Origin of the sequence: Microbacterium aurum (assembly GCF_016907815.1) — a bacterium.
GTDB classification, from domain to species: domain Bacteria; phylum Actinomycetota; class Actinomycetes; order Actinomycetales; family Microbacteriaceae; genus Microbacterium; species Microbacterium aurum.
Genome location: NZ_JAFBCQ010000001.1, coordinates 451,865 through 677,431, shown reverse-complemented (window position 1 = coordinate 677,431; position 225,567 = coordinate 451,865). Strand labels below are relative to the sequence as shown.

The window sequence follows — 225,567 nt, the reverse complement described above, 5'->3', positions numbered from 1 at the left end:
TCGTCGTCCTCTTCCACATCCGCCGTGTGCTCTGGCGGAGCGGGAGTGGGGAGGGTGGGCATCCCGAGGAGTTCCGCCTCGGACTGTGCGGTGAGGGCGCGGTAGTCGACGCGGTCGTCGTCGAGCCCAAAGTCGGGTGCGTAGAGCTGCAGCTCGGCGCCGCGTTCGTGGCATTCGATGAGCTCGCCCTTGCGACCGACCACCCAGACGCACGTCGGGTTGTACGGGTCAACCTTTACTTCCCACTTCCCGTTGTGGCGCGGCTGGGACGACTTCATGCCCTTGAGTGGGTGGAGAGCATCCGCGTCGTACTCGCGGTTGTCGTAGCGCACGCCAGTCGAGCCGATGGTGCGCCAATGGGACTCGAGCATGCGGATGTAGTCCTCGCGCGTCAGAGCAACCCGCAGCTGCTCAACGGCGAGCGCCGCGCGGGCTGCCTTCTCGTTCGGTGAGATGGTGATGCTCGGCCGAACCGGGTCACGGAGGCTCGCGTGCTTCCGGTTCTGCCAGACGCTCAGTACCCAATCATCGAAAAGCTCGCGCAGGGCCTCGATGGTAAGGAGCTCTTCGAGCGGTACCTTTATGCCCTTGTGCTCGGGGCTGCGACCGACATACCCGGGGAGGTGCTCGGTGAACATCGTGTTCACCGTCTTGAACTGCCGTTCGACGTGGGGCTTACTCGTCGGCGTGTACGGCGCGGACAGCAGCACGGAGCCACCGCACTGCCTCACAGCATCGCGGAACGCGCTTCCCATATAGTCCGACCCGCGGTCGGAGGTGACGTTGCGCGGATGGATGAAGGGAACACTGCGCGCGTGGGCGGCGTACTCGTCCTCCGGGAGCAGCGAGATGCCGGGGTGCTTCCGCGCCAACGCGTCACGCCAGGCCGCGCGCGACGGGCGGTTCTGTCGAGGCGTGATTGCCTGCGCCCACAGCATCATGTGGTCGACGCTCTTCGTTCCCTCCAACCGCATCGTGAAGGCGATGATGCTGCGGGAGTAGACGTCCGTCATGATGGTCAGGAGCGGTCGCTGGCGCTTTCCGTCCGGCGTGCGCACCTCGACATCCATCGTGTTCGTGTCCACCTGCACGTACTCGCCTGGCAGGAGGGCCTCGTTCTTGGCAAACGGGCGGTCGGGGCGGTTGCCAAGGGAGCGCCGAGTCTTCGCGCTCTTCGTCGCGTGCTTGTGTCCGCCGAGGTCCTCGACAAGCGCGTAGAACCTGGACTTTCTCGGGACCTCGAGCGTGCCGTACATGGCTTTGACCCGTGCCGTGGTCTCCTCGATGACGCGAGAGACTGTTCCGGTGGAGCGGTCCCGCTGGTCCTCGATGACGTCTATGAGGATGTTGAGGACGCGAACGTCGAGCTTGTCAACTCGGCTGGGATACTGACGCAGCGCTCTTCCGTCCACCAGTCCGATGAGCCCTTCTCGCTGATACTTGCTCATCTTCAGGAAGAAGTTCGCGCGGACCATGCCGCGGCCGGTAGCTTCCATCTCCTCCAACTTCGCCCGAATGCGGGCCTCCTGCGTAGTTGCATTCAGGTCGTACTGCTTCCGACGGATGCCGTTGCGTCCGACGCCCGTCAGAACCTCGTCGATGTCGATTGCCATGGCGTTCGCGGCGGCGATGACGTGTGTCGGGAGCGAGTCGAGCAGCCGAGGCGCGCGCTCCTCGCCGTCCGGGATGAGCCCGGCGAGCTCGTGGTGCGCGAAGGTTCGACGCTCGCCGGTGACGCGGTGAATAAGCGAGACACCGCTCGTGGATGCGCTTTCAAGGTCGTAGAGTTCATCGCCGACCTGGACGACTGCGCGCTTACGCGAGGGCATTGGGGAACTCCTGTCGTGTGGTGTGGCGGGGGTGGAGGAGAGTGCGGTCAGACATTCGTGCGTTCATGTCGCAGGTCAGCGCACCTGTCCAGAGGAGGTGGAAGACATTGCTGCGGGCGCGGGCCATAGAGTGGGCCGGCATGGCGCGGACCGCATCGTGGATGGTCCAGCCTTCCCGGAACGCTTCCAGTGCAGACGTCTCCTCCGCAGCGCCCGGGTGGTGGCCGTGGTGACGGAACTGGGCAAACCAGGTCAAGTTGACCTTGTACTGGATGGGCAACTCGGTGAGCACGCGATAGTCCCAGCCGATGTCAGCACACACGTCGCGCGTCCACGCGAACTGGGCGCGTGCTTTCTCGTTGATGCGAGCGAGCGGCTTGACGTCGTAGACGGTCTGGGTCCCGTTCGCGTCGAGGCCGAGGAGGTCGGGGTAGTGCACCTCGCCGTCTGCCGTGGTCAGCTTCATGGGCTGCGACGAGATGGCGACGATGTCCGTGGCCCAGTCGAGCCACATGAGGCAGTCCCGCTCGAGCAGCGATTCGTGCCAGACGTGCTCTCCGGTCGACGCCATCGAGAAGTAGCCGTGATAGTTGCGCTGCCGCGGATACGCGGCACCCCTACGGACGGGGTCTACGTCGTAGAGCTCGCGGTCGAGCAGGTTCGAGTCAAGCGGCGCGGTGGTCAGCTTCTTGCCTCGTAGCCAGGTGGCGCTGTTCAGGTATTCGGTGGTGGGGGTGGTTTCGCTCATACTTCGAACCTGCGCGGTCGGGGCATCCAGAGATGACCATCGCGATAAACCCAGGTGATTGGCCTTTTCTCGAGTCGTGTTGATCATGATCGAGTCCCAGATAAGCTTTGAGCCAGCATGTTTAGTGAAGGCAGAGAGTTGAGCGCCATCGAAGCGGCGGCATTCCTGCACGTCAGCCAAGGCCACGCGACCCAGCTCATGCGGTCCGGCACGCTTGCCGCGCGGCAGCTGCCCTCCGGACACTGGCTCACCAGCGAGGCTGCACTGGGCGCGTGCGATGCGATCATGCGCCGCGGCCATGGCCGCACCCTTGCCCCCGAATCTGCGTGGGGGGTGCTGTGGGAGCTCTCGGGCCTGCACCCGCACTGGCTAAGTTCGAGCACGCTCTCTCGGCTGCGTGCGCAACTGGTCGAGTGGCGACCCGAGGACATCGTTCGCGCCGTCAGTAGTCGGACGCAGGAGACGCGGTACAGGTCCGCAGCGCCGGGCGCATCATCGGGGCTCACTCTGACTGGTAGGCGGGTGGCCAGCGTCCTGAAGGTCGGCCTTCGGAGCTGGACCGACGTCGTCGCCGGCTACGTGCCCCAGGGAGTGACGCCGGAACAGCATGCGAGACGAACCGGCATGACCCTCGACTACGAGGGCATGCACACGCTCTACGAATGGACTCTTCCCGTGCCGTACAACGCGCCCCGCATGCCTGTTGCGGTGGTCGCAGCTGATCTTGCCCGCAGTCATGTCACTACGGAACGCGCCAAGGGCGTACACGCATTGAGTCGGCTCAGGTATGAGTGGGCTCGATCTCGCTGATTCGTTGATGCGGTAAGACCTGGCGCGGTCCATGTCGCCCTCCCTTCGGCACCCCGCACATATGGCCTTTTTAAAAAGGCCTTATCGGAATGTCCTACCAGGATCTTACGGAAACTGTGTTAAGCCCCGTAAGCCCCCGCCCCGACTGTTCAGCTGGAGTCACCCGCCGGCGCGAGCGCGTGCTCGATCCTCCATCCGCCGCAGCAGCGCGGCGAGCTCGTCCAATACGAATCGGTCTTCTGGCGTCATCGGCCTGCTGTCCGCCTTCGCCAACGCCCCCAGATACCCGCTGTACCAACCCAGTGTGTGAAGCATTTCGTCCCTGCCCGCGTGTGTCTCACGCTCTTGCAAGGGCTATGCGCGGTGGGTTATCCGGATCGCGTCACGGCATACGAGATGTAGCAACGCGCCAGCTTCGAGCTCGCTCCCTACCTGCCCTCCCTGCAAAGGTCAGCGACCGCCGCGCGCTCATTGCTCAGCAGTCGTCGGAACTCGCAGCAGCGAAGTCCATATTGCCAAACCTCGGGTGATGACCCTGATTCTCGACGTGACTCCTCGCGCTACGGCCCACCGCTTCGCTTGTGCGGGGACGATACTCCGCGTCAGCGCTCACCGGACGCGGAGCAACGCCAGCGCGGAGCGCCCCCCTCCGGGCGGCGACGCAGGACGGCGTGGACGGAAACGGTTTGCGCTGGACGATCCCCATGGATGCGGGATCGTCTATGCCCAGCTGGAAACCGTAGCGCCCGCCGGAAGGGTGTCAACGAAGTCGTAGAGCACCCAGCCGGTGACATGTTCGTAGAACGCGTCGGACCGGATGGGGTCGCGCCCGTTAATCCAGGCCACCAACTGTTCGCGGTCGGGATCGCCTTCGACTCCGGTCACTCGCTCCCAGGCCACAACTCGCCAATACGCCTGCTTGGAGTCATTGTTCTTCTCGGCAACGCGCGCCCACCACTGGCCACCCTCGATGAGCACCGACATGTTCCTCCTGAGACCTGTGCCAGCCTCCGAGGTTAGTCGATCCTCAGGAGTTCGAACCGATGAGGTTGTCGATGACGAACAGGGAACGAAGTAGTCCCGGCCCAGCGGCATGGGGACCGAAGGTGTCGCGCAGGCTCTCCACGTAGCGTTCGACGGCGGGGGTCGAAGGGAATTCTTCATCGAGAGGGCGCCCGCTGGAGCGCGCGATCCATATTGCGACAGCGCGCCCGGCATTGTTGGACACGTCCTCACATTGCCCAGCAGCGTTCGGGATTACATCCAGCGTCCGCAGAAGGCGAACTGTGAGTGCACCCATTGGCGCAGGGTGTCGGCGGCGCTCGAATTCTGAACGCTTTCGGCGTTCGAAAAGTGAACGGTTGCGGGCAGTCTAGCTAGGTGTTTCGTCGGTGTTGGTGCGGATGCTGGGGAGGCTGTCGATGCCTCGGCCGCGGAGCCGGTAGCTGGCGCCTTTGAGGGTGAGGACGTCGGCGTGGTGAACGATCCGGTCGATCATCGCGGCAGCGACGGCTTGGTCCCCGAAGACCCCGCCCCAACCCGAGAATGGCAGGTTCGAGGTGAGGATCAGCGACGCGTGTTCGTAGCGGGATGACACCAACTGGAAGAACAGGTTCGCGGCGTCTTGCTCGAACGGGAGGTAGCCGACTTCGTCGACGATGATCAGCCCGTATCGGCGGAGCCGTGCGAGTTCTTTGGCCAGGTTCCCTTGTCGGTGGGCTTCGGTGAGGCGGGTGACCCAGTCGGTCGCGGTCCCGAACAGGACCCGGTGCCCGTGCCGGGCCGCGACGATTCCAAGCGCGGTCGCGAGGTGCGTCTTCCCGGTCCCGGGCGGGCCGAGGAGGACGACGTTCTGCGCTTCGAGGAGGAACCCGCCTGAGGCGAGTCCGGCGATCTGCTGCCGGGTGGCGGGTTGCGCTTCCCAGTCGAAGTCTTCGAGCGTCTTCCGGCTCGGGAACCCGGCGGCTTTGATCCGGAGCTCCGCGCCGGAAGCGTTCCGTGCGCTGACTTCGCGTTCGAGGACGGCGGCCAGGTAGTCCTCGAACGACCAGCCCGCATCGCGTGCTTGGTCCGCCATCCGGGCGGCGGCTTCGGTGATCCGGGGTGCCTTCAGCGCGCCGGCGAGGTAGGTGATCTGCTTGACCGACTCCGTGCTCTTCGTGGCGGCCATCACGCGACTCCTTCGATCCCGAACGCCCGGTCGTAGTCCGCGAGATCACGACTCAGATCATCGACCGGCGCCGGCCGGGGCGCCTGGAACTGCTGCCTGAGCCGCTTCGCCGCCTCCAGGTGCGCGGGGTCGGTGATCGTCGAGCCGCGGGCCCAGACGCGCGCGTGGTCAGCGACCAGCCGCCCGTCGAGGCGGACCTTCACCCGCTCGAGATCGGCGATCACGTCGACGAACCGTCCTATCGCTTGAGGGTCGACGGAGTAGTCGGAAGCGTCGAGGCGGACGTAGTAGTCCCGGCCGAGCCGAACTCGTTCCCGCCAGCCGAGCTGCAGCGGGATCGGCGGGAGCGGCAGCATCCGGGAGCGGTCGTGCCCGATCAGATCGACGGGTCGGGCTTTGATCGTGCGGACCACTCTGCTGTTCGCGTTCTCGAGCCAGCCCTGCAGCTGCGCGTTGAAGTCCGCCGGGGAAGTGAAGGTGCGGCCGGGCATGAACGAGGTCTCGAACCAGCCGTTGCGGCGCTCGACGATCCCCTTCGATTCCGGGTCATAGGGCTTCAGCTGAATCACTTTCGTCGCGAGGGTCCCCGCGAACGACGCGACTCCCTGGGCGAGGCGGCCGCGCTGCCCGATCCCGGACTCGTTGTCCCAGATCAGCCGCCGCGGAACGGCGCCGAGCTGTTGGATCAGTTCCCAGTGCCCGAGCAGCAGATCCTCCGTCTTCCTGGTCGGGATCATCCGCGCCGTCACGAACCGCGAATGCGCCGCGACGAGCACCAGCACCGGCAGCAACGCCATCGTGCCGTCCTCGAGCGGGATCCTCCGCGGCGGGAACCACAGATCACACTGCGCCGCATCACCCGCCGCCCAAGCAAGTCGATCCGCCGGGTCGACCGGGCGATGCTCCGGCCTGAGCCTCGCGACGTTGTCACGGAACCAGCGGATCGAGCCCTCCCATCCGACTCGTTCCGCGATCACCGTCGCCGGCATCTGCGGGTGCTCGGCGAGCAGCGCCCGCACCCGCGCCTCAAACGGCGTGAACGACGTCGGCCGCGGTGACCGCTCATACCTCGGCGGCCCGTCCGAGTTCACCGCCTTGATCACCGTCGTCCGCGAGATCCCCAACCGCGCCGCGATCTGCGCTTTCGGAACCCCGTCCGAAGCCAGCCTCCTGATCAGCGCCCAATCCTCCAAAGTGATCACTCTCCAATCGTCGAGTGTTCACTTTTCGAGCGCCGCTATCGATCAGTTCTCAAGCGCCGCCGACACAGGGTCTGGTGCGTCAGACATTTGCGTGACGTTCCTCTCTTCGCTGGTTCTCCCCCTACCCTGCGGCGACCGACCGGGAGCATCGCAACTCCGGTTGGAGATGGTTCGTCGTTCTCTGCAACGCCACCCGCTCGGGTGATCGAACGCGGCGCGGCCCAAGCTCGTGTTGGGTGCAGCGGGGTGACGTCCCGCTGGTTGGTGGAGTTTCTCGACACCGTGCGGGTCAGCTTCTGTGATTATGCCGCAGCGAGTTCGGGGATCGCGACCTCCTCTGCTTCGACTTGCAGGAGCTTCATGGAGTGTTCGCTGAAGTAGCGGCGGTCGGCGCCGTCCCATTCGTCGTGTTGCTCGATGAGGACGTGCCCGGCCAGGCGCAGTAGCGCGGCGGGGTTGGGGAAGGTTCCGACGACGTCGGTGCGGCGTTTGATCTCCTTGTTGACGCGTTCGAGCGGGTTCGTGGACCAGATCTGCCGCCAGTGCTGCTGCGGGAATCCGCAGAACGCGAGGATGTCGTTCTTGGCGTCCTCGAGCATGTCCGCGACCTTCGGATGCGACCTGGCGAGCATGCGGACGACCTCGTGGAACTGCGCGAACACGTGCTCCGTGTCCGGCTGCGCGAAGATCGTGCGGATGATCGACGCGACCATCGGGCCAGCCGTCTTCGGGACGTTGGCGAGCACGTTCCGCATGAAATGCACTCGGCAGCGTTGCCAGGCGGAGCCGACGAACACGGTCTCGATCGCTGCGATCAGCCCGGTGTGCGCGTCGCTGATCACGAGCTTCACCCCGTCCAGCCCACGCGCCTTCAACGAGCGCAGGAACGTGGTCCAGAACGGCTGCGACTCGGTGTCTCCGACCTCGAAGCCGAGCACCTCCCGCCGCCCGTCGGCCGCGACTCCCACGGCAACGACGACCGCCTGCGAGACCACCCGCCGGCCGACCCGGGCCTTGCAATAGGTCGCGTCGAGGAACACGTACGGGTAGGCGCTGTCGGCGAGGGGCCGGTCCCGGAACGCCGCGACGTCCTCGTCGAGGTTGCCGCAGATCCGCGACACCTCCGACTTGGAGATGCCGGTGTCCGCGCCCAGCGCCTTGACGAGGTCGTCGACCTTGCGGGTCGAGACGCCGTGGACGTAGGCCTCCATCACGACCGCGAACAACGCCTGATCGACCCTCCGGCGGCGTTCCAGCAGCGACGGGAAGAAGGACCCGGCCCGCAGCTTCGGGATCCGCAGCTCCAGATCCCCGGCTGTCGTCGACAGGGTGCGGGGCCTGGAGCCGTTGCGGACCGCGACGCGGCCCTCGGTGCGCTCATACGGGGCGGCGCCGATGAACGCCGCCGCTTCCGCGTCGATCAGCTCCTGATAGAGCGTCTCGGTCGCGACTCGGATCCGGTCGGTGACATCGGTGAGTTTCAGTTCCCCGAGGAGCTCGAGGAGGGCAGACTGGTTAAGAGCCATCGTGCGTTTGTGTCTTCCTGTGAGTGACTTTGATCGGTACTCACTGACCATCGCACGATGGCTCACCAACGTCTACGACGCCGACGACCCTGCCGGAAAACCCACCACCCCAGGGGACGTCACCTGCAGCGGCAGGCCGAACCGGACGCCACGATCTGAATCGAACCTGTCCTGCTGCGAGTGACTAGCTCGGCACGTCCCCCGGGCGAGAGCGATCCACCGCTTGGAAACAGCCGTGAGTGGAACCGCTCCTCCAAGCTGGACACATCCTGATGGGTGGGCAACGTCTCAATTGCGGCGATCAGCAAGCTGCCACCAACCCGTGATTGAACGACTAGTCTTGCGGTAGTTGATATCTTGTACCTAGCGATATACGCTGTCGCAATGAACGAACCAAGCGCGACAGCCCAAATGCGACGTGGGGTCGTGGGCCCATGTGTGCTGGCTGTACTGCGATCTCGAGCAAAGTACGGTCTTGAGATCGCTCAGGAGCTGACCGACGCGGGGCTTATCGCCGGCACCGGAACGATCTACCCTGTTCTCTCGAGGCTTGAGGCAACCGGACTAGTCGTCAGCCGTTGGAGCGTCGAGGACGACAGTCGTCCTCGACGCTTTTATGCGCTGACCGACGAGGGGCGCACGCAAATCGATGAGTTCAGAAACGAATGGTCCTCGTTCACCAAGACGGTGAGCATGGTGCTCGACAGCGAGGAGATGAGCAGATGAGTAAAACGCGGGACCAGCTTGTGGGGCGGTACCTCAAAGACCTCATGCGTGCGACTGCTGGGCTGTCCCGGCCGCAACGCCGACAGTTGCGCGACGAAGTCCTCACGCACCTCAACGAGACCATCCCAGCCGATGCGACACCAACGCAAGTTGCGGCCGCGCTCGAAGAGTTCGGGAGCGTAGAGGCAGTGGCGGATCAGTTCGACCAACGGGCACCTGCTGCTCGCCGCAAGAGGCGAGCGATCCTCATCGTCGCGTGGACGGTCGTGGCGATCCTTGCCCTCATGCTGGCGATAGTCGTGATGCCGTCAGTCTTCGCGCTTTTGCCCTGAGGGAACCATCTGCTTCAGCTGGACATTTCGGATCAGGTGAACCAATCACCTCGCCGTCAGTTCGATGGTGGAACTCAATGAGGAGATCAAGAATGTCACGTGTCAACAAGAGCAGGTCCCGGAGGCTTCGCACCGCGGGAGTGGTACTCGCGCTCGCTGCAGGCATCGCGCTCGCAGCGCCAACCGCAGCTCAGGCGAGCGGTACTGGCATCGCATGGTCCCACGGTGCCGGTGGGACTACCGGGCTGGGCGTCTACGGATCGGGGTGGCGGGTCGACTCCGTGCGCGTGTCGCACGGGGATGGCGTGTTCACGAACTACTGCGGCTTCCAGTCCAAGGCCTGGGGAACGCTCAGCATCAACGGTTCGTACAGCGCGACGTTCGGGTACACCGCCGGCTGCACGCCCGCACCGTACTACAACGACAAGACCATCGGGAAGACGTTCAAGAACGCGACCAACATGTACGGGCAGTCCTACCACGACGGCGGCTGGGCGCCCGGCGTCCCGTCGGTGCAGATCCTGGCCTAACTCACCTTCGCGCGGGAGGTCGACCGCTGCGGTCGACCTCCCGCGCGACCTCAAGCGCAACGGAGCACCTATGAAATCGACACCGGCAACCACGGCGACCACCGCTGTCCTCCTGCTGGCCCTCGCCACAGCGCTTACCGCGTGCACGGCCCCCGAGGAGGAGATCCCACCGCTGAATCTGGAGTCAATCCTCGATACCACGACCCAGTTCCAAGCCCAGATCCTGGAAGACGGCAAAGTCACGGCCTCCGAGTATGAGATGGCGCTGCTCGCCGAGCGGGACTGTGTAATCACGGCAGGTGCCGTAGCCGGCGAGCTGTACGAGACGGGCAACGCGGAGAAGACATTCGACTACGAGGTGACCGCGAGCGATGAGAGCGACCTGAAAGCAATCGACGAGAAGGCGGGCGCCTGCCTGGGCGAGTACTTCGACGATGTGGCTCATGTTTGGGCCTATCAGCAGCTGCTGACTGCCGAAGAAAGAAAAGAGCTACAGCCCAAGGTGGTTCAGTGTTTGACGGACACCGGGATCGCGGTCCCATCTGACGCCGATCTCGAGAAGATCACGGAGATCCTCTACTCCAACGAGACCTATCCCGATCTCGCACGCCCGTGCATCGACGCGTACCCGGGATTCTTCTTCATCGCACCCGACAGCAACGGCACTGGACACTCGCACGAATGACCGAGGCAAGCGAGGTCGGTGGTCGCAGGGGTCGCCGGGGGCTTAAGGGAGTCGGCGCATGGATGGTGCTGGCGTGCGCATTTGTGGCGCCTCTCGTCGCGCTGTGCGGAGTGTTGACAGCCTCAAACGCAATGGGTGTCGCCGCCGCGGAAGACGAGAGTGTGGTGACACTAGCGGCAACGAAGGAGCCGTACAACGATGCGGTAGACGTCGACCTGAATCTCACCTGGGCGCAGCCTGCGGTGTTGTCATCCCCCAACTGGTCGGGCCTCGTCACTGCTGTCGGAGCGCGCGTTGGTGAGCAGATCGTCAATGGAACTCGCGTTGTGCAGATCGACGGCATCTGGAGGATAGCCGCTCACACCACGACGCCGTTGTACAGCGTCGTGTCACGGGAGTCTCAGCCCGCCGAAGTTGCCGCCGTCAACAGACTTCTTGCCAGCCTGGGCTACCGCCACGGGCCTGGAGACGAGTGGTCCTGGTCCACGACGACCGGTGTACGGGACCTCGCTCGTGACCTCGGCGCTCCCAGCGCGGCGACGCTTGAAGCGTTCGACAACGCATGGGTGGTGTGGATGCCTGAAGATGACTTCACTCCCGCCACGGTAGACATCGCGGCTGGACTGCCAGCTCCCGGCGCTGGCGAGCCTGTGGTCACCGGTAATCCCCAATTGGTTACTGCCAGGGTGGTCGCGAAGGCTGGGGGCGTGCTTCCCACGCCCAGCCCACAGGAGGCATGGGACCTAGTCGCGGCCGATACGACAACGGCTTTCGCAGGAACCCCTCTTGGCGGCGAGGGACTCGACGCACTCAGTAAGGCGCTCGTTGCCACCAAGCCCGAGACCGTCAGCGCGGCGATTCGCAGACACGACGCGGTAGAGGGTTGGGCAGTGCCTTCCTCCGCGGTGGTGACCGACGCGCGTGGCAATCTCTGCGTCGTGCTTGCTGTTCGCGACGCGGGTGCGCATTACAGCCCCGTGCCAGTAGAAGCACTTGGTGGGTCCGTCGGCACGATTCGCGTTACCGGCGATCTCCCACAAGATGCAGAGGTGGTAGCAAATCCCCGGTTGGCGATGGACGACATCGAATGCTCCTGAGCGCTCATGGAATCGCATTCCGGTATCCATCATCAGAATGGCTCTACCGAGATTTGTCCTTCGAGTGCGCAAGTGGCACCATGACTGCGTTGGCAGGGCCGTCGGGCTCGGGGAAATCGACTCTGCTTGACCTCATTGGCTTGACGTACGCGCCCACCGCCGGCACGATCACCTTCACCGACGACGCCGGTCAGGTCGCCGTGGCGCACGGCCAAAGTGCACCTCCGGGATCCCGCTGGGCGCGCGTGTCGTGGATTCTGCAGTCCAATATCGTGCTGAGTGGGAGAAGTGTCCTTGACAACGTCGCCGTCGCCCAACTTACTGAAGGCACCACGACACGGCAGGCGTATGCACGTGCGAGGCGTTCACTACAGCGCGTAGGCCTCGCCGAACGCGCGAAGTCTCGCGTGAACGAACTCTCTGGCGGTGAGGTGCAGCGTGTCACGGTCGCACGTTGCCTCACCTCCTCAGCAGAGTTGATCCTGGCGGACGAACCCACCGGTCAGCTCGACGCGTCAAACACGGAACTTGTTGCCTCGGCCCTTCGAGAGTTGGCGACCGACGGACGTATCGTTATCGTCGCGACCCACGACGAGCGAGTCATGGGGCAATGCGACGCGACGTTGAGGCTCCGATGAGGCCGCTGGCGATCCTCCGTGAGGGACTTCGCGGCATCGGCGCCCGCCCGGTCCAATTCATCTCGGCGACCCTGATTCTTGGTGTTGCGCTTGCAGGCGTAGGAGCAGCAGAGGCGGTGATCACCGGAAGGTCGCTGGCCACGATGGAGGCCGAGAAGGCCAAGGGATCTACGGTCGTCATCGTAGATCGCAACGAAGGAGACATCGACGGAGCACGCTGTCTCCGCCTCGGCAGCAGCGCCGGTGTCACGGCAGTCGGGACCGTCGCGCGCGTGGAAACTGTCGGGGTGCTCGGCTACCCGTCTGTTCCGTTTCAGCACGCAGTGGTTACGCCCGGTCTGATCGGAATCCTTTACCCTTCCCTTCAAGTCAGGCAGAACGTGACCGGGATCGCCGGAGAGGCCGTAGCGGACGAGGTGGGCCTTGTAGACGGCTCCGAAGTCAAGACAACCGGTGGGTCAACTCTTGTGCTCCAGTTGCCCGATGAAGGGACGCCGAGGAGCCAGGATCGCGCCAGGTGGCTCTACACCTTCGAATCGACGCCCACGCGCGTGCGCGAATGCTGGGTCGAAGCGACACCCGGAAGCGTTGAGCGAGTACGAGAAGTGATCGCGGCGACCTTCAGCGAGACTCGCGATCTGAGGGTTCGCTCTCAGGCGTCCACCGCGACTTACGATGCGACCCGCGCATCTTGGCTCGCGAGACCGACGCAGTTCGCTTGGACTGGTGGCGCTCTCATTGGCGCCGCAATTGCGTTCACATTGACCTTCACCCGCCGGCACGAGCTCGCACTCTACCGGTTGCTAGGAGCCTCCAAGTCTGAGACGGCCTTGATCGGCGTTGTCGCAACGTGCGCATCGATCTTCATCGCAACGATCCTGGGGGCGGAGATCTGCGCCGTCGCGATGAGGCTCGTCGGCGTATCGGAACGACTTGCAAACCAACTCGGTCTGATGCAGATCGCCCTGAGCAGTAGCGCAGCTTATGTCATCGCGATTGCCGCGTGCGTTCTAGCTGCGAGCGGAAACACGACAGCGATGATTCGCAACCGCAATTAGCCTCGCATCAATTCGCGAGCTCAACGCCCAAGGCTGCAACGCCCGCCGACATGCCCCCGCCAATGCGATCCTCAGATGATCTCCGACGCTTGTTCGCGATCTCCGTAGGCCCCCACAGACTCGTCGCCCCCGACGCGGCCTCGAACACTCTATGTCGCCGGGCGGATCGCCGACGGGATGGGAACCTCAATCAGTTCGCTCCGCCGATGGGTACAGCCGGGCCACAGTGCACGAGCCCCGGATAGCCGAATCCCGGGCAGAGGTCGGATAGGGTCCATCGACGAGCCCGCCCAAAGCGAAGAACCTGCCAGTGCACGACCTGACAGCCGAGCTTTTACGTCACTGCCGACGTTCGCGCACGGATACAAGGCGAAGTAGCGCGCGTCGTCAGCCAACTCTCCATCGACACGCGCGAGTCGCACGCCATGGAACCTCTCCGGCGAGACGGACATGTCTCAGCAAGGGCAAGGTGCCCAACGGGGACAACTGGGAATCATGGAACTAGAGAATCATGCCGATATCGTCCGAGCGATCAGGGATCTGTCTGAGGTCACAGTGACCTTTCGTTCGAAAGAAGACGGTGGCGCGAGGCTCGTGCGGCGCTGCGCGCCAATGGACTACGCCGCCAGCTCCCGAGCGCACGACAAGACGCCGCGCTATCATTTCTGGGATTTCGAGAGCGACAGCGCAGCGAACCACGTTCTTTCGCTCCCCGCGTCACAGATTGAGAGTGTCGAGGTTCTCGACACGAGCTTTGATCCGAGCTCTTTCGTGACATGGCCCACGAAGTGGGCGGTACAGCGGGAATCGTGGGGCGAGTTCAACTAGCGATTGTGACGGCGCAGGCGCGCTGTCGTTGCGAATGGACATGGCCCGTTGACTGTCATGAGCGCATTCGACGTGCCCTCCCGCTGGGTTCCCGGGTGCACATGAGCGCTAAGCAACGGCCCCGAGATTCCGGCCGGCCCTCTGGCGTGGGAGAACATCATTGCGGTTCCACAGCTCCAGGTGGTTGGCCGCGGTTGATGCATTTTGTGGGCGACCGGCTTTGGCCGCCCACCGCAACTTGGACCAACTCCGGCATAAGGGGTAGTCGCGGCCACATCGCGCCACTGTCAGCGGAGGTTGCTCGAGTCGGCCACAGTCGATTGTGTATCCCGCGATCCCATTCGCGCAGTCAACGCCGCAGTGCTCGGTCCACGATCACCCGAAGGTACCTACCGGCCGGTACACAATCGACGACGACATCGCGTTCAGAAAGCTCAGCGTCGAGCAGTAGGGAGCACACGTCAGCACCTGGCCGCCGTACGATGCGTTTTGATAGTGCGACGCCCAACAGTTGCTGGACCCCTCAGCGGACCGAATGTTGTCGTTCCACCCCGACGGGAGCGTCGGGAATCCGTAGGTGACGCCGTAGCAGCCGGATCCTGTTCCCCAATGAATCAGCACGGAGCCCGTACGTCCAAGTCCAGTCCACACGCTCCCGATTGTCACCGTGCTCGCGGCCGCAGCACTGGCGGACCTCGCCTGAGATGTGCCGATCAGCTGCTCGATGTCTCCGGGCGCACCCGCCTCGATGAATGCCTCCGCCTCGGCCTGAGAGTCGAAGCACGAGATCACGACCGGGATGTCCGCAGGTGGCGCTTCACCCTCGGGAACGGCTACGCCCCCAATCGTGCAGGCGTCAGTGGGATCTACGATCTCCTCCGCATAAGCAGGGGGCGCGGCAAGTGAGATGGTTGTCGCCAGAAGGACGGCGATGATGGCGCGAAGGCGCATAGGAAAACCTCCAAGGTCGGTGTCTTCCCGTACTGTCCGGCTAGAGGCGCGCGGTTCCCTGTGTCAGTCGTTCCAGGGGTGCAGTTTCAGCACCGAGCACTCGACCCGTCCCGGCACGATGGCGGCGATGCCATCGTCGGTGACGCACGTCGTGAACGCTTCGGGCACCGCTCCCGGCGTCGGACTCGGGTTGAGCGGATCATCCGATTCGAACCGTCCCGAAGCCCACATCTGGCGACACGTCTCGACGGCGTCGTCGATGGGCACGCTACCCGATGGTGCCGCCATACTGACCGCAGCACCGGGGAGCGAGCCGTCGAGATTCCGGCTGGCTTTGCTCAGACATTGCACAACGGCCGTGTCAGTCACAGGCGCCGAGTCGAGAAGCATGACACCGGCAACTGCGGTACTCCCGAGAACCACGAATGCGCCGCCACCGATCAGTACACGTCCCCACACGCGCTGCCACCACCGAGGACGCGACAGATTGTTCGAGGCGTATGCGACAAGCATGTCCTCGATGTAGTCGCCGTGAGGCATCCGCCGCTGATCATTCATGCCTGGGCCTCCCCGGGCTGAGGAGCGAACGCACCCAAACGCACACGGAGCTTCGCCTTTACCCGTGAGAGCCTCGACTTCACGGTGCCTTCCGGGATGCCGAGCGCTATCGCCGCGTCGTGGACGCTGAGCTCTTGTACGACACACAAGAGCAGCACGCTCGCGTCCCGCGCGTTCAACTCGCTGAGCGCTGATTGCACCGCGGCGGATATGTCTAGCGCGTCGATCACTCGCGCAACTTCATCCGCGTGGTCAGGTTGCTGCCCTTCGCGGGGAACCTTCGCCAGAAGTCGCCGATACCGGAGAGTGCTCCGCAGATTGTTCTTGGCGCAGTATGAGACGACCGTAATCAGCCACGGCAGGACCGAACCATCGACGAGGCGAGCAGTGTCTCGCTTCCGCCAGAGCTCGAGAAATGCCGCCGCCGCAACATCCTCCGCGTCCCAAGTCGAGCGCACCATCGACAGCGCGATGCGATAGGCGGCACGCTCATGCCGTTTGAACAGCGCCCGATACGCGGAGGTCTCGCCCCGGGAGAGCCGAAAGAGCAACTCGGCGTCTGTCGACGACGAGTCAGCATCCATCATCAGCGACGCACCCCTGTGTCCCAGTAGTTCACCCTCAAGAACCGACAGCGCCAGTCTAAGACGGTGGTTGGACATGTCCAATCTCGCCGCCCGCATGCACGATGCGGTGGGGCTCGTCGCCGCACGCCCGCCGCGACCTCGCGCCGTGCGTGTATCCAACATGCGTGACACCACGACTCACCCCCAACGTCAACATCAGGTACCTCCCACGGGTACACCACGGTATGTCCGGCAGGCACAGTAAGTTCCGCGTAGTCGACGCGTGACCTCCGAAAGCCTGTTGTAAATGGTCTAATATAAAAGTGCATACCAACCTGCCCAACTTACTTGACGCCGACCGCATAGTCGTCGCGGGCAAATGGAACGGACGGTTACCCTGGATCGAGCGTGCTATCGCATCGGCCGCGCGCAGTGGAGCCTCATCGATCCTGTATCTCGGCAACGTCAACGTCCTTCCCGGACGGAGCACAAGGCTTCTGAAGGAGATCGACCACTGGTGCGTCAATTCCGCGTCCGGTCGGCACACGGGTATCCGAACGATTGCCGTGGTGCCCGGCCACCACGATGACTGGGGAACGCTGAGCCGACTGTTTGCCGAGCATCCCGGTGAGGCGGTGCAGCTTAGCGATTACGTCTGGGCGTTGCCCCGCGGGTACCGTTTCACCATTGGGGGCCGTTCGTTCCTGGCGTTCGGTGGGGCTCCGAGCGTCGATTTCCTCCGTCGCATCGAGGGGTACTCCTGGTGGCGGGAGGAGCTCCCGAGTCTTGCTGATGTCAAGGCGGCCGCCGCCGGTGGCCATGCTGACGTGCTACTTACCCACGACGCCGGCTATGCGCTCACCCCGAAGGCGTCTGCAGCGATCAAGGGTCGACGCGGGTGGTCGGATACCGAGCTCTCATACGCCGACTCGGGTCGGGTTTACGTGCACTGGGTCACCGAGGCGGTCACCCCGCTGCTTCATCTCCACGCCCATCTAGACGTGCGGGACTCCGCGACATTCCCCCGAGACGGTCTGCCCTCACTACGAGTCGAGTCGCTCGACTGCGACGGACGGCCCGGGAACCTCGTGCTCCTCGACTTGACCACACTCCGCACGACGGACCTGATGGTGTGACCATGACGGATCAGCGCTATCGACCTGTCGTTGCCCTCGACATGGACGGGGTAATCCGAGCCCTCACCAATCTGCCGAGCGAGCAGCTCGTCGCGCATACGATCACGATGACCCGCGACAACTACCCGCACGGATTCATGCATGGAGAGCCCGAGTGGGACGACGACGGACTCTCGACCGAGGTGGAGTACTTCTCGCGTGTGGGCGTCGAGTGGGTCCGAGATCTGGTGCGCCGCGGCGTGGATGTTCGGTGGGCGACGACCTGGCAAGAGTTCGCGAACGTGTACTTCTCGCCCGTGCTCGGCCTGCCGGACCTTCCTGTCGCAGTAGGCGTCCCTGGCAAGCGTTCCCTCTCGCCTGGGGGATGGAAAGCGTGGCAGCTTGCTCAACGCTTCGATGGCCGCCCGCTGGTCTTGGTGGACGACGAGCCAGGCGAAGGACGCCGATGCCTCATGGCAGGGCGGAGACCAGCGGACCGGCCCCTGACCCGCATCCACAGAGTGACCACGTTCCTCACCGGGCTGCGGGCGCCCGACGTCGCGGCTCTGGAGACGTGGCTAACCCTGGCATCCGCCCCGGAAGGACACCGGACGTTGCGCGCACAGCACCTGGCCGAGCTCGAGGAACAGCAGCGGGCAGCCGGCGGCATGCTGACGCCCGCACAGGCCGAGCTCCACGCCGCGCTGCGCGGACTGTTCGGCACCAGCACCGCCGCGATCTGGCCGCTCATAGATCTCGTCGACGAAGACCGAGTCAGCGAAGCCACCGCCCACGCCGTCCTCGACGACTGGGGCCCCGAAGTCGCGCCCCGAGCTGCAGACTTCGTGACTGTCCTCCGTGAGCACCAGCCGACACGAGACGCTCCCGCAGCCCCGTCGCCCGGGAACGCTTGGGCCGAGATCGTTGGGCCTGCCTACAGCACGGCCTCGTTCGCCAAAGCGCTGCACACAACGCCGAACGATGTCCTCTCCGACGCTGACGACCTGCGCATCCTCCGCGTCTATGCAGCCGATGGCGTCCCCGTTTACCCCGCGTTCCAGGTCTCGAACGGCATCGTCGCCCCCGGACTCCAGCAAGTCCTTCGAACGTTGCAGTCCGGTAGCGCGGACCCGTGGATGTGGGCGCTGTGGCTGAACGCAGAACCAACAATCACGAAGACCGGCGACGCACGCGAGACCCACATTGACCGCCTCCATGCCGGGCACCTCAATGAGGTGCTGCTCGCCGCGAACCGCACGGCCGCCGCCTGGTCCGCCTAGGCCACCCGCCTCTTACCCGACTGATGGTGTGAACATGCACGAACGCGAAGCAGAGCAGCTCGTCGACGAGCTCACGGCACGCATAGAGGTGCTCACAGAGGTCTCCGACACCTCCCCACCCGGCGTCTACCTGGCGACGACCCAGTCAGGCGCCGCCTACGTGATCGAGCTCATGGACCCCGACCGGGCGCCGACCGTGATCCGCTATCACGGCGATGCACACGGCAAAATCCACGACACACGGTCCCTACCGGGAGTACACGGATGTCGCTTCAACGCCCAGACCGGTGTCGGCTACATCGTCTGGTGGAAAGACAGCCCGGCGGAATACAACGACCCGACAGCACCGTATGTGGGTACCCTCAGGGCCACGTCGCGGGTGCTGCTCGTCGGACGCATCCGTGACAGCGCGGCGACGGACTCGGTCGAGGCAGTTCGGCTGCTGCGCGAGCTCACGGCGCTCCTCGAGGATCCGAGTCTTGACTACGCCGGCCTCGTTCTCCGATTACTCACGCCCAGGGAAGGCGGCGCAGCCTAGAGGTCGGCGCTTCGCAGTATCTCCGACGCCGCCACTCCGAGCACATCCGCGAGGCCTATCAGCGTCGCCATGCGGGGGTTGGAGGATCCGGCTTCATCGCGTCTTCCAGACGCGCGGCCCGACTCGATGAGCTGGAGCTGGTTCTTGGTGATTCCTGACTGGTAGGCCAGTGCCTCCTGGGACAGCCCCCTCTCGATGCGCAGTCGCCGCAGCGTCACGCCGAGAGTTGTCGCCTTCTCCTGATCCCACATCGCATTCAAGGATCTACAAGAGGCCCGTGAAAGCACACCCTTTTTAATAGACCCATTAGACATGTCTAACGGTAGAACCCGCCGGGGCTTTGCCGCTACCGAGGTGGCGGCTGGCTCGATCACCATGCGCGGCCGCGCAGATCAATGGCGCCCTCGGGCCATGCGGCAACCGCTCGGGCGACTGGAAATATGAGAAGCGGCGGTCCAGAGTCATGAACCATGGGGCGGCCACTGCGCGAAATCGAGTGTTCGACCGCGGATAACCGTTGCCATCCACACGAGACATAGAAGCGGACGACTTCCTCGCGGCAACCCAGGTAGCCGAACTCGATACCGCCCGAGTCCGCCATGGACGCGGTCGCGCGGCGCATAAGTTGTCGACCCACATGCTCGCCCCGCGCGTGCCGCGAAACGAGAACGCCCCCGACACCTGCTACGGCCAACTCGGAAGCGCCAACTCCGATGGTTCTGCGTGCCCAGCCGACGTGACCGACCACCTTGTCACCATCTCGGGCAATGACATGGACGTCGTGACCGGCGTAGCCGTATGGCTGCTCCGGATCCCAGGGCCCGAACTCGCCGAGATACTCGTCATCGAAGAGGCTCCGAAGGTCACCGATCTCTTCGAGAGCGAGCGCATCGTGCGCGATGACGTCAACTGAGTACTTCGCTGAGCCACCCTTCAAGAGGCTGGCCTGACTCTAGGGTGACTGCGCGCACTAGCTAGAAGCACCCGGTGCCGATGCGCCGTGATCACCCCTGCATACAGGGCGCGACGCACGAGGAACGATCCCGGCACACCCCACCGCTCGGCTATCACCTTGAGAGTCGAATCCGTCAATGCGCCGAGGTCTGAGTAGACATCGGGCGCGGGGAGCAGGAACTCTCGCGCAAACGCGTCCGCGCCCTCTTCGTCTCCATCGCCGATTACCGCGTGACCAATCTCGTGCGCGACCGCGATGCGCAGGTTCGCGACGTCTGCCTCGTGGGATATGAGGACGATACCGCGAGCACCCACAGGCCAACTCCCGACCGCATCCGCGCGCAACGGGTTGATGTTTCGGGGGAGGCACGTCACGCCATGCATCTCCGCTGCCCGTCGGACGTTGAGCAGTGGCCCTGCGTCTAGCTGCCAGGCACGCCTGACCGACTGAGCGAGTTCGGCGGGGTCACCACTCGTCTGCGTCGTAACGAACGCTTCGTCTCCCCTGCGTTCCGCATGCGCCACCGCGAGCTCGGCGTGCGCCGCGGCGACCGCCCGACGAGGGGCCGACGCGGGCAGCCGATGAAGGACGCGGGTCTCGGGTGCGGGTGTCGCGAGTTGCGCCGCGTCAGCATCCAGGACCGCCGCAACTCGATCCATCCACACCTGATCCGGCGTCACTCGGCCGGCTTCGATCCCGGAGACGACAGCTTGGGAGACTCCTGTAGCCGCCGCGACATCGGTCTGCGTCATGCCTCTGGTGATCCGAACGGCGCCAACGAGGGGTCGAACACGCTGCATGGATCGACTCTACGGTGACAACCTCACAGAATCGGCCGAAATATTTCTCCACATTCCGTGGGGCCTCACGAAATCACGAGAAATATTTCTCCACGTTTCGTGAGGCTATAAGCCTGCGCCACACCGAAACAGGCGTTTCCGGCTGGTTTTGGCAAGTCTGCCAAGGTGCTGCCAAGGTCACCTTGGCAGGTTCGACCCCAGTGTTTTCAAGGGGTCGAAGGGGTATGGAAAGTCTGGCAAGTAGTAGATGTAGTTCTATGAGAGAAAAAAGTAAGTAGTAGAGGTAAAAGGGGGCACCTACTTGCTTTCAGTCTCTATAGATGCCCTTTCCGCACTTGCCAACCTTGGCAGGTGTCATTTTTTCATTCTCTCATCTGGGATTTTCCCAGGTTATGACCTTGCCACCCACCTTGGCAGACCTTGGCAGCGCTTCAGGATATCTCCGCTGACCTGGACTCTTCGCGTTGAGTCGGTGTCTCGCTGGTGGATGGCGCGCCAACCTGCGCGCGAGCATGCCTCGCTGGCACTGACCTGCGCAGCCTGCCGGTGATCGTCCCACGAGTCGCCGCAGGGTAGAGATCGTGCACCTCTTCATCACAATCCTGCCAGCGGCCTTCGTGTTGCTCCTGGCGTCGTTGTGGCGCATTCAAGGCGGGCATGCCGCGGAGGAGGCGTCCATCCCTACGCCGAGCGCGAAACCGAACTGGCATTCCCAGCAGGGCGCCCGGAGACTTGCCACATTGAGTCACCCGAGGTGGTCGAAGACCCGGTCTGGCACCCCGCAGATCACTTCGTACGAGGCACTGACGGCCAAGCCGCCGAACCACTGCGCAACCCGCCTACCCCGCCTCCGCCGGCGGAGCGCGCGCGCACGCTCGCGGCGTGCTCGGGGGGTTCCGGTGCTGCTGGTTGTGCGTCGGGCTGGCATATCCACATGCGTGCGGGCGATGGCCGAAACTGTCCGACCGGTTCGGCTGGCGGAGAAACGCCATCGTCAGCTCACGATGCCCGCCGCCATGGACGCCCAGCTGGAAGGGTGCGAGAGTCGTTCCCGTGACGGCTACCGACGGCGTGGACAGCGACGGTCTTCCACCCGGGCGCGACTGCCCGCACTGTGGGCTCCCGCTCGAGCCCGGGCATGTCGACGACTCCATCCGGCTCGCCGGGCTGTGCCCGTCACACGGATGGGTGGCCAGCACCGAGAACCCGTTCAGTGTGCCCCTCTGAGCTGGCAGGTGAAGGTCGGTCTAATCGGCGCCGCGTACATCTCGTCTATGGCACACGGTTCCGCCGCATAGGGCAGGGCACGCGCAATCACTAAGCTGGCGAGCGTCTGCGCCGACGATGGAAAGGGGGTCGAGTTGACAGTAATCGAGCTTCGACCCGACTCCACCCGCGCACAAGTGCGTCACGCACACGAGATCCTTGGAGAGACTGATCCCCGCAGCACGGTCACACTTCGGCTCGCGGCCGACCTCCGACCTACCACCCCCGGTCAAAGCAGCGCATGGCTTCAGCTGGTTCTGACCTGGGGGCAGAACTTCGATGAGCGGATCCTCGAGTTGCCGGAGCAGTCCCCGGACCTCACGGCCGGCGAGGATCTGTCCGATCTCCTCATCCTTGCGGTCTTCCTCGCGAGCTCGGTGCGATGTGATGGACGCGACATCACCGACGACGTCGCCCCTATCGCTCGCGAAGCCCTGGAGGCACGAAATCGGCTGACCGTGCATCACGGTGACGGCGAGGCACCGACGTCGTCGATCCTGCTCGCTGAGCACACCTTCACAAATAACACGAGCCCCGAACTGCACGAACGCTGGGAGGGAAACCTCGCCATCGAGGAGTCAGCTCGGACGCTCTATCACGATGTGTGGCCGACTGCCGGCACGTCGGAACCCCTCCGCAAGCCCTTCTCTGAGTTTGGCGAGCATGAGGCGCCCCCTGAGGCGCCGACTCACATCACCCGCGCATCGTTGGACGCGGGAGGGGATTTTGTGCCGCTGAGCACGCGAGCGCCCCGTCCTCGCGGGCTCGCGTATGAGCTGGCCACTACTGTTCGTCAGCAGCCCAAACCGCTTCAGGAGGAGATCGGCGAGATCCTTTTCGAGTTGGTACAGAACACGGAATGGCATGCGCTCGAACACGCGGGCGGGCGGACCGGGGCGAACTGTCGCGCCGTCACATTCCGGGAGTACCGCTACGGCCGAGAAGAGCTCGCCGCCGCGATGACGTTCGACCCCCAATTCGTGAGGTACGTCGTCGCTGTCGCCAACCACACCCAGTCCCTCACCGGCAGGCGAGTAGACAGCCTCAGCATTGGCACGATAACTGTGGTCGACAGTGGCATCGGCCTGGCGCGTTCGGCGGCGATGAGCATCGGTGAGGGCCACTTGTACGCTCCCGAAACCGAAGTCGGCTACCTGACCAAGGCGCTAGCGAAGAGCCTGCGGTCCCGCCGGCGAATGCTCGGAAACATCGGACTCGCGCGTGTCCAGCAGTCACTCGCGAACCTCCGTGGCTACATGTCCATCCGCACCGGGACTGTCGAGGTGCTCCGCGACTTCGTCACCACAGAGTTCGAACCGCTCGGCGAGATCGCCCGACCCGCACCGCCCTCCGTTCTGGTCGACTGGATCCCGCCGAGCGAGGCGGACTTCGTTGTCGGTCCCCGCGTGGGGACGGCAGTGACCATCGCCTACCCCGTTGACATTGGGGTGGGAGATTGAGCGAGAGACGCAGCCATGTAGACGAGGAACGTTTCATCTACGTCGCGGACGCCGGCGCGCCCGACAAGAGGCAATTCATCGCGCTGCACTGGTGTGGCATCGATTTCACACCTAACGACGCCTTCCTCGGCCCACTCCGGAGCTATGTGCAGCCGCGCGCTGAGTTGACAGAATTGTGGTTCGTCTACCCCGCTGATCTGGCTACTACATGCGATCAGCTGCGCGCCCTCGAACGGCTGCCGGACAGGCATAGCGGGCTCGACATCCACTACCGATACTTCGCCGTCAACGCCGAAGGGGAGCTATCGGAGCAAGGAGAGATCCGCGCGGACGGGCGCATCGAGCTCACGCCGACGGTGACTCGCGAGGTTCTTCTGGAGGGCGCGCGTCAGCTGTTCAGCGACAGCGACGGCTTGGCTTGCGCAACTGCGGGGTTTCATTTCGCCCACCCCGGCGGCTCCCACTCGCAATACTTCATGCGAGGCGGCCAAGCCGTAGCCCGCGTACAGCACGCACACTTCCTCGCCTTGCTTCTGCTGAGGCATCTCGCCGCAAGCGTGGACACCGCGACAGTGTGGGTGGACTCCGCGAGTATCGCCCCCGTTGGCTACGCCTTCGCGGACCTGGCGCGGCGTCTCGGGCGAACCCCGCCGACCCGTGTCGAATCGTTCAGCGGCTACGACGGCCTCGATACTCAACTGCGGCCCAAACCCACCGACATCGTGCTGATCTCGAGCTCGACATCAGGGTCCATGGGAGAGAAGGTAGGACGCAAGAAGAAACTGCCCGCTGACCGCGTGGTCACCCTGTTTTACCTCAACACGCAAGAGTGGAAAGAAGACCACGGGACGCTTATCTGCGACCTCACAGACCGCGACCTGGTCGCCGCTCGCGCCGACCGTGAATCGCACCTGAGGCCATACGAGACGTACGAGTCAGACGCCTGCGACCTGTGCAGGCAGGGTAGCGGGGAGATCAGGCTCGCCGGCGATTCATTCTTCCCGGAGACGGGCGTGATCGCTCTTCGCATGCCTACCTTCAAAGACCGCCCGCTCGACGGCAAGCGGGACAGGTCGGACGATGACCTCGTGAAGTTCGATGGGTCGGACTACTTCTTCGATCTCTTCGGGTGCGGGGCGATCACCTACGACCCCGCGAGCGGCCCCCTGCAACGTGACCGAGGGGTGTCAACAAGGTTGGGGTCGCTGTTCCCGCTCGCCAACGATTCCTCGCTCGACAAGCGGCTGCGCGAAAAACTCGCAGAGGCGGTCGCCGATCCCGCCGATGTATCGGTCGTGCTGTCTCTGCTGGACGAGGACTCGAGGCTCGTCGGCGAACACTTCGCGACGCTGATGTTCGGAGGACAGCCCAACGGGAAGCCTGGACAGCACTGGCACCAATGGACGCGCTCCGACACCGTCACGCTCGCCGAGCTTCCCGAGGGCAGCACAATCCTCGTCTGCGCCGGGGTAGTTGCCTCAGGGCGTCTGCTCACCTCGATCAGTCGCGAGCTTCGGAAGGTCTCTCAGAGCTTCCGCACCCGATACTTCGTCGTCGTCGCGCACCCCGAGTCATCATCAGCGTGGGCGACTCACGTGAACACGCTCTCGCGCAAGAGCAGCCAGGACGACAGCACCGACGACAGCACCGTGACCCACGTCTGGCGTCTGCCCCGCGAACCCGCCTCTCCCGGTGGCGGAACACCATGGACGAGAGAGCGCACGGTCCTACGTTCCGTCGCTGAGTGGCTGGGACAGCACGAGCAGTATCGCAGTCTGCTCAGAGCACTAGAGCCCCGGCTCGGCCAGCTCGGGCAGCTGCACGACAGCAACCTTCTCGTGGCCGCCGCCGCTCCCACCGCAACCAATCCGATGCCGCCAATCAACAGGAACTTCGCACTCTGGCCGTTCGAATGGAGCGAGCACGAGCGCTATGTGGCGTCGGGCATCCCCCCTACCCACGCGGAGGTCTTCGCGACCATCGCTCACCTGCTCTACGAATCACGGCGGTTGAGTCAGACGGTGGAGCCTCGTATCAGCGCTGTCCGTCGCCACGGCTACGCGCTCAATCCGGCTGTGTTCGACCGGTTCAACGACCCCGCCATTCAAGCAGCGATCCTCCGGGGTTCAACTGCAGGCGAGCTCAATTACGCGTCGGACGCGGACGCTAGTCGCGCAGTCGTGGATCTTCTGTGGTTCGTGTTGACGAACCTGGACTCCGAGTCCGGCGCCGCCGGTTACGAGTTCTTGCTCTCCCTCAGCGAAGGAATGAGCCTTCGCGACGGGTTCGGTCTGCGTGTCGGCCACCGTCAGCTGGCTCACCTGCTCAGCGACCTCGAGCGCGAGTACGGCACCGACTTCGAGGGACTCACCGCCATCTCACCGCCGGTGCGTGCGCTACTCCTCTACGTTCGAGGATGTCTTGCTCACGACGGAAAGTAGCTCCGACTATGCCGGTGCGGATTTGAGGCACACGCACGCCGGCTCTTGACATTCCCCCGAACTGTCCCCTTTCTTGTCCCCATGTGCGTCTCCGAGATGGGGCTTTCAGCCCACAATTCAAACATTTTGGTAATCCACAAGACATCCGGCCCCGGATCCGCGGAATTACGCGGGTGTAACTCGTTTTGCACAGCTCTCAGAAACGTGTTTCCACAGGTTCTGCCCACATGGTGACCGGCGTGTCGCGCAGTTTCTCCACACAGATATCCACAGGCCGGTTTGCCGGTGTCGTGTCGCGGTCGTATATCTAGACGTACAGCGAGAGCGGCCCCCGGACGCCAATCACAGAAGCCGCTCTCGCAGATCCAATCCGCTACAGAGAGCAGCACAATGAATCAGTCCGAGCCTAGCTTCAACGATCCCGCCGGCGAGGTGACGGCGCTCAGCGATTTTCCTCAGAGTTGCTCATCGAAGTTCCTCAGGTCGCGTGGGTAGGTTAGCGCAGGTTTGTGCCGGTGGTGGCGCGGCGGAGTTCGTCGGCTGCGGCGTGGTGGTTGCGGACTCTTCTATGTGTGTCAAGTCGGCGTTACGGCACGGTTCAGTTGACGATAGATCCGTCGGGCGAGGTAGCGCTTGAGGCAGCGGCGGATCTCCTTGTTGGTGCGGCCTTCGGTGCGGCGTCGTTCGACGTAGGCGCGGGTGGCGGGGTCGCAGCGCATGCGGGTGACGACGGCCATGTGCAGGGCTCGGTTCAGCCGCCTGTCACCGCCACGGTTGAGACGGTGTCGGGCGGTGTTTCCGGAAGAGGCGGGGATGGGGTTGACACCGGCGAGAGACGCGAACGCGGCCTCGGAGCGGAGCCGACCGACGTGTGACCAGGCGGTCATCGTGATCGCGGCCGTCACGACACCGATGCCAGGCTCGTCAAGCAGTGTCGCCGCTGGAGTGGCATGAACGAGCGCTTCCATTCGTAACCTGTTCTCGGCGAGTTCGTCATTGAGGGCGGTCACTCGTTTGGCGAGACGGATGGCTTCGGCGCGGGCCGTAGCGGCAGCGACTGTTTCGGCCCGGGCACGCCACCGGGTGATCTCGGTGACCTGAGTGCTGGTCAATGGTCGGCGGGCGTCGATGCCGAGGTTGACAGTCCGCAGCAGCGCGGTGAGCGCGTTGATGGTGCCGGTGCGTTCGGTGGTCATGTGTTCTCGGGCGGTGACGAGCACGCGCAGAGCGGCGCGTTCACCGTCGTCGTCGCGTGGGTTCCTCAGGTGCGTGATCTCCAGCGGCAGCGCAGCTGCTGCGATTCGGCGGGCATCAAGCGGGTCGGACTTGCCCACCCCTCGGTTCGTGCGCGCATTCATCCGGGGTGCTTCAGCGACCTGGTAGCCGGTCTGCGCGACCGTCTGCGCGAGTCGCGCCCCGTAGGAGCCGATCCCCTCGATGACCCACAAAACGTCCAGGTCCGCGCCGGTGCGCCGCCCGGCCCAGTCGATTGCGCGTTGAAGACCCGCGTGAGTGGTCGGGAACTGTGCAGTGTCGACCAGTTCTCCCAACGGTGCAGCGAGGATCGCCAGGGTATGCGTCTTCGCGTGAGCGTCGACTCCGATGACAAATGGATGGGTATGCGCGACGATGGCCATGGCGATCGACGCTCCTTCCTTGATCTGGGAACAGGACCGGTCGCTGAGGCCGGTGCCGGACCGGGAAGGAGTCACTGGGACAGCTCTGTGATGGGCCACGACCCCGCGGGATCGGGCAGTCTTCTGATCAAGTCGCCAAGTGGGCCGGGACGGCGCCGGCCACCCGCTCAGCGTGGACATGTCCGCAATGAAGACACTCCACGAGGAGGACATAGCCGGTATGAGTCACACGCCGAGCGAGGCGGCCGACACCATCCTGGCAGCCGGTCCCGGACCAGCCGGTTCAAGACTCACAGAGCCGGTAGGAGGCGCCGTCGAGTGTGATGACGACGGATCGGTGTAGGAGCCGGTCGAGCATGGCGGCGGCGACGGTGGTGTCGCCGAGGATCTCGCCCCAGGCGCCGACGGGCCGGTTCGTGGTGAGCACGATCGAGGTTTTGAGGTAGCGCTGGTTGATGACCTGGAACAGTGCGGACGCGGCTTCGCCGGGTAGCGGGAGGTAGCCGAGTTCATCGATGATCAGGAGTGTGGGGCCGGCGAAGAACCGCATCATGGTCGCCCATTTCCCTTCGATCGCGGCGCGGTGGCAGCGGGCGGCGAGGTCGGCGGCGGAGGTGAAGTAGACCCGGTAGCCGGCGGTGACGGCGGCGTGGCCGAGCCCGGTCGCGATGTGGGTCTTCCCGACCCCGGGCGGGCCGATTAGGAGCACGTTGGTCGCGGTCTCGAGGTATCGGCAGGTGCCCAGCTCTGTCAGCAGCGACCGGTCTATGCCGGAGGCGGAATCTAGGTCGAAGTCGTCGAGGGTGGCGCCGGTGGGCAGGTTCGCGAACCGGAACCTGCCGGTCAGGCGCCGCGCATCGGTCGCGGTGACCTCGATCGCGAGGAGCCGCTCCAGGGTGTGGGTGAGGGTCCATCCCTCGGCGGTGGCCTGGTCCAGCACGGCGGGCAGCGCCTCGGCGGCGTCGGCGAGTTTCAGGTCGGTGAGGTGGCCGCGCAGCTGCTGGTAGACGCTGGCCGCGGTCTTGGCGGGGGTGGTCATTGGAGGGTGTTCCTGTTCTTCGCGGCCTGCTCGTAAGCGGCCAGATCGATCACGGTCGTGGAGGGTGCGCCGGTGCCGGTGAGCACGGCGGCGGCGCGGAGTGCGGCGGTCCCGGGCGGGATGCGTTCCTTGCGCCGGTGCGGGCGTCCCGGCGGCGCCGAGGCGAGGGCGATGGCTTCAAGCGCGGTGACGTGGCCGGTGTCGCGGATCGTGACTCCGAGGCCGGGCTCGGCGACCTTGTGGCGAGCGATCACGGCGCCCGAGACGGTGGCGATGTCGATCACTGCGGCGCCGAGCGGCTGTGAGACGATCACCTTCGCTGCGGCGAGTTCTGGCGGGACGGAGTACCGGTTCCCGCGCCAGTCGATCAACGCCTGCCGGGTCGCGGTGCGCTCCTCGGCCACCACGACGGGGAACACCGACTGGGGAAGCGGACGCAGCCGCTCCGCGGCGAACATCGCTTTCGCGGTCGTGTTCCCCGTCTCGGTCTGGCGTGGCCGGTCGTCCTGCCCCGTCGCGAACGCCTCGAAGCTGGCTTGCGCCTGCTCCAAGGTGAGCTCGTCGGGGACGGTCCGCCACCAGCGTTGCGCGGCGGTGTGGTTGTTCTTCTCGACCACGCCTTTCCGGTTCCCTGAGCGGGGCCGGCACGCGATGACCGTCACCGCGTGGTGCTTGGCGAACGCGGCGAACATCGGCGTCAGGTCGCTGGTGCCCTGCTTGAGGACCGTGGTCATCCGGTCGAACCGCCAGTCCCGGGTGAGGCCGCCCAGCAACCCCAGCAGGGTCGTCATCGCAGCCAGCAGATGCGGCAGGTCCATCGAGGGAGACAGCACGCCCCGCCAGATGCCGGAGTGGGCAAGCGACCCGACCAGAGCGTAGGCCTTCTTGTGACCGAACCCCCACGACGCGGGCGGGTCAGGGAGCTCGACCCAGTCGAACTGGGTCTCCTCGCCGGGCGGATGCTCGATGACCGCGTTCGGCCGCTTCGTGACGTGCGCGCACGCGACGCACGCCGGCCGCAGCCCCCGGTCGCGGATCTGCCGCGTCAACGACTGATACGACCCGGCGTAACCCAGCTGGCGCAGCTCGTCCAGCAGCGTGATGACCCATAAGTGCGGGTCCTCGATCAGCCGCGCGGTCACATACGCGACGAACACGTCGAACGCGTCCGGAACGGTCCGCTTACGCACCCCAGGGGTGCGCTGCCCGGACAGATACGCCCGGATCGTCTTGCGGTCATGGTCGGTGCGGCGGGCGATCTCGCTGATCGTCATCCCCTGCCGTCTGAGCGCGTGGATATCCACGTCGTCCTCCTCTGAAAGCATGAAGAACAGGGCCTCTCTCGAGCTGGTGCGTGGTCAGAGACCACCAGCATCGAGGGAGGCCCGCCTCATGCGGCGGAGCGACCCAGGGTGGGGAACTTCGATGAGCAGAACTGGGGAATTTCAGTGAGCGCCGTCAGAGGAGAACGCCGCCGCGTACCGTCGCCGTTCCGCGCAGCATCGCAAGACGCAGCGTGAGCTGGCGATCATCCTCGACCGGCGTGGATGGGACCACGCGCGTGTCGAGGAGCTCCTCGAGATCGACGCCGCAACCCTCCGCCGCATGCTCGCGTCCGACGGCCACAAGGTCTGCACCGACTGCGTCTTCGACCGCCATGGCCATTGCATCGGCCTGGTCGTTGACGTTAGCGGTGATATCGATCCCTGCGAGTGTCCGCGGTGCCGTGCGTCGTAGATTCGTGCGGCGTATACGCGAGCCCCTTTCGTGCGCATGGACGACAGCGAGAAGGGCTGCCTATTCCGCTGGGCTCACTCGCCGGCCGCGTCATCGGTTGTGCTCGAGCCATGCTTAGGCCCGGCAAATCGCCGCTGATGTCATCGACGGCGATCACCTGTACATCAGCACGGATCGCCCACACTCTGAGCACCGCAGCATCGTCGGAGCTTGGATCTCATATGCGCCGCCCGCCTGCGTGCGGCGACACCGCGTAGTCGCCTCCACATCGCGGCCGCTAGCGTCGAGCAGAGGAGAACACCGAGACGCAGGCACGGCGAACGCTGATGCCGGTGTGCCGCGCCACCGCGAGGCTGCCAACGACATCAAACACCGAGCGCACCGGTGCGACGGGGCGAGCGCCAAGAGCGCGACGACGTGGCTCCTGTGCATACGGCAACCGCTTCGAGATGCATGACGAGGGAACCGAGCTCGACGTGCCGGACAACCCGCAATAGGCGGACCCGCCCGCGACTCGAAGGAGAGCTCATGCCTGCAAGTCCAAGCCTGTTCGGAGCTACGGGAGCGGCGCTGCTGATCCTGCTCGCGGCGGCCGCACCCGCCAACGCTTCGGAAGTCCCCGATACGCGCGAGAGTAAAGCGCGGGAACAGACCACAACGACGACCATCAGCATTCCCTTCTCTCACGCGATCAGCCTGGTCGATGCAGTGGCGACCGAGAGCGTCGGCGGGTATGACGTCGTCGCGTATGAGTTCGAGAACGCGGAGTTCACGGGAGAGTTCAGCCCTCTGAGCGGAGTATCCGCGGAGGAGTTCGTCGATGAGATTAGCCGTTCTCTAGAAACTGAGCCGCAGGTCGTCGCCGTGCGCGTCGCCGTGCCGGTAGAGGAGGCGAAGTCAGTGTCTCGCTCACGCTCGGCACAGACGGTGCCCACGTTGGCCGCAGAGTATGTCGCCCCAGCCGCGAACCCGGCGGCGTCAGAGCAACTCAGACACTATCGAGAGCAGATCCCTGAGCTGAACGGGCAAAGTCCAGCCGCAGCGGCCCTGCAGCGAGCGACGGCGAAACCCTCCACGTGGAAGCCCACCCAGGCAGGCATCAGCATCTTCCGCGCAGACACCTCGACCGTCTACTTCGAGCAATTCCTGTACTGGGACGGTTCAACCGCGAGCACGACTGCGATGGCAGCCGATGACGGCTGGGAGGCTGAGGTGAACGTGTTCACCAGCCGCCCCGACGCGGAAACATGCGGTAGCGGACATCCTCAGGACTATCCCTTCGCGAAGAACTACGGCTGGAGCTGGTACGCGCTAGTCAACACCGGCTCGGGCATCGGACCGATGGCATCTTCAGTCGGCGCCTACGCCGACTACAACGACAACTCGGATCCTTGCAACCGCAACAGCATCGCTATCGGAATCAGGACTCCCCAGGCGATTCCCGCTTACCCATCCGGAGCGCAGGAGGTGATGCTAACCGTCTTCGCCCCCCGGGGGCTCGACAACACGGGCAAGATCGGTGGTGTGATTCAGGCCGTAAACGAGACTGGGTGCGTTCTCCAGCCGTGGCTTTCCAATACGGACTGCATGGGTATCACGAGCAGCAGTTCCGGCGCGCGGGCGACGTTGAGCGAATCACGCAACTGGACCGCGCCGCCCAAATGCTGGGCCTCGGGCAACTATGGAAACAACGCGCCGGTCGCGTACGACTGCTACGCCTGACACGTGATGAAGTCACAACGACGAGCGGGGGTGCCCTCCTGGGTACCTTCGCTCGTCGCTGGTTGGGCTCTGGTTTGTGCGCTTGCCGCCGCGGTGCTCGCGGTTGACTTGCTAGCGAGCACACGAGAGAACATCGAGTACCGCTGCCTGGTGAGCGCGCCGGCCTCGGGTATCAGCTCCGCGGAGAACGCGCTGGTTGCGGCGCGCGCCACGCTGTTTCCCGCAGGTCGAGAGTGTGTGTGGAGAGCCGCCGACGGAGGGCTCATCGTCGAGCAGACCGGGTGGCTCACCACGTCCGCCTTTGTTGTTTGCGGTATTGGGGCGCTGGTCATCGCGATCCTCTGCCTAGCGGCGTGGCGATACCTCTGGGCACTAGTGCCACTGGCTCTGTGCCTCGCGGCTGCCCTTGTGGCGGTGTGGTGGGTGTCGCTGCTGTAGCGGCGCCATGCAGCTGCAGACCGTCACCGACATACCAGAACGCCCCTGCGTAGGACCGACGTTCGTGCAGCAGCCCAACATGTAGCGTGAACCGGCGGTCGCCCTCGGCGGGCGGGGATGTGTCGAGGAGCTTCTGTACAACCTGCGTCCGCGGCGTCGTAGCCATTGTATCGGCGGTCGCTGAGCCGAGGGGCGATTTCAACGCCCGCGGGGGCCGGTCCTGCCACAGCAGTGAAGCCGCCCAGTAGCGGCACCTAAGCTCGGGCCCATCGTCGCCAATTCTGGGTCACCAGCAGCCGCGGTGACGGAGCGTGAATCAGGTCAGCCGCTTCGTCAGCGAACTCTCTGATGCCCCTGATCTTCTTCACGATGGTCGCCCATCTCAAGTAGCCAACATCGTCGACGCGGCGCAGGTGTGCCAGCACAGAGGCGGAGATCTGGGTCGACTGGACGATTCGTTGTCCTCGGATATCGCTGAGCACCAGATGCGCGATCATGAGCGCCTTGGCGTCCGCATCCTGGCGCCCCCACAGAGCCGCATGAACTCCCTTCCGCAACTGCCTTATCTCGAAGTCAGGTGTCCTCTCGTCTCTCTTCATTACTTTTTCGGGTCGCCAATCCATGCGGTGAGGTACGGCGAGCCGCGGCCAGTGCTGGTCGGCGACCTGGCCGCGTTGCTGGCTGGGTTGAACGCCGGGGTGGCGCGCCTGCAGCCAGTTCAACACCGCCAGTGCTCCGGGCCACCCAGGCCGGTTGTCATTGCGGCCGTGGATCGCCATCGCGTAGAGCAACTCGGCCACGCGATAGGGCGCACCGTCGCGATTGCGGAGCACTCTCTCGACAGCCTCGGAGATCGCGGCATCCGGGATGGCTCCGACGATTGAGGGGTGACGTCGGAACTCTTCGGCCGAGAGCCTTGTTGGAAGTTCGGGAAGTTGGCGCTCGATATCCGTGATTGCTTCATCTACCACGCTATCGACTGCAGCGTCCGATAGCGGCCCTTTCCGCTTAAAGAGGATGCTGAAGATGTCGTCACGCAGGGTGACGCGCGCGAAGGGGGCCGCGGCCAGCTGGTCGTCGCTGGAACGGCGGACCGCGAAGTCCGGACGTCCGGTGGCGTGGGCGTCTCCACGGTACCGAACACGTGGCCGTTAACGCACCGCCGCACTCGACGCACCAATGATGTGCTTGCGTGCGGTCGGGTTTTCGGCACCTCCGTGGGCGCTCCGCACACCACGCAGGGCATTCCTGAGTAGGTCCTCCCTGGAACACCCGTTTCCTTCACAGGCCTGATTCTGATCTTCCTGACTGCCCTTTGTCCACCCGTGTCCGTTGAGAGCGGATTTCGGTCAGTTCGGCAAAGGACTGTATACCCACCAACTGCGGCGCGGCATTCTGATGCCAGAGGAGTTACCACACGGAAGCGACCCACGGTCGCTATCCCGTCCGAGGTCCGCAGCATGCTCATCGATGCGGTTCGGAGCACACTCTGCCGCCGCTCGATCTCTCTCAATGGAGGAACCCGTGTCCGCACGAACCGTACGATCAATCACCACAGCGGTCGCACTTGCCGGCCTGCTCACGTTGTCGCCCGTGGCCGCCGCTTCTGCTCATGCCGCGCAGCCTGCGGGCGTCAAGACGGTGAGCACCATCGCCCGCACAGTCTTCATCCCCGAGTGGTACCAGTATTGCTACAACACTCGACCCGTGGGCATCACGGTCGGCAAGTCCGGGTACATGAACGCCTACAGCTCTTCCGGTGGCGTCACCTGCAAGTGGTGGGTGATGCCGTGGCGCGCGGGCATCCCCTACACCACCAGCAAGTACTACACCTGGGACACCGTGTGTCGGTACTACGGCTCTCGCTACGTGGAGATGAAGCGCGGCTACCCGTGGTGCCGCTGACAGACTCGAAATGCGACCTAGGCCGAGTCCGGGAGATGGTGGCAGCCCTCGTGCACGCAGGGCGCAGGTTGGCTGTCCCGATTCGAGCCGGACACCTCGTGCTTCGTGTCCCACCAGAGTGGGTACGCGACTCTGGCCTGTGAGTCGAGGGCAACGATGACCCGGCGCGCATCCACTTGCTTGATGCAGTAGGTCATGGTGATGACGTCAAGCTGCGGCGAATCCGCGTCGTCGAAGCCCCCGCGTTGATAGATCTCCGACCAACGCTTCTCGGCCGCTTCGCTCAGGTCCCACTCCGCGAGCGCGTGCACGGCAGAACCGCCGTACACGCGCTCCAGCGACATGACCTCATCCAACGAGAGCTCATTGAGCCGAGCCAGATAGCCGGCGAGGAGATAGAAGTCTTTCGTCGAGCTGGCAGGCCACGGGAAGGGGCCTTCTCTGTCTGTTCGCGACCAATCCAAGAACCACGGTCCCGGTTCAGGCGTCAGGGCAGAGAGGGTCGTTCGTTTCGCCATGTAACAGTCAGCGCACCCACGCGGGGAAGTTCACGTCTTCGACGCTCTGTACGCCTGACTCCGACTCGCTGAGGCTCGAGTAATAGGAGCGCATCGACTCGTGAGTGATGGGGAATGTTCCTGGGTCCCCGGTATCGAGTCCCTGACGCGCCTGCTTCCATGGCAACTCAGCATGTGTCAGCGCACTCAATTGTGCGGCGGACATATTGCCGTACGAGGCGAGCACCGCCTCGATGGTCTCGATGTCGCCCGCCTCGAGCCGCCCCGCGTCTCCAGTGGGAAAGTCGGACGGGTCCACCATGTACTTGCCCTGATGGTTCCGGTACAGCTCCCGAACGACGGGACCGTGCACCCACGCCTGGATCTCCTCAGGGAAGAGCGGCTTGTCATCCCAGGCGAGACTCCACGCTTGGCTGTAGTACACGAGCTTCTGGAGCTTCATGGCGCTCATCTTGCCGCCTTGAAGGATGTGGATTGCCACATCGTGCACGTTTGCCATGACTGCTCCTCTCCGACCGACGCCGCTTCTGATTCTACCGTTGGACCTCCGACGTACCGTTGGCGGTGCCGGCTAACCATGATGTACGCGGCGCTGCCAGAAACTCTCACATCATTGCCTGCGGTCCGGCTCACGCATTCAGGCGCTCATCCAGCAGCGAACGGCGGCACCGATGGAGTTCGATCCGGCTCACCGTACGAGCATCAGTATGAGCGAGGTCGTCTCGTGCGCGATGCTTGAGATGGGGGCGATGATCGTCAGGGCAAGGATCAGCCTTGACCTGCTGGATCGCAGGAACCTGCCCTCCCGCTCTCGCTGCTTCCTCGGGCCTTTACGTTTGCTCATGTTCACCATGAGTGCGGCACTGCGGCGCTCGCGGTCGGGAGGCTCTGGATTCGCATCGGCACCGTCACGTCATGGGTCTGGAGCATGCACACGAGGCTCGTGCGTCTCGACCATGCGGGAGTCGTCGCTCGGCTCCGACGCGCGGTCTCGATTCGGTGTAACCCCGCTTCGGAGAGGGCCGCGCGCGCTGCGGACCGGTGAGCTCGGTGAGGAGGGTTCCGGCACGAGGTCGGGCGCGATGGCGACGACTGCTCCGCGATTCCGATGACTATCCGCTTGGCCGCTCTCGGATGACCACGGAGATGCACCTCATCGTCCCAGGAACCACGCCTTGAACCGACGCCAGAGCCCGCGTCGCTTCCGACCGCGGAAGTAGGCGTCAAGGTCCTGTTCGTCGCTTCTCCTCGCGTACTCAACGCGATCCTGATCCCAACTGCGCGCCCACTGGACCACCCCGCCCGTGATGAAGTAGTGAGATCGACAGGGGAACTCCCAGTTGCCGACCGAGGGCCGAACGGTGACGCCCTCCGGATCATGGCGCACGGTCCACTCAACCGGGCTCAGCGGGAGAAATACCTTCGTGCCGCATCCGCAGGCACACAGGTGCGCGGAGGTGCGGTAGGTATCCGTGACGTAGAGGATCCTGGGCTCGAGGGTGAGGGGAATGAACTCAACGTCGAGGTAGCGAAACGAATCAGTGCGCATCGTCCCGGCTGTCGTTCATGAGCTTGTTGCCGTCCAACGTGTAGTTACTGGAGATCTCGTTGCCGTAGTCGCGGTAGAAGCCGATGTGCTTCTTCCACGCGATCACCGCGTGCGCCGCGTTAAGCATGTTCAGCTCGACGACCTGGATGTTCTGTTCGTACGGGTCATCGCTGTCTGTGAAGGAGAGGTTCGCGTCCGCCCAGTCCATCGTGTCGGTTGCGGGATCCAGACGTGAGGTCCTGATGAGCCCGCCGAGCGCGCTCCCGACCTGGTCGATGCCCATGCCGGTGTCGACGAAGGGAACCCCGAATCGAAACAGATACTCGATGATCATGCGCTTGTGCGGGCCGGAGTCAATTGCGATGAACACGAAATCCATGTCGCGCAGTTGCTCGATGTTGCCCTCCGTGATGTTGTCGGGGTGGGCGACGATCCCTCGGTGCATGGCGCTGTATGTGCGCTGGTGGTGATCGACCTTCGTCGGCGCCTCAGCGAGCTCTTCGAGTGTCGTCGCGCCGGGGGCTCTGAAGGCGTTGTGCGGCCGATAGACGTCCCCGTCGTAGAGGTGGATCTCTGCAGCGTGGGTCTTGCTGACCGCGTCCAGGATGTACGCGCCCGTGCCGCCCAGTCCGATGAGGCCCACCCGGTGGCCCTTGACCTTGTCGGCAACCGCGCCGATGCGGGCACGGCTGGTGGCTGAGTCGAAGTAGCGATGCACCGACTCACCGTCCTCCGCTGCCAGCGGCGCAAAGGTCTCCACCCTCACATCGGGGTCGACGTGATGCACCTCGGCGAGGAGGATGGCGGCGTATGTCGTCATCTTCTCGTAGTAGTCCGGGTATCCGGTGGGGGGCTTGTGCGAGAACCCGCAGCTCGCGATCAGCCCCGCACCGATCTCAACCGCCCCCTGCTGGTGCATCAGCGCCGTCAGCGGCTGACCGCTGGCATCGCAGGGCAGGTCATCGGCGCTTCCACTCGCTCCGATGAAGAACACGGTGTGATCGGCCACGGGGTTTGCGGTGCGGTCGCCGGCGGACTCCAGCGTAGAGACCAGCCGGCCGCGCGCAACCTGTCCGCCGCTGTTCACGTACGGCACGCTCAGCGTGAGCATGTTGGAGGGGAACTGGACCTCGTAGCCCTCGTCGACGAGGCGGCGCAGGTCGTCGCTACGACTTAACAGTTGCCTTGACATTGAAGACGGTGCCCTTCTTCTTGACTTCGACGGACCGTCCCGCCGCCAGGGTGCCTTCCTTCGGCTTCTGTGCGTTGTAGAACGTCACGGTGAACCGCGTGTCCGGCGCCGGAGGTTCGGGGTAGGCCAGTGCGATGACCTGCTCGCGGGTAACCGTGTCGTCGCGGACGTCGTAGGGCGTGCCGTTGACGATGATCTCGGTGTTCTTGTGACCGCTTCCGCGGTCGGCGTTGTTGTCGTTCATTGGTTTCTCCTCAGATTCGAGGGGCGGCCGACCCCCGGCCGCCCCGGTCTCACTTCTCGTTGCGGACGCCCTTGTGCTGATTCGGGCTGCCGTTCATGAGGCGGCCCGTGCCGGCGTCGCGCTTGAACCAGCTGCCGTTGTGCTGGAACTCGCTCCGTCCACGCACGGCACCGATGCGGTGTCCCTGTCCGGTGTTCTTTGCCATGTCTCCCCTCCCCTCGTCGGGCGGCCTTCCTGACCGCCTCACCAAGTAGTCGGCGCAGCAAGCAAAGGTGTAAGGGCTAGCGACACTCCACGCAGAGGCCACCTTCGAGCAGGTGCGGCCTGAACAGACGGAAACACTCGTCGCACAGCGCGTCGGCCGCAGATGATCGCTGACAAGGGCAGAGCCCACAGCTGGGACAAAACGGCTTCTTGCACTTCGGGCACGGATACCCAGCCACCTGGAAGTCCCGACCACAGCAGGTGCCCCGCAGGTGAGGACGCGTGTCGAAATCTCGGGAGATGAGTGGAGCTGCGGACCCGGGGGTCCAGATATCGGTTGCGGCGAACACGCACACGATTTTGTTGCGCGCGCCGACCGCGTCGATGAAGAAGTCCTCGTCACCCCAAGTGCCGTGCCAAGTGAGGCGTTCGGTCCGACCGGTGCCTTCTTCGAGTCCCAGGAGGTGGTGGCCTTGCGGCATCCGCTGGCCACGCCACGGAATCACCTTCGGCCATCCCAGCTCCGGGTCGGGACGGACACTGGCGTCCGTTACCTCCCCGGTGGTTCGGTCGATGAGGGCGATGGCCCCAAGCTCCCGCATCTGCTGCGCGAGAGCGATCATGCAGACGGGGTGACTGGCGCTGGTAGCCGAGTACAGCTCGAGGACATGCCGAGCCCGAACAGGTCCCCTTCCAACCAACTCCGCCGCGACGTTGGTGGGGAGAAGGAGTTCACGAGCGAACCTGTCGCAGATCGTCTCGAGTACACGGCCGTCGTCGTCGTTGTCCGCGAGCCAGTCCACGACCCGGTCGAGCGTGTTGACGATGTAATGCCCGAGTTCGTGGGCGAGCGTGAAGTTCTCGCGTCGGTTGCCCGTGGGTCGATACAAGATGACGCCGTCATCCAGGAAGGACATCCCGTCGCAGAACCCGCCATCCGCGCGAGCGCTCGCAAGCTGCGGCGCGGCTCGCACGGTCAGGCCCAGCCTGCCCGTCATCGTCTCCAGCGGGTCATCGATGAACCCTGCCCGCACGTCGCTGGGCACGGCGGCTACGGCTAGGCGCACGCACGCGTCAACGTTCACCGGTCTCGTCGTCCTCCAATGAACTCACCAGAAGCTCCAAGGCGCCAAGTACCTGGTCCGCCTCTGGGAGTTGCCCGCGGTGGACGGTCGCAGTCATCCGCCCGATGAGTTCAGATCTCGCGACCGGCAACTCCACTCGGCGTCTGCGCGCCCACCGCGACACCAAGTGCTCGAACCGTGGGGCCTGTCGTACGGCTTCAAAGCGATCTGGGGCAGGGGCGACGTGCTGGATTAGCGTGTCCACACTGACGCCGAGTTCTTCAGCGATTGCCTGCACCAAAGCAGGGGGTACGCTCGCGGCGTGCGTCTGCCAACGGGCAACGTCAGCGGTCGAATACCTCCAGCCTCGGGCGGACAGCCGCTGTGCAAGCGCGCTGGGTGCTGTGTTGGCTCGTTGTCGTGCCCGCTTGAAAGAGGCGGGGTCGAGGGCGCAGGCTCGGTCCGGCACGAGTCCGAGCATCGCCGCAGTCGGATCATCTTCGAGCGGCGGTGCTCCTTGCGCGGCCAGCCACGTCGCGTCCGCGACAGCGAGCAGTTCGCGCAACCTTCGGCGCTCGGTTTCGCTGATTCGCGCGTCGGCAAGGATTCGGGATCGCTCGGCCGGTTGAGCAACCAGATCGGCAAGGAGCTGGTCGAACTCTTCTTCGTTCACCTGATTACTCCTTTCGATTCGAGGTCATCCCGCAACTTCTGCAACGCCTGGTTCAAGATCTGGTTCACCCGGGGGCGGCTCACGCCGAGCTCCTCCGCAATCTCACCCTGCGTTCGATGCTTATCAAGAGCCTCCGTCAGTATGAATCGCTCGCGTGCAGTGAGAGCAGCCATGCTGTCGTGCAGGTGCGGTGCCACGCGAACGGCATCGATTCGCTCATCGGCGTCGGAGTGGACGTCTTCGGTGCGATCCTTCCGCTCGTCCTCTTCGACGTCCAGGCTGCGCCCGAAATGGATCACGTCTGCAGCGCGTATGCGGTCGTATGCCTTGTTCTTCACCACCCGCACGAGATACGCCTCCCAGTTGTCGATCTGCTCCGTCGGCGGAGACGCGCTGAGAGACAACATGGCGTCGCTGACCACATCCTGTTTCTCACCCTGCAGCCCCACTTCACGCAACACGGATGCCGCGACGCGGTGGAGCGTGTCGCGGTGTTGAAGATAGAGGGGCCCGATATCCATGCGCCTACGTCACATCTCTGCTGACTGGAACCGTCATGTTCGTCTCCTTCGAGAAGTAGTCGGGCTAGCGTAGCCAGGTGTAAGGGCATCGCTATGTGCCGATCATCGCGGAGAGGAGGCTTGCTGGCGAAGGGCGACACGCCAGCGGTGGGAGCCGTCATCATCGCCGGCGCCACCGCACGGGGATGCTCATGTCGGCCAAGGCCACCCAGGGGCACGCATCAACGCGAGTGGCGCGAACGAAACCGCGTTTGACCAGGACATCTTCTGGAGCATTTGTCTGAAGTAGCTTCAGAATGCGTTCTTCCCGCACCGATGCGGAGCCGCGTGTTTCTCGGTCCAGTCTTGACGCCTCTGAGGGCGCTCCAGTCCAATCAGGCTCTGGAAACGACACCTGATGTCAAGTCCGAAACTACTTCGGACTGATAAACCTGCAGGCTCTAGCGGCGGTCCGACGGTCTGTGTCGCACAACGTGAAGTAGTCGTCGAGTTCTCAGCGTGCCGGGCCGCCCCACCCACCCGGTGGCTGCTTCGGGAGCCACACCTCGGGCGCGCTGTGCTCCCGCTCCGCAAAGCTGTCCGGGGTACCTCCGGCCACGGTCGCCTTGAACACGGGCATGAGCAGCAGCTGCAGCACGGTCACACCGGTGTTGATCGCCACGAACACGACGAGCTGAGCCGTCGTCGGCTGCTGCTGCGCGAACATCGTCCACCGCTGCCGTGGCGTCCGCATCCGGCGGGGAGATGGGGTGCGTTCGTCGGTGGTGATGAGCATCGGGCAGCTTCCTGGGCGCGTCGGACGGGTGCCTTCGCATGCAATCAGGCGAAGCCCCCGCGCACGCGGCGCACCGCACGATCGGTCGACTTCGACCGATGATCGGCACCGGGCCCACCTGCAGAAGCGACGTGGCGCGCGCTCGCGTATCCGGCGGCCGGGCGCGACGCAAGCCTCTACAGCCCCCGCGCCCGACCGGATGGAATGGAATCCGCAGAGAGGAGCGAACGTGACCACCGCCGTGATCGTCTCGGTCGTCATCCCCGTCAAGGACGACGCCGTCGCCCTCCGGCGGTGTCTGCGCGCGCTCGCGGCGCAGACACGACCGCCCGATGAGATCGTCGTCGTCGACAACGGCTCGACCGATGACTCCGCCGACGTCGCCCGCGCCGCTGGCGCGACGGTCACGCGATGCGATGCCCCCGGTATCCCCGCTGCCGCTGCACGAGGTTACGATCACACTCGAGGCGATCTACTGCTCCGCCTCGATGCCGATTGCCTCCCCTCCGCCGCCTGGGTGCAGAGCATCGTCGACATCGCCGCGCAGCATCCGCGCGTGGCCGCGTTCACGGGCGGGGCGCGATTCATCGACGGTCCCCGATGGCTCCGGATGCCGCTGGCCAGGACCTGCTGCTGCATTTCGCGGGCACGGGCGTGCTCACGGTGTGCGCGATGCTCGCGCTCGCTCGTTTCGGAGCTGTGCTCGCGTCGCGTTCGACGGATGCCACGGCGGCGGGCACCGTCGTCGCCGTGACGGTCGGACTCGCGCTCAGCGCGCTATGGGAGATGGTGGAGTGGGCCGGCCGGCGCTTCATCTCCTACGAGGTCTTCGTGGGCTATCAGGACACCATCGGCGACATGGCGATCGGCGGCGTCGGAGCGGCCGTCGCGGGCCTGGTGCTCACACGGGTGCCTGTGCTGCGGGCGGACGCGGCGTAGCCGACACCCGCGCCGAGACCCCGCGGCGGCGCCCTCGTCCGTCACAGATCGCGACCACAGAGCCGAATAGCCGCACTTTGCGACGGACGAGCACACCCACCGCCCGCCTCACCCCAGCGGCTCGACGGCCTCGCGGGCGTGGCGGCCGGCGGCGCGGACGGCGCCGATGGATGCCGCGATCACGAGCGCGATGCCGAGAAGCTCCAGCAGGTTCAGCTGCTGACCCAGCAGCACGAAGCCCGCGAGCGACGCCGTCGCCGGGGCGAGGCTCATGAGGATCGCGAAGGCGGATGCCGCCAGTCGCCGCAGCGCAATGAGCTCGAACGCGTACGGCAGCGTGGAGGAGAGAACGGCCACCGCCGCACCCAGCCCGAGGATCTCGGGACGCAGGAGCGCGGCACCGGCATCCGCGATGCCGAACGGCAGTGCGACGAGCGCCCCCGCCGTCATGGCCAGCGCCAGCCCGTCGAGCTTCGGGAACGCGGCCCCGACGCGCGCCGACGCCAGGATGTAGAACGCCCAGCTCGCCGCAGCGCCGAGGGCGAACAGCACGCCGAGCAGATCGAGCCGGTCCCACCCGCCGCCGCCGAGCGCGACGACCCCGGCGAAGGCGAGACCCGCCCACAGCCACGCCGAGGCGCGGCGACTCGCGATGATCGACAGGACGAGCGGCCCCAGCACCTCGATCGTGACCGTGACTCCGAGCGGCAGCCGCTCGAGCGCGAGGTAGAACAGCCCGTTCATCAGCGCGAGCACGAGCCCGAACGACACCACCGCAGTCCAGGCGGCGTGACCGTGCCCGCGCAGGTGCGGCCGCGCGATCGCGAGCAGCACCACCGCCGAGAACGCCAGCCGCAGCATCACCATGCCGAGGGGGCCGACCTCCGGGAACAGCAGCACCGCGATCGACGCGCCGACCTCCTGGCACGCCAGACCCGCGACGACCAGCAGCACCGCGCCGGTGGCGGGCGACGCGGCGAGCCCGGGCGCGACGGGAGCGCCCGCGTTCACCCGGCCGGAGCCTCCGGCAGGGGGCAGACGGCCGTGGCGGCGACCTGCGCCGCCATCTCCTCCGCCGTCCACGGCAGGCCCGCGTCCGGCGCGGTCTGCCCGGCGGCGGCCGGCGCCTTCGAGCCGATGGCGGCCAGCTCCCACGCGAGGCTGCGCACGAGGTCGGCCGAGGCGCGGGAATTGTTGAGCACGACGACCACCGTCATCCCGGTGTTGCGGTCGGCGAACGCCGCCGTGAGGTATCCGAGGATCGAGCCGTACTGCCCGACGAGGCTGCCGGCCTGGTAGACGCCGCCGTCGGCGGTGAACCACGACGGACCGTCGGCGCTGACCGGCAGTGGGTTCGCGAAGCGCTTGTCGGTGTCGTACTCGCGCGCCCCGACGGCGAGCGCCTGCACGTACCGCCCCAGGTCGGCGAGGTCGCTGATGACGCCGGATGCCGTGTATCCCGCCGTCGGCGAGACTGCCGTGACGTCGACGGGGGCCGCGCACGCGACGCTGCCGTCCTCGGCATCGCCGGACCACAGTCCGCTCAGCCCCACATCGGCGGCGGTCGGCAACGCGGTCGCCGTCATGCCCGCGGGGCCGAAGACGTACGTGTCGTACAGCTGTGCTGCACTGCGCCCGGACGCGTGCTCGAGCGCGAGGCCCAGCAGCACGTAGCTCGTGTCGGAGTCGGCGAACGTCGTCCCGGGCGTCGTGGCGACGCCGCGCGAGATGCCGTACGCGAGCAGTTCCCGCGGGTTCCACGACCGCTCGGGCACTGCCCGCATCCGGCTGTCGATGAGCGGGGCGTACGAGGCGAGCCCGCTGGTCGAGTCGCAGAGCTGCTCGAGGGTGGTCGTCTCGGCGCCCGCGATCCCCGTCACGTAGTCGCCGACGGGGTCGTTCAGCGCCACGACGCCGTCGTGAGCCAGGCCATACAGCACGTCGCAGGTCATGGCCCGCGTGACCGCGCCGGCCTTGAACGTGGTCGCGGCGGTGACCTCCCCGGCACCCGGTGCCGATGTGCCGACCCCCGCCTGCCACGTGCCCGACCACGGCGCCCACACGCCGACGACCGCGCCGGTGGCTCCGGATGCCGCCACGGCCTGCTCGACTGCCGCCTGCAGCTGCGCCTGCGTCTCGGCAGGCAGCGACGCCTCGACCTGCGCCGGCAGGGTCAGGGTGCTCGCGGGCTCCGCGGAGCACGCGGCGAGCAGAGCGGCGAGCGCCAGCGCGCCGGCGACGGCAACGGCACGCCGGCCGCGGTGGAAACGCCGCATTCTCACCCCCCGATGTTCCTCTTCAGCGTAGATCACAACCCGGGCGGGTCCGAACGCGGGGGCACGCGGACGCGCCGATCCGATCATTAGGGTTATGCCATGCCGCACACCTTCGACGACGCCGCCCTGACCGGCGTGCTCGGTCACATGAACGACGACCACGCCGACGACAACCTGCTCATCGCGCGGGCCTTCTCGCCGCTGCCGGATGTCATCTCCTCCGAGATGGTCACCTTCGACGGTGCCGCCGGCCAGTGGCACATCATCACTGCCGACGGCGCCGAGGACGTCATCCGCGTGCCGTGGCTTGGGGGCGAGATCACCGAGCGGCGCGAGGTCCGCCGCGAGATCGTGGCGCTCTACGACGAAGCGTGCGCGCGTCTGGGCGTCACCCCGCGTCCGCACGCGTAGAGCCCCGCGTCCGCTCGCTTAGATCTTCGCGGGCGGACGCAGATCGTCATCATCGGAAACCTTCAGGTTAGTTGAGCCTTAGTTTCAGCTACACTGATGGACGTGACCGAGCTGATCCCGTTCTCCACCGCCCTGCGCGAGCGCTCCCGCAACGCCCACTCCGGCAGCGAGCACGCCGGCTTCATGTCCGACCTCATGCGCGGCAAGGGCACCCGCGACGACTACGTCGCCCTCGTCGCGCAGCACTGGTTCATCTACGACGCGCTGGAGCGCGCGGCCGAGCACATGCGCCTCGACCCGATCGCCGCGCCGTTCATCAGCGACAAGCTGACGCGCCTGCCCGCGATCGAGGCCGACCTCGCGTTCCTCATCGGCGACGACTGGCGTGAGCGCATCGAGCCGCTGCCGACCACCGAGCGCTACGTCGCCCGCATCGACGAGGTCAGCGCCGACTGGCCGGGCGGCTTCGTCGCCCACCACTACACGCGCTACCTCGGCGACCTCTCCGGCGGCCAGTTCATCGGCAAGCTCATGGCCCGCCAGTTCGGATTCGAGACGAACGGCATCGGGTTCTACCTCTTCGCCGAGATCGCCGACCCCGCCGCGTTCAAGGACGTCTACCGGGAGCAGCTGGACGCCGTGCCGTGGGATGCCGCCGAGCGCGGGCGTGTGATCGACGAGGTCCTCGTGGCGTACCAGTTCAACACCGACCTGTTCGTGGACCTCGCCGCGGCGAAGGCCGCGGCATCCGCCACCGCGACCGCTACCGCCTGACCGGCGCGGGTCGCGCGGGTCGCCGTCAGAATCCCGCGGCGCGGACGCCGGCCATGAACCGGCGGACGTCGGCGTCGACGAGGATGTCGCTCGGCCGCAGCGGCCGCGACAGGTAGAGCCCGTCGAGCGAGGTCAACCGGGAGAGCGCGACGTAGGTCTGCCCGGGGGCGAACGCCCCCGACCCGAGGTCGATGATCGCGCGGTCGTAGGTCTTGCCCTGCGACTTGTGGATCGTCACCGCCCACGCCAGCCGCAGCGGGAACTGCGTGAACTCCGCGACGATGTCGCGCGTGAGCTTGCGGGATGCCGGGTCGTACGCGTACCGGTATTTCTCCCACACCGTCGGCTCGACCTCGACGTCCTCCCCGTCGAGGTCGACGCGCACCGTGCCGCCCGCGATGCGGGTGACGGTGCCGATCGACCCGTTCACCCAGCGGGGGCCGTCGGCGCGGGCGCCGCCGAGGTCGTTGCGCAGGAACATCACCTGCGCGCCGACCTTCAGCTGCAGGTCGGTGTCGGCGGGATAGGCCTCGCCGCGCCCGAAGTCGCCGCTGATCTCGGCGCGGGCCGTCTGCACCGGACCGGGCAGAGCCTCCAGGTGCCGTTGATTGATGCGGTTGACGATGTCGTTGCGCGTCGCGAGCGTGATGATCGGCGGCTCGCCGTCCGACGGCTCCGGCACCGGGCGCGCCCCGGCCGCGTTCAGCTGCCCCGCGATCTCCGCTGTGACGACACCATGGCGGACCGCGTTGAGCATCGCTTTGAACCCGGCATCCGCCTGCCGATGGATCTCGCGCAGCTCGCGGATGTGCAGCGGCGCCCCGACCCGCCCGAGGTCGAGGAGCCCGTCGGAGCGGATCGCCGACCCGTCCGTCGAGGGCCCCGCCCACACCTGCGCGTCGAAGAACCAGAACGAGCGGTAGTGGTCGCGGATGTAGCGCAGCTCGTCGCCCCGCGGCGGCACCGGCGACAACTGGTACGGGTCGCCGAACATGACGATCTGCACGCCGCCGAAGGGCTCCGCTCGGCGGCGACGCGCCTGCCGCAGCGAGCGGTCGATCGCGTCCATCAGGTCGGCGTTGACCATCGAGATCTCGTCGATGACGAGGGTGTCGATCGCGTTCATGATGCGCCGCGCGGGCTCGGACTGCTCCAGCTCGCTGTCGGCGATGAGCCCGATCGGCAGCCGGAACAGCGAGTGGATCGTCTGCCCCTCGACGTTCAGCGCCGCCACGCCCGTCGGCGCGCAGACCGCGATCTGCTTGTCGGTGTTCCAGGCCAGGTGCTGCAGCAAAGTCGACTTGCCGGTGCCGGCGCGGCCCGTCACGAACACGTGCTCGCGGGTGTCCTCGATGAGGCGGAACAGCTCCTCCTGCTCGGGTGACAGGTCGGGGATGCTCACCGCAACATGCTAGCTATCAGCATCCGTTTCCTAGACTGAGCCTGTGGACGGGGTGGATGCGGCGGTGCCGGTGCGGGCGGATGCCGCGACGCGCGCGCCTGCCGCAGAGCCCGTTCCCGAGGCGCGCCGACCGCGTCGCCGGCGCGGGCGCCTGGCGTTCGACCTCACCGCCCTCGCCGTCGTCGGCGTGCTGCTGCTCGGGGCGATCGGCGCCACGACGGCCGTGGCGTACCAGGACCTGTACAGCCCGTCGGCCTTCGTCACCCGCTACCTCGACCTGCTCGGCCAGGGCCGCGCCGCCGACGCTCTCGCCGTCCCGGGCGTGCCGATCGACTCCGCCGACCTCGACGCCGCGGGCCTTCCCATCACGGCGAGCGAGGCGCTGCTGCGCCGCGCCGCCCTCGCGCCCCTCACCGACGTCGCCGCCGTGGGCGAGGAGGAGCGCGGCGACCTCGTCTACGTCACCGTCACCTATACCGCGGGCGGGCACCCCGGCACCACGACGTTCCAGGTGGAGCGCTCGGGCTGGGTGGGCCTCGCCCCTACGTGGCGGTTCGCGCAGAGCCCGCTCGCGGTCGTCGACCTGACGCTGCGCGGAGCGACGGCGTTCTCGGTCAACGGGTTCGCCATCGACACACGGCAGGTCTCCGCCGAGGGCGTGGACGCCGATCCGCTGGACCCGGTGCCGCTGCTGGTCTTCTCCCCCGGCCTCTACTCGATCTCGGTCGACACCGCCGTCTCGGCGAGCCCCGGCGTCGCGGTCCTGTCCGACACGCCGCAGGCGGACATCCCCGTCGACATCCAGACCGAGCCCACGGCCGAGTTCACCCGGGTCGTGCAGGAGCAGGTGGAGTCGTTCCTCACCGATTGCGCGACGCAGCAGGTGCTGAAGCCCACCGGCTGCCCGTTCGGACTCGAGGTGCGCAACCGCATCGTCGAGCCGCCGGTGTGGTCGATCGTGCAGCAGCCGACCGTGGTGCTCTCCCCCGACGGCGCGAACTGGGCCATCGGCCGCACCGAGGCCGTCGCGCACGTCGTCGTGGACATCCAGTCGATCTTCGACGGCTCGATCCGTCACGTGGACGAGGACGTCCCGTTCGTCCTCGCCGGGACGATCACGATGCTCCCCGACGGCACCGCGTCCATCGCGGTGTCCCCCACCGACTGACCTGCGAGCGAGCGCCCGACGCCCGGCATCCGTCGGCGACGGCTTCAGCGGGTGGCGCGGGCGTCGCGCTCGGCGAGGGCGGCGAGGCGGGCGTTGTACTCCTCGAGCTCGGCGTCGCCGGTGCGGTCGGCGTGCCGGTCGCTGCGGCGCTGGGCGCGGTCATCCGACCGGCTCCACTGGATCGCCACCGTGATCGCGAGGATGAGCGTCGGGATCTCCCCGATCGACCACGCGATGCCGCCGCCGGTGTACTGATCCACGAGCGGCGGGTCGCCCCACGTGCGCCCCATGGATCCGAACCACTCCGCGACGAAGAGCCCCGTCGACATCATGATCGCGATGCCGAAGAACGCGTGCATCGCCATGACGCCGATGAGGGTCAGCAGCCGGAACGGATACGGGTAACGCAGCGGCACCGGGTCGATGCCGACGAGTGACTGCACGAACAGGTATCCCGAGATGAGGAAGTGCGCCACCATCCACTCGTGCCCGAGGTGGTCGTACAGGGTCCACCGGAACAGGTCGGTGTAATAGAAGGCCCACAGCGACCCGATGAACATCGCCGCTGCGAACAGGGGGTGGGTGATGACGCGCGCGAACGGGGTGTGCACGGCCCACAGGATCCACTCCCGGCCGCCGCGCGTGCCGTCGTCGCGCTTGGCGATGGCGCGGGATGCCAGGGTCACCGGCGCCCCGAACACGAGCAGCATCGGGATCGCCATGGACAGCAGCATGTGCCCGACCATGTGGATGCTGAACAGGTAGTCCTGGTACGCGTTGATCGGGCCGCTCGTCACCCACAGCAGCAGGAGCATGCCGCAGACCCAGAGGATCGTACGGTAGAGCGGCCACCGGTCGCCGCGGCGGTGCAGCCGCCAGACGCCCGCGAGGTAGAAGAACAGGCCGAAGCCCACCGCGAACGCCCACAGCAGGTCGATGTCCCAGCGGGTGAGCCACTCGGTGATCGTGAGCTCCGGCGGCAGCGGGGAGCCGGTGAGGATGATGGCGGGTGTCTGATCGACGATCGTCGTGTCCACCGGAGGCGGCGTGCGCGACAGCGCCACCGCAGCCCCGGACGCGATGCCCATGAACGCCAGCTCGAGCGCGATGAGGCCCCAGAAGCGGCGGGTCGCGGCATCCGTCGCCTTCTCGTCGTCGGCGCCGATGCGTCCGATGAGGCCGCGCCGGTACCGGGCGCCGAGCGCACCGATCGCGAGCAGGGCGACGACCTTCACGGCGAGGATCGCCCCGTACGGCGAGAGCAGGTTCTCCCACGTCAGCAGGCCCACCGCGGCGCGCGCGACGCCCGACAGCGCCACGACGACGAACGCGGCCAGGGCGATGCTGGAGTACCGCGTCAGGACGTGCGAGAGCGCCACGCGGTCGAGTTGCGGGCGCAGCACGACCAGCAGCAGCACGCCGCCGAGCCACACCGCCGCGGCGATGATGTGCAGCGCCAGGGAGACGACGGCGGTGTTGTGGCCCGACTCCTCGCCGGAGTGCCCCTGCGTCGCGATGGGGACGAGGGATGCCGCCGCCAGCACCGCCACGATGAGGGTCGACGTCCAGCCGCGGACGGCGAAGGTCAGCACGGTGAGGGCGGCGCCGGCGATGGTCGTGAGCGACCAGGCGCGGCCGAGCTCGGTGTCGACGAGGAACCGGCCGAGCTGTCCGCCGAACTCCGCTCCGGCGTTCGGGGCCGAGGGGATGACGCTCAGGAACGTGAGAAACGCCGTCGCTCCGCTCGCGACGGTGAACACCGCGGCGCCGACGGATGCCGTGTCGAGCGCCGTGTCGAAGGGACGCTCTCCCGCGCGCAGCGCGAACAGCGCCAGCACGAGCGCGCCGAGCATCGTGGCCGCCGAGAGGTTGACCGCCAGCGTGGCCACCGGAAGACCCCAGCGGACGATGGGTCCCGGGTCGAGCAGCAGCAGGGGCGCCGCGCCGCCGCCGTAGGCGAGTCCCGCGATCAGTGCCGCGAGCGCGGCCACGACGAGGATCGCCGGACCGCCGTAGCGGAGGCTGCGGGTGGACACCCATCCAGCCTACGCGGGCCGCAGCGGCCCTCGCGCTGGCCGCAGGCCGCGCGCGGGGCGCGGGGCGCGGCGGGCTAGGTATGGTCGCGGGGTCTCAGCCCCTGGACATGCAGAAGGGGGATGCTTCGCGGCATCCCCCTTCTGCGGCGTTGCGGGCGGAGTTACTTGACCGCAGCCTTGAGCTTCGAGCCGGCGGTCACCTTGACGCGCTTGCCCGCGGCGATCTTGATCTCCTCGCCGGTCTGCGGGTTGCGGCCGGTGCGAGCGGCCGTGGCGACCGGCTCGAACGAGAGGAAGCCGGGGATCGTGACCTTCTCGCCCTTGGCGACGGCCTCGGAGACGGCCGAGAACAGGCCGTCGACGACGCGGCCGACGGTGGCCTGGCTCTCGCCGGTGGCGCTGGCGATGCTGGCGACGAGTTCGGTCTTGGTGATAGCCATGGGGTTGTCCTCCAGACGGCAGCTTCTGCCGCCTTCAGTGAGATCGGACCGGATGCGGTGCACCCGGGTTGGTCGGTGGGACCGCCCCCGAATATACCCACGAACCGCGGAAATCCGCGGATTTCCGGTCGTTACACGTCATCTTCCCCGGCGTGTCGCCCTCAGATTGGGACGCGTGTGGCTGCTGTGAACGCCGAAGGCCCGGACCTCCGAGAGGAGGTCCAGGCCTTCACTGTGATTGCGAGGGGCTTACCAGCTCGACTTGGTCACACCGGGCAGCTCGCCCTTGTGCGCCATGTCGCGGAAACGGACGCGCGAGATGCCGAACTTCGACAGGTAGCCGCGGGGGCGACCGTCGATGGCGTCGCGGCCACGCAGGCGCACGGGCGACGCGTTGCGGGGCAGCTTCTGCAGGCCGACGCGGGCGGCCTCGCGGGCCTCGTCGGTGGCGTTCGGGTCGACGAGGGTCTTCTTCAGCTCGGCACGCTTCTCGGCGTAACGGGCGACGACCTCCTCGCGCTGCTTGTTGCGCGCGATCTTGCTCTTCTTGGCCATGAGATCAGCGCTCCTCTCGGAATTCGACGTGCTTGCGGATCACCGGGTCGTACTTCTTCAGCACGATGCGGTCGGGGTTGTTGCGACGGTTCTTACGCGTCACGTAGGTGTACCCCGTGCCGGCGGTCGAACGGAGCTTGATGATCGGACGGACGTCCTGAGCCTTCTTCGCCATTAGAGCTTCACACCCTTCGCGATGAGGTCCTTCACGACCGACTCGATGCCGCGGGCGTCAATGACCTTGATGCCCTTGGCCGACACGTTCAACGTGATCTTGCGACCGAGCGAAGGAACGAAGTAGGTCTTCTTCTGCACGTTCGGGTCGAAGCGGCGCTTCGTCCGGCGGTGCGAGTGCGAGATGTTGTGACCGAAGCCGGGAACTGCTCCAGTCACCTGGCACACTGCTGCCATAGTGATGTCTCCTTAGTACCGTGCGGCCGGACGGCCCCACCCAAGATCCCTTGTCTGCACCCACGCTCCGGCAGGCCGATTGCGGCCGTTCGAGAGGGAATGGGCACGAACCACGCGCTGGAGTGCGCGCAGACAAAGAGTCAGTCTAGCACGGGGTGGCCTGCGGCGATCACCTGCTCCGGGTCCCACGCGGCGACGATCGTCCGCAGCCGCGCGAGGTCGGAGCCGTAGATCCTCTCCGGGTCGCCAGGACGCTCGGTGAAGTTCTTCAACGCTCGCGGCGCCGCATACGGGTCGAGCACGCGGGCGAACGCCATCGCGGCAGCGGCTACCTCCGGCGCCGCCTCGGGCACCGGCACGATCCCGACGGCGAACGCCAGGCCGTCGCCGGGAACGTCGGGCGTGAGCGCACCGCCGAGGTGTCGCAGTTCGACCGACAGCAGGGCGCCGGATGCCGGAGCGAGCGCCGCGTCGAGGAAACCGGCGACGGCGGCCTCGGACAGCTCCGCCAGCAGCACGCTCTCGCCGAAAGCCGGCGACGGCTGCGGCGGGTCGCCGTGGACGGTGGCGAGCTCGGCCGGCGGCATGGGGCGCATGGAGTCGACGGTCGGCGCGAGGGCGCGCAGCGGTGCGAGCAGGGCGGCGACCTCCTCGGCATCGGCGTGCACCGCCGCCTCGACGGCGACGAACTGCTGCCCCCGCATCGCCTCGGGCAGGTCGGGAAGCGGCGGGAAGCGCAGCACGCGGACGAGGGAGGTGACCGTATCGGGCACGGCACCGATCCATGCATGCCAGGCATGAACGACATCCGCTGCCCGGTCGAGCGGCCACATCAGCCCTCCCGCCCAGACGCCCACCGAGGCGGCCATGCCTGCGACCGCGGCGAGGTCGTGCATGGCCGCCGCGGCAGCGACGTCCCCCCCATACCGCTCCGGAGCCGACCCGGGCGGTCCCCACCGCCGGATCGATGTCGACGTCGCGCAGCCGCGACGTCCGGAGCAGGATCGTGTCGTCGAGAGACCGCAGCGCACCGGCCGCGTGTCCCGTCGACTGCGGTGCGACGCGCAACCCGAACCGGCGCGCGGCGGTCACGACGATGGCGACGTCGTCGACGTCGGCCGGAATGGCGACGGCCGTCGGGTTCTGGTCGACGGTGAGCTGCCACGCCCGGCGGGCGTCGTCCCAGCCGTCGTCTCCGGGCAGCAGCAGGTCGCCGCCCGCAGCACCGCCTCGATGCCGGCGGGCCCGGGCGCTGCCGTCACCGGCGCCCCGATGCGGGCGGCGTGCGCGCGGAACGACGGCTCCGCCAGCAGGCGGTCGACCGCCCCGACGATCGCGCGCTCGTCGATGCGCCCGCCGGCGCCCTTTCGCGGTCGCAGCCGCAACCCGGCGCCGCTCCACGCAACCCGGGCCGACACCTCCGACTTGTCTTCGGTATTGCCGGTGGCGACGATGGGCACGCCGTGGGCGAGTGCGTAGTGCACGCCGCCGCACCCGCCGTTGGTGACGAAGGCCGACAGGTGCGGGAAGAGCCGGTCGTAGGGCAGATAGGGCGCGACGCGGGCGTTGGCCGGGATCGCCGCCGGCAGGTCGCGGCCACCCGTCGAGGCGACGACGAGAACGTCACGGTCGGCGAGGGCTCGGAGTTTCGGCAGCACGAGATCGTCGAGCGATGTGTTGGCCACCGTTCCCTGCGTCACATGGACGACCGGGCGCGACCCGTCGAGGTCGCCCCACCAGTCCGGCACGGCCAGGTCGGGGGATGCCGAGGCGAGCGACGCAGGGCCGACGAAGTGCACCGGCGTCGTGAGGTCGGAGCGCGGGTACTCGAACTCGGGCACGCTGAACTGGACGACGGCGTCGGCGAGCGCCGGGTAGTTCATCGCCGGCGTCGACAGCTCGTGCCCGGTGGCCTCCCGCGCAATGCGCGCGGCATCGCGTTGCAGATCGGCGAACACGAGCCGGTCGGTGGTCCAGATGAGGAGGCTGTTACGCAGGCGTCCGAGCGGCCCACTCAGAGGCGGGATGCCGAGGGCGAACGGCGCCGTGTCGCGGCTGCGCAGCCCCAGCGGGACGATCCCGAGGCTCAGCACCGGGAGAGGAGATGCTCACGTTCCACCTCGGGTTCGTGGCCGAGGCGAACGCGCGGGTCGCCCGCCTCTGGCCCCGGATCCTCGACGCCGCCGCCGGCGATGCCGAGGTGGGCCGTCGCCTCGAGCAGCTGCAGCACAACCGCCGCTTCGACATGCTCAGTTCGATCCGCGAGTACCGATCGAAGGGCCTCTGCCACAGTGCGCGGCCCGACGCCGAACTCGCCGACGAGCTGTCGTTCCTCATCTCACCGGAGAGCTACACCCAGCTCGTCGTCGACGCGAAATGGTCGATGACGCGCTACCGGGCGTGGATGCTCCGCGCCGTCCGGCGCCTGATCCTCGAAGATTAGGCACGCGCCGAGGCGGCGCCGTCAGAGCGCCGCCGCGCCCCGCCCCCACCGGAACGCCGACACCGTGGGGTCACCGGCGATCCAGAACCGCCACGGGTATGCCGCCGTCCCCGCCACGCCGGCGACCCCCACGCGGGGGCCGGTGGCGATGTCGTCGCGGACGGATGCCGGCAGCCACAACCGCGCGACGGCGCCGGCCTGTGGCGTCCCCGCGACGGCGTCGATGCCGTCGTGGACCGGATGCCGCAGGCCCACCGCGTCGCCGAGCCGGCCGGGTCCGCGGGCGAGGTCGCGGGCGCTGCGCGCGGCCGGACGGCGCGAGAACGCGGCATCCTCCCCCTCGACGACCTCACCGCCGCGCAGCAGGACTCCCCCCGCGGACCCCTCGGCACCGCACACGACGTTGACGCACGAGTGGATGCCGTGGCTGAGGTACACGTACAGGTGCCCCGGCTCGCCCCACATCGTGGCGTTGCGGGCGGTCCGCCCCATGCGCGCGTGGGAACCGGGATCGGCGACGGGGCCGGTGCCCGCGCCGTGGTAGGCCTCGACCTCGGTGAGGCGCACCGCGACGGTGGCCCCCGCCACGGTGACCTGCAACACGCCGCCCAGCAGGCGCGGGGCCACCTCGACGGGCAACCCGGCGAGCTCCTCGCGGGTCGCGGGCGCGAGGCCGCTCATCCGCGCGGCGGGGTCTGGCACCACGAGATGTCGAAGCCGCTCAGGGCCACGACCTCGTCGCCGTCGGCGAGGGAGACCACGTGTGTCTGCACGCGCTCGGGGAGGGGCAGCTGGTAGCCGTCGTACGGGTTCGAGACGGCATCCGGCACGATGAGGAAGGCGGCGTAGCGGCCGCTCGGCGACACGCACGACTGCAGCAGCACGTCGGTCGGGTCGATCGAGAACACCGGTCGCGCCGCCCCGGTGCCGTCGACGACGTTGACGGTCGTCGACGTGACGGTGAATCCGTCGACCACCGCCAGCACGCGCAGCGTGTCGCCGCCGACGAGCGGGACGGTCGCGTTGACCTGGCCCAGGGCGGGATCGGTGGCCGGCAGCGGCGTCTCCTGCGCGGTCGCGAGGTCGACCGCGACCGGCCCGTCGACCCGCTCGACGACCGCTGTCGCCGACCCGCGCGCGATGCCGTCGATCGACACCGCGTTGCCGAGCGCGACCGGCGCCCCGCCCGAAGGCGAGACGAGCGTCAGCGCGCCGTCGTAGGTGAGCATGAGGATGCTGTCCGTGCCGGGCACGAACCGCCAGTCATCCACCCGCGACTCCCCGCCGGTGCGGAGCACCGGGGTGGGCTCGGCGTCCTGCTGGGCGGCGGTGAGCGACGCCGTGAACAGCAGCGCCTCCCGGGCGCCGGCGGTGCCGACGGCGGCGTCGGTGAACGTGTAGCCGATGAGGTCGCCCTTGTCGGCGCTCTGCAGGTTGGTGACGGTGCCCGCGCCCGGCAGCGGCAGCTCCCGCTCGTCCTGACCGTCGAGGTCGGTGACGATCAGGTGCGAGTCGCCGTCGTCGCCGAGCGTGGCGACCACGAGGTGGCTCGCCGTCGCGCGGAAGTCCTCGATGTGCGCGTTCGTGTAGACCGGGATGGCCGCGTCTCCCGCGAGATCGGTGCGGAAGATGGTGTCGCCGTCGCCGCCGCGCTGCAGCAGAAAGAACTGCAGCGGCGGGGTGGTGAACGACTCCCGGACGGATGCCGCGGGTCCCCCGCCGACGCCGGTGAGGCCGTCGATCGTCACGGTGTACGCGGTGTCGTCCCACAGCGGCTGGGTGAAGCGCACGCCGACGCTGCGACCCGACGTGTCGACGGTGAAGTCCGCCGCGGGGGTCACGGTCACCTGCGCCGGATCGACGTCGGCCAGGGACTGCGTCGTCGTGAAGATCATGCGGGATCCGGCGGCGCTGATGGCGGCATCCGGGTCGACGCTGACGTGCGTGACGCGCGGACCCTGCGCCGTCGTGACGGCCGCCCCGGCGAGACCGACGACGCCGAGCACCGCGACGACGAGGCCGAAGGCCCCGATGAACGCGCGCGAGCGTCGCCGCCGCGCCTGCTCGCGGCGGGTGCGGACCTCAGTACTCATACGGGTCCTTGGGCTGATCGATGACCGTCACGTCCGAGGCCTGCACCTGCAAGCGCCCGTCCGCGTCGCGGATCGTGCCGGTGACGGTGACCCACGTGCCGGTGCCGGGCGCGGTGCCGTCCGCGGCGATCGGCAGGCTCGCGGGCTGAGCGTCGATGACGCAGTGCGTGATGACCAGGCGCGTGAGCGAGAACCCCTCGTCGCCGGGGGTGACGAATCCGGTGAGGGTGATCTCGTCGCCGTCGAACGCCTCGGGATTGGTCGCCGTCGCGAAGACGCTCGCCCACTCCCCGACGCCGAACGACGCGGTGTCGCCGGTTGCCGCGAGCGCGACGGTGTCGGCGCCCTGGAACAGGGGGGGTGCGCCGGTGTCGCGTTGCATGGCGAGCTCGGCCGACAGGGTCGCCGGCGGCGTCAGCACGATGACCGCGACGATCCCCGTGGCGAGGATGCCGCCGGTCACCGTCGCCGCGGTTCCCAGCACGCCGGGCCCGTGGTGGTGGTGGTGCGGACGGGATCGGGGCGACGCGGCATCCGCGCGACGGAGCTGACCCCGCTGCTCATCCGGCGCAGAATGCGCGTCCGCGGCGCGGTGACCACCATTTGCGTCGGATGAACCGGGTGCGCCGGCCGCCGGCTCGTGCCCGTGGTCATGCCCGTGGTCGTTCTCCGCGCCCCGCGGCGGGGCGAAGCTCGCTGCGGCGCCGGCGAGCGCGACGATCGCCATCGACACCGCGAACCACGACGATTCCGGGTTGATGTAGAGGCCGAGCTGCCCGGTCAGCCAGAGCGCGAGGGTGACGGCGGCGAGGCCCGCCGCGAGTCCCACGCCCAGCAGGCGCGACCCGATGAGGCTACGCAAGGAGGTTCACCACCGATCCGACGGCGATGGCGAACAGCACGACGATCACGACGAGGCCCGCGAGCACGCGGGTGCGGAAGGTCGTGCGCAGCAGCGCCAGCATCTTGACGTCCACGAGGGGACCGACCAGCAGGAAGGCGACGATCGATCCGGGCGTGAAGGTCGAGGCGAACGACAGCGCGAAGAACGCGTCGACGTTCGAGCAGATCGAGACGATCATGGCGAGCGCGATCATCGCGATGATCGACAGCGCCGGGTTGGAACCGATCGCCAGCAGCGCGTCGCGCGGGACGAGCACCTGCACGGCGCCGGCGAGCGCCGATCCGATGACGAGGGCGGGCATGACCGCCCGTAGCTCCACGACGAACTGGGCGAGGCTGCGCTGTCCACGACCGGCGCGGTCGTGCCCGGCCTCCAGCGAGACCGCGCAGCTGTCGCGGAAGCGGTCGGTGAGGAGGGCGTCGGGGTCGGGATGCCGGCTGTACAGCCATCCGATGAGGTTCGCCACGGCGTAGCCGCCGAGGAGCCGCGCGATGAGGATGCCGTCGTCGAAGCCGAACGCCTGGTGCGTCGTGATGATGACGATCGGGTTGACGATGGGTGCGGCGATGAGGAAGGTCATCGTCTCGGAGACGCCGAACCCCCGCATCATGAGGCCGCGGGCGAACGGGACGTTGCCGCACTCGCACACCGGGATCAGCATGCCGAGCAGAGACAGCACGGCGCGGCGTGCCCATGCCGCGCGCGGCATCCAGCGCTCGATCACGCCCGGGGGCACCCACACCTGCACGACGATCGACAGCAGCACGCCGAGCACGACGAACGGCAGCGATTCGATCAGCACGCTGATCGACAGCGTCAGGCCGTCCTGCAGCCGCGTCGGCAGCGACGGCCCGGGGTTCATCAGCGCCAGCGCGACGAGGACCCCGACGACGACGACGCCGAGCCCCACGAGGGTGGCGGTGCGGCCGACCGAGCGCCCGGCATCCGTCGGCACAGCGCTCGGACGCCCCCTCCGCGACGCGGCGCGCGGCGCGTCGATGCGGCTCACGACGCCGCGGCGCAGTTCGCGCAGAGTCCGAAGATGTCCACGACGTGCTCGGCCTGAGTGAAGCCGTGCGCGGCGGCGGTGCGCTGCGCCCACGCTTCGACCTCGTGCGCCTCGATCTCGACGGCGAGGCCGCACGAGCGGCAGATGAGGTGGTGGTGGTGTCCGGCGGTGGAGCACGCGCGGTAGATGGCCTCGCCGTCGGGGCTCTGCAGCTGGTCGGCCTCGCCGCTGGCGGCGAGGGTGGCGAGCGCCCGGTAGACGGTCGCCAGTCCGATGCCGGTGTTCTCGCCGCGAAGGGTCGCGTGAAGCGTCTGCGCGCTGACGAAGCCGGGTGCGTCGGTCAGCGCCTCACGCACGCGGTCGCGTTGCCAGGTGTTGCGCTGAGCCATGCCGGGGAGTCTACTCGCGGGCTCTTGGAGGCGGCTGGGTGCGGCGCCCGCGGGACGGCGCGGTCATCGCGCCCGCGTGACGGCACCGCGACGGTTGCCGATGAGGCGGCAAACGAGGTAGATCGCGAACGAGATCGTCGTGATGTAGGGGCTCACCGGCAGGGTCCCCATGACGGCGAGGAGAATGCCGCCGACCGCGGCGACGATGCCGAACACCGCGGACAGGACGGGCACCGCGACGGGACCGGACGTGACCCGCGTCGCGGCGGCGGCGGGGGTCACGACGAGCGCCATCACGAGAAGCGCGCCGATGATGTGGACCGCGACGGCGACGACGAGCCCGAGCAGCAGCATGAACCCGAGCGACACCGCGACTGTTGGCACGCCCCGCGCGGCGGCGGACTGCGGGTCGAGCGAGTCGAACCGCAACGGCCGCCAGATGAGCAGCAGCGCGATGAGGACGAACGCGGAGATCCCGATCAGCCAACCTAGCTGCGCATTCTGCACCGAGACGATCTGCCCGGTGAGCAGGCCGAATCGGTTGGCGCTGCGGCCGTCGTAGAGGGAGAGGAACAGGATGCCGAGGCCGAGGCCGAACGGCATGAGCACACCGATGATCGAGTTGCGGTCGCGCGCGCGGGCGCCGAGCCAGCCGATGAGGCCGGCGGCGATCAGCGAGCCGACGATCGAGCCGGTGACGACGTCCGCTCCGACGAGCAGGGCTGCCGCGGCGCCGGCGAACGACAGCTCGCTGATGCCGTGGACCGCGAACGCCATGTCACGCTGCATGACGAAGACGCCGATGAGACCGCCGACGAGTCCCAGCACGGCGCCGGCCCAGATCGAGTTCGAGACGAGCGCGAGGATGTCGCCGTAGTCGGCGAGTCCGCCGAACATCGCGTCTCCGATGTCTGACCAGTTCACGCGTGGGCCTCGTGATCGTGATGGTGGTGGGAGGCCTCGGCATCCGGAGCTCCGACGACCACGAGCCGGTCGCCGGCGCGCAGCACGAAGACGGGGGCGCCGTAGAGGTCGGTGAGCACGGGCGAGGTGAGGACGTCCTTGGGCGTGCCGAGGGTGAAGCGTCCGTTCGCGATGTACAGGATGCGGTCGACCTTGCCGAGCACCGGGTTGATGTCGTGGGTCACCAGGAGCACCGCGGCGCCGGTCTTGCGGTGATCGTCGATGAGCCGGACGACGGCCTGCTGGTTGGCGAGGTCGAGGCTCGTGAGCGGCTCGTCGCACAGCAGCAGACGCGGGTCGTCGGCGAGGGCCTGGCCGACGCGCAGTCGCTGCTGCTCGCCGCCGGAGAGCACGCCCACCGGCTGATCGGCGAAGCTGCGGGCGCCGACGGCCTCGATGAGCTCCTCGACGCGCTGCCGGTCGCGGCGGCGCGGCAGGGGCAGGCCGAACCGGTGCCCGTCGACGCCGAGCGCGACGAGGTCGCGCCCCCGCATCGCGGTCTCGCGCGGCAGCGGGCGGGCTTGGGGCAGGTATCCGATGCGGCGGTTGCCGCGATGGTGCACCGGTGCGCCGAGTGCCGTGATCGATCCGGCGCTCAGCGGTTCAAGGCCGAGGATCGCGCGCAGCAGGGTCGTCTTGCCCGACCCGGACGGGCCGAGGACCGCGATGAGCTCTCCGGGGGCGACCTCGAGGTCGAGCCCCGCCCACAGCTCGCGGTCGCCGCGGCGCAGCGCCGCGCCGCTGATCGTCAGCGGCGCGGGCGCGTCCTGCGGGTCGGCTGTTGCGGCGGTCACCGGGTCAGCGTACCGGCGAGATCGCTGATGTTCTGCGCCATCCAGGTGAGGTAGGTGTCCCCCTCCGGGACGAGCTCGGTGAACTCGAGCACCGGGATGCCCGCGGCCTTCGCGGCATCCGTCACCTGCGTCGTCTCGGCACCGCCGGTCTGCGCGTTGATGATGACCGTGCTCACGTCGCCCGATTTCAGGATGTTCAGCGCCTCGAGCAGGGTCGCGGGGGGCACGTCCTGGCCCTCTTCGACGGCTTCGCTGAAGGCCGGCGGGGTCGCGTTCTCGAGCCCCGCCGCGGCGATCAGGTACAGCGGGACGGGCTCGGTCACGAAGACCTTCTGTCCGGTGTGGGCAGCCGCGATGTCCGCGAGGCTCGCCTCGAGGTCGTCGATGCCAGCGGCGAAGGTGGCGTAGTTCTGCTCGTACGTCGCGGCGCCCGCGGCGTCGATCTCGCCGAGCTCGTGCGCGATCTCCTCGGCGACGTGGGCGATGGTGTGGGGGTCGTACCAGACGTGCTCATTGAAGCCCTCGATGTGGTCGTGGCCCTCGTGATCGTGGTCGTCCGTCGGGGTGGCCGCGTCGGTCTCGTCGCCGTGGTCATGGTCGTCGTCGCTGTGCGCCTCGGCGCCGGGGTAGTCGTGCGAGAACTCGACGGCGGTGATGACGGGGGCCTCGGTGCCGGTCGCGTCGATGAGGCTGTCCATGAAGCTGTCGTAGCCGCCGCCGTTCTCGATGATGAGTCCGGCGCGGGAGATCGTGAGCTGGTCCTTCGCCGACGCCTCGTAGGAGTGCGGGTCCTGCGCCGTCGAGCTGATGATCGACGTCACGTCGACCCGGTCACCGCCGATCGCCGTTGCGATGTCGCCGTAGACGTTGGTCGACGCGACGACCTGGACCTTGCCGTCCGCCGCGGCGGATGAGCCGCTCGAGCCGGGGGTGGCACCGGCGCAGCCGGCGAGGGCGAGGACGGATGCCGCGGCGAGCGCGGCGGAGACGAGGTTCTTGCGAGGCATGACCACAAGCTTACGTCTATTGATAATCGTTCTCAAATCGACGAGACGTCTGACGCCCTGACGATAATGGGGCGCATGAGCGAGCCGAAGACCGTGCCGACGGATGCCGATGTGGACGCGTTCCTCGATGCCGTGGCACCCGCGGTGCGGCGGGACGACGGCATCCGGCTTGCCGAGATCTTTCGCGAGGCGACCGGTGCCGATCCGGTGATGTGGGGTCCGTCGATCGTGGGGTACGGCAGTTACCGTTACGTCTCCCCCTCCGACCCGCGTCGACGGGGCGACTGGCCGAAGACGGGTTTCTCGCCGCGGAAGGCGCAGTTGTCGCTGTACGGGCTGAAGGACGTGCCCGAGGGCGCGGAACTGCTGCCCGAGCTCGGCCGCTACACCGAGGGCACAGGGTGCGTCTACGTCAAGAAGCTCGCGGACATCGATGAGGAGGTGCTCCGGCGGCTCATCGGGATCGCCTGGACGCGGCAGGACGATCCGGAGCCGATCTGAAACGTCACTTGACCTCAGCAGGGTGATGTCGGCGCACCGCGGTACCGTGAGAAAGATGAGAGGTTTCTCATAATTCGCTTGGCACCACAGGAGTCCACATGTCCGACGTCCCCGTTCCCCCGCCTCACCCGCAAGGTCCCGTACCGCCTTACGCGGGCCCGACCCCTCCCCCCGCGGGGCCGACCCCACCTCCCCTCGGGCCGACGCCCCCGCCACACGCCGGGCCGACCCCGCCGCCGTATGCCGGAGCTCCAACAGCCCTTATGGGCGCGCCTGCGGCCCTCGCCGGATCTACTGCGCCGGCCGGACAGGGCAAGAGCTTCTTGACGACCTGGCTTCTCTCCTACTTCCTCGGAGTGATCGGTGTCGACCGTTTCTACCTCGGCAAAGTCGGCACCGGCATCCTGAAGTTGATCACCCTGGGTGGGGCCGGGATCTGGTGGCTGGTCGACCTGATCCTCACTCTCACGGGTTCGCAGAAGGACCGCTGGGGTCGCGGGCTGGTCGGTTACGACCAGCACAAGAAGATCGCGTGGATCGTGACAGGCGCGCTGGTGGCGCTGGGACTCATCATCGGAGCGGTCTCGCCGAAGGCGTCTCCCAGTAGCCTGCCTGCACCGGCGTCTTCGACGACCGTCGTCGAAGAGGCGGCCGACGACGAGACGGCCGTTGTGGAGACCGAGCCCGCCACGACCCCTGAAGCCACGGCCACCGTAGCTCCGCCCGTCCAGGCCGTCGCGCCTGCGCCCGCAGCGCCCGAGCTCACTCTCTCGCAGCAGAACGCCGTGCGGTCCGCATCGCAGTACCTCGACTACACAGCCTTCTCGCGCTCCGGGCTGATCGGCCAACTCGAGTACGAGGGGTACGCAACCGCTGATGCTGAGTTCGCCGTCGATCACCTTGCTCCTGACTGGAACCAGCAGGCGGCGCTGTCGGCTCAGTCCTACCTCGACTACACGTCCTTCTCACGCCAAGGACTTATCGACCAATTGATCTACGAGGGGTTCACGCCCGAGCAGGCAGAGTTCGGCACCGCCGCCGTCGGCTATTGACACCTCGGTAATCACCGAAAGGAACAACCATGGAAACTGGCGCCATCCTCACGTGGACACTTCAGCGTGAGATCCCGATTCCGGCGGATGTCTCGACCCTGCTGCTGCAGGGCGAGAACGCCGTCGCCGCATTCGCCACCTTCCGCGATTCAGCAATCTTCACGACCAAACGCCTCATCGTGCGCGACGCACAGGGGATGACCGGGAAGAAGGTCGAGATATATTCGCTGCCGTACTCCGCGATCAACATGTGGTCAAGCGAGAATGCCGGCACCCTCGATTGGAACTCCGAGCTCGAACTGTGGACGAGGGCCGGCCACATCAAGGTCAAGCTGGCCAAGGGCGTCGATGTGCGCCGACTCGACGCCCTGATCGGATGGGCCGTACTGCAGAGCCAGTGAGCACGTTGTTCCTGGACTGACCTGCGAAACTCAGTCCAGGAACAACACTCCGCTTCGGAGACCCGAAATGCTGACAATCGTGCGCTTGGCTTGAATCCAGCGTGGTCTCGCCGCGAAAGTAGAGGAGTCCCCCCGGCGCCGGCGCCGATTCCCCTGACGGTTTCGGAGCGCCGATGACCCCCTGGACCCTCGTCCTGCTCGCCCTCGGCCTGTCCGCCGACGCGTTCGCGGTCGCCCTCGGCAAGGGCCTGCAGCTGCGCGCGCACGTGCTGCGCACGGCGCTCGTCTTCGGCGCGGCGTTCGGCCTGGCGCAGGCGATCATGCCGCTCCTCGGATGGCTGCTCGGGTCGGCGTTCGCGGAGGCGATCGCGCCGTTCGACCACTGGATCTCGTTCGGCCTACTCGCCCTCGTCGGCGGCAAGATGCTGTGGGAGGCGCTGACCCCCGACGCGCCGGCGGACGCGCAGCATCCGGAGCACGTACACGACACCGAGGCGTTCACGGTGCGCGAGGTCGTGCTGCTCGCGGTCGCGACGAGCATCGACGCGCTCGCGGTGGGCGTCTCGTTCGCGTTCCTCGACGTCAACGTCGGCGTCGCCGTGGCGGCCATCGGCCTCGTGACCTTCGCCCTGTCGTTCGTGGCGGTGTTCGTGGGCTACCGGATCGGCACGCGCTTCCGCCGCCCGGCGGAGATCCTCGGCGGGCTCGTGCTGATCGGCATCGGCACGCAGATCCTCATCGAGCACCTGACCGCGGGCTGACGCACGCGCCCGCCGGGGCGCGCGGGCGTGCCGCGTCAGTCCGCGAGCTGGGCGCGGACGTACGCGACGATCGCGTTGGCGTGGCCGTGCCCGAGGCCGTGCTCGGTCTTGAGCGCGTCCACCACCGCCATGTGCGCGGCGCCGTCGTCGAGGCGCTCGACCACGATGTCGATCCAGTCCTGCACCGGCCTGCCGTAGGTCTTCTCGATGCTCGGGAAGTACGACGCCGGCCCCTTGGGCTTCTCGCCCGGGGCGATCACGGGGGCGCTCACGCGGCGACTCGTCATGGCCCGAGAGTACCCGCCGGTCGCGCCCGCCCATATCAGTCGAGCAGCAGCGCCGGCTCCTCGAGGATCGAGGCGATGTCGGCGATGAAGCGGCTCATGCCGTCGCCGTCGATGACGCGGTGGTCGAACGACCCCGACACCGTCGTGACGAAGCGCGGGCGCACCTCGCCGTCGACGACCCAGGGCTTCTGCCGGATCGTACCCATCGCGACGATCCCGGACTCGCCCGGGTTGATGATCGGGGTCCCGGCATCCATCCCGAAGACGCCGATGTTTGTGATCGTGATCGTGCCGCCCTGCTGGTCGGCGGGCGTCGTGCGGCCTTCGCGCGCCGTGAGCGTGAGCTTCTCGAGGGCGCGCGCGAGCTCGCGCATCGACAGGTCCTGGGCGTCCTTGATGTTCGGGACGAGCAGCCCGCGCGGCGTCGCCGCGGCGATGCCGAGGTTGACGTAGTTGCGCACGCGGATCTCGGCCGAGCCGTCCTCCTTGTCGACCCACGCCGCGCCGACCATGGGCGTACGGCGGACGGCCCAGATGACGGCGCGCGCCATGATCAGCAGCGGCGAGACCTTGATGTCGGCGAAGTCGGGCGATGCCTTCAGGCGCTTGACGAGCTCCATCGTGCGCGTCGCGTCGACGTCGGTCCACACCGACACGTGCGGCGCGGTGTAGGCCGAGCGCACCATGCCGGATGCCGTGGCCTTGCGCACCCCCTTGACCGGGATCGCCTCCTCGCGTCCGGCGACCGCCGGCGGAGCCGACGCAGCGGGGGCGGATGCCGGCGCCACCGCGATCGTCCGCTCCCGCTCGGCGGGGGCGTCAGGCGTCGCGATGTTGCGGAAGACGCTGGCCTGCTCGGCGTGGCGCACGACGTCGTCGCGGGTCACCTCCCCGGCCGGTCCCGACGGCGACACGTCGGCGAGCGTCACGCCCAGGTCGCGCGCGAGTTTGCGGACGGGGGGCTTGGCGACGACCCCGACCGACGCGCGGACGGTCTCGGTGCGCTCCGCGGGGCGCTTCCGCCGCGACGTCGCGCCCGCGCCGGTGCCGTACCCGACGAGCACGGCCCCCTCCCCCTCGACGGATGCCGCGGCCGGCTCTCCGTGGTCGGAACGGCCCGCGGCGGCATCCGGCTCACTGGCGGCACCGGCGATCGTGATGATCGGCGCGCCGACGGTGACGGTCTCGCCCTCGGGCGCGAGGAGCTCGCCGACGGTGCCGGCGAACGGCGACGGCAGCTCGACGAGCGACTTGGCGGTCTCGATCTCGACCAGCACGTCGTTGACGGCGACGGCATCGCCCGGCGCGACGCGCCACTGGACGATCTCGGCCTCGGTCAGTCCCTCGCCGACGTCGGGCAGGTGGAAGGTCTGCGTGCTCATGGAGACTCCCGGTCAGTAGGCGAGGGCGCGGTCCACGGCCTCGAGAATGCGGTCGGCATCGGGCAGGTACGTGCCCTCGAGCTTGGCGGGCGGGAACGGCACGTCGAAGCCCGACACGCGCAGGACGGGCGCCTCCAGCGCGAAGAACGCCCGCTCCATGACGGTCGCGGCGACCTCCGAGCCCACCGAGACGTTGCCCGGCGCCTCCTGCGCGTAGACCATGCGACCCGTGCGCCGCACCGAGTCGAGGATCGGTCCGTAGTCGATCGGCGACAGCGAGCGCACGTCGACGACCTCGCACGAGGTCCCCTCACTCTCGGCGAGCGCGGCCGCCTGCAGGAGCGTCGTGACCATGGCGCCGTGGCCGACGAGGGTCACGTCGGTGCCGCGGCGGACGACGCGCGACGCGTGCAGCGGCAGCGCACGCTCGGCGGTGTCGACCTCGCCCTTCAGCCAGTACTTCGCCTTCGGCTCGAGGAAGATCACCGGGTCGGGCGAGCGAATAGCGTCCTGGATCATCCAGTACGCGTCGTTCGGGGTCGACGGCGACACCACCCGCAGGCCCGGGGTGTGCGCGAAGTATGCCTCGGGGCTCTCCTGGTGGTGCTCGATCGCGCCGATGTGCCCGCCGTACGGGATGCGGATCACGACGGGGAGGGATGCTGCGCCCTCGAGCCGGTTCGTCAGCTTCGCCAGCTGCGTCGTGATCTGGTCGAACGCCGGGAAGACGAACCCGTCGAACTGGATCTCCACGACCGGGCGGAAGCCGGCCAGCGCGAGACCGATCGCGGTGCCGACGAGGCCCGACTCGGCGAGCGGGCTGTCGATCACGCGCTGCTCGCCGAACTCGGCCTGCAGCCCCTCGGTCACGCGGAAGACGCCGCCGAGCTTGCCGATGTCCTCACCCATCAGCACGACGTGGTCGTCGGCGGCCATCGCGGCGCGCATGCCCGCCGTGAGCGCCTTCGCGAGCGCCATCGACTCCGTCATGCCGCACCTCCCTCGAACGAGGCCTCGTACTCCGTAAGCCAGCGCTGCTGCTCCTCGATCAGCGAGTGCGCCTCGCTGTACACGTGCGCGAACATCGCGTCGGGCTTGAGTCCGCCGAGCGCGTTCGTGCGCACGCGCACGTCGTCGGCGTAGGCCTGCGCCTCGGCATCCACCTCGGTGAAGAAGGATGCCGCGGCTCCCCGTCCCTCGAGGTACGCGCGCATGCGGGCGATGGGATCGCGGCGCACCCACGACTGCTCCTCGTCGGTGGTGCGGTACTTCGTGGGGTCATCGCTCGTGGTGTGGGCGCCCAGGCGGTAGGTCATCGCCTCGATCGCCTGCGGGCCGCCGCCGGCGCGCGCCTCGTCGAGCGCGAGCTTGCTGACGGCGTAGCTGGCGAGCACGTCGTTGCCGTCGACAAGGGCGGACGGCATGCCGTAGCCCGCGCCGCGGCGGTACAGCGGGCCCCGCGACTGGGTCGCGACCGGCACCGAGATCGCCCACTGGTTGTTCTGCAGAAAGAACACCTGCGGCGTGCGGTACGTGTTCGCGAAGACCATCGCCTCGTGCACGTCGCCCTGGCTCGATGCGCCGTCGCCGTAGTAGACGATGACGGCCTCGTCGCGCTGGGGGTCGCCCGTGCCGCAGCGCTTGTCGAACACGAGCCCCATGCCGTATCCCGTCGCGTGCAGGGTCTGCGACCCGAGCACGAGCGTGTAGATGTGCACGTTGCCGTTGCGGGGGTCCGTCGGATCCCAGCCGCCGTGCGTGAGGCCGCGCATCACACGGATGATGTCGATCGGGTCGACGCCGCGCGTCGTCGCGACGACGTGCTCGCGGTACGACGGGAAGATGTGGTCCTGCGCGCGGGCGGCGCGCACCGATCCGACCTGCGCGGCCTCCTGCCCGAGGGACGGCGGCCACAGCGCGAGCTGTCCCTGTCGCTGCAGGTTCGTCGCCTGCTGGTCGAAGGCGCGCACCATCACCATGTCGCGGTAGAACATCTCGAGATCGCTGTCGGCGAGCGCGTCGATGAGCGGCAGGTAGCGCTCGGCTTCGGGGGTGGGAGCGAACGTCCCGTCGGAGGCCAGGACGCGCACGAGTGCCGGGTCGTCAGGCGGGGTCATCCTCCCACGCTAGACCCGATCACATGCGCGGCTCTGCATGAGCGGGACAACGGATGCCGGAATCCTCCGTAGCCGGCCGACAACCGGCATCCGTCGCCCGGCGGCGGCCGGCCGCGACCGGCGGCGCCCACCGCACCCATCCCCACCGCTCCAGCCGCGAGACACCGTTCCTGCACCGAGACACCGGTGCACAGAGTCGGTCTCGGTGCAGAGACCGCGTCTCACGCGACAGGGGCGGTGCGCGACAGGGGCGGGGCAGGCGCAGCGCGTCAGCGCGGGGCGACGGATGCCGCGACGTCGACGACCCGGTCGAGGGACTCCTCCTCGCCCACCGTGATGCGCACGCCGTCACCGGCGAAGGGACGCACGATGAGGTCCTGCGCCTCGAACGCGGCGGCCACCTCGAGCGCGCGGTCGCCGGCGGGCAGCCACACGAAGTTGCCCTGCGCCTCCGGGACGTCCCAGCCGGCCTCGCGCAGCCGCGCGGCCAGCCGGTCGCGGCGCTGCGCGATGACGCCGACGCGCTCCAGGAGCTCGTCCTCGGCATCCAGGCTCGCCAGCGCCGCCTCCTCGGCGGCCGCCGTCACCGACAGCGGGATGCCGGTGGTGCGGGCGGCGGACAGGATGCGGGGGTCGCCCACGGCGTATCCGACACGCAGCCCCGCGAGGCCGTACGCCTTGGAGAAGGTGCGCAGCACGACGACGTTCGGGTGCCCCGTCGCGACCACACGGCGGCCGTCGACGGCGCCGGGTTGCGTGACGAACTCGGCGTAGGCCTCGTCGAGGACCACGAGCACATCGCCCGGCACGCGGGCGAGGAACGCGTCGAACGCGTCCTGCGTGACGACGGGACCGGTCGGATTGTTCGGACTGCAGACGATGATCATGCGCGTCCGGTCGGTGACGGCATCCGCCATCGCATCGAGGTCATGACCGCCTGCGGCGTCGTTGGGCACCGTGGCCGCCCTCGCGCCGGCGACCGTGGCGAGTCCGGGGTAGGCCTCGAACGAGCGCCACGAGAAGAGGATCTCGTCGCCGGGGCCGCTCGTGGCCTGGGCGAGCTGGTACAGGATCGACACCGATCCGGCGGCGACGTGCACCGCGTCGTCGGCGACGCCGTACCGCTCCGCGAGCCGCGCGCGCAGGCGCGGCGACGACGCGTCGGGGTACCGGTTGAACGCGCCGGCGGCGCTGACGGCCTCGACCACCCCCGGCAGCGGGTCGAAGGGGTTCTCGTTGCTGGAGAGCTTGAACGCCTCGGCCCCGGCCTGCCGGCCCTGCTTATAGGCGGGCAGGGCGGCGATCTCCGGGCGGATGCGGACGGGGAAGTCGGTCACGCCTCGATTCTAGGAGCGGGGATTCTCTGAGCGCGGGCCGCGAGCCTTGTGGTATCGAATCGGTGGCAATACCATTTTGGTATGGCCATGACACTGCGACTGCCCGAAGACCTCGACCGCAAGCTCGAAACCCTGGCGGCGGAACAGCACATCTCTAAGCATGCCCTGCTCATTCAAGCCGCGGAGGCGATCGTCGCGCGCAGCGGACGACGGGGCGAGATCCGCGGAGCGATCGACTTCGTGCGTACCCACGACGCCGAGCTGTTGCAACGGTTGGAAGACGCATGACGGAGTATGTGACCCTCGACGACGCGCTTCTCGTCGCGCAGGAATTCGGATTCCATGTCCGGGATCACGGCCTCCTGGCGTCGGCGCTCGCACGCCCTGCCACGACGGTTTTCGGCGCGGACGCGTACCCGTCGCTGGATCGGAAGGCCGCCGCGCTACTGGAAAGTGTGGTGAAGAACCAGCCCTTCTTCGACGGCAACAAGCGCAGCGGATGGACGCTCATGGTTTCCTTCCTCTGGATCAATGGGTACGTGCACAACTTCACGACCGATGTGGCCTTCGACCTCGTCGTCGGTGTCGCCGAAGGCCGCATCGACCTCGATGAGGCAGAGCATCGGATCGCGGCGCATCGCGTGCCTCGCTGACGCCATCGCCCATTCCCTGCGCCCCGCCGCCGTGTCAGACTGGCGGCACTATGCGCTTCCTCATCCGCGTCATCGTCAACGCCTTCGCGATCTGGGTCGTCACTCTGATCGCGGCTCTCCGCGTCACGGTCATCCCGTTCCCGCCGGGCGAGACGCTGCAGCTCGTGCTCACCCTGCTCGCGGTCGCGGCGATCTTCGCGATCGTCAACACGATCATCGGGACCGTGGTGAAGATCATCGCGTTCCCGCTGTACATCCTGACCCTGGGGCTCATCTCGCTCGTCATCAACGGGTTCCTGCTGTGGCTGACGGCGTGGCTCACCCACTGGTGGGGCTGGGGGCTGCGCGTCGAGGACTTCTGGCTCGGCGTCGTCGCCGCGCTCGTCATCTCCCTCATCAACTGGATCTTCGGCATCATCCTGCGCCCGCAGCTGAAGCGCCGCTGAGGCGCCTCACTCCGTCGCGGCGTAGACCGTGACGTCGGCGGATGCCGCGTCCCCCCAGCCGGCGAGGCGATCGCGGACGGCGGCCATGCGCGGGTCGGTCGAGTCGTCGAGCGCCCGCGCGGTCTCGAGGTACTCGCCCATCATGTGCGGCGCCACCAGCAGACCGTCCTGCGTCAGGGGGCTCGCCACCGTCCGCTCGGCGACGAAGCTGCCCGCCGCCCCCGCGCCGCCCGCGAGCCCGCCGGCGGCGAGCGCCGACACCAGGTCGTCGCCGTGGCGGAGGGCGACGCTGAGCGTGCCCTCCCCCACGTCGGCCTGCACCGGGCTGCCGAACGTGACGAGCATCGGCACCTCGTACGTCCCCGACAGGGCGACCGCCGTCACCGCCATCGCGCCCTGCGAGTACCCGACGAGGTTGACGGTCGCACCGGGGCGCGCCCCGGCATCCGTCAACGCCTGCGTGATGGCGTCGTACGACGTCGACCGCGCCCCGGTGTACAGCTCGAGGTTCGACGCCATGTCGAACGGCTCCGCCCCCGGGAGCATCCGCTGCGTTCCGGCGGCGTAGACGGTGAACTCCCGCGAGCCGTCGGCCCGCCGGTAGCGCTCCACGCGCACGCGGCCGTCACCGGAGGGGATGCGGCGGGCGAGCGCCGTCACCGAGTCCGGCGCCGTCGTCCGCCCTTCGCGCACGGGGGTGAGCTCGATCCGGCGGGGCTCCCCCGTCGGGGGCGCCGAGGGCGTGCCGCGGCCGACCCGGTCGATGAGGCCGACGTACGCCGGTCCGACGAGGAAGCTGCCCAGTCCCCCGCCGAGGAGGAAGGCGTAGCGGCCGAGGTGGGTCGTGAGCGCGTCGTCGCGGCCGTGGCGCCACGCGTCGGAGACCTGCTCGGCGCGCGCGGGCAGCTCCGGATCGAATCCCGCCAGTTCGCGCCGGCGCTTCTCGAGCATCTCGGCCAGCCGCACGTCGCCGCCGGCGCGGGCCGCCTCGGCCTGGGCCGACAGCTCCACGTACTCGTAGGTGTCGGCGAGCATCGTCAGGCCGCCGGCGACGGCCGCGGCGGCCTCCGCGCACTCCCGCGCCTCCCTCGTCGGAGTGAACAGGAACCGCCGGCCCTGCACCATCATGACGCTCTCGGCGCGGGCCAGCCCGTCGCGCACGCGCTCGCACCCGTCCGCCAGCAACCGCAGCTGAGCCGCCGCACCGCGGAGGCTCTCGGTGTCGACCGCGACCGCGCCGCCGCTGGAGATCTCGATGTCATCGGGGCCGGTCACGGGCTCACCCCGGTCAGCGCGGCGGCGGACTCGGTCCGCTGCATGTCGGCGAGGTCGCCGTCGCACGCGCCGAGCTCGGACACCAGCCGGTCGAGGCGCGCGATGAATTCGTGCATGGCGGCCCGGTAGTCATCGGCCGCGCGCGAGCGCCACCGCGTGCCGTCGGCGATGCCCATCGCGCGCAGCCGCAGGTCGGCGGCATCCGCCCGCGCATCGCGGACGAGGCCGCGGGCGGCGGCGAGCGCGGCGAGGACGGCATCGGCAGCGGGAGACGACGAGGGGTGCATGCCTGCCAGCGTGCCCGCGCGCCGCCGGCCGTGGGCGCGGGCGACCCCGATCGGTGGACAATCGGCGCGGATGGTCCGCTGGGGAGGAGGCGATGACCTCCCGGCCTGTGCACACCGGGCGACCTCGGCCAGAATGAACGGGTGCCCCGCAGTGTCGAGCCCTTCCGCGTGCTGTTCGTGTGCACGGGCAACATCTGCCGGTCGCCGATGGCCGAGATCGTCTTCCGCGGCTTCGCCGACCGCACCGGCCTCGGCACGCACGTCGTCTCGGCCAGCGCCGGCACCGGCGACTGGCACGTCGGCGAGCGCGCCGACGCGCGCACCCTCGATGCGCTCGCCCGTCGCGGCTACGACGGCGCCCGCCACCGCGCGCGGCAGTTCACGCTCGACGATTTCGACCGCCATGACCTCGTCGTCGCGCTCGACCGGTCGCACGAGCGCATCCTGTCCAGCTGGGCGCGCACGCAGGCGGATGCCGACAAGCTCGCGCTCCTGCTGTCGTTCGACCCCGGCGCGGGCGGCAACCTCGACGTGCCCGACCCCTACTATGCCGGGCCGCCGATGTTCGACGAGGTGCTCGGTATGATCGAGAGCGCGAGCCGGGCGCTCTTCCGGCAGCTCGAACCGGCGATCCGACCTCCGTCGTGAGCGCCCTCGCACGCCGACCCCACCCTGCGATCGGAGCCCGTGCCATGTCGACAGCGACCCCCAAGGCTTCGGCCACCCTGGCCGACCAGCCCCTGAGCCCCCTCGACGGCCGCTACCGCGGCGCCGTCGCAGGGCTGTCCGACTACCTGTCGGAGGCGGGGCTGAACCGTGCCCGCGTCGAGGTCGAGGTCGAGTGGATCATCGCACTGACCGACCGGTCGCTGTTCGGCTCGGCGCCGCTGACCGCCGACCAGCAGGAGCAGCTGCGGGCGCTGTACCGCGACTTTGGGCAGACCGAGATCGACTGGCTCGCCTCGACCGAGTCGGTCACCCGCCACGACGTCAAGGCCGTGGAGTACCTCGTCCGCGACCGGCTCGCGTCGCTGGGCCTGGACGCCGTCGCCGAGCTCACCCACTTCGCCTGCACGAGCGAGGACATCAACTCCGCGGCGTACGCCCTCACCGTCCGCCGCGCCGTCGAGAACGTCTGGCTGCCGAAGCTGCGCGCCGTGATCGAGGCGCTGTCGGCGCTCGCGCGCGAGCACCGCGATGCCGCGATGCTCTCCCGCACGCACGGCCAGCCCGCCACGCCGTCGACGATGGGCAAGGAGCTCGCCGTCTTCGCGTGGCGTCTCGAGCGCGTCGCGACGCAGATCGAGGGCGGCGAGTATCTCGCGAAGTTCTCCGGCGCGACCGGCACCTGGTCGGCGCACCTCGCCGCCGCCCCGGACATCGACTGGCCGGAGCTGTCGCGCACGTTCATCGAGGGCCTGGGCATCGGGTTCAACCCGCTGACGACGCAGATCGAATCGCACGACTGGCAGGTCGAGCTGTATGACCGGGTGCGTCACGCCGGCGGCATCCTGCACAATCTCGCGACCGACATCTGGACGTACATCGCGATGGGCTTCTTCGCCCAGATCCCCGTCGCGGGCGCGACCGGGTCGTCGACCATGCCGCACAAGATCAACCCGATCCGGTTCGAGAACGCCGAGGCGAACCTCGAGATCGCGGCGGGTCTGTTCACGACGCTCGCCTCGACGCTCGTGACGAGCCGCATGCAGCGCGACCTCACCGACTCGACGACGCAGCGGAACATCGGCGTCGCTTTCGGCCACTCCCTACTGGCGCTGGACAACCTGCAGCGCGGCCTCAAGGAGATCTCGCTCAGCCGCGACGTGCTGCTGGCCGACCTCGACGCGAACTGGGAGGTGCTCGCCGAGGCGATCCAGACCGTCGTGCGCGCCGAGATCGTCGCCGGGCGCTCGCAGATCACCGACCCGTACGCGCTGCTGAAGGAGCTGACCCGCGGGCGCCGCGTCGGCGGCCCCGAGCTGGCGGAGTTCGTGGGCGGCCTCGACATCGGCGACGAGGCGAAGGAGCGCCTGCTGGCGCTGACGCCGGCCGGCTACATCGGCCTCGCCGACGCGCTGGTCGACCGGGTCTGACCCGCCGCGCGTCGCAAAAGCAGGCTGAACCTAACCGAACGGGCGCCGCAGCGCCTGCCGCGGCCGATTCAGCCTGCTTTCGGAACGCGAACGGCCCGCGCCGTTCGGTCGGCGGGCCGCCGGGCGACGGGCGCGCCGGCCGCGCGCGCGGTCAGGCGCCCGCCGTCAGTGCGCGGTCGGGGCGCCCGGCGTCGCGTCGTCGTCGCCGGTGGCGGATGCCGCGGCATCCGGCTCGTCCATCAGCACGCCGCGGTCGACTTCCTGCGTGATCTGCGCCGGGTCGACGGCGAGCATCAGCAGCGCGATGATCACCAGCGTCGCGATGAAGGAGATGCCCGCCACCACGAGCGAGACGACCACGACGTGCTCGCGCTCGGGGCCGGTGAGGTCCTGGAAGAAGCCCATCGACACGAGGGCGATGATGCCGCCGAAGGCCGCGGCTGCGAATGCGAAGCCCAGCAGCTGCACGGGCTTGAGCAGGTCGCGGCGGGTGGGGCGCTGGTCTGTCATGCGGACTCCTCCACCGTGGCCGGGCGGCGAGGCGAGAGCCCCGCGATGCCCAGGAACACGGCGATGATCGCGGCGTAGCCGCCGAACAGGCCGACGCCGATCGTGATGCCCGTGAGGGTGAACGTCTGATTCGCGTCGGAGATGAAGTAATCCAGGCTGTAGGCCGGGTTCACCAGCAGCAGTCCGACGCCGAGCGCGAGGGTGAACGCCCCGATGAGGATGCGGTCGCGCGCCTCGTCGCGGGCGGGTCCCTCGGCGCGGCGGGAGCGGATGCCGACGGCGAGCTCGGCGGCGCCCGTCGCGAGCGCCCAGACGATCACGACGACGAAGAACAGCGTCACCGAGCGGATGCCGGGAAGACCCGTGATCATGCCCGCGACGAGCGTCAGCGCGCCGAGGAGGATCGGGGCGCCGCGACGGCCCTGCGGGTAGACCAGCCAGGCCGCGATCAGGAGGATCAGCGCGGTCGCGATCGCCCAGCCGCTGAAGATCGCCAGTCCCACGCCGGCCGAATGGTCCGGGGAGAAGGTGACCATGACGGCGGCGACGGCAGCCAGCAGGGCACGGCCCAGCTGCACGTGGCGCACCTCGAAGGCGCGCTCTGCTGCATCGGTCACGTGGGGCTCATCCAGACGGGAAGGGATCAAACCCCTCCAGTCTAGGTCGTCCCGTCCGCCGTGCCCCCGCCGGGTTCAGGCCACCGCCGCGGCGACGAGGTCGCGGATGCGCTTCTCGACGGCATCCGTCACCTCGACCACCGCGAACGAGACCGGCCACATCGGTCCGTCGTCGAGGTGCGCGGGCTCGTCGAAGTTCAGCGTCGGATACCGGGTGTCGAACTTCGACGCGGGCTGAACGAACAGCACGACCTTGCCGTCGGCGGCATAGGCCGGGAAGCCGTAGAACGTCTTCGGGTTGAGGTGCGGCGCGACGTCGCCGACGATGCGGTGCACGGCGCGGGCGAGATCGCCGTCGACGCCGGTGAGGGCCTCGATCGCCTCGACGCAGGCCTCGAGCTCCTTGGCGAGCTTCGCGGCGCCCTTCAGGCCCTTGGTCGCGCGCAGCTCCTCGGCGCGCTGCTTCATCGCGGCGCGCTCGTCGGCGCTGAACCCGCTCTTCGTGTCTGCCATGTCAGTCCTCCGTGTTCACGATCTGCTGGATGCGGATGAGGTCGATCCCGGATGCCACGGTCCGCGCCGTCAGACGAGAATCCCGTCGGCGCGGATGCGCTCGATCACCCGGAGCACGCCCGCCGTGCGCGCCTGATCGGCGGCCGGGTCGGCGCCCGCGACGAGCGCGGCGAAGCGCTCGACCTCGTACCGCATGTTGTTCGCCGCGGCGTCGATCGGGATCTCGCGCCGCGCGCCGTCGATCGTCGTGAGCACGAGATGCCGCGGCTGGGCGATGTGGTCGATCTCGAGCGTGCCGAGCTCACCCTGGATCTCGCTCGGGACGTCCGACCGGGTGATCTTGGAGTAGGTGACCTCGCCGATCATGCCGTCGCCGGCCGCGCCGGGGTAGGCGAGGAGGGCCGTGCCCGCGCCCTCGACACCCGTGGCGATGCGCGGGGAGACCGCGGCCACGGCATCCGGCTCGCCGAACAACGCGACCATGGCGCTGATCGGGTAGACGCCCAGGTCCCAGAGGGCACCGCCGCCGAGCGCCGGATCGAAGATCGCGGGAGTCTCGCCGGCGAGGACGCGGTCGTAGCGGGCGGAGCGCTGGCAGTATGAGAACGAGGCGCGACGGAGCGTCCCGAGCTCCGGCAGCACGTCGCGGAGGGCGGCGAAGCCGGGGTCGTAGACGTTTCGCATCCCCTCGAACACGACGACGCCGGCGGCGTGGGCCGCCGCGACCAGCTCGTCCCACTCGGCCGACGCCGTCGTCGCGGGCTTCTCGACGAACACGTGCACGCCGGCGGCGATGGCGGTGCGCGCCTGCGCGGCGTGGGCGCCGTTCGGCGAGGCGATGTACACCGCGTCGACGGCGCCGCTGCGCAGGAGCGCGTCGAGGTCGTCGGTCGCGGTGGCCGTCGTGAGCCCGATGCGGTCGGCGAAGGCGCGGGCCTTGGCGGCATCGCGGGAGGTCACGGCGGTGATCGCGATGCCCTCGCCGACCTCAGCCGCCGCGACCGCGTCGGCGAAAGTCTCGGTGATGACACTGGTCCCGATGGTCGCGATTCTGATCACCCGACCACGATAGGGCGGGTCAGGGGCGCAGCGGCGGGGGCCCGGGCGGGAGGGTCGGGTCTGGGCGGCGCCCGGGGCGGCAGGGGCCGGGCGGGAGGGGCCGGGCGGGTCAGGGGCGCAGCGGCAGCAGGGCGGCGAGATCGGCGCGGGTGCCCGAGGCGAGGATGCGACCGGATGCCGCGGCCTCCGCCCACGCCTCGGTGCCCGTGGCGAGGGCGATCCACGTCGCGGCATCCGTTTCCACGACGTTCGGCGGGGTGCCGCGGGTGTGCCGCGGGCCCTCGATCACCTGGACGGCGCCGAACGGGGGCACCCGCACCTCGACGGTGTTGCCCGGCGCCTTCTCCGCGAGCAGCTGCAGGAGGTAGCGGACCGCGGTCCCAAGATCGGTGCGGGCGGGTGTGGCGCCGGCATCCGCCGCCCCGGCAACGGCGGACAGCGCGGCGCGACCGTCCTCGGTGGAGATCTTGCGGGCCATCCCTCCACGGTAGTGCGCGGCCCGCGTCGGTAGGCTGGCCGGGTGCGCATTCTCGTCCTCGGTTCCGGTGCCCGCGAGCACGCCATCCTCCTCGCGCTGAAGGGGGAGGATGCCGGCCACGAGCTGTTCGCGGCGCCCGGCAACGCCGGGATCGCCGCCGACGCGGCCATCGCCGAGGGCCTCGATGCGAACAGCCCGGGCGCCGTCACGGACTACGCCAATGACGAGCACATCGACCTCGTGATCATCGGCCCCGAGGCGCCGCTCGTCGCAGGGGTCGCCGATGCGCTGCGCGAGCGCGGCATCCCGGTGTTCGGGCCGGCACGCGCCGCCGCCGCCCTCGAGGGCTCCAAGGCGTTCGCGAAGCGGGTGATGGATGCCGCGGGCGTCCCGACCGGGCAGGCCACCCGCGCCGCGACCCGCGCGGACGTCGAAGCCGCACTCGACGCGTACGGCGCACCGTATGTCGTGAAGGCCGACGGCCTGGCGGCCGGCAAGGGCGTCATCGTCACGGAGGACCGCGCCGCCGCCCTCGCCCACGCCGACGCGTACCTTCCCTCCGGCCCCGTGCTCGTCGAGGAGTTCCTCTCCGGCCCGGAGGTGTCGCTGTTCTTCGTCAGCGACGGCGACACCGTGCGGGCACTCAGCCCCGCGCAGGACTTCAAGCGCGCGTACGACGGCGACGCCGGTCCCAACACCGGCGGCATGGGGGCATACTCCCCGCTGCCGTGGCTGGCCGATCGGTTCGGCAGCGAGCAGGCGTTCGTCGAGCAGGTCACGCGCGAGGTCGCCGAGCCGGTGATCCGGCAGCTCGATGCCGAGGGCACCCCCTTCATCGGTCTGCTCTACGCGGGCCTGATCCTCACCGAGCAGGGCGTGAAGGTCATCGAGTTCAACGCGCGGTTCGGCGACCCGGAGACCCAGGTCGTGCTCGCCCGCCTGACGAGTCCGCTGTCGCAGCTGCTGATGGCCGCGGCATCCGGCCATCTGGAGGACGAGCCCGCGCCGAGCTTCGCCGACACGGCGGCGATCACCGTCGTCCTCGCGAGCGAGGGATACCCGGAGAGCCCCGTCACGGGTCGCCTCATCGACGGGACGGAGGCCGCGGCATCCGTCCCCGGCGTCCACCTCGCGCACGCCGCCACCGCGCGCGATCGCGAGGGCGCGCTCGTCGCGACGGGCGGCCGGGTGCTGAACGTCGTGGCGACCGCCGCGGACTTCGCGCAGGCGCGGGAGCGCGCCTACGCCGCCCTGGCCGAGATCACCCTCGAGGGCGCGCACTTCCGCCGCGACATCGCCGCCGCCGTCGCCTGAGTCCGGGTTTCGGTTTCGGGTTCGGGGACGGGTTCGGGTCCCTGCCCGCGCGCGGCCCCGCCGAACCCTCGCTCCCCCACCGAACCCTCACGCCCAGGCGCGCACAGGGGTGAGGGCTCGACGTGGGGATGAGGGGCCGGCGGATGGGGAAGCGCGGGCTCAGCGCTTCGCGAGGTGCGCGGGGCGCTGCATGAACAGCACCGCGATGACGCCGATGAGCAGGACGGATGCCGGGAGCAGGATCGACTGCGCCATGGCATCGGAGAACCCGGGCACCACGAAGGCGGGGAGCTGACCCGAGGTGAAGTCGCCGCCGGCGTCGGACGCGCCGGGCAGGTTCGCCTCGAGGCGGTTCTGCATGAGCGCGGCGATCGTGGCCGAGCCGAGCACCGAGCCGATCGTGCGGGTCGTGTTGTAAATGCCCGAACCGGCGCCGGCCTGCCGGGGCTGCAGGTTGCGGGTCGCAGTGGTCGCCAGCGGTCCCCACATGCCGGACTGGCCGATGCCCATGAGCGCCGAGGGCAGCAGGAACATCCAGATCTCGGTGTCGGGGTTCATCAGCGCGGCGTACCAGAAGAGCGAGATCACCGTCAGCAGCAGGCCAGGCACGAGGAGCATCCGGGGGTCGACGCGGTCGAGCAGGCGTCCGGCGAACGGCGCGAGCACACCCGAGAGCACCGCCATCGGGATGAGCAGCAGCGCCGACTCGGTCGGGGTGAGGCCCCGGGCGAGCTGGTAGAAGAACATCATCGGCAGCGACATCGCCGTCACCGTGAACCCGACGGTCGCGATGCCGATGTTGGCGACGGAGAAGTTGCGGTCGCGGAAGAGGTCGAGTGGCACGAGGGGCTCGCTCTTGGTCTTCGCCTGCTGCCAGATGAACACCGCCATGACGACGACGCCGGCGGCGAGCATGGTCCACACCCACGGCGCCCAGTCGTAGTGCTCGCCCTCCTGCAGGCCGAACACGATGAGGAAGAGCGCCGCGGCGCTGAGAACGACGCCGACGACGTCGAACCGGTGCTCGTGCGTCGTCAGGTTCGGCACCAGCATCCATGCCAGGACGAATCCGATGACGCCGACGGGGAGGTTCACGAAGAAGATCCACTCCCAGCCGAGGCCGTCGACGAGAAGGCCGCCGGCGAGGGGACCGACGAGCATGGCGACGCCGGAGGTCGCCCCCCACAGGCCCATCGCCGCACCGCGGCGGTGGGCGGGGAAGGTGCGCGTGATGACCGCCATCGTCTGCGGCGTCATGACCGAGGCGCCGAGGCCCTGGACGGCACGGAACGCGATGAGCATCTCGAGCGAGCCGGACAGTCCGCAGCCGAGCGAGGCGAGGGTGAAGATCGCGAGGCCGATCAGGTACACGCGCTTGGGTCCGAACCGGTCGCCGAGGCGTCCGGTGATCAGGAGCGGCACGGCGTAGGCGAGGAGGTACGCCGAGGTCACCCACACGACGTTGTCGAGGTTGTTCGTCGTCGGGTCGAGCGCGGCCTTGATCGCGGGGTTCGCGACCGAGACGATCGTCGTGTCGACGAGGATCATGAAGAACCCGATGACGAGCGCCCAGAGGGCGGGCCACGGGTTGGCGTTGCCCTCGGGTGCGGGGGCGGCGGGCGCGGCAGGCCCGGATGCGGCAGGCGCGGCGGTTGCGGCGGCGGCGGACGCGGCAGGCGCGGCGGGGGCGGATGCGGGGGCGGATGCGGCGGCGGCGCCCGCGGGCTCCGGAGCCGCTCCGGAGGTGGTCGAGGGATCGGTCATCGGCGTGCAGCCTCTCTCTGAGCGAGGTAACGGTCGGTGGGCATGCCGGCGGCATCGCCCCACGGATAGTCGGTGTCGGCCACGCGCGCGATGAGCTCGCGCAGCCAGGTCAGTTCGGCCTCGAGCAGGATGCCTTCCCGCTCGACTTCGATGAGGTACTGGTCGGGAACGCCCTTGGCGAGCGCTTTCGCCCGTCCGCCCTGGTGCAGCTCGAGCGAGGCGGCCAGGGCGGTCTCGCGCTCGCGCAGCAGGCTGACGGCTTCGTCGCGCTCGAGGTTGTGGACCTCGGCGAGCGCGACGCGGAACTCGACCGGTCGGTCGATCCGCGGGATCTCGCGGCGCACCCAGTCGAGCACGACCTGCCGGCCGGCATCGGTGAGGGTGTAGGTCGTCCGCTCCGGGCGGTTTCCCTCCCGGTCGGTGCCGACCTCGGCGAGCAGCCCTCCCCGCTCGAGACGGCCCACCGTGTGGTACATCGTGCCGTTGGTGAGCGAGACGATGCGGTCGTCGTGCCGCTGGCGCATCAGCCGGATCATCTCGTAGGGGTGCATATCGTCTTCGCGCAGCAGCGCGAGCACCATGACCCCCAACGGGGTGAGGCGTGCGACGGCATCCTTCATCATTGCTCCGTATCGACTAGTCCACATGGACTATACCCCCATGTCGGGCTTGAGAACGTCGCGTCGGAGTCTGGTGGAGGAGGCGGTGACGCGTCGCGCTCCTTCCGGTGGATGCGTGCCCGCGCTACCCCCGGTGATCGAGTGCGCGCGAGGGACGAGCGGGCGTATCGAGATCATGCCGTTTCGTCCGGCTGGCTCTGGCGCGCCTCCTCGCCCCCCGGTGATCGAGTGCCCGCGTGGGATGAGCGGGCGTATCGAGATCAGGTCTTCAGGATGGTGCGGTGGAGTCGGGTGGGTGAGGTGGTGGCGGGTCGCCATTGGTGGTCGGTTCCCCACCAGCCGGGGGCTTTGACTTCGGGGATGCCGTGGTTCATGCGGATCTGCCAGCCGATGCGGTCGAGGTAGCGGTGGTGGTACCAGCACAGGAGGACGCCGTTGTCGGTGTGGGTGGGGCCGCCGCCTGCGTGTTCGGTGACGTGGTGGATCTCGCACCAGGATGCCGGGACCCCGCATCCGGGGATGACGCACCCGCCGTCGCGGAGCGCGATCGCGCGCCGCTGGTACCGGTTGAACACCCGGTCGCGGACATCGATCCGGATGATCCTCCCGTCATCACGGCTGGTGACGCGTTGGATCGTCCCCGCACACGCCACATGCCGGGCAAGGGACACCGTCACCGGCTGCTCACACCCCTGCGCGTGCGCGTACCCCCGGCCGGACTCGAGATCTTCCGCGGTGACCGACACCACGAGAGTGGGAGCGTGACCCCCGATGGTGGGCAGCAGCCCACTGGACGCGGCAACACTGAGCGCGGCGGCGAGGACGTCATGCTGTTTCTGCGCCCTCGTGCGGGTGTCTTCCGCAGTGAGAAGCGGCGACCCGTCGTCATACGCGGCTTCCGCTTCAGGGTTATCGAAGGTGACCTTCGGGGCGAGGTGCGCGTCGAAGATGGTCTGCAGCTGCGCGGCGACCTCCGGCAGCAGGGTCCCGCGGATGGGGACGCCGGTGGGGGTCGCTGTCCCGAGGGTGAGCCCGCGGGCGCGCAGCGCGGCACGTTCGCGGGGTTCGGCACCGTCCGCGTCCAGGGCGAGCGCCCACGCCTGTGCGTGGACCCGGAGGATCCCCGCTGATGCCGGGGGCGCCCCGTGCGGGCCCTTCCCGCGGGCTTCCGCGACGACGATCTCCTCGGCGTGCCGCCGGGCCGACGGGGCGATCCGCGGGCTGGACGCCTGCAGCGGCTCGCAGATCGCGAGGATCCCGTCCACCCCGACCACCCCGTCGAGCATCGCCGAGCGGACCTGCGGGAACGCCGCGTCCAGGACCTCCCCGGTCGTGCCGGAGACCTCCGGCCGGACGGCGCGGGCGGCGCGCTGCAATCGGGTCGCGGTGCGCGGGTCGACGCGGGTGAGGTTCTCGACCAGTTCGGTCACGTTCCGACATCCCAAATGTGAGGTCATGAAATCGTCCCGGCAGCCGTGCTCGGACCGGCGGGTGATCTCCCCCACCGCGTCGACCAGCAGCGCCTCCGTCAGACGAGCCAGGTCACCGATCGCGGACACCTGGAGGGCGAGTTCATGCTCCGTCGCCCGCTCCAACACCCGTCCCGCGGCGGCATCCCGCACCAGCTGGGATGCCTGCGCGAGCAGGTCATGCAACGAGGCGGTGAGGAGGTCCATACCCTCCATTGTGGTGAGGGCCACCGACATTCACCGGCCAGAAAACCCCCGATCGAACCCGAGAAACCAGACTCGTGCATGAGAGTTCTCTCATGTGCAAAGCGTCGCGCGCCAGCGGTACGTTTGGTGCGTGGACGCAGAGTCTCAGCAGCAGGCGCACGAGATCTTCGACCCCCTTGCGCAACGGCTTCTGCTGCGCGATGGCGTCGACCTCGGGCCGATGTTCGGCGTCGAGGGGGTGCGCGTGCGGGGTAAGGTGTTCGCCTGCGTCGGCTACGACTCCGACCTCATGCTGAAACTCCCCCGCGATCGGATCGACGAGCTCGAGGCTGAGGGCACCGCGCGGCGCGTCGTGATGCGCGGTCGCCCCATGAAGGAGTGGGCGTTCGTGGATGCCGCGCACGCGCCCGCCTGGTCCGACCTCGTCGACGAGGCGTACGCATTCGTCGACTCGATCACGCCGCGTAGCTGACCCGCCGCGTGCGGCCGACCGCGCCCCCGCGCTCCCGCTCAGCGCCCGCCCGGTCCGCCGCCGCCGGGCGCGCTCCCGGCCGTCGGCGTCGTCGTCGCGTCGACGCGGCACACCAGGGTCGCCGCGAACCCGGCGGTCACGTCTCCCGTGACCGTCGCGACCTGCAGCACGCCGCCGTCGTCGCCAAAGACGTTGTCGGACGCCAGGGTGACCTGCGACAGGTTGCGCGCCGACCCGTCGTAGGCCGCCAGTGCATATACCGCGCCGAGCATGCTTTCGGGGAGGGCGAGCTGCGAGGTCGCGATGGCATTTGCGGAGTCGGTGATCGCGGATGCCGAGGGATGGACCTCGAAGTGGATATGCGGCCAGCGACCCGAGTAGCACCCGGGCACGATCGAAGTGAAGGTGACCTGACCGTCGGCATCCGTCACCTGCACGCCGCGCAGATAGGTCTCGTCCTCGATGCCGGCCGAGTACATCGAATACTCGCCCTGCGCCGTGCAGTGCCAGGCGTACACGGCGACGCCGGCGAACGGGGCGTCGCCGTTCGCCATGTCGGTGATCCGCAGGGTGAACTGCAACGGGACTCCGTCGGCCACCCCGCCCCGGAGATCGAGCTGCGGATGTCCGAGCGGACGATGCCGGACCGCTCCCGCACGTCGGGGCCGTTCGATCCGTCGCCCGGGTAGGGTCCGGCGGTCTCGTCGGGGATCTCCGCGGTCGGGAGGGCGTCGCTCGCGGTCGGCGCAGACGTCGCGCTCGGGGTGGCCGAGGGGGTCGGCGTGCGCGTCGCCGCCGGGGAGGCCACCGCGTCGGTCACCGCCGAGCAGGCCGCGAGCGCGACCGCGCCGACACCCAGTCCCGCGATGCCGAGGATGCCGCGGCGCGAGACGAGCGTGCGCAGGTCGAAGCCGGCGCCCTGGTCGACGACCTCGTCGTCCGGGCGGTCGAGGAGGCGGCCCTGATAGCGGGGGCCGTCCGGGGTCTGCTCGGGTTCGGGGATCATGCACCCAGCCTGACCCGCCAGCACAGGCGTGCGCTGTGGCCCGGCTATGAGTCCGTGCTGACACGGCTCGCGAGCTCCCCGCGATAATGGACGGGTGACGGATGCTGCTCTCGACCTGCCCGGCTGGACCCACGTGTACTCCGGCAAGGTGCGGGACCTGTACCGCCCGGCCGGCGACATCCCCAAGGACAGGATGCTCGTCGTCGCCAGCGACCGGGTGAGCGCGTTCGACCATGTGCTCTCCCCCGGCATCCCGGGAAAGGGCGAACTGCTGACGACGCTCAGCCTGTGGTGGTTCGACCAGCTCGCCGGCGCCGACGGCGGACCGCGGATCCCGAACCACCTCGCCCCGTCGCACGAGCTGACCCTCGGGGCCGACGGCGAGGCGAACACCGCCGACGATGTCGTGGACCTCATCCCGGCGGCCGTCGCGGGCCGCGCGATGGTGGTGCGCGAGCTCGAGATGCTCCCGATCGAGTGCGTCGTCCGCGGCTACCTCACGGGATCGGGGTGGAAGGAGTACCGCGTGTCGGGGACGGTGTGCGGCATCCCGCTGCCGGCGGGTCTCGCGGACGGCGACCGCCTGCCCGAGCCGATCTTCACGCCTGCGTACAAGGCGCCGATGGGGGAGCACGACGAGAACATCTCGTTCGCACGCGCCGAGGAGCTCGTCGGACCGGATCGCGCGGCCGAGCTGCGCGACGCCTCGCTCGCGATCTACCGTCGGGCCGCCGCGACCGCCGAGGCGAAGGGGCTCATCCTCGCCGACACGAAATTCGAGTTTGGGGTGGATGCCGCAGGCACGCTGACCCTCGCCGACGAGGTGCTCACGAGCGACTCGTCCCGGTACTGGGATGCCGCGGCGTGGGCCACGGGCGCAACTCCGGCGGAGCGGATGGCGAGCTTCGACAAGCAGATCGTCCGCGACTGGCTCGCCGCGGCGTGGGACCAGACCGGCACCCCGCCCGAGCTCCCCGCCGAGATCGTCGAGCGCACCGCCGCGAAATACCGCGAACTCCTCGAGAAGCTCACCGCGTAGCGCCAGCGTCCTGCGTCGCGCACGCCTCTGACGCCGAGTGCGCCCGTTGTCGCCCACCGGGCCGGTTATCCGCGCACCACAGCGGGCGCTCTCGACGCGAACGGGCCCGGTCGGCGGTGGAGACGACGGGGCGAGGGCGAGGGGCAGTGGAATGGATGCCGGGCGGGCAACGTTCGCACTCACATGAAGGCACTCGTGTACTCCGACTTCGGCGGCAACGACCGCTTCCAGATCGTCGACCGGGAGATGCCCCACAACGGCCCCGACACGCTTGTCGTGCGGGTCGTGGCCGCGGGCCTCAACCCCGTCGACTACAAGGTGCGCGAGGGATACCTGCGCGGCGCGATCGACACCCTGCTGCCGGCGGTGCCGGGCTGGGACGTCGCCGGCATCGTGGAGAAGACAGGGCTCGACACCCCGAAGTTCGCCGTCGGCGACGCCGTGCTGGCCTATGCCCGCGCCGACGTGGTGCAGCATGGCTCGCTCGCCGAGTACATGCCCGTGCCGGTGCGCACCGCCGCGCACAAGCCCGAGGGCGTCTCGTTCGAACAGGCCGCCGCGCTGCCGCTGACGGGGCTCACGGCCCTGCAGTCGCTCGAGCGCGCCGGTGTGCGGTCGGGCCAGACCGTGCTCATCCACGGCGCCGCGGGCGGAGTGGGATCGTTCGGCGTGCAGCTCGCGGTGCTGCGCGGCGCACGCGTCGTGGGAACCGCATCGCCGGCGAATCACGAGTACCTGCGCTCACTCGGCGCCGAACCGATCGCCTACGGCGACGGTGTGGTCGATGCGGCGCGCGCCCTCGCGCCGGAGGGTTTCGACGTGATCGTCGACTACGCCGGCGGCGCATCGCTCGACTCGGTGCCTCACCTCCTGGCATCCGCGGGCACCGTCGTCTCTATCGCCGATCCGCGCGCCCGCAGCGAGTTCGGCGGCCACTACGTGTGGGTGCGACCGGATGCCGCGCAGCTCGCCGAGCTCGCGCACCTCGTCGCCGACGGTGCGCTGCGCGTTGAGATCGCCGCGACCTACCCCCTCGACGAGGCGGCTGCCGCGTATGCGGCGCTCGAGCAGGGCCACACCCGCGGCAAGCTCGTCGTCACCACCGCGGTCTGAGCACCGCTCCCGGCACACCGACTGCGCCCGTTGTCACCCACCGGGCCCGTTATCTGCGCACAACAGCGGGCGCTCTCGACGCAAACGGGCGCACTCGACGCCGGATGCACTCGACGCCAGAGGCGCGGGATGCCGGCCTCACAGCCATCTCCCAGATACGCTGACCCCAGGCATCCGCCACCCCAGGCATCCACCACCCGAACGTCGAGGAGCACCCGCATGCCCATCTGGACCCTGCACGGCGACGGCCGCACCGTCGAGCCCGGCGCCGTCGTCACGCCCACCGAGCGCCTCGGCTGGCCGGCAACGATCGCGATCGGCGCGCAGCACGTCGTGGCGATGTTCGGCGCGACGTTCCTCGTGCCGATCCTCACCGGCTTCCCCGTGACGACGACCCTCTTCTTCTCGGGCGTCGGCACGATCCTGTTCCTGCTGCTCACGCGCAACAAGCTGCCCAGCTACCTCGGCTCCTCGTTCGCGTTCATCGCCCCGATCCAGGCGTACAACGGCGGTAAGACCCTCGAGACGACGCAGCAGATCACGCAGGCGATGGTCAGCGTCGCGGTCACGGGTGTGATCCTCGCGCTCGTGGGCCTGCTCGTGCAGAAGATCGGCACGCGCTGGATCGAGAAGCTCATGCCGCCGGTCGTCTCGGGCGCCATCGTCGCCCTGATCGGCCTCAACCTCGCCCCCGCGGCCTGGAACAACTTCACCGTGCAGCCGGGCGTCGCGACCATCACCCTCGCCGCGATCATCCTGTTCAGCGTGCTGTTCCGCGGGTTCCTCGGACGCATCTCGATCTTCCTCGGCGTCGTCGTCGGCTACGTCTTCGCGGCGATCACCGGTCAGGTGTCGTTCGACGCGGTGTCGCAGGCGGCCTGGGTGGGCCTGCCCGAGTTCCACCTCCCCGCGTTCGGCGACCCGGTCTCGTGGAGCCTGCTGCCGATCTTCCTGCCGGTCGTCCTCGTCCTCATCGCCGAGAACGTCGGCCACGTGCGGGGCGTCGCGACCATGACCGGTGACCCCACGATCAACCGGCACACCGGCCGCGCGCTCACCGCCGACGGCGTCGCGAGCACGCTCGCGGGCCTGTTCGGCGGCTCGGCGACGACGACCTACGGCGAGAACATCGGCGTCATGGCGGCGACCCGCGTCTATTCGACGGCGGCGTACTGGGTCGCGGGCGCCTTCGCGATCCTGCTGTCGTTCTCGCCCGCGTTCGGCGCGGTCATCAACACGATCCCCGCGGGCGTCATCGGCGGCGCGACGACCGCGCTGTACGGCCTCATCGGCGTCATCGGCATCAAGATCTGGGTCGACAACCAGGTCGACTTCTCGCGCCCCGTCAACCAGTACACCGCCGCGGTGGCCTTCGTCATCGCGATCGCGGGCTTCACGATGAACCTCGGCACGCTGACGTTCTCGGCGATCGTGCTCGGCACCGTCGCGGCCCTCGTGATCTACCACGGCGGCAACGCGATCGCCCGCTGGCGCAACACCGGCACCGACGACGGCGGCCCCATCGTCCCGATCGGCCAGCTCGGCGGCGACCCGCAGTAACGCAGCCCGCGGGAATGCGCCGGGGCGCGGATTAGTTGTAGCTACACATGACTGATCTCGCCCCGGCATCCGCCCGCCTTCACGCGGCCACGCGGATGGATGCCGTCACCCTCCTCGTCGGCGACCTCGACGCGCAGACCGCGTTCTACCGCGACGTCGTGACGCTCGAGGTGCAGGATGCCGCCGGCGACACCGTCACCCTCGGCCGTGCCGGGCGCCCGCTGGTGATCCTCCGGCACGAGCCGGCGCTGCGGCACGCGCCCGCCGGTTCCGCGGGCCTGTTCCACACCGCGATCCTCTTCGAGACGCAGCCCGCCCTCGCGGCGGCGCTGTACTCCGTCGCCCAGCGCGCGCCGCGCACCTTCACCGGAAGCGCCGACCACCTCGTCAGCCAGGCGTTCTACCTCACCGACCCCGAGGGCAACGGCATCGAGCTGTACTGGGACCGCGACCGCACCGAGTGGTCGTGGACCCACGGCCAGGTCGAGATGGACACGCTGTACCTCGACCCGAACGCGTTCCTCACCGAGCACCTCACCGAGGCCGCCGCGAACGGTGCGACGGCGACGGATGCCGCGGCCATCGGCCATGTGCACCTCTCGGTCGGCGACATCGCGACGGCGCGCGCGTTCTACGTCGACGCGCTCGGGTTCGACACGACCGCGGCGCTCGGCTCTCAGGCCCTGTTCGTCAGCGCCGGCGGCTACCACCACCACATGGCCATGAACGTGTGGAACTCCCGCGGCGCGGGTCCGCGGATGCCGGCGCTCGGCCTCGGTCGCGTCGATCTCGCCCTGCCGGATGCCGACGGTCTCGGCGCCCTGACCGAGCGCCTGCGTCACAACGGCATCGCAGTGCGCGACGACGGCCGCACAGTCGCGTTCACCGACCCGTGGAACAACCTGCTGCACGCGTCCGTCGTCTGACGGCCACCGCTCGGTCGCGCGGCACCGCGTCCACCGAGTCCACCGTGGCGGTCATGCCTGCCGCATGCCGCGGCCTCATGCCGAGGCGCGGAGGACCAGCTCGGTCTGCAGGATTGTCACGTGCGGCGGCTGTCCGCCGGCCAGCAGCGACAGCAGGATGTCGGCCATCGCCTCGCCCTGCTCGTGGGACGGCTGACGCATCGTGGTCAGCTGCGGGTTGACGCTCGTCGCCACCGGCGAATCGTCGAAGCCGACGATCGCGACGTCTTCGGGCACGCGGATGCCGGCGCGTCCGAGCGTCGCGAAGGCACCGCGCGCCATGAGGTCGCTCGCGACGAACAGGGCGTCGGGCTCGGCGCCGGCGTCGATCATCCGGCGCATCGCGGCGGCTCCGCCATCCGCCGTGAAGTTGCCGTCCTCGACGGCGACCGGCTCGAGCCCCGCGGCGGCGAGCGCCTCGCGGAACCCGCTCAGGCGGTCGACGCCGGCCGGCATCGTCAGCGGCCCCGTGATGGTGCCGATGCGGCGGAAGCCCTTGCCCACCAGGTACGCCGTCGCGTCGCGGGCGCCAGCGGCGTTGTCGACATCGACGTAGTACGCGCTCTTCCGATCGCGCACCGGGCGGCCGCCGTAGACGACCGGGACCGCGGCGGCGATGCGGTCGATGAACGTGTCGCTGGTGTGGTGGGAGACCACGATGGCCCCGTCGACGGCGCCGCTGCGCACGTACGCCGTCGTCTTGTCGCGGGGATCGTCGCTGGCGATGATGAGGTTCAGCACGTAGTCCGAGCGGCTGAGGCGCGCGTTGATCCCCGACACGATCGACGCGAAGAACGGGTCGCCGAAGAACCGCGTCGTGTCCTCGGGCACGACGAGCGCGATCGCCATCGTGGCGCGGCTGGCGAGCGAGCGGGCGGCGCGGTTGGGCACGTAGTTGAGCTCGGAGATCGCGCGCTGCACGGCCTCGAGGGCGGCCGGGCTGACCGCCGTCGATCCGTTCACGACCCGAGACACCGTCGAACGCGAGACCCCGGCGGCCGCGGCGACCTCTTCGATCGTGGCGACCGCGCGCGGCGTGTCGATGCTCACGTGAGGCCTACCTCGGTGCAAGAAGTGCGGATGGGACGTCGATCGCGCGGGCGGCGATGACCCGACGATACTCCAGCGCGCTGTCCTTCGCCGTGCGCTCCTGGGTGTCGTAGTCCACGCGGACGATGCCGAACCGCTTGGCGTACCCCCACGCCCACTCGAAATTGTCCAGCAGCGACCAGTAGAAGTAGCCGCGCACGTCGACGCCCGACTCCGCGGCATCCGCGATCGCACCGAGGTGCCCCCGCAGGAACGCGACCCGCTCCGTGTCGTGCACCCGCCCGACGCCATCCTCGACGACGAGCTCGTCATCGTAGGCGGCGCCGTTCTCGGTGACGTACAGGACCGTGCCCGCCGGCTGGGCGTACTCCGTCCACACCCGCTGCAGCAGCCGAGTGAGTCCCTCCGGCTGCACCTCCCAGCCCATGTTGGTGCGCGGCAGGCCCCGCTCGTGCCAGTGGATGTCCACCCCCGCAGGCCACGGCGACCCCGTCGCCCGGTCGGTGGGAGCGTCGCCCGGGACCGGCGGATGCGGGTCGGGCGCGGCACCGACGAACTCGCCGTGGTAGTAGTTGACGCCCAGCGCCTGCAGCGGCTGGGCGATCGTCTCGAGGTCGCCCGGCAGGGTCGCGGCGTCGAGGGCGTCGATGGCCCCGGCATCCACGGCGCGGATGTCGGCGACGATGTCGGCGGGGTACTGCCCGCGGAAGATCGGGTCGAGGAACCAGCGGTTGAACTGGCCGTCGATGCGCCGCGCCGCGTCGAGATCGCCGGCGTCGGACGGGTCGACCGGGTCGGCGACGGTGAGGTTCAGCGTGATCCCGAGATCCAGCGACGCATCGCGTGCCCGCAGCTCGCGCACGACCTGACCGTGGCCGAGCAGCAGGTGGTGCGCCGCGAGGACGCCCTCGGTGATCGAGAAGTGCCCGGGGGCGTGGATGCCGCCGGTGTAGCTCAAGAACGACGAGCACCACGGCTCATTGAGCGTCGTCCAGTTCTGCACGCGGTCGCCGAGGGCGTCGTGCACGCTCAGCGCGTACTCGGTGAACAGGTCACTCGTCTCGCGCACCGTCCAGCCGCCGCGGTCCTGCAGCGCCTGCGGCAGGTCCCAGTGGTAGAGCGTCAGCCAGGGCAGGATGCCGGCACCGTGCAGCTCGTCGACGAGCCGCTTGTAGAAGTCCAGGCCCTTCTGGTTGACCGCTCCGCCGTCGGGGCGGACGCGCGCCCACGACACCGAGAAACGGTAGGTGTCGAGCCCCAGGTCCTTCATGAGCGCGACGTCGTCGCGGAACCGGTGGTAGTGGTCGCACGCGACGTCGCCGTTGTCGGCGTTGATCACGGCGCCGGGTTCCCGGCTGAACGTGTCCCAGATGGATGCCGTCCGGCCGTCCTCGAAGGCCGCGCCCTCGATCTGGTAGGCCGCGGTCGCCGCGCCGAACAGGAATCCGGACGGGAAGGGGCGCGCGGTGTCAGACATAGTGGTCCCTTTCTCCAGGCGCGGCGGCCTCAGCCCTTGACCGCACCCTGCATGATGCCGCTGACCAATTGCTTGCCGGCGAAGACGAACAGGATGATGAGCGGGATGGTCGACAGCAGCACGCCGGCCAGCACGATCGAGTAGTCGATGAAGTAGTTCGACTGCAGCAGCGACAGCGCGACGGGCAGGGTGGGGCTTTGCCGGTCCAGCACGATGAACGGCCAGAAGAAGTTGTTCCACGCCGACACGAAGGTGAACAGGCCCAGCATCGCTGCGGCAGGACGCGCGGCGGGCACGCCGACCGTCAGGAACGTCCGGAAGGCGGTCGCCCCGTCGACCCGCGCGGCCTCGATGAGCTCATCGGGGACGGCCTGGCGGATGTACTGCGTCATCCAGAACACGCCGAACGCGCTGACGAGGGCGGGGATGATGATGGCGCCGAGGTTGCCGGTCCAGCCGATCTCACTGAACAGGATGTACAGCGGCACGACACCCAGCTGCATCGGGACCGCCATCGTCGCGATGACGAAGACCAGCAGGACACTCGAGCCCTTGAACCGCAGCTTCGCGAAGGCCCAACCCGCAAGTGTGGAGAAGAACACGACCGACAGGGCGATGAGTCCCGAGCTGACGATCGAGTTCCACAGCGCAACCCAGAAGTTCACCGCGGGATCGTTGATCACCTTCGCGGCGTTGCTGAAGAAGTTTCCGCCCGGGAGCCACGACATGTTGGGGTCGCGGATCGTGTACGAGGTGCCCGACCCGATCAGCAGCGACCAGTAGAAGGGGAAGATGCTCGCCAGGAGCACGACCCCGAGGCATCCGTACACGAACCAGCCAGGGCGTGACCCCTTGACGCGCCGGGGCCGGCGTGCCGGGCGGGGCGGCTCCGGCTCTTCCTCGGACAGGACGATGGGGTGGGCGTCGAGGGCGCTCATCGGATCACCTCACGGGTCTCGGTGGCGGCGTTGTGGGCGGTGCGGCGCCGTGCGACATCGGCCTTCGCGCTGCGCTGTGCGGCGCGCAGTTGTGCGCGCGTCATGGTCGATCTGCTGCCTTCGTCGCGGACGAGACTCTTCGTGACAAGGAGGTTGATCAGGCCGATCACCAAGATGATGAGGAACAGGATCCACGCCAGTGCCGCAGCTCGGCCGAAGTTCCACTCGCCCCAGCCGATGTTGTAGAGCCAGAGCGTGATCGTCAGCCACTGCGAGTTCGCCCCGCCGGTGCCGTACTGGTCGTACATGCGGGGCTCATCGAAGATCTGCAGTCCGCCGATCGTTGAGGTGATGATGACGAAAATGAGGGTGGGGCGCAGGCTCGGCAGGGTGATCGAGAAGAACTGACGTGCCTTGCCGGCACCGTCCACCGTCGCGGCCTCGTAGTAGTCGCGCGGGATCGCCTGCATCGCGGCGAGAAGGATGAGGCTGTTGTATCCGGTCCAGCGGAAGTTGACCATCGTGGCGATGGCGATGTGGCTGGCGAAGGCATTCGAGTGCCACTTCACGGGCTCGATCCCGATGTTGCCGAGCCAGGTGTTCACGATCCCGTACTGGTCGCCGAACATGTTGGAGAAGATCAGAGCCACGGCCACCGGCGCCATGACGTAGGGCAGCAGCACGCCCATGCGCCAGAAGGTCTTGGCGCGGATGTTCTGGTCGAGCAGTGCGGCGATGAAGATCGCGACGATCAGCTGCGGAACGCTCGAGAGCAGGAAGATGCTGAAGGTGTTGCGCAGCGCAATCCAGAACTTCGGGTTGGACAGGATCCACCCGTACTGGTCGAAGCCGATGAACTCACCCGACCCTCGGACGAGGTCCCAGTTCATGAAAGAGATGACGGCGGTGTAGCCGATCGGGAAGAGTCCCACGATCACGAAGAGGATGAAGAACGGGGAGATGTACAGATAGGGCGAGACCTTGAGGTCCCACGAGCTCAGCTTGGTGCCGAACCCGATGCGCTTGGTCGCCGTCGCGCTCACGTCGTGCCTCGATCCAGGTGTGCGATGGGGGGATGCCGGGTGCCGGCGCGTTCGCCGGGAGAAGAGCCGTGGGCCCGGAGGCGGTGCCGGAGCACAGCGCCCGGACCCACGGCATCCGATCAGCCGATCGCGTCGACTTCAGACTTCCACTGATCCCAGGAGGCGGCCTTGTCCTGCGTGCCGTCCTCGACGCGGGTCAGAGCCTTCTGCATCGCGTCGTTGATCTGGAAGTAGTACTGGCCCTTGAACGGAGACACCGTCACCGCCTTGGCGCGCTCGGAGAAGATCTCGCCGACCTTCGCGTCGCCGAAGAACGCGTTCGTGCTTCCCAGCAGCGTGTCATCGGTCAGCGCGTCGTTCTGGCTGGGGAAGATGCCCGCGTTCTCGAACGCCTTGATCTGGGTCTCGGGGCTGGTCAGCCAGTCCGCGAGCTCCTGAGCGGCCGCGACGTGCTCGCCGTTGGCGGGAACGGTCAGGTACGAGCCGCCCCAGTTGCCGCCGCCGCCGGGGAACGTGTTGGCGATGCGCCAGCCATCGACACCCTCCGCGTTTCCGGAGATCACGCCGAGCATCCAGCCCGGGCACAGCATCGTGGCGAAGGCGCCGTTGGACAGACCGGCGAACCAGTCATCCGACCACTGGCCGAGGTGGGCCGACTGCGTCGCGCTGGCGTCCAGAACCTGGTTGTAGAGGTCCTCGACCGCGGGGTCGATGTCGATCTCGCCGGAGTCCGGGTTCTCGTAGGCGGCCTCGACCTGGTTGATCATGCCCTGGTAGGTGCCGCCGGCGGAGTCGAAGAACGCCTTGCCGGTCGCGGAGGAGTACTGCGCGCCGACGTCGAAGTACTTCGCCCAGTCGCCGTCGAGGAGCGTCGCGACCTCGGTCGGGTCGGTGGGAAGGCCTGCCGCCTCGAAGAGGTCAGCACGGTAGCAGATGGCCTCCGGGCCGATGTCGGTGCCGTAGCCGATGAGGTTGTCGTCGGCATCCGTCGCCGCCTTCTCCTTCCAGTCCAGCCAGCGACCCTTCAGCTCGGCAGGGACGGGAGCGAGCATGTCGGAGTACTTCATGACCTCGGGCAGCCAGTCCACCTCGATCGCCTCGATGTCGGCGAGACCGGTCTTGCCGAGCTTCTGGAAGTAGTTGGCGCGCGCGTCGTTGCTGGTCGCGGCCTTATTGTGGACGATCGTCACGTTCGGGTGGGCGTCGGTGTACTCCTTCAGCAGCTCGTCGCTTTAGCCGAAGTCGTTGAACGTCGCGATGGTCAACGTGACCTTCTCGTTCGGGTCTGCCGTGGCGCCGCCGCCGCTGCCACCGGCGCAGCCGGCGAGGACGATGGCGGAGGTGGTCGCGACGCCGGCAACGAGACCGATGCGTCGCAGTGCGCGTGTGTTCACGTGTCACTCCTTTGTGGGTGTGTTACTGGTGCGTGGGCCGCTTTCCCGTTACCCAGCGCGTGATTCGGGATGGGAGCGCTCTCACCGGACAGCCCCGACGTTACGGGAGCGCTCCCAAGGATGTCAAGGGAGCGCTCCATACGGCGGTCACGGTTCGGTAACGGCGAGGACCGGCATCCTGCTCCGCAGTGGCGGCGCGGCAGCGCGGCGCCCGTAGACTGGAGGCGACCCGTTCCCGTCAGATCCCGGAGCCTCGAATGCCCACCATCGTCGTCGACGTCATGCCCAAGGCCGAGCTGCTGGATCCGCAGGGGAAGGCCGTCGCCGGCGCCCTGGACCGCATGGGCGTCGAGGGCTTCTCGGCCGTCCGCATCGGCAAGCGCTTCGAGCTGACCGTCGCCGACGCCTCCGAGGAGACGCTCGCGGTGGCCCGCAAGCTCGCCGACGAGGTGCTCTCGAACTCCGTGATCGAGGATGTCGTGGGCATCGAGGTCGTCGAATGACCACGCGCATCGGGGTCATCACCTTCCCCGGATCGCTCGACGACGGCGACGCGCAGCGCGCCATCCGCCTCGCCGGCGCCGAACCCGTCGCCCTGTGGCACGGCTCGCACGACCTCGAGGGCGTCGACGCCCTCGTCCTCCCCGGCGGCTTCAGCTACGGCGACTACCTGCGCGCCGGCGCGATCGCCGCGCTCGCGCCGATCATGGCCGAGGTGAAGGATGCCGCCGCCGCCGGCATGCCGATCCTCGGCATCTGCAACGGCTTCCAGATGCTCGTCGAGGCTCACCTGCTGCCGGGCGGGCTCATCCGCAACGCCCACCAGCAGTTCATCCGCCGCGACCAGCGGCTGCGCGTCGAGAACGCGACTACGGCGTGGACCTCGCACTTCGAGGCGGGCCAGGAGATCACGATCCCGCTGAAAAATGCCGACGGCGGGTACATCTGCTCCACCGAGACGCTCGCGCGGATCGAGGGCGAGGGACTCATCGCATTCCGCTACGTCGGCGTGAACCCGAACGGATCGCTCGACGACATCGCGGGACTCACGAACGAGCGCGGCAACGTCGTCGGGCTCATGCCGCACCCCGAGCACGCCGTGGAGCCGGGCTTCGGCCCGAACACGCCCGAGGCGATGCGCTCCGGCGTCGACGGTCTCGCGTTCTTCACCTCGGCGGTTGCGGCCGTCGTGGGCGCCGCGGCCTGACCCGCGCCGCGCGATACACGCACGGATGCCGCGCGCCGCGGCATCCGCCGGTCAGACGGTGCCCGCGGGTGGCCACACACCGATGATCACCGACATCACCAGCACGAGCACCAGCTCGTAGGAGATGTTGAGGATCGTCAGCTGCGACGGGCGCCCGGCGAAGACGTCGTGCGTGATGAAGCGACCGGCCGTGAAGCCGGCCCACAGCGTCAGCCCGGTCACGATCGCGGAGCCGAGGTATCCGCCGGCGTAGAAGTGCCATGCGATCGCGACGGAGCCGGCGAGCACCCAGGCCAGCAGGAACGCCAGCGCGACCGACACCAGGATCGGCAGCCACGCCTGCGCCGAGGTCTCGGGATCGGTGACCTGCCCCCACTTCTTCCACCGGTCGCCGAACACGCGAGGCGTGTACCAGACCGACCCGATGACGATGGCGGCCACCGTCGCCAGCAGCACCGCCCAGTAGTTGATCTCCGGAATCATGCGCACCTCCTGGGGCGAGGATACTGGGCGCGCCCGTCGCACGGGCGGGTAGCGTCGAGGTCATGAGCCTCGTCGTCTCCGTCCCCCGCCCCGAACTCGCCCGCGACCTCGAGCCGCTCCCGGACGGCGTCGAGGTGATCGTATGGGCGATGGATGCCGCAGCCCCGCGCGACCGCATCGACCTGGTCGTACCGCCCTACATGTCCGGCGGCAACGGGCTGTCGCTGCTGGCGGGGGTGACGACCCGACTCGTGCAGGGCCAGTCCATCGGCTACGAGGGCACCGCGGAGAAGCTCCCGCCCGGGATCGTCTTCGCCAACGCCGCGACTGTGCACGAGACCTCCACCGCCGAGCTCGCGGTGGGGCTGACCCTCGCCGCGCAGCGGCACCTCGACGCGTTCGCCGTCGACACCCGCGCGGGGGTGTGGCATCCGCGCTACGCCCAGAGCCTCGCGGACCGGCGGGTGCTGCTGCTCGGCTACGGCGGCGTCGGCAAGGCGGTCGCCGCACGGCTGGCGCCCTTCGAGGTGGACCTAGTGCCGGTGGCGTCGCGGGCGCGCGACGAGGACGGCATCCGCGTGCACGGCATCGACGAGCTGCCGGAACTGCTGCCGACGGCGGAGATCGTCGTGCTGACCCTTCCCGGCGGAGATGCGACGCGGCACATCATCGGAGACGCCGAGCTCGCCGCCCTTCCCGACGGCGCGCTGATCGTCAACGTCGGGCGCGGACCGCTCGTGGACACCGACGCGCTCGTGCGGCACGTGCGGGCGGGGCGCATCCGCGCGGCGCTCGATGTCACCGACCCCGAACCGCTGCCCGAGGGGCACCCGCTCTGGGGGCTTCCGGGCGTGCTCATCGCGCCGCACGTCGGCGGAGCCTCCAGCGCCATGCACCCGCGCATCGCGGCGCTTGTGAAGCGCCAGATCGCGCACCTGCTCGCCGACGAGGAGCCGGAGAACATCGTCATCCGCACCTGAGGCCCGCGCGGGCGCGGTGCTCGGGCGCGGGCGCGGTGCGGCGCGGGCGCGGTGCGCGGGAGCGAGCGGGCACAATTCAGTCTGCTCTGGTGCTCGTGGCGCCCCAGCGGGCTCAGACAGCCGGATCCGGCGCGAGGAGACTGGGTGAGGGACCGGCCCACCCGCGCACCCGGCCGCGCGACCCGCCTGTGGTCCCGGCCGGAGCGGGGCTACAGGCGCTCGGCGATGGCGGCGGCGTCGATGGTGGAGGATGCCGCGGCATCCTCAATAGTTGATCTCGGGAATCATCGTCGCCTCCTGGATGCGTCGGGTCCTGGTGGTGACGCTACACGGCGGCGGGCTCATCCGGCCGTTGGTGCCGCTATCGGCGCGCGGATGCGGCGGGAAGGGACGGATGCCGCGGGGGCGGCGCGCCGCGCGCGGGGCTCATCCGGCCGCCCGTGCCGCTACGGGCGTGCGAATGCGGCGCGAAGGGACGGATGCCGCGGGGGCGGGGTGTCGACGTCGCGGCCGCGCCACAGGTCACCGCACTCGACGAGGGCGGCACCGTGCGCACGCAGGTATCCGCCCGCGCCGCGGTCGCCCTCAAGCTCGGCGGCGAGCGCGCCCCAGTGCGCCCGCCCGATGAGCGCGGGGTGGCCCACCTCGCCGCCGTAGGCCGCCTGCCGCAGCGTCTCGGCGGATGCATCCGCCGAGACGCGGATGCACGCGGATGCCGGCAGCTCGGGCACATCCACGGGGACCACGAGTGCGGCCGTCGCGGCGGTCTCCGCCGCGACGGCGAGTCCCGCCCGCACCGAGGCCGACAACCCGTCGGACCAGTCCGCCGCGACGACGATCGTCGCGGCGGCGGGGACGAGCGCGGTCGCCTCGTCGTGTCGGGCGCCGAGCACGACGAGCACGGGCGCGCATCCGGCATCCGTCAGCGTCTCGACGGCAGAAGCGATCCACCCTCGCCCGTCGGCATCCGTCGCGAGCGCCTTCGGGTGGCCGTACCGCGTGCCCGCGCCGGCGGCGAGCACGATGCCGACGACGCTCATGAGCGGGCGGGGACGTCGGGCATCCAGGCGCACTCGATCGAGGGCACCGACGAAGGCACCGCGGCAGGCACCTGGGTAGCCGCATCAGAACCCGAACCCGCCCCCGGCCCGACCGCAGCGTGCACAGGCCCGGACAGCCCCGACAACCGGGCCCCCGTGCCACCGTGCCGGTCGGCGACGATCTCCGCGAGGATCGACAGGGCCGTCTCCTCGGGGCTGCGTCCGCCCAGATCCAGTCCGATCGGCGAGCGCACGCGCATCCGCGCCGCCGGCGGCACCTCGGCGTCACCGAGGCGCCGCATGCGGTCGTCGTGGGTCCGGCGACTGCCCATCGCCCCGATGTATCCGGCCGGCGACGCGAGCGCCGCGCGCAGCGCGGGGACATCGATCTTGGGGTCGTGCGTCAAGACGCAGACGGCGGTTCCGGCATCCAGCCGCTCCCCCGCGAGGTACCGGTCGGGCCAGTCGACGACGACCTCGGCACCCGGGAATCGGGCCTCGGTCGCGAACACCTCGCGCGGATCGACGACGGTCACCCGCATCCCCATCGCGGCGCCCAGCCGCGCGAGCGCGACGGCGAACTCGACCGCGCCGACGACGATCAACCGCGCCGGAACCCCGACCCGCAGCGAGACGACACCCGGCACCGCCGCGGGCGCTGCGGCGTCCGACGACACGACTCGCCCGACGCCGAGTTCCGGCCCCGCGGTCACGAGCGCGAACCCCGTCGGGATCGCGGCGGCCTCGCGCGCCGCGAGCAGCTGCAGATCGGCCGCGGCGGCACTCCCCGGGGGCACGGCCCGCACGAGGACATCGATCGTCCCGCCGCATGTCAGCCCGACGGCGAACGCGTCGGCGTCGCTGTACGCGAACCGGTCGACGTGAGGTGCGGCACCGGCCAGTACCTCGAGGCAGCGCTCGTAGACGGCGCCCTCGACGCATCCGCCGGACACCGTGCCGAACACCTCGCCGCTCGCCGAGACGACCATGCTCGCGCCGATCTCGCGCGGCGCACTGCCGCCGACGCCGACAACCGTCGCGATCGCGAACGCCTGCTCCGCATCCGCCCAACGGGCGGCGACAGGCAGGATCTCACGCATGCCATTCACGGTATGCGCCCCGGATTGCGGCCGTGTTGCGGCCATGAAACACCCGCGAAACGGGGGCCTGCTTCACTCGATCGGGCGCGACAGCGAGCTAGGGCCGCGATCCGGAGAGCAGGACAACATGGACATCACGTCGGTGCAGGCGTACCGCGTCGCCCGTTCTCGGGAGGATCTGCAGCTTGCCCCCGGCGAGGCTCTCCTCGCCGGGGGCACCTGGATCATGAGCGAGCCGCAGCCCGCCACGACCGGCCTCGTCGATCTCACCGGGCTCGCCTGGCCCGACCTCGAGGAGACCCCCGAGGGCCTGCGCGTCGCAGCGACGTGCACGATCGCGAACCTCGTCGCGTGGGCCGCGACAGCTCCCGCGCACTGGCCCGCCGCGCAGCTCGTGCCGGCGGCCGCGAACGCCCTGCTGGCATCCTTCAAGATCTGGAACACCGCGACCGTGGGCGGCAACATCTGCCGCGCGTTCGCCGCCGGAGCGATGGTGTCGCTCAGCGTCGCACTCGACGCCGTCGCCGTCATCTGGACAAAAGACGATGAGCGGCGGATGCCGGTGGCCGATCTCGTGACGGGCAACGGCACCACGATCCTCGGCCGCGACGACGTGCTACGCGCCGTCGAGATCCCCGCGCACGCGCTCGCCTCGCGCGCCCTGCTGCGCAAGATCGCCCTCGCCGAGCACGGCCGCTCCGGCGCCGTCGTGACGGGCCGCGTCGACCCCGACGGCACGAGCGTCTTCACCGTGACGGCTGCGACGGCGACGCCGACGGTGCTGCGATTCGCGCAGCTGCCGACCGAGACGGATCTGGCGGATGCCGTGGCATCCGCCCCCGGCTACTACACCGACCCGCTCGGTGCCGCGGACTGGCGGCGGGCGGTCAGCATCGAGCTCGCGTCACGCATCCGGGCGGAGCTCGCATGATCTTCGACGTCGACGGTGAGCCGGTCGAGGCCGACCCGCGCGCGGGCCAGTGCCTGCGGACCCTGCTGCGCGAAACGGGCCACACCGAGGTCAAGAAGGGCTGCGACGCGGGCGACTGCGGCGCATGCTCGGTGCTGCTCGACGGAGTGCCCGTGCACTCGTGCCTCATCCCCGCCGTGCGCGTCGAGGGCCGCGCCGTCACGACGGCCGCCGCCCTCGCGCCCGCCGATGAGCTGCATCCCGTGCAGGAGGCGATCGCCGACGGCTTCGGCTTCCAGTGCGGATTCTGCACGCCCGGCATGACCGTGACCGCCTCGACGCTGTGCGGCGATGATCTCGACGACCTCGACCGCCGCATGAAGGGCAACCTCTGCCGCTGCACGGGCTACCGCCCCATCCGCGAGGCGATCCGCGCGTCGGTGCTCGGCGAGGTGCGCGAGACGGGGCCGCGAGCCGAATCCGCGACGACGGCACCGGCCACGGCGGCCCCGCAGCGCGTCGGCACCTCCGCCCGCCCCGAGGCCGCGCGCCGCATCGTGCAGGGCCGCGAGCCGTTCACGTTCGATCTGCCGCCGGATCACCCCGCGACGGATGCGCTCGTGCTGCGCGTCGTCGCGAGCCCGCACGCGCACGCGCGCGTCACCGCGATCGACACCACCGCCGCGCGCGCCGTTGCCGGCGTCGTCGCCGTCTTCACGCACGAGGACGTCCCGCAGGTGCGCTACTCGTCGGGTCGCCACGAGCACCGCACCGACGACCCCGACGACACCCGCATGCTCGACGACGTCGTGCGCTACATCGGCCAGCGCGTCGTCGCGGTCGTCGCCGAGACGGCCGAAGCGGCGGATGCCGCGTGCCGCCTCGTCGACATCACCTACGACGTGCTCCCGGCCGTCTTCGACCCCGACGAGGCGCGGATGCCCGGCGCGCCGCTCATCCACCCCGATCGCACGCCGGACGACCGCGTCGACGAGGCGCACCGCAACGTCATCGCGAGCGTGCACGCGGGGCCCGACGTGGCATCCGCCCTCGCCGCAAGCGCCGTGACCGTCACGGGCACGTGGCAGACCTCGCGCGTGACGCACGCGCAGCTCGAGACGCACGGCTCGGTCGGCTGGCTCGACGACGAGGGGCGCCTGGTCATCCGCTCGTCGACGCAGGTGCCGTTCCTTGCGCGCGACGAGATCGCGCGACTGTTCGACCTCGAGCGCGACCGCGTGCGTGTACATGCGGCCAGGCTCGGCGGCGGTTTCGGCGGCAAGCAGGAGATCTTCACGGAAGACCTCGTCGCCCTCGCGGTGCTGCGCACCCGGCGCCCTGTCGCGTACGAGTTCACCCGCACCGACGAGTTCCTGCGTGCCGCGGTGCGGCACCCGATGCGCGTCACGGTGACGCTCGGGGCGGATGCGGATGGCACGCTCACCGCGATGCAGATCGACCTGCTGAGCGACACCGGCGCCTACGGCAACCACTCGCGCGGCGTCATGTTCCACTCGCTCGCCGAGTCGACGACGATCTACCGGGTGCCGCTGAAGCGCGTCGACGCCGAGGTCGTCTACACGAACAACATCCCGTCCGGTGCGTTCCGCGGGTACGGCCTCGGGCAGGTTGTGCTCGGCGTCGAATCGGCGATGGACATGCTCGCCGAGCGGCTCGGGATCGACCCGTTCGACCTGCGGCGGATCAATGCGATCCGGTCGGGTGACGACCCCGGGCACGACGACCTCGTGTGGGGTAGCTACGGGTTCGACCAGTGCCTCGACCTCGCGCAGGACGCCCTGGCGCGCGGCAACGGCGCGACCGCCCCCGACGGCTGGCTCGTCGGCGAGGGGATGGCGGCCGCGATGATCGCGACGATGGCCCCGTTCGGCCACATCGCGCACACGACCGCGACCCTGCGCGCCGACGGCACGTACCTGCTGCGGGCCGGCACGGCCGAGTTCGGCAACGGCACGACGACGGTCCTGCGTCAGATCGGGGCGACCGATCTCGCCGCCGACTTCGACCGCATCGAGCTGTGGCACGCCGACACGGATGCCGTCGCGCACGACACCGGCGCGTTCGCCTCGGCCGGCATCACGGTCGCGGGCAAGGCCCTGCACGCCGCGTGCCTGACGCTCGCGCGGCGGATGCGCGAGCGCGCAGCGGCGCTGACCGGCACCGACGCGGCATCCGCTTCGCTCACCTCGACGGGAGTCGAGACGATCGCCGGGCTCGTCGGCTTCGCCGAGCTGTGCGCCGACGGTGAGCTCACCGCCGACGGCAGCGAGCTCGGCGAGCAGCGCTCGCTCGCGTTCAACGTGCACGCCGTGCGCGTCGCCGTCGACCCGACGACCGGCACGGTGCGCATCCTGCAGTCGATCCAGTCGGCGGATGCCGGGTTCGTCATGAACCCCGCGCAGTGCCGCGGCCAGATCGAGGGCGGCGTCGCGCAGGGCATCGGCAGCGCGCTGTACGAAGAGGTCATGGTCTCGCCCGAGGGCAAGGTCACGACGCCCGTCTTCCGCACGTATCGCGTGCCGCAGTTCGCCGACGTGCCCGAGACCGAGGTGTACTTCGCCGACACGAGCGACGACCTGGGCCCGTTCGGCGCGAAGTCGATGAGCGAGTCGCCGTACAACCCCGTGGCACCCGCGATCGGCAACGCGATCGCGCGCGCCCTCGGCATCCGCCCCTTCACTCAGCCCTTCAGCCGCGACCGCGTGTGGCGGCTGGCCGCGGAACTCAGTGCGGGTGACCGCGCAGCGGGATGACTGCCGCCGGCAGTTCGTGCACCTTCGCCGACGCCTCGGCGGCCAGCGGGTTGGTCGACACCCCATTCTCGCTCACGAGGCGGCCGCCGACGTAGACGGCCTTGAGGTTGCGGGGACTCATCGCGAGCACGTACGAGCGGACGGGATGCCACAGCGGTCCGACATCCGGCATCCGCGGGTCGACGACGACGAAGTCGGCGAACTTGCCCACCTCGAGCGATCCGACGCGGTCGTCGACGCCCATGATCTCGGCACCGCCGAGCGTGTGCAGGCGAAGCATGAGCTCGGGCATCATCGACAGCGGATCCTTCGTGCGCGCCCGCTGCATGTAGATGCCCATCCGCATGTTCTGCCACGGATCGCTCACATCGGTGCACGCCTGATCGTCGAGCCCGACACCGACCTTCATCCCCATCTCGAGCATCTCGGGCACCAGCGCGACACCCGACGCGAGGCGACCGTTGGATGCCGGCTGCCACGACATCGACGCACCGCCGGCCACCGACTCGGCGATGATCTCGGGGGTCGTCTGGATGAAATGCCCGAACATGAGCCCGAGGCCGAGGGCCCCGGCATCCCGATACAGCGCGAACTTGGACTGCTGGTGCTCGACCGCCTCGGGCGACTCGAGGAAGTGCGCCTGGTTCGTCACGCCGTAGCGACGCATCGCCTCGACCTCGAACTCGGCGGCCTCAGGATGCGGCGACCACTGCACCTGGCCCATGATCGACGAGCCGAGGGCGAAGTCGGCGTCCATCGCTCGGGTGTGCGCGACCTCGGCGGCGAAGCGGTCGAAAACCTCGTCGGAGCTGCCGACCGTGACGTCCATGCCCGAGGCATCCACGAAGCGGATGCCCGCATCAAGCGTCCCGTCGGGCTGCCGGTAGTGGTACTCGAGTCCGCGGATGCCCGCGGTGCCCGTGCGCTTGCCGTCGACCATCGACTCCCACGCCTGCAGCGGGTCGGTGAAGTTGTACGCCGTCGTGACGCCGTTGGACAGGAAGTCGAGCGACCCGTGCAGCGTCGACCAGTACAGCTGCTCGGGCGTCATGTGCGCGGTCGTGCCGAGCATCGCGTCGCACCAGCCGTAGAGCGTGTCGGCGACGCCGAGGCCGCGCAGGCCGCTCGTGAACAGGTGCGAATGGCTCGAGACGAAGCCGGGCGCGACGAAGGCGCCCGCGACGTCGAGGGTCTCGTCGGCCGCGGCATCCGGCGTCCCCGACCCGATCGCGGCGATGCGGCCGTCTTCGATCAGCATCCAGCCGTCTTCGATGTACCCGGGGTCGGCGGTGCCGGCGGGGATCGTGATGAGACGCGCGTGGGTGACGAGGAGAGACATGCTCGTCACGGTATCCGGGCGATGTTTCCGCGCTGTCACGGCCTGGAAACACGCAGGCACACCCCGGAAACACGCGGGTTCTAGCGTCTATCCATGGAACGGTTCACAGTCACGGTCTTCTGCGGATCCTCGCCGGGGTTCGACCCGATCTACGTCGACGCCGCCCGCGAGGTCGGCACCGCGATCGGTCGCGCCGGCATGAATCTCGTCTACGGCGGCGGACACGTCGGGCTCATGGGCACGGTGGCGGATGCCGCGGTGGCAGCCGGCGCGCACGTCACGGGCGTCATCCCGCGCGCACTGCAGGCGCGCGAGGCCGTCAACCACAACATCGCCGAGCTCGTCATCGTCGACACGATGCACGAGCGCAAGATGATGATGGCCGACCGGGCCGACGCGTTCCTGGCGCTGCCCGGCGGGCCGGGCACGCTCGAGGAACTCACCGAGCAGTGGACGTGGGCGCAGCTGGGCATCCACACCAAGCCCGTCGGCCTGCTCAACATCGACGGCTACTTCGACCCGCTGCTCGCGTTCGTCGCGAACATGCGCGACCGCGGATTCACCCACCCTCGCTACACCGACATGCTCGTCGTGGCGACCGAGGCCGACGAGGCCCTCGCGCGGTTGCGCGACTACGTGCCGCCGGCGCACAGCGAGGCATCCCCGGGCGCCGAGATGACCGGCGCGCTGTCGCTTCCCGTGCGGCCCTGACGCGGCGGGCGCGGGCCGCGCGCTGCACGGGCAGCGGGTCAGCGCGGCTCGGCGGCGAGGTGCAGGATCGATTCGGCGAGGGCGCGGATGCCGTGGGCCACGTCACCGGCCGACACGAACTCGTCGGGGTGATGGCTGATGCCATCGGGATTGCGCAGGAACAGCATCCCCACGTCGGTGATCGCGCCGAGCGCCATGCCGTCGTGGCCGGCCGGGCTGAACAGCACCGGCGCCGCGTCGGAGCGCACGGGAAGAGTCGCGCGGATGCCGGCGGCCACGACGTCCTGCAGCAGGGGCGCGCAGAACACGGCGGGGGCGCTGTGCACCTCGCGCGCCGACCAGCGCAGGCCACGACGGCCCATGATCTCGTCGAGGTCGCGCGCGAGCACGTCCCACACGCGGTCGCGCTCGCCGTCGAACTCGCCGCGCAGATCGAGCGAGAACCGCACCTCGCCGGGGATCACGTTGACGGCGCCGGGAAAGGCCTCGAACCGGCCCACCGTGCCGATGATGTGGTGCTCCGCCGCGCAGACGCGCTCGACGGCGAGTGCCGCTTCGCTTGCGCCCAGCAGGGCATCGCGGCGCATGTCGTAGGGGGTGCCGCCGGCGTGCCGCGCCTCACCCTCGACGACGAGCTGGAACCGGCGTGCCGACGCGATCGATGACACGACTGCGAGGGGTTCGCCGGCGCGGTCGAGCGCGGGGCCCTGCTCGATGTGGGCCTCGAGGTAGGCGACGAGTTCGTCGGGGCGGCGGGCCGCCTCGCCGATGCGCGCGGGGTCGAGTCCGAACTCGAGGAACGCCTGCCGCAGGCTCACGCCGTCGGCATCCGTCAGCGTCCACCACGCGTCGTTCCACGAACCGGCGACCGCCGACGAACCCAGCAGTGCCTTGCCGAACCGGGTGCCCTCTTCGTCTGAGAAGGCGACGACCTCGATCGGGAACGGCAGCGGCACCGCCCAGCCGGTGTCGGTCGGCACCCGCAGCAGCCGCACGACCTCGAGCGCGATGAGCACGCCGGCGATGCCGTCGAAGCGGCCCGCGTCGATGACCGTGTCGAGGTGGGACCCCAGCAGCAGGGCGGGGGCGTCGGATGGTCTCGATACGCCGGCGGGGTGACCCAGGACCGCCTCGATCCGCCCGACCTGGTTGCCGGCGGCATCCTGCCACGTGCGCATGCCGACCTCGCGCATCCACTCGGCGGCGAGGCGGTTGACGCGGGCGTGTTCGGGCGAGAGGTAGACGCGCTCGATGCGCCCGGGCGTCGCGGTGACGCGGGCGAGCTCGTCGCAGCGCGCCATGACGCGGCGCGCTGCTGCCGCGACGGCATCCGGCGACGCGGTGAGCCGGCGGGACGCAGCGCTCACGCGGCCCCCGCGTAGATGTCGACGGCCGCCTCGACACCGCCGCCTGCGGGCACGGCTGCCCCGAACCGCCGCAGCACGGCCTCGAGGGCGGCGAGCGTCGTGAGCACGGCGTCCTTGCGGGCGTTGTAGCCCATCGTCCCGATGCGCCAGACGCGTCCGTGCAGGGGTCCGAACGAGGTGCCGATCTCGATGCCGAAGTCCTCCAGCAGGGCCGAACGCGCGGCATCCCCCGGCACGCCCTCGGGGATCTCGACGGCGACGACGTTGGTCATCTTGTGCGCGACGTCGCCGAAGACGCCGAGGCCGAGGCCCCGCACGCCCGCGAGCATCGCGCGGCCGGCGAGCTCGTGCCGGGCGATGACGTCGTCACGCCCCTCGAGCAGCAGCACGCGCGCGCACTCGCGCGCCGCGTACAGCATGCTCGTCGCCTCGGTGTGGTGGTTGAGCCGCCGCGGCCCCCAGTAGTCGAGGATCATGCCGAGGTCGAAGTAGTTCGAGAGCACGAAGTCGGATGCCGCGACGTCGCCCGCCTCGCGGATGCCCGCCTCGATGCGGCCGCGCGAGCGGATGACCTCGACGGCGCGCTCCGACAGCGTGATCGGCGACGAGCCCGACGGCCCGCCGAGACACTTCTGCAGGCCGGCGGTCGCGGCATCCAGTCCCCACGCATCCGCATCGAACGCGTTGCCGCCGAGCGACGCGGTCGCGTCGGAGTAGAACAGGACCCCATGGCGGGCGCAGATCGCGCCGATGTCCTCGAGCGGCTGGTTCATCGTCGTCGAGGTGTCGCCCTGCACGAGCGCGAGCAGGGTGGGCTTCACGCGGACGATCGCCTCTTCGATGACGGATGCCGGGAACACCTGTCCCCACTCGGTCTCGATCGTGTGCACCTCGGCCTGCGCGCGCTCGGCGATCTCGGCGAGCAGGTGCCCGAACCGGCCGAAGACGGGCACGAGCACGCGGTCGCCGGGGCGCACGAGCGAGACGATGGCCGCCTCGATGCCGGCGCGGCTCGTGCCGTCGACCAGCAGGGTCGCGTCGTTGGTGGTGTTCCAGACGGCCCGATACAGCTCCTGCGTCTCGGCCATCGCGGTCGTCATGAACGGGTCGTACTGCCCGACGAGCGGTGCCGACATCGCGCGCAGGACGCTGGGGTAGGCCGAGATGGGGCCAGGGCCCATCAGCAGGCGTGCGGGCGGGTCCACCGGGCCGGGGATCGCAGGGCCGGGGATGACGGTGGTCATGGTGCTTCCGTTCCGGTGGTGAGGGCGTGCAGGGCGAGGCCCTGGCGCACGAGGGCGATGTCAGTTCCGGCGCGCGCGACGAGGCAGACGCCGACGGGTGCGGGGCCGAGGGGCGAGGCGACCGTGAGCAGCGGCACCGACAGGGCGGGCAACCCGGCGGCGGCGGCGGGGGTCGTGAGCCGCAGCGTCGCCTGGCGCACGGCGTCGATGCCCGCGCCGCCGGCCGTGCGCGCGGGGGCAGGGCCGGGCGCGGTCGGCAGGATCAGGACGGCATCCGTTACGAGGTCGATCAGCCGCGCGCGCAACGGGGCGAGGGCGGTGCGGGCTGCGGCCTCGTCGGCGGCCGTGACGGCGGCGGCCGCACGGAACCGCTCGGCGACGGCCGGTCCCGTGGCGCCCGGGTGCGAGCGCAGCCAGTCGCCGTTGTTGCGCCAGGCCTCCGCGCCCTGCACCGTGCGGAACGGCACGAGGTAGTCGTCGAGGTCGCCGATCGAGGCGGTCTCGACCGGCAGAGCGGATGCCGCGACGAAGGCCTCGAACGCGGCGCGCGTGGCGGCATCTGCGGCATCCAGCGCCTCGGCCGGGATGACGAAGCGCCACGGCAGGTCGGTGCCGGACTCACCGAAGACCGACTCGGTCGAGTCCGACCCGTCGTAGCTGAGGCACCAGTCCGCGACGCGCTGCAGGGTCACGCCGTCGCGCGTGAGCCAGCCGACGGCGTCGAAGCTCTGCGCGAGCGGGAGTAGGCCCTGCCGCGGCACGAGGCCGTGCGTCGTGCGCAGACCCCACAGCCCCTGGTACGACGCGGGCACGCGCACGCTGCCGGCGGTGTCGGTCGCGAGGCCGATGTCGGCCTGGCCCGTCGCGACGGCGGTCGCCGGTCCGCTCGACGAGCCGCCGGGCAGGGCTCCCGGGAGGGCTCCGTTGGGCGGGGTGCCGTAGTGCGCGTTGTCGCCCGCGATCGAGTACGCGAACTCGTCGGTGCGGGCGATGCCGCGCAGCGACGCGCCGCCGCGGAGCAGGTCGGCGACGGCGGGAGCCGTCGTCGTCTCGGCGCGCGCCGAGTCGAGGTAGGTGGGGTTGCCGGCGCCGATGCGGTAGCCCTTGATCGCGAAGAGGTCCTTGACGGCGACGGTGAGGCCCTCGAGCGGACCCTCCCACGCGCCCTGGAACAGCGGGTCACCGACCGACCGCCAGACCGACCGGTCGAGCGCCTGCGCGCGCGGCGTGACGTGGGCGGCCGTGATGAGCCAGCGCCCGTCGAGGCGCTCCCAGACTTGCGTCTGCAGTCCCGTGCCACCACCGCGGAAGCGCGAGACCGACACGAGCAGCGCGACGTCGTCTGCCAGCGGGCGGTACTCGATGCGCTCGATCGTCCGGGGCGGAACCCCGCCGCGCACGCCGCGGAACGCGCTGATCGTGTCGTGCCCGACGAGCAGGCCCGCACCGTCGCCGCGCATCGTTTCGGCGCCGGGCGCGAACGCGGCATCCAGCGCATCGAGGTCGTTCGCGAGGATCGCGGCCTCGTACGCGTCGAAAGCCGCGCGCAGGTCGGCGGGGATCTCGGTCATGCGTCATCCCTCTCCGCCGACGCGGGCGCACAACTCAGGCAGAACCCCGCCCGCGGACGTCGAAACCCCGGCTTGAGCCCCGAACAGCCTGAGTTATGCGCCGCGCTCACGCGTCACCCGCCGTCTCGACGCCGGCGAAGTCGGCCTCGCGGATGCGGGCGTGCACGCCGCACACGATGTCGACGACCTGCGAGATGTCGAAGTCGGTGGCCGCCGACAGGTACGCGTAGGCGAGGTGCTCGGCCATGCCGTACCGGGCTGCGAGCAGGTCGAGCGCCGCGCGCACTGCCTTGCGCATCGCCTCGTTGAGGTCGGGGTCGAGGCCCGTCGGCACGAGGTACTCGCCCGTCCGCACGAGGGGGCCGGTGACCTCGCCGAAGGCGGCGAGCGCCTCGGCGCGCGGCACGACCTCGAAGCGCAGCGTCGCGCGCAGGGATGCCTCGAGCGCCGTCAGGGCTACTTCGCCGTCGCCCTGCGCGAAGTGCGGGTCGCCGACGTAGGCGAGGGCGCCCGGCACCTGCACGGGCAGGTACAGGACCGTGCCCTCCACGAGAAGGTTGATGTCGATGTTGCCGCCGTGCGACCCGGGGGGCACCGAGTGCGGGCGCTCCGGACCCGCTACGGCGACGCCCATCGTGCCGAGGAACGGCGCGAGCGGAAAGCCCACGACGCGCTCACCACCCTCGACGAGCGGCAGGTGTCCCGCGCCGCCGGCCACCGGCGTGAAGACGCTGACGTTCTCGGGGCCGCGCGGCAGCGTGCCGGGCAGGGCCCCCTTGCCGTGCCGGTTCGAGATGACGCCGTACGGCACGCGCGGTGCGAGATCGACGACCGTGATCTTGAGCAGGTCGCCGGGCTCGGCTCCCTCAACGAAGACGGGACCCGTGACGACGTGCGGCCCGTCGGCGGCGGCGTCGCGGGGGACGGATGCCGCGATCTCGATCGCGTCGGTGAGCACGGCCTCGGGCGCGACCCCGTGTCCCGTGAAGTAGGCGAACGGATCCTGCCCCTGATCAGGCAGGATGCCTTCGTGGCTGACGGTGTCGAACGTGACGGTCGCCCCGGCCGGAACGGCCAGCACCGGGGCATCCGTCTCGCACGGCAACCTCCCCCACAGCACCGTCTGCGGCGACGCGGCGACGTAGTGGTCGCCGGGGATGGGCCCGATTCCGGGCTGAAGGATCTCGCTCATGCCGCACCTCTCGACAGGAGGCGACCCGCCGGCGGGCGCCTCAGCCACGGCGCCTCACCGGCGCCGCCTTCACTCGCGTCGTACACGCTCTGCCCTCGCAGCCACGTCCGGCGCACGCGCCCCGTGAGGAGCTTGCCGTCGTAGGCCGAGATGGGGTTGCGGTGCTGCAGGGCGCGCGCCTCGATGCGCAGGGTGTCGTCGAGGCCGAACACCGCGAGGTGCGCCGGCGCGCCGACGACGATCTCGCCGACGCCCGTCAGCCCCGCGACGCGCGCGGGACCGGTCGTGAACAGCGGCAGGAGGGTGTCGAGCGGGATGCCGCGGCGGCGCGCCTCGGTCCAGACGGCCGAGAGCCCCACCTGCAGGCCCGCGATGCCGCCCCACGCGAGACCGAAGTCGCCGTTCCCCGAGCGCTTGAGGTCGACGGTGGAGGGCGAGTGGTCGCTCACGATCGCGTCGATCGTTCCGTCGAGGATGCCCTGCCACAACAGGTCCTGATTGCCCGCTTCGCGGATCGGCGGGCAGCACTTGAACTCGCTCGCGCCGTCGGGGATCTCCTCGGCGGTGATCGTCAGGTAGTGCGGGCAGGTCTCGACGGTGAGGTCGACCCCGTCGGCCTTCGCCGCGGCGATCGCGGGCAGAGCCCGGGCGTCGCTCAAGTGCAGGATGTGGGCGCGTGCGCCGTGACGCCGCGCGGCGGCGATGACGGCGTCGATCGCGGCCTCCTCGCTCGCCGGCGGGCGCGACGCGAGGAAGGCGGCGTAGCCGCGCCCGAGCGACCCGTCACCGGAGAGGAGGTCGGGGTCTTCCGCATGGACGATCAGGCGCGAGCCGATCGACGCGACCTCGGCCATCGCCCGGTCGAGCTGGGCGCGATCGAGGTGGCCGAACTCGTCAACGCCGCTCGGTGCGAGGAAGCACTTGAACCCGTACACCCCGGCGTCGTGGACCGGCCCGAGCGCACCGAGGTTCTCGGGGACGGCGCCGCCCCAGAACCCGATGTCGACATAGGCGGATGCCGCGGCCGCCGCCCGCTTGATCTCGAGGGCCTCGGTCGTCGTCGTCGGCGGGATCGAGTTGAGCGGCATGTCGACGAGGGTCGTCACGCCGCCCGCGGCCGCGGCGAGGGTCGCCGACCGGAAGCCCTCCCATTCGGTGCGGCCGGGTTCGTTGACGTGCACGTGCGAGTCGACGAGACCGGGGACGAGGGCCGCATCCTCGGGCACTTCGACAGCGCCGCGCGGGGCACCGTGGGGCACCCCCACGTCGGCGATGACGCCGCCGCGCACGACGACCTCGGCCGGGCGGAACGCACCGTCGATCCACGCGCGCTCCGCACGGATCACGAGCTCCGCGGCATCCACCTGCACTTCACCGGTCTTCACGCTTCTAAAGCTATTGCTTAACGTGACGCGAGCGATTACCCCCACGTAACGGGCGTGTGAAACGCCGCGGGGTTCACGCGCCGCGCGCCGGGAGGATCGTCAGCCAGATCGCCGAGGCGACCTCCGCCGTCTGGTTGACGACGCGGTGCGGCCGCGACGCGGCGAACGAGAGCGACCCGCCTGCGCCGAGCCGCACGGCGCCTTCCGTGAACTCGAACGTGAGCTCGCCCGACCGCACGTAACCCGACTCGAGGCCGTCATGCACGAGCATCGCACCGTCGGCGCTCGACGCGGAGCCAGGCGGGTAGATCGACTCGAAGAAGTCCACGCCGGGAAGAGGCGCCGGCGACAGCCGCCGGTAGACGACGCCCTGGTCCAGCTGTGCGGGGGCAGCCTCGCCCGGCCCGGTGACGAGGACCCCCGGGACGGGCTCGGCGACGTCACCTGCGGCGTGATCGAGGTCGGGTGCGAACAGATCGAGATCATCGAAGATCGCCGACACGGGAGCGCCCAGCACGGCGACGAGCTCGACGAGCCGGTTGACCGAGGGACGCATCGTGCCCGTCTCGATCTGCGACAGCGCGCTCGACGAGATGCCGAGCTGCTGTGCGACCGACGCGAGGGAGCGGCCCGAGGCCGTCCGCAGCCGACGCAGTCGCGCACCGATCTGTGCGGGCAGGGGGCTCTCTTCCACGGCATCCTCCGGTCCTCGTGCGCGACCCATCGTATGCGCGACCGACTGCGCGTGTGTTCAGTCATGACTTAACACAACCGTTACACCGCCTTCATGGCGAGCGCGACCGCGCTCGCTTTACTGGGGCCACACAGCACCTCGCACCGTCCGTCGGCCGTGTCGTCGGCGGACCGACCCCGGGAGTCCTTCACATGGCACGATTCCGTCCTCGCATCGCCGCCGCGCTGGCCGTGGCATCCGTCCTCATCTTGTCCGCCTGCAGCTCGGGTGACACGACACCCGCGTCGTCGGATGCCGCCGAGACCGTCACCGTCAAGATCGGCACCCTGCGCGGCCAGCCGCACTTCTACCAGCCGTTCCTCTACGACGACCACGCCGTCGACGGTGTGAAGTTCGAGGTCGTCACGCTCGACACGACGCCCGCCCTGTCCGACGCGCTCGTGTCGGGGTCGATCGACTTCGCGATCTCGGGTGTCACCCCGACGATCTCCTCCATCGCGCAGGGCCGCGACCTCAAGATCATCGCGAGCGCCGCCGACGGCGGATCCGGCTTCATCGGCAACGGCGAGTCGAGCCTCGACGAGCTCGTCGGCAAGAAGATCGGCATCGTCCAGGGTTCGGCCCAGGAGGTCGCCCTCCGCCTGCTGATCGATGAGGCCGGCCTCACCCCCGAGGACTTCGAGCTGTCGGTGATCCCCGTGCCCGAGATGGCGTCGGCGTTCATCGCGGGCGACATCGACGCGTTCATGGGCGTCGAGATCGGCGTCTCGATCGCGAAGAACGCGGGCGGCACCGAGGTCGTCGATCCGTACTCGACGCCCATCGGCAAGGTCAACATCGGCCTGGTCACCACCGGCAAGCTCATCGAGGAGAACCCCGAGCTCGTGCAGAAGGTCGTCGACACGCACGCCGCGACGACCGCCTACATGGCCGACAACATCGAGGAGTGGCTGCCCGGCATGGTCGAGGAGTTCGGCGGTGACGAGGACGTGTTCACGTCGGCGCTGGCGAACTTCTGGCTGCGCTCGGATCTGTCCGACGAGTACGTCGGACAGCTCTCCGCCCTCGCCGAGGCGATGGCCTCGATCGGGCTCATCACCACGACGCCCACGGGCGACGACATCGTGGACACCTCCTTCACCTCGTGATCGCGCGTGCGGGGGCGGCTGCGGCCTCCCCCGCACGCCAGAAGGGCGGCCGCATGGCCACGCAGACGACGGCGCGACCCGTGCGCCGACGCCCTCCCGCGCAACGACCCAATCAGCGCGCACTCCTCACGCGGATCCTCCTCGGGATCCCGATCCCGTTCCTCTTCCTCGTCTTGTGGCAGGTCGGGCGCGACCAGGCGTGGGAGATTCCCCTCATCGGCATCCGGATGGGGTACCTGCCCGCCCCCGGCGACGTCGTCGCGTCGCTGTGGGACTACGCATTCGGGGGCATCCACGACGACGCCTTCTCCGGCGACCTGTGGGTCAACCTCGGGGCGTCGTCGCTGCGGGTGCTCATCGGCTTCCTCATCGCGTCGGTGCTGGCCATCCCCCTCGGCATCCTGATGGGCCGCTACTACAAGATGGACGCGATGTTCGATCCGTTCATCAACCTGTTCCGGCCGATTCCGGCGACGGCGTGGGTGCCCCTCGTCGGCCTCCTCATCGGCTGGGGCGACCAGGCGACGATCTTCCTGATCGCCCTCTCCTCGTTCTTCCCGATCGTGCTCGGCGCGATCAGCGGATCCAAAGAGGTCCCGGGTCGGCTCATCGAGGCCGGGCAGATGCTCGGCGCCAGGCGGTGGGAGATCCTCGGCCAGATCGTCGTGCCCGCCTCGGCGGCAGCCGTCATCAACGGAATGCGCGTCGGGCTCGGGCTCGCCTGGGTCGTGCTCGTGCTCGGCGAGAGCGTCGGCGTCAACGTCGGCCTCGGCTCTGCGATCATCCTCGCCCGCGACGTGGTGCGCACCGACATGATCGTCGTCGGCATGATCGTGATCGGCCTCGCCGGCTTCCTCTCCGACCGCATCCTCGTCGGAGCCTTCCGCCTGCTCACGCGCGGGCGCCCCCTGGTGAAGTGACGGGAGCACAGCACATGACCGATCTGACCACCGCCGACGTCGTCCTGCAGGATCTCGGCAAGCGCTACGGTCCGGAATGGGCCGGCGTGCAGGCCGTCGCCGACGTCGACATCGACATCGCGGCGGGCGAGTTCATCGCCGTCGTCGGCGCATCCGGCTGCGGCAAGAGCACCGTGCTGCGCATCCTCGCCGGATTCGAGCCCGCCACGAGCGGCAGCGTCACCGTCGGCGGGCGGCCCGTGACCGCCCCCGGTCCGGACCGGGGGGTCGTCTTCCAGGACTACGGGCTGTTCCCCTGGCTCACGGTGCGCGAGAACATCGCCTACGGCCCGAAACGGCGGCGCCTGCCGCGCGCACGTGTGCGCGAGCTTGCGGACCGGTTCACCGAGACCGTCGGGCTGAGCCGCTTCGCCGACCGTTACCCGGGCGAGCTGTCCGGCGGCATGCAGCAGCGGGTCGCGATCGCCCGCGTCCTCGCGAACGAGCCGAGCGTGCTGCTGATGGATGAGCCGTTCGGCGCGCTGGATGCGCTGACGCGGTCGGATCTTCAGGCCGAGCTCAAGCGCATCCACCTCGAGACCCGCACAACCGTCGTCTTCGTGACGCACTCGATCGAAGAGGCCGTGTTCCTCGCCGACCGCGTGGTGGTGATGACCGGTGGGGCCTCGCACGGCGTGCCCGGGCACATCGCGCGCACCGTGCCGATCGACCTGCCGGAGCCGCGGGATGTCACGACCCCCGCGTTCAACGCGTACAAGCGCGAGATCTCCGACCTGGTGCACGGCGCAGGCGATCACGCGTGACCCCGGCCGCGGGGCAGCGCCTCACACAGCGACGAGGCGGGGCGGGCTCACGTACTCGCTGCGCTTGCTCGTCTTCAGGCCCATCCGCACCATCGCGGTCGCGAGGCCCACAGCCGACGCGACACCGTCGACCCGGGGCGCTGAGCGCACGTTACGGGGCCGAAACGCCGCGGCGATACGGTCGGTGCATGAGACTCGACGAGTTCAACGCCACCGACCGCGAGACGGCCACGGCGACGGTCGCGGTGTGGGCGGCGGTCCCCACGTGGGTCGACGCGGTCGTCGCAGCACGTCCGTACGCCTCGGTCGACGAGGCTGCCGCGCGCGCCGACGCGCTCGCCCGCGGCTGGAGCGACGCCGACCTGGATGCCGCGCTCGCTCACCACCCGCGCATCGGGCAGAAGCCCGCGGGGTCGGGGGCGGAAGCCGCAGCGAGCACCCGCGAGCAGGCGGCGATGGCGACGGCATCCGTGTCGGCGACGGATGCCATGGCACAGGCCAACGCCGACTACGAGGCCCGGTTCGGGCGCGTGTTCCTGATCCGCGCCGCGGGCCGCAGTGCCGAAGAGATGCTCGCCGAAGTGCGCCGCCGCCTGGGCAACGACGACGCCGCGGAGGCCGCCGAGGCGCGCGATCAGCTGCGCCAGATCGCGCTGCTGCGCCTGCGCTCAAGCCTGGAGGACTGACATGAGCCACCTGACGACCCACATCCTCGACGCGACCGCGGGTGTGCCGGCGACGGGCGTCGCGGTGACCCTGGCGGGACCCGACGGCGTCGCCGTCGCGTCGGGACAGACCGACGCCGACGGGCGGCTCGCGCTCGGTCCGGACGTGCTGGAGCCGGGCGACTACTCGCTGAGGTTCGACACCAGGCCGTACTTCGCGGCGCAGGGAGTCGAGACCTTCTACCCGTCGGTGACGGTCGCGTTCACCGTCGCAGACGGTCCGCACTACCACGTGCCGTTGCTGCTGAGCCCGTTCGCGTACTCGACGTATCGCGGGTCGTGACGGCGTAACGCTCCGGTAGCGCGACGAAACCTGACGGTGACACAGCCTCCGTAGCCTGCGGATGTGAAGGTCATCATCGTGGGCGCGGGCATCGGCGGGACGAGCGCGGGGATCGCGCTCGCACGACTCGGACACGAGGTCGTCATCTACGACCGGATGCGTGAGAACAAGCCGGTCGGCGCGGCGCTGTCGCTGTGGTCCAACGGCGTCAAGGTGCTCAACTGGCTCGGCGTCGGCGCCGAAGTCGCCGCCCTCGGCGGCGACATGGCCGACATGGTCTACCTCGAGGGACACACCGGTGAGACGATGTGCGACTTCTCGCTCGCCCCGGTCACGGCGATGGCAGGGCAGAAGCCCTACCCCGTCGCGCGCGCCGACCTGCAGGCGCTGCTGATGGAGCGCGTCGGGATGGATCGCATCCACCTCGGGCGGCAGGTGGTCGGCATCGCCGATGACGGCACGAAGGTCACGGTGACCTTCGCCGACGGCACGACCGACACGGGCGACCTGCTGATCGGCGCCGACGGCGCGCGTTCGATCACGCGCGACTACGTGCAGCCCGACGGCGCGCCCGAGATCGTGCGCGAGTACTCCGGGTACACCAACTTCAACGGGCTGATCCCGGCGGATGCCGCGATCGGCCGCGCCACCGCGTGGACCACCTACGTCGCCGACGGCAAGCGCGCGGCGGTCATGCCCGTCGCGGGCGACCGGTTCTACTTCTGGTTCGACGTGCCGCAGCCGGCGGGGCTCGAGTACGACCGCGCCGACGGCGTCGCACCGCTGCGTGCGGCGTTCGACGGGTGGGCTCCCGGCGTGCAGGCACTGGTGGATGCCATCGATCCCGAGGCATCCCTCAATCGCGTCGAGATCTGGGACATCACGCCGTTCTCGACGTGGGCGAAAGGGCGCGTCGCGATCCTCGGCGATGCGGCGCACAACACGGCGCCCGACATCGGGCAGGGCGCGTGCTCGGCGCTCGAGGATGCCTTCGCGCTCGGCATCGCGTTCGCGACGAACACCGTGAGCGTCGAAGACACCCTGAAGCGGTACGAGCAGATGCGCGCGGAGCGCGCGGGCGACCTCGTGCTGCGGGCGCGCAAGCGCGGCTACGAGACGCACGCGTTCGACGTGGACGCCACCGAGGCCTGGTACGAGAGCCTGCGCGGCGCCGACGGTGTTGGCATCATCCGCGGGATCGTGGGCAACATCGACGGCACCCCCGTCGACCTCGGCGGCGGGTTGCGCGCGGTCTGAGCCGCGGGGCGCGGGCGGTGCTCGGCCCGCATCCGTTCATCCGGCCCGTCGTACCGCTACGCGTGCGCGGAAGCGACCCCGAGGGACGGATGAACGGGGGTCGCGGGTCAGAGCCGCTCGGCGATCGCCGCGGCGGCCGTGAGCCAGGCGTCGCGCGACTCGGGCGACAGCGCGTCGAAGTCGATCGGGCCGCCATCGACCAGCGCCGGGTCGAACGGCACGTGCACGACGTCGCCCGTCACCTGCGAGAAGTGGCGCTCCAGCCGCTCGGCGAGCTTGCGGTCGGGCTTCGCCGACGGCGCGGCGAGGATCGTGACCGCGTCGTCGATCTTCGCGTCGAAGCCCTTCTCGCGCAGCCCGTCGAGCAGCCACGCGGCGCTCGCGGCGGTGTCCTCGCGCACCGTCGAGACGATCACGAGCTGATCGGCGGCCGCGACGGCGGCGACCCAGTTCGACGCGCGCATGTTGTTGCCCGTGTCGACGATCAGGAGGCGGTAGTAGCGCGACAGCACACCGTGGAGGCGGTCGAACGCGGCCGCGTCGATCGTGGAGGATGCCGCGGCATCCTCATCCGACGCGAGCACATCGAAGCGGGCGTCGACCTGCGTGCGCACGTACGTGTCGAGCGCGGCGAGGCTCGCCTGGCTCGGCTCGGTGAACTGGTCGAGGTGCTCGAGCAGGTCGACCGCGGTGCGGTGGTGCGGCGCGTTCTGCGCGCGCCAGCCGAGCGTTCCGCGGGTCTCGTTGTTGTCCCACGCGAGCGTCGCGCCGCCGCGCTGCGTGCCGAAGGTCGCGGCGAGGAGCAGCGTCGACGTCGTCTTGTGCGCGCCGCCCTTCGGGTTGAGCACGACGATCGTGCGGGATGCGTCGAGCCGCCGCTGCACCGTGCGCTCGCGATCGAGGCGGGACTGCTCGGCCTTGCCGGGGCGCGGCGAGATCGCCCCACCGGTCGCACGGCGCACGGCGCCCTGCCAGCCCTCGGTCGCGCGGGGCTTGGTGCGATCGGCGCGGGAGTTCAGCAGATCCTCGACGGTTGGCGTCGCCCGCTGTGCGGGGTCGCGGTGCGCGCTCTCGCGACGGGCGAGATCGCTCCGGGACAGGTCGCTGCGGAGGTGCCCTGCGGGGGCGGCGGCAGGCTCCAGCTGCGCAGCCACGGGGGCGGGAACGGGCTCCGCGACGGAGGCGGTAACGGGTGCCTCGACCGAGGCAGGCACCTCGACGCGGGCGGGCTCCTCGACGGGGGCGGGTTCTTCGACCGAGGCGGGCACCTCGGCGACCGCGCCCGCGACCGCCGCAGCCGCGGCCTCCGCGAGGACGGGCACCTCGCCGGTGCGCACCGGGTGGGGCGCGGGCGCGGGCTCGCCGTCGACGTGCTCGGCGAGGGCCGTGGCCTCGATGAAGGCGCCGTCGGGGTGGACGATCAGCGGCCAGCGCACGTCGCCGTCGACGACGATCGCCGTGACGGGCTCGCCCGCCGAGGCCGCGAGCTGGCGGATCGACTCGACGATGCGGCCGCGCAGGCCCTCCTCGGTCGACGCGAAGACCTCGTCGACCTCACCGGCCACATGGATGTGGGCGAGCGTGTTCGAGGTGAGGTGCACGATCGGTTCGGAGGTGACGGTTCCCACGGGAGCCTTTCTGTCGGGTGCGTTCGGCGCGGCGCGGCGCTCCGAGTATCCCATCGACACCGCGTCGCTCCCGGCATCCCGCGCCACGCCCCGCCGAACCGGCTACACCCGGAAGACGGCGTGCACGGGACCGGCGACCTCCTGGCCGCCGAGCGAGGCGAGCTCCATCAGCACGGCGGTGCCCGCCAGCTCCAGACCCAGCTCGGCGAGCAGCTGCTGCCCGGCGCGCAGCGTGCCGCCGGTGGCGAGGATGTCGTCGACGAGCAGCACCCGCGTGCCGCGCGGGAGGTCGTCGCTCATCTCGATCTGCGCCGTCCCGTACTCCAGCGCATAGGAGACGGATGCCGCGGGTCGCGGCAGCTTGCCCGCCTTGCGGATCGGCGCCATCCCGACGCCCGCGGCGATCGCGACGGCACCCGCGAGCATGAACCCGCGCGCCTCCACGCCGGCCACGACGTCGAACTCGCCCGCGAACGGCGCGATGACGGCGTCGACGACGGTGCGCAGCGCCGCGGCATCAGCCAGCAGCGGCGAGATGTCGCGGAACAGCACCCCGGGCTCGGGAAAGTCGGGGATCGATGCGATGAGGGATTCGGCGTGGGCGAGGGCCGCGGAAGTCACCGACCCAGGCTACGCGCCGACGCACCGCACGCGCGCACCCTTGCGCCACCCGCGCAAACATGCGCAAGCGCTTGCGCTACACTCGAGCGCATGACGTCGCAGCTGACTTCCCCCCTGCCCGAGATCGGCGAGACCCGCCCCGGCGCCGAATGGTGGCGCACCGCGGTGATCTACCAGATCTACCCGCGCTCGTTCGCCGACGCCTCCGGCGACGGCATCGGCGACCTGCCGGGCGTCACCGCCCACCTCGACGACCTCCGTTCCCTCGGCGTGGATGCCGTGTGGCTGAGCCCCTTCTACCGCTCGCCGCAGCACGACGCCGGCTACGACGTCGCCGACTACTGCGACGTCGACCCGCTGTTCGGCACCCTCGCCGACTTCGACGACATGCTCGCCGCGGCGCACGCCCGCGGCATCCGGGTCATCGTCGACCTCGTGCCCAACCACAGCTCTGACCAGCACCCGTGGTTCCAGCGGGCGCTCGCGGCGGCGCCGGGCAGTCCCGAGCGCGCGCTGTACATGTTCCGCGACGGCACGGGCGAGAACGGCGACCTGCCGCCCAACAACTGGGAGTCGGTCTTCGGCGGCCCGGCGTGGACCCGCACGACGAACCCCGACGGCACGCCCGGCCAGTGGTACCTGCACCTCTTCGACACGACGCAGCCCGACTTCGACTGGTCGAACCCCGCCGTGCAGGAGGAGTTCCGCCGCATCCTGCGCTTCTGGCTCGACCGGGGCGTCGACGGGTTCCGCGTCGACGTCGCCCACGGCCTGGTGAAGACCGACGGCCTGCCCGATCATCTCCCGGCGGTGGATGCCGACAGCATGGGCGGCGGCGAGGAGAACGTGCCGTACTGGGGCCAGGAGGGTGTCCACGAGATCTACCGGGACTGGCACCGCGTGCTCGCGGAGTACGACGGCGACCGCGCGCTGTGCGCCGAGGCGTGGCTGCCGACGGTGGACCGCACCGCGGAGTGGGTGCGCCCCGACGAGATGCACCAGGCGTTCAACTTCCCGTACCTCATGACGGAGTGGGAGACCCCGGCGATCCGCGAGGTCATCGCCGAGTCGGTGCGCGCGTTCCCCGCCGTCGGCGCCCCGGCGACGTGGGTGCTCTCCAACCACGACGTCGTGCGCCACGCGTCGCGGCTCGCCCTGACCGCGGAGAACCCGCAGGGTCACGGCATCGGTCCCGACAGCCCCGGCCAGCCGATCCCGGAGGTGGGCCTGCGCCGGGCCCGCGCGGCGACGACCGTCATGCTCGCCCTCCCCGGGTCCGCCTACCTCTACCAGGGCGAAGAGCTCGGCCTTCCCGAGGTCATCGCCCTGCCGCCCGAGTCGCGCCAGGACCCGACGTGGTTCCGCACCGACGGCGAGCGCTACGGCCGCGACGGATGCCGGGTGCCGATCCCCTGGTCGGCCGACGCGCCCGGGTACGGGTTCAGCCCGACGGGCGCCGCGTGGCTGCCGCAGCCGGCGGAGTGGGCGCAGCTCGCGCGCGACGTGCAGGAGGACGACCCGGAGTCGACGCTGTGGCTGTACCGGACGCTGCTGGCCACCCGCCGGGCCGAGAACCTCGGCGCCGGTGAGCTGGAGTGGCTCGACGGCTACGGCGAGGACGTCCTGGCGTTCCGCGTCTCGACCGGCGCGGCCGGCTCGGTGACGGTGCTCGCGAACGCCGGCAGCACGCCGGTGCCGCTTCCTGCCGGTACGGTGCTGGTGGCCAGTGCTCCGTTCGACGGCACGGATCTGCCCGTCGACGTGGCGGTCTGGATCGCCGCGGACTGAGCCGCCACCGACCGAGGGCGAGCGCGAGATGATCGGGATCGACGAGGTGGCACGTGCCGCCGGTGTGTCGACGACGACCGTCTCGCGCGCGCTGAGCGGCCGGGGGCGCGTCTCGGAGGCGACGCGTGAGCGCGTGCGGCAGACCGCGGAGCGGCTCGGCTACGTCGTCACCGCCGCTGCGGCGACGCTCGCCTCCGGGCGGGCACAGAACGTCGGGGTCGTCGTGCCGCTCCTGGATCGCTGGTTCTTCGCGACGGTGCTCGACGGCATCGCCGCGCAGCTCGCCCCGCGCGGGTACGACCTCACGCTGTACGCGCTGACCGACGACCCCGCGCAGCGGCGCGGCCTGTTCGAGACGTCGCTGCGTCGTCGCCGGGTCGACGGGCTCATCGTGCTGTCGGGCCTGCTGACCGACGACGAGGTGGCCCACGTCACGGGGCTCGGCCTGCCCGTCGTGGGGCTGGGCGTCCCGCGCGGCGACTTCCCGTCGCTGCGCGTGGACGACACGGCGGTCGGCCGGGTCGCGACCGAGCACCTCCTGCAGCGGGGCCACCGCGACATCGCGCACATCAGCGAGAGCCTCCCGGCGACATCGCCCGCCGACCCGGAGTTCGAGATCCCCTCGCGCCGCCGCCGCGGATACGAGGCGGCGATGGCGGATGCCGGCATCCGCGCCCCCCGCTTCGCCGAGGCCGACTTCACGATCGACGGCGGGCGGCGCGCGGCGCACGCGCTGCTGCGGTCGGCGGAGCCGCCGACGGCGATCTTCGCCGCCTCGGACGAGATGGCGTACGGTGTGCTGACCGCGGCGCGTGAGCTCGGCCTGTCGGTGCCCGGGGACCTGTCGGTGATCGGCGTCGACGGGCACGTCCTCGCGGGGCTGTTCGACCTCACGACGATCGACCAGTTCCCCCACGCCCAGGGCGAGCGGGCCGGCGAGGCGATCCTCGCTGCGCTCGAGGCGCCGACCCCGGCCGAGGCGGGGCTCGCGGCGGCATCCCTCCCCTTCGAGCTCGTCGTCCGCGGCTCGACGGCGGGCCCGCCCGCGTAGGCGGGTTGCGGGCCCGCGTAGGCTCCTTGGCATGGCCATCGATCTCGAAGCGCTGTACATCGACCTGCACCGGCATCCCGAACTGTCGTTCCAGGAGACCCGCACGGCGGGCGTCATCACCCGGGAACTGGCCGCGCTGGGGCTGGAGTACGTGGAGGGGCTCGGCAAGACCGGCGTCGCGACGCGCATCACCGGCGGCGCGGGCGAAGGCCCCGTCGTCTGGCTGCGCGCCGACATGGACGGCCTGCCCGTCGCCGAGCAGACCGGCCTCGCGTACGCGTCGACCGCCCGCGGCACCGACCCTGCTGGCACCGATGTCCCGGTGATGCACGCGTGCGGGCACGACATGCACGTGACCGCCCTGCTCGGCGCCCTGGAGAAGCTCGCCCAGACCCGCGACGAGTGGTCCGGCACCGTCGTCGCGGTCTTCCAGCCCGCCGAGGAGTACGGCGCCGGGTCTCAGGCGATGATCGCCGACGGCGTGCTCGAAAAGTTCCCGAAGCCCGACATCGTCCTCGGCCAGCACCTCACTCCCCTGCCGGCCGGCACGATCGGGGTGCGTCCGGGCACGCAGATGGCCGCCTCGGACGGCCTGACGGTGACCCTCCTCGGCCGCGGCGGACACGGGTCGCGCCCCCACGCCACGATCGACCCCGTCGTCATGGCCGCGGCGACCGTCATGCGGCTGCAGACGATCGTCTCCCGCGAGGTCGACCCGCGCGAGATGGCCGTCGTCACGGTCGGATCGATCCACGCGGGCCTGAAGAACAACATCATCCCCGCCGAGGCGCGCCTGGAGCTGAGCCTGCGCTACCCCGACGACGACGCGCGCGCCGACGTCATGGCACGCGTGGAGCGGATCGTGCGGGCGGAGGCCGCGGCATCCGGCGCCGAGCAGGAGCCCGTCATCGCCGTCGACCACTCGCTGCCGCCGACGATCAACGACCCCGACGCGACCGCGCGGCTGACTGCCGCGTTCGACCGCGCGTTCGGCGAGGGCACCGTCATCGACCCCGGCATGTTCACCGGGAGCGAGGACGTCTCGTGGTTCGCCCGCGAGGCGGGGGTTCCGCTCGTGTTCTGGTTCTGGGGCGGGCTCGACCCGCAGCAGTGGGCGGATGCCGCCGCGCGCGGCACCGTCAACGAGGACATCCCGACCAACCACTCCCCGTTCTTCGCGCCGATCCTGCACCCCACGATCGAGCGCGGCGTGGATGCCCTGGTCGTCGCGGCCCGGGAGTTCCTCGCGTGAGCGGCGACGACCCGTTCGGCCTGCTACAGCCATCGCCGTCCGAACCCGAGCCCGAGCGCGAGCCACGGCCCGACCGCGAGCCGCGCTCGCGCACCCCGCTCGTGCTGGGGATCATCGCGGCGGTGCTGTTCGTTGCGGTCGTGGTGACCCTCGCGATCGCGCTGACACGGTCCCCCGCGGCGACTCCGACCCCGACGACGCCGCCCGCGACCTCGGCGCCGACGACCGCCGCGCCCTCGCCGACGCCCACCGATGACCCCGCGACCGAACCGGTCGCCCTGCAGCTGACCGGCACGGGGTTCGCCCTGGTGGACGAGGCGGGCGAGGAGGTCTTCACCTACACGTGGGCGGGCGACGCCGCGGCCGCCGTGACCGCCCTCACCGACGCGTTCGGCGCCGCACCCACGACGCGGGTCGAACCCGGCGACGGCAGCCACTACCCCGACTACACCGTCTACCAGTGGGACGGCTTCATGCTGTTCGACATGGTCGAGACGCCCGGCGGCACGCCCCGCGCCGAGTACGCGCAGCCGTCGTACGTGCTGTTCTCGCGCAACGAGATCGGCGACATCTCGCTCGTCGCCGAGCACGGCCTGAAGATCGGCATGACGGTGGATGCCGTCCACGCCCTGTCTCCCGACCAGGAGATCCCCCGCGGTACGGTGGGCGCCATCCGGTTCGTGTTCGACCAGGCGCGATCGAACGCGGAAGGACCGCTGCAGTACAGCGTCTTCGCCGACACCGACGGGACCGTCGTGACGGCGGTGCTGTACTTCCGGTACTCCGACCTGTGAGCCGGGTCTTCCCGGGCATCGGTGAGCCGCTGGCGTGAGAGGACGCCGGGCTCGCAGGATGTCGCGCCGCGGGTCGCATTGCGCGGCGGACGGCCCGGGCGTAGTGTCGCGCCGTGACAGACGACAGTCGGGGCCCGGCGGAAGAGACGCCGATCGCCAAACGCATCCTCATCGGCGAGCCGCTGACGAGCGAAGAGCTCGAGGGGCAACTGCTCCCGAAGAGGATGGCGCTGCCGATCTTCGCCTCCGACGCGCTGTCGTCGGTGGCGTACGCGCCGCAGGAGATGCTGATGATCCTCCTCATCGGCGGCACCGCGTTCCTCGCGTTCAGCCCGTGGGTCGCGGCGGCGGTCGTGGCGCTGCTCATCGTCGTCGTGCTCAGCTACCGCCAGCTCATCAAGGCGTACCCCTCGGGCGGCGGCGACTACGAGGTCGCCCGCACGAACCTCGGCGAGAAGGCGGGCGTCGTCGTCGCGGCCGCGCTCCTGGTGGACTACGTGCTGACGGTCGCGGTGTCCGTGGCATCCGGCGTCGACAACATCATCTCGGCGCTGCCCGAACTCGATCCCTGGCGCGTCGAGCTCGCGGTCGGGTTCGTCGTGCTCATCATCGTGGTGAACCTGCGCGGGGTGCGCGAGGCGTCGACGGCGTTCGCCATCCCGACGTATCTGTTCATCGGGTCGGTGATGATCATGATCGTCACGGGTCTCGTGAGATGGATGCTGGGCGACGCGCCCATCGCCGAGAGCGCGCAGTTCGCCGTGCAGGCCGAAGACCTCAGCCAGGCCGCCGTGATCCTCCTCATCCTGCGCGCGTTCTCCAGCGGATGCTCGGCGCTGACCGGCGTCGAGGCGGTCTCCAACGGCGTGCCGGCCTTCCGGCACCCCAAGGTGCGCAACGCCCAGACGACCCTCGTGCTCATGGGTTCGATCGCGATCATCATGTTCGCGGGCCTGACGCTCCTCGCCCTCGTGGCCGGTGTGCATTACGCCGAGAATCCCTGCAACCTGATCGGCTTCGACTGCAAGGCCGCGGTGCAGCCGAGCCTCATGGCCCAGGTCGCCGCCGCCACGTTCGGAAACGGCAGCATCCTCTTCTTCGTGATCCAGGCGGCGACGGCGGCGGTGCTGCTCCTCGCGGCGAACACGGCGTTCAACGGGTTCCCCCTGCTGGGCTCGGTCCTCGCCCGCGACGGCTACGCCCCGAAGGCGCTCAACACGCGCGGCGACCGTCTCGTCTACTCGAACGGCATGATCATCCTGGGTCTTGCCGCCGTGCTCGTCCTCGTGATCTTCCAGGCGAAGCTCACGGTGCTGATCCAGCTCTACATCATCGGCGTCTTCGTGTCGTTCTCTCTGGGCCAGATCGGCATGGTGCGGCACTGGCGGCGCGAGCTGCGACTGCTCTCACCCAAGGCGGTGGGCGAACGCCGAGAGGCGTGGTCGGGCCTGTTCATCAACTCGCTCGGCGCGACCTTCACCGTCGTCGTGCTCGTGATCGTGACGATCACGAAGTTCACGCACGGCGCCTGGCTCGTCTTCCTCGCGATCCCCGTGCTGTCATTCCTCATGATCGGCGTGCACCGGTACTACCGCGACGTCGAGCACGAGATCGAGATGGACGACGACGTGCACTTCGGCGCGTCCGGGGACGTCGCGATCGTCCTCGTCGGCAAGCTGCAAAAGCCCGTCGCGAAGGCGATCGACTACGCCCTCGCCGCGAAGCACGACAAGACGATCGCGGTGCACATCGCCGTCACCGCAGATGACGCCCGCGAGGTGCAGGACGACTGGGAGTTCCACCACATGCCCGTGCCGCTGCTCGTGATCGAGTCGCCGTACCGGCAGTACGCCGCACCGCTCGCGCAGTTCATCACCGAGTACCGCAAGAAGCACGGCTCGTCGATCGTCACGGTCTACCTGCCGCAGTACATCGTCGGCCACTGGTGGGAGAGCCTGCTGCACAACCGCCGCGCGCGGCGCATCGCGCAGCAGCTCATGCTCGTCCACGGCGTGCAGATCACCCTCGTGCCGTGGCTGCTCGACTCCTCCGAGCTCATCTACGGCCGCCGGTCCCGGCCGCTGCCGGGCGACGATCGCGCCGGCCGCATCACGACGTACGGACTCGTCGCCCACACCGACGACGAGGCCTGACGCGGGTCATCCCGCCAGCAGCAGCTCCTCGCGGCGCCGCGCGAGCGCGACCAGGTGCTCGGCGACTGCGAGACGCCGTTCGGCGAGCGTGCGCTCCAGCTCGCTCAGCCGCACCCGCAGCCTGGTCGCCTCCTCCCGCGCCCGGGCGATGCGGTCGCGCACCATCCAGTCGCTGAACACGTTGTCGAACAGCACGTCGAAGACAGCGAGGGTGTCGGAGATCTCGACGCCCTGCACGCCCGTCACACCGATGTCGGCGAGCTCGATCCGCAGCCGCTCGAGCGCCCGGTTGACCCGCGCGAACGCCTTCGCGGAGTCGTCGAGCCGGCTGTGCTTCATCAGGTCGGCGACCATGCCGCCGCCGAAGAACGTGTCGTAGGTCGACCAGCCGCCCGCACTCTGGAGGCGCCCGAACGCCTCTTCCAGAGCGGCGGATGCCGCGCGCAGCGCCGTGACAGCCTCGTCGATCTCACGCTGCTCGGCCGTCGCGACTCCGATGCCCTGCGCGATCTGGCCGAGTTCGGCGGCCGCGGCGCCGGTCCCGGCCGAGCGGACCGCGCGCTCGTGAGCGGCGAGCGCGGCCGCATAGCGTGCCTCGACATCGCCGAGCGCCGCGCGGGCGGCGCGCAGTCGCGCGACCTCGCTCTCCGCCTGCTCGCGACGGTGCGTCGCACCGGCGACGGCGAGCGCGGCGGCATCCCGCTCCGCCCGCTCCCGCGCGGCCCGCTCGTCGAGGTCTCCGCGAAGCGTCGCCCACAGCCGCGACGGCGAGACGCCCACCAGACGTCGCACGTCGGCCTCCTCGACGCGCAGCCGGGCGGCGAGGTCCGCCTCCTCGGTGCGTCGCGCGGCGGCGGCGGTCTCCGCGGCGTCGAGCTGGGTCCCGAGACGGCGGTGCGCGGCACGGGCTTCCGCGGCGTCGCGGAGGTCGGTCTCGGTGTCAGAACCCATGCCGCCAGCCTGCCACGCCCGCCGGTGTCCGCCGACGTCCGCTCGTCCCCGAGCGCGGACGCCGGGCTCCGGAGCCCGGCCGAGCCCCGGGGCGTAGCCTAGAGGGGTGACTTCAGCGCCCGCGTCCCCGACCCTTGCCGCAGCGGCGGCGTCCACGGCGTCGGCGCTGCCGGCGCTTGACCCCGAGGCGATCCGGGCGGACTTCCCGATCCTCGCGGAGCAGGTGAACGGGCACCCCCTCGCCTACCTCGACTCGGCCGCGACCAGCCAGAAGCCGCTCGCCGTGCTCGACGCCGAGCGCGACTTCCTCACGCACGCCAACGCCGCCGTCCATCGGGGCGCCCACACCCTGGCCGCTGAGGCGACCGAGCTGTTCGAAGACGCGCGCGCGACGGTCGCCGGCTTTGTGGGCGCCGAGCCGGAGCAGTTGGTGTGGACGAGCGGCGCCACGATGGGGCTGAACCTCGTCGCATACTCGCTCGGGAATGCGGGCCTCATCCGGCCCGGTGACGAGATCGTCACGACGGCGATCGAGCATCACGCCAACCTCATCCCGTGGCAGGAGCTCGCCGCCCGCACGGGCGCGACCCTGCGTCATATTCCGCCGCGGGACGACGGCACGCTCGACATGGATGCCGCGGCCGCCCTCATCGGCGAGCGCACCCGCGTCGTGGCGTTCACGCACGTCTCGAACGTCCTCGGCATCGTGAACCCCGTGGCCGATCTCGTGGCGCTCGCCCGCGCCGTCGGCGCCCTCACGGTGCTCGACGCCTGCCAGTCCGCGCCGCACCTGCCGCTCGACCTGCCGGCGCTCGGCGTCGACCTCGCCGTCTTCAGCGGGCACAAGATGCTCGGCCCCTACGGTGTCGGCGGTCTCTACGGGCGCTCCGACGTGCTCGAGGCGCTGCCGCCGTTCCTCACCGGCGGATCGATGATCACGACCGTCACGCTCGACCGCGCCGAGTACCTCCCGCCGCCCCAGCGGTTCGAGGCGGGAACCCAGCCGGTGGGCCCCGCGATCGGGCTCGCTGCGGCCGTCCGCTATCTGGACGGCATCGGCCTCGAGCGGATCCATGCCCACGAGAGCATGCTCGCGTCGCGCATGCACGACGGGCTCGTCGGCATCCCCGGCATCCGCTTGCTCGGCGACGCCGTCGGTGCCGAGCGCGTCGGGCTGTGGTCGTTCGACGTCGAAGGCGTCCACGCACATGACGCGGGTCAGTACCTCGACGCCCTCGGGATCGCGGTGCGCGTCGGGCACCACTGCGCCGCTCCCCTCCACGCCCGCTACGGCGTGACGGCGAGCGTCCGCGCGAGCGCGGCCCTGTACAACACCACCGACGACATCGACCGTCTGGTCGAGGCGGTCGCCGGCATCCGCCCCTACTTCGGAGCATGAAGGCACCACTGACATGAGCGACCTCGACGCCCTCTACCGCGAGCTGATCCTCGATCACTCCAAGCATCCGCAGCACTTCGGTCTCACCGACGAGGGCGACGCGCCGACCAAGCCCGGCAGCTTCGGCACCTCGTACCAGAAGAACCCGGTCTGCGGTGATGAGATCACCCTCCGCGCCCGCGTCGACGGCGAGACCGTCGCGGATGTGGCCTGGGAGGGCCGCGGCTGCTCGATCTCGCAGGCCTCGGCGTCGATGCTCGCCGACCTCGTCGCCGAGGAGGGGCTCAGCCGGGCCGACGCCCTCCAGCTGATCGAGGGATTCCGCGAGGCGCTCCGCTCTCGCGGCGCGATCGAGCTCGACGAGGACGTCTACGGCGATGCCGCCGCCCTGTCGGGGGTGTCGAAGTTCTCCGCGCGCGTCAAGTGCGCCATGCTCGCCTGGGTCGCGCTCGAGGACGCCATCGCGAAGGCCTGACCCGCAGAACGGCGGCCGTCAGGCCGTCGGGGGTTCAGGCGTTCAGGCAGTCAGGCCGTCGCGGAGGAAGGCGATCGCCTCGGCGCGGAACACGCGCGAGCCCGGTGCGTTGAAGTGGTGCCGCGCGGGGATCTCGAGGAATCGCCCCTGCGGGCAGGCGGCGGCGAGCGCCTTCGACCCCTCGATCACGGCGTCGAGCGAGCCGGTCGCGAACAGCACCGGCTGCTGCGGCGCGTGCGCCGGGTCGGGATCCTCGGTGCGCGACGCGCGCATCCCCTCGGCGATCGCGAGCAGCGACCGCAGGTCGTTGCCGGAGACCCGGTCGGCGAGGCGGATGTAGTTCTGGGTGACGGGATCGGTCACCGGGGTGCCGTCGGCGATCAGCGCGCGCACCTGGCCGATGTCCAGTCGCGCGAGCGGGATGCCGTCGGGCACGCCGCCGAGCACGGCACGGGGGATCCGCGGCGCGATGTCCTGCACGACCTCCCAGCCGACGCGCGCACCGAGCGAGTACCCGACGTAGAACGCCTCGTCGACGAGGTAGGTGTCGAGCATCGTCTCGACGTCGCCGGCGCGGTCACTCCTGGGTGCTGATCTCTTTCCAGAACGCGACGTAGCCCGAGAAGTCCTTCCCGACGCGCTCGATCCCGCTCTCGTACGGATGCGGGTACGTCCAGGCGCGGTCGGCGAGCACCTCGTCGCCGTCCCGCACCGAGTAATACTGGCACTCGCCCTTCCACGGGCACGTGTACGGCGTCGGGCTCTCCTGCAGCAGCTCCCACCGCACGCTCGACGGCGGGAAGTACCAGTTGCCCTCGATGGAGATGAGATCGTCGCGGTCGGCCTCGGCCACCGTGGTCTCGCCCAGCACAGCCTTCATGGCATCCTCCGCCTCATCGCCGCTTCTGCGTTGCCCTGGTCACACCCTTCCACCGGCGCCGCCCGGGCGCAACGAGGTCGGTCGCGGGATGCTGGGACAGCGGAATCGGCTGCGTCACGACGGCATCGACCACCATCGAGCCGTCCGTGGGACCGACCACCGCGATGGGGGTCGTCAGCGTCGGCTCGTCGGGATCCACCGGCATCCGCTCCAGCGCGCGATGGGCGCGCAGGTAGGCCGGCACGAGAATGACGACGGCGCCGATCCACGCGAGCGGATTGCTCCACACGACGCCGACGAACCCGAGGGCGTGGCCGAGCACGACCGCCGCGCCGACGCGCATCGCGAGTTCGATGACGCCGGTGACGGTCGGGATGATCGTGCTGCCAAGGCCCTGCAGCGTGCCGCGCAGGATGAACAGCACCGCGAGCGCGGTGTAGGTGTACCCGTTGATGTGCAGCATGAGGGTGGCCATCTCCACCACGCGCTCCGACCCGTCGCCGACGAAGAGGCGCACGAGCGGGGTGCCGAGCGTGATGAGCAGGATGCCGAGGACCACCGCGGCCGCCACGGCCATCCACATCGCCTGCACGACGCCGCGGCGGATGCGGTCGGGACGGCGGGCGCCGAGGTTCTGCGCGGCGTACATCGACGCCGCGAGTCCCAGCGACTGCAGGAGCGCCACGGCGAGGCCGTCCACGCGCGAGGCGGTCGTGTAGGCGGCGACGGCATCCGCCCCCAGCGTGTTGAGGGCGACCTGCACCGTCAGGGTGCCGATCGCGATGATCGACGCCTGGAATCCCATCGGCAGGCCGAGGCGTAGGTGCAGGGCGAGGTCGGCCCGCGTGACGCGCCAGTCGAAACGGCGCACGTGCAGCACCGGCACCCGGCGGCGCACGAACTCCAGGCACAAGAGCACCGACACCGCCTGCGAGACGACGGTCGCCATGGCGGCGCCGCCCACGCCCCACTCCAGCGGCCCCACCATGAGGATCACGAGCCCGACGTTCAGCGCGCACGCGATCGTGAGGAACACCAGCGGCGTGCGCGAGTCGCCGATCGCGCGGATGATCGCGGCGAGGAAGTTGAACGCCATCATCGCGCCCGCGCCGAGGAAGCTGATCTGCGCGAACACGGTCGCCTCGGCCATGAGCTCGTGCGGCGTCAGCAGCAGTGCGAGCGCCGGGCCGGCCAGCATCGGTGCGAACACGGTGAGCAGGAGGCTCGTGATGGCGGTGAGGACCGTGCCGGCGGCCACCGACCGGCGCACCGCCGCATAGTCGCGCGCGCCGAAGGCCTGCGCCGTCGGGATCGCGAAACCGCTCGTGAGACCCCAGGCGAAGCCGAGCAGCAGGAACAGCAGGCTGCCGGTGGCGCCCACGGCGGCGAGCGCGTCGACGCCGAGGTGACGCCCGACGACGATCGCATCGACGACTTGGTACAGCTGCTGCACGATGTTGCCGATGAGGAGCGGCACCGAGAACGCGAGGATGACGCGCCACGGGCTGCCGGTCGTGAGCGAACGTGCCATGAAGGTGCCTTCGAGAGTGGGGGATGCCGGGGACGACGCCCGGGAACAGCGAAGGGCGCCCCGGATCGGAGCGCCGCGACTCCAGTGTATCGAATCGATTCGGAGCGGCACAAGTCCGCGGCATCCGGCACGATCTCGTCGAGACCCCGGTGGCGCGGCGTCGGAGGCCGGGCCGGTACTGTTGGACGCATGTCCGTGGGTCTGCTCGCCGTCGTCGACGACATCCTCAGCGCCGCGCTCAAGGCGTCAGCGAAGTCAGCCGGCGTCGTGATCGACGACGCGGCCGTCACGCCACAGTACGTGGAGGGACTCTCGCCGGCCCGCGAGCTGCCGGTCGTGGGACGCATCGCGCTCGGGTCGCTTGCGAACAAGTTCCTCATCATCATCCCGATCGCGATGGTGCTGACGGCATTCGCGCCGTGGGTGCTGCCGTGGCTGCTCATCGTGGGTGGTGTCTACCTGTGCTTCGAGGGCGCCGAGAAGGTGCTGGAGTGGTTCGGGTTCCACCACGGCGGGCATGAGGACGAGGGCGGCCGCGACGAGAAGCGGCTGGTCGCCGGCGCCGTGCGCACCGACCTGATCCTCTCGACCGAGATCATGCTGATCGGGCTCGCCTCGCTCGCCGCCGACCTCGGCTTCTGGATGCGCCTGGCGGTACTCGCGATCATCGCGCTGGCGATGACGGCGCTCGTCTACGGAGCCGTCGCGCTGCTGGTGAAGCTCGACGACATCGGCCTGAAGATGGCCAAGAGCACCTCCGAACAGGTGCGCCACACCGGCACCCGTATCGTGCGCTCCATGCCCGCCGTCTTCCGGGTGATCTCCGTCGTCGGGACCGTCGCGATGCTGTGGGTCGGCGGGCACCTCGTGCTCGCGAACCTCGGCGAGGTCGGCTGGCACGCGCCGGTCGATCTCCTCCACGGCGTCGAGCACGCGCTCGAGCCGCTGGGGCCGGTCGTCGTGTGGTTCGGCGACACCCTGGTGTCGGCGATCGCGGGTCTCGCGGTGGGCCTCGTCATCGTCGGCATCGCGCTCGTCATCGGCAAGGCGTTCGGCAAGAACCTCAGCTTCGCCGAGGGCCACGCGGCGCCCGCGACGCCGCACGCCTCGTCGGAGTAACGCGCCGCCGCCGGCCGTCAGCCGCCGATGACGGATGCCGGGACGCGCAGCACCTCCCAGCCGCCGCCGAGCGGCGGGATGCGCCACCCCGCCGCGATCCGGCCGTCGGCATCCCGGTGCACGATGGCGCGGTGCGGCGACGTGGTGTCGACGACGTGGACGAGCACCGACCCGTCGGGCCGCTGCTCGCCGCGGGTCGCGAGCGCGAGGCGATCGGCTCCGGCGTTCGAAAAGCAGGCTGGATCGCGCTGCGCGGCGCCCTCGGGGGCGCCAGCGGCCGGTTCAGCCTGCTTTTCGCACACGATCTCGTGCCACCCCGCCCCGACGGGCAGCGCACCGACGCCCGGGAGCGTCAGCGTCCACCCGCCGCCCGCGGCGTCGGTCAGGGTCAGGCCCGCCGCGTCGAAGGGCGCCTCGGCCATGATCGTCAGCCGGTCGCGGGCGTCCCAGGAGTCGCGGGGGCGGACCGCATCCGCGGCGGCGGCGACCGTGCCCGCCGCCTCACCGGCGGCATCCGCGGTCTCGACGGCCGCGACGAACGCCCAGAACGCGCGCAGCGTCGCCTGCGGGTCGAGCGTCGCGCCCTGGTACGCGATGACGAGATCGCGCTCGGGCAGGACGAGCGCGAACTGTCCCGCCGCCCCGTCGAGCCGGAAGCCGTGGCGCCCGCGCCACACCTGGTAGCCGTAGCCGAGCGCCCAGTCGTTGACCTCACTCGGTCCCGCCGGCGGCCCGTCGAAGGCAGCGGTGACCGACCAGGCCCGGCTCATCTCCTCGACGTACCAGGCCGGCGCGACCTGCGCCCCGGCGAACACGCCGCCCGCGCCGAGCATGACACCGGTGCGCGCGAGGTCGTCGACGGTGAGGTGGTACCCGCTCGCGCCGTGCTCGATCCCGCCGCGCGAGCTCATCCACCGCTCCCCGATCCCGAGCGGATCCAGCAGCCGGGGGCGCAGGTAGGCGGTCAGCGCCTCGCCGGTCACCGCGGTGACGATCGCCGACAGGGCGTGGGTTGCGGGGGAGTTGTAGGCGAAGTGGCTGCCGGGCGCGTGTGCGGGGTCGATCGCCATCAGCATCCGCGGGTCGTCGCCGACCCGCTCGATCTGCTCGGCGGAGTGGCCGGTGTTCATCGTCAGCAGGTGACGCACCGTGATCTCGTGCGGGTTCGGCACGCCGAGGAGTGCTCCGGCGGAGTCGTCGAGCCCCAGCCGCCCCTCGTCGGCGAGGAAGCCGATCGCGAGCGACGTGTAGGTCTTGGATGCCGAGTACACCAGCGCGGGCCGGTCGAGTCGGTACGGCGCCCAGGCCGTCTCGAAGGCGACCTCGCCGTGCCGCGCGATGAGCAGGGCGTGCGGGTCGAGCCCTTCGTCCTGCAGGCGGTCGGCGAGTGCCGCGAGGGCGGCGGTGGGAATGCCGAGGGCTTCCGGGGTGCGGCGGGCCAACGCCCGCGTCGTCGGGAGGGACGTCATCCCTCCACCCTAGAAGCCCTCGGCGGCGGTCTCAGCGCAGCCGCCGGTTGTAGAGGCGGGTCGCGATCACGGCGGCCACGATGAGGATGCCGGTGCACCAGCCCAGGGCGATCCACAGCTCGCTGCCGACGGGCGTTCCCGCCAGCAGCGCGGATCGAGTTGACGATGGGCGTCACCGGCTGGTTCTCGGCGAACCAGCGGACCGGCCCGGGCATCGTGTCGGGCGGGACGAATGCCGAGCTCAGGAACGGCAGGAAGATGAGCGGGTAGGAGAACGCGGTCGCCCCGTCGACGCTCTTCGCCGCGAGCCCCGCGATGACCGCGAGCCAGGTGAGGGCGAGCGTGAACAGCACCAGGATGCCGACAACCGCCAGCCACGCGAGCACCCCGGCGCCGGAGCGGAAGCCCATGAGGAGCGCCACCCCGACGACGATCGCGAGCGAGACGAGGTTCGCCGCGAGTGAGGTCAGCACATGCGACTACAGCACACTGGCGCGCGCGATCGGCATGGACTGGAACCGTTCCACGATGCCGCCCTGCAGATCGAGGAAGAGCCGGTACGACGTGTACGCGACCCCCGACGCGATCGTGATGAGCAGGATGCCGGGGAGCAGGTAGTCGACGTACGATGCGGTCCCGGTCTGGATCGCACCCCCGAACACGTAGACGAACAGCAGCATGATCGCGATCGGCATGATCGCGCAAGCGGCAATCTGATCCCCGTCGTCATACCCCGCGGTATCCTTTGTGTATGCCTCTGACGACGATCAAGGTGCCGGTGGAGCTGCGCGAGCGCGTCAGCACCGCGGCGCGGGAGCGCGGCGTCACGGCTGCGACCCTCTTGAGCGAGCTTCTCGACCAGGATGAGCGCCGACAGCGGCTGGCCGCTGCCCGTGACGCCATCGAACGCCAGCCCCCTGATGAGTCCTATTGGGCGGAAGCCCGCGCCTGGGACGAGATCGCGGGCGTCGGCGATGATGACTGAACCTGCCGCCGACGCACCGGCGACACTGCATCGTGGCGATGTCGTCTGGGCCGCGCCCGATCCCGCCGTCGGGCGCGAACAGGCGGGGCGCCGGCCCGCGGTCATCGTGTCTTCCGCGGGTCACCTCGCGCTGGCGACGCGGCTCGTCTTCGTGGTTCCGGTGACGTCGGTCGAGCGCGGATGGCCGAACCACGTCGCGCTCAGCGGGCGGACCCTGACACTGACAGACCCGAGCTTCGCCATGACGGAGCAGCTCAAGACCATCGACCGCGCCCGCATTCAGCGGTTGGCCGGGCAGGTGGACCAGGCGACCATGACCGCCATCGACCGGTGGGTGGCCGACTTCCTCGACCTCGCTCGCTGACGCGGTCGCGCGCCGCTCAGGTGAGGATGACGAGCTGCTGCGTCGCGCGGGTCATGGCGACGTAGCGGTCGACGGCTCCGGCGACGCCCGTGCCGAATCCATCGGGGTCTACGAGCACGACGAGATCGAACTCCAGGCCCTTCACGAGCTCCGGCGAGAGCGAGCGCACCCGATCGCGAGGCGCGAAACCGGGGTCGCCGATGACGACCGCGGTGCCCTCGTCATGCTCCCGCTCCCACGCGGTGAGGATGCCGTCGAGCTCGCGGCGCCGACCGCGCCGCACCGCAACACCGGTACGGCGGATCGACAGCGGCACGTTCGCGTCGGGGAGGGCCGCCCGGATCACGGGGCCGGCAACGGCCATGACCTCCTCGGGGGTGCGGTAGTTCACCGTGAGGGTCGCGACGGTGGTCCGCGGGATGCCGACGCGCTCGAGGCGCTCGACCCACGACTCGGCGAACCCGTGCCGCGCCTGGGCGCGGTCGCCCACGATCGTGAGGCTGCCCGACGGGCAGCGGCTCAGCAGCATCCGCCACTGCGCGTCGGTGAGCTCCTGCGCCTCGTCGACGACGAGGTGTGCGAACGGGCCGGCGAGCGGGTCGATGTCGGATGCCGCGGGCTGCGCGAGCGTGCGGCGAAGATCCTGACCGCGCAGCATCGACATGATCCGCAGGTCGCCGTCGTCGGCGGCGATGAGGTCGGTGACGACGTCGGACATCAGGCGCTGCGCCTCCGCCTCCTCCCGCCGAGCACGGCGACGGCGCACCTCGCTCTTCGGGTCGCCGATCGCGCGCCGCGCGGCGTCGAGAAGCGGGAGGTCCGCATCGGTCCACGACGACCCCGCGGCGGCGACGACGGCGGCCTCGGCATCCGTCAAGTACGGCGCACACCGGTGCAGCAGGTCGGCGCTCGAGAGCAGGCCGCGCAGAAACGCGTCGGGGTCGAGCAGCGGCCACATCCGGTCGAACATCGTGCGCAGCTCGTCGTCGTTCTCGAGCGCCTCGCGCACCGACTCGTCGTCATCCCAGCCCGCCCCGTACGCGTCGAAGTCGTCGCGGCGACGCGACGCGTCGCCCCAGCCCTCACCCCAGCCGTCATCAGCGGAGCCGCCGCCCCGCTCGTCGCCGACCCGCGCCTCCAGCAGGTCGAGCAGCCGCTCCCACGCCTCGGTGCGCAGCGCGTTGTGGGGCAGGGTGTCGGCTCCGGCGAAGACCTCCGCCCATTCCTCGGACCCGATCGCGAGGGTGCCCCAGGCGGTCTCGATCGCGACGGTGCGCCGCGGCGGGCGCTGCCACAGTCCGACGGCTGCGGCCACGGCATCCACAAGGCGCGCGTCGCCCTTGAGACGGCGCACCTCCGGGTCGGTCTCGGCCGGGGCGTCGGCGCCGCCCGGCACGAGGTCGCTGAGCGCGCAGACGAGCGCGCCCTCTTCGCCGAGGCTCGGCAGCACGTCGTCGACGTAGTCGACGTAGGGGCGGTGCGGGCCGACGAACAGCAGCCCGCCGCGCCCGTCCTGCAGGCGCGGGTCGGCGTAGAGGAGGTAGGCGGCGCGGTGCAGCGCGACGACGGTCTTGCCCGTTCCGGGACCGCCGTCGACCACCAGGGCGCCGCGCGAATCGGCGCGGATGATGGCGTCCTGGTCGGTCTGGATCGTCGCGAGCACATCGCGCATGCGCGGCGACCGGCTCGCGCCGAGGCTCGCGATGAAGGCCGACTCGTCGTCGAGAGCGGCGGAGTGGTCGATACCGTCGGGCGCGAAGACCTCGTCCCAGTAGTCGACGATGCGTCCGGCGCGCCAGCGGTACCGGCGACGGCTGGTGAGCCCCATCGGATCGGCGCCGCTCGCGGCGAAGAAGGGGGCGGATGCCGGGGCACGCCAGTCGGTGAGCAGGCGCCGCTCGTCAGGGCCGGCGAGACCGAATCGGCCGAGATAGGTCACCGTCCCGGCGTCGTCGACCATCCGTCCGATGCATGCGTCGAGCCCGAACCGGTCGAGCACCCGCAGCCGCGCCGCGAGCTGCTGCACCTCGAGGTCGCGCTCCAGCGCCCGCTGCCCGGCGGCGGCCGGCTCGCGCCGGAGCGCGTCGAGGCGGTGCCGCACCCGCTCCCGCTCGCTCGTGAGCGCGGCGTGCATGGCGGCGAACTGCTCCTCGTCGCGGCCGATGAGGGCCGAGGTGGCCTTGCGACGCAGCCGCTCGGGAAGGTCGAACGGACTCGCGGTGGGCTGTGATGACGGCATCCTGCTCCTTCTCGCGCGCATCCTTCCCGCACACAGGGGAATCGTCGCGCGACCAGCGATTCTGCCGCACAGAGGGGGCCTTGCCGCAAGACCCCCCTCTCGCGGGATAATGGAAAGGGAAGAGATCCGACGGGGTGGATCCGATGACATCCGCAGCACGCACGGCCGGTCGGCGCTCGCGTGCGGCCCTGGTGCTCCTGCTGCTGCCGGTGACGGCGTGCGCGCCGCTCCTCACTCCCCCCGTCCCCGCGCCCGCCGTGCGCGAGCCGTCCACCGTCGACGCCGGCACCGCCGCGACCGACGTCGTCACCGAGCTGACGACGCCGTGGTCGATGGTCGTCGTGGGAGATTCGGTGCTCGTGAGCGAGCGAGACACCGGGCGCATCGTCGAGGTCACCGCCGCGCACGACGTCCGCGAGGTGATCACGGTCGCCGGGGTGCGGCACGGCGGTGAGGGCGGGCTGCTGGGGCTCGCCGTCGACCCCAGCGGTGAGCACCTGTACGCCTACTCGACCGCCGACGCCGGCAACCGCGTGCAGCGCTACGACCTCGACGGCGAGCCGGGAGCCCTCACCCTGGCGGCGCCCGTCGATGTCGTCTCGGGGCTGCCGTCCGCGGGAAACCACAACGGCGGGCGCATCGCATTCGGCCCCGACCGGATGCTGTACGTCACGGTCGGGGATGCCGGGGACCGCGCCGCGGCGCAGGACGTCGACGCTCTCGCGGGCAAGATCCTGCGGCTCGAGCCCGACGGCACCGTTCCTGCGGACAACCCGTTCCCGGGCTCGCCGGTGTACAGCTACGGCCATCGCAACCCCCAGGGCATCGCGTGGTCTGCCGACGGTCGCATGTTCGCGAGCGAGTTCGGGCAGGACACGTGGGACGAGCTGAACGTGATCGAGCCGGGCGGCAACTACGGCTGGCCCGAGGTGGAGGGGATCGGCGGCGACGACGCGTACATCGACCCCGTGCAGGTGTGGGCGCCGACCGACGCGAGTCCGAGCGGGCTCGCCGCGATCGGCGACACGCTCTATCTCGCGAACCTCCGCGGCGAGCGCCTGCGGGCGATCCCGGTCGCCGACCCGGCGACGTCGACCGAGCTGCTCGCACACGAGTTCGGCCGGCTGCGCGATGTGGTGCTCGGCCCCGACGGACGCGTGTGGGTCGCGACGAGCAATCGCGGCGGGCGCGGCACGGCGGCTCCCGGCGACGACCGCATCGTGTCGTTCGAGGCGTCGGCCGGCGGATGACGATCGTTCTCGTCGAGGGCGAGAGCGACCGCGCCGCCGTCGAGGTGCTCGCCGCTCGTCTCGAGGTGACCGGCGTCGACGTGCGGGCCGTGGGCGGATCGAAGGGCGCGCGGCGTGCGATCGACGCGCTGCCGGCGAAGCGGGTGATCGGCCTCGTCGACGCGAACGAGCGGGCCGACTTCGAGACGGTGCTGGATGCGGTGTTCGTGTGCGCCCCGGATCTCGAGGGCGAGTTCGTGCGTGCGCTCGGCGCCGCGCGCGTGGTGGCGCTTCTCGAGGAGCAGGGCGAGGGCGCGTCGTTCCGCCGGCTGCAGCGCCAGCCCGCGCAGCGCGGTCGCATGCTCGAGGAGCAGCTCGGCCAGTTCTTCGCGGGGCGCAGCGGCAACAAGCTGCGCTACGCCCGCCTCATGGCCGACGCCGTCGAGCTGACGCGGATGCCGCCGCCGCTGCGCGCTCTGCTCGACGCGTGCTGACCGGCGACAGGGGTGTCGCTCAGACGGTCAGCAGCACCTTGATCGCGCGACGCTCGTCCATGGCTTTGTAGCCTTCGGCGGCCTCCTCGAGCGGGAGCGTCAGGTCGAAGACGACGCCGGGGTCGATCTCGCGGTCCCAGATGAGCTGGATGAGCTCGGGCAGGAACCGGCGCACCGGTGCCGGGCCGCCGTGCAGGTGCACGCCGGAGTGGAACAGCCGCTGGCCGTCGAGCGTCACGTCGTGCGAGACGCCGACGTAGCCGACGTGTCCGCCGGCGCGGGTCGAGCGGATCGCCTGCGTCATCGACTCCTGCGTGCCGACGGCTTCGATCGTCGAGTGCGCGCCGAGGCCGTCGGTGAGCTCGCGGATCCGGGCGACGCCCGCCGAGCCGCGCTCCTCGACGATGTCGGTGGCGCCGAAGCGACGGGCCAGGGCCTGGCGGTCGGCGTGCCGTGACATGGCGATGATGCGCTCGGCGCCGAGCTGCTTCGCGGCGAGGATGCCGAGGAGACCCACGGCTCCGTCACCCACGACGGCGACGGTCTTGCCGGGGCCCGCCTCGGCGGCGACCGCGGCGAACCAACCCGTCCCCAGCACGTCGGAGGCGGCGAGCAGTGAGGGGATCAGGTCGGGGTCGGGCTGACCGGGGGTGGCGACGAGGGTGCCGTCGGCGTTCGGGATCCGCGCGTACTCGGCCTGCGTGCCCTCGCGGCCGGCCGGGGTGCGATGGACGCAGAACGATTGATAGCCGGCGCGGCAGATCTCGCACGTGTTATCGGACGTGAAGAACGAGCCGACGACGAAGTCGCCGACCGTGACGTTCTGCACGGCCGCACCCACCTCGGTGACCGTGCCGACGTACTCGTGCCCCATCGTGGCATCGTGCACGTCGTCGGCGCCGCGGTACGGCCACAGATCCGAGCCGCAGATGCACGTCGCGGCGAGGCGGATGACGGCATCCGTCGGGTCGACGATCTGCGGGTGCTCGCGGTCTTCGACACGGACGTCGCCGGGGGCGTGCATGATGACTCCACGCATTGTGGTGTCCCTCCTTCTCGTTGCTGCCGTGGCCACGCTACGCCCTCGCGACCGGCATCGCGTACGGCGATCCTGCGCGGGTTGTGGAGCTTCGGCAGCTGGCTGTTCCGCGGGGCCGGTGCGGCTCAGCGCCGCGCGCGGTAGTGCAGGAACACGACGCCGCCGTCGAACCGGCGCTCGTCTAGGAGCTCGAGATCGACCCGCTGATCATCGCGGGCGAAGAAGGGGATGCCGCCGCCCACCAGCACGGGGAAGACGCGGATGAGGTACTCGTCGATGAGGCCGGCGGCCGCGGCATCCTGTGCCAGCGTCGCCCCGCCGATGGCGATGTCGCCCTCGCCCGGCTCGGCACGCAAGCGCGCGATCTCGTCGGCCACGGTGCCGGTCGCCAGGCGCGCGTTGCCTTCGACCGCGGTGAGCGTGCGCGAGAACACGACCTTCGGCAGCGGATTCCACAACGCCGCCCACTCCCGCTCGAGGTCGTTGAAGCCGGCGGGGTCCTCGGTCTCCCAGTAACGCATCGTCTCGTAGAGACGCCGGCCCATGAGATGGCCACCGATCGTCCGGATCTCGTCGAGTGAGATGCGGAAGACGTCGTCGGTGAAGCCCGGCCAGTCGAAGTCGCCGTCCGGCCCTGCGATGTAGCCGTCGACGGACATGCTCATCGAGTACGTGACCTTGCGCATGGCGCCGACCCTACTCGCCGCCGCGTCCGTTGAGGAGCTCTGCCGCCCGCCGTAGATTGGCGAGATGGTCACGACCCGGCAGGTGCGTCTCGCGCAGCGTCCGACAGGACTTCCCGACGACGACACGTGGGAGGTGACGACAGACGAGCTCCCCGCGCCGGGCGAGGGTGAGTTCCTGGTCGAGATCGACCACATCTCGCTCGACCCCGCGATGCGCGGCTGGCTCGACGATGTGCCGTCCTATCTGCCTCCCGTGCGACTGGGTGCCGTGATGCGGGCGCAGGGCACGGGCACGGTGTCGCAGTCGCGGCATCCGGACTTTCCCGTGGGTGCCGCCGTCACCGGGACGTTCGGTGTCACCGAGCGCGCCGTCAGCGACGGCACCGGCGTCCGCGTCATCGACACGTCGATCGCGGGCCCGGCGACCTGGCTCGGCGCCCTCGGCATGACCGGACTGACCGCGTTCCACGGACTGCACGAGGTCGGCGAGCTGGCCGCGGGAGACACCGTCGTCATCTCCGCGGCGGCCGGCGGGGTGGGAAGCGTGGCGGGACAGATCGCGCACGCGGCGGGCGCCACGGTGATCGGCATCGCGGGTGGCCCGGAGAAGTGCGCATGGCTGCGCGAGATCGGATTCGACGCGGCGATCGACTACAAGAGCGAGAACGTGCTCCGGCGGTTGCGCGAGGTCGCGCCCGACGGCATCGACATCTACTTCGACAACGTCGGCGGCGAGATCCTCGACGCGGCGCTGGCGAACCTGCGCCGCGGTGCGCGGGTGATCCTCTGCGGCGCGATCGCGTCGTACAACGCCACGACGCCTCCTCCCGGGCCGCGCCGCTACATGAGCCTGCTGGTCAACCGCGCGCGGATGCAGGGATTCTTGGTGTTCGACTATCCCGAGAAGGATGCCGCGGCGATCGCCTCTCTGGCGGCGATGGCGGCTGAGGGGTCGCTGGTCTCGCGAGAGACGGTCGTCGACGGCTCGGTCGCCGATTTCGGCGCGACCTTCCTGCGCCTGTTCCGCGGTGAGAACACCGGAAAGCTCGTAATGTGCATCGCTGAGATTTATTAAGAAACTTTTTATCTAGGCTTGCGTTTTTCGTCACTGTCTTCTATTCTGAAAGTGGCAGTTGCGCCATTCATGCGGCTGCTGTGGGTGAGCCGGCCAAAGCCTCCGGACGTTGTCGAACGACGTCTGGAGTACCCCATGGAACCGCAGCCCGACCCCTCGGGACCCGTCGAGTTCCGCGACGCGTCCGCGTCGGGCGGGATGGATCCGCGCGGCATCGATCCCCACTGCATCGATCCCCACTGGGCGGAGCTGTCGGCCCTCGTGAGCCGCGCTGAGCAGAACCGCATCGACATGGCGCGTCTGCAGGCCCAGCGCGCGGAGCTCTTCGCCGAGGCGTTGCAGCTGGTCGCGCTGCGCGTCGCGCAGCGCCGGGCGGCGAAGGGCAACCGGGAGTTCGGCGACACGATCCCGCTGCGCGAGGTCATCGCGGAGCTCGCGTGCGCCCTGCGCGTCGGCGAGCGCACGATCGCCTCGTGGCTCGGCGACGGTGACGCGCTCGTCCGCACGTATCCGGCGACGCTGGAGGCGCTGCGGGAAGGGCGGATCGATGAGCGGCATGCGTCCGCGATCATCGACGGCGGCATGCCGCTGGACGACGCGCACCGCGGACAGTACGAAGAGCTGGTGCTGCCGCTGGCCGAGACGGCGACGGCGCCCGAGCTGCGCGAGTCGGCGCGAGTCATCGCCGCGCGGCTGCAGCCGGAGATGGTCGAAGAGCGTCAGCGCGCCGCTCTCGCGCAGCGGCAGGTGAAGACCTACGGGCTCGAGGACGGACTGTCCCGCCTGCTGCTCGACGGTCCGGATGCGCTCATCCAGGCGGCGTTCGAGCGGCTGACCGACATGGCGCGCGCGCTCGACGGGGAGGGTCCCGTCGCGTTCGACGCGGACGACGATGTCGAGGACGGCGCCGCGGATGCCGGAAGCGCCGATCCCGATGCGGATACGTGTGGCGATCGCGAGGGCGATGCGGATGGCGGGGGCGATCGCGACGGCGAGTGCGAGCCGGCCGATGAGCGCACGCTCGATCAGCGGCGCGCCGACATCATGCTCGACATGCTGCTGTGCGGAGCTCCCGCCGCGCACGGCGAGGAGGGGGCCCTCGGTGCGATCCGGGCGACCGTGCAGGTCACGATCCCGATCCTCACGCTCGCCGGAATCGATGACCAGCCCGCGATCCTCGCCGGCTGCGGACCGATCGACGCGGACACGGCGCGCACGCTCGCGGCATCCGCGCCCTGCTGGGAGCGCGTGATGGTGCATCCGGTCACGGAGGAGCCGCTGCGGCTGGATACGTATCGCCCCAGCAAGAAGCTGCGGCGACTGCTCGATGCGCGGGATCGGCAGTGCCGTTGGCCGGGATGCCGGCGGCTCGCGCGCCGGAGCGAGGCCGATCACACGATCCCGTTCTCCGAGGGCGGGCCGACGTGCGCCGGGAACCTCGCGATCCTGTGCAAGAGGCATCACCGCCTGAAGCATGCTTCGCCGTGGCAGGTGGTGCAGCTCGGGGCCGGAGTGCTTGAGTTCATCTCGCCGACGCGGCGAAGATACCGGAACAACGCCCCGCCCGTGGACGAGGCCCGCACGGCGCGGCCCTGGGCGCGACTGCTCGCGACGCCCTACGATTCCACCGACCCCGCCGCGTTCTGAGCGTGTGGTGCCGTCGTCAGGCCCGTCGGCTGCGGCGCGTCGTCGAGGAGGGAGCGCGCGAGGAGGGTTGAGCCCGCGACGGCCGCCGGCATGGCGACGACGGCGCCGAGCGGCACGAGGAAGCACAGCTGGGTGGCGACGCCGAAGCCGAGCACACGCGCGCGGTGAGCGCGACGGAGTGCGCGGCGTTCGGGTCCGGTGAGACCGCGCGCCGTGAAAGCGCGCGAGGTGAGTTCGTCGGCGACGATCCAGCCGGTGAGCGTGACGCCGACGACGGTGCTGACGAGGCCTCCGACGAGGGGGAGGAAGCCCAGGACGAGCGCGAGCAGGGCGATGACCGCGCCGCGCGCGATGAGAGAGACGGCGTCGCCCAGTGAGCGCCAGAATCCGTAGGGCGCGTTGATGGCGCCGGTTCCACCATCGGATTCGACAGCGCGCCAGATCCGCGCGTAGAACGGCTCACCGACGAACAGGGTGAGCGCGGTGAACGAGATCGCGACGAGCACGAGAGCGGCGCCGACTGTCGCCGTGCCGACGGTGATGCGGATGACGGTCGCCCAGAGTGTGGGCCAGCCGTCGGCGAACGGAGTCAGCACCTCGGTGAGGCGAGGGAGAACGCTCGCGAGGGCGATCAGTCCGCCGAGCAGCACGAGCGCGACGATGACGGCCGGGACCAGACCGAGCAGCATGAGGCTCGGGCGGCGGCGCCAATACGCGAACCCGCGCCCCAGCATCCCGACGCCACCGAAGAACTCACGCATCGACGCGCACCATATCGTTCACGGGCCACCACGAGTCACGTCGATGACCTACGGGGTGACCGTCCCCGGCGATCCCATCCCCGACACGACGGCTACGAGTACTCCGCCGGCGCCCTGGGTCCGAGCACCGTCGATCGTCACGGCATTGACCGCGTCGAAGGCCTCGTCGAAGCGGATCACCTGCTCCGCACCATCACACTCGATCTCGACGGACGTCACGCCGATCCATGACGATCCCACCCGCACGGTGAAACCGACCCGCGCCGTTCCGTCGCCGAAGCAGGCGGTAGTGGCACCGTCGACGCGCGCATCGTCAGGGTAGGACAACACGACACCGCTCTCGCCTGATGCCTGTGATTCATCACCTTCCACCCGGAAGCTGCCGGAGCCGAGGAAGCCCTCTTGACTCGAGGCGACGCCCTCGAATTCCTGCGCAGCGGCCTCCGCCGCCGCCCAGTCCGGCTCGGCTTCCGGGGCACACCCGACCAAGCCGACAGCGAGCGCACCGACGAGCGCGAATGTGGCGCAACGAGAGTACATGCCCGCAACACTACCCAGTGGTTCGCTCGAGCTGCGGGTGCTGTGACGCATACGCGGGCGCTCTAGCCGGGAGGAAACATGTCATTTCGGCGCGGAACCTGCAATCACTGTAGATCGCCGGGTGGGTGGTTCCCAGACGAGAGAAAACAGCGGGCATCCATGCGGCGACAAGCCGCTCCTCCGCAAGTTCGATCACCTGCGATGCTCATGTGCGCACTAGAGACGCCGCGTGGACATCTCATCCGAGAGATGGCAGGTCAAGAAAATCCCTACACCTACTGTAGGAAGCGGTCAGAGATGTCCACGCGCATGACGACTTTCCGCGCTATGGGCGGCCGACTTGTCCACCCGGAGCGCGTGTTCGCGTGGGGCGAGTTGTCCATAGTCGCGCTGGCTATTCGATCCGGTACATGCGGGTCGGTCGACGCTCCCGAGGTCATCATGGCGTTGCGCCACCCTGCGCCGCGATCGAGCGGTTGGGACGCGATCGGCATCCCGAATGAGACGCTCACCACGTGCGCCGTCGCCTGTCAGGGGGTCAGCACAATCTTCCCCGCGTGGACCGAGCCGCGAAGCGCGTCGACCGCCTCGGCGGCGTGATCGAACGTATAGGTCTGTGAGTGGGTGGAGCGCAGCTCCCCGGACGAGAGCGCCGCTGCAAGCTCCGCGATATCCTCCCCGCGAGCTGCAGCCATGAGCGTGATTATCTTGATCCCGCGGGTGAAGGGTGCGCGTAGGGATCGATCGAGAGGGCCGAGCACTCGTCCGCCCCGCTCACTGCCACCCAGCACGAGAGTGCCGCCCGGGATGGTGGCGCGGCGCCAGGCGGCGAGGGGCAGACCGCCGGCGAAGTCCAACACCGCGTCGAAACGCTGACCGCCCGCGGTCGGGTCGGTGCTCGCGTAGTCGATGACGTCACGGGCGCCCAGGCCGCGGACGAAGCCCGCCTTGGACGCGCTACAGACTGCCGTGACGTGCGCGCCGCGCTTCGCGGCCAGCTGCACGATATACGATCCGACGCCCCCGCCCGCTCCGGTGATCGCGACGGTCTTACCGGCGAGAGTGCCGAGAGTCCGGAGCGCTTGCAGAGCGGTGTATCCCGACATCGGCACGGCGGCCGCCTGTGCGAGACTCATCCCCGGCGGCACCAGCTGAAGCAGATCCGCACTCGCCGACGCGAGAGTGGCCCACGAGGCGCGAGCCGAGCCGAAGACGCGATCGCCCACCGCGAAGCTCTCGACGCCCGGGCCGACGCTCGCGACGATGCCGGCGACGTCCTGCCCGAGCTCAGGTCGCTTCGGCCTACGAAGTCCCGTTGCCAGCCGCATCATCGTCGGCTCGCCGGACATCATGTGCCACTCAGCCATGTTGACCCCGGCCGCGGCGACCTCAACAACAACCCGGCCCGGCTCGGGCGCCGGGTCATCGACCTCTTCCACACGCAAGACGGATGTGTCACCGTACTCGTGCCTGACAACTGCTCGCATCAACTGCTCTCCTCTGTCTCGTAGCTGAAGGCGTCGTCGAGGCCGACGCCGAAGACACGTGCGATCTGAAACGCCACCTCCAGTGACGGCGAGTACTTTCCCTGTTCGATCGCGATGATCGTCTGGCGGGTCACGCCGACGCGATCGGCGAGTGCGGCTTGCGTCATCTCCCCTGCGGAGAAGCGCAGGGTGCGGATCCGGTTGGTGACCCGGGTGGGCTTCGGTTTGGCCACGTCAGAGGCCGCGCCGGTAGGCGGCGAGCTTCGCCGCGGACTGGAGGATCGCAGCGAGAACGAAGCCGAGGTAGAGCACATTCGCGATGTAGACCTGCGAGGCGTCGATGAAGCAGAGGACGAGCGCGCCCACGCCCCCCAGAACGATCATCATGTTACCGATCCGCGAGCCGAACCATCCGATCTCCTTGTCCCGCTGATCGACGCGACGGGATCCGGCCATGCCGATCACGATCCCTGACAGGATGCCGGCGAGGATTCCCCCGGTGATCGCCCACACCATCGGCCATACATATGTCTCGGCATCGAGCGGTCCGCCGCCGGTCATGAAGCTGAGCACGAGGTACAGCGCATACCCGACCGGAGCGATCGCGATGAACGCCCAGGTGTTTCTCTCCTCATACGACATCGAGTTCTCCTGCTGTCAAGAAATCTGTACACATTGCAATGTAATGAAGATCTGACTCTGTGTCAATGTTTCTTCACCTGTGCGAAGCGGGAGCCGCGGTATTCGGCGCCACGTCCAGCCGGAGCGCGTATCCGCGTGGGGCGAGGGGCGAGAGGAACTGGTCGGTGACAACTGATCGTTCGGGACGGAAAGCACTGGCGGGGAGGATTTTGATCATGCCCGGTTCTTCTCGGCCCCAGCCGCCTCGTGGCCGTTCGATCTTCGCCGTACGCGACGAGAGCCTGCACGTCTACGCGTGCAGGCTCTCGTGTCACGATCAGATCCGCTGGCTGATCGTGCCGCTCGGGTTGGGATTGGCGGTCGATTCAGTCACGAACCGGGCCGTCGATGCTGAGCGGTGCACCGTGGTCGAGTTGCTCGTGCCGGATCCGACACGTTCGGTGGTGGTCTTTCCGGGCCAGCGGTCCGCGGCGGCCTTGGAGATCAAACGACCGGTAGATGCGGATCGACGAACGGTCCCCGTGGGAACTCCTTCACTGATTGAGCCGGGTGCTCTGAGACGAGGGCCATCATGGGCGACTGGGAACCGGAAATGTCCAGATGGACATCGCGTGGACATTTCAGCTGCGAAACGGACAACTCCAACCGGAACCTACACCTACCTGTAGGTTCCCGCTCGAGATGGCGAGGAATGCCGCGATTCCACGGTAGTTGGCTGGGGTTTCGGGTTCAGGATTCCGCGAGTAGTGGCGGATTCTTACAAGAGCTCATGGCCGTCGCGGCGATCGGCTACACACCATGCAGCGTGTCCGAACCGGCAGCGACGCGCTCTCCCCGGCCGCAGCAGCGCCCCCCGACGTGAACGGGAATACTCTCGTCAATCGGGGAGCTCCGGCAGGCGTCATCCTCCGCCGGGCAGATGCTCGAGGTGCCCGATGGCCTCCTCGAGCAGTTCGGAGACGTGGTCGTCGAAGAGCGAGTAGTGGATGTGCCGGCCGTCGCGCGTGCCAAGGACCAGGCTCAGATGCCGCAGCAGCCGCAAATGGTTCGATGTGGTCGTCTGTCCGATGTGCAGCTGTTCGCTGAGGTCGGTCACGGTGCTCGGCTGAACACTCAGCGCGCTCAGAATGCGCAGCCGCACAGGTGACGCCAGTGCCTGCATGATCTCGGCGAGACGCTCAGCATCCGCTACGGACAGGGTGCCTGCTTCCCGACGCGTCTCAGTACCGGCCATGCTCACCATTGTGCCCTCCGACCACGATAATCATTCACAACTACAATATATCATGATCTTGTGATGTATCCTGGTCGCATGACTGCTTCTTCCCCGACGACTACCGCGCCCGCTGCGGAGACGCACGACCATTCCCACGGTTCGGCCCGGTGGGAGCTGTGGTTCGCGATCGCCGCGGGCGTGACCTACGCCGGCGGGATGATCGCCGAGTTCGCGTTGGGGCTGCCGATGGTCGGGTGGCCGTTGGTGTTCTTCCTCGCCACCTACTTCTTCGGTGGGTTCTTCACGTTCCGCACCGCGATCGCCTCGACGATGCGAGGGAAGTTCGAGGTCGACTTCCTCATGCTGGTGGCCGCGATCGGCGCCGCCCTCATCGGCCGGTGGGCGGAAGGGGCGGTGCTGCTGTTCCTGTTCAGCCTCGGCCACGCGCTCGAGGAATACGCCCTCAGCCGTGCCAGCAAGTCCATCGAGTCCCTGGCCGAGCTCGCTCCCCGCAGCGCCCTGGTGCGCCGCGGCGGGGACGAGCCGGTGGAGGTGCCGGTGGAGGAGATCGTCGTCGGGGACATCGTCGTCATCCGCCCGAACTCCCGCATTCCCTCAGACGGGTTCGTGATCTCCGGGGTGTCCGCGGTGGATCAGTCCGCGGTCACCGGGGAGTCGATTCCGGTGGAGAAGGAGCCGGTGGCCGACCCGGAGCGGGCGATGCGCACCGTCGACACCCTGCCCGCCGCCAACCGTGTGTTCGCCGGCACCGTGAACGGGTCCGGCGTGCTCGAGGTCGAGGTCACCGCGACCTCCGCGGACTCGACGCTCAGCAAGGTCGTCGAGCTCGTCCGCTCCGCCGACCAGGCCGCCTCCCCCACACAGCAGTTCATCGACCGGTTCCAGCGTTGGTACGTGCCCGCCGTGATCCTCGGGGTCGCCGTCACCCTCCTGATCTCCTGGCTCGCGTTCGCGCAACCGTTCCCCGACGCGTTCTACCTCGCCATGACCGTGCTCGTCGCCGCCAGCCCCTGCGCGCTCGCGATCGCAACCCCGGCCGCGGTGCTGGCAGGGGTCGCCCGTGCTGCGCGTGCCGGGGTGCTCGTCAAGGGCGGCGCCCCGCTCGAGACGCTCGGGCGGGTCAAGGCGATGGCGTTCGACAAGACCGGCACCCTGACCTGGGGTGCCCCCCGGGTGACGTCCGTCACCCCCGCCGCCGACGTGCCCGAGTCCGAGCTGATCCGCACTCTGGTCGCTGTCGAAGCGCTCAGCGATCACCCGCTGGCCGAGGCGATCGTCCGCGACCTCGAGCCCCGCGTCCCCCAGGCCGAGCGCCTCACCGCGACAGACCTGAACGCGGTCGTCGGGCGTGGCGTCACGGCGACGATCGACGGCGAGCGGGTCGACGTCGGCAACCTGCGCATGTTCGACGAGCAGCAACTCGCGCTGACCGGCACGCTCGCCGACGCGTACACGCAGGCGCGGGACTCCGGGCAGACGCTGATGATCATCCGCCGTGGCGACCGGTTCCTCGGCATCGTCGGCGTGATGGATGCGTCCCGCGCGGAGTCCGCCCAGGTGCTCAGCGCGCTCCGGGGCGCGAACGTGGGGCAGCTCGTGATGATCTCCGGCGACAACCAGCGCGTCGCCGACGCGGTCGGCCGGGAAGTCGGCGTCGACACCGCGATCGGCGAACTGCTCCCCGAGGACAAAGTCGCTCAGATCACCCGCCTCGCCGAAACCCACCGACCGATCGCGATGGTCGGCGACGGCGTCAACGACGCCCCCGCGATGGCCCGCGCCGACGTCGGCATCGCGATGGGCGCCGCCGGCTCCACCGTCGCGTTGGAAACCTGCGACATCGCGCTGATGAGCGACGACCTCGGCCGCGTCCCGTTCGCCGTGCGGCTCAGCCGCGCCACCAGCCGCATCATCCGGCAGAACCTCATCGCCAGCCTCGCGATCGTCGCGTTCCTCATCCTCGCCACCTTCCTCGGCCTGAACATCGGCGCGGTCGTACTCATCCACGAAGGCTCCACCCTGATCGTCGTCGGCAACGCACTCCGCCTGCTCAACTTCGAGCGCGGCAAAGAGCACCACGGCATCGACCACGAAGACAGGCCCACCGCTTGAGAGACTCAGCCGGCGCAGGCGACGGCCTCCCTTGCGCGGCTATGTGGCCCAGCAGGATTGCACGGTGCCGGTCGTTGCCTGCGCGACGGTCGGGATGGTCTCCACGAGTGCTCGTGTGATCTCCTCGGACGCGGGGTACTCGATGACCCGCCAACCGACGATGCCGAAGTCCTCATCCAATGCCTGCACCGCGCATGCGAACGACGTCCCAGCGGGTGGCGTGGCTTGGAAGGATACGGTCACGGTGCGCGCATCGACCAGCTCGTATCCGGTCTCGTCGAATCCGACGTCGTCGAGCGAGTTCGAGACAGTCAGCCACGAAAGCCCGGCGACAGACAGGATTGCCGCCGTCGCGACGGTGACCCAGAACACGCGGCGGCGGATGGGCCGCGGTCCCCGACCGTAGCGGTCGGCGAGCTCCTCTTTCGTCGTCACGTAGTGCGCCCTATCTGCGGCTGCGAGCATCGCGGTCGGCGAGCTCGGTGAGGCGTGCGTTGTAGGCCTCGAGCTCGGCTTCGCCGGTGCGGTCGGCGTGCCGGTCTCGCCGCTTGGTCTCGCGGTCGTCGCTGCGACTCCACTGAATCGCGACCGTGATCGCGAGGATCAGGGTGGGGATCTCACCGATCGACCACGCGATACCGCCGCCGGTGTACTGATCCTCGAGCGGTGTGACACCCCAGGTGCGACCCATCGACCCGAACCAGTCGGCGACCATCAGCCCCGACTGCATCATGATGGCGATGCCGAAGAACGCGTGCATCGCCATCACACCGATGAGCAGCAGCAGCCTGCCGGCGTAGGGAAGCCGCCACGGCACCGGGTCGATGCCGATCAGGGAGAGCGCGAACAGGTAGCCGGTGATGAGGAAGTGCGCGATCATCCACTGGTGGCCGAGGTGGTCGTACAGCGACCAGCGGAACAGGTCGGTGTAATAGAACACCCACAGTGAGCCGATGAACAGGGCGGCCGCGACGAACGGGTTCGTCAGGATGCGGGCGACGGGCGAATGCACCGCCCACAGGATCCACTCCCGCCCGCCGCGGGTGCCGTCGTCGCGTTTGCGGATCGCCCGGGCGGCGAGGGTCACCGGGGCGCCGGCGACCAGCAGCACCGGGATCGCCATCGTGAGCAGCATGTGCCCCACCATGTGCATGCTGAACAGGTAGTCCTGGTAGACGTTGACGACGCCGCCGGTGACCCAGACCAGCAGCACCATGCCGGCGACCCACATGATCGTGCGATACACAGGCCACGCGTCGCCGCGCCGGCGCAGCCGCCACACCCCGGCGAGATAGAAGAAGATCGCGAACCCGGCGAGCACCGCCCACAACATGTCCACGTTCCACGCGGTGACCCACCGTTCGATCGTGAGCTCCGGGGGCAGCGGGGCACCGGTGAGGCGTTCTGCCGGCGAGGGGATCTCGGGAAGCGGGGCCGGGTTCGGTGGCGGAGTGCGGGCCAGCGCTGCGGCGGCGCCGCTGGCCACACCCATCAGTGCCAGCTCGAACGCGATGAGCATCCAGAAAGGGCGGGATGCCGCGTCGGAGCTGCGCATCCTGCCGATCAGGCGGGTGCGGTACCACGCCCCGAAGAGGCCGAGGCCGACGAGCGCGACGACCTTGATGCCCAAGATCGCGCCATAGGGCGAGAGCAGATCGGACCACTCCTGCAGGCCGATGGCGGCGCGCACCGTGCCGGACACGGCGACGAGCACGAACGCGGCCAGAGCGATGCTCGAGTAGCGGGCGACGAGATCGGGGATGCGGCGACGGTCGAGGGCTGGACGGACGGCGATGAGCAGCAGGAGCCCGCCGAGCCACACCGCGGCGCCGATGATGTGCAGGATGAGCGCCATCATCGCCTCGTGGTGGAAGGCGTCATCGCCGGAGTGCCCCTGCGTGCCCATCGGCACGAGCGAGGCCACCGCCACCAGGGCGACCAGAAGCGTCCCGACCCAGGACCGCACGGCGAATGTCAGGACGGTGAGGGCGGCGCCGGCGACCGTCGTGATCAGCCATGTCCTGCCGACCTCGAGCTCGACGAGGAACCGGCCGAGCTGGGCACCGAACTGGGGGCCTGCGTCGATGGCCGGGTTGAACACGCTGAGAAGCGTGAGGAACCCGGTCGCGCCCGCGGCCACGGTGAACAGGGCTGCAGAGATCGACGCGGTATCGAGGGCGACGTCGAACTCGCGCTCACCGGCCCGCAGCGTGAACAAGGCGGTCACGAGCACACCGACCATGCCCGCGGCGGCGAGATTCACGACCAGTTTCGTGACCGGAAGCCCCCAGCGCACAACAGGGCCGGCGTCGCCGAGTGGGATCTGCGCAGCACCCCCACCGAACCACAACGCCCCGACCAAGGCGATGAGTGCGACCCCGCCGAGGATCGCAGGCCCTGCGACCCGCAAGACGCGAGGAGTCATTCCTGTCGCGGTCGGAGTGACCGCTGTCCGCGTTCAGTGGCATCCGCACCCGTGGTGGCGGGAATCGAGAGTATCGGGGTCATGTGCGTGCTTTCGGCTCGGGCAAGAGGGCGGGGCAGGGGTGCGGGGTCATGTGAGCCCGGAGTAGGAGTGGAGGCCCTGGAAGAACATGTTCACGATCGTGAAGTTGAACAGCACCGCGACGAACCCGATGATGGACAGCCAGGCGGAGCGGGTGCCGCGCCAGCCGCGGGTCGCGCGGGCGTGGATGTAGCCGGCGTAGAGCACCCAGATCACGAACGTCCACACCTCCTTGACATCGAAGCCCCAGTAGCGACCCCAGGAGTCGTTGGCCCAGATCGCGCCGGCGATCAGGGTGAACGTCCAGAACACGAACCCCACGATCGCGAACCGGTACGCGAGGGACTCGAGCACGTCGGCGGCGGGCAGAGTGCGCAGAAACCCAAGACCGTCGGCGCGGGCAGTGTCCGAGGATGCTCGGGTGCGGCGCTCCCGGCGGGCCTGCAGGAGCTGGGTGATGGAGATGCCGCAGGCGATCGCGAACAGGGCGGTGGCCAGGGACGCGACGAAGACGTGGATGACCAGCCACACGCTCTTGAGCGGATCCATCAGCGGAACGACCTCGACGTAGAACGAGACCGTCGCGCCACCCAGCAGCAGCACCACCATGCCGATCAGGAACGCACCGAGGAAGCGGAGGTCGTAGCGGCGCAGCACCAGCAGGTAGACGGCCACGATCAAGACCGTGCCGGTCAGCGCGAACTCGTACATGTTCGCCCACGGCACCCGCTCCGCGGCGATGCCGCGCAGGATGGTGCCGGCCAGGTGGAACAGGAACGCGAGGACCGTCAGCGACGTCCCGATCCGCGCCCACAGCAGCCGTTGACGCTGCGCGGGCGGCGTGCGAACACTGTCCACCGACCCACTCTGGGCGTTGTCCGTCTGCTGGCCCGCCCGTGCGGTAGCGCCGGCCAGGACCGGCTCCCGCTGCGGGACGCTGGCGGGGACGGAGCGCCCGGCCAGGTCGATGGTGTACGCGATGAACGCGAGCAGGTAGGTGGCGATCGCCGTCCACACCAGCAGCAGTGAGATGCCGTCGAGGGAGAGCGCGTCGGTTCCGGTCATGGCAGGGTCGTCCTCTTCGTCGTTGCGGTCAGGGGGTGCCCGCGAGCGGGGTGGCGCGGTAGATCCGTGCACATCGGTCAGCCCGCGTTCGCTTCCAGCCAGGCCAGCGAGTCCACGGCGGTTCCGTCGAGGTAGACCTCGAAGTGCAGATGGTTCGCGGTGGAGCGTCCCGTGCTGCCGACGAGTCCGACCAGCTGCCCGGCCGTGACGGTCTGCCCGGCGGCGACCTGCCGGCTTCCGGTCTGCATGTGCGGGTACACCGTGCTCACCTGTTGCCCGTTCAGCACGGACTCCACCACCACGGTCACCCCGTATCCGCCGTAGCTGTCCTGCGAGATCCGCACGACGCCGTCGACGGACGCGTAGACGGGGGTTCCGCCGGCAGCGACCATGTCGGTGCCCATATGCGCGCCGCCTCGATCACCGAAGCGGTCGGTCACGGTGAACGGACCGCCCACCGGCCACCGCACGGCTCCACTGCCTTGGGGCACGATGCTGTAGTCGAAGGGCACCGAGGCGACTTGTGCGGAGGCGCGGGCACGTTCTGCGGCTGCTTCTGCCGCCTTCTTCTGGTCGATCTCCGCCTGGGTGGTGGCCGAGTAGCTCTCCCGTGTGAGCTGCGTCCCAGTCGCGTCGGAGGCGACGATCAAGGATTGCGCGTCCTCGGACGCGACTTGCTGCAGTGTCGGGATCTCGAGGTCCGCCGGCTGCCAGGCGGCATACGCGGGGAGGGCGAAGGTGGCGATCAGGCCGGTGACCACCGTCAGGACCGCCAGGGAGCGCACTGGGCGCAGCGCGATTACCCGACCACGGGCGGACGTTTCTGCGGGCGGGCGCCGTGGGGGGCGGGTGGTGATGCTGGTGACTGGCGGGGTTGCGGCGCGGCGGAGGCTGCGGCGCGTGGGGGGCGTCTGGGGCTGGTCGCCGCCGCCGGGTGGGGTGGTCTGGTCAGTCATGATGTCCTGGTTCGTTTCGGATCAGATGGACACGCCGCGGTCGGCGAGGAAGGGGATGGGGTTGACCGGGGAGCCGTTCACGTAGGCCTCGAAGTGCAGGTTGCAGCCGAACGCGTTGCCGGTGTTGCCTTCGCTGCCGATCAGGTCGCCGGCGTTCACGCGTTGGCCGTATCCGACGTAGAAGCCGCCGGGGCGGATGTGGGCGTATCCGGTGCCGATCCCGCCGCCGTGGTCGATCTTGATGTAGTTGCCGTAGCCGCCGTTGTACCCGGCGTAGACGACGGTGCCGGCCGCGGCGGCGTAGATCCCCGCGCCGCATCCGCCGCTGAGGTCGACGCCGTAGTGGTAGCTGGTCGAGCAGTACCCGTTGCCACACTGGGAGCTGCGCGGCCCGAACCCCGAGGTGCGGTGCCCGGAGGTCGGCCGTGCCCACCCGGAGCTGACCACACCCCCACCAGCACCTCCCGAGGCGGCGAGCCGTTCCGCTTCGGCGCGCTCCGCCGCTCGCCGCTGCTCCTCGGCGATGCGGGCAGCCTCCACCCCGGCCTGATAGTCGGCGATGGTCTTCGCGGTGGTGTCCTCGAGGGCGGCGAGCTGGGCCTGCAGCTCGCCGAGGTGGAGGGTCTGCGCGTCCAGCGCGGCCTGCGCAGCATCGGCGGCCTGCTGCGACTCGAGCATCTTCTGCTCGGCGACCTGCTGCAGCCGGTCGCGCTCATCCCGGGCCACCACCGCCTGATCGGTCAGGCTCTGCGCGGCATCGCGGGCGGTGAGCGCCGCAGCGTAGACGGCCTGGTTGCGTTCCAGCAGCTTGTCCATCACGCCCAGCCGGGACAGGAGATCGTCCGCGGTCGCGGCGACCCGGAGAGGAACAGCTCGAGGGAGGTGGTGTCGCCCCCGTCGCGGTACAGCTGCGCGGCGATGCGGCCGGCCTTGTTCGCCGCGTCGGTCGCGTTCTGCGCTTCCAGGTCGGCTTGGGACTGCAACGTGTCGGCGCGGATGGATGCGTCGAAGTACTCCTGCTGGGCGGTGTAGAACGCGCCGGCGGCCTGCTCGGCGGCGGTGCGGGTGCGCGCCACCTCGCCGGTCAGGCTTTGGATGAGGCCCTGGATCCGCTGCACCTCGGCAGCTTTGGTGGCCTCGTTCGCTTTCGCGGCCTGCACGTCCTCCCAGGACGGATAGGTCGCCGCGAACGCTGCCGGCAACAGCGGGCCGGCGACCAGGACGGCTGCCGCGCTCAATGTTCCCGCCGTCAGCAGAGTGCGCCGGCTCACCCCGACCCGGAATGCGCGGCTCTCCGCGGGCGTGGGCGCGCACCCACACTCCTCCGCCGTCAGGTCACCAGGAAGGGTGAGATCGCTGCCCGTCGCCAGCGTTCGCAGCGACCAGGCCAGCCGACCTCCGGCAGGCCTCATCCGTGGCGTGTTCATGGGTGCCTCCCCGGATCAGTCGAACGATCTGCGGCGGCCGCACGCGTGCGGGCACGGTGGGAGAACCCCGCCGCGGTGAGAGCGCCGGCGGCAGCGAGGACGATGAGAGCGGTGAGCCAGGGACCGAGGATCACCGCCGGGGTGAGTCCGGTGCGCAGCGGGACGGTGGTGATCGACGCGTCAACGGTGTCGACGCCGATGCTGTCGACGGTGGTGCCGTCCGGGGTGATGACCTGGCTGGTGCCCACCGTGGAGACGTTGACGACCGCGCGGCCGGTTTCGATGGCGCGCATCCGGGCGAACGCGAGCTGCTGCAGGTTCTCGTCGGTGCCGCGGAAGTCGGCGTTGTTGGTCTGGAACACGAACACCTCTGCGCCGGCGCGGGCACCGTCCCAGATCACGGCGTCGTAGATCACGTCGAAGCAGATCGCCAACCCCACCCCGACGTCGCCGACCTGCACGAGCGGCGGGTTGCTGCCGGGGGTGTATTCGCGTTGGATCAAGCCCACCAGGTCGGGGACGATCAGCTCGTAGAACCACCGGTCCGGCACGTACTCGCCGAACGGGACCGGGTTGACCTTGTCGTGCCACTGCCGGCCCGTGGGATCCGCGGTCCACAGCAGGGACGTGTTGAAGACATCGTCGCCGCGGGTGGTGGCGGCGTTCATCAGCAACGGCGCCCCGGCCGAGCGCACGACCCGGTCCAACGCCTCGGCGGCGGCGGGATCACTGAGCGGGTCGGCGTCGACGCCGCCCTCCGGCCAGGCCAGCAGATCCATCGGCTGCCCGTACAGCGGCACCGTGGCGGCGGTCTGCGCGGCCAGGACGTCGCCGGGCACCTTGTCGTCGAAGTACCCGGTGGGGCCGTTGCCCTGCACCCATCCCACGCGGAACTCCCCGGCCGGCGCGGTGGGGAACTGCGGCGCTATCACCAGGAGAGCGGCGACGCTCACAGCAGGGTGCAACCCGAGCATGAAGCGGATGCCGCCGGCGCGGATCCACTGCACCACAGAGGCGCACAGAATGACGATCAGCAGGGACAGGCCGGTCACGCTCGTCCACGACACGGCCTCCGCGAGCGGGCCGCCCACCTGGGTCATCCCGAGGCGCGCCCACGGGAACCCGGAGTACGGCCACGCACCCATCACCACCTCACGGGCCGTCCACAGAACCCCGATCAGCGGCGGTACCGCGAGCAGCTGCACGAGGCCGCGGGCCGGATAGCGGGCGGTCCACCGGTAGGCGAGCGCGATCGGCACCGCGCCCGCGCCGAACAGGACCGCTTCCAGCCCGGCGAGGGCAAGCCACGGCACCGGGCCGAGGAACTCCCCCACCCACACCAGATGGGTCGTGTAGAACACGGCGCCGAACACAGTGCCGACCAGCAGCGCCCCGCCGATGCTGCGGCCGATCAGGGCCACCAGGGCGACCGTGACACTCACGAACGTCAACGGCCACCACCCCACCGGTGCGGAGGCGAGATCCAGCAGCAGGCCGGCGGCCGCGGATGCCAGCACCGCCGCCCACACCGGCAGCGACCATGCCGCCACGGTGCGGCGCGGCGTCTCCTGCTCCGGCGCGGCGGCCGGGGCGGGTGTCGGCAAAGGCGTGCGCATCGGTCAGGTGTCTTTCTGGTGGAGTCGGGTGAGGTAGTCGTTGTACGCGTCGAGCTCAGGGTCGCCGTGTGCGTCGGCGCGACGGTCGGCGGCGACCGCTTGGGCGGTGTCGTCGCGGAACCAGCGGTGCATGACGTAGATGAGCATCAGCAAGGTGGGGGCCTCGCCGTAGGACCAGGCCAGCCCGCCGGCGAGGCGCTGGTCTTCGATCGGGTCGATGCCCAGCGCGCTCGTCGGGCCGGCGAACCCGTCGATGAGGGTAGTGGTGGCCATCATCAGGAAGACGCCGAAGAAGGCGTGCAGGGCGGCCTCGGCGAACACGTCCAGGGCGCGGCCGCCGTGGCTCATCCGCACCGGCAGCGGGTCCGACGACAGGATCGGGATGGTGAACAGCATCCCGGCGACCAGGAACCCGACCTCGAGGAGGGTATGGCCGGTGACGGTGGACAGGATCGGATCGGCGAAGTTCGCCAGGTACAGACCGTAAAACGCGGCCAGGTATAGCGGCACCGCCAGCCACGGGCTGAGCAGCCACCGTGCGGTGCGACTGCGTAGCCCGGCGTGCGCGGCGCGGAGCACCAGGAGACCTGGGCCGTGGTGCGGGGTGGCGCGCAGCAGCAGGGTGCCGGGAGAGCCGAGGACCAGCAGCGGCGGGATCGCCATCATCAGGGTGACCTGCTGGAACATGAACACCGAGAACAGGGCGTACCCGAAGTTCTCCACCGCCAGGCCGGTGACCGCGGCGAGGGCGACGCAGCCGAGCAGGAAGCTGACCGTCCGCCACACCGGCCAGCCGCGGCCGCGGACCCACATCCGGATCGCACCGGCCAGGTAGGCGACCGCGAGGAGTCCCGCGAGGAGCGGTAGCACCGGAGCCGGAAGCGGGGCCGGGGTGAGGAACCCGCCGAGGGTCGGCGGGGCGTCCGGGATCCACACGGTCGTCACGGTGTGTCCTTCGCAGGCTGGTCTACGCCGAGGGCGTGCGCGTGGCGGGTCGCGAACTCGTCGACGGCGCGCGCCAAAGCGGGGTCTTCGCCGCGGGCCAGTCCCGCGTACTCGACGTGCACACCATCCGGGGTGGTGCGGGCTTTCACCCAGAGCCGGCGGCGGGGCACGAACAGGCCGGCGAACAGGCCGAGGGTGGCGAGCACGGAGAACGCGAGCACCCAGCCGCTGCTGGGGTCGCGTTGGATCTGCAGCGACGCGAACCGCTTCACCGGCTCCTCCGCCGTGACCTCCTCCCAGGTGATCGTGCCCCACCCGTTCGGCAGGTCGACGGTGGCGCCGGGGGTGAGCTCAAGGGAGTCGGCGGCGGTGTCGCCGCCGGTGTGCTGGGTGAGCCCGTCGACCTCGAGCGTGTACACCGACCTCGGAGTGCCGTCGTCGATGCCGAGATCCCCGCTGAACACGTTGAGAGTTAGCACCGGATTGACCACGTCCGGGTAGACGGAGGTGAACGCGCCGGAGGGCAACACCCCCTGGGTGGGGTAGAAGAACCCGACCAGCCCGACCTGTTCGGGCAGCCCGTCCGGGATCTTGATGATGCCCAGCGAGGTCATGTTGGAGTCCTGCGGCAGGAACGGCTGCGACTCGCTGTACACCACCTCGCCGGCGGCGTCGCGGATCGTGAGGGTGGGGGCGTAGCCGTTGCCGAGCAGGTAGATGCGATCGCCGTCGACGGTGATCGGGTAGTTCACGATCACGCTCTGCGCCCGATCGTCCTGCCCGGGTTGGCGGATGGTGATGTCGGCGGAGAAGTCTCCGGCCTGGCCTGCGCCGGGGGTGCCGGGCAGCCGGTAGGAGACCTGGAAGTCGTCGAGGGTGAGCGAGTAGGGGGCAAGGCCCGTGCCGTCGACGAAACGGCCGGGGTTGAACGAGGAGTAGTCGCTGAGCGCGTTCACGAACGTGGTGCCCTCCACCACCACCCGCTGCCCGGTATACGCGAACGACCCGCCGATCGCGACCGAGACCAGCACGCCGACGAGGGCGACGTGGAAGATCAGGTTGCCGGTCTCGCGCAGGTAGCCGCGCTCGGCCGACACCGACGCGGCTCCGCGGGCGTCGTATCGCTCCACCCGGTATCCGGCCTTGCGCAGCTGCTCTGCCGCGACGTCGATCGCGTGCGCGGCCGGGTCGGTCCTCCCTTCCTCTCTCGGCAAGGTCAGTTCCCGGTACTCCGAGAGCCGCGACAGCCGGGCCGGGGTGCGAGGGGGGCGGGAGCGGAGCGCCTTGTAGTGGTGCTTGGCGCGCGGGATCACGCAGCCGATCAGGGAGGTGAACAGCAGCAGATAGATCGCGGAGAACCACGGCGACAGGTACACGTCGAACAGGCCGACCGCATCGGCGAGGGGGAACACGTCAGGGTTGTCCCGCTCCCACTGGATGACACCGTTGGGGTCGGCGCTGCGCTGCGGGAACAGGGACCCGGGGACGGCGGCGATCGCGAGGAACAGCAGCAGGACCAATGCGGTGCGCATGCTGGTCAGCTGCCGCCATGCCCACCGCAACCACCCGGTGATGCCCAGCGCCGGCTGGGTGATCTCCGTCGCGGATTCGCTGTCGGCGTGGTCGCCGGGGCGTAGCGGGTCGGCGGTGACGTCGATGCCGGTGTCAGAGCGGGAGGGGGACATTGATCACCACCTGTTGCAGCTGCGACATCAGTGCCGTCCACAGCCCGGTCACCATCAGCAGGCCGAGGGCGATGAGCATGGCCCCGCCGATGATGTTCAGGGCGCGGATGTGGCGGCGCAGGAACGTCACCGATCGGGACGCCCACCCCCATCCGGCCGCGAGGATCAGGAACGGGATGCCCAGGCCCAGCGAGTACGCGAGCCCGAGCAGGCCCGCGCGGGCGGGGTCACCGAGGTTCCACGACATAGAGATGATCGCTGCGAGCGTCGGGCCGATACAGGGGGTCCAGCCGACGCCGAGCGCGAACCCGAGAAGCGGCGCCCCGATCAGCCCGGTCCTACCCTGGGCGCGAGGGCGGAGGGTGCGCTGGGCAATGCCGAAGAAGCCGAGGAACACCAGGCCGAGGGCGATGATGACGACCCCGAAGACGCGAGTGAGCACATTGGCGTATTGCAGCAGCAGGTACCCGAAGGTGCCGCCGAGGATCGTGACGGCGACGAACACCACGGTGAACCCGGCGATGAACAATGTCACGCCCAGCAGCAGCCGCGCGCGCTCCGCCGTCACCGTGCGCCCCCCGTCCAGCGTGGGGGCCGCGGTCGTCGTGGTGGTGCTGCCGAGGTAGCCGAGGTAGCCAGGCACCAGCGGCAGCACGCACGGGGACACGAACGACACCAGCCCGGCGAGGATCGCGACCGGGATCGCGACCCACAGGGCGCCGTCGACGATCACCGCTCCCGGATTCATGAGGTGTCCTCGGCGAGGGTGTCGGCGACCAGGGTGGACAGGATCGACGCGCTGGCCAACTGCCCGATGATCCGCGCCGCGACCCGCCCCTCCTGGTCGATGACCAAGGTGGTGGGGGTGGCCTGGATCGGAGTGACCTGCGCGAACGCGAGCTTGACCCGTCCGTCGTTCACGTCGATCACGCTCGGGTAGGTGACGTTGTTGTCACGGGCGAACGACAGTGCGGTGGCTGGCTGGTCGTAGGTGTTCACCCCGAGGAACGCGACGCCCTGGTCCTGATACTCCTGCCAGACCTCCTCGAGCATCGGGGCTTCGACGATGCACGGCCCGCACGCGGCGTACCAGAAGTTCACCACCAGCACCCCGCCGCGGTAGTCGTCACTGGACACCGTCTCCCCGGTCTCGGTGACGCCCTCGAACACCACCGGCTCCCCGCGGTCGGCATCCGGGATCTCGACGATCTGGAAGTCACCGGCGATGTAGCCCTTCTCGCTTCCGTCCCGGTACTGCTGCGCGAGCGAGTCGCTGGACGTGCACCCGGCCAGCAGCAGCGCCGCGACCAGCGTCATGGCGGCAAGGACGCGGCGGCGGATCATGCGCGCTTGACCTTGATCAGGGCGCCGGCGACCAGGAACACGACCGCGGCGACCGGCTGCGCCGCAGTCCACACCGGGCCGGTGAACGGGAACGGGAACACCGGGTTCCAAATCACGGCGATCACGACGAACACAGGCAACCACCACCACTGCCGCGCCTGGATCGCGAACCACCCCACGATGACCGCGAAGATCGCGGCGACGAACAGCACAACGGTGAACCAGTCCCCGCCCATCAGTACCGGCGCGAGGAACAACACCGCCGCCGCGAGCAGCCCCGGCGCGAACGCGTTGCGCTGGTATACGGACGAGGTCCGCTGCTTCGCCATCATGACCCGCTCACCACGGAGCCCGTCGCAGGCGCCGCGCTGTCCGCGCTGACGCGGGAGCGGCGGTGTCGGGTCCACAGGCTCAGGCCGAGGACGATGACGCCGGCACCGAGGGCGACGTCGGCGAGGTTGCCGATGAACAGGTTCCCGTAGGCGAGGAAGTCGGTGACGTGCCCGACCCCGAACCCAGGGGGGGAGAACAGCCGGTCGATCAGGTTCCCGATCGCGCCCCCGAGGATCAGGCCGATCCCCATCGCCCACCATCCGGTCCGCGCCCGCGCGGCGGCGACGACCAGCAGCACCACGGCACCGACCCCGAGGAGAGTGAGCAGCCCGGTGACCCCGGCTCCGAGGGAGAGGATCGCGCCGGGGTTGAACGCGAGCTGCAGCCCGAGCAGATCCCCCAGCAGCGGGATCCGCTCCTCCTGACTCAACCCTCCCAGTGCGGCCGCCTTCGTCGCCTGGTCGACCAGGACCACCACAGCGGCGGCCAGGCACGCGACCGCGAACCGCCGGGTCTGCTCACGAACCATCAGCGGCTCCTCCTGCGTTCGCGAGGGCCGCTGATAACCCGGTCATCAGACCGGCTATCAGGAAGAGGTTTTTGGTGTCAGAAGTCGAAGAGGTCACCGAGGAACCCTTCCTTCCGCCGACGCCCGGAGCGACCGTGATGATCCCTGTCGCGGTCAGAACGGTGGTCGCCCTCGCGCGGATAGGGGGCGGTGCTGGTTTGCCGGCCGCCGCCGGCAAGGTCGGCGGCGCGGTCGATGATCTTGTCGAGCTCGCCACGGTCCAGCCAGACGCCCCGGCACTGCGGGCAGTAGTCGATCTCGACCCCGGAGCGTTCCGTGATCAGCAGGGCGGTCCCGTCGACCGGACATTTCATGAGGGGTTCTCCTTCTGTTGCTGGTCGTCGGCGGTTCCACCATCCGCGGCGGCCGCGGCCGCGGCTGCTCGGTCGCGGCGACGACGCTCTCTGGCCACCATGAGCACGACCACCAGCGCGCCGCCCAGCACGATTACGCCACTCAGGACCGCAAGGACGGGGAGGAGTTCCCCACCTCCGGATGGCCCGTTGTGAACCTCTCCGGACGTATTGGCGGCAGATGTGGGAGACGGGTCGGGTGTCTGCTCCTCGGTCGCTTCGGGGGTAGGGGCGCTGGTGGGGACGGTGACCGCTTCGACGGTGTACTGGTACTCGTTGCTGATCGGGTGCCCGTCGCTGGACACGACCCGCCACCGCACCGTGTGCACGCCCGCCTGACCAGGCGTCACCGCCTGGGTGACCGTGGTCCCGTCGATGACCGGATCCCCCGATGCGATGTTCTGCCCGTCCGGGGCGACCACCTCAATGATCACGGCGCTGAAATCGGTGAGGATCTCGCCGCTGAACGTCAGCGAAATCTCCTCCGGGACCACGCTGACCGTGGATCCGGCTTCCGGGGAGGAGGAGACGATCTCATCGTGCGCGGCTGCGGGCGCCGCGGTGGCGAACAGGAGCCCGGCGGCCAGCAGCAGCGTCGTCAGAGTGGACAGGAGGAGGATGCGTCTCCGTGAGCCGGATCGGTGCGGGTGTTCGTGGTCGGTGACGGTGGTCAAGGCGGTGGTCCTTTCAGGGCCGGTTGATGATGTGCTGGGCGATCGTCGTCGCGTCTTTCCAGACCCCGGCGAGGGTGTCGGAGCCGCGGCCGCCGTACTGCGGCATCCCCGCCACGAACAGCCCGGGCAGGCCGGTCAGGGTGCGCCGCGGCCGGTCGACGCGGGCCGGTTCCGGGAGCCAGTCGTCGCCAGGGGTGTAGCCGGTGGCGAGGATCACCGAGCGGGGGGATGCCTGCGTGGGCGTGTCAAGACTTTTGTGTAAGCGGCTTGGTGTCGGTTTGATTACAGGTGGGGTTCGATGCGGTCGGGGTAGGCGAGGGCGAGCTGTTCGAGGGCCTTCTTCCAGTTCGTGGTCACGGCTCCCTCGATGAGTCGGGGCTCGGCTCTGCGCTGTTCGGAGGGCTTGCCTCGTTCCTTGAGCCGGTCTCGGGCTCGTTTGTCCTCGATGTTGCAGATCGCCAGCCAGAGCAGCTTGACGGCGGCGGCATCGTTGGGGAAATGCCCTCGGGATTTGGTGACTTTCCGTAGTTGGTAGTTCAGCGACTCGATGCTGTTGGTGGTGTAGATCACCCGGCGCAGCTCGGGCGGGAACGCGAGGAACGGCGTGAACCGGTCCCACGCGTCTTGGAACGTCTTCACCGCCGACGGGTAGCGCTTGCCGAGGTCGGAGTCCGCGAACTCGGTCAGCGCTTCGAGCGCGGCGTCCTCGTTCACCGCCTGGTAGATCGGCTTGAGCGCTGCGGCCACGGCTTTGCGGTCCTTGTAGTTCACGAACCGCATCGCTGCCCTGATGAGGTGCACGACGCAGGTCTGCACGGTCGCTTGCGGCCAGGTGGCCTCGATCGCTTCGGGGAACCCGGTCAGCCCGTCGGTGCAGACGATGAGCACGTCGCGGACGCCGCGGTTGGCGAGTTCGGCGCACACGGCCGCCCAGAACTTCGCACCCTCGACCGCTTGCACCCAGATTCCCAGGACGTGCTTGATGCCGTCCATGTCGACACCGACGGCGATATGCGCGGCCTTGTTCCGCACGTGGCCGCCGTCGCGGACCTTCACCACGATCGCGTCCAGGTAGATCACCGGATACAGCGCGTCCAGCGGACGGGTCTGCCAGGCCAGGACCTCGTCTGCGACCTGGTCGGTGATCTTCGAGATCGTCTCGTGCGAGAGGTCCGTGCCCAGCGTCGAGGCGAGGTGGTGCTGGATGTCGCGGACGGTCATCCCGCCCGCGTACAGCGAGATGATCATCCCATCGAGGCCGTCCAGCCGGCGCTGCCCTTTCGGGACCAGCATCGGGGTGAACGTCCCAGCCCGGTCCCGCGGGACGGCCAGCTCGATGTCTCCGATCTCGGTCGCGACCGTCTTCGCGCTCGTGCCGTTGCGGGAGTTCGGGTGCAACGAGGCCTCCGCGTCGCCGCGCTCGTAGCCGACGTGCTCGGTCAGCTCCGTCTCCAACCCGCGCTCCAGCGCGGCCTTGAGCATTCCACCGATCAGGCCGTGCTCGCCCGTGAGGGGCTCGCCGGCGTCGATCTGAGCGAAGATCTCGTCCATCGCGCCCGACGCCTTGAGCCGGTCAGCGAGCTCCTTCTGCCGGCGACGACGCTCCTCGCGCTCCGGACTGATAGCCATGGTCTCCATGATGTTCTCCTTCGAGATGAACCTCACCCCTTACACAGACCATCTGATACCCCCGCCTGCGTGCCATCGGCGAAGGTCACCCCGGCGCCGGCCGCGTCCTGCACCGCAGCTGCGATCGTGACCCCGACGCGGCGCAGCTGCTCATAGCTGTCGCCGAAGATCGGCTCGGGGCGACGCTCCCGCGAGAACAGCGGCACCCTCTCCCCCGCCGCGGCGGGATAGCTCATCGCGGGGCGATGCTGCCGCCGGGTTCGCACGGACAGCGTCACGGTGTGCGACGCGGACAGTTCGCGGGCCAGCTGCACGCCGCTGTTCCCGCCGCCCACGATGAGGAGGTCGCCGACGGGGATCTGCTTCGGGTACAGGTACTCGCTGCTGTGCAGCACTACCCCGGGCACCGTCAATCGGGGTGCCCATTCCGGAATCCGCGGGTGCGCGGCCGCGCCCGTCGCGCAGATCACGTTGCGGGTCTGCACCTCCCCTGCCGTCGTCGACAGCAGCAAAGTCGAACCATTCCCGCGGTGCTCCACCCCGGTCGCCTGGATGCCCCAGACCGTCTCCACGCCCAGCCCGGCTTCCACGAAGGTGAGGTAGTCCGCCATCTCGTCCACTCGCGGATGCCGGCGCTGGTCCCCCAGCAGCCGCCGCGGAGACAGCGCGCTATGCCGGGCGTCGCTGAGAAGCTCCATCGAATGCCACCGTGAGGACCAGGAACGCTGCCCCGTGCTGGCGGCGTCGATCACCACGAACTCGTGCTGCGGCCGCAGCCCTTCCGCGCTCAGAGCCGCGGCAACCGCGAGCCCGGACTGCCCGGCGCCGACGATGATCGCCCGCCGATGCGTCAAACCCGCCCTCATCACTGGCCACCGTTCACCGCAGCCTGGATGGCGTTCTCGAGGTCGTCCCACTCCTGCAGCTCGAGCAGCTCACCGTCGAGGAAGAACGTCGGTGTGCTGCTCACGCCGAGCGCCTGGCCCTCCTCGAAGTCCAGCTCCACCCGCTCCGTCGTGGCCGGGTCCGCCACGGCGGCGTCATAGGCGGCCATGTCCAGACCGATCTCCTCCGCGAAGCCGCGGAACAGGTCGGCGCGAGATTCCTGCGCCTCTCCCCACTCCGCTTGCGTCTCGAACAGCCGGACATACATGTCCTCGAACCGGTCCTGTTGCGCGGCCGCTTCCGCTGCGACCGCCGCGTTCTTGGAGTTGAAATGGCCCGGCAGCGGGAAGTAGCGGACCACATATGTGATCTCCCCCGCGAACTGCTCCCGCAGATCCTCCACGATCGGGAAGAACGCGCCACACGCCTCGCACTCGAAGTCGAGGAACTCGACCAGGGTGACAGCGCCCTCCCCGCCGTCGTCGAGGACATGCGAGCTCTCTCGCACCACCTGCGGGGATGCGTCACCGCCCCCCGATGAAGGTGGAGCGGTCTGGCTCTGATTGACAAGGACGTAGATCAACGCGGCGACCACCATCACCACCACTACGGCTATGGTGACGAGTGTCGCCTTCACAGGGGTTTTCATCGGGTACTCCAAACCAAGACACGGCACAGGACAGAACCCGGGCACGCAGCCCGGGACGAAGCGCCACCCGGAAGGGCGGCGTGCCAGATGTCAGGTTCGGGAAAGGCCCAACTGAGTCAGCGAGAAGACGATCGGGTGAGCACGGGCGGCCGGCGCCGGAAGCAGCGAAGGCATTCGTGGTCCGTCACCGAGCACCGGAGGTATCCGCCGACGCCACAGTCCTCGCAGCACCACCATGAACGTCAGCCCGCACAACACGCCGAGTATGCACAGCGCAGCGCCCACCAACGCGTCCGGCCCAGAAGCGACGGCACCGGCGACCGCCTCATGCTCGGCCGGGGCGTCTGCCACGGGCTCGACATGCGGGTCCATCAACCCAGAAATCACCAGCGGGACAGGAGTCGAACCGTCCGCCTCTGTGTGACCCGTCGCTGCCAGACCCAGCATCAGCAGCAACGCCAAACCGACGCTGGTAATGAGCCTCATTATCAACAACTGCTCATTCAGCGTCACGGATTGCGGAGTCCGGGCCGAAGAGACCATCGCCCACAGCCTACCGTGCGCACCTAAACCCATTCGGAGCCCGGTTCACCCGAGCACGGGAGCGCCGGCAGCGCCGGCCGGGTCCGGCGCGGCTAGCCGGTCAACCAGGACGATGACGACGGCAACGGTGGCGAAGGTGGCTTTGATGGGGGTCTTCACAAGGGCCGGTTCCAAGTCGGGCGGTGTTCTGCCACCGCGGGGCGAGGGGTCGGTGGTCAGGCGTGGGCGGGTTCGGGCTGGCGAGCGGGCACCGTGGCGAGTTGCCGTAGCGCAGCGGGGCGACGGGCGGCGCGGACGCCATTGAGGATGACGACGACCTCGGCGATCTCATGCACCAGCACGACGCCGGCGAGCCCGAGGATGCCGAACAGGGCGAGCGGGAACAGCGCGACGATGATCGCCAGAGCCAGACCGATGTTGGCGGTCATGATGCGTCGGCCGCGGCGGGCGTGGGCGAGGGCGCCGGGGATGAGGCGGAGGTCGTGGCCGATGAAGGCGACGTCGGCGGACTCGATCGCCGCCGCGGAGCCTTTCACACCCATCGCGATCCCGACCGTCGCCGTCGCCAGTGCCGGGGCGTCGTTGATGCCGTCGCCGACCATCGCGGTCGGTTGCTGCGTGACGAGCGCCTCAATCGCGGCGGCCTTGTCGGCGGGCAGCTGCTCGGCGCGAACGTCGGTTACGCCCGCCTCGGCGGCGATGGCGTGGGCGGTGCGGGTGTTGTCGCCGGTGAGCATGATGGTCTCAATGCCCTGCGACTGCAGCATCCGGACCGTCTCGGCCGACTCCGGGCGCAGCTCGTCCCGCACGCCGATCAGGCCGGCGATCTGCCCGTCCGCCTCGACCACGACGACGGTCATGCCCTGCGCGGCAATCGCCCCCGCGTTCAACTGCTGGCCGGCGGGATGGAGCCAGCGGACATTGCCGACCCGGATCGCCCGGCCGTCGACGGTCCCGGTGATGCCATGCCCGGCCTCCTCGACCACCTCCGTTGCGGGGCTGGCGACGGGTGCGGCCGCGATGATGGCCGCGGCGAGGGGGTGGGTGCTGGTGGCCTCCACGGCGGCGGCCCAGGCGAGCAGGTCGTCGCGGGTGATACCGGGTGCGGGCTGGACGTCGACGACGGTGGGCTCGTTGCGGGTGAGGGTGCCGGTCTTGTCGAGGGCGACGGCGCGGATCGTGCCGAGCTGCTCGAACGCTTCACCTGACTTGATGACGACGCCGAACTTTGACGCCGCTCCGATCGCGCTGATCACCGTCACGGGCACCGCGATGGCCAGCGCGCACGGGGATGCCGCAACCAGGACGACGAGGGCGCGTTCGATCCAGGTCCACGGGTCGCCGACCAGCAGCCCGAACAGGGCGACCACGGCAGCGGCGATCAGGACGACGGGAACGAGCGGCTTCGCGATCCGGTCGGCGAGGCGTGCCCGGTTGCCCTTGCGGGCGTGGGCCTGCTCCACGAGGGCGACGATCTGGGTGAGGGAGTTGTCGCGGCCGTCCGCAGTTGCCTCGATCCGCAACGTCGCCGCCCCGTTGACCGAACCGGCGGCGACCGGATCGCCGGGGCCGACCTCGACCGGGATCGACTCGCCCGTGATCGCCGACGTGTCCAGGCTCGACCTACCCTCCACGACCACGCCGTCTGTGGCGATGCGATCGCCGGCACCGATGACGAGGATGTCCAGCTCACGCACGTCCGCGGCGGGGATCGTGACGTCGCTGGTTAGGCGGGAGACGCGGACAGTGTCGGGGATGAGGGACAGAAGGGCGCGCAAGCCTTCCTTGGCGCGGTCCATCGCCCGGTCTTCAAGCGCCTCGGCCAGGGAGAACAGGAACGCCAGGGTCGCGGCCTCGCCAACGTGGCCGAGCAGGACCGCGCCGATCGCGGCGATGGTCATCAGCAGCCCGACCCCGAGGCGACCGCGGATGAGGCGGCGGATCGCGCCGGGGACGAAGGTGTAGGCGCCGGCGAGCAGCGCCGCCCACTGCAGCACCAGCGCCGGGATGTGCAGACCAGTCCACTCGAACGTGTATCCGGCGAGGAGGAACAGCCCGGACAGCGCGGAGGGAAGCAACGCGAAGTCGCGCCACCAGGGCGGGCGGACCTCCGGCTCCTCGTCCGCCTCGGTGGGGGTGGTGGCGAGGTCGGGGCCGCAGCAGGCATCGCCCGCATCGTGCACCGCGCTTGGCGCCGCGGTCTTGGAGGAGGGTTCCGCGGCGCAGCAGGCGTCACCGGTCGAGAGCGGCCGGGACAGTTCGATGCGCCGGACCGTACCGGGCTTGCGCGGCTCGTTGGGGCCGCAACACTCTTCGCTCACTGCACGCTCTCCTTCGTTGCGGGGGCGGGCGTCTGCTCTAGGAACGTGAGCGCGGCCAGTGCGTCATCGGTGCCGGTAACGGAAAGGGGCAGGTCGGGGTGGGTCGTGTCGATCGCCCAAGTCGCGAACGCGCAGCAGGACTGCTCGGTGCGGACCAGCTCCGTCAGCCGGGCGGTCGCGTCGTCGATCTTTGGGTAGTGGACGGTGATCTGGGCGGCCGTCCTGTCGATGTCGAGGAGGTAGTCGTCGTTGAATTCCTGCCACGCGGCTAGGCCGTGTTGATCAAGAGGTTTCGCTCCCGGCTGGGTGAGTCTTAAGCGGTGACGCGACAGGAGATCTCTGACGAGGTGTGGGCCGTGATGGAGCCGTTGATGCCGACGGCGTCCGGGAGGTCGAGGCCGTGGGCGGATCATCGGTTGGCTGTCGAGGGGATGGCGTGGAAGTACCGCACCGGGGCTCCGTGGCGGGATGTGCCGGACCGGTTCGGGAAGTGGAACTCGATCTACAAGCGGTTCAACCGTTGGGCCGTGGACGGCACCTGGGAGAAGCTGCTGGCCGAGGTGCAGAAGCGGGCCGACGCCGCGGGGAAGATCGACTGGGTCGTCTCGATCGACTCCACGATCGCTCGTGTGCATCAGCACGGCGCGACCCTGAAGCGGGACACAGGGGGCTCTGCCGAATCACAAGAATCCGTGGTTCGAGCCGCCTGATCACGGGATCGGACGCTCCCGTGGCGGGCTGACGACCAAGCTGCACCTGGTCTGCGACGGTCGCGGCCGGCCGCTGGGGATGATGATCACCGGCGGGAACATCAACGACACCACGATGATGACCGCAGTACTCGAGGACATCCGCGTCCCCCGCGACGGGAAGGGCAGGCCACGGACCCGCCCGGACCGGGTGCTCGCCGACAAGGGGTACCCGTCGAAGGCGAACCGTGCTTGGCTCCGCGACCGCGGTATCGCGGCGACCATCCCGGAGCGTGATGACCAGGTCGCGCACCGCCGCAAGAAGCCGGGCCGGCCGATCGACTTCGGCGAACAGCAGAAGGAACGCTACAAGGGCCGCAACGTCGTCGAGCGCTGCTTCAACCGGCTCAAGCAGTGGCGCGGCATCGCGATGCGCTCCGACAAGCTCCTCCGCAGCTACCGAGCCGCCGTCAGCCTCGCCGCGACGCTCATCTGGATCAAATCAGACTTGATCAACACGGCCTAGCTGTGCAGCACCAGCGCCGGGCGTCAGCGTGCAGGCCACCGGCAGCAGGTCACGGTCGATGAGGCTCATGCGCAGCACTCGCACTGATCGTCCATGCACGGGGCGCCCTCGTCGACGGCGACGACCGCCTCGAGCAGCTGTCGCAACCCCTGGGTCAGATGCGGGTCGGCGATCTCATACCGGGTGCGCCGACCTTCCGGTGTGGCGACGATCAACCCGCAGCCCCGCAGGCACGTCAGATGATTCGAGACGTTCGTGCGGGTCAGCTCGAGATCTCGTGCCAGCTCAGCCGGGTAGCCGGGAGCGTCCAGCAGTGTGAGGAGGATCCGGGAACGGGTCGGGTCGGCCATCGCCCGACCCAGCCGGTTCATCACATCGAGGCGAGAAGTAAGAGTCAGCACAGGCTGACTATACATTCTCCGCTGTACTAATGCGAGGGCGGATGAGTCGCGGTACCCCGGCGACCATGACCACCATTGCGACGAGCTCCACCAAGGTCTGAGTCACTACAACCAACGGCGTCAGAGCGAAAGATGCCGGCAGCGCGAGAGCGAGCGGGAGCACGACCAGCGAGTTGCGGGTGACCCCGCTGAACGTGGCCGCCCGGCGGCTGGGAACATCCAAGCGTGCCGCGCTCCCGAGGAGCGCACCGAGTGGTGCCACGATTAGGAAGAACACGACGAACACGGGAACCGCGATTAGCAGCTGGCCGAGAGCGCTGCTCACGCCGAAGACCTGCGAGCCGATCACCACGGCGAGAGTCAGCATCATCAGCGGCACCATTGCCGCCAGCACCACGCCCTCGATCGCGCGGCCGGCACGGAACCGTTTCGCCAGCAGCTGCGTGGCGGCGGCGAGAACGAGCGGCAGCACGATCAACAACAGAAATGCCTCCACGAACGGATGCGGGTCGAACGCACCCACCACCTCGGCGCCGGCCATCAGCCACAGGTACACCGGCAGCAACACGATCTGCAGAAGCATCAGCAGGGGCGTGGCAGCAAGCAGCCGCGCACGTGCACCGCCAGCCAGGCCAGTGAACACAATCACGTAATCCACACACGGCGTCAGCAGCACGAACAACACCCCAACGAGCACCGCCTGATCAGCCGCCACGGCGCGACTCAACCCGAACACGACCACCGGCACGACGACGAAGTTCAGGACGAGCACGACGCCCAGGAACCGCCAATCCGTGAAGGCCCGGCCGATCGCCGTGAACGGCACCCCCAGGAACGTCGCGTACAGCAACAACCCGAGCACGGGATTGATCGCCGACTCGAGCGGATCCGCCACCGCCGGCACGAGTAGACCGACCACCGCACCCACGGCGATCGCTGCGAGGTAGAGCACTACCTGATGCCGCTCCCACCACTCCACAGCTGTGCACACGAGCACAAGCCTGTCGAATGTAGCCGGTTCGCCCCTAATCGAGTGAGCGAGTAACCCTTCACCCCCAGCCAATGGCAGGACTGCTAGGTGCATGCCAACTACCCGCGGAATCTGTCATTTCGGATAGGAACCGACACGGCACTTACACGCATCGTTCTCACCAATCTTTCGGATCCGCCACTTGTCCGCCACTTCATCTAAGAATCCGCCATCTTCGCCGAGAACCTACAAGGGGTGTAGGTTCCCGGTCAAGGTGGCGGAGAACTCGGGGATTCCACGCTAATTGGCAGCAGTTTCGTCAGCAGGATTCCGCGCGAAATGGCAGATCCCTACATAAGAGTAGGAAGTCCACTTAGACTTGACGTCCGCCGCCGCCGTCCGATCGCCCGCGCGATCATCCTCCCGTGCTGGGGATGAACGCGCGGTTCATGACTGGTATCCGAGCACCGTGGTCATGCCGGTCTCGGCGTGGTAGATGTTATGGCAGTGCGCGACCCACTGGCCGGGGTTGTCGGCGTCGAAGTCGACTGTCAGGGTCTGGCCCGGGAGGATGATGGAGGTGTCCTTCCGGGGGCCGCCGTTCGCGTGCTGGTAGGTGTGGCCGTGCAGGTGGAACGGATGCCACATCTCGGTGTCATTGCGGATCCGCAACTGCACCCGCTCCCCCATACTGACCGCGTGCGCGTCCCGCAACGGGTCGTTCATGTCGAACCGGCGCCCATTGATCCCCCAGTCGTACGCCTCCATCCCCCCGGTCAGCGCGAGGTGCACGACCCGGTCGGGGGATGCCTGGTGCAGGGTGACGGAGGCGGTCGCGCTCAGTCCGGCAGCGGTGCCGACCCTGCCGGTGCCGAGCTCGGCGACGGGGACGTCGCTGGCCGGAGCCGTGCCAGCGGCGGTGCGAACGAGCGCGAACGCGCGATCCTGCTTGCCTTCCGCGTCGGCGACGACAGGGAACACCCCATCGTCCAGGGTGACCTGCAGGTCGTAGCGTTCGCCCATCCCGATCAGGACACTGTCGACCTCGACAGGATCCACCGGGAACCCGTCGGTGTGGGTGATCGTCAGGGTGTGGCCGCCGATCGCGAACCGGAACGCGGTGTCGCTGCCGGCGTTGATGACACGGATCCGCACCCGGGCACCAGGAGTGCCGGTGAATTGGGCGGGGTCGGCTTTGGGTTTGCCGTTGATGAGGTAGTGCGGGTAGTAGACGTCGCCGGCGTCGCCGCCGAGCAGGTCGGAGGTGGCGCCCATCAGCAGGTTCCCCATCCGCATGAACATGTCGCCCATCCCGCCCATGTCTCCCATGCCCTTCGAGAGGTCGGTGAGGACCTGGTCCGGGGTGGCGGTGACGCCGTCGAGCCAGTCGTCGAGGATCAGCACCCACTCGTCGTCCCACGTCACCTTCTCGTCCGGGTCGTCGATGATGAGCGCACCGTAGAGGCCGTGGTCCAGTTGCGGGCCGACGTGGGGGTGGAACCAGTAGGTGCCCGGATGCGGGGTGACGAACTCGTATGCGAACTGTCCGCCCGGGGCGATGGGGGCTTGGGTTACCGGAGGGACCCCATCCATGTCGTTGCGGAGGGCGAGTCCGTGCCAGTGCACGGAGGTGTCCGCGTCGAGCTGGTTGCGGACGGTCGCTTTCAGCGTGTCGCCTGCGGTGAGCCGGATTACCGGGGCGGGGATACCTCCGAACGCCCAGGTGGCGGCGGCGGTACCGGCCAGGTCGAGCGTGGTGGGGGCGGTGAGGTCGACGGTGGTGACTCGGCCGGTGCCGCCGCGGTTCTTCTCCGTGCCGGACACCGCTGCGCCGGTGGGTGTCACCCATTGCGGCGCGGGGGTGCAGGAGGCGAGCACGGCTGCCGCGACGGCGCCCAGTCCGAGTCCGAGCACACCTCGTCGGGTCAGCAGCATCGGGGAGGACGGTGTGGGAGAGAGCGGACGGTCAGGCATGTTCGGGCTCCTTCTGCATGGTCGTCGCAGCGGGCGCCTGGGCGGGCAGGCGGAGCCGCTTGAGGAGGAGGGCGTTGACGGCGACGATCACGGAGGAACCGGACATCGACAGGGCGGCGATCTCCGGGGACAGCATGATCCCGAACGCCGGGTAGAACACGCCAGCGGCGATGGGGAGGGCGGCGGCGTTGTATCCGATGGCCCAGCCCAGGTTCTGCCGCATCTTTCGCAGTGTGCCCTTGCCGATCTTGAGTGCGATCGCAACATCGAGCGGGTCCGAGCGCATCAGGACCACGTCGGCGGTCTCGATGGCGACGTCGGTGCCGGCGCCGATCGCGATGCCGAGGTCGGCCTGGGCGAGGGCGGGGGCGTCGTTGACGCCGTCGCCGACCATCGCGACCTTCTTGCCCGTCTTCTGCAGCTCGGCGACCTTCGCGGACTTGTCCTCGGGGAGCACATCCGCGATCACGGTGTCGATGCCGAGGAGAGCGGCGATCCGGTCGGCGGTGGGCTTGTTGTCCCCGGTGAGCATTGCGACCTCGACGCCCTGCTCGTGGAGAGCGTCGATCGCGGTCTTTGCGGTGTCCCGGGGTGCGTCGGCGAGACCGATGATCCCGGCGACTTGCCCGTCCACGGCGAACAGGATCGCGGTGCGGCCGGACCCAGCCAGGTCCTGCTGAGCGGCCTGCACCCCGCTGATGTCGATCCCCTCCCCGGTGAGAAGGCGCGGGTTGCCGAGGACGACCTGTCGACCGTCGACGGTGGCGATCGCGCCCTGCCCGGTGACGTTTCGGAACGCGGTCGCGGTGCGACGGGGGATGTCGCGGGCGTCGGCGTAATTCACGATCGCTTTCGCCAGAGGATGCTCGGATTCCCGCTCCAACGCGACCGCGAGGGAGAGAGTCTCGAGGTCGTCGTCGCCGACGGGGATGTAGTCGGTGACCTCCGGCTCCCCCTTGGTGAGGGTGCCGGTCTTGTCGAACACGACCGTGTCGATGTGGGCGGCGGTTTCGATCCCGGAGGCGTTCTTGAACAACACGCCCCGTTTCGCGCCGAGCCCGGTGCCGACCATGATCGCCGTCGGGGTGGCGAGGCCGAGCGCGTCGGGGCAGGTGATGACGACGACGGTGATAGCGAACAGGATCGCCATCGGGATTGCAGCGCCGGCGAGCAGCCACACCAGGAAGGTGAGGGTGCCGCCGATCAGGGCGACCAGGACGAGCCAGAACGCTGCCCGGTCGGCGAGGCGCTGCCCGGGGGCTTTGGAGTTCTGCGCCTCTTGCACGAGCTTCACGATCTGCGCCAACGCCGTGTCCGAGCCGACTTTGGTGGCTGTGACGCGGAGGGTGCCGACGGTGTTCACGGTCGCTCCGATCACCTCCGACCCGGGCGCTTTGTCCACCGGCATGGACTCGCCGGTGACCATCGACTCGTCCACCTCGGACTCTCCGGATTCCACGACACCGTCGGTGGGGATCTTGGCCCCCGGCCGCACCAGCATCAGATCCCCCGGGACGACCTCGCTGGTGGGGATCTCGACCTCCTGCCCGTCACGGATCACGACCGCCTGCGAGGGTGCGAGCTCCAGGAGGGTGCGGATGGCGTCGTTCGCGCCGCCGCGGGCGCGCATCTCCACCCAATGCCCCAGCAGCACGAATGTGGCAAGCACCGTGGCGGCTTCGTAGAACACTTCACCGCCGCCGGTGAGGGTGACCGCGAGGGAGTACAGCCAGCCAGCGCCGACACCGACCGCGACGAGCACCATCATGTCGAGGGTCTTCGCGCGCAGCGCCCGGTAGGCGCCGTCGAAGAAGATCCACGCCGAGTAGAAGATCACCGGCAGCGACAGGATCAGCATGAACACGTCATCGCGCAGCCCGAACGGTGCCGGCACCTCGAATCCGATCACCTCCCGCCCGATCGGAGACCACAGGGTGATCGGGATCGACAGGATCAGCGCGACCAGGAACCGGTTGCGCATGTCGCGGATCATCGCGTCCATCGACATCCCGCCGTGATGCCCACCGTGGCCCATCATCTCCTGCGCACTGTGACCCGACGCTGCACCCTGATCGTGCCCACCCGCGGCCGCGGTGTGACCGGCGTGCTCGACGTGGTGACCGGCATGCTCACCGTCATCCGCCGTCGCCGACGGGGCGTGCGTGTGGTCGTGGCCAGCGGCGTGATCGTGGACGGGGTCGTCGTGATAGCCCGCAGGACCCTTATGGCCCGCGTGGCTGGCGTGACCCGTGGCATCCGTGTGGCCCTCGTGCGCGTCGTGACTCGCGTGCGGTTCTTGTGCGCCCTCAGCTGCGGGGCCGTGGTGGGCGCTGTGGTCGTGCGCACCCTCGTCGTGCGGGTCGTGCGCGGGGTCGCAGATATGGTCGGGGACGGACTGGCCGGCGCAGTGATACCCGCAGTCGATGACCCACTGCTGCAGGTGCGCGACCGAGGTGGTGTCGGGGTCGTAGGTGACGGTCGCGGTCTGCGAGACCGGGTTCGCGTCCACGGCGATCACCCCGGGTTGGCGGCTCAGGTGGGCTTCGGTGACGTTCTTGGAGGTCGCGCGGAGCATACCGCTGACTTGAAGGGTCACGGTTTTGGTGTCGTTCATCACAGTTCCTTCCCGATGACGGGGTCGGTGGCGGGTGTATCAGTGTCGGGGTGAGGCCATTCCCAGTCGGCGACGGCGGGGATGTCGGTGCCGTGCTGACGGGTGTGGGCGCGGGCGCGCAGGCGGGCGTCCTGCAGCTCCTGACGCAGCCCGGCTTGGCGGGCGGCCAGGCCAGGGACGTGGTCGAGGACGTCGATGGCGAGCTGGTAACGGTCGAGGTCGTTGAGCATGACCATGTCGAACGGGGTCGTGGTGGTGCCGCGCTCCTGGAACCCGTGCACGTGCAGGTTCTGGTGCCCGGCACGCTTGTAGGTGAGCCGGTGGATCAGCCACGGGTAGCCGTGGTAGGCGAAGACGACTGGCTTGTCGGGAGTGAAGATCGCGTCGAACTCCCGGTCCGGGAGACCGTGCGGGTGCTGGTCCTCGGATTGCAGCCGGGTCAGGTCGACCACGTTCACCACCCGCACTCTCAGGTCGGGGATGTGCTCGCGCAGCAGCGCCGCCGCGGCGAGGGTCTCGAGGGTGGGGACGTCGCCGGCGGCGGCGAGCACCACGTCCGGCTCGGTGCCTTCGGTTTCGGTGCCCGCCCACGGCAGGATCCCGAGCCCGCGGGTGCAGTGCTCGATCGCCTCGTCCATCGTCAGCCACTGCGGGGCGGGCTGCTTCCCGGCGACGACGACGTTGATGTACCCGGCCGAGCGCAGGCAGTGGTCGTAGGTGGACAGCAGCGTGTTCGCGTCGAACGGCAGGTAGACGCGGACGATGTCGGGGCTCTTGTTCAGGGCGAGGTCGATGAACCCGGGGTCCTGGTGAGAGAACCCGTTGTGGTCCTGCCGCCAGACGTGGCTGGAGAGCAGGTAGTTGAAGCTTGGGATCGGGTCCCGCCACGACACCTCCCGGGCCGCTTCGAGCCATTTGGCGTGCTGGTTGAACATCGAGTCGACGATGTGGGTGAACGCCTCGTAGCAGTTGAACAGCCCATGCCGGCCGGTAAGGACGTAGCCCTCGAGCCAGCCCTGGCACTGGTGCTCGCTGAGCACCTCCATCACCCGCCCAGTCGGGGCCAGGTGCTCGTCGACGGGCTCCACGGCCGCGTTCCACTGCTTGCCGGTGGCCTGGTAGACGGGTGGGGCGAGCCGGTTGGAGGCGGTCTCGTCCGGGCCGAAGATGCGGAAGTTGTCCGGGTTGTCCCGGATCACCCCCGCCAGCCACTCGCCCAGCACGCGGGTCGCTTCCCCGGTTCCCGCACCCCGCTCGGCCGGGTCGACCGGCTGCGCGTGCTTGTGGAAGTCCGGGAGCCGCAGCGGGACGGTGAGTTGTCCGCCGTTGCCGGCCGGGTTCGCGCTCATCCGCCGATCCCCGTCCGGGGCGATCGCGACCGTGGCCGGGCGGGGGGCGCCGGTCACGTCGAACAGCTCGTGCGGGCGGTAGGACGCCAGCCAGTCCTCGAGGATCCGCAGGTGCTCGGGATTGTCGCGGACCTCGGCGAGCGGCACCTGGTGTGCCCGCCAGGTGCCCTCCACCGGCAGACCGTCGATGATCTTCGGGCAGGTCCACCCCTTCGGGCTGCGCAGCACGATCGCCGGCCACGCCGGCCGCCCCTCCAGCGTCCCGGCCGCCGCGGCGGCCTTGATGTCCGCGATCTCATCCAGCACCGCATCCAGGACCGCCGCGAACGTCGCGTGGGACTCCTGCGGGGTCTCGCCATCGAAGCCGACCGTGACGACGTGGGGGTGATGGCCGTAGCCGCGCAGCAGCGCGACCAGCTCTTCCTCGGGGATGCGGGACAGCACGGTCGGGTTGGCGATCTTGTACCCGTTCAGATGCAGGATCGGCAGCACCACCCCGTCATGGGCGGGGTTGAGGAACTTGTTGCCGTGCCACGCGGTCGCCAGCGGCCCGGTCTCCGCCTCCCCGTCACCGATCACGCAGGCGACCAGCAGGTCGGGGTTGTCGAACGCGGCCCCGTAGGCGTGCACGAGGGAGTAGCCCAGCTCCCCGCCCTCGTTGATCGACCCGGGCGTTTCCGGGGACGCGTGCGAGGGGATCCCGCCCGGGAAGGAGAACTGCCGGAACAGCGCCCGCAGCCCCTCTTCGGTGCGGTCGATGCCCGGGTAGCGTTCGGTGTAGGTGCCGTCGAGGTAGGCGTTGGCGACCATGCCGGGTCCGCCGTGCCCGGGCCCGGTCACGTACAGGGTGTTCAGGTCGCGGTCGCGGATGGCGCGGTTCAGGTGGGCGTAGAGGAAGTTCAGGCCCGGGGTGGTGCCCCAATGCCCCAGCAGCCGCGGCTTGATGTCGTCCCGGCTGAGGCGGTGGCGCAGCAGCGGGTTACCCTGCAGGTAGATCTGCCCGATGCTCAGATAGTTCGCCGCCCGCCACCACGCATCCACCGCCGCCAACTGCTCGGCGGTGGCATCAGTGGTGCGGTGCGCCCACGCGGGGGGTGCCGGTGTGGGGGTCATGGTCGGTCTCCTTCCGATCCGCGACCGCTCGGGTCGCGCCAGGTGCGAATGACGGTGGTCATGGTGTTGCCGCCGGGATGAGAACGGTGGCGGTGGTGTCGCGGATCCAGACCACGCCGCGGTCATCGACCAGGACGATCGCACCGTCCCCGGTGACCCCGAGGGCTTGGACGGTTCCCGTGGTGGTGCCGACGTTCTCCCAGCCGGTGCCGACTAGGCGTCGCAACGTCCCGTCGGTGTCCACTCCGACCACCCCACCGGTTGGGTCGGTCTCCACCAGGTACAGCACTGGCGCGTCCGGCGCCGGGGTGAAGGTGGCGCCACCGTCGGTGCTGTGCTGCAGCCCGTCCTGGGTGGCGGCGTACAGGGTGCCGTCGGTCGCGGCGGCCAGGTCGACGGCGGGCAGCTCGGCACCGTCCGCCCAACTCTGCCCGCCGTCGCTGCTGGTGCGCAGCAGCAGCCGGGAGGATCCGATCCCGTACAGGGTGCCGTCGCCGGTGACGGTGAGGACGTGGAAGTCCTCTTCCCCGGTGAACGCGACCGGTTCCCACGAGGCGCCGGCGTCGAGGCTGCGGATGATGCCGAGGTTGGGGGCGCCGAGCTCCGCCGGGGTGGACGGGCCGGGGTGCCCGGACGCGTAGAGGGTGTCACCGGTAGCGGTCAGTCCCATCGCGTCCAGGTCGATGCCACCGACCGGGCCGGTGACGGTGCCGTCCTCGCCCAGCGTGTACAGGCCGGTGTGGGTGCCCAGCAGCACGGTGCTGTCACCGGCGTCGACGATGCCGTGCACATGCCCGAACCCGGCCGCGGTGCCCGCGGGGGCATCGGGCTCCGCAGGGGTGGTGCTGCAGCCCGTGAGCAGCAGCGCGACGGTGACGGTGGCCGTGATCGCCAGTCTGCGGGTGGTGGGAGAGATCATGAACGGAGGTCCTTTCCGTGCGGGTACGCCGGATACCGGTGACCGCACAGGGGTCGAGGGTGGGGCCTCGGACGGGACCGGCATCGGGAGCGCGGGTCCCGTCCGAGGGGTACCGGGTCAGAGGCTGGCGAGGATGTCCTGCATCGTGGTGATCTCGGCGGTCTGCCCGTCGATGATCTGCTGCGCGAGGGCGGCCACGTCCGGGTTCTGTCCGTCGGTGAGCACCGACTGCGCCATCGTCACGGCGCCCTGGTGGTGAGCGATCATGCCGTTCAGGAACAGGCGGGTCGCCTCGACCCCGGTCGCGGCATCCAGAGCGGCCATGTCGTCCTCCGACATCATCCCGCCGCCCATGTCCATGCCGTCCATCCCGGACATGGAGTCGTCGTACGGGACGCCCCACTCCTGAAGCCAGCCCTTCATGGTCTGGATCTCCGGGTCCTGTGCGGCCTTGATCTGCTCGGCGAGGGAGACGACTCGCTCGTCGATGCCGTCTTTCGCGAGGATCTGATCGGCCATCTCGATGGCCTGCTGGTGGTGCGGGATCATCATGGTCACGAACATCTCGTCCGCGGCGTTGAACGCGGCGGCGGACTGGGAGGGGGCGGTGCTGGTCATCCCCCCGGGTCCGTGGTCCATGCCGGGCATGGTGCCGTCGGTGGGGGCGCAGCCGGCGAGCACGAGCACGGTGGCCAGGGCGCCGGCGGTCAGCGTGAGAGTACGAAAACGCATCAGGGGTGTCCTTGTCTATTCAGTCGGTGAGGGTCTGATTCAGTGCCCGGGAGGGCAGGGTGCAGCATCCCCGGCAAGGGTCGCCGGGGTTCAGGCGGAATCAGGTGCGACTGATGGACAGGACAAGCAGTGAAGGCGGGCGGGGATGCGGCAATCCGACCAGCAGAGTCCGGGTATGGGAGCGCGAGCGGGCTACGGCGTATGTGAGAAGGGCACGGGACGTCGGGGCGAGCAGGACGATCACCGCGGCCAGCAGCGCCAGCACGCACACCATCATCAGCATCGAGTGATCCGGCATCCCCGCAGGGCTGCCGCACCCGTCCTGGCAATGCCCTCCAGCGCCCTCCGCCGCAGCTGCGGTCATCGGCGTATCGTCGGCGGCGGCTGGTGCGGAGCCGACCTGGCTGTGCGTGCTCATCGCGCTGGTCTCTGATGCCAGGGCGGGCTGGTGGGAACCGGTCAGGACGTGCATGGACAGCAGCCCGGTGATGATCGCCAGGGCGATCGGAGCGGCCAGCAGGAGCCGTCGCACCCCGGGGGTCAGACGCGCGTGCGAGCGAATCACGTTCACGACCGACCTCCTTCCCGTCCAGGGTAGCGGTGCCTTGCCTCCGCGACACGGTCAGAACACCACGCACGGGAGCGGGTGCCCCCTACCACTCAGCATATACCCATCCGGGGTATCCAGGATGGGTATCGCTTCGGGGATGGCTACCCGCCCGGGGTATGCTGGGCGTGATCGAGGAAGGGGCGTCGACGGTGAACCAGGTGGTGGCGCGACGGCGGGCACTCGGGTCCCGGCGTGCCCTGTGGTTCTACCTGGCCGCGGTGACCGCGATCATCGCGGGGCTGCTTGCGATGCATTCGCTGAGTCTGGAAGAGGACCAGGCGGGCACTGTCGTGTCCGCCTCCGCAGTCGTTGCGGCCCCCGATGCCGCCGCTGATGTCCTGGTCAGCGGGGTGGTGACGCCCTCGTGCGATGAGACGGTCTGCGGGACGTCTCATGCTTTCGCTGCCGTGACGTGTCTGCTCGCGTTGCTGACCCTGCTCATCCTGGTGCTCCCGGCCCGGGACGGGTGGATGTCGCTGCTGGCGTGGCTGCGATCCCTCCCCGGCAGGTCGAGCTCGTTCACGTCCGGGTCGCCTCTTCTGCGGCCCTCCCTGATCGTGCTGTCGATCAGCCGCACCTGATCAGCACCCCGCCCGCGCCCGCCGCCTGAGCCGCCGCCGGCGCGTGATGTCGCCGACGGTCCACGATGTGCGGCCCGCAGGCGAGCGCGACCCGTCTGCGGCAGCGCCATGGGTGATCCGATCCCGGATTCTCGCCGTGCACTCCGGGCCGCGGCTCCCGGTTGGACCGTGTGACGGCGACCGTGCGCACCTTCATCGTCCCCCTCATCCAGGAAAGTCTTGTATGCCCGAACCCGCCCCCTCCACCCCGACTCCCGGTACCGGAACGCGCCGTGCGGCGAGAGCCGCCCTGTCTTCCCCACCCGTCCAGACGCGACGCGATCGACGCCGTCGGCCCACCCGTGCCGCCCGGACACCTCGACACGCGCCGCGCCGCACGCTCACCCGATCCCGGATGCTCGCCGGCGCGGTGATGCTCCCAGTCGCGTCGATCGCCGGACTGCCGTTGCTGATCCCGTTGACGCCGGAGCCGGTGTTCGCCGTCGAGGCGACCCGCACCCCGGTGCGCGCCCAGTCGTTCACCACCCCCGACACCGTCACCGGGACGGTGATGGTGCGCGGGGACTACACGGTGGCGGTGACCGCCCCGTCGGGACCGAGTCGTACGCGCACACCGCGGACACATTCACCAACGACCCGGCATCGGCGGTGCAGTGGCCGTTCACCGTGGGAGTGCCGATCAGCAGCACGTTCGGGTACCGCACCCCGCCATGCCCGTCCTGCTCAAATTTCCATGCCGGACTGGACATGACCCCCGGGATCGGCACCCCGATCCAGGCGATCGCCGACGGGGTGGTCACCACCGAGACGGAGCAGGGCGGCGCGTACGGGGTGTACGTGGTGATCCGGCACGAGATCGACGGGCAGGTCGTGGAAAGCGCGTACGCGCACATGCGGGAAGGGTCCCTCGCCCTGACCCCGGGACAGACCGTGCGGGTGGGGCAGATGGTCGGCCGGGTCGGGGACAGTGGACGCAGCTTCGGCGCACACCTGCACTTCGAGATCCGCACCGGAGGCGAAGCGGTGGACCCGCTGGCGTGGCTTCCGGCGAGGGTGAGGCCCTGATGGACGCACTCCTCATTGTGGCTCCGGCGCTGATCCCGAGCCCGGGGATCAGCTTCGTTCAGGTCGGTCCGTTCCAGATCCGGTTCTACGCGCTGGCGATCCTGGCCGGGATCGTGCTGGCGGTGCTGATCACCGGCCGTCGGCTGCGGGCGGTCGGGCACCCGGCCGGGGTCGTGGTGGATGTGGCGATGTGGGCGGTGCCGTTCGGGATCCTCGGCGCCCGGATCTACCATGTGCTCACCCATCCCGGCGACTACTTCTTCCCTGGCGCGGACCTGTGGCGGGTGCTCTACATCTGGGAAGGCGGGATCGCAATCTTCGGTGCGATCCTGGGCGGGCTGGTCGGGATTGTGATCGGCACCCGTCGCGCCGGGATCCCGGTGCTGCTGTTCCTGGACGCGCTCGCGCCGGGGATGCTGGTCGCCCAGGCGGTGGGACGGCTGGGGAACTACTTCAACCAGGAGCTGTTCGGCCCGCCCACCACCTTACCGTGGGGGCTGCAGATCGACCCCTCAGCCCCCGCGATCCCGCCGGGGACCCCGGCGGGGACCCTGTTTCATCCGCTGTTCCTGTACGAGCTGCTGTGGAACCTGGCCGGTGCCGCCGTGATCGTGCTGCTCGAGCAGCACCGCCGCCGGCACGGCCGGATCACGCTGGGCGCCGGGCGGAGTCTGGGCGTGTACCTGCTGTGGTACGGGGCGGGGCGGGCGGTGCTGGAGTCCATCCGGCTGGATCCCACCGAGCTGCTCGCCGGCGGGCTGAAAGCGAACGTGCTCACCGCCCTGGTGGCCGCCGTACTGGGGGTCGGGCTGCTCGCCCACGCCTCCTGGCGCGCCCGCCGCCGCGCACCCGTCCGGGGGAGGGGGGATGCGCGTGTCGATCCGCAGTGAGCAGGCCCCGCAGCTGCCCGCCGATCACGTCGACCGGCCGGTGGAGGAGCGCACGAATCCGCGCCTGAGCGTGTCGGGGTGGGCGCGGTGGGCGTGGCGGCAGCTGACCAGCATGCGCACCGCCCTGGTGTTGTTGCTGCTGCTCGCGGTGGCCGCGATCCCCGGGTCGTTGATCCCGCAACGCTCCTCCGACCCGAACGGGGTGATCCAGTTCGACAAGACCAACCCGGGCTGGATGTGGGCGGTGGACCTGCTGCAGCTGCACGACGTGTTCGGGTCGGTGTGGTTCTCCGGGGCGTGATCGCCCGTCCCGCCTCCCGGAGGGGTGCGGGACCGATCGTCCACGCCAATAGGTGCGACAGCAGCACCCGGTTCAGCCCGTCCACCGGGTGCGCGGACGAGGCCGCGTCGCGGACGCCGGCGACAAGACCCGCGTCGAAGACGTCGTCTGCCGCGGCCCATTGTCGTCCGGCGAAGGCACTGACGTCCCCGAACGGGGCTAGGCCCCACCACGGGAACCTGACGCACCAGACTTGCATGGCGCCCTCGGCTGTCAGAACTAGCGGACGATCGAGTGTCCCGATCGCGACACATGTCGGTAGCTCAACGCCCGCGTCCGTGTAGGGGGCGGCAAGCTGGACGACGAGCTCGACCGTGCCGTCAGGCATCACCGTCTCGACATCCTCATCGCTGTACGCCCGCTCGTATGTCCACGCGCACGTCACCCACTCGGACAAGCCGGGATGGAGCCCTTCCTCCCGATAGATAACCGGAGCCACCCGACTATCATCCCGCTCGACGAGCCGAGCGCCCGTCAACAACCTCCTGGCCAGCAACAGCTAGTTGTACTGACCGGGGACGTTGATCAAGCGTGAGAACGGCGGCTGGTTCCCGCAGGCCGTGTGGGGCCGGTGCTGGTTGTAGTAGTGCAACCAGCCCTCGAGCTCGCCCCGTCGTTCGGCCTCAGACGTGTAGCAGCGGGCATAGGCCCAGCCGTCAGCCAGGGTGCGATGGAAGCGCTCGATCTTTCCGTTGGTCTGCGGCCGATACGGGCGGGTGCGCTTGTGCCGGATGCCGAGTTCTGCGCAGGTGTCACGCCACAGGTGTGAGCGATAGGCGCCGCCGTTGTCGGACAGGACCCGTTCGACGATCACGCCGCGGGCGTTGAACCATTCGACGGCCCGGACCAGGACGGCGGTGGCCGTTTGGGCGGTTTCGTCGTCGTGGATCTCGGCGTAGGCGACTCGGGAGTGGTCGTCGATGACGGTGTGGACATAGGCCTTGCCCATCAACGGGTCCCGGTACTTGTTCCTGGGTTTGTCGGGTGTGGCGGCGCGGTTCTTCGCGCCTTGCTGCCGGCCGACATAACGCCAGCCGCCCCCGTCGGGGATGTTGCCGAGCTTCTTCACATCGACATGCAGCATCGCGCCGGGATGGTCGTGCTCGTAGCGGCGGATCGGTTCTCCGGTGGCGCGGTCGACGTGCGTGAGCCGGTTGAGATGGACTGAAACGAGGATCCTGTGGACGGTCGACGGGGCGATCCCGAGCCGACAGGCCAACTGCACGGGTCCCTCTCTCAGGCGCAAACGCAAGCTGATACAGCGTTTCGCGATCCTGGCGATGGTCCTGTTCGGCGAGCGATGGGGTCGTGAGCTTCTGTCCTGCATGGATTGGCCATTGCGATAACGCTCGGACCAGCGTTTGACGGTTGGCCAGGAAACCTGGAAGCGAGCGGCTACCTCGCTGATCGGCCAGCCCTCGTCTATGACCAGACGGGCGACGATCAGGCGGTGGCGCGGGGTGAGTGCTGCGTTGGCGTGAGACATGGGGCTCCTGCAATTGCTGGACGGGGCCCACCCGATCAGGATGGGCCCCGTCCAGGGAGTATGGATGTGCGGTTGCGTTTGGTCAGGCTTGCTGGTCAGAGTGATTGCGGATCGCTGCCAGCTGCACTTCCGCGGGAATGCCATGCCACTCGCCGGGAAGCTCGTGCAGCGTCGACTGTGGAAGCGCCTGCTCCAACTCGGCGGCCCACCGCTTGAGCCGCGGGGCGGTGTGGGTGCTGACCATCAGCACTGTCGGGGTCGCGAGGCCTTCGAACCGCTGGGCGTTGCAGCCAGGAAGGAAGGTCAACTCGTGCAGGCTGGCCGGGACGTCTGCGAGGTGCTGCTCCAAGGTGGGAATCTGCCCAACGATGTCGGCGGGGATGCCGACGACATCGCGAAGGTAGTAGTCGCGAGCCTGCTGCCGGTCACGCGCCAGCAGGTCCTTCATCCGGGCCCGCTCAACGGCCAGGGTGCCGGGCTCGAACAGCGGCGGCTCGAGCAGGTACAAGGTGCGGATGGGTGCGCCAGCCTGGGCAGCGAGCAGCGCGAGGTCGGCGCCCGAGGAGAACCCGTACACGTCGACGGTGGCGCCGAGATGCTGGGCGATCAGGGTGATGTCGTTGATCTCCTGGTCGACCGTGTAGCAGTCGGGGTCGGAGCCGGGCGGCAGGGTGCTCTTCCCTGTGCCACGACGGTCATAGGTGGTCACCGTGAAGCACGTGGCGAGGGTGGTGGCCAGGTCAGGCTGGGGGTCGATCGTCCGCGAGCTGGCGACGCTGGGAACGATGAGGAGTTGGGGTCCGCTGCCCTGAGTGGTCAAGGCAAGGGTGGCCCCGTCGGCTGTGGTGAGGACGGTGTCCGTCGGCTGCGCATTCATGAACTATATTAAACATAGTAACAACTATGTTGTCCATAGCTGATGGGTAGGCTTGTCATATGCCCATCAAGAAGACCTACGCGGAGCATGGAGACGCTTGCGCCTCAGCGCACGGCATCGAGCTCATCGGTGACGTGTGGACCTATCCCATCCTGCGGGAACTGTTCCTTGGGCCCAAGCGGTTCTCGGAGCTGTCCTTACTGCTGCACGGCGTGACCCCAGCCGTATTGACAGCCCGCCTACGCGACCTGGACACCAGGGGCCTTGTGCAGCGACTTGACACGACGTCGCCAGCTGGGGGCTCGATCTACCAGCTGACGAGCTGGGGCCACGAGCTGGAGCGCCCCTTGGAGGGCATTGCCAGGTGGGCTCAGTCGTCGCCCACCTGGGATCCCAGCGGCGGCCTGACACCCGATGCGGCGGTCCTCGCCATGAAGACGATGGCCGCAGGCCTCACCTCACCTGGCAGCACGCTCGAGTTCGACCTGACACTGTTCGACAGTCGCTGCACGCGGCCGCAGGACTACACCTACCGCGTGAAGCTGGACGGGACAGGCCTGCTCGTCGTGCGGGAGTCGACTGTCATCGATGACGCCGACCTGCGTTGTGACTCAACCCTCTGGGCAAACCAGCTGTTCGATCCGAACTGTCCGATTATTGGCACGAGCAAGGACAGCGCAGGTCCGGTGGGGCGGTTCGTCGCTGTGTACCAGGCATCGCTTCAGTCGGTCGAGAATTAGCGCGGCACCATCGGTGACCTCTCACCCTGCCTGCTTCAACCAATGTGTCCGGTCAGTACAGTTAGGCCTGGACGGGCGCGGGCTCTCGGGTGGCGGGGGCGCCGGCACGGGTCGGGGTGGGCAGGGGGCGGAAGCGGCGCAGGCGGAGGCTGTTGGTGACGACGAACACGCTGCTGAACGCCATTGCCGCGGCGGCGAGGATGGGGTTGAGCAGGGCGAGCATCGCGACCGGGATCGCGGCGACGTTGTACGCGAACGCCCAGAACAGGTTCCCCTTGATCGTGCCCAGGGTGCGGCGGGCCAGCCGGATCGCGTCCGGGACCAGCATCAGGTCGCCGGAGACGATGGTCAGGTCCGCGGCGGTGATGGCCGCGTCGGTGCCGGTGCCCATCGCGATCCCGAGGTCGGCGGCGGCGAGGGCTGCGGCGTCGTTGACGCCGTCGCCGACCATCGCGACCACCCGGCCCGCGGCCTGCAGGTCGCGGATGGTGTCGAGCTTGCCCTGCGGGGTGACCCCGGCGCGGACGTCCTCGATCCCGGCCTGGTTGGCGATCGCGCGGGCGGCGCCGGGGTTGTCGCCGGTGAGCAGGATCGGGGTCAACCCGAGCTCCCGGAGCCGTGCGACCGCCTCACGGCTGGTGGGTTTGATGGTGTCGGCGACGCTGATCGCCCCGCGCACCTGCCCGTCCCACGCCACCACCGTCACCGTCGCCCCCGCCGCCTCGTCCGCCGCGATGGTCGCGGCGAGCTCGGCGGGGATGGGGAGCGCCCATTGGGTGGTGATCCAGGAGGCGCGGCCGGCGGCGACCAGGCGGCCGTCGACGATGCCCTGCACGCCTTGACCGGCCTCGGCGGCGAATGACTCCACGGCATCCGTCGGGCCGTCGGCTGCGGCGGTGATGGCGCGGCCGATGGGGTGCTCGGAGCCGTGCTCGAGCGCCGCGGCGAACCGGATCAGCTCCGCCTCATCGGTGCCGGGAGCGGGGTGGATGCCGGTGACGGTCATGGTGCCGGCGGTGATGGTGCCGGTCTTGTCGAGCACGACGGTGTCGATGCGGCGGGTCTGCTCGAGCACCTGGGGTCCGCGGATGAGGATGCCCAGCTGGGCGCCGCGGCCGGTGCCGACCAGCAGAGCGGTCGGCGTCGCCAGCCCCAGCGCACACGGGCAGGCGATGATCAGGGTGGTCACCGCGGCGGTGAAGGCGACCTCCAAGGGCGCCCCCGCGATCAGCCACCCGGCGAACGCGGCCAGGGCGAGGACGATGACGATGGGGACGAAGACGGCCGACACCCGGTCGGCGAGGCGCTGCACCTGGGCCTTGCCGGTCTGCGCCTCCTCGACCAGCCGCGCCATCCGGGCCAGCTCGGTGTCGGCGCCGACGCGGGTGATCTGCACGAGCAGGCGCCCGCCGGTGTTCACAGTCGCGCCGACCACGCGGGAGCCGGGGGCGACTTCGACCGGCACGGACTCGCCGGTCAGCATCGACTCGTCCACCGCGGACATTCCCTCGGTGACGAGGCCGTCGGCGGGGATCTTCTCACCCGGCCGCACCACCACGACATCACCCGGAACGAGCTGTGCGACGGGGACGCGCTGCTCAGTGCCTTCGCGGAGGATCACTGCGTCCTTGGCGCCGAGCTCCAGCAGGGCGCGCAGGGCCTCGCCGGACTGCCGCTTGGCACGAACCTCGAGGTAGCGGCCGAGGAGGATGAACACGGTCACCAGCGCGGCGACCTCCAGGTACACCTCGTGGCCACCGGCCTGCGGGGTGCCGACGAAGGTGACGCTCATCCGCATTCCCGGCATCCCCGCACCGCCGAAGAACAGCGCGTACAGCGACCAGCCGAACGCGGCCAGCACCCCGACGCTGATCAGAGTGTCCATCGTCGCCGCCCCGTGCCGGGCATTGATCGCCGCGGCGCGGTGGAACGGCCACGCCCCCCACACCACCACCGGCGCGGCCAGGGTGAGCGTGAGCCACTGCCAGTAGGTGAACTGCAGGGCGGGGATCATCGACAGCACCGCGACCGGCACCGCCAGCACCGCCGAGACGATCAGCCGCTGCCGCAGCGACGCCAGCTCATCGTCCCGCGGGATGGTCTGCTCAGCCGTGTCGGGCACAGGCGGGGCTGGGAGGCTCGCTCCGTACCCCGCCTGCTCGACCGCCGCGATCAGCTCCTCCACCGGCACCGGGGCCTCCGAGTGCACGCGGGCCTTCTCGGTGGCGAAGTTGACCGTCGCCTCCACCCCGGGCAGCTTGTTCAGCTTCCGCTCGACCCGCGTCGCGCACGACGCGCAGGTCATCCCGGTGATGTCGAGATCGACGTCCAGCGTGCTCATGAGGCTGCGGCGAGGCTGTACCCGGCCTCCTCCACCGCCGCCCGCACCCGCTCCGCATCCACCGGCGTCGCGCTGGACACCGTCACCGTGGACACGCCACCGGCGTGCAGATCGACCGCGACGTCGGAGACACCGTCGATCGCGGAGACCTCCTCGGTGACGCTACGCACGCAGTGCGCGCAGGTCATCCCCTCCACCAGGAACTGCGCCGACACGGTCTCACCCGCCGCCGTCTGCTGCGCCGGCGCGCCGGTGTCGGTGGCTGCCGTGGCGTGGGAGGTGGGGCTGCAACAGGCGCAGCCACCGCCGGTGCTGGTCGCCTGCAGGCCGAGGTCCTGGAATCCCTGTCCGGTCATGATGTGCTCCCTTCAAGAGCGTTGAACGATGTGAGTGGGGACGACGTTAGGAGCGCACGAGGCGCGCGATCGCGGCGTTCGCCTCGCGGAGCTTCTCCTCCGCGAGCGGGCCGCCTTCGGCGGTCGCCTGCGCGACGCAATGCGCGAGGTGGTCTTCCAGCAGCGACAGCGCGACGGACTCCAGCGCCTTCGTCGCCGCCGACACCTGGGTCAGCACGTCGATGCAGTACACGTCCTCGTCGATCATCCGCGCGATCCCGCGCACCTGACCCTCCGCGCGGCTCAGCCGCGCCAGCAGCGCCGGCTTGTTGTCCACATACCCGTGTGCCATCTCGCACCTCCACCCACAATCTACCATACCCTGTAGGGGTACAGGGTGTAGGGTGAGGTCATGACCGGCATCCAGGAGCCGCGGCCCGCACAGACCACCCGTTGGCGCGTCGTGACGGGCGGTCCCAGCTCGGGCAAGACCACCACGGTCAACCTGCTGCGGGGCCGCGGGTACACGACCACAATCGAGCACGCCCGCCACTACATCGACCTGCAACGGATCACCGGGCGCAGCACCGCGGAGGTGCGGGCACGGCAGAGCGAGTTCCAGCGCGCCGTCGTCGACATGCAGATCGAGCAGGAACGCTCCCTCGACCCGCAACAGACCGTGTTCCTGGACCGTGCTCTGCCGGACTCGCTCGCCTACTACCGCTTCCTCGGCCTCGCCCCCGGCACCGCCCTGCTGGGCGCGCTGGCCGGCGCCCGGTACGCGACGGTGTTCCTGCTTGACCTGCTCCCGCTGGCGTCCGACTACGCGCGCACCGAGGACCCCGCCGCGCAGCGGCGCATCCACGACCTGCTCGGGCTGGTGTACCAGGAGCTGGGCTTTCCCGTCGTCACCGTCCCCGCACTCGCCCCCGACGCGCGCGTCGACTTCATCCTCGAACGAGCATCGGCCGGCACTCCAGCCGAGAGGGGCGTGAGCTGATGGGCGCGGGGAGTAGCCGGTACCGGCAGATCGGGGCCGTGCTGCGCCGGCACGGACTCGGCGTCCTGGCCGGCGTGCTGGGCCTGGGCGGCTTGGTGCCGTTCCACCGCGGCGCCCTCGGACACGCCCGGCAGGAGGACCCCTACACGAACCCCGAGCATGTGCGGGTCGCGTTGGAGGAGCTCGGGCCGACGTTCGTGAAACTGGGCCAGATCCTCTCCACCCGGCACGATCTGCTCCCCGCGGCATGGGTCGCCGAGTTCGCCAAACTGCAGGACGACGTCGCCGCGGCACCGTGGGAGGGCATTCGGGACGTGCTCCGTGAAGAGCTCGGCGCCGACCCAGAGCACGTGTTCGCCCAGTTCGACCCGGTGCCGCTGGCGGCGGCGTCCATCGGGCAGGCGTACGCGGCAACTCTTCACGACGGCACCGAGGTCGTCGTGAAGGTGCGCCGGCCCGGCGTGGTCGCGCAGGTGCATGAAGACCTGGACATTCTCCGCAACCTCGCCGACCGCGCCGACCGGCGCTGGGATGCCATCCGGCAGTACGACCTGCCCGGGCTGGTGGAGGAGTTCTCCCGCACGCTGCGTGCCGAGCTGGACTACCTGCAGGAGGCCCGCAACGCCGAACGGTTCGCGCAGGAGTTCGCCCACGCGGCGCGGGTGCGGATTCCCCGCGTGCACGGGGAGACCACGACCTCGCGCGTGCTGACCCTGGAGCGGATGAGCGGGGTGCGGATCGACGACCTGGAGGGCCTGGACGCCGCCGGCATCGACCGGGTCGCACTCGCGCGGCTGGGTGCCGACATCGTGCTCACGATGGTGTTCGACAACCGGTTCTTCCATGCCGACCCCCATCCCGGGAACATGTTCGTGCAGCCCGACGGCGCGCTCGCGCTGATCGACTTCGGGATGGTCGGGGAGCTCACCGAACAGACCACGGACGGCCTCGCCGGCATCGTGCTCGCCTTCACCCGCGACGACCCGGACACCCTCACCACCGCCCTGATAGAACTCTCCCGGACCGCCGACGTCGTCGACCGGGCAGGGCTGCGGCAGGCGATCACCGCGTTCACGGCCCGCTACCGGGGCCGTTCGCTGTCGGAGATCAGCCTCGCAATCATGCTCCAGCAGCTGCTCGGCATCCTGCAGCAGCACCAGCTGCACCTTCCGCAGGAGACGGCGCTGCTGTTCAAAGTGCTGATGATGGCCGAAGGGACCGCGGCGCGGCTGGATCCGGACTTCCAGATGCTCGACGCCCTGCAGCCCTACGCTGAGCAGCTCACCCGCGCCCAGCTGTCCCTGCCGGCTCTGGCCCGGCGATGGGCGCGCGCGGGAGCCGACACCGGGGCACTGCTCACCGAGCTGCCCGCCACCCTGAGCCGGCTCCGGCATCTCCTCGAAGACGGCGGGTTCGAGGTGCACCTGCGCGCGACGGAGCTGGAACCTCTCGTCGGGCGCGCCGAACGCGTCGGCAACCGTGTCGTCGCGGGAATGATCGCCGCCGCGCTGATCAGCGGGATCGGCACCCTCGTCGGCGGGAACACGAAATGGCGCTCCCGGGAAGGCGTCCTGATCGGCGCCGGGACCGGCACGATCGGCGCCCTCGGCAGCTATCTGCTGTGGACGCTGCGGCGCCGCCGACCCCGCCCCTGACCCGCGCACGGCTCAAGAACACCACGAAAGGAGACGAAGATGGACAGGATCAGAGTCGGCGTCAACGGGTACGGAGTGATCGGCAAGAGGGTCGCCGACGCCGTCCACGCCCAACCCGACATGCACCTGGTGGGCGTCGCGGACATCGTCACCGACTGGCGAATACAATCCGCCGTCCCGCGGCTGCCCGTATTCGCCGCCACCCCCGACGCGCACAGCGGCATGGTGGACACCGGCATCCGCCCCGAGGGAACCCTCGACGATCTCCTCGCGCAGAGCGACGTGATCGTCGATACGACCCCCAAGCACGTCGCCGCCGGAAACCTGCCCCGCTACCAGGCGGCGGGAGTAAAGGTGATCGTGCAGGGCGGGGAAGCGCACTCGACCACCGGGCACTCCTTCGTCGCCCAGGCCAACTACGCCACCGCGCTCGGCCGGGACCTGACCCGGGTGGTGTCCTGCAACACCACCAGCATCGTCCGCGTCCTCGGCGCGCTCGAAAACGCCGGGCTGCTGCTGCGCGCCCGCGGGGTTACTGGTAGGGCCGAATGTCGCATGGTGCACTATTCATCCTGGGATTAGTTCAGTCAACACTGTATGATCAGTGCATGCTGACCATTGCTCCACGTCTCGACGTCATGAACCGGCTCGGCCGGGCCATGGCGGACCCGACGCGCTCCCGGATACTGATGACCCTGCTCGACGGCCCCAGCTACCCGGCGGTGCTCTCGCGTGAGCTGGAGCTGACCCGCTCGAACGTCTCGAACCACCTGACCTGCCTGCGCGACTGCGGCATCGTGGTCGCCGAGCCGGAAGGGCGGCAGACGCGCTACGAGATCGCGGACCCGCACCTCGCGGCGGCGCTGACCGCGCTGGTGGACGTGACGCTCGCGGTGGACGAGCACGCGCCCTGCATGGACGCTTCGTGCACGGTGCCGGGCTGCTGCGGGACGGGAGCGGGCGCGTGAGCGCGGCGTGCGGCTGCGAGCACGACGAGCCTGAGACCGCAGTCGGCGAAGAGGCCGAGGAGGCGGAGCGCCCCTGGTGGCGGGACCGCGGGATCATGGTCCCGGTCTTCTCCGGTGTGGCGTTCCTCACCGGTCTGGCGCTGGAGTGGTCCGGGATGGAGATCCCTGCGCTGGTGCTGTTCTGGATCGGCCTGCTGCTGGGCGCGTCGACGTTCACGCCGGGCGCGATCCGGAACCTCTTCAAGGGCAAGCTCGGCATCGGGCTGCTGATGACCATCAGCGCGGTCGGCGCGGTGATCCTCGGCTACGTCGAGGAGGCCGCAGCGCTGGCATTCCTGTACTCGATCGCCGAGGCGCTGGAGGACAAGGCGATGGACCGTGCCCGCGGCGGGCTGCGGGCACTGCTCAAGCTCGTCCCGGAGACCGCCACCATCCGCCGCGACGGCGTCTCGGTCGAGGTCGCCGCGAAGGATCTGGCTGTCGGGCAGCTGATGTTGGTGCGGCCGGGTGAGCGGATCGCGACCGACGGCGTCGTCCGCACGGGACGTTCCAGCCTGGACACGTCCGCGATCACCGGGGAGTCGATCCCGGTCGAGGTCGAACCCGGCGATGCCGTCTCCGCCGGCGCAATCAACACCGCCGGGGCACTGGAGGTCGAAACGACCGCGGCAGGCACCGACAACTCACTGACCACGATCGTCGACCTCGTGGAGAAGGCTCAGGCGGAGAAGGGCGACCGCGCCCGCCTCGCCGACCGCATCGCCCGCCCTCTCGTCCCGGGCGTGCTGATCCTCGCCGCCCTGGTCGCGATCATCGGCTCGCTGCTCGGCGACCCGGAGCTGTGGATCACCCGCGCCCTGGTCGTGCTGGTCGCGGCATCGCCCTGCGCACTGGCGATCTCCGTGCCGCTGACCGTGGTCGCGGCGATCGGCTCGGCGAGCAAGTTCGGCGTGATCATCAAGTCCGGTGCCGCGTTCGAGCGGTTCGGCGTGATCCGCCACGTCGCCGTCGACAAGACCGGCACCCTCACCCGCAACGAGCCCGCCGTCACCGCCGTCCTCACCGTGGACGGTGTGAGCGAGGCGGAGGCGCTGGCATGGGCGGCCGCTCTGGAGCAGCACAGCACCCACCCCCTCGCCGCCGCGATCACCGCCGCAGCGCCGGATGCCCCTGCGGCGGAGGGCGTGACCGAGCAGGCCGGGCACGGCATCGAGGGCGAGCTCGCCGGCGCGCGGATCACCGTCGGCAGCCCGCGCTGGCTCGACGCCGGGACCCTCGGCGACCGGGTCGCGGGGCTGGAGGAGCAGGGCATGACAGTCGTGATCGTCCACCGCGGCGGCGTCCCGGTCGCCGCGATCGGCGTCCGCGACGAGCTGCGCCCCGAGGTCCCTGAAGTGGTCCGCACCCTCGCGACCCAGGGCATCGGGGTGACCATGCTCACCGGCGACAACGCCCGCACCGCCCGCGCCCTCGCTGCGCATGCAGGGATCGATGACGTCCGCGCCGAGCTGCGCCCCGAAGACAAGGCCGCCGCGATCGCAGAGCTCGGTGCGAAGGGGCCGGTCGCGATGATCGGCGACGGCATCAACGACGCCCCTGCGCTGGCCGCCGCGGACATCGGGATCGCGATGGGCGCGACGGGCTCCGACGCCGCGATCGAGTCGGCCGACGTGGCCTTCACCGGTCACGATCTGCGGCTTCTCCCGCGCGCGTTCGCCCATGCCCGTCGGGGGCGGCACATCATCAACCAGAACATCATCCTGTCGCTGCTGATCATCACCGCCCTGCTCCCGCTCGCCCTCTTTGGCGTCCTGGGGCTTGCGGCGGTGGTGCTGGTGCACGAGATCGCCGAGGTGATCGTGATCCTCAACGGCCTGCGCGCCGCGTCGACGCGGAAGGCAAGCACGTGACCGCGCAGGACGTCGCCGCCGCGTGACGGCTTGATCCGGGACCATGCGGATGACCTTTAGATTTCGGGCCGATCGAGGAGCGGGCGAGGCTCCAGTTTCTGATGGGGTGGATCCGCTGTCTGGAGCGCGGTCAGGCGCAGCAGGACAGCATCGACACATCGGTGGTGAAGGCCTTGGCTACGATCCGGATGCCTTCGGCCGTGGTCAGGTACGGGGCCCACGCGTCGGCGACCTCGGTGATGGTCTTGCCGAGGATGTGGACACCTGCGGCGGCGAGTTCGCCGGCGTCCTTGGTGACCGCGGTCAGGCCGAGGATCTCGCCGGTGTCCGCGTTGGCGACCATCTTGATGAACCCGCGGGTGTCCCGGTTCACCAGCGCGCGGGGCACGTACTCCAGTGGCAGGACACGGCAGTCGCAGCGGATCCCGGCCGCGATGACCTCCTTCTCGGTCATCCCGACCGCGCCGACGGCAGGGCTCGTGAATGTGACCCGCGGCATCCGCGTGTAGTCGACCGACGTGCTGGCGTCAGTGAAGGCGTTCTCGGCGACCAACGTGCCGTGCCGGGCTGCGACGTAGACGAACTCGGGGTGCCCGGTGACATCCCCAGCCGCCCAGACGCGAGGGTTGGAGGACTGCAACTGGTCGGTGACCACGACCTCTCCGGCCGCGCCGGTCTTCACTTGCACGGTCTCGAGGTTGAGCCCGTCGGTGACCGGGGCGCGGCCGAGCGCGACGAGGATCTCGTCGGCACGGAACTCCTGCACGCCGCCCGAGACCTCGGCCGCGGCGACGATCTGGCCGGTGCCCGGGTCGCGGGTGACGCGGGTGGGGATGGCGCGGCGGACCACTCGGATGCCCTCGTCGGCGAAGATTTCCTGCAACGCCTTGGAGACTTCCGGCTCCTCCTTCGACGCCAGCCGGGACCTCACCAGCAGAGTCACCTTCGAGCCGAGCCGGGCGAACAACTGTGCCATCTCCAGCGCCACATAGCCCCCGCCGAGCACCAGCAGCGAGTCAGGCACCTCGGACAGCTCCATCGCCGACGTCGAGGTGAGAAAGTCGACGCCGTCCAGCCCCTCGATGGCAGGAGCCCACGGGCGGGAGCCTGTGGCGATGAGGTAGTGGGCGGCCTCGATGGTTTCGACGGTGCCGTCCGCGGCGGTGACCTCGAGGACCGACGCATCCGGCGTGCCGGCGAACGCCGCCTCGCCCTGGCGGACCGGCCAGCCGTAGGCTTCTGCCACGTCGATGTACTTCTCACTCCGCATCGCCTCGACCAGGTCCTGCTTGCCACCCACCAGCCCGTGCATGTCTACCGGGCCAGCGGTGGCGGCGATCCCCGGGAACCGGGAGCCCGCATCCGCGGCCACGTGGCGGGCCTCGGCGGCCGCGAGCAGCGCCTTGGACGGAACGCACCCCGTGTTCACGCACGTGCCGCCCAACGTGCCGCGCTCGATCATCACCACCGACTTTCCCAGTGTGGTGGCGCGGATCGCCGCGGCGAATGCCGCGCCACCCGACCCAATCACGGCCAGATCAAACCTCGATGGCATCCTTATTCCTCCCTGGACATCTTGGAACATCCCGCTGATACACTCATCATGAACCTTCCACCACAGGGGAAGGTCAAGCACGAAATTTGCGACCAGCGAAAAGGGGGGGGCGGGGAATGCGGATCGGAGAGCTCGCCGACGCGGCCGGCACCACGGCGAAGACGTTGCGGTTCTACGAGGACCAGGGGCTCCTGCCGCCGGCCGGGCGCACGCCCAGCGGCTACCGCAACTACACCGCCGAGACCATCGCCCGAATCGACTTCATCCACCGCGGCCAAGCCGCTGGACTCACCCTCGCCCAGATCCAGCAGATCCTCCACATCCGCGACCACGGCCAAGCGCCCTGCAGCCACGTCCGCGACCTCCTCGACGCACGCCTCACCGATATCGACCAGCAGCTCAGGCAGCTCCACGACCTGCGCGACACCCTCGCCGGGCTCCGCGACCAGGCCGAGCACGTCGAGCCCGACACGTGCAGCTCGGATCAGGTCTGCCGCTATCTGTAGCCAAGCCCGGGGGTCTGTCCGATAATTCAGGCAGTCCCACTGGAGGCGCAAGCGTAGCGGGAGGCCATTGGTGCTCAGGTCGAGGTTGAGCGCAGCGCGGGATAGTCGGACCATTCGCCCCCGGAGAGGCGTGCCCAGGCGGCAGCTGATGACGCCGTGATGCCGAGCAGGTCGGACACGATTCGAGGATGCAGTTGTCGGGTGAGGTCCATCAGCGCGGTGACACGAGCGCTGCCGGCGAGGAGTCCTTCTTGACGGAGTCGACGGCTGAGCGGCCCGGGGGTGATCGGTCGGCCCGGGTTCCTGCCCGGGAAGAGCCAAGTGTCGGAGCGGTTGCCGTCGAGCAGCTGGACCATTGCTTCGGCGAGGACTTCGGGCAGCTCGATCGGTTCAGTTCCGACCGTCAGCGTCATGGGGCGCGCGGTCGTATCGACTTGTGCGCGGGTGATCGCTGCGATGCGGGTCAGGTGGAGCCCGTAGAACAGGACGAGCAATCCGCTGACTCGCGTCACGGGATCCATGTCGTCTCGCGTGATGAACGCGCGTGCCATCGTCCACCGATGGTCGGCGGCGTAGTCGCGCCCTTCGAGGCGATGGCTGCGGAACTCGACCCGGAGGCGGCTCAGGCGGTGCCGTCGCAGCCAGGCATCGCGCCATTGAACTGCCTTCTGAGTGAACGCCACGATCGCTAGCCCGCCGGCCGTCGTAATCAGGGGCGCGCCAGCGTGCCCGCGCCTCAGTGGACGGCATGTAGCTGTGGGCCGTCGTCGTCTGGTCCAGTTGCTTGTGGCATTGCTTCCCCCTCAATAGGCCGCTCGGTGTTCGACCCTTGAGATGTCCGTATGGACACGCCCTGGACATTTCACTGCGAAGTGGACATTTCAAGAAAATCCCTACAGAACTCTTGCAAACGCTGCCCGTCAACCTGCGCGCGTCCGATCAGCCCTGGGCTACAGAATCGACCGCTACGCCCTCGGACTCGTCACCAGCATCGTCGCACCCCACCGAATACTCACCGGCCTCGCCGGCCAGGCCATCCGCGCCATCTGAGAGCATCGGTCGATCCGCTCGCTTCTCAGCACTATGGAATCCGGGAAGGCGCCAGCGAGGATTATCGGCTCGAAATGTCCAGATGGACACACCGTGGACATTTCATCTGCGAAATGGACAACTTCGAAAAAAACCTACCCGAAGTCTCCCGGGGCCATGTCGGTGAAGCGCGAGAAATGGCCCTGGAAGGCGACGGTGATCGTGTCGGTGGGGCCGTTGCGGTGCTTGGCGACGATCAGGTCGGCCTCGCCGGCGCGTGGGCTGTCCTTCTCGTAGGCGGCTTCGCGGTGCAGGAGCACAACCATGTCGGCATCCTGCTCGATCGATCCCGACTCACGCAGGTCGGACAGCGCCGGCTTCTTGTCGGCGCGCTGCTCGGGTCCACGGTTCAGCTGCGACAGCGCGATCACGGGCACCTGCAGCTCTTTCGCCAGCAGCTTCAGCGCACGCGAGAACTCCGACACCTCCTGCTGGCGGCTCTCGACCCGCTTGCCCGACGTCATCAGCTGCAGGTAGTCGATCACGACCATCTTCAGCCCGACCCGCTGCTTGAGCCGTCGGCACTTCGCTCGGATCTCGACCAGCGTCATGTTGGGGCTGTCGTCGATGTACAGCGGCGCGTCATTGATCCGGCCGCGCGTCGCCGCGATCGTCGTCCAGTCCCGCGAGTCGAGCGTGCCCTTGCGCATGCTCTGCAGCGGCACGGCGCCCTCGGCGCTCATCAGACGCATCGCGATCTCGCTCTTGCCCATCTCGAGCGAGAAGAAGATCGTCGGCATGTCCGCCTTGATCGCCGCGGCCCGCGCGAAATCGAGAGCCAGGGTCGACTTGCCCATCGCCGGCCGCGCCGCGATGATGATCATCTGCCCGGGGTGCAGGCCGTTGGTCAGCTGGTCCAGCCCGGAGAACCCGGTCGGGATGCCCGTCATCTGCCCGTCGCGACCGCGCGCCGCCTCGATCTCGTCGACCGCGGCATCCACCGCCACCTGCAGCGGCACGTAGTCCTCGGCGCGCTCCGCGCCGGTCACCGAGTAGATCTCGGCCTGGGCGTTGTTCACCAGGTCGAGCGCCTCGCCCTGGCCGTTGTAGCCCATCTGCACGATGCGCGTCCCGGCCTCCACCAGCCGGCGCAGCAGCGCGCGCTCGTTGACGATCGACGCGTAATAGCCGGCGTTCGCTGCCGTCGGAACGATCGAGGTCAGCGTGTGCAGGTAATCGGCACCGCCGGCGCGCTGAAGCTCGCCGGTCTTGATGAGCTCGTCGGTCACGGCGACGACGTCGGTCGGCTCGCCGTGCGAGTACAGCGAGAGGATCGCCTCGAAGATCAGCTCGTGCTTCGGCACGTAGAAGTCGGTGCCGCGCAGCGTCTCGATGACATCGGCGACCGCGTCCTTCGACAGCAACATGCCGCCCAGGGCGCTCTGCTCGGCCAGCAGGTCGTGCGGCGGGGTGCGCTCGGCCCCCCGCTCCTCGCGCGGTCCGCCCAGACGTTCGTCGGAGATATCCGCGATCGACATGCAGCGCCCCTCTTCCCCGGCCCGGGTGCCTCGTTCTCCGGACCACACGCCACGCTAGAGACGGGTTCCGACACCCGCAAACCGGCCTGTGGATAACTCTGTGGACGGGATGCGTGAAACGCCGAGACGCCTGTGTACAGAGGCTGTGGAAACACGCCCGAGATTTGACGGATGCTGACTATTTATGACCTCTTGATCTGCGCTTTTCTCTCCCACATGCTGTGGACGGTGAATGTGGTTGAAGTGCTGCTTGAAGGTTGAACCGGCGGTGGGGGAACTGGGGACAACCATGGGGATGAATGTCGCCTTGTCAAGTCGGAATCGCACGCGCTGCGCGACGGGGGTGGTAGACAGCCGCGCACTGCGGGGGTAGCGTGCGAAATCCGGGCACTCCAGAGCCGATGGCATCATCGGCATCCGACGATCCGTCGCGGGAGGTGAACGTGGACGCCACAGCTCGATCGCACAGCCGCCGTTGGCCGATGCTCGCTGTCACGGGCCTCGGCGTCGCCTTCGCCTGGTTCGACGCGACCAGCGCAGGCGCCGCCACGACGGCGCCTGTGAGCCCATCGGACGCGACGGCGGACGCCGCGACGACAGACGGCGCCGACGGCATCCTGGGCGGCACCCAGCTGGCCCTGCCGCTGACGGCACCTGTCACCGCAGGCGGAAACGCCGTCGCGGTCGTCGGTGACGCCACGACGAGCGCACCCACCACGGGCCCGGTCACCCCGACCGACCCGACGGACCCCACCGACCCCACTGACCCCACTGACCCGACCGACCCCACGGGGCCGACCGATCCGGGTACGCCGGGGGAGCCCGGCAACCCCGGCGTGAGCGGAGGTTCGGGAAACGGCCCGATCGTCGGGACCGCGGCATCCGTCGGTGCCGTCACGGCTCTCGCCGAGACGGGCGGCGCGGTGAGCATCGCGCCACTGGTGGCAGCGCTCCTCACGATCGCGACGGGGGTGATGCTCACCGTCCGGCGCCGCGGCCGCACCGCCTGATCGCACAAACTCCACGGAAAAGCGCGAACTCCGCGCCGGGAAACGATTCCCGGTGCGGAGTTCGCGTGATCTTGCGGAGTTCGCGTCCGCCGACCGCCGCGCGATTACTTCGCGGCAACCACCTGAAGGGTGATCACGGCGGTGAGGTCGTCGCGCAGGCGCACGGTCGCCTCGTGCTCACCGACGGCCTTGATGGGCGCGGTGATGTGGATCTTGCGCTTGTCGAGCTCGCCGAGGCCCGCCGCCTTGACGGCGTCGGCCACGTCGGCGGTCTTGACCGAACCGAACAGGCGGCCTTCCTTGCCGGCCTTGACCGACAGCTTGACCTTGTTCGACTCGAGGGCGTCCTTGAGCGCGACGGCCTCTTCGTGGTCGTGGATCGCGCGCGACTCGCGAGCGGCGCGGATCGACGCCACCTGCTTCTCGCCACCGCGGGTCCAGGCCACAGCGAAGCCCTGGGGGATGAGGTAGTTGCGGGCGTACCCGTTCTTGACCTCGATGACGTCACCGGCGCTTCCGAGCCCGGCAACCTCGTTCGTGAGAATCAGCTTTGCCATGAGGTGCTCCTTAGCGGCCAGCGCCGGCGTAGGGCAGGAGCGCCATTTCACGGGCGTTCTTGATCGCCTTGGCGATCAGACGCTGCTCCTGCACCGAGACACCGGTGATACGGCGGGCGCGGATCTTGCCGCGCTCCGAGATGAACTTGCGAAGCGTCGCGACGTCCTTGTAGTCGATGACGCCGACGCGGATCGCCTTCGCGGGAGCGGCGTTCTTCGCGCCCTTCCGCGGCTTGCGGCGATCGCCGGTAGCCTTTCCAGCCATTGTTTTTCCTTACGAGTGTTGTGAAATCAGAACGGCGTGTCGTCGCCGTAGGAACCGGGAGCGCTCCACGCGTCCGGTGCGGCCGAGCCGGGGGTCGCCCACGGCTCCTCCTGCTGCACCTGCGGGCGTGCCTGCTGGCCGCCGCCGAAGCCGCCACCGGACCCGCCGGAGGATGCCGCACGCGTGACCTGTGCCGTCGCGTAGCGCAGCGAGGGGCCGATCTCGTCGACCTCCAGCTCGATCGCGGTGCGGTTGTTGCCCTCGCGGTCCTGGTAGGAACGCTGCTTCAGACGGCCGGTCGCGATGACCCGCATGCCCTTGGTGAGGGACCCCGCCACGTGCTCGGCGAACTCGCGCCACACCGACGCGCGGAGGAACAGCGCTTCGCCGTCCTTCCACTCGTTGGCCTGACGGTCGAAGTTGCGCGGCGTCGACGCGATCGTGAAGTTCGCGACGGGCAGGCCGTTCTGCGTGTAGCGCAGCTCGGGGTCTGCCGTGAGGTTGCCCACGACGGTGATGACGGTCTCGCCGGCCATCGTCCGTTACGCCTTCGCTGCCTTGCGGGCGGCCTTGGCCTCGGCGCGCTCCTTCTCGGCGGCGACCTGGGCGATCGCCTCCTCGGCGCGCAGGACCTTGGTGCGCATGATCTGCTCGTTCAGCTTCAGCTGACGGTCGAGCTCCTGCGTGGCCTCGCTCGTGGCGGTGAAATTGACGACGGCGTAGATGCCCTCGTTCTTCTTCTGGATCTCGTACGCCAGGCGACGCTTGCCCCAGATGTCGACGTTCTCGATCGTGCCACCGTCACCGGTGATCACCTTGAGGAACCCGTCGAGCTTGGGGGCGACCTGACGCTCGTCGATCTCGGGGTCGAGGATGACCATGAGCTCGTACTGGTGTGAGTGCGTCACTAACCCACCTCCTTCGGACTAGAACGGATGCCGGGCGGTTCCCGGCACCAGGAGGGTTGATGCACGTGTCCGCATGGCACCCGGGTGGGCGCAGACGGACAACCTCCACAGTCTAGCCGATGGCTCGGCTCCGGCCGAATCCCGTAGCGTGGCACGCGACAGAGGAGGCCAGATGAGCATGCCCCCGGCATCCGTTCCCTTCGACGCCCGCCCGCTCACCGAGCCCGCCGACCGGGCCACGGTACGCGCGTATGTGCGGCAGCTGCGGGCGAGCGGACGCGCCCCGCAGCGCAACGTCGTCGGGATCGTTCTGGCGGCGGTCATCGGCGCGGTCTTCCTCGTGATGTTCGGCTCGGTGTTCGCCGGGATCGTGGGGAGCTTCCTCGCGCTGGCCACCTCGGGCGGGATGCCGGGCGGCGGCTTGTTCGCGATCGTCCCGATCGTCATGCTGGTCGTGATCGTCGGGGCGGTCGTCGCCATCATCGTGCGTGTGGTCGGCGCGGGAAGCGGGGAGCGGTGGTGGCGGCTGGATCGGTTCGCCCGGGCGAACGCCATGACGTGGTACCCGGTCGTCTCCGACCCACCCCTGCCCGGCATGATCTTCGGCCTCGGACACGGGCGCGTGGCCGCCGACGTCGTCCGCGGGGAGCGGCCGCGGTTCGTCGAGTTCGGCAACTACACCTACAAGACGGGGTCGGGGAAGAACGAGAGCACCCACCGCTGGGGCTACGTGGCCGTCAAGCTGTCCACGCCGTTGCCGAACATCGTGCTGGATGCCGTCGGCAACAACTCCTTCCTGGGGTCGAACCTGCCGGCATCCCTCGACAAGAGCCAGCGGCTGAGCCTCGAGGGCGACTTCGACCGCTACTTCACCCTCTTCTGCCCACAGGGGTATGAGGCCGACGCGCTGTATCTGTTCACGCCCGACATCATGGCGCGCTTCGTCGACCACGCCGCGGCGCTGGATGCCGAGATCGTCGACGACTGGCTTTTCCTCTACACCCTGCGCGAGGCGTCGACCCTCGATGCGGCGACGTGGGCGTGGCTGTTCTCGGTGGTCGCGGCCCTGCTCGACAAGTTCGCGCAATGGGAGCGGTGGCGCGACGAGCGCCTGGCCGCCCCCGCCTCAGCGCCGGCGGCCATGGCGGCGCCGACGCCGGGAGCACCCGCCCCAGCCGGCGCGACCGCGCTGCCGTTCGCGGCACCCGCCGCGCTCCTGCGCCCACCGCCGGGCGTCGCGCCGCAGGGGCGACGGCTCAAGCGCGGCGTCCCGTGGGGCTTCATCGTGATCTTCGGGGTGATCGTGGTCGTCATGCTGCTCGGCCAGGTCGGCGTGTTCGGCGGGCTGTTGGGCGGGCTCTTCAGCGGCGTGACTCCCTGACCCCCAGCATCCGGGCGAACAAAAGCTGCGCGGCCGAGAGGTCGGATGCCGCGACGTCGGCGATCGACTCCATCAGCGGCAGGATGAGCAGAGTCATCGCGATCGCCACGACCGCATCGGCGAAGGCCTTGACGCGCTCACCCGCATACGTGGGACATCGTCACGCGGCGCGGGCGGCGGGGTCGTCATGCTCAGATGATATGACTCGACTTCCACGCCGCGCGGCGCTCCGCCTGCAGGGCGGGATCGGGCACCGGCAGCGACGCGATGAGCTTGCGGGTGTACGCGTTCTGCGGGTCGCCCAGCACCTTCGCGGTCGGGCCGGTCTCGGCGATCCGGCCGCCCTGCAGCACGACGACGGTGTGCGCCAGCATGTCGACGACGGCGAGGTCATGCGTGATGAACAGCGTCGCGAACCCGAACCGCTCCTGCAGCTGCCCGAACAGCTCGAGCACGCGGGCCTGCACCGAGACGTCCAGGGCGCTCGTCGGCTCGTCGGCGATCAGCAGCTTGGGGTCCAGCGCCAGCCCGCGCGCGAGCGAGGCCCGCTGCCGCTGACCCCCGGACAGCTCGTGCGGGAAGCGGTCGCCGAACGCGGCCGGCAGCTGCACCGCCTCGAGCAGCTCGTCGACCTTGGGCCGGGCGTCGGCGGCGTTGCGGGCGCCGCCGTGGACGATGAGCGGCTCGGCGACGTTCTGCGCGATCGTCAGCAGCGGGTTGAAGCTCGTCGCGGGGTCCTGGAAGACGAACCCCAGATCCTTGCGCCGCGGGCGGAATCGGCGCTCGGTGATCCCGAGCATCTCCGCGCCCAGCACCTGCAGCGACCCGCCGCTGACCGGCGTGAGCCCCGCGATCGCGCGACCGATCGTTGTCTTGCCCGATCCGCTCTCGCCGACGAGGCCCACCACCTCGCCGGGGGAGATCGTGAAGCTCACCGCGTCGACGGCGCGGAAGGTCGGTCGCCCGAGGCGTCCCGGATACTCGATGACGAGCTCGTCGGCGACGACGAGGGGCGCCGCGGATGCCGCGGACTCCGGCAGCCGGCGATCGACGATCTCCAGCCGCGGGACCGCGGCGAGCAGGCGCTGGGTGTACTCGTGCCGGGGGGCGGCGAAGAGCTCACCCGCCGGTGCCGTCTCGACGACCTCGCCGTTCAGCATGACCGCCACGCGATCGGCGAGATCGGCCACGACGCCCATGTTGTGCGTGATGAGGACGATCGCGGTGCCGTCCTCGTCGCGCAGGCGCCGCAGCAGGTCGAGGATCTCCGCCTGCACGGTCACGTCGAGCGCGGTCGTCGGCTCGTCGGCGATGATGACGGTCGGGTTCAGCGCGAGCGCCATCGCGATGACGATGCGCTGCTTCTGGCCGCCGGAGAACTGGTGCGGGTAGTCGTCGACGCGGCGCTCCGGGTCGGGGATGCCGACGCGGCGCAGCATGTCCACGGCGCGCGCCTTCGCCTCCCCCTTCGAGTACTTCCCGTGGGCGCGCAGACCCTCGATGAGCTGCCAGCCGACGGTGAACACCGGGTTGAGCGCCGTCGAGGGCTCCTGGAAGATCATGGCGGCCTTCTCGCCGCGCACGCGCCGCAGCGCATCGCGGTCGAGGCCGACGACGTCGATGCCGTCGAGCACGACGGCTCCCTGTGTGAGCGCCGTCTCGGGCAGTAGCCCTAGGATCGTGCGCGCCGTGACCGTCTTGCCGCTGCCGGACTCGCCGACGATGGCGAGCACCTCGCCCGGGCGGACGTCGAGCGAGACGCCCCGCACGGCGTGGACGTCGCCCCCGTCGGTCGCGAACGTGACGTCGAGGTGCCGGATGTCGACAGCCAGGCGGTCGGTGGATGCCGTCGTCATCACTGCACCTCTCCCATGAACTCCTGCGCGGTCGGCTGGCGGGCCGCGACCGCATCGGCCGGCGTCTGCGCCTTCGCCCGGCGACGGGCGCGCAGGCGCGGATCCGCGAGGTCGTTCAGGCTCTCGCCGATGAGCGTGATGCCGAGGATCGTCAGCACGATCGCGATGCCGGGCGGGATGGAGGTCCACCAGATGCCGGCGGCGACGTCGCTGAGCGCCTTGTTGAGGTCGTACCCCCACTCCGCCGCCGCGGTCGGCTCGATGCCGAACCCGAGGAAGCCGAGCGCGGCGAGAGTGGCGATCGCCTCCGACGCGTTGAGCGTGACGATCAGCGGCAGCGTGCGCGTGGAGTTGCGCAGCACGTGGCGGAACATGATGCGCGGCGTGGACGCGCCAATGACCTTCGCCGATTCGACGAACGCCTCGGACTTCACCCGGATCACTTCGGCTCGGACCACCCGGAAGTACTGCGGGATGAACACGACGGTGATGGATGCCGCCGCCGCGATGATCCCGGACCGCAGGTCCGACTGACCGCGCGAGATCGCGATCGCCACGACGATCGCGAGCAGCAGCGTCGGGAAGGCGTAGATCGCGTCGGCGATGACGACGAGCACGCGGTCGACCCACCCGCCGAGGTAGCCCGAGACGAGCCCCAGCAGGATGCCGATGAACACCGACAGCACGATCGCGACGATGACCACGTACAGCGCGGTCTGGGCACCCCAGATGACGCGGGACAGCACGTCGTACCCGCCGACCGTGGTTCCCAGCAGGTGAGCGGAGCTCGGCGGCTGCTGCGCACCGAAGTTGCCGTCGGGTCCGGAGAGCTGACTGTAGCTGTAGGGCGCGATCCACGGCGCGAGCAGCGCGCACAGCAGGAAGATCGCGGTGAGCACGAGGCCGGCCACCAGCATCCCCCGCTGCAGGCCGACGCTCTGGCGCAGCTGGTGGACGACGGGGAGGCGGTCGAGGACGCGACGCTTCGCCATGTCAGTACCTCACTCGCGGGTCGATGAACGCCGCGAGGATGTCGACGACGAAGTTGGTGAGTGCGACGATGATCGCGATCATCGCGACGATGCCCTGGACCGCGACGAAGTCGCGCGCGGACAGGTAGGCGGCCAGCTGGAAGCCGAGGCCCTTCCACTCGAAGGTCGTCTCGGTCAGCACCGCGCCGCCGAGCATGAGCGCGATCTGCAGGCCGATGACGGTGATGATCGGGATGAGCGCCGGGCGGTAGGCGTGGGTGCGGACCAGGCGCCCCTCGCCGACGCCGCGGGAGCGGGCGGCGTCGATGTAGGGCATGTTGTAGGTGCCGATGACGTTCGTCCGCACGAGGCGCAGGAAGATGCCGGCCGTCAGCAGGCCGAGCGTGAGCGCCGGGAGCACGGCGTGCAGCAGCACGTCCTGCACGTAGGCGGGGTTTCCCGTCGCAATCGCGTCGATGAGGTAGATGCCGGTGCCGCCGTCACGCCCGATGGCGAGCTCCGTGCGCACGTTCGCGCGCCCCGAGATGGGCAGCCAGCCGAGCCAGACCCCGAAGACGAGCTTGGCGACCATGCCGGCGAAGAACACCGGGGTGGCGTAGAAGAGGATCGCGCTCACGCGCAGCAGAGCGTCGGGCCAGCGATCGCGCAGCGCCGCCGCGACCAGTCCCAGCGGGATGCCGACGATGAAGGCGACCACGAGCGCGTAGACCACGAGCTCGAGCGTCGCGGTGCCGTAGGTGGCGATCACCTGCACGACCGGCTGGTTGTCGGTGAGGGTCGTGCCGAAGTTGAGGGTGAACACCTGGCCGAGGTACTCGATGTACTGGATCCAGATGGGCCGGTCGTAGCCGGCCTCGTGGATGCGCTCGGCGAGCTGGTCGGCCGGGAGCCGGCCGCCGAGGGCCGCCGTGATCGGATCGCCGGTGAGACGGATCAGGAAGAACACGAGCGTCACGAGGATCAGCACGGTGGGGAAGATCAGGAGGAACCGGATCAGGATGTAGCGGCCCAGCGTGGAGCCACCGCCTCGGGTTCGCGGCACCTGCAGCGCTGCGGGCGGGTCTGCGACGTCGGTCGTCATGGATGTCTACCTTACGGAGAAAGGCGTTTCGTCTCGCTGCGCTCGCTCGACGACCGGGGCCGAAACCCCGGTCGTTGAGCGTGGAGCGCAACGGCGAGACGAAACGCCGTGAGCCGCGATTACTTGGTGATGGGTGCGAAGCGCAGCTTGAACGACGCGTCGAGGGTGACGCCGGAGACGTCAGCGCCGGTCACCGCGACCTGGGCACCCTGCAGCAGCGGCACCGTGGACAGGTCGTGCGCGACGAGATCCTGGATCTTCTCGATGTCCGCCGTGCGCGTGGCAGCATCCGGCTCCACCGCCTGCTTCAGGATCAGGTCGTTCACCTCGGGGTTGTCGTAGTGGTTGCCGAGGAAGTTGTCCTTCAGGAAGAACGGCGTCAGGTAGTTGTCGGCGTCGGAGTAGTCCGGGAACCAGCCGAGCTGGTAGGCCGGGTACACGTCGGCGGTGCGGTCCTTCGAGTACTGCACCCACTCGGTCGACTGCAGGTTGACCGTGAACAGGCCGTCGGCCTCGAGCTGCTGCTTGACCAGCGCGTACTCGTCACCGGACGAGGGACCGTAGTGGTCGGGGCTGTACTGCAGGTTCAGCTCGACGGGAACGGTGACACCGGCCGCCTCGAGGGTCGCCTTGGCCTTGGCCGCGTCGGGGCCGCCGTCACCGTCGCCGTACAGGTCCTTCAGCGCCTCGGTCGCTCCCGTGAAGCCCTCGGGAACGTAGGAGTACAGCGGGGTGTAGGTGCCCTTGTAGACCTGGGTCGAGATGGTCTCGCGGTCGACGAGGTCGGCCACGGCCTGACGGACGGCGAGCGCCTTGGCGGCGTCGGCGTCGGCAGTGGTCGCGCCGTACGGCTGCGTGTTGAAGTTGAAGACGATGTAGCGGATCTCGCCGCCGGGGCCGTCGACGACCTTCACCTTGTCGTTGCCGCTGAGGTCGTCCACATCGGTGGCCGAGAGGCTGCGGTACGCCACGTCGACGTCGCCCTCCTGCACGGCGAGCTTCAGGTTCGACGACTCGGCGAAGTAGCTGAGGATGACGCCGGAGTTGACCGGGGCGTCCAGCAGACCCTTGTAGTTCTTGTTGGGCGTGAACTCGACGGTCTTGTTGAAGTCCCACGAGGTGATCGAGTACGGGCCGCCGAACGCATCGGCATCCACGATCTCCTGGTCGGGCGTGACGGCGTCGGCAGAGAAGACCTCTTCGTCGACGATGGCGCCGGGGAAGGAGGTCAGGATGAAGGGGAAGACCTAGTCGTTGGCCTTCTTGAGCTTGAAGACGACGGTGGTGTCGTCGGGGGTCTCCACGCTGTCGAGGTTGTAGAGCAGGCTCGACGCGCCGTTCGGGTCGGCGATCTTGATGTTGCGGTCGAACGAGAACTTCACGTCCGAGCTGGTGAGGTCGTGGCCGTTGGACCACTTCAGGCCCTCGGGAAGGGTCACCGTGTACTCCGTCGGCGAGGTGAACTCGGCCGACTCGGCGAGGTCGGGAACGACCTCGGTGGAGTTGTAGTCGGTGTTGACCAGGTACGGGAAGACCTGGGTCTGGACCGCGAGCGAGCCGTTGTCGTACGAGCCGGCCGGGTCGAGGGTGGTGACCTTGTCGGTGGTGCCGACGACGATCGGGTCGCCCGACGCGGCGCCGTCGGTGGAGCCGCCGGTCGATCCGCCGGCGCAGCCGGCCAGGAGAAGGGCCGACGCGCCAAACGCGGCGACCGCGAGGCCGACGCGGCCCCGGGGAGTGGAATGCAGTGCCATGGAGTTACCTCTGCTGTGTGAATGCCGGCCCCGTCGGGAAGGCGGGGCCCGGTTAGCCATCTTTCACCCGGCTTCAGCGGATTGACACCTGATCGCGGTTTTTGTGACGAGAACGAAACCGTGCGTCGTGCGCTCAGGCCCCGGGTTTCAGCCCGAAGGCCGTCAGTTCGGCGTCGTCGAGCATGCGGGAGCGGATGATGAAGCGGTTGCCGGTGGGGCCCTCGACGCTGAATCCGGCGCCGCGCCCGGGCACGACGTCGATCGTGAGGTGGGTGTACTTCCAGTACTCGAACTGGGCCTCCGAGATCCACACGTGGATGGGGTCGTCGAGGCCGACCTCGAGCTCGCCGAGGTGCACGTCCGACGGGCCGGTGAGGAACATTCCGACGGGGAAGCACATCGGGGCGCTCCCGTCGCAGCATCCGCCGGACTGATGGAACATGAGCTTTCCGTGCTGCGCCGTCAACTGCCGCAGCAGGGCCGCCGCGGCATCCGTCACGGCGACCCTGCTGGTGGGGGAGGTCATCTCAGTCCTTCGACAAGCTCAGGAACCGTCTTCGACACGCTCAGAAGAAGCCCATCGCGCCTTCGGCGTAGGACACGAGCAGGTTCTTGGTCTGCTGGTAGTGGTCGAGCATCTTGAGGTGATTCTCGCGACCGATGCCGGACTGCTTGTACCCGCCGAACGCGGCATGCGCCGGGTACTGGTGGTAGGTGTTCGTCCACACGCGACCGGCCTCGATGCTGCGCCCGGCCCGGTACATGGTGTCGGCCGATCGGCTCCACACGCCTGCGCCCAGACCGTAGAGCGTGTCGTTGGCGGTGTGGATGGCGTCGTCGAAGCCGTCGAAGCTCGTGACCGAGACGACGGGGCCGAAGATCTCCTCCTGGAAGATGCGCATCGAGTTCTGCCCCTCGAAGACCGTCGGTGCGACGTAGTAGCCACCGCTGAGCTCGCCGCCGAGGTCCACCCGCTCCCCGCCGGCGAGCAGCTTCGCGCCCTCGGCCTTGCCGATCTCGATGTAGCTGAGGATCTTCTCCAGCTGGTCGTTCGACGCCTGCGCGCCGATCATGGTGGCGGGATCGAGGGGGTTTCCCTGGATGATCTTGCCGACGCGCTCCAGCCCGTCGCCGAGGAACTGGTCGTAGATCGAGCGCTGGATGAGCGCGCGGCTCGGGCAGGTGCAGACCTCACCTTGATTGAGGGCGAAGAAGCTGAAGCCCTCCAGCGCCTTGTCGTAGTAGGCATCCCGCTCGCGCGCGACGTCCTCGAAGAAGACGTTCGCGCTCTTGCCGCCGAGTTCGAGCGTGACGGGGATGAGGTTCTGCGACGCGTACTGCATGATCAGGCGCCCCGTCGTCGTCTCACCCGTGAACGCGACCTTGCGGATGCGCTTGTGCTGCGCGAGGGGAGCCCCCGCCTCGATCCCGAACCCGTTCACGATGTTCACGACGCCCGCCGGCAGCAGGTCGCCGATGATCTCGAACAGGAACAGGATGGATGCCGGGGTTTGCTCGGCCGGCTTCAGCACGACGCAGTTGCCTGCCGCGAGCGCGGGGGCGAGCTTCCACGTCGCCATGAGCAGCGGGAAGTTCCACGGGATGATCTGGCCGACGACGCCCAGCGGCTCGTGGAAGTGATACGCGACCGTGTCTTCGTCGATCTGGCTGAGCGTGCCCTCCTGGGCGCGCAGCACGCCGGCGAAGTAGCGGAAGTGGTCGATCGCGAGCGGAATGTCCGCGGCGAGCGTCTCGCGGATGGGCTTGCCGTTCTCCCACGTCTCGGCGACCGCGATCTTCTCGAGGTTCTGCTCCATGCGGTCGGCGATCTTGTTGAGGATCACGCTGCGCTCGGCGGGGGTCGTCCGCTTCCACGACTCGAACGCCTTCCATGCGACGTCGACGGCGCGGTCGATGTCTTCCGCGGTACCGCGGCCGACCTCGGTGAACGGCTTGCCGGTGACGGGCGTGATGTTCTCGAAGTACTGGCCCTTCACGGGTTCGACGAACTCGCCGCCGATGTAGTGGCCGTACCGCGGACGGTATTCGGCGATGGCTCCGCGCTGGCCCGGAGCGGCGTAGACGCTCGAGACGCCCTCTTCGACGATGGTCATGATGTCTCCTTCGACGCATGAACTCGCGGCATCCGTTGCCGCGTTCGGATGCCGCCGAAGCTACGCCCCGCGACGTTGCATTCCGTTGCAGGGCGCCAAGACCGGGTCCCCGGCCGGGCCGGGACGGTTACAGGTGGCTGTCGACGGCGGCGGTGAGCGCGGTGAACCGCGGATTCGCGGCCAGGTCGTCGAGCAGCACGGCGCGACCGTCGGGTCCGGCCAGCGGGATCTGCCAGTTCGGGTACTCGCGGTCGGTCCCGGGCTGGTTCTGCGCCCGGCGCTCCCCGACGGCATCCACGAGCGCGACCCCGATGAGTTGAGCGGGGGATGCCGTGATCAGCACATTCAGCGCCTCGATGATCTCCTGCTCACCAGCGTCCTCCGACAGCAGGCCCCGGTCGCGCAGCAGCGCCAGCATGGCGGCGCGCTCGGCATCCGCCTCGGCCAGCTCCTGCTCGACGGGCCGGGTCAGCAGCCCGAGCCGCGCGCGCAGCGCGACGTGCTCGTCGGCGAGATAGCCCGCCGTCGGCGGCAGGTCGTGGGTGTTGACGGTCGCGAGCAGCGACGCCCGGTAGTGCTCCGGCGGACGGAAGCCCTCACCCTCGCGCTCGAACCACAGCACGCTCGTGCCGAGGATGCCGCGTGCCGACAGGTAGTCGCGCACCCACGGCTCGACGTTGCCGAGGTCCTCCCCGATGAGCACGGCCCCGGCGCGGTGCGCCTCGAGCATGAGCACGCCGATCATCGCCTCGTGGTCGTAGCGCACGTACGTGCCGGCGGCGGGGCTGAGTCCTGCCGGGATCCACCACAGCCGGAACAGCCCGATCACGTGGTCGATCCGCAGCGCGCCGGCGTGTCGGAGGAGCGTCCGGATCATGTCGCGCAGCGGCGCGTAGCCCGCCTCGGCGAGCGCACCGGGCAGCCACGGCGGCTGGTTCCACGTCTGCCCCTGCTGGTTGTACATGTCCGGCGGCGCGCCGACGGCCATGCCGGGCGCGTACATGCGTCGCAGCGACCAGGCGTCGGAGCCCCTCTGGTGCACACCGACGGCGAGGTCGTGCATGATGCCGATCGCCATGCCAGAGGCCTTCGCCGCCGCCTGCGCGTCTTCGACCTGCTGGTCGGCGATCCACTGCAGCCACACGTGGAACCGGACCCGCGGCGCCAGCCGCTCGCGCAGGTCGGCGACGAGCGGCGAGTCGATGTCCCACGCCTCGTCGGGGCGCGGAGCGCCGGCGTAGTACTCCTCGAGGGCGCACCACAGTGCGAAATCCTGCAGCGGCTGGCCCTCGCGCGCGGTGAACGCGTCGAGCTCGGCGGCACGGCCGGGTGAGAGCGGCACGGCGAAGATCGTCTCCAGCGCGCGGCGCTTCGCGGCCCAGACGGCGTCGCGGTCGATGTGCGCGGCATCGGTGTCGGTCGCGGCGACCGGACCGCGCGCGGCATCGACGGCGGCGCGCCCGGCGGCATCCAGGTACGACGCCTCACGGATGTCATCGGGGCGCACGTACAGCGGCGCGAGGAACCGGCGTGTAGCGGGCAGGTAGGGCGAGGGCTCGATGGGAGGGGTGACCTCGGCGGCGTGGATCGGGTTGATCAGCAGGAAGTCCGCCCCCCGGGAGCCGGCGATCGCGGCGAGGTCGGCGAGGTCGGCGAAGTCGCCCATGCCCCACGAGGCCCGCGAGCGCACCGAGTACAGCTGCGCCATGAGTCCCCAGCCGCGGCTGCGGCCGGGCCGGGTCGGCGGTGCCGGCATCCGCTCGGGGGTGATCACGAGGGGCGCGGATGCCGCGCGACCGGGATCGCCTCCGCCGATCGGCCGCTCGTACGCGTGCACGGAGTGCCAGCCGAGCGGGAGGTCGGACGGGATCGGCACCTCGACCCGCCAGCGTCGCTGCCCGTCGACGTCGCGCGCCGTCGGCTGCTGATCGGGCACGGGGAGGGCGCGGGTCGTGCCGTCCTCGAGGACCGCCGTGACCACCACGTCGTATCCGTCCGCGACGTGCACGGGCAGGGCGCGCGCGCCGGGCCGCGACACGAACGACGGCGGCAGCAGGTCGCGCCACGGCCGGTCGTCGGCGTCGCGCAGGGCCGCGGTGACCGCGGCATCCGTCGTCGCATCGACGCCCATCGCGTGCAGGATCGCGCGGAGCGTGGATGCCGGGACACTCACCCGATCCCCGAAGAACGACCAGTATTCGGTCGCGATGCCGTGCGACTCGGCGAGGCGGACGAGGTCCGGCGTGGGCAGGTCGTCGGTCATCAGGATCCCTCCGTCACGGCCCATCCTGCCAGGGTGCCCGCCTCGAGACGGCACATTCGCGGCGAGACGGCGCGCGACGGGTGCCGTCTCGTCGCAGATGCGCCGTCTCGTCGCGGGCGCACCAGCCGGCGAGGCGCTCCAGGCGGGTGACGAGCCCGGCGCGCCGCGGCGAGCGGGCCGGGAGCATCTCGAGGGCGAGGCGCAGGACATCCGCGTCGTCCGCGCCGTCGTCGGTGTCGGCGTACGCCAGCAGCACGTCGACCGAGGCCTCGGCCAGCAGGGCTTCGCGCAGCGCGATCCGCACCGAGTCGCGGAACTCCTCCACCCCCGGCGCCGTCGAGTCCGGGAGCACGCGGCCGCGGTACGCGGCGAGCGCGACGCGGTGGGCGCCCCGGCCCAGCAGCGAGAGCACCTGGTGCGCGTCGGTGTCGAGCTCGGCGGGCAGCCGGTAGGGCCGCGACGCCGGCACCAGCTGCGGCGCGCGGCGCTCCAGAGCCTTCCGCAGCCGCACCATCTCGGGCCGGAGCGTCCCCTCGCCGGCATCCGGCCCGTAGACGAGCTCGGAGAGACGCTCGGCCGACAGGCCCTGCCGGTGCACCGCCAGCATGAGGAGGATCTCGGCGTGCCGGCCCGACAGCTCGGCGACCGCCTCGCCGCCGGGGCCCGACACCTCGAGTAGTCCGCGGTCGCGGCCGAGCACCCGCAGCGTCGCCGACGCGTTCGCGGGGACGGATGCCGCGGCGCGCGCCCGCGACCGCACCGGCGCCGCGGCCCGGGCCCGCAGCCGCGCGACGAGCAGCTCGCCCTCCACCGCCCGGGCCGTGGCGTCGACCAGCAGCTGCGCCTGCGGCGTCGCCGCCTCGGCACCGCCGGTCACGTCGATGACGCCCAGCACCCGGCGCGTCTCAGGATCGTGGACCGGCGCCGCCGTGCACGACCAGGGCGCGACGAGCCGGTTGAAGTGCTCCGCGCCGTGGATCTGCACCGAGCGATCGAGCGTCAGCGCCGTCCCGGGGGCGGAGGTTCCCACCGCCTGCTCCGACCAGTTCGCGCCCGCGACGAAGCCCATGTCGCTGGTGAGCCGGCGGATGCCGCGGTCGCCCTCGACCCACAGCAGGCGCCCGGCGGCGTCGCCGACCGCGACGACAACCCCGGCATCCGACTCGGGGAGCAGCAGCGCGCGGATCATGTCCATCGCGCCGGCCAGCGGGTGGGCGCTGCGGTAGGCCTCCAGCTCCGCGTCGGTGAGTTCCAGCGGCGGCAGCGCCTCGGCGCCCACGAGGCTCGCGAGCGACCGGCGCCACGAATCCTGCACGAGGGGGCGGATGTGCTGCAGCCGGGGATCATCGGCGTTGCCGCCGACGAGCTCTTCGTGCGCGCGCTCGATCAGCAGGCGTGAGGTCTCCGCAGAGACCTCACGGTGCGCGGACCACGACGACGGCACGGCGACTCCGTTCGACGATGACGGGAGTGCACTCAGTCTAGGTTCAGCCGCGGGCGCTCCACCAGGCACGCAGACGCTGCTCGGCGGCATCCGGTCCGATGACGCCCTCGTCGAGGCGCAGATCCAGCAGGAACCGGTACGCCTCGCCGACCTCCCGGCCGGGCGCGATCCCGAGGATCTCCTGAATCCGGTTGCCGTCGATCTCCGGGCGGATGCTGTCGAGCTCCTCCTGCGCGGCCAGTTCGGCGATGCGCCGCTCGATGTCGTCGTACGCGCGCCGCAGCCGCGCCGCCTTCTTGGCGTTGCGGGTCGTGACGTCGGCGCGGGTGAGGATGTGCAGCCGCTCCAGCTGATCGCCGGCATCGCGCACGTACCGGCGCACCGCCGCGTCGGTCCACGCCCCCTCGGCGTACCCGAAAAACCGCAGGTGCTGCTCGATGAGCTGGGTGACGGCGGCGATCGTGTCGGAATCGAACCGCAGCGCCTGCAGGCGCTTGCGGGCCAGCCGCGCGCCCTTGACGTCGTGGTGGTGGAAGCTGACCCCGCCGCCGGGCTCGAGCTTGCGGGTCGCGGGCTTGCCGATGTCGTGCAGCAGCGCGGCCAGGCGCAGCGTCACATCGGGCGCGGCACCGGGGTGACGCTCGTGCTCCAGATCGATCGCCTGCTGCAGCACCGTCAGGGAGTGCTCGTACACGTCCTTGTGGTGATGGTGCTCGTCGACCTCGAGCCGCAGCGCCGGCACCTCGGGCAGGAACTCGGCCATGAGGCCGGTGTCGACGAGGATGCGGATGCCGGGCACCGGATCGTCGGTCGCGAGGAGCTTCACGAGTTCGGCCTGCACGCGCTCGGGGCTCACGATCCCGATCGTGGCGCGCAGCCGCGCGATCGCGTCGAGGGTGTCGGCGGCGACCGTGAAGCCGAGCTGGCTCGCGAAGCGGGCGGCCCGCAGCATCCGGAGCGGATCGTCGCCGAAGCTGACTTCGGGGTCCCCGGGGGTGCGCAGGACGCCGGCGACGAGGTCCTCCACGCCACCGGTGGGGTCCACGAGCGCGGGCACCGGAAGGCGCAGCGCCATCGCGCCGACCGTGAAGTCGCGCCGGGTGAGGTCGTCCTCGAGGCGGTCGCCGAACGCGACGGTCGGCTTGCGGGTGACGCCGTCGTAGCTGTCGGCCCGGTACGTCGTGATCTCGACCTGCTCGGAGGTGCCGGCGGGACCGGGGATCTTGGCCCCGATCGTGCCGAAGGCGCGGCCGATGTCCCACGTCGCGGTCGCGAGCGGCTTCACGATCCGCAGGATGTCGTCGGGCCGCGCGTTCGTCGTCAGGTCGAGGTCGTTGGTGGTCCGACCGAGCAGCGCGTCGCGCACCGGACCCCCGACGACGGCGAGCTCGAAACCAGCCTCGGCGAACGCCGCACCGAGGCGCGCCATGATGGGCGAGGTCGCGAGCGCGCCCAGGCGGTCCAGTCCCTCGGCCATGTTGAGCATGGCCTCCAGCCTACCGAGGCGATGTCGTCAGGCGAGGCGCAGGAACCCGGTGAACACGAGCTCCCGCACGCGCGGCAGCAGGTCGGCGCGGAGGGCCGCGGCATCCACCTCGAGCAGGTCCGCGATCGCGTCGATCAGCTGACCCGCGGTCAGTTCGCCGTCCGATGCGCCCACGAGCGCGGCGAGCGCCGGGTCGACCTCGAGCGTGCGGGCGAGGCCGCCCCCCTGACGCAGCTCGATGACGCTCGGCGCCTCGGCCCCCGGCAGGTGGTGCCGGGCTTCGGTGACATCGGTGGCGACCACCGGGCGGGTCGCGGCCAGTGCGTCGTCGTCGAGGGCGGCGAGCGCGTCGAAGGCCGCGAGGGCCTGCCCGAGGTGGGCGCCGAGTCCGTCACCGAGCGGCTGCGTGACCCGTTCGTAGCGCGCCAGGCGCGGGGCGCCGGATGCCGGGCGGCGCAGCAGCAGGTACCCGAATCCGATCCCGGTGACGCCGCGCGCGGCGAAGTCGGCGAGCCACGCACCGACGAGGTCGGCGTAGCCGGGTGTGCCCGGTGTCCCTCGTGTGCCCGGCGCGGTGCCGCCGTCGCGCACCCACAGTTCCGCGTAGGCGAGCGGGTCGAGCTGCTCGCGCTCGATGACCCACGCCTCCAGCGGCACCTCCGACGCCGCGACCCACTCCCGCACCCGGTCCAGGCCGTCGGCCCCGGCGCGGTACTCCCAGTTGCCGAGCAGCTGGGCGGTGCCGCCGGGAGCGAGGACGGCACCGACGCCCGACACGAACGCCGCGACGAGATCGTCGCCGGCGAACCCGGCGTCGCGGTACTCGTATTCCGGCACGCCCGCGACGCGCGGCGTGATGACGAACGGCGGGTTGGAGACGACGCGGTCGAACCTCTCGCCGGCGACGGGCTCGAACAGGCTCCCGTGCCGGGTCTGGATGCCGTCGACGCCGTTCAGCACGGCGTTCAGTCGGGTGAAGGCGAGCGCCCGCTCGGAGACGTCGGTCGCGACGACGGATGCCGCGGCGCGGCGCGCCCGCAGCGCCTGGATGCCGCACCCGGTGCCGACGTCCAGCACGCGCTCCACCGGTGTCGTCAGCTGCAGTCCCGCGAGGGTGAGGGACGCGCCGCCGACCCCCAGCACATGACCGGTGGGAAGAGGGCCGCCGAGGGCCGCCTCGTCGAGGTCACTCGCGATCCACCACTCGCCGGCACCGTCGGTGTCGCCGGTTCCCCCGGTTCCGCCGTAGTCCTGCGGGCGAAGGAGGGCCTGCGGCACCACCTCGTCGCCGTCGATGCGCGCGAGCGCCAGGCGCTCGAGGCCCGCGGCACCCACCCGCGGCAGCGCCGCATCGACGGCGTCGCGCGCGGTGCCGACCCCGAGGAAGAGCAGCCGCGCAAGCGTCGCCGCGGCGTCGGTGCGTCCGGCGAGTGCGGTCAGCGCCGGGCCGTGCAGACCGTGGCCCACCGCGGTGTCGGCCAGCGCCCCCCAGGCGTCCCGCACGGCGTCGGCGGTGTAGCCGGCGTCGCGGAGATCGGCACTCAGGTCGGCGATGAGCGCGGCGTCGGGGCCTCGGTCGAAGGCGAAATCGGCATCCACGGCATCCCATCTTCCTGCAGTCTTCGGCCATTCACCGGGCCCGCACAGGGCGCTCACCCTAGAATCGCACCTGATCGTGCGGTCAGGGATCGCACAGGAGCCGATTCCCGTCATGACCTTGATCTCGCCTGCCGCCGCGCCCCGTGGGTCGCGAGGCCCCCGTCGCCGCGCGGTGCGTCGACCGCTCCCGCGTCTGCGGGCGGGCCTCGCCGCGCTCGTCGCCGCGGCGGCGCTGGTGTTCGCGGCGGTGCCGGCGGCCGTCCCGGCGGCGGCCGTCGTCCCGGCGGCGACGGAGGCACCCTCCGACGCGCTGCAGATCGCCGTCGCGGCAGGCGGGAACGGCGTCGTCACGGCCGAGCCGCTGACGGTGACGGTGACCGTCACGAACTCCGCGGATTCGGCCGCCACGGCGGCGGACGTCGTCGTCGCGGTGTCCCGCACCGCGCTGACCACCGACGCGGCCGTGAAGAGCTGGCTCGCCGATCCGTCGAGTGAGGGTGCCCTGGGCGCCCCGGCGGCGGATGTCGAGATCGCGCGCGAGGCCGTCCCCGGCATCGCCGCGCACGCGAGCCGGACCCTGACCGTGACGGTGGACCCCGCCGCCGCCGGCCTGACCGAACTGGCTCCGGGCGTGTACCCGCTCGCCGCGACGTACGCCACCGGATCGGATCCCGCCGTCGCGGCCGGCGTCATCGTGGTGCCGGATGCCGCCGCGGACCCCTCCGGTCCGATCGGCGTCATCGTCCCCATCACCGCCCCCGCCCTGACGGCGGGATTGCTCACCGCCGAACAGCTCGCCGAGCTGACGGCACCCGGCGGTGCGCTGCGGGACCAGCTGGATGCGGTCACCGGGACCGCGGCGATCCTCGCGGTCGATCCCGCGATCCCCGCCGCCATCCGCGTGCTCGGCAGCTCGGCGCCCGCCACCGCACAGCAGTGGCTCGCCGACCTGCTCGCGCTGCCGAACTCGCGGTTCGCGCTGCAGTTCGGCGACGCCGACCTCGCCACCCAGATCGCGGCCGGCGTCGGCGCGCCGCTGACGGTGTCCACGCTCGCGCCGTACATGTCGGCGGACGATTTCGCCGCGCCGGCCACGCCCACCCCGGCCACACCGCCGGCGTCGACGCCCACCCCGGCGCCCGAGCCCGGGACCCTGCCGACGCTGGCCGCGCTGCTCGACATCGGCGAGGCCCGCTCCGCGGTGTACTGGCCGGCCACCGGCACTGCCGGCTCCGGCGTGGTCGCGGCGCTGCGCGATCGCGGCGTCGATGAGGTCGCCGCCGTCACCCTGGTCCCCTCCGACGAGGTCTCCGGCGCCGCGGGCGCCGGCAGCGCCACCGCGGCGTGGGCGCAGAGCGACGGCGCGGGCGTGCTGGTGTACGACGCGGAGATCTCCGCGGCCCTGCACGAGGCCTCGGCGGCGCCGGGGTCGGTGACGCAGGCGGCGGCACTGGCCGCGGCATCGGCCTATGCCCACCTCGCCACGTCCGGAACGGACCGCACCGCACCGCTCCTCGTCACCGTCGATCGCGCCGCGACGCGCACGGGCGAGGCCCTCCGCACCGCGCTGACGGCGGCATCCTCCCTCGCCGGGCGCACCGCGGTCGACCTCGACACGCTCGTGTCGGGCACCCCCGCCGCCGTCACGCTCGCGGCGGACGCCGAGCCCGACGCCGATCGCGTCGCCGCGCTGACCGACTTCCTGCAGGGCGAGGGCGACCTGGCCTCGTTCGCGACGATCCTCGCCGATCCCACCGTGCTGACGGCACCGGAGCGCGCCACCGTCCTGCAGCTGCTCGGCAACGCGTGGCGCGAGGCGCCGGTCGCGTTCGCCGACGCCGTGACGCAGCACCAGGCCGCGACGGCGACGACACTCGACGCCGTGGGCATCGTGCCGGTCAGCGACATCACGCTGCTCGCGACCGCCGCACCGCTGACGTTCACGGTGCGCAACGACCTGGCCTGGCCGGTGTCGCTCGTGCTCATCACGACGCCGGGCGACCCGCGACTGCGCGTGCAGAACTCGACGCCCATCGAGGCCGGCGCCGCGCAGAATACGCGCGTGAAGGTGCCGGTCGAGGCGCGGGTCGGCAGCGGCGAGTCCACGCTCACGCTGCAGCTGCGCAGTCCCACGATGATCGCGATCGGTCCGTCGGTGCCCGTCGCCGTCGCCGTCCGCGCTGAGTGGGAGTCGGTCGGGATCGTCGTCATGGTGACGCTCGTCGCGGCGATGCTCGTCGCCGGCGTCGTGCGCACCGTGCTGCGCCTCCGGCGTCGCGCCGCGGCAGAGCGGACGCAGGAGCCCGAGCGGACGCAGGATCCAGAGGGGACGGATGCCGATGGCTAGCCACGCCCGCGCGAGCGCCATCATCGGGGCGGGCACCCTCGTGTCCCGGCTCACCGGACTCGTCCGCTCGATGGTGCTGATCTCCGTCGTCGGCCTCACCACCAGCGAGGTGGCGGACGCGTTCGCGACCGCCAATGCGCTGCCGACGAACATCTACGAACTGGTCGCGGCCGGCGTCATCACCGGCATCATCGTGCCGCAGATCGTCGCCGCCACCCGACACCGTGACGGCGGCAGCGGCTACGTCTCCAAGCTCCTCACGCTCGGCACGGTGCTCATGGTCGCCGTGACCGTCATCGTCCTGGCGCTCGCGCCCGCCCTCATCTGGATCTACACGCCCGGGTACACCCCGCAACAGCGGGCGCTCACCCTCGCTCTCGCGTACTGGTGTTTGCCGCAGCTGCTGTTCTACGGGCTCTACGCGCTCGTCGGCGAGGTGCTGAACGCCCGTCGCGTGTTCGGGCCCTACAGCTGGGCGCCGACCGTCAACAACCTCGTGTCGATCGTCGGGTTCCTCGTGTTCCTCGCGATGTTCGGCGGCCCGCTGAAGGACGTCGATCAGTGGGACGCCGCGAAGATCGCCGTCCTCGGCGGCACGGCGACCCTGGGCATCGCGCTGCAGGCGTTCGTGCTCGCCTTCTTCTGGCGGCGGACGGGGCTCAGCGTCCGCGCCGACTTCGCGTGGCGCGGCATGGGCCTGCGTCATCTCGGCAAGCTGGGGTTCTGGACCTTCCTCACCGTCGTCGTCGGGCAGGGCGCCGGTCTCGTGCAGCAGAGGACCATCTCGTTCGCGACCGAGAGCGGCTTCGCGGTCTTCCTCACGGCGTGGCTCATCTTCATGCTCCCCCACTCGATCGTCGCGATGTCGATCTCGACGACCTACTTCACCCAGCTGGCCGAACAGGTCGCGGAGGGACGCACCGACCTCGTGCAGGGCAACCTCGACGAGTCCATCCGGGCGTTGAGCGTCTTCGCCTTCGGATTCACCGCGGCGCTGGCGGCGGCATCCGTCCCGGTGTCGGTGTTCTTCACGGGCGAGCGCGACGGCGCGTCGCTGCTCGCGCTCAACGTGTGCGCGTTCCTCGTCGCGCTCGTCCCGTTCGGCATCCTCGTGATCATCCGCCGCGCATTCTTCGCCTTCCACGACACACGCACCCCGTTCCAGTTCAGCGTGGTCCAGTGCGTGCTCGCGGCTGGCGGGGCGGGCCTGGCCCTCCTCGCCGCACAGGCGGAGGTCCTGCCGCTGGCGTTCCTGTCGGCATCCGTCGCCCTGGCGCAGTCGCTGTCGATGTTCGTGCAGCTGCCGGTCGCGCTGCGGCTGCTGCGCCGCCACACCGGCCCGATCAGCTTCGCGCCGACCTGGCGCGCGCTCGCCCGGTTCGCGGTCGCCGCCGTGCCGGCCTTCATCGCGGGGTTCGGGGTGTTCCTTCTCACCGGCGCCGCCTCGGGATGGTCCTCGGACGGCCGCATCGGCGGGTTCCTCGGCGCCGTGCTCGTCGGCGGGACATCCCTCGTCGTGTACGTCGGCGCGCTGGCGCTGCTGCGCGCTCCCGAGGTGAAGATCGCTACGGGCGCGGTGCGCCGCATCCTGCGTCGCTGACACCCCCCCGCGCCGCCCGGTCGCGGAATGCGCCGCGGTTACCATGGGTTGAATGCGCTGAGGCGTTGCTCGATCCACCGCGGCGCCCCGCAGACGAAGGGAACCCACGTGCGCAAGCTCATCATCATCGGCTCCGGCCCCGCCGGTTTCACGGCGGCGATCTACGCCGCGCGCGCGAACCTCGAGCCCCTGCTGATCGCCAGCTCCGTCGAAGCCGGCGGTGAGCTGATGAACACCACCGAGGTCGAGAACTTCCCCGGCTTCCCCGAGGGCATCATGGGTCCCGATCTCATGGCGAAGATGCAGGAGCAGGCCGAGAAGTTCGGCACCGAGGTGCTCTACGACGACGCGACCGCGCTCGACCTCACGGGCGACATCAAGAAGGTGACGCTCGGCAGCGGCGTGACGCACGAGGCGGAGGCCATCGTGTTCGCGACCGGCTCGGCGCCCCGCAAGCTCGGCGTCGCCGGCGAGCAGCGGCTCTCCGGACACGGGGTCTCGTACTGCGCGACGTGCGACGGCTTCTTCTTCCGCGAGCAGGAGATCGCCGTCGTCGGCGGCGGCGATTCGGCGATCGAGGAGGCGACGTTCCTCACGAAGTTCGCGTCGAAGGTCTACGTCATCCACCGTCGCGACGAGCTGCGCGCCTCGAAGATCATGCAGGACCGCGCCTTCGCGAACGAGAAGATCGAGTTCGTGTGGAACAGTGAGGTCGTCGACGTGCTCGGCGACGACGCCGTCAACGGCCTGCTGCTGCGCGACACCGTCGACGGATCGACCCGAGAACTGCCTGTGACCGGGGTTTTCGTCGCGATCGGCAACGACCCGCGCACGCACCTCGTCCACGGATCGCTCGACCTCACCGAGCACGGCACGGTCTGGGTCGACGGGCGCTCGTCGCGCACCTCGGTGCCCGGCGTCTTCGCCGCCGGCGACGTCATCGACCCGACGTACCGCCAGGCGGTCACCGCCGCCGGCAGCGGCACCGTCGCGGCCCTCGACGTCGAGCACTACCTCGCCGCGCGGGGCGATGCCGGCACTCCGGCGCAGGATGCCGCCGAGATCGACGGTCTGACCGACACAGCCTGACGAGGATCATCAGCCCCGCCCTGCCGCTCGCCGACCCGGACGGAACATTCCCGGCATCCGCCGTGTTGGATGGGGTAGGCCCGCGAATCGAGCGGGTCGCACACGAAGGAGAGAACATGACCGCCAAGGCCACGAGCGAGGGCACCTGGCAGCAGGATGTCATCGACGCCGAGGGACCCGTGCTGGTCGACTTCTGGGCCGCGTGGTGCGGTCCGTGCCGCATGGTCGGACCCATCCTCGATGAGATCCAGACCGAGAACGGCGACAAGATCACCGTCCTGAAG

General features: G+C 69.6%; 220 protein-coding genes and 10 pseudogenes (2 of these 230 only partly in view). 81 read left to right on the top strand and 149 right to left on the bottom strand.

The features are described 5' to 3' along the window. Both JOD60_RS03375 and JOD60_RS03370 read right to left on the bottom strand, forming a co-directional pair. Positions 1–1,829, bottom strand: partial view of a TnsB C-terminal domain-containing protein gene (locus tag JOD60_RS03375; protein ID WP_076688562.1) — the 5' portion only. Its footprint begins 34 nt before the window's first position; the window shows 1,829 of its 1,863 coding nt (coding positions 1–1,829); the start codon lies at positions 1,827–1,829; its stop codon lies beyond the left edge, outside the window. Beyond that, positions 1,816–2,577, bottom strand: a complete 762-nt coding sequence (locus JOD60_RS03370; protein ID WP_076688560.1) for a TnsA-like heteromeric transposase endonuclease subunit — start codon at positions 2,575–2,577, stop codon at positions 1,816–1,818. The genes JOD60_RS03375 and JOD60_RS03370 overlap by 14 nt, the downstream gene beginning before the upstream one ends. Positions 2,578–2,715: 138 nt before the next feature. Between JOD60_RS03370 and JOD60_RS03365 the strand changes: the two genes are divergently transcribed. Then, positions 2,716–3,387 (top strand): hypothetical protein, encoded by a 672-nt coding sequence (locus JOD60_RS03365; protein WP_198159105.1) that lies wholly within the window; start codon positions 2,716–2,718, stop codon positions 3,385–3,387. Positions 3,388–4,107: 720 nt separating this feature from the next. Here the strand turns inward: JOD60_RS03365 and JOD60_RS03360 are convergent. From JOD60_RS03360 to JOD60_RS03340, 5 genes are all read right to left on the bottom strand, one after another. Continuing rightward, positions 4,108–4,371 (bottom strand): hypothetical protein, encoded by a 264-nt coding sequence (locus tag JOD60_RS03360; RefSeq protein ID WP_076688556.1) that lies wholly within the window; start codon positions 4,369–4,371, stop codon positions 4,108–4,110. Positions 4,372–4,414: 43 nt separating this feature from the next. Next, on the bottom strand, positions 4,415–4,615 hold the full coding sequence (locus JOD60_RS03355; RefSeq protein WP_157127825.1) for a hypothetical protein: 201 nt from the start codon (positions 4,613–4,615) through the stop codon (positions 4,415–4,417). A 144-nt stretch (positions 4,616–4,759) separates the two neighbouring features. Next, entirely contained in the window at positions 4,760–5,557 is a 798-nt protein-coding gene (gene istB / locus JOD60_RS03350; protein ID WP_076688554.1) for an IS21-like element helper ATPase IstB, read from the bottom strand. Next, entirely contained in the window at positions 5,557–6,759 is a 1,203-nt protein-coding gene (gene istA / locus JOD60_RS03345; protein WP_076688552.1) for an IS21 family transposase, read from the bottom strand. The genes istB (JOD60_RS03350) and istA overlap by 1 nt, the downstream gene beginning before the upstream one ends. A gap of 302 nt (positions 6,760–7,061) precedes the next feature. Next, on the bottom strand, positions 7,062–8,285 hold the full coding sequence (locus JOD60_RS03340) for an IS256 family transposase (protein ID WP_076688550.1): 1,224 nt from the start codon (positions 8,283–8,285) through the stop codon (positions 7,062–7,064). Positions 8,286–8,669: 384 nt separating this feature from the next. Here JOD60_RS03340 and JOD60_RS03335 point away from each other — a divergent pair, with 384 nt between their 5' ends. The 7 genes from JOD60_RS03335 to JOD60_RS03305 all read left to right on the top strand — a co-directional run bounded on the left by JOD60_RS03335 (position 8,670) and on the right by JOD60_RS03305 (position 13,351). Next, a complete protein-coding gene (locus JOD60_RS03335) occupies positions 8,670–9,011 on the top strand; it encodes a PadR family transcriptional regulator (protein WP_076688548.1) in 342 nt (113 codons plus the stop codon). Next, positions 9,008–9,343: an HAAS signaling domain-containing protein gene (locus tag JOD60_RS03330; protein ID WP_076688546.1), complete on the top strand. Its 336-nt coding sequence runs from the start codon at positions 9,008–9,010 to the stop codon at positions 9,341–9,343. Before JOD60_RS03335 ends, JOD60_RS03330 begins: the two co-directional genes overlap by 4 nt. A 287-nt stretch (positions 9,344–9,630) precedes the next feature. Further along, on the top strand, positions 9,631–9,873 hold the full coding sequence (locus JOD60_RS03325) for a hypothetical protein (protein WP_157127824.1): 243 nt from the start codon (positions 9,631–9,633) through the stop codon (positions 9,871–9,873). Between the two features lie 70 nt (positions 9,874–9,943). After that, entirely contained in the window at positions 9,944–10,558 is a 615-nt protein-coding gene (locus tag JOD60_RS03320; protein WP_076688542.1) for a hypothetical protein, read from the top strand. After that, a complete protein-coding gene (locus tag JOD60_RS03315) occupies positions 10,555–11,655 on the top strand; it encodes a hypothetical protein (protein WP_157127823.1) in 1,101 nt (366 codons plus the stop codon). The genes JOD60_RS03320 and JOD60_RS03315 overlap by 4 nt, the downstream gene beginning before the upstream one ends. Next, positions 11,646–12,293 carry an ABC transporter ATP-binding protein gene (locus JOD60_RS03310; protein WP_076688540.1) on the top strand — a complete coding sequence of 216 codons (648 nt, stop codon included), beginning with the start codon at positions 11,646–11,648 and terminating at the stop codon, positions 12,291–12,293. Before JOD60_RS03315 ends, JOD60_RS03310 begins: the two co-directional genes overlap by 10 nt. Then, positions 12,266–13,351: an ABC transporter permease family protein gene (locus JOD60_RS03305; protein ID WP_204981587.1), complete on the top strand. Its 1,086-nt coding sequence runs from the start codon at positions 12,266–12,268 to the stop codon at positions 13,349–13,351. Before JOD60_RS03310 ends, JOD60_RS03305 begins: the two co-directional genes overlap by 28 nt. A gap of 1,203 nt (positions 13,352–14,554) precedes the next feature. Here JOD60_RS03305 and JOD60_RS03300 read toward each other — a convergent pair. From JOD60_RS03300 to JOD60_RS03290, 3 genes are all read right to left on the bottom strand, one after another. Beyond that, positions 14,555–15,130 carry a hypothetical protein gene (locus JOD60_RS03300; RefSeq protein ID WP_076688534.1) on the bottom strand — a complete coding sequence of 192 codons (576 nt, stop codon included), beginning with the start codon at positions 15,128–15,130 and terminating at the stop codon, positions 14,555–14,557. Positions 15,131–15,193: 63 nt separating this feature from the next. Beyond that, on the bottom strand, positions 15,194–15,688 hold the full coding sequence (locus tag JOD60_RS03295) for a hypothetical protein (RefSeq protein WP_157127821.1): 495 nt from the start codon (positions 15,686–15,688) through the stop codon (positions 15,194–15,196). After that, positions 15,685–16,350, bottom strand: coding sequence for an RNA polymerase sigma factor (locus tag JOD60_RS03290; RefSeq protein ID WP_198159103.1), 666 nt, complete (start codon positions 16,348–16,350; stop codon positions 15,685–15,687). The genes JOD60_RS03295 and JOD60_RS03290 overlap by 4 nt, the downstream gene beginning before the upstream one ends. 227 nt (positions 16,351–16,577) lie before the next feature. On the opposite strand from JOD60_RS03290, the gene JOD60_RS03285 reads away from it, so the two are divergent. Genes JOD60_RS03285 through JOD60_RS03275 form a run of 3 tightly spaced genes read left to right on the top strand, consistent with a single transcriptional unit; the run spans position 16,578 to position 19,187 of the window. Then, a complete protein-coding gene (locus JOD60_RS03285; protein ID WP_157127819.1) occupies positions 16,578–17,390 on the top strand; it encodes a hypothetical protein in 813 nt (270 codons plus the stop codon). Positions 17,391–17,392: 2 nt separating this feature from the next. Continuing rightward, entirely contained in the window at positions 17,393–18,649 is a 1,257-nt protein-coding gene (locus tag JOD60_RS03280) for a hypothetical protein (RefSeq protein WP_076688527.1), read from the top strand. A 34-nt stretch (positions 18,650–18,683) separates the two neighbouring features. Next, complete coding sequence (locus JOD60_RS03275; protein WP_157127818.1) at positions 18,684–19,187, top strand: hypothetical protein; 504 nt, start codon at positions 18,684–18,686, stop codon at positions 19,185–19,187. Here JOD60_RS03275 and JOD60_RS03270 read toward each other — a convergent pair. The 3 genes from JOD60_RS03270 to JOD60_RS03260 form a co-directional block, all read right to left on the bottom strand. Continuing rightward, entirely contained in the window at positions 19,184–19,438 is a 255-nt protein-coding gene (locus JOD60_RS03270) for a helix-turn-helix domain-containing protein (RefSeq protein WP_076688523.1), read from the bottom strand. The two genes, JOD60_RS03275 and JOD60_RS03270, sit on opposite strands and share 4 nt — an antisense overlap. 119 nt (positions 19,439–19,557) lie before the next feature. Next, on the bottom strand, positions 19,558–20,124 hold the full coding sequence (locus JOD60_RS03265) for a GNAT family N-acetyltransferase (RefSeq protein ID WP_076688521.1): 567 nt from the start codon (positions 20,122–20,124) through the stop codon (positions 19,558–19,560). Then, complete coding sequence (locus JOD60_RS03260) at positions 20,121–20,942, bottom strand: helix-turn-helix domain-containing protein (RefSeq protein ID WP_084201865.1); 822 nt, start codon at positions 20,940–20,942, stop codon at positions 20,121–20,123. The genes JOD60_RS03265 and JOD60_RS03260 overlap by 4 nt, the downstream gene beginning before the upstream one ends. A gap of 1,361 nt (positions 20,943–22,303) precedes the next feature. Between JOD60_RS03260 and JOD60_RS03255 the strand changes: the two genes are divergently transcribed. Both JOD60_RS03255 and JOD60_RS03250 read left to right on the top strand, forming a co-directional pair. Next, positions 22,304–23,668, top strand: coding sequence for a hypothetical protein (locus tag JOD60_RS03255; RefSeq protein ID WP_157127817.1), 1,365 nt, complete (start codon positions 22,304–22,306; stop codon positions 23,666–23,668). Next, positions 23,665–26,109: a hypothetical protein gene (locus JOD60_RS03250; protein WP_076688515.1), complete on the top strand. Its 2,445-nt coding sequence runs from the start codon at positions 23,665–23,667 to the stop codon at positions 26,107–26,109. Before JOD60_RS03255 ends, JOD60_RS03250 begins: the two co-directional genes overlap by 4 nt. Before the next feature lie 575 nt (positions 26,110–26,684). On the opposite strand, the gene JOD60_RS03245 is transcribed toward JOD60_RS03250, so the two are convergent. The 4 genes from JOD60_RS03245 to JOD60_RS03230 all read right to left on the bottom strand — a co-directional run bounded on the left by JOD60_RS03245 (position 26,685) and on the right by JOD60_RS03230 (position 30,444). Further along, complete coding sequence (locus JOD60_RS03245) at positions 26,685–27,746, bottom strand: IS110 family RNA-guided transposase (protein ID WP_076688513.1); 1,062 nt, start codon at positions 27,744–27,746, stop codon at positions 26,685–26,687. Positions 27,747–28,029: 283 nt separating this feature from the next. Further along, the gene (gene istB, locus JOD60_RS03240) at positions 28,030–28,785 is read right to left on the bottom strand and encodes an IS21-like element helper ATPase IstB (RefSeq protein ID WP_076688511.1); all 756 of its coding nucleotides are present in this window, start codon (positions 28,783–28,785) and stop codon (positions 28,030–28,032) included. Beyond that, a complete protein-coding gene (locus tag JOD60_RS03235; RefSeq protein WP_443673475.1) occupies positions 28,782–30,089 on the bottom strand; it encodes a Mu transposase domain-containing protein in 1,308 nt (435 codons plus the stop codon). Before JOD60_RS03235 ends, istB (JOD60_RS03240) begins: the two co-directional genes overlap by 4 nt. A gap of 154 nt (positions 30,090–30,243) precedes the next feature. Further along, complete coding sequence (locus JOD60_RS03230) at positions 30,244–30,444, bottom strand: hypothetical protein (RefSeq protein WP_076688508.1); 201 nt, start codon at positions 30,442–30,444, stop codon at positions 30,244–30,246. Positions 30,445–31,050: 606 nt separating this feature from the next. Here JOD60_RS03230 and JOD60_RS03225 point away from each other — a divergent pair. After that, positions 31,051–32,244 (top strand): hypothetical protein, encoded by a 1,194-nt coding sequence (locus JOD60_RS03225; RefSeq protein ID WP_076688506.1) that lies wholly within the window; start codon positions 31,051–31,053, stop codon positions 32,242–32,244. Positions 32,245–32,936: 692 nt separating this feature from the next. Here JOD60_RS03225 and JOD60_RS03220 read toward each other — a convergent pair. Further along, the gene (locus JOD60_RS03220) at positions 32,937–33,653 is read right to left on the bottom strand and encodes an ATP cone domain-containing protein (RefSeq protein ID WP_157127816.1); all 717 of its coding nucleotides are present in this window, start codon (positions 33,651–33,653) and stop codon (positions 32,937–32,939) included. Positions 33,654–34,323: 670 nt separating this feature from the next. Here JOD60_RS03220 and JOD60_RS03215 point away from each other — a divergent pair. Next, positions 34,324–34,587, top strand: a complete 264-nt coding sequence (locus tag JOD60_RS03215; RefSeq protein ID WP_157127815.1) for a hypothetical protein — start codon at positions 34,324–34,326, stop codon at positions 34,585–34,587. A gap of 17 nt (positions 34,588–34,604) precedes the next feature. On the opposite strand, the gene JOD60_RS03210 is transcribed toward JOD60_RS03215, so the two are convergent. The 10 genes from JOD60_RS03210 to JOD60_RS03165 form a co-directional block, all read right to left on the bottom strand. Beyond that, positions 34,605–35,105, bottom strand: a complete 501-nt coding sequence (locus JOD60_RS03210; protein WP_157127814.1) for a hypothetical protein — start codon at positions 35,103–35,105, stop codon at positions 34,605–34,607. 7 nt (positions 35,106–35,112) lie between these two features. Further along, positions 35,113–35,604, bottom strand: coding sequence for a Panacea domain-containing protein (locus JOD60_RS03205; protein ID WP_076688494.1), 492 nt, complete (start codon positions 35,602–35,604; stop codon positions 35,113–35,115). A gap of 654 nt (positions 35,605–36,258) precedes the next feature. Beyond that, positions 36,259–36,654, bottom strand: coding sequence for a ubiquitination-like system serine protease family protein (locus tag JOD60_RS03200; protein ID WP_076688491.1), 396 nt, complete (start codon positions 36,652–36,654; stop codon positions 36,259–36,261). Further along, the gene (locus JOD60_RS03195; RefSeq protein ID WP_076688489.1) at positions 36,644–37,846 is read right to left on the bottom strand and encodes a ThiF family adenylyltransferase; all 1,203 of its coding nucleotides are present in this window, start codon (positions 37,844–37,846) and stop codon (positions 36,644–36,646) included. The genes JOD60_RS03200 and JOD60_RS03195 overlap by 11 nt, the downstream gene beginning before the upstream one ends. Next, on the bottom strand, positions 37,821–38,090 hold the full coding sequence (locus JOD60_RS03190; RefSeq protein ID WP_076688487.1) for a multiubiquitin domain-containing protein: 270 nt from the start codon (positions 38,088–38,090) through the stop codon (positions 37,821–37,823). The genes JOD60_RS03195 and JOD60_RS03190 overlap by 26 nt, the downstream gene beginning before the upstream one ends. 49 nt (positions 38,091–38,139) lie before the next feature. After that, the gene (locus JOD60_RS03185; RefSeq protein WP_198159102.1) at positions 38,140–38,295 is read right to left on the bottom strand and encodes a hypothetical protein; all 156 of its coding nucleotides are present in this window, start codon (positions 38,293–38,295) and stop codon (positions 38,140–38,142) included. Positions 38,296–38,371: 76 nt separating this feature from the next. After that, a complete protein-coding gene (locus JOD60_RS03180; protein ID WP_076688485.1) occupies positions 38,372–39,379 on the bottom strand; it encodes an ImmA/IrrE family metallo-endopeptidase in 1,008 nt (335 codons plus the stop codon). Further along, complete coding sequence (locus JOD60_RS03175; protein WP_157127812.1) at positions 39,369–40,031, bottom strand: hypothetical protein; 663 nt, start codon at positions 40,029–40,031, stop codon at positions 39,369–39,371. Before JOD60_RS03175 ends, JOD60_RS03180 begins: the two co-directional genes overlap by 11 nt. Continuing rightward, positions 40,028–40,552: a sigma-70 family RNA polymerase sigma factor gene (locus tag JOD60_RS03170; RefSeq protein ID WP_076688483.1), complete on the bottom strand. Its 525-nt coding sequence runs from the start codon at positions 40,550–40,552 to the stop codon at positions 40,028–40,030. Before JOD60_RS03170 ends, JOD60_RS03175 begins: the two co-directional genes overlap by 4 nt. A 493-nt stretch (positions 40,553–41,045) precedes the next feature. Next, positions 41,046–41,327, bottom strand: a complete 282-nt coding sequence (locus JOD60_RS03165) for a hypothetical protein (protein WP_076688481.1) — start codon at positions 41,325–41,327, stop codon at positions 41,046–41,048. Here JOD60_RS03165 and JOD60_RS17120 point away from each other — a divergent pair. Together JOD60_RS17120 and JOD60_RS16610 are read left to right on the top strand one after the other, a co-directional pair. After that, positions 41,320–41,907 (top strand): annotated as a pseudogene (locus tag JOD60_RS17120) (glycosyltransferase family 2 protein); the annotation flags it as partial. The gene JOD60_RS03165 and the pseudogene JOD60_RS17120 overlap by 8 nt on opposite strands. A 20-nt stretch (positions 41,908–41,927) precedes the next feature. Beyond that, positions 41,928–42,266: a DUF2238 domain-containing protein gene (locus JOD60_RS16610; RefSeq protein ID WP_232321803.1), complete on the top strand. Its 339-nt coding sequence runs from the start codon at positions 41,928–41,930 to the stop codon at positions 42,264–42,266. Positions 42,267–42,374: 108 nt separating this feature from the next. On the opposite strand, the gene JOD60_RS03150 is transcribed toward JOD60_RS16610, so the two are convergent. After that, a complete protein-coding gene (locus JOD60_RS03150) occupies positions 42,375–43,277 on the bottom strand; it encodes an EamA family transporter (RefSeq protein WP_232321675.1) in 903 nt (300 codons plus the stop codon). Beyond that, positions 43,274–44,542: a serine hydrolase domain-containing protein gene (locus tag JOD60_RS03145; protein WP_076688477.1), complete on the bottom strand. Its 1,269-nt coding sequence runs from the start codon at positions 44,540–44,542 to the stop codon at positions 43,274–43,276. The genes JOD60_RS03150 and JOD60_RS03145 overlap by 4 nt, the downstream gene beginning before the upstream one ends. A 99-nt stretch (positions 44,543–44,641) precedes the next feature. On the opposite strand from JOD60_RS03145, the gene JOD60_RS16605 reads away from it, so the two are divergent. Together JOD60_RS16605 and JOD60_RS16600 are read left to right on the top strand one after the other, a co-directional pair. Continuing rightward, positions 44,642–44,953 (top strand): DUF2470 domain-containing protein, encoded by a 312-nt coding sequence (locus JOD60_RS16605; RefSeq protein ID WP_076688475.1) that lies wholly within the window; start codon positions 44,642–44,644, stop codon positions 44,951–44,953. A gap of 102 nt (positions 44,954–45,055) precedes the next feature. After that, positions 45,056–45,727, top strand: coding sequence for a biliverdin-producing heme oxygenase (locus tag JOD60_RS16600; protein WP_084202118.1), 672 nt, complete (start codon positions 45,056–45,058; stop codon positions 45,725–45,727). 25 nt (positions 45,728–45,752) lie between these two features. Here JOD60_RS16600 and JOD60_RS03135 read toward each other — a convergent pair whose 3' ends face one another. Further along, on the bottom strand, positions 45,753–47,129 hold the full coding sequence (locus tag JOD60_RS03135) for an ATP-dependent DNA helicase (protein ID WP_076688471.1): 1,377 nt from the start codon (positions 47,127–47,129) through the stop codon (positions 45,753–45,755). Positions 47,130–47,172: 43 nt separating this feature from the next. Between JOD60_RS03135 and JOD60_RS03130 the strand changes: the two genes are divergently transcribed. After that, the gene (locus JOD60_RS03130) at positions 47,173–48,297 is read left to right on the top strand and encodes a hypothetical protein (protein ID WP_372430789.1); all 1,125 of its coding nucleotides are present in this window, start codon (positions 47,173–47,175) and stop codon (positions 48,295–48,297) included. Between the two features lie 44 nt (positions 48,298–48,341). Here JOD60_RS03130 and JOD60_RS03125 read toward each other — a convergent pair whose 3' ends face one another. From JOD60_RS03125 to JOD60_RS03095, 8 genes and pseudogenes are all read right to left on the bottom strand, one after another. Further along, on the bottom strand, positions 48,342–50,333 hold the full coding sequence (locus JOD60_RS03125; protein ID WP_076688469.1) for a bifunctional copper resistance protein CopD/cytochrome c oxidase assembly protein: 1,992 nt from the start codon (positions 50,331–50,333) through the stop codon (positions 48,342–48,344). A 161-nt stretch (positions 50,334–50,494) separates the two neighbouring features. Further along, complete coding sequence (locus JOD60_RS03120; protein ID WP_076688467.1) at positions 50,495–50,773, bottom strand: HU family DNA-binding protein; 279 nt, start codon at positions 50,771–50,773, stop codon at positions 50,495–50,497. 249 nt (positions 50,774–51,022) lie between these two features. Beyond that, positions 51,023–51,328, bottom strand: coding sequence for a 30S ribosomal protein S14 (gene rpsN / locus JOD60_RS03115; protein WP_076688465.1), 306 nt, complete (start codon positions 51,326–51,328; stop codon positions 51,023–51,025). Positions 51,329–51,332: 4 nt separating this feature from the next. After that, on the bottom strand, positions 51,333–51,503 hold the full coding sequence (gene rpmG, locus JOD60_RS03110; RefSeq protein WP_005051772.1) for a 50S ribosomal protein L33: 171 nt from the start codon (positions 51,501–51,503) through the stop codon (positions 51,333–51,335). Further along, the gene (gene rpmB, locus JOD60_RS03105) at positions 51,503–51,739 is read right to left on the bottom strand and encodes a 50S ribosomal protein L28 (RefSeq protein WP_055987914.1); all 237 of its coding nucleotides are present in this window, start codon (positions 51,737–51,739) and stop codon (positions 51,503–51,505) included. Before rpmB ends, rpmG begins: the two co-directional genes overlap by 1 nt. Positions 51,740–51,879: 140 nt before the next feature. Further along, complete coding sequence (locus JOD60_RS03100) at positions 51,880–52,635, bottom strand: hypothetical protein (RefSeq protein ID WP_076688463.1); 756 nt, start codon at positions 52,633–52,635, stop codon at positions 51,880–51,882. Between the two features lie 82 nt (positions 52,636–52,717). After that, positions 52,718–52,831: pseudogene (locus JOD60_RS17285) on the bottom strand (hypothetical protein); the annotation flags it as partial. Then, positions 52,828–53,832 carry a glycosyltransferase gene (locus JOD60_RS03095; protein WP_076688460.1) on the bottom strand — a complete coding sequence of 335 codons (1,005 nt, stop codon included), beginning with the start codon at positions 53,830–53,832 and terminating at the stop codon, positions 52,828–52,830. The gene JOD60_RS03095 and the pseudogene JOD60_RS17285, both read right to left, overlap by 4 nt. Positions 53,833–53,843: 11 nt before the next feature. Between JOD60_RS03095 and JOD60_RS03090 the strand changes: the two genes are divergently transcribed. Further along, a complete protein-coding gene (locus JOD60_RS03090) occupies positions 53,844–54,182 on the top strand; it encodes a hypothetical protein (protein ID WP_076688459.1) in 339 nt (112 codons plus the stop codon). 21 nt (positions 54,183–54,203) lie between these two features. On the opposite strand, the gene JOD60_RS03085 is transcribed toward JOD60_RS03090, so the two are convergent. The 8 genes from JOD60_RS03085 to JOD60_RS03050 all read right to left on the bottom strand — a co-directional run bounded on the left by JOD60_RS03085 (position 54,204) and on the right by JOD60_RS03050 (position 61,341). Continuing rightward, positions 54,204–54,863 carry a DNA-3-methyladenine glycosylase gene (locus JOD60_RS03085; RefSeq protein ID WP_076692024.1) on the bottom strand — a complete coding sequence of 220 codons (660 nt, stop codon included), beginning with the start codon at positions 54,861–54,863 and terminating at the stop codon, positions 54,204–54,206. Then, positions 54,860–56,275 (bottom strand): hypothetical protein, encoded by a 1,416-nt coding sequence (locus JOD60_RS03080; protein WP_076688457.1) that lies wholly within the window; start codon positions 56,273–56,275, stop codon positions 54,860–54,862. Before JOD60_RS03080 ends, JOD60_RS03085 begins: the two co-directional genes overlap by 4 nt. Further along, positions 56,265–57,137 carry a TIGR03943 family putative permease subunit gene (locus JOD60_RS03075; RefSeq protein WP_084201863.1) on the bottom strand — a complete coding sequence of 291 codons (873 nt, stop codon included), beginning with the start codon at positions 57,135–57,137 and terminating at the stop codon, positions 56,265–56,267. The genes JOD60_RS03080 and JOD60_RS03075 overlap by 11 nt, the downstream gene beginning before the upstream one ends. Beyond that, entirely contained in the window at positions 57,130–58,041 is a 912-nt protein-coding gene (locus JOD60_RS03070; RefSeq protein WP_084202117.1) for a permease, read from the bottom strand. The genes JOD60_RS03075 and JOD60_RS03070 overlap by 8 nt, the downstream gene beginning before the upstream one ends. Before the next feature lie 143 nt (positions 58,042–58,184). Further along, the gene (locus JOD60_RS03065; RefSeq protein ID WP_076688453.1) at positions 58,185–58,577 is read right to left on the bottom strand and encodes a Fur family transcriptional regulator; all 393 of its coding nucleotides are present in this window, start codon (positions 58,575–58,577) and stop codon (positions 58,185–58,187) included. A gap of 63 nt (positions 58,578–58,640) precedes the next feature. Next, positions 58,641–59,501 carry a metal ABC transporter permease gene (locus tag JOD60_RS03060; protein WP_076688451.1) on the bottom strand — a complete coding sequence of 287 codons (861 nt, stop codon included), beginning with the start codon at positions 59,499–59,501 and terminating at the stop codon, positions 58,641–58,643. Then, entirely contained in the window at positions 59,498–60,334 is an 837-nt protein-coding gene (locus JOD60_RS03055; RefSeq protein ID WP_076688449.1) for a metal ABC transporter ATP-binding protein, read from the bottom strand. The genes JOD60_RS03060 and JOD60_RS03055 overlap by 4 nt, the downstream gene beginning before the upstream one ends. Continuing rightward, complete coding sequence (locus tag JOD60_RS03050) at positions 60,331–61,341, bottom strand: metal ABC transporter solute-binding protein, Zn/Mn family (protein WP_076692022.1); 1,011 nt, start codon at positions 61,339–61,341, stop codon at positions 60,331–60,333. The genes JOD60_RS03055 and JOD60_RS03050 overlap by 4 nt, the downstream gene beginning before the upstream one ends. A gap of 75 nt (positions 61,342–61,416) precedes the next feature. Between JOD60_RS03050 and JOD60_RS03045 the strand changes: the two genes are divergently transcribed. From JOD60_RS03045 to JOD60_RS03030, 4 genes are all read left to right on the top strand, one after another. Continuing rightward, positions 61,417–61,842, top strand: a complete 426-nt coding sequence (locus tag JOD60_RS03045) for a DUF1801 domain-containing protein (RefSeq protein ID WP_076688447.1) — start codon at positions 61,417–61,419, stop codon at positions 61,840–61,842. Between the two features lie 263 nt (positions 61,843–62,105). Continuing rightward, entirely contained in the window at positions 62,106–62,894 is a 789-nt protein-coding gene (locus JOD60_RS03040) for an Ltp family lipoprotein (RefSeq protein WP_084201862.1), read from the top strand. Between the two features lie 29 nt (positions 62,895–62,923). Further along, positions 62,924–63,295, top strand: a complete 372-nt coding sequence (locus JOD60_RS03035) for a PH domain-containing protein (RefSeq protein WP_076688443.1) — start codon at positions 62,924–62,926, stop codon at positions 63,293–63,295. A 173-nt stretch (positions 63,296–63,468) separates the two neighbouring features. Further along, complete coding sequence (locus tag JOD60_RS03030) at positions 63,469–64,056, top strand: manganese efflux pump MntP (RefSeq protein ID WP_076688441.1); 588 nt, start codon at positions 63,469–63,471, stop codon at positions 64,054–64,056. A gap of 35 nt (positions 64,057–64,091) precedes the next feature. Here JOD60_RS03030 and JOD60_RS03025 read toward each other — a convergent pair whose 3' ends face one another. From JOD60_RS03025 to JOD60_RS03005, 5 genes are all read right to left on the bottom strand, one after another. Continuing rightward, on the bottom strand, positions 64,092–64,343 hold the full coding sequence (locus JOD60_RS03025; protein ID WP_076688439.1) for a DUF4287 domain-containing protein: 252 nt from the start codon (positions 64,341–64,343) through the stop codon (positions 64,092–64,094). Between the two features lie 35 nt (positions 64,344–64,378). Further along, a complete protein-coding gene (locus JOD60_RS03020) occupies positions 64,379–65,725 on the bottom strand; it encodes a dihydrolipoamide acetyltransferase family protein (RefSeq protein WP_076688437.1) in 1,347 nt (448 codons plus the stop codon). Positions 65,726–65,737: 12 nt separating this feature from the next. Next, a complete protein-coding gene (locus JOD60_RS03015) occupies positions 65,738–66,715 on the bottom strand; it encodes an alpha-ketoacid dehydrogenase subunit beta (RefSeq protein WP_076688435.1) in 978 nt (325 codons plus the stop codon). Continuing rightward, a complete protein-coding gene (locus JOD60_RS03010; protein ID WP_076688433.1) occupies positions 66,712–67,842 on the bottom strand; it encodes a thiamine pyrophosphate-dependent enzyme in 1,131 nt (376 codons plus the stop codon). The genes JOD60_RS03015 and JOD60_RS03010 overlap by 4 nt, the downstream gene beginning before the upstream one ends. Before the next feature lie 269 nt (positions 67,843–68,111). Continuing rightward, positions 68,112–69,179, bottom strand: coding sequence for a histidinol-phosphate transaminase (locus tag JOD60_RS03005; RefSeq protein WP_076688431.1), 1,068 nt, complete (start codon positions 69,177–69,179; stop codon positions 68,112–68,114). A gap of 81 nt (positions 69,180–69,260) precedes the next feature. On the opposite strand from JOD60_RS03005, the gene JOD60_RS03000 reads away from it, so the two are divergent. From JOD60_RS03000 to JOD60_RS02990, 3 genes are read left to right on the top strand one after another with little or no spacing between them, the layout of a single operon-like run. Continuing rightward, a complete protein-coding gene (locus tag JOD60_RS03000; protein WP_232321674.1) occupies positions 69,261–69,467 on the top strand; it encodes a ribbon-helix-helix domain-containing protein in 207 nt (68 codons plus the stop codon). An 8-nt stretch (positions 69,468–69,475) separates the two neighbouring features. Continuing rightward, complete coding sequence (locus JOD60_RS02995) at positions 69,476–69,832, top strand: type II toxin-antitoxin system death-on-curing family toxin (RefSeq protein ID WP_372430788.1); 357 nt, start codon at positions 69,476–69,478, stop codon at positions 69,830–69,832. 50 nt (positions 69,833–69,882) lie between these two features. After that, on the top strand, positions 69,883–70,278 hold the full coding sequence (locus tag JOD60_RS02990) for a phage holin family protein (protein ID WP_076688427.1): 396 nt from the start codon (positions 69,883–69,885) through the stop codon (positions 70,276–70,278). Positions 70,279–70,284: 6 nt separating this feature from the next. On the opposite strand, the gene JOD60_RS02985 is transcribed toward JOD60_RS02990, so the two are convergent. Both JOD60_RS02985 and JOD60_RS02980 read right to left on the bottom strand, forming a co-directional pair. Next, positions 70,285–71,553: a hypothetical protein gene (locus JOD60_RS02985; RefSeq protein ID WP_076688425.1), complete on the bottom strand. Its 1,269-nt coding sequence runs from the start codon at positions 71,551–71,553 to the stop codon at positions 70,285–70,287. Beyond that, complete coding sequence (locus JOD60_RS02980; protein WP_076688423.1) at positions 71,550–71,840, bottom strand: hypothetical protein; 291 nt, start codon at positions 71,838–71,840, stop codon at positions 71,550–71,552. Before JOD60_RS02980 ends, JOD60_RS02985 begins: the two co-directional genes overlap by 4 nt. 207 nt (positions 71,841–72,047) lie before the next feature. On the opposite strand from JOD60_RS02980, the gene JOD60_RS02975 reads away from it, so the two are divergent. Both JOD60_RS02975 and purB read left to right on the top strand, forming a co-directional pair. After that, entirely contained in the window at positions 72,048–72,488 is a 441-nt protein-coding gene (locus tag JOD60_RS02975; protein ID WP_232321798.1) for a low molecular weight protein-tyrosine-phosphatase, read from the top strand. Between the two features lie 44 nt (positions 72,489–72,532). Beyond that, positions 72,533–73,936, top strand: a complete 1,404-nt coding sequence (gene purB / locus JOD60_RS02970; RefSeq protein WP_076688421.1) for an adenylosuccinate lyase — start codon at positions 72,533–72,535, stop codon at positions 73,934–73,936. 165 nt (positions 73,937–74,101) lie between these two features. Here the strand turns inward: purB and JOD60_RS02965 are convergent, their stop codons facing one another. The 5 genes from JOD60_RS02965 to JOD60_RS02945 form a co-directional block, all read right to left on the bottom strand. After that, a complete protein-coding gene (locus tag JOD60_RS02965; protein ID WP_076688419.1) occupies positions 74,102–74,446 on the bottom strand; it encodes an amino acid transporter in 345 nt (114 codons plus the stop codon). Beyond that, positions 74,443–75,063, bottom strand: coding sequence for an acyl-CoA synthetase (locus JOD60_RS02960; RefSeq protein ID WP_076688417.1), 621 nt, complete (start codon positions 75,061–75,063; stop codon positions 74,443–74,445). Before JOD60_RS02960 ends, JOD60_RS02965 begins: the two co-directional genes overlap by 4 nt. A 75-nt stretch (positions 75,064–75,138) precedes the next feature. Further along, positions 75,139–75,576 carry a hypothetical protein gene (locus JOD60_RS02955; RefSeq protein ID WP_076688415.1) on the bottom strand — a complete coding sequence of 146 codons (438 nt, stop codon included), beginning with the start codon at positions 75,574–75,576 and terminating at the stop codon, positions 75,139–75,141. Positions 75,577–75,645: 69 nt separating this feature from the next. Beyond that, positions 75,646–76,635, bottom strand: coding sequence for a Gfo/Idh/MocA family protein (locus JOD60_RS02950; RefSeq protein ID WP_076688413.1), 990 nt, complete (start codon positions 76,633–76,635; stop codon positions 75,646–75,648). Positions 76,636–76,744: 109 nt separating this feature from the next. Continuing rightward, entirely contained in the window at positions 76,745–77,113 is a 369-nt protein-coding gene (locus JOD60_RS02945; RefSeq protein ID WP_076692019.1) for a sterol carrier family protein, read from the bottom strand. A gap of 42 nt (positions 77,114–77,155) precedes the next feature. On the opposite strand from JOD60_RS02945, the gene purD reads away from it, so the two are divergent. Then, positions 77,156–78,427 carry a phosphoribosylamine--glycine ligase gene (gene purD / locus JOD60_RS02940; RefSeq protein WP_076688411.1) on the top strand — a complete coding sequence of 424 codons (1,272 nt, stop codon included), beginning with the start codon at positions 77,156–77,158 and terminating at the stop codon, positions 78,425–78,427. 159 nt (positions 78,428–78,586) lie between these two features. Here purD and JOD60_RS02935 read toward each other — a convergent pair whose 3' ends face one another. From JOD60_RS02935 to JOD60_RS02925, 3 genes are all read right to left on the bottom strand, one after another. After that, positions 78,587–80,191, bottom strand: a complete 1,605-nt coding sequence (locus JOD60_RS02935; protein WP_084201861.1) for a DHA2 family efflux MFS transporter permease subunit — start codon at positions 80,189–80,191, stop codon at positions 78,587–78,589. Continuing rightward, positions 80,188–80,814: a helix-turn-helix transcriptional regulator gene (locus tag JOD60_RS02930; RefSeq protein ID WP_307823839.1), complete on the bottom strand. Its 627-nt coding sequence runs from the start codon at positions 80,812–80,814 to the stop codon at positions 80,188–80,190. The genes JOD60_RS02935 and JOD60_RS02930 overlap by 4 nt, the downstream gene beginning before the upstream one ends. A gap of 257 nt (positions 80,815–81,071) precedes the next feature. Further along, complete coding sequence (locus JOD60_RS02925; protein ID WP_076688409.1) at positions 81,072–82,487, bottom strand: HNH endonuclease signature motif containing protein; 1,416 nt, start codon at positions 82,485–82,487, stop codon at positions 81,072–81,074. Positions 82,488–82,617: 130 nt separating this feature from the next. Between JOD60_RS02925 and JOD60_RS02920 the strand changes: the two genes are divergently transcribed. Then, positions 82,618–82,959 (top strand): hypothetical protein, encoded by a 342-nt coding sequence (locus JOD60_RS02920; protein ID WP_076688407.1) that lies wholly within the window; start codon positions 82,618–82,620, stop codon positions 82,957–82,959. A 38-nt stretch (positions 82,960–82,997) separates the two neighbouring features. Here the strand turns inward: JOD60_RS02920 and JOD60_RS02915 are convergent. Then, a pseudogene (locus JOD60_RS02915) lies at positions 82,998–83,965 on the bottom strand (intradiol ring-cleavage dioxygenase). 94 nt (positions 83,966–84,059) lie between these two features. Here JOD60_RS02915 and JOD60_RS02910 point away from each other — a divergent pair. The 4 genes from JOD60_RS02910 (at position 84,060) to JOD60_RS02895 (ending at position 88,603) form a co-directional block, all read left to right on the top strand. After that, positions 84,060–85,004 carry a phosphoribosylaminoimidazolesuccinocarboxamide synthase gene (locus JOD60_RS02910; RefSeq protein ID WP_076688405.1) on the top strand — a complete coding sequence of 315 codons (945 nt, stop codon included), beginning with the start codon at positions 84,060–84,062 and terminating at the stop codon, positions 85,002–85,004. 183 nt (positions 85,005–85,187) lie between these two features. Continuing rightward, complete coding sequence (locus JOD60_RS02905) at positions 85,188–86,117, top strand: NADP-dependent oxidoreductase (RefSeq protein ID WP_076688403.1); 930 nt, start codon at positions 85,188–85,190, stop codon at positions 86,115–86,117. Between the two features lie 219 nt (positions 86,118–86,336). After that, positions 86,337–87,677, top strand: a complete 1,341-nt coding sequence (locus JOD60_RS02900) for a uracil-xanthine permease family protein (protein WP_076688401.1) — start codon at positions 86,337–86,339, stop codon at positions 87,675–87,677. A 47-nt stretch (positions 87,678–87,724) separates the two neighbouring features. Further along, entirely contained in the window at positions 87,725–88,603 is an 879-nt protein-coding gene (locus tag JOD60_RS02895) for a VOC family protein (protein ID WP_076688399.1), read from the top strand. A 75-nt stretch (positions 88,604–88,678) separates the two neighbouring features. Here JOD60_RS02895 and JOD60_RS02890 read toward each other — a convergent pair whose 3' ends face one another. From JOD60_RS02890 to JOD60_RS02870, 5 genes and pseudogenes are all read right to left on the bottom strand, one after another. Further along, the gene (locus JOD60_RS02890) at positions 88,679–89,692 is read right to left on the bottom strand and encodes a LacI family DNA-binding transcriptional regulator (protein WP_076688397.1); all 1,014 of its coding nucleotides are present in this window, start codon (positions 89,690–89,692) and stop codon (positions 88,679–88,681) included. A gap of 7 nt (positions 89,693–89,699) precedes the next feature. Then, entirely contained in the window at positions 89,700–91,169 is a 1,470-nt protein-coding gene (locus JOD60_RS02885) for a GH1 family beta-glucosidase (protein WP_076688395.1), read from the bottom strand. A gap of 29 nt (positions 91,170–91,198) precedes the next feature. After that, positions 91,199–92,107: a carbohydrate ABC transporter permease gene (locus JOD60_RS02880; protein ID WP_076688393.1), complete on the bottom strand. Its 909-nt coding sequence runs from the start codon at positions 92,105–92,107 to the stop codon at positions 91,199–91,201. Next, positions 92,104–93,150 (bottom strand): carbohydrate ABC transporter permease, encoded by a 1,047-nt coding sequence (locus JOD60_RS02875; RefSeq protein WP_076688391.1) that lies wholly within the window; start codon positions 93,148–93,150, stop codon positions 92,104–92,106. Before JOD60_RS02875 ends, JOD60_RS02880 begins: the two co-directional genes overlap by 4 nt. A gap of 119 nt (positions 93,151–93,269) precedes the next feature. Then, a pseudogene (locus tag JOD60_RS02870) lies at positions 93,270–94,544 on the bottom strand (ABC transporter substrate-binding protein). Between the two features lie 257 nt (positions 94,545–94,801). Between JOD60_RS02870 and purS the strand changes: the two are divergent. Both purS and purQ read left to right on the top strand, forming a co-directional pair. Then, positions 94,802–95,047, top strand: coding sequence for a phosphoribosylformylglycinamidine synthase subunit PurS (gene purS, locus JOD60_RS02865; RefSeq protein ID WP_076688389.1), 246 nt, complete (start codon positions 94,802–94,804; stop codon positions 95,045–95,047). Next, positions 95,044–95,751, top strand: coding sequence for a phosphoribosylformylglycinamidine synthase subunit PurQ (purQ, locus tag JOD60_RS02860; protein ID WP_076688387.1), 708 nt, complete (start codon positions 95,044–95,046; stop codon positions 95,749–95,751). The genes purS and purQ overlap by 4 nt, the downstream gene beginning before the upstream one ends. Positions 95,752–95,802: 51 nt before the next feature. Here purQ and JOD60_RS02855 read toward each other — a convergent pair whose 3' ends face one another. Continuing rightward, a complete protein-coding gene (locus tag JOD60_RS02855) occupies positions 95,803–96,234 on the bottom strand; it encodes a DUF1761 domain-containing protein (protein WP_076688385.1) in 432 nt (143 codons plus the stop codon). A gap of 62 nt (positions 96,235–96,296) precedes the next feature. Here JOD60_RS02855 and JOD60_RS02850 point away from each other — a divergent pair, with 62 nt between their 5' ends. Then, on the top strand, positions 96,297–97,214 hold the full coding sequence (locus JOD60_RS02850) for a 2-hydroxyacid dehydrogenase (protein ID WP_076688383.1): 918 nt from the start codon (positions 96,297–96,299) through the stop codon (positions 97,212–97,214). A gap of 446 nt (positions 97,215–97,660) precedes the next feature. Here JOD60_RS02850 and JOD60_RS02845 read toward each other — a convergent pair whose 3' ends face one another. After that, positions 97,661–98,254 (bottom strand): nucleotidyltransferase family protein, encoded by a 594-nt coding sequence (locus JOD60_RS02845; protein ID WP_076688381.1) that lies wholly within the window; start codon positions 98,252–98,254, stop codon positions 97,661–97,663. Beyond that, positions 98,251–99,354 carry an XdhC family protein gene (locus tag JOD60_RS02840; protein WP_076688379.1) on the bottom strand — a complete coding sequence of 368 codons (1,104 nt, stop codon included), beginning with the start codon at positions 99,352–99,354 and terminating at the stop codon, positions 98,251–98,253. The genes JOD60_RS02845 and JOD60_RS02840 overlap by 4 nt, the downstream gene beginning before the upstream one ends. Positions 99,355–99,481: 127 nt before the next feature. On the opposite strand from JOD60_RS02840, the gene JOD60_RS02835 reads away from it, so the two are divergent. After that, a complete protein-coding gene (locus JOD60_RS02835; protein WP_076688377.1) occupies positions 99,482–100,285 on the top strand; it encodes an FAD binding domain-containing protein in 804 nt (267 codons plus the stop codon). Then, on the top strand, positions 100,282–103,038 hold the full coding sequence (locus JOD60_RS02830) for a molybdopterin-dependent oxidoreductase (protein ID WP_076688375.1): 2,757 nt from the start codon (positions 100,282–100,284) through the stop codon (positions 103,036–103,038). The genes JOD60_RS02835 and JOD60_RS02830 overlap by 4 nt, the downstream gene beginning before the upstream one ends. Here JOD60_RS02830 and JOD60_RS02825 read toward each other — a convergent pair. Further along, positions 103,010–104,377, bottom strand: coding sequence for an amidohydrolase family protein (locus JOD60_RS02825; protein ID WP_076688373.1), 1,368 nt, complete (start codon positions 104,375–104,377; stop codon positions 103,010–103,012). The two genes, JOD60_RS02830 and JOD60_RS02825, sit on opposite strands and share 29 nt — an antisense overlap. Before the next feature lie 93 nt (positions 104,378–104,470). On the opposite strand from JOD60_RS02825, the gene JOD60_RS02820 reads away from it, so the two are divergent. Then, positions 104,471–105,088, top strand: a complete 618-nt coding sequence (locus tag JOD60_RS02820; protein ID WP_076688371.1) for an LOG family protein — start codon at positions 104,471–104,473, stop codon at positions 105,086–105,088. A 38-nt stretch (positions 105,089–105,126) separates the two neighbouring features. On the opposite strand, the gene JOD60_RS02815 is transcribed toward JOD60_RS02820, so the two are convergent. From JOD60_RS02815 to JOD60_RS02790, 6 genes are all read right to left on the bottom strand, one after another. Beyond that, complete coding sequence (locus tag JOD60_RS02815; RefSeq protein ID WP_076688369.1) at positions 105,127–106,455, bottom strand: allantoate amidohydrolase; 1,329 nt, start codon at positions 106,453–106,455, stop codon at positions 105,127–105,129. Then, a complete protein-coding gene (locus tag JOD60_RS02810; RefSeq protein WP_076688367.1) occupies positions 106,452–107,699 on the bottom strand; it encodes a pyridoxal-phosphate-dependent aminotransferase family protein in 1,248 nt (415 codons plus the stop codon). The genes JOD60_RS02815 and JOD60_RS02810 overlap by 4 nt, the downstream gene beginning before the upstream one ends. Continuing rightward, complete coding sequence (locus tag JOD60_RS02805) at positions 107,696–109,270, bottom strand: AtzH-like domain-containing protein (RefSeq protein ID WP_076688365.1); 1,575 nt, start codon at positions 109,268–109,270, stop codon at positions 107,696–107,698. Before JOD60_RS02805 ends, JOD60_RS02810 begins: the two co-directional genes overlap by 4 nt. 106 nt (positions 109,271–109,376) lie before the next feature. Beyond that, positions 109,377–110,462 (bottom strand): acetamidase/formamidase family protein, encoded by a 1,086-nt coding sequence (locus tag JOD60_RS02800; protein WP_076688363.1) that lies wholly within the window; start codon positions 110,460–110,462, stop codon positions 109,377–109,379. Beyond that, on the bottom strand, positions 110,459–111,832 hold the full coding sequence (gene allB / locus JOD60_RS02795) for an allantoinase AllB (RefSeq protein ID WP_198159159.1): 1,374 nt from the start codon (positions 111,830–111,832) through the stop codon (positions 110,459–110,461). Before allB ends, JOD60_RS02800 begins: the two co-directional genes overlap by 4 nt. A gap of 88 nt (positions 111,833–111,920) precedes the next feature. Continuing rightward, positions 111,921–112,541 (bottom strand): helix-turn-helix domain-containing protein, encoded by a 621-nt coding sequence (locus JOD60_RS02790; protein WP_198159100.1) that lies wholly within the window; start codon positions 112,539–112,541, stop codon positions 111,921–111,923. A 191-nt stretch (positions 112,542–112,732) separates the two neighbouring features. On the opposite strand from JOD60_RS02790, the gene JOD60_RS02785 reads away from it, so the two are divergent. The 3 genes from JOD60_RS02785 to JOD60_RS02775 are packed head-to-tail and all read left to right on the top strand — an operon-like array spanning position 112,733 to position 115,412. Then, positions 112,733–113,689, top strand: coding sequence for an ABC transporter substrate-binding protein (locus tag JOD60_RS02785; protein WP_028497146.1), 957 nt, complete (start codon positions 112,733–112,735; stop codon positions 113,687–113,689). Between the two features lie 53 nt (positions 113,690–113,742). Beyond that, the gene (locus tag JOD60_RS02780) at positions 113,743–114,609 is read left to right on the top strand and encodes an ABC transporter permease (protein WP_084201860.1); all 867 of its coding nucleotides are present in this window, start codon (positions 113,743–113,745) and stop codon (positions 114,607–114,609) included. A gap of 14 nt (positions 114,610–114,623) precedes the next feature. Then, positions 114,624–115,412 (top strand): ABC transporter ATP-binding protein, encoded by a 789-nt coding sequence (locus tag JOD60_RS02775; protein ID WP_076688357.1) that lies wholly within the window; start codon positions 114,624–114,626, stop codon positions 115,410–115,412. A gap of 21 nt (positions 115,413–115,433) precedes the next feature. On the opposite strand, the gene JOD60_RS16985 is transcribed toward JOD60_RS02775, so the two are convergent. After that, entirely contained in the window at positions 115,434–115,562 is a 129-nt protein-coding gene (locus JOD60_RS16985) for a hypothetical protein (RefSeq protein WP_261798687.1), read from the bottom strand. Positions 115,563–115,600: 38 nt separating this feature from the next. On the opposite strand from JOD60_RS16985, the gene uraD reads away from it, so the two are divergent. The 3 genes from uraD (at position 115,601) to hpxO (ending at position 117,677) form a co-directional block, all read left to right on the top strand. Continuing rightward, positions 115,601–116,098 (top strand): 2-oxo-4-hydroxy-4-carboxy-5-ureidoimidazoline decarboxylase, encoded by a 498-nt coding sequence (uraD, locus tag JOD60_RS02770; protein ID WP_076688355.1) that lies wholly within the window; start codon positions 115,601–115,603, stop codon positions 116,096–116,098. Between the two features lies 1 nt (position 116,099). After that, positions 116,100–116,420, top strand: a complete 321-nt coding sequence (gene uraH / locus JOD60_RS02765) for a hydroxyisourate hydrolase (protein WP_076688353.1) — start codon at positions 116,100–116,102, stop codon at positions 116,418–116,420. Between the two features lie 63 nt (positions 116,421–116,483). Beyond that, positions 116,484–117,677: an FAD-dependent urate hydroxylase HpxO gene (hpxO, locus tag JOD60_RS02760; RefSeq protein ID WP_076688351.1), complete on the top strand. Its 1,194-nt coding sequence runs from the start codon at positions 116,484–116,486 to the stop codon at positions 117,675–117,677. Positions 117,678–117,784: 107 nt separating this feature from the next. Here hpxO and JOD60_RS02755 read toward each other — a convergent pair whose 3' ends face one another. Continuing rightward, a complete protein-coding gene (locus tag JOD60_RS02755; protein ID WP_076688347.1) occupies positions 117,785–119,305 on the bottom strand; it encodes a chromosome partitioning protein in 1,521 nt (506 codons plus the stop codon). 102 nt (positions 119,306–119,407) lie between these two features. After that, entirely contained in the window at positions 119,408–119,926 is a 519-nt protein-coding gene (locus JOD60_RS02750; protein WP_076688345.1) for an adenine phosphoribosyltransferase, read from the bottom strand. 90 nt (positions 119,927–120,016) lie between these two features. On the opposite strand from JOD60_RS02750, the gene JOD60_RS02745 reads away from it, so the two are divergent. From JOD60_RS02745 to JOD60_RS02725, 5 genes are all read left to right on the top strand, one after another. After that, a complete protein-coding gene (locus tag JOD60_RS02745; RefSeq protein ID WP_076688343.1) occupies positions 120,017–121,714 on the top strand; it encodes a glycoside hydrolase family 13 protein in 1,698 nt (565 codons plus the stop codon). Positions 121,715–121,742: 28 nt separating this feature from the next. Next, positions 121,743–122,765, top strand: coding sequence for a LacI family DNA-binding transcriptional regulator (locus tag JOD60_RS02740; protein ID WP_076688341.1), 1,023 nt, complete (start codon positions 121,743–121,745; stop codon positions 122,763–122,765). Positions 122,766–122,796: 31 nt separating this feature from the next. Further along, positions 122,797–124,017 carry an amidohydrolase gene (locus tag JOD60_RS02735; protein ID WP_076688339.1) on the top strand — a complete coding sequence of 407 codons (1,221 nt, stop codon included), beginning with the start codon at positions 122,797–122,799 and terminating at the stop codon, positions 124,015–124,017. Then, positions 124,014–124,811 carry a hypothetical protein gene (locus JOD60_RS02730; RefSeq protein WP_076688337.1) on the top strand — a complete coding sequence of 266 codons (798 nt, stop codon included), beginning with the start codon at positions 124,014–124,016 and terminating at the stop codon, positions 124,809–124,811. The genes JOD60_RS02735 and JOD60_RS02730 overlap by 4 nt, the downstream gene beginning before the upstream one ends. A gap of 224 nt (positions 124,812–125,035) precedes the next feature. Next, positions 125,036–126,964 carry an APC family permease gene (locus JOD60_RS02725; RefSeq protein WP_239542008.1) on the top strand — a complete coding sequence of 643 codons (1,929 nt, stop codon included), beginning with the start codon at positions 125,036–125,038 and terminating at the stop codon, positions 126,962–126,964. Positions 126,965–126,970: 6 nt separating this feature from the next. On the opposite strand, the gene JOD60_RS02720 is transcribed toward JOD60_RS02725, so the two are convergent. Further along, complete coding sequence (locus tag JOD60_RS02720) at positions 126,971–127,915, bottom strand: hypothetical protein (RefSeq protein ID WP_076688332.1); 945 nt, start codon at positions 127,913–127,915, stop codon at positions 126,971–126,973. A 106-nt stretch (positions 127,916–128,021) separates the two neighbouring features. On the opposite strand from JOD60_RS02720, the gene JOD60_RS02715 reads away from it, so the two are divergent. Together JOD60_RS02715 and sufU are read left to right on the top strand one after the other, a co-directional pair. Then, a complete protein-coding gene (locus tag JOD60_RS02715; RefSeq protein WP_076688330.1) occupies positions 128,022–129,314 on the top strand; it encodes an aminotransferase class V-fold PLP-dependent enzyme in 1,293 nt (430 codons plus the stop codon). A gap of 13 nt (positions 129,315–129,327) precedes the next feature. Further along, positions 129,328–129,789, top strand: a complete 462-nt coding sequence (sufU, locus tag JOD60_RS02710; protein ID WP_076688328.1) for a Fe-S cluster assembly sulfur transfer protein SufU — start codon at positions 129,328–129,330, stop codon at positions 129,787–129,789. Between the two features lie 42 nt (positions 129,790–129,831). Here sufU and JOD60_RS02705 read toward each other — a convergent pair whose 3' ends face one another. Genes JOD60_RS02705 through JOD60_RS02695 form a run of 3 tightly spaced genes read right to left on the bottom strand, consistent with a single transcriptional unit; the run spans position 129,832 to position 132,200 of the window. Next, positions 129,832–130,344 (bottom strand): alpha/beta fold hydrolase, encoded by a 513-nt coding sequence (locus JOD60_RS02705; protein ID WP_232321671.1) that lies wholly within the window; start codon positions 130,342–130,344, stop codon positions 129,832–129,834. Positions 130,345–130,366: 22 nt separating this feature from the next. Then, positions 130,367–130,669, bottom strand: a complete 303-nt coding sequence (locus JOD60_RS02700; protein ID WP_076688326.1) for a DUF427 domain-containing protein — start codon at positions 130,667–130,669, stop codon at positions 130,367–130,369. A 13-nt stretch (positions 130,670–130,682) separates the two neighbouring features. Then, positions 130,683–132,200: an MATE family efflux transporter gene (locus JOD60_RS02695; RefSeq protein ID WP_076688324.1), complete on the bottom strand. Its 1,518-nt coding sequence runs from the start codon at positions 132,198–132,200 to the stop codon at positions 130,683–130,685. 189 nt (positions 132,201–132,389) lie between these two features. On the opposite strand from JOD60_RS02695, the gene JOD60_RS02690 reads away from it, so the two are divergent. Next, complete coding sequence (locus tag JOD60_RS02690) at positions 132,390–133,319, top strand: DUF808 domain-containing protein (protein WP_076688322.1); 930 nt, start codon at positions 132,390–132,392, stop codon at positions 133,317–133,319. A gap of 17 nt (positions 133,320–133,336) precedes the next feature. Here JOD60_RS02690 and JOD60_RS02685 read toward each other — a convergent pair whose 3' ends face one another. After that, a complete protein-coding gene (locus JOD60_RS02685; protein ID WP_084201858.1) occupies positions 133,337–134,788 on the bottom strand; it encodes a serine hydrolase domain-containing protein in 1,452 nt (483 codons plus the stop codon). A gap of 31 nt (positions 134,789–134,819) precedes the next feature. Next, positions 134,820–135,507: pseudogene (locus JOD60_RS02680) on the bottom strand (ABC transporter permease); the annotation flags it as partial. A gap of 32 nt (positions 135,508–135,539) precedes the next feature. Between JOD60_RS02680 and JOD60_RS02675 the strand changes: the two are divergent. Next, on the top strand, positions 135,540–135,773 hold the full coding sequence (locus JOD60_RS02675; protein ID WP_076688320.1) for a ribbon-helix-helix protein: 234 nt from the start codon (positions 135,540–135,542) through the stop codon (positions 135,771–135,773). Next, positions 135,763–136,137: a type II toxin-antitoxin system PemK/MazF family toxin gene (locus JOD60_RS02670; RefSeq protein WP_232321670.1), complete on the top strand. Its 375-nt coding sequence runs from the start codon at positions 135,763–135,765 to the stop codon at positions 136,135–136,137. The genes JOD60_RS02675 and JOD60_RS02670 overlap by 11 nt, the downstream gene beginning before the upstream one ends. 16 nt (positions 136,138–136,153) lie before the next feature. Here JOD60_RS02670 and helR read toward each other — a convergent pair whose 3' ends face one another. Then, positions 136,154–138,376, bottom strand: coding sequence for an RNA polymerase recycling motor ATPase HelR (gene helR, locus JOD60_RS02665; protein WP_076688316.1), 2,223 nt, complete (start codon positions 138,374–138,376; stop codon positions 136,154–136,156). 143 nt (positions 138,377–138,519) lie between these two features. Here helR and JOD60_RS02660 point away from each other — a divergent pair, with 143 nt between their 5' ends. Together JOD60_RS02660 and JOD60_RS02655 are read left to right on the top strand one after the other, a co-directional pair. Continuing rightward, positions 138,520–139,626 (top strand): PQQ-dependent sugar dehydrogenase, encoded by a 1,107-nt coding sequence (locus JOD60_RS02660; protein ID WP_076688314.1) that lies wholly within the window; start codon positions 138,520–138,522, stop codon positions 139,624–139,626. After that, entirely contained in the window at positions 139,623–140,099 is a 477-nt protein-coding gene (locus JOD60_RS02655) for a hypothetical protein (protein WP_076688312.1), read from the top strand. Before JOD60_RS02660 ends, JOD60_RS02655 begins: the two co-directional genes overlap by 4 nt. A gap of 19 nt (positions 140,100–140,118) precedes the next feature. Here JOD60_RS02655 and JOD60_RS02650 read toward each other — a convergent pair whose 3' ends face one another. Both JOD60_RS02650 and JOD60_RS02645 read right to left on the bottom strand, forming a co-directional pair. Continuing rightward, positions 140,119–141,138 (bottom strand): zinc-dependent alcohol dehydrogenase family protein, encoded by a 1,020-nt coding sequence (locus JOD60_RS02650; protein ID WP_076688311.1) that lies wholly within the window; start codon positions 141,136–141,138, stop codon positions 140,119–140,121. 125 nt (positions 141,139–141,263) lie between these two features. Next, positions 141,264–141,824 (bottom strand): dihydrofolate reductase family protein, encoded by a 561-nt coding sequence (locus JOD60_RS02645; protein WP_076688309.1) that lies wholly within the window; start codon positions 141,822–141,824, stop codon positions 141,264–141,266. Positions 141,825–141,888: 64 nt separating this feature from the next. Between JOD60_RS02645 and JOD60_RS02640 the strand changes: the two genes are divergently transcribed. Both JOD60_RS02640 and JOD60_RS02635 read left to right on the top strand, forming a co-directional pair. Next, positions 141,889–142,899, top strand: coding sequence for an NADP-dependent oxidoreductase (locus JOD60_RS02640; RefSeq protein ID WP_076688306.1), 1,011 nt, complete (start codon positions 141,889–141,891; stop codon positions 142,897–142,899). A gap of 135 nt (positions 142,900–143,034) precedes the next feature. Beyond that, positions 143,035–144,546 carry an HNH endonuclease signature motif containing protein gene (locus tag JOD60_RS02635; RefSeq protein ID WP_076688304.1) on the top strand — a complete coding sequence of 504 codons (1,512 nt, stop codon included), beginning with the start codon at positions 143,035–143,037 and terminating at the stop codon, positions 144,544–144,546. Here the strand turns inward: JOD60_RS02635 and JOD60_RS02630 are convergent. The 6 genes from JOD60_RS02630 to JOD60_RS02605 all read right to left on the bottom strand — a co-directional run bounded on the left by JOD60_RS02630 (position 144,516) and on the right by JOD60_RS02605 (position 149,210). Continuing rightward, positions 144,516–145,307 carry an EI24 domain-containing protein gene (locus tag JOD60_RS02630; RefSeq protein WP_076688302.1) on the bottom strand — a complete coding sequence of 264 codons (792 nt, stop codon included), beginning with the start codon at positions 145,305–145,307 and terminating at the stop codon, positions 144,516–144,518. The genes JOD60_RS02635 and JOD60_RS02630 overlap by 31 nt on opposite strands. A gap of 48 nt (positions 145,308–145,355) precedes the next feature. Continuing rightward, entirely contained in the window at positions 145,356–145,898 is a 543-nt protein-coding gene (locus tag JOD60_RS02625; RefSeq protein WP_157127810.1) for a hypothetical protein, read from the bottom strand. 479 nt (positions 145,899–146,377) lie between these two features. Continuing rightward, positions 146,378–147,286 (bottom strand): NAD(P)-dependent alcohol dehydrogenase, encoded by a 909-nt coding sequence (locus tag JOD60_RS02620; RefSeq protein WP_232321796.1) that lies wholly within the window; start codon positions 147,284–147,286, stop codon positions 146,378–146,380. 47 nt (positions 147,287–147,333) lie between these two features. After that, complete coding sequence (locus JOD60_RS16595) at positions 147,334–147,567, bottom strand: helix-turn-helix transcriptional regulator (RefSeq protein WP_269746967.1); 234 nt, start codon at positions 147,565–147,567, stop codon at positions 147,334–147,336. 1 nt (position 147,568) lies between these two features. Next, a complete protein-coding gene (locus JOD60_RS02610; RefSeq protein ID WP_204981586.1) occupies positions 147,569–147,976 on the bottom strand; it encodes a hypothetical protein in 408 nt (135 codons plus the stop codon). A 901-nt stretch (positions 147,977–148,877) separates the two neighbouring features. Beyond that, positions 148,878–149,210: an ArsR/SmtB family transcription factor gene (locus JOD60_RS02605; RefSeq protein ID WP_045246029.1), complete on the bottom strand. Its 333-nt coding sequence runs from the start codon at positions 149,208–149,210 to the stop codon at positions 148,878–148,880. 78 nt (positions 149,211–149,288) lie between these two features. Between JOD60_RS02605 and JOD60_RS02600 the strand changes: the two genes are divergently transcribed. Continuing rightward, entirely contained in the window at positions 149,289–151,325 is a 2,037-nt protein-coding gene (locus tag JOD60_RS02600; protein WP_048809453.1) for a heavy metal translocating P-type ATPase, read from the top strand. A gap of 39 nt (positions 151,326–151,364) precedes the next feature. Here JOD60_RS02600 and JOD60_RS02595 read toward each other — a convergent pair whose 3' ends face one another. The 21 genes and pseudogenes from JOD60_RS02595 to JOD60_RS02495 all read right to left on the bottom strand — a co-directional run bounded on the left by JOD60_RS02595 (position 151,365) and on the right by JOD60_RS02495 (position 171,237). Next, the gene (locus tag JOD60_RS02595; protein ID WP_045246023.1) at positions 151,365–151,760 is read right to left on the bottom strand and encodes a DUF4307 domain-containing protein; all 396 of its coding nucleotides are present in this window, start codon (positions 151,758–151,760) and stop codon (positions 151,365–151,367) included. 10 nt (positions 151,761–151,770) lie between these two features. After that, a complete protein-coding gene (locus JOD60_RS02590) occupies positions 151,771–153,750 on the bottom strand; it encodes a bifunctional copper resistance protein CopD/cytochrome c oxidase assembly protein (RefSeq protein ID WP_045246025.1) in 1,980 nt (659 codons plus the stop codon). 129 nt (positions 153,751–153,879) lie between these two features. Then, positions 153,880–154,896, bottom strand: a complete 1,017-nt coding sequence (ccsB, locus tag JOD60_RS02585) for a c-type cytochrome biogenesis protein CcsB (RefSeq protein WP_045246027.1) — start codon at positions 154,894–154,896, stop codon at positions 153,880–153,882. 77 nt (positions 154,897–154,973) lie between these two features. Beyond that, the gene (locus tag JOD60_RS02580; RefSeq protein ID WP_076688296.1) at positions 154,974–155,681 is read right to left on the bottom strand and encodes a M23 family metallopeptidase; all 708 of its coding nucleotides are present in this window, start codon (positions 155,679–155,681) and stop codon (positions 154,974–154,976) included. Between the two features lie 192 nt (positions 155,682–155,873). Next, positions 155,874–157,279 (bottom strand): annotated as a pseudogene (locus JOD60_RS17280) (peptidoglycan DD-metalloendopeptidase family protein). Then, positions 157,276–158,895 carry an apolipoprotein N-acyltransferase gene (gene lnt / locus JOD60_RS02570; protein WP_101305216.1) on the bottom strand — a complete coding sequence of 540 codons (1,620 nt, stop codon included), beginning with the start codon at positions 158,893–158,895 and terminating at the stop codon, positions 157,276–157,278. Before lnt ends, JOD60_RS17280 begins: the two are co-directional and overlap by 4 nt. Positions 158,896–158,898: 3 nt before the next feature. After that, the gene (locus JOD60_RS02565) at positions 158,899–159,840 is read right to left on the bottom strand and encodes a cytochrome c oxidase assembly protein (protein ID WP_061681226.1); all 942 of its coding nucleotides are present in this window, start codon (positions 159,838–159,840) and stop codon (positions 158,899–158,901) included. Beyond that, entirely contained in the window at positions 159,837–161,525 is a 1,689-nt protein-coding gene (gene resB / locus JOD60_RS02560; RefSeq protein ID WP_045246897.1) for a cytochrome c biogenesis protein ResB, read from the bottom strand. The genes JOD60_RS02565 and resB overlap by 4 nt, the downstream gene beginning before the upstream one ends. Beyond that, complete coding sequence (locus JOD60_RS02555; RefSeq protein WP_045246898.1) at positions 161,506–162,273, bottom strand: cytochrome c biogenesis CcdA family protein; 768 nt, start codon at positions 162,271–162,273, stop codon at positions 161,506–161,508. The genes resB and JOD60_RS02555 overlap by 20 nt, the downstream gene beginning before the upstream one ends. After that, on the bottom strand, positions 162,270–162,869 hold the full coding sequence (locus tag JOD60_RS02550; RefSeq protein WP_045246899.1) for a TlpA family protein disulfide reductase: 600 nt from the start codon (positions 162,867–162,869) through the stop codon (positions 162,270–162,272). Before JOD60_RS02550 ends, JOD60_RS02555 begins: the two co-directional genes overlap by 4 nt. Beyond that, complete coding sequence (locus tag JOD60_RS02545) at positions 162,866–163,201, bottom strand: DUF6804 family protein (RefSeq protein ID WP_045246900.1); 336 nt, start codon at positions 163,199–163,201, stop codon at positions 162,866–162,868. The genes JOD60_RS02550 and JOD60_RS02545 overlap by 4 nt, the downstream gene beginning before the upstream one ends. Further along, positions 163,198–163,731 carry a signal peptidase II gene (locus JOD60_RS02540; RefSeq protein WP_045246901.1) on the bottom strand — a complete coding sequence of 178 codons (534 nt, stop codon included), beginning with the start codon at positions 163,729–163,731 and terminating at the stop codon, positions 163,198–163,200. The genes JOD60_RS02545 and JOD60_RS02540 overlap by 4 nt, the downstream gene beginning before the upstream one ends. A 77-nt stretch (positions 163,732–163,808) precedes the next feature. After that, a complete protein-coding gene (locus tag JOD60_RS02535; protein ID WP_045246902.1) occupies positions 163,809–164,084 on the bottom strand; it encodes a TFIIB-type zinc ribbon-containing protein in 276 nt (91 codons plus the stop codon). Continuing rightward, positions 164,081–164,797, bottom strand: a complete 717-nt coding sequence (locus JOD60_RS02530; RefSeq protein ID WP_076688294.1) for a copper resistance CopC family protein — start codon at positions 164,795–164,797, stop codon at positions 164,081–164,083. The genes JOD60_RS02535 and JOD60_RS02530 overlap by 4 nt, the downstream gene beginning before the upstream one ends. A gap of 13 nt (positions 164,798–164,810) precedes the next feature. Then, positions 164,811–165,014, bottom strand: coding sequence for a hypothetical protein (locus JOD60_RS02525; RefSeq protein ID WP_076688292.1), 204 nt, complete (start codon positions 165,012–165,014; stop codon positions 164,811–164,813). 65 nt (positions 165,015–165,079) lie between these two features. Next, a complete protein-coding gene (locus JOD60_RS02520) occupies positions 165,080–166,426 on the bottom strand; it encodes an IS256 family transposase (RefSeq protein WP_372431321.1) in 1,347 nt (448 codons plus the stop codon). A 32-nt stretch (positions 166,427–166,458) separates the two neighbouring features. After that, positions 166,459–167,280, bottom strand: coding sequence for an NAD(P)-binding domain-containing protein (locus tag JOD60_RS02515; RefSeq protein WP_232321669.1), 822 nt, complete (start codon positions 167,278–167,280; stop codon positions 166,459–166,461). An 11-nt stretch (positions 167,281–167,291) separates the two neighbouring features. Beyond that, positions 167,292–167,960: a DsbA family protein gene (locus JOD60_RS02510; protein WP_076688290.1), complete on the bottom strand. Its 669-nt coding sequence runs from the start codon at positions 167,958–167,960 to the stop codon at positions 167,292–167,294. 90 nt (positions 167,961–168,050) lie between these two features. Continuing rightward, on the bottom strand, positions 168,051–168,503 hold the full coding sequence (locus tag JOD60_RS02505) for a hypothetical protein (RefSeq protein WP_076688288.1): 453 nt from the start codon (positions 168,501–168,503) through the stop codon (positions 168,051–168,053). A gap of 215 nt (positions 168,504–168,718) precedes the next feature. Continuing rightward, entirely contained in the window at positions 168,719–170,824 is a 2,106-nt protein-coding gene (locus JOD60_RS02500; RefSeq protein WP_076688286.1) for a heavy metal translocating P-type ATPase, read from the bottom strand. After that, entirely contained in the window at positions 170,821–171,237 is a 417-nt protein-coding gene (locus tag JOD60_RS02495) for a hypothetical protein (protein WP_198159209.1), read from the bottom strand. The genes JOD60_RS02500 and JOD60_RS02495 overlap by 4 nt, the downstream gene beginning before the upstream one ends. Between JOD60_RS02495 and JOD60_RS02490 the strand changes: the two are divergent. Further along, positions 171,184–172,039 (top strand): annotated as a pseudogene (locus JOD60_RS02490) (IS5 family transposase). The gene JOD60_RS02495 and the pseudogene JOD60_RS02490 sit on opposite strands and share 54 nt — an antisense overlap. 65 nt (positions 172,040–172,104) lie before the next feature. On the opposite strand, the gene cmtR (JOD60_RS02485) reads toward JOD60_RS02490, so the two are convergent. From cmtR (JOD60_RS02485) to JOD60_RS02450, 8 genes are all read right to left on the bottom strand, one after another. After that, positions 172,105–172,440 carry a Cd(II)/Pb(II)-sensing metalloregulatory transcriptional regulator CmtR gene (cmtR, locus tag JOD60_RS02485; protein WP_067165134.1) on the bottom strand — a complete coding sequence of 112 codons (336 nt, stop codon included), beginning with the start codon at positions 172,438–172,440 and terminating at the stop codon, positions 172,105–172,107. A gap of 7 nt (positions 172,441–172,447) precedes the next feature. Further along, on the bottom strand, positions 172,448–173,431 hold the full coding sequence (locus tag JOD60_RS02480) for a bile acid:sodium symporter (RefSeq protein ID WP_232321668.1): 984 nt from the start codon (positions 173,429–173,431) through the stop codon (positions 172,448–172,450). 426 nt (positions 173,432–173,857) lie between these two features. Continuing rightward, positions 173,858–175,384 carry a multicopper oxidase family protein gene (locus JOD60_RS02475; RefSeq protein WP_084201854.1) on the bottom strand — a complete coding sequence of 509 codons (1,527 nt, stop codon included), beginning with the start codon at positions 175,382–175,384 and terminating at the stop codon, positions 173,858–173,860. After that, positions 175,377–177,998, bottom strand: coding sequence for a heavy metal translocating P-type ATPase (locus JOD60_RS02470; protein WP_076688278.1), 2,622 nt, complete (start codon positions 177,996–177,998; stop codon positions 175,377–175,379). The genes JOD60_RS02475 and JOD60_RS02470 overlap by 8 nt, the downstream gene beginning before the upstream one ends. Further along, a complete protein-coding gene (locus JOD60_RS02465) occupies positions 177,998–180,460 on the bottom strand; it encodes a phosphoketolase family protein (RefSeq protein WP_076688276.1) in 2,463 nt (820 codons plus the stop codon). Before JOD60_RS02465 ends, JOD60_RS02470 begins: the two co-directional genes overlap by 1 nt. Positions 180,461–180,518: 58 nt before the next feature. Continuing rightward, positions 180,519–181,379, bottom strand: coding sequence for a F510_1955 family glycosylhydrolase (locus tag JOD60_RS02460; RefSeq protein ID WP_060959933.1), 861 nt, complete (start codon positions 181,377–181,379; stop codon positions 180,519–180,521). Positions 181,380–181,496: 117 nt separating this feature from the next. Continuing rightward, positions 181,497–182,111, bottom strand: a complete 615-nt coding sequence (locus JOD60_RS02455; RefSeq protein ID WP_076688274.1) for a DUF305 domain-containing protein — start codon at positions 182,109–182,111, stop codon at positions 181,497–181,499. A 100-nt stretch (positions 182,112–182,211) separates the two neighbouring features. After that, the gene (locus JOD60_RS02450; RefSeq protein ID WP_036286051.1) at positions 182,212–182,682 is read right to left on the bottom strand and encodes a DUF6153 family protein; all 471 of its coding nucleotides are present in this window, start codon (positions 182,680–182,682) and stop codon (positions 182,212–182,214) included. A 164-nt stretch (positions 182,683–182,846) separates the two neighbouring features. Here JOD60_RS02450 and JOD60_RS02445 point away from each other — a divergent pair, with 164 nt between their 5' ends. The 4 genes from JOD60_RS02445 (at position 182,847) to JOD60_RS02430 (ending at position 185,558) form a co-directional block, all read left to right on the top strand. Continuing rightward, complete coding sequence (locus JOD60_RS02445; protein WP_056207388.1) at positions 182,847–183,302, top strand: DUF6153 family protein; 456 nt, start codon at positions 182,847–182,849, stop codon at positions 183,300–183,302. Between the two features lie 648 nt (positions 183,303–183,950). Then, positions 183,951–184,367, top strand: a complete 417-nt coding sequence (locus JOD60_RS17100; protein ID WP_307823835.1) for a M23 family metallopeptidase — start codon at positions 183,951–183,953, stop codon at positions 184,365–184,367. Beyond that, positions 184,367–185,257 (top strand): prolipoprotein diacylglyceryl transferase, encoded by an 891-nt coding sequence (gene lgt, locus JOD60_RS02435; protein ID WP_005049593.1) that lies wholly within the window; start codon positions 184,367–184,369, stop codon positions 185,255–185,257. The genes JOD60_RS17100 and lgt overlap by 1 nt, the downstream gene beginning before the upstream one ends. Next, on the top strand, positions 185,241–185,558 hold the full coding sequence (locus tag JOD60_RS02430; protein ID WP_372430787.1) for a cytochrome c biogenesis ResB family protein: 318 nt from the start codon (positions 185,241–185,243) through the stop codon (positions 185,556–185,558). The genes lgt and JOD60_RS02430 overlap by 17 nt, the downstream gene beginning before the upstream one ends. Before the next feature lie 190 nt (positions 185,559–185,748). Here JOD60_RS02430 and JOD60_RS17275 read toward each other — a convergent pair. The 3 genes and pseudogenes from JOD60_RS17275 to JOD60_RS02420 all read right to left on the bottom strand — a co-directional run. Continuing rightward, a pseudogene (locus tag JOD60_RS17275) lies at positions 185,749–186,036 on the bottom strand (DUF6597 domain-containing transcriptional factor); the annotation flags it as partial. 60 nt (positions 186,037–186,096) lie between these two features. Continuing rightward, complete coding sequence (locus JOD60_RS02425) at positions 186,097–187,083, bottom strand: IS481 family transposase (protein WP_076688269.1); 987 nt, start codon at positions 187,081–187,083, stop codon at positions 186,097–186,099. A gap of 82 nt (positions 187,084–187,165) precedes the next feature. Further along, a complete protein-coding gene (locus JOD60_RS02420; protein ID WP_076688267.1) occupies positions 187,166–187,960 on the bottom strand; it encodes an alpha/beta fold hydrolase in 795 nt (264 codons plus the stop codon). Between the two features lie 59 nt (positions 187,961–188,019). Between JOD60_RS02420 and JOD60_RS02415 the strand changes: the two genes are divergently transcribed. Then, entirely contained in the window at positions 188,020–188,700 is a 681-nt protein-coding gene (locus JOD60_RS02415) for a winged helix-turn-helix transcriptional regulator (RefSeq protein ID WP_076688265.1), read from the top strand. Between the two features lie 61 nt (positions 188,701–188,761). On the opposite strand, the gene JOD60_RS02410 is transcribed toward JOD60_RS02415, so the two are convergent. The 3 genes from JOD60_RS02410 to JOD60_RS02400 are packed head-to-tail and all read right to left on the bottom strand — an operon-like array spanning position 188,762 to position 191,728. After that, positions 188,762–191,041, bottom strand: coding sequence for a heavy metal translocating P-type ATPase (locus JOD60_RS02410; RefSeq protein WP_060960785.1), 2,280 nt, complete (start codon positions 191,039–191,041; stop codon positions 188,762–188,764). Then, positions 191,038–191,397 carry a heavy-metal-associated domain-containing protein gene (locus JOD60_RS02405; protein WP_051498747.1) on the bottom strand — a complete coding sequence of 120 codons (360 nt, stop codon included), beginning with the start codon at positions 191,395–191,397 and terminating at the stop codon, positions 191,038–191,040. Before JOD60_RS02405 ends, JOD60_RS02410 begins: the two co-directional genes overlap by 4 nt. A gap of 46 nt (positions 191,398–191,443) precedes the next feature. Continuing rightward, positions 191,444–191,728 (bottom strand): metal-sensitive transcriptional regulator, encoded by a 285-nt coding sequence (locus JOD60_RS02400; RefSeq protein WP_005049572.1) that lies wholly within the window; start codon positions 191,726–191,728, stop codon positions 191,444–191,446. Between the two features lie 60 nt (positions 191,729–191,788). Between JOD60_RS02400 and JOD60_RS02395 the strand changes: the two genes are divergently transcribed. The 5 genes from JOD60_RS02395 to JOD60_RS02375 are packed head-to-tail and all read left to right on the top strand — an operon-like array spanning position 191,789 to position 196,909. Next, positions 191,789–192,376, top strand: coding sequence for an AAA family ATPase (locus tag JOD60_RS02395; protein ID WP_076688263.1), 588 nt, complete (start codon positions 191,789–191,791; stop codon positions 192,374–192,376). Next, positions 192,376–194,031, top strand: coding sequence for an ABC1 kinase family protein (locus JOD60_RS02390; protein ID WP_036286080.1), 1,656 nt, complete (start codon positions 192,376–192,378; stop codon positions 194,029–194,031). The genes JOD60_RS02395 and JOD60_RS02390 overlap by 1 nt, the downstream gene beginning before the upstream one ends. Positions 194,032–194,070: 39 nt before the next feature. Then, positions 194,071–194,613, top strand: a complete 543-nt coding sequence (locus tag JOD60_RS02385) for a type II glyceraldehyde-3-phosphate dehydrogenase (RefSeq protein WP_084201852.1) — start codon at positions 194,071–194,073, stop codon at positions 194,611–194,613. A 26-nt stretch (positions 194,614–194,639) separates the two neighbouring features. Next, complete coding sequence (cmtR, locus tag JOD60_RS02380; RefSeq protein ID WP_060960787.1) at positions 194,640–194,999, top strand: Cd(II)/Pb(II)-sensing metalloregulatory transcriptional regulator CmtR; 360 nt, start codon at positions 194,640–194,642, stop codon at positions 194,997–194,999. Next, entirely contained in the window at positions 194,996–196,909 is a 1,914-nt protein-coding gene (locus JOD60_RS02375; RefSeq protein ID WP_174524677.1) for a heavy metal translocating P-type ATPase, read from the top strand. The genes cmtR (JOD60_RS02380) and JOD60_RS02375 overlap by 4 nt, the downstream gene beginning before the upstream one ends. A gap of 130 nt (positions 196,910–197,039) precedes the next feature. Here the strand turns inward: JOD60_RS02375 and merA are convergent, their stop codons facing one another. After that, positions 197,040–198,464 carry a mercury(II) reductase gene (merA, locus tag JOD60_RS02370; RefSeq protein ID WP_076688261.1) on the bottom strand — a complete coding sequence of 475 codons (1,425 nt, stop codon included), beginning with the start codon at positions 198,462–198,464 and terminating at the stop codon, positions 197,040–197,042. Between the two features lie 116 nt (positions 198,465–198,580). Between merA and JOD60_RS02365 the strand changes: the two genes are divergently transcribed. After that, positions 198,581–198,970, top strand: coding sequence for a heavy metal-responsive transcriptional regulator (locus tag JOD60_RS02365; protein WP_017828519.1), 390 nt, complete (start codon positions 198,581–198,583; stop codon positions 198,968–198,970). Positions 198,971–199,044: 74 nt separating this feature from the next. Here the strand turns inward: JOD60_RS02365 and JOD60_RS02360 are convergent, their stop codons facing one another. Further along, positions 199,045–199,521, bottom strand: a complete 477-nt coding sequence (locus JOD60_RS02360) for a hypothetical protein (RefSeq protein WP_233486704.1) — start codon at positions 199,519–199,521, stop codon at positions 199,045–199,047. A gap of 633 nt (positions 199,522–200,154) precedes the next feature. Next, positions 200,155–201,537: a replicative DNA helicase gene (gene dnaB / locus JOD60_RS02355; protein ID WP_076688260.1), complete on the bottom strand. Its 1,383-nt coding sequence runs from the start codon at positions 201,535–201,537 to the stop codon at positions 200,155–200,157. Positions 201,538–202,019: 482 nt separating this feature from the next. On the opposite strand from dnaB, the gene JOD60_RS02350 reads away from it, so the two are divergent. Further along, on the top strand, positions 202,020–202,547 hold the full coding sequence (locus tag JOD60_RS02350; RefSeq protein ID WP_157127809.1) for a chaplin family protein: 528 nt from the start codon (positions 202,020–202,022) through the stop codon (positions 202,545–202,547). A 104-nt stretch (positions 202,548–202,651) separates the two neighbouring features. Here JOD60_RS02350 and rplI read toward each other — a convergent pair whose 3' ends face one another. Genes rplI through rpsF form a run of 4 tightly spaced genes read right to left on the bottom strand, consistent with a single transcriptional unit; the run spans position 202,652 to position 204,250 of the window. Next, entirely contained in the window at positions 202,652–203,104 is a 453-nt protein-coding gene (gene rplI / locus JOD60_RS02345) for a 50S ribosomal protein L9 (protein ID WP_076688258.1), read from the bottom strand. Positions 203,105–203,114: 10 nt separating this feature from the next. Further along, the gene (gene rpsR, locus JOD60_RS02340) at positions 203,115–203,369 is read right to left on the bottom strand and encodes a 30S ribosomal protein S18 (RefSeq protein ID WP_005054609.1); all 255 of its coding nucleotides are present in this window, start codon (positions 203,367–203,369) and stop codon (positions 203,115–203,117) included. 26 nt (positions 203,370–203,395) lie between these two features. Continuing rightward, positions 203,396–203,905 carry a single-stranded DNA-binding protein gene (locus JOD60_RS02335; protein WP_076688257.1) on the bottom strand — a complete coding sequence of 170 codons (510 nt, stop codon included), beginning with the start codon at positions 203,903–203,905 and terminating at the stop codon, positions 203,396–203,398. 6 nt (positions 203,906–203,911) lie between these two features. After that, positions 203,912–204,250: a 30S ribosomal protein S6 gene (rpsF, locus tag JOD60_RS02330; protein WP_060960846.1), complete on the bottom strand. Its 339-nt coding sequence runs from the start codon at positions 204,248–204,250 to the stop codon at positions 203,912–203,914. A 199-nt stretch (positions 204,251–204,449) separates the two neighbouring features. Here rpsF and JOD60_RS02325 point away from each other — a divergent pair, with 199 nt between their 5' ends. Continuing rightward, positions 204,450–205,658: a hypothetical protein gene (locus JOD60_RS02325; protein ID WP_076688256.1), complete on the top strand. Its 1,209-nt coding sequence runs from the start codon at positions 204,450–204,452 to the stop codon at positions 205,656–205,658. Here JOD60_RS02325 and JOD60_RS02320 read toward each other — a convergent pair. From JOD60_RS02320 to JOD60_RS02270, 11 genes and pseudogenes are all read right to left on the bottom strand, one after another. Beyond that, a pseudogene (locus JOD60_RS02320) lies at positions 205,639–205,782 on the bottom strand (hypothetical protein); the annotation flags it as partial. The gene JOD60_RS02325 and the pseudogene JOD60_RS02320 overlap by 20 nt on opposite strands. A 67-nt stretch (positions 205,783–205,849) precedes the next feature. Beyond that, the gene (locus tag JOD60_RS02315; protein ID WP_076688255.1) at positions 205,850–207,514 is read right to left on the bottom strand and encodes an ABC transporter ATP-binding protein; all 1,665 of its coding nucleotides are present in this window, start codon (positions 207,512–207,514) and stop codon (positions 205,850–205,852) included. Beyond that, complete coding sequence (locus JOD60_RS02310; protein ID WP_076688254.1) at positions 207,514–208,506, bottom strand: ABC transporter permease; 993 nt, start codon at positions 208,504–208,506, stop codon at positions 207,514–207,516. The genes JOD60_RS02315 and JOD60_RS02310 overlap by 1 nt, the downstream gene beginning before the upstream one ends. A gap of 1 nt (position 208,507) precedes the next feature. Beyond that, complete coding sequence (locus JOD60_RS02305; RefSeq protein ID WP_076688253.1) at positions 208,508–209,587, bottom strand: ABC transporter permease; 1,080 nt, start codon at positions 209,585–209,587, stop codon at positions 208,508–208,510. Between the two features lie 119 nt (positions 209,588–209,706). Then, a pseudogene (locus tag JOD60_RS02300) lies at positions 209,707–211,341 on the bottom strand (ABC transporter substrate-binding protein). A 133-nt stretch (positions 211,342–211,474) separates the two neighbouring features. Beyond that, positions 211,475–211,867, bottom strand: coding sequence for a DUF779 domain-containing protein (locus tag JOD60_RS02295; protein ID WP_076688252.1), 393 nt, complete (start codon positions 211,865–211,867; stop codon positions 211,475–211,477). Positions 211,868–211,907: 40 nt separating this feature from the next. After that, positions 211,908–213,455 carry an acetaldehyde dehydrogenase ExaC gene (gene exaC, locus JOD60_RS02290; RefSeq protein WP_076688251.1) on the bottom strand — a complete coding sequence of 516 codons (1,548 nt, stop codon included), beginning with the start codon at positions 213,453–213,455 and terminating at the stop codon, positions 211,908–211,910. Between the two features lie 127 nt (positions 213,456–213,582). Further along, positions 213,583–215,718 (bottom strand): 4-alpha-glucanotransferase, encoded by a 2,136-nt coding sequence (gene malQ, locus JOD60_RS02285; protein ID WP_076692014.1) that lies wholly within the window; start codon positions 215,716–215,718, stop codon positions 213,583–213,585. 13 nt (positions 215,719–215,731) lie between these two features. Continuing rightward, a complete protein-coding gene (locus JOD60_RS02280) occupies positions 215,732–217,162 on the bottom strand; it encodes a GAF domain-containing protein (protein ID WP_157127807.1) in 1,431 nt (476 codons plus the stop codon). Positions 217,163–217,205: 43 nt separating this feature from the next. Beyond that, positions 217,206–218,648 (bottom strand): CCA tRNA nucleotidyltransferase, encoded by a 1,443-nt coding sequence (locus JOD60_RS02275; protein ID WP_076688250.1) that lies wholly within the window; start codon positions 218,646–218,648, stop codon positions 217,206–217,208. Positions 218,649–218,675: 27 nt separating this feature from the next. Then, a complete protein-coding gene (locus JOD60_RS02270; RefSeq protein ID WP_076688249.1) occupies positions 218,676–220,247 on the bottom strand; it encodes a DUF7059 domain-containing protein in 1,572 nt (523 codons plus the stop codon). Between the two features lie 112 nt (positions 220,248–220,359). Here JOD60_RS02270 and JOD60_RS02265 point away from each other — a divergent pair, with 112 nt between their 5' ends. From JOD60_RS02265 to trxA, 4 genes are all read left to right on the top strand, one after another. Continuing rightward, a complete protein-coding gene (locus tag JOD60_RS02265; RefSeq protein ID WP_198159098.1) occupies positions 220,360–222,594 on the top strand; it encodes a DUF6049 family protein in 2,235 nt (744 codons plus the stop codon). Further along, a complete protein-coding gene (gene murJ, locus JOD60_RS02260) occupies positions 222,587–224,194 on the top strand; it encodes a murein biosynthesis integral membrane protein MurJ (RefSeq protein ID WP_076692012.1) in 1,608 nt (535 codons plus the stop codon). Before JOD60_RS02265 ends, murJ begins: the two co-directional genes overlap by 8 nt. A 108-nt stretch (positions 224,195–224,302) precedes the next feature. After that, the gene (gene trxB / locus JOD60_RS02255) at positions 224,303–225,283 is read left to right on the top strand and encodes a thioredoxin-disulfide reductase (protein WP_076688248.1); all 981 of its coding nucleotides are present in this window, start codon (positions 224,303–224,305) and stop codon (positions 225,281–225,283) included. 116 nt (positions 225,284–225,399) lie between these two features. Beyond that, positions 225,400–225,567, top strand: the 5' portion of a protein-coding gene (gene trxA / locus JOD60_RS02250) for a thioredoxin (protein WP_076688247.1). The gene runs 156 nt beyond the window's last position; 168 of the gene's 324 nt are visible here — the first part of the coding sequence; the start codon lies at positions 225,400–225,402; its stop codon lies beyond the right edge, outside the window.

Bases quoted from the DNA above. Each gene is read 5' to 3' on its own strand.
- JOD60_RS02400 (WP_005049572.1), bottom strand. From the start codon at position 191,728: ATGGCACACGGGTATGTGGACAACAAGCCGGCGCTGCTGGCGCGGCTG.
- JOD60_RS02600 (WP_048809453.1), top strand. From the start codon at position 149,289: ATGACTGCTTCTTCCCCGACGACTACCGCGCCCGCTGCGGAGACGCAC.
- JOD60_RS03040 (WP_084201862.1), top strand. From the start codon at position 62,106: ATGGGCGCGCCTGCGGCCCTCGCCGGATCTACTGCGCCGGCCGGACAG.
- JOD60_RS02405 (WP_051498747.1), bottom strand. From the start codon at position 191,397: ATGACCGGACAGGGATTCCAGGACCTCGGCCTGCAGGCGACCAGCACC.
- uraD (WP_076688355.1), top strand. From the start codon at position 115,601: ATGAGACTCGACGAGTTCAACGCCACCGACCGCGAGACGGCCACGGCG.
- JOD60_RS02895 (WP_076688399.1), top strand. From the start codon at position 87,725: ATGACTGATCTCGCCCCGGCATCCGCCCGCCTTCACGCGGCCACGCGG.
- JOD60_RS02855 (WP_076688385.1), bottom strand. From the start codon at position 96,234: ATGATTCCGGAGATCAACTACTGGGCGGTGCTGCTGGCGACGGTGGCC.
- dnaB (WP_076688260.1), bottom strand. From the start codon at position 201,537: ATGTCGATCGCGGATATCTCCGACGAACGTCTGGGCGGACCGCGCGAG.
- JOD60_RS02655 (WP_076688312.1), top strand. From the start codon at position 139,623: ATGACGATCGTTCTCGTCGAGGGCGAGAGCGACCGCGCCGCCGTCGAG.
- JOD60_RS03085 (WP_076692024.1), bottom strand. From the start codon at position 54,863: ATGAGCGGCCTCGCGCCCGCGACCCGCGAGGAGCTCGCCGGGTTGCCC.
- JOD60_RS02745 (WP_076688343.1), top strand. From the start codon at position 120,017: ATGACGTCGCAGCTGACTTCCCCCCTGCCCGAGATCGGCGAGACCCGC.
- JOD60_RS02775 (WP_076688357.1), top strand. From the start codon at position 114,624: ATGACCGATCTGACCACCGCCGACGTCGTCCTGCAGGATCTCGGCAAG.
- JOD60_RS02550 (WP_045246899.1), bottom strand. From the start codon at position 162,869: ATGATCCGCCGCCGCGTCCTTGCCGCCATGACGCTGGTCGCGGCGCTG.
- JOD60_RS02885 (WP_076688395.1), bottom strand. From the start codon at position 91,169: ATGTCTGACACCGCGCGCCCCTTCCCGTCCGGATTCCTGTTCGGCGCG.
- JOD60_RS02520 (WP_372431321.1), bottom strand. From the start codon at position 166,426: ATGGCTATCAGTCCGGAGCGCGAGGAGCGTCGTCGCCGGCAGAAGGAG.
- JOD60_RS02945 (WP_076692019.1), bottom strand. From the start codon at position 77,113: ATGGCCCGCAAGATCTCCACCGAGGACGGTCGCGCCGCGCTGTCCGCC.
- JOD60_RS03145 (WP_076688477.1), bottom strand. From the start codon at position 44,542: ATGCGGCGTTTCCACCGCGGCCGGCGTGCCGTTGCCGTCGCCGGCGCG.
- JOD60_RS03210 (WP_157127814.1), bottom strand. From the start codon at position 35,105: ATGGCGAAACGAACGACCCTCTCTGCCCTGACGCCTGAACCGGGACCG.
- JOD60_RS02825 (WP_076688373.1), bottom strand. From the start codon at position 104,377: ATGTCTCTCCTCGTCACCCACGCGCGTCTCATCACGATCCCCGCCGGC.
- JOD60_RS02880 (WP_076688393.1), bottom strand. From the start codon at position 92,107: ATGAGCGCCCTCGACGCCCACCCCATCGTCCTGTCCGAGGAAGAGCCG.
- JOD60_RS02740 (WP_076688341.1), top strand. From the start codon at position 121,743: ATGATCGGGATCGACGAGGTGGCACGTGCCGCCGGTGTGTCGACGACG.
- JOD60_RS03225 (WP_076688506.1), top strand. From the start codon at position 31,051: ATGCCTGCAAGTCCAAGCCTGTTCGGAGCTACGGGAGCGGCGCTGCTG.
- JOD60_RS03190 (WP_076688487.1), bottom strand. From the start codon at position 38,090: ATGAACGACAACAACGCCGACCGCGGAAGCGGTCACAAGAACACCGAG.
- exaC (WP_076688251.1), bottom strand. From the start codon at position 213,455: ATGACCATCGTCGAAGAGGGCGTCTCGAGCGTCTACGCCGCTCCGGGC.
- JOD60_RS02295 (WP_076688252.1), bottom strand. From the start codon at position 211,867: ATGACCTCCCCCACCAGCAGGGTCGCCGTGACGGATGCCGCGGCGGCC.
- JOD60_RS02670 (WP_232321670.1), top strand. From the start codon at position 135,763: ATGATGACTGAACCTGCCGCCGACGCACCGGCGACACTGCATCGTGGC.
- JOD60_RS02780 (WP_084201860.1), top strand. From the start codon at position 113,743: ATGGCCACGCAGACGACGGCGCGACCCGTGCGCCGACGCCCTCCCGCG.
- JOD60_RS02475 (WP_084201854.1), bottom strand. From the start codon at position 175,384: ATGCCTGACCGTCCGCTCTCTCCCACACCGTCCTCCCCGATGCTGCTG.
- JOD60_RS02545 (WP_045246900.1), bottom strand. From the start codon at position 163,201: ATGATGGCGAAGCAGCGGACCTCGTCCGTATACCAGCGCAACGCGTTC.
- JOD60_RS02700 (WP_076688326.1), bottom strand. From the start codon at position 130,669: ATGAAGGCTGTGCTGGGCGAGACCACGGTGGCCGAGGCCGACCGCGAC.
- JOD60_RS02635 (WP_076688304.1), top strand. From the start codon at position 143,035: ATGGAACCGCAGCCCGACCCCTCGGGACCCGTCGAGTTCCGCGACGCG.
- JOD60_RS03195 (WP_076688489.1), bottom strand. From the start codon at position 37,846: ATGTCAAGGCAACTGTTAAGTCGTAGCGACGACCTGCGCCGCCTCGTC.
- JOD60_RS02640 (WP_076688306.1), top strand. From the start codon at position 141,889: ATGGTCACGACCCGGCAGGTGCGTCTCGCGCAGCGTCCGACAGGACTT.
- JOD60_RS02675 (WP_076688320.1), top strand. From the start codon at position 135,540: ATGCCTCTGACGACGATCAAGGTGCCGGTGGAGCTGCGCGAGCGCGTC.
- JOD60_RS03000 (WP_232321674.1), top strand. From the start codon at position 69,261: ATGGCCATGACACTGCGACTGCCCGAAGACCTCGACCGCAAGCTCGAA.
- JOD60_RS03280 (WP_076688527.1), top strand. From the start codon at position 17,393: ATGACGGATCAGCGCTATCGACCTGTCGTTGCCCTCGACATGGACGGG.
- JOD60_RS02685 (WP_084201858.1), bottom strand. From the start codon at position 134,788: ATGACGTCCCTCCCGACGACGCGGGCGTTGGCCCGCCGCACCCCGGAA.
- JOD60_RS02555 (WP_045246898.1), bottom strand. From the start codon at position 162,273: ATGAATCCGGGAGCGGTGATCGTCGACGGCGCCCTGTGGGTCGCGATC.
- JOD60_RS03010 (WP_076688433.1), bottom strand. From the start codon at position 67,842: ATGACCCCGCCTGACGACCCGGCACTCGTGCGCGTCCTGGCCTCCGAC.
- JOD60_RS03065 (WP_076688453.1), bottom strand. From the start codon at position 58,577: ATGGCTCAGCGCAACACCTGGCAACGCGACCGCGTGCGTGAGGCGCTG.
- sufU (WP_076688328.1), top strand. From the start codon at position 129,328: ATGAGCGACCTCGACGCCCTCTACCGCGAGCTGATCCTCGATCACTCC.
- JOD60_RS03120 (WP_076688467.1), bottom strand. From the start codon at position 50,773: ATGGCTATCACCAAGACCGAACTCGTCGCCAGCATCGCCAGCGCCACC.
- rplI (WP_076688258.1), bottom strand. From the start codon at position 203,104: ATGGCAAAGCTGATTCTCACGAACGAGGTTGCCGGGCTCGGAAGCGCC.
- JOD60_RS02850 (WP_076688383.1), top strand. From the start codon at position 96,297: ATGAGCCTCGTCGTCTCCGTCCCCCGCCCCGAACTCGCCCGCGACCTC.
- lnt (WP_101305216.1), bottom strand. From the start codon at position 158,895: ATGCGCACGCCTTTGCCGACACCCGCCCCGGCCGCCGCGCCGGAGCAG.
- JOD60_RS16605 (WP_076688475.1), top strand. From the start codon at position 44,642: ATGCCGCACACCTTCGACGACGCCGCCCTGACCGGCGTGCTCGGTCAC.
- JOD60_RS02845 (WP_076688381.1), bottom strand. From the start codon at position 98,254: ATGAGCGTCGTCGGCATCGTGCTCGCCGCCGGCGCGGGCACGCGGTAC.
- ccsB (WP_045246027.1), bottom strand. From the start codon at position 154,896: ATGACCGGAACCGACGCGCTCTCCCTCGACGGCATCTCACTGCTGCTG.
- JOD60_RS02350 (WP_157127809.1), top strand. From the start codon at position 202,020: ATGCTCGCTGTCACGGGCCTCGGCGTCGCCTTCGCCTGGTTCGACGCG.
- JOD60_RS02820 (WP_076688371.1), top strand. From the start codon at position 104,471: ATGGAACGGTTCACAGTCACGGTCTTCTGCGGATCCTCGCCGGGGTTC.
- JOD60_RS03300 (WP_076688534.1), bottom strand. From the start codon at position 15,130: ATGCGCCTTCGCGCCATCATCGCCGTCCTTCTGGCGACAACCATCTCA.
- JOD60_RS03015 (WP_076688435.1), bottom strand. From the start codon at position 66,715: ATGACGGAGTCGATGGCGCTCGCGAAGGCGCTCACGGCGGGCATGCGC.
- JOD60_RS03305 (WP_204981587.1), top strand. From the start codon at position 12,266: ATGCGACGCGACGTTGAGGCTCCGATGAGGCCGCTGGCGATCCTCCGT.
- JOD60_RS02360 (WP_233486704.1), bottom strand. From the start codon at position 199,521: ATGGCACGCGCGTTCATCACGCGAGACGACATGGATCCCGTGACGCGA.
- JOD60_RS02935 (WP_084201861.1), bottom strand. From the start codon at position 80,191: ATGACCGATCCCTCGACCACCTCCGGAGCGGCTCCGGAGCCCGCGGGC.
- JOD60_RS02390 (WP_036286080.1), top strand. From the start codon at position 192,376: ATGGGCGCGGGGAGTAGCCGGTACCGGCAGATCGGGGCCGTGCTGCGC.
- resB (WP_045246897.1), bottom strand. From the start codon at position 161,525: ATGTCCCCCTCCCGCTCTGACACCGGCATCGACGTCACCGCCGACCCG.
- JOD60_RS02605 (WP_045246029.1), bottom strand. From the start codon at position 149,210: ATGGCCGGTACTGAGACGCGTCGGGAAGCAGGCACCCTGTCCGTAGCG.
- lgt (WP_005049593.1), top strand. From the start codon at position 184,367: ATGGACGCACTCCTCATTGTGGCTCCGGCGCTGATCCCGAGCCCGGGG.
- JOD60_RS02925 (WP_076688409.1), bottom strand. From the start codon at position 82,487: ATGGACCTCCTCACCGCCTCGTTGCATGACCTGCTCGCGCAGGCATCC.
- JOD60_RS03275 (WP_157127818.1), top strand. From the start codon at position 18,684: ATGCACGAACGCGAAGCAGAGCAGCTCGTCGACGAGCTCACGGCACGC.
- JOD60_RS03360 (WP_076688556.1), bottom strand. From the start codon at position 4,371: ATGTCGGTGCTCATCGAGGGTGGCCAGTGGTGGGCGCGCGTTGCCGAG.
- JOD60_RS02785 (WP_028497146.1), top strand. From the start codon at position 112,733: ATGGCACGATTCCGTCCTCGCATCGCCGCCGCGCTGGCCGTGGCATCC.
- JOD60_RS02275 (WP_076688250.1), bottom strand. From the start codon at position 218,648: ATGCTCAACATGGCCGAGGGACTGGACCGCCTGGGCGCGCTCGCGACC.
- JOD60_RS03310 (WP_076688540.1), top strand. From the start codon at position 11,646: ATGCTCCTGAGCGCTCATGGAATCGCATTCCGGTATCCATCATCAGAA.
- JOD60_RS02905 (WP_076688403.1), top strand. From the start codon at position 85,188: ATGAAGGCACTCGTGTACTCCGACTTCGGCGGCAACGACCGCTTCCAG.
- JOD60_RS02305 (WP_076688253.1), bottom strand. From the start codon at position 209,587: ATGACGACCGACGTCGCAGACCCGCCCGCAGCGCTGCAGGTGCCGCGA.
- JOD60_RS03030 (WP_076688441.1), top strand. From the start codon at position 63,469: ATGACCCCCTGGACCCTCGTCCTGCTCGCCCTCGGCCTGTCCGCCGAC.
- JOD60_RS16610 (WP_232321803.1), top strand. From the start codon at position 41,928: ATGGCTCCGGATGCCGCTGGCCAGGACCTGCTGCTGCATTTCGCGGGC.
- purB (WP_076688421.1), top strand. From the start codon at position 72,533: ATGTCGACAGCGACCCCCAAGGCTTCGGCCACCCTGGCCGACCAGCCC.
- JOD60_RS03245 (WP_076688513.1), bottom strand. From the start codon at position 27,746: ATGGCCATCGTCGCGCATACCCATCCATTTGTCATCGGAGTCGACGCT.
- istB (WP_076688511.1), bottom strand. From the start codon at position 28,785: ATGACCACCCCCGCCAAGACCGCGGCCAGCGTCTACCAGCAGCTGCGC.
- JOD60_RS03330 (WP_076688546.1), top strand. From the start codon at position 9,008: ATGAGTAAAACGCGGGACCAGCTTGTGGGGCGGTACCTCAAAGACCTC.
- JOD60_RS03050 (WP_076692022.1), bottom strand. From the start codon at position 61,341: ATGCCTCGCAAGAACCTCGTCTCCGCCGCGCTCGCCGCGGCATCCGTC.
- JOD60_RS02410 (WP_060960785.1), bottom strand. From the start codon at position 191,041: ATGAGCACGCTGGACGTCGATCTCGACATCACCGGGATGACCTGCGCG.
- JOD60_RS02540 (WP_045246901.1), bottom strand. From the start codon at position 163,731: ATGGTTCGTGAGCAGACCCGGCGGTTCGCGGTCGCGTGCCTGGCCGCC.
- JOD60_RS03020 (WP_076688437.1), bottom strand. From the start codon at position 65,725: ATGAGCACGCAGACCTTCCACCTGCCCGACGTCGGCGAGGGACTGACC.
- JOD60_RS03025 (WP_076688439.1), bottom strand. From the start codon at position 64,343: ATGACGAGTCGCCGCGTGAGCGCCCCCGTGATCGCCCCGGGCGAGAAG.
- purS (WP_076688389.1), top strand. From the start codon at position 94,802: ATGCCCACCATCGTCGTCGACGTCATGCCCAAGGCCGAGCTGCTGGAT.
- JOD60_RS02990 (WP_076688427.1), top strand. From the start codon at position 69,883: ATGCGCTTCCTCATCCGCGTCATCGTCAACGCCTTCGCGATCTGGGTC.
- JOD60_RS02510 (WP_076688290.1), bottom strand. From the start codon at position 167,960: ATGAAAACCCCTGTGAAGGCGACACTCGTCACCATAGCCGTAGTGGTG.
- JOD60_RS03290 (WP_198159103.1), bottom strand. From the start codon at position 16,350: ATGTCCAACCACCGTCTTAGACTGGCGCTGTCGGTTCTTGAGGGTGAA.
- JOD60_RS03045 (WP_076688447.1), top strand. From the start codon at position 61,417: ATGAGCGAGCCGAAGACCGTGCCGACGGATGCCGATGTGGACGCGTTC.
- JOD60_RS02630 (WP_076688302.1), bottom strand. From the start codon at position 145,307: ATGCGTGAGTTCTTCGGTGGCGTCGGGATGCTGGGGCGCGGGTTCGCG.
- JOD60_RS02830 (WP_076688375.1), top strand. From the start codon at position 100,282: ATGATCTTCGACGTCGACGGTGAGCCGGTCGAGGCCGACCCGCGCGCG.
- JOD60_RS03035 (WP_076688443.1), top strand. From the start codon at position 62,924: ATGGAAACTGGCGCCATCCTCACGTGGACACTTCAGCGTGAGATCCCG.
- JOD60_RS02930 (WP_307823839.1), bottom strand. From the start codon at position 80,814: ATGATGAAGGATGCCGTCGCACGCCTCACCCCGTTGGGGGTCATGGTG.
- JOD60_RS03100 (WP_076688463.1), bottom strand. From the start codon at position 52,635: ATGCACGACCTCGCCGCGGTCGCAGGCATGGCCGCCTCGGTGGGCGTC.
- JOD60_RS02955 (WP_076688415.1), bottom strand. From the start codon at position 75,576: ATGGCAGACACGAAGAGCGGGTTCAGCGCCGACGAGCGCGCCGCGATG.
- JOD60_RS02415 (WP_076688265.1), top strand. From the start codon at position 188,020: ATGCCCATCAAGAAGACCTACGCGGAGCATGGAGACGCTTGCGCCTCA.
- JOD60_RS03170 (WP_076688483.1), bottom strand. From the start codon at position 40,552: ATGGATATCGGGCCCCTCTATCTTCAACACCGCGACACGCTCCACCGC.
- JOD60_RS02395 (WP_076688263.1), top strand. From the start codon at position 191,789: ATGACCGGCATCCAGGAGCCGCGGCCCGCACAGACCACCCGTTGGCGC.
- JOD60_RS02650 (WP_076688311.1), bottom strand. From the start codon at position 141,138: ATGCGTGGAGTCATCATGCACGCCCCCGGCGACGTCCGTGTCGAAGAC.
- JOD60_RS03165 (WP_076688481.1), bottom strand. From the start codon at position 41,327: ATGCTCATCACCACCGACGAACGCACCCCATCTCCCCGCCGGATGCGG.
- JOD60_RS02645 (WP_076688309.1), bottom strand. From the start codon at position 141,824: ATGCGCAAGGTCACGTACTCGATGAGCATGTCCGTCGACGGCTACATC.
- JOD60_RS02720 (WP_076688332.1), bottom strand. From the start codon at position 127,915: ATGGGTTCTGACACCGAGACCGACCTCCGCGACGCCGCGGAAGCCCGT.
- murJ (WP_076692012.1), top strand. From the start codon at position 222,587: ATGGCTAGCCACGCCCGCGCGAGCGCCATCATCGGGGCGGGCACCCTC.
- purQ (WP_076688387.1), top strand. From the start codon at position 95,044: ATGACCACGCGCATCGGGGTCATCACCTTCCCCGGATCGCTCGACGAC.
- JOD60_RS03320 (WP_076688542.1), top strand. From the start codon at position 9,944: ATGAAATCGACACCGGCAACCACGGCGACCACCGCTGTCCTCCTGCTG.
- JOD60_RS02385 (WP_084201852.1), top strand. From the start codon at position 194,071: ATGGACAGGATCAGAGTCGGCGTCAACGGGTACGGAGTGATCGGCAAG.
- istB (WP_076688554.1), bottom strand. From the start codon at position 5,557: ATGGCCGCCACGAAGAGCACGGAGTCGGTCAAGCAGATCACCTACCTC.
- JOD60_RS02535 (WP_045246902.1), bottom strand. From the start codon at position 164,084: ATGAAATGTCCGGTCGACGGGACCGCCCTGCTGATCACGGAACGCTCC.
- JOD60_RS02365 (WP_017828519.1), top strand. From the start codon at position 198,581: ATGCGGATCGGAGAGCTCGCCGACGCGGCCGGCACCACGGCGAAGACG.
- JOD60_RS02310 (WP_076688254.1), bottom strand. From the start codon at position 208,506: ATGGCGAAGCGTCGCGTCCTCGACCGCCTCCCCGTCGTCCACCAGCTG.
- JOD60_RS02470 (WP_076688278.1), bottom strand. From the start codon at position 177,998: ATGAACGACACCAAAACCGTGACCCTTCAAGTCAGCGGTATGCTCCGC.
- JOD60_RS02590 (WP_045246025.1), bottom strand. From the start codon at position 153,750: ATGACTCCTCGCGTCTTGCGGGTCGCAGGGCCTGCGATCCTCGGCGGG.
- JOD60_RS03205 (WP_076688494.1), bottom strand. From the start codon at position 35,604: ATGGCAAACGTGCACGATGTGGCAATCCACATCCTTCAAGGCGGCAAG.
- JOD60_RS02900 (WP_076688401.1), top strand. From the start codon at position 86,337: ATGCCCATCTGGACCCTGCACGGCGACGGCCGCACCGTCGAGCCCGGC.
- JOD60_RS02725 (WP_239542008.1), top strand. From the start codon at position 125,036: ATGGCGCTGCCGATCTTCGCCTCCGACGCGCTGTCGTCGGTGGCGTAC.
- JOD60_RS03315 (WP_157127823.1), top strand. From the start codon at position 10,555: ATGACCGAGGCAAGCGAGGTCGGTGGTCGCAGGGGTCGCCGGGGGCTT.
- JOD60_RS03295 (WP_157127821.1), bottom strand. From the start codon at position 15,688: ATGAATGATCAGCGGCGGATGCCTCACGGCGACTACATCGAGGACATG.
- JOD60_RS02840 (WP_076688379.1), bottom strand. From the start codon at position 99,354: ATGCGTGAGATCCTGCCTGTCGCCGCCCGTTGGGCGGATGCGGAGCAG.
- JOD60_RS03200 (WP_076688491.1), bottom strand. From the start codon at position 36,654: ATGCGCACTGATTCGTTTCGCTACCTCGACGTTGAGTTCATTCCCCTC.
- JOD60_RS02465 (WP_076688276.1), bottom strand. From the start codon at position 180,460: ATGACCCCCACACCGGCACCCCCCGCGTGGGCGCACCGCACCACTGAT.
- JOD60_RS03370 (WP_076688560.1), bottom strand. From the start codon at position 2,577: ATGAGCGAAACCACCCCCACCACCGAATACCTGAACAGCGCCACCTGG.
- helR (WP_076688316.1), bottom strand. From the start codon at position 138,376: ATGCCGTCATCACAGCCCACCGCGAGTCCGTTCGACCTTCCCGAGCGG.
- JOD60_RS02315 (WP_076688255.1), bottom strand. From the start codon at position 207,514: ATGACGACGGCATCCACCGACCGCCTGGCTGTCGACATCCGGCACCTC.
- JOD60_RS02695 (WP_076688324.1), bottom strand. From the start codon at position 132,200: ATGGCACGTTCGCTCACGACCGGCAGCCCGTGGCGCGTCATCCTCGCG.
- JOD60_RS02735 (WP_076688339.1), top strand. From the start codon at position 122,797: ATGGCCATCGATCTCGAAGCGCTGTACATCGACCTGCACCGGCATCCC.
- JOD60_RS02265 (WP_198159098.1), top strand. From the start codon at position 220,360: ATGACCTTGATCTCGCCTGCCGCCGCGCCCCGTGGGTCGCGAGGCCCC.
- JOD60_RS03340 (WP_076688550.1), bottom strand. From the start codon at position 8,285: ATGGCTCTTAACCAGTCTGCCCTCCTCGAGCTCCTCGGGGAACTGAAA.
- merA (WP_076688261.1), bottom strand. From the start codon at position 198,464: ATGCCATCGAGGTTTGATCTGGCCGTGATTGGGTCGGGTGGCGCGGCA.
- rpsR (WP_005054609.1), bottom strand. From the start codon at position 203,369: ATGGCTGGAAAGGCTACCGGCGATCGCCGCAAGCCGCGGAAGGGCGCG.
- JOD60_RS02835 (WP_076688377.1), top strand. From the start codon at position 99,482: ATGGACATCACGTCGGTGCAGGCGTACCGCGTCGCCCGTTCTCGGGAG.
- cmtR (WP_060960787.1), top strand. From the start codon at position 194,640: ATGCTGACCATTGCTCCACGTCTCGACGTCATGAACCGGCTCGGCCGG.
- JOD60_RS03080 (WP_076688457.1), bottom strand. From the start codon at position 56,275: ATGAGTACTGAGGTCCGCACCCGCCGCGAGCAGGCGCGGCGGCGACGC.
- JOD60_RS02505 (WP_076688288.1), bottom strand. From the start codon at position 168,503: ATGGTCTCTTCGGCCCGGACTCCGCAATCCGTGACGCTGAATGAGCAG.
- rpsF (WP_060960846.1), bottom strand. From the start codon at position 204,250: ATGGTCATCCTCGACCCCGAGATCGACGAGCGTCAGGTCGCCCCCAAG.
- JOD60_RS02980 (WP_076688423.1), bottom strand. From the start codon at position 71,840: ATGCACCCCTCGTCGTCTCCCGCTGCCGATGCCGTCCTCGCCGCGCTC.
- JOD60_RS03070 (WP_084202117.1), bottom strand. From the start codon at position 58,041: ATGAACCCCGGGCCGTCGCTGCCGACGCGGCTGCAGGACGGCCTGACG.
- JOD60_RS02420 (WP_076688267.1), bottom strand. From the start codon at position 187,960: ATGAATGCGCAGCCGACGGACACCGTCCTCACCACAGCCGACGGGGCC.
- JOD60_RS02660 (WP_076688314.1), top strand. From the start codon at position 138,520: ATGACATCCGCAGCACGCACGGCCGGTCGGCGCTCGCGTGCGGCCCTG.
- JOD60_RS03335 (WP_076688548.1), top strand. From the start codon at position 8,670: ATGAACGAACCAAGCGCGACAGCCCAAATGCGACGTGGGGTCGTGGGC.
- malQ (WP_076692014.1), bottom strand. From the start codon at position 215,718: ATGACCGACGACCTGCCCACGCCGGACCTCGTCCGCCTCGCCGAGTCG.
- JOD60_RS02810 (WP_076688367.1), bottom strand. From the start codon at position 107,699: ATGACCACCGTCATCCCCGGCCCTGCGATCCCCGGCCCGGTGGACCCG.
- JOD60_RS03185 (WP_198159102.1), bottom strand. From the start codon at position 38,295: ATGGCAAAGAACACCGGACAGGGACACCGCATCGGTGCCGTGCGTGGA.
- rpmB (WP_055987914.1), bottom strand. From the start codon at position 51,739: ATGGCAGCAGTGTGCCAGGTGACTGGAGCAGTTCCCGGCTTCGGTCAC.
- JOD60_RS02610 (WP_204981586.1), bottom strand. From the start codon at position 147,976: ATGTCGTATGAGGAGAGAAACACCTGGGCGTTCATCGCGATCGCTCCG.
- uraH (WP_076688353.1), top strand. From the start codon at position 116,100: ATGAGCCACCTGACGACCCACATCCTCGACGCGACCGCGGGTGTGCCG.
- JOD60_RS02975 (WP_232321798.1), top strand. From the start codon at position 72,048: ATGGCCGAGATCGTCTTCCGCGGCTTCGCCGACCGCACCGGCCTCGGC.
- JOD60_RS02965 (WP_076688419.1), bottom strand. From the start codon at position 74,446: ATGACAGACCAGCGCCCCACCCGCCGCGACCTGCTCAAGCCCGTGCAG.
- rpsN (WP_076688465.1), bottom strand. From the start codon at position 51,328: ATGGCCAAGAAGAGCAAGATCGCGCGCAACAAGCAGCGCGAGGAGGTC.
- JOD60_RS03260 (WP_084201865.1), bottom strand. From the start codon at position 20,942: ATGCAGCGTGTTCGACCCCTCGTTGGCGCCGTTCGGATCACCAGAGGC.
- JOD60_RS02800 (WP_076688363.1), bottom strand. From the start codon at position 110,462: ATGAGCGAGATCCTTCAGCCCGGAATCGGGCCCATCCCCGGCGACCAC.
- JOD60_RS03090 (WP_076688459.1), top strand. From the start codon at position 53,844: ATGCTCACGTTCCACCTCGGGTTCGTGGCCGAGGCGAACGCGCGGGTC.
- JOD60_RS02325 (WP_076688256.1), top strand. From the start codon at position 204,450: ATGAGCATGCCCCCGGCATCCGTTCCCTTCGACGCCCGCCCGCTCACC.
- JOD60_RS02460 (WP_060959933.1), bottom strand. From the start codon at position 181,379: ATGATCTCTCCCACCACCCGCAGACTGGCGATCACGGCCACCGTCACC.
- JOD60_RS02625 (WP_157127810.1), bottom strand. From the start codon at position 145,898: ATGCGTCACAGCACCCGCAGCTCGAGCGAACCACTGGGTAGTGTTGCG.
- JOD60_RS03230 (WP_076688508.1), bottom strand. From the start codon at position 30,444: ATGGCGGTCGAAGACGCAGTCGGTGCAGACCTTGTGGCCGTCGGACGC.
- rpmG (WP_005051772.1), bottom strand. From the start codon at position 51,503: ATGGCGAAGAAGGCTCAGGACGTCCGTCCGATCATCAAGCTCCGTTCG.
- JOD60_RS02455 (WP_076688274.1), bottom strand. From the start codon at position 182,111: ATGCGTTTTCGTACTCTCACGCTGACCGCCGGCGCCCTGGCCACCGTG.
- JOD60_RS02705 (WP_232321671.1), bottom strand. From the start codon at position 130,344: ATGCTCGACACCTACCTCGTCGACGAGGCGTTCTACGTCGGGTACTCG.
- JOD60_RS02805 (WP_076688365.1), bottom strand. From the start codon at position 109,270: ATGACCGAGATCCCCGCCGACCTGCGCGCGGCTTTCGACGCGTACGAG.
- JOD60_RS02495 (WP_198159209.1), bottom strand. From the start codon at position 171,237: ATGATCCGCCCACGGCCTCGACCTCCCGGACGCCGTCGGCATCAACGG.
- JOD60_RS03270 (WP_076688523.1), bottom strand. From the start codon at position 19,438: ATGTGGGATCAGGAGAAGGCGACAACTCTCGGCGTGACGCTGCGGCGA.
- JOD60_RS02690 (WP_076688322.1), top strand. From the start codon at position 132,390: ATGTCCGTGGGTCTGCTCGCCGTCGTCGACGACATCCTCAGCGCCGCG.
- JOD60_RS02425 (WP_076688269.1), bottom strand. From the start codon at position 187,083: ATGTCTCACGCCAACGCAGCACTCACCCCGCGCCACCGCCTGATCGTC.
- JOD60_RS02335 (WP_076688257.1), bottom strand. From the start codon at position 203,905: ATGGCCGGCGAGACCGTCATCACCGTCGTGGGCAACCTCACGGCAGAC.